We start from the raw sequence: 177,386 nt of genomic DNA, 5'->3' as shown, positions 1-177,386 counted from the left end.
CCGCCGTGGCCGGGAGGCCTTCGCGGGGAAGTCAAGGAGGAGGCATCCGCCGCCAGGCGGATGCCGGGGGACATGAGCCGCGAAGGCCTCCCGGCCGCGGCGGGGCCCTCCAGGTCACGACAAGGCGTAGCGAAAGAAGCAGACACTTCTCGTCGAAACCGTTTCCCAGGAGATGGGAGATGAACCTGAAAAGAGCGGCCTGCGCGCAGGTCGGACACTGCGTGCCAACCGTGTCCGCGGGCGTCGCGCAGGCGCTTGTATCATCGGCAGGCGCGCGGACGCACCGGCACACGGGCCGCTGGCGCCGTCGCGCACGGAGGCTTCCCGATGCCGACTGCCGGCGGCGATATCGCACTTTCCATCCTCGAACTCGGGCGCGTGAGCCAGGGCTCCGACCGGCGCAGCGCGCTGGACGGCGCGCGCGACCTGGCGCGCCACGCCGAAGGCCTCGGCTACACGCGGTTCTGGATCGCCGAACACCACAACATGCCCGCGGTCACCACCGCGGCGACCTCGCTGGTCATCGCCCACGTCGCGGCCGGCACCAGCACCATCCGCGTCGGCGCCGGCGGCATCATGCTGCCCAACCACGCGCCGTACATCATCGCCGAGCAGTTCGGCACGCTGGCCACGCTGTTCCCGGACCGCATCGACCTCGGGCTCGGCCGCGCGCCGGGCACCGACCAGACGACGCTGCGCGCGCTGCGCCGTGATCCCGCCAGCAGCGATCAGTTCCCGCAGGACGTGCTGGAGCTGCAGGCCTGGCTGGGACCGGTGCGCGAAGGCCAGCGGATCGAAGCCGTGCCGGGTTCCGGTACCGAGGTGCCGCTGTGGATCCTCGGCTCCAGCCTGTTCGGCGCGCAGCTGGCGGCGGAGCTGGGCCTGCCCTACGGCTTCGCCTCGCACTTCGCGCCGCAGGCGCTGGACCAGGCGTTGCAGGTGTATCGCGAGTGCTTCAAGCCCTCGCCGCAGCTGGACAAGCCCTACGCGCTGGTCGGCGTGAACATCATCGCCGCGCCCACCGACGAGGAGGCGCGCTTCCTGGCCACGTCGCAGCAGATGTCGTTCGCCGACATGTTCCGCGGCGCGCGCAACCTGACGCAGCCGCCGATCGCCGACATCGAAGCCTACTGGTCGCCGCAGGAGAAGCTGCAGGCTTCGCAGATGCTCGCCTGCAGCATTGTCGGTGGCCCGGACACGGTGCGCGCCGGCATGCGCGCGTTCGTCGAGCGCACCGGCGCCGACGAGCTGATGGTGGTGTCGGACATCTTCGATCCGGCGCTGCGCCAGCGCTCGTTCGGCATCATCGCCGACGTCAGGCCATGAGCTTCGACTCGATCGCCTGAGTGCGCGGACGCGCCTCGAGCGCGTCGCCGCGAAATCCAGTGCAGGCCCGTCGCCGGCCGGTGATATCGTCGGGGCCCCGCACGCAGCCCGTCGACAATGGGTACCTACGCACTCGGATCCGTCTTTGCCCCGGCCTCGCTGGCCCTGGTGGGCGCCAGCCCGCGCGAGCGTTCGCTCGGTCGGCTGGTGCTGCGCCAGATCATCGACGGTGGCTTCCCGGGGCGGGTCGGCGTGGTCAACCGGCGCTATCCCGGGATCGAGGGCGTGGTCACCGCGCCCCGCCTGGCAGAGCTGGGGTTCGCGCCGGAGCTGGTGATCATCGCCACGCCGCCGGCGGCGGTGGCCCGCGCGGCGGCTTCAGCGGCCGACGCAGGCGCGCGCGCGGTGATCGTGCTGACGCGCGGGATGGGCGAGGGGGAGGGCTCGCACAACGCCGCGCTTGCGGCCATCGCGCGTGCGCGCGGCCTGCGCGTGGTCGGGCCGAACTGCCTGGGCGTGATCGCGCCGCACGCGAAGCTGCACGCCAGCTTCGCCGCGCACCGGCCGCCGCCGGGCGACCTGGCGCTGATCTCGCAGTCCGGGGCTGTCGGCGCGGCGATGATCGAGTGGGCGCGCGAGCGCGGGCTCGGGTTTTCCGGCGTGGTCTCGCTGGGCGACGCCGTCGATGTCGACTTCGCCGACCTGCTCGACTGGTTCGCAACCGACCGCCATACGCGCGCGATCCTGCTGTATCTCGAGCACGTGCGCGATGCGCGCAAGTTCCTGTCCGCGGCGCGCGCGGCCGCGCGCGGCAAGCCGGTCGTGGTGGTGCGCCCCGGTCGCCACGTCCGCCGGCCCGGGCCGCCGACCAGCCATGCCGCCGCGCTCGCGACGCCGGACCATGTCTATGACGCCGCCTTCCGCCGCGCCGGCCTGCTGCGCGTGAACGCGCTCGACGAGCTGTTCGCGGCCGCGGAGACGCTGTCGCACCTGGGCAGCGTGCCGGGCAGGCGGCTGGCGGTGCTGACCAACGGCGCCGGCACCGGCCTGCTCGCGCTCGATCGCCTGCAGGACCTGGGTGGCGAGCCCGCGAAGCTCTCGCCGGACACCGTCGAGCGGCTGGACGCCGGGCTCGCGCGCGGCTGGTCGCGCGCCAATCCGGTCGACCTGCTCGGCGATGCCGACGGCCCGCGCTATGCCGCCGGCCTGGAAGCGCTGCTCGACGACCCCGGCAATGACGCCGTGCTCGTCGTCAACGTCCCGACCGCGCTGTCCGATCCGCATGACACGGCCGAGGCCACGGTGCGCGTGCTCAAGGAGCGGCCGCGCGGCGCGCCGCGCAAGCCGGTGCTGGCGCTGTGGCTGGGCAATGGCCACGGCGCCGCCGACCTGCTGGGCGCCGCCGGTGTGCCGACGTATGCCAACGAAGCCGAGGCCGTGCGCGGCTTCATGTACCTAGTGCGCCACCGCGAGGCACAGGCGGCGCTGATGGAGACGCCGCCGAGCCTGCCGGAGGGCTTCGGTGTCGATCGCGCGGCCGCGCAGGCGATCGTCGATGCGGCGTTGGCCGGGGGGCGCGAATGGCTGGATCCGCGCGACACCGCGCAGCTGCTCGCCGCCTACGGCATCGCGATCCCGATGCCGGACATCGCGGCCGATGCCGAAGCCGCGGCCCGCGCCGCGCAGCCCCTGCTCGATGCCGGACGCACGGTGGCGGTCAAGGTGCTATCGCCCGACATCGTCCACAAGTCGGACGTCGACGGCGTGCGGCTGCACCTGGGCAGTGCCGCGGCCGTACGCGAGGCGGCGGCGGACATCATGGCCCGCGCGCGCCGGCTGCGGCCCGATGCCCGCGTCGATGGCGTCAGCGTGCACCCCATGGTGCTGCGCACGAAGGCGCGCGAGGTGATCGCCGGCATCGCCGACGACCCCGTGTTCGGGCCGGTGGTGGTGTTCGGCCGCGGTGGCACGGCGGTCGAAGTGATCGATGACAAGGCCCTGGCGCTGCCGCCGCTGGACCTGCGCCTGGCGCACGAGCTCATTGCCCGCACCCGGGTCTCGCGCATCCTGCGCGCCTACCGCGACGTGCCCGCCGCGGACGAGCGCGCACTTGCCCTGGTGCTGGTGAAGCTTGCACAGCTGGCCGCCGACATCCCCGAGGTGCGCGAGGTCGACATCAACCCCTTGCTGGCCGATGCATCGGGCGCGATCGCGCTCGATGCCCGCATCGCGGTGGCGCCGTCGACGCGCCTGCACCGCGGCCGCGGCCACCCGCGCTTCGCGGTGTTCCCGTATCCGACCGAGCTCGAGCGCACGCTGGTGCTGTCCAACGACCGCACGGCCTTCGTGCGCCCGGTGCGCCCCGAAGACGACGCGATGTTCCGCCGCTTCTTCGAACGCGTCAGCGCCGAGGACCTGCGCCTGCGCTTCTTCCGCGCGGTGCGCGACTTCAGCCACGACTTCATCGCCCGCCTGGTGCAGCTGGACTATGCGCGCTCGATGGCGCTGGTGGCGATCGACGTGGAGTCGGGCGAGATGCTCGGCGCCGTGCGCCTGCTTGCCGACTCCGACTTCAGGCGCGGCGAGTACGGGATCATGGTGCGCTCCGACCTCAAGGGCGCGGGCCTGGGCTGGCGGCTGATGCAGGAGATGATCGAAGTCGCGCGCTGGATGGGCCTGGAAGCCATCGAAGGACAGGTGCTGCGCGAGAACATCACGATGCTCGCCATGTGCCGGCGGCTCGGCTTCAGGGTGGTGCCGGACCCCGAGGATGGCAGCCTGATGCTGGTGGAGCTGCCGGTGGATGGCCCGCACTCGCTGTAGTAGCGGCGCGGCAAGAGCAGACATGTGGAAGCGCCATGTGGGAGCCGCTCCCACAGGTCCCACAGGCTCCTTCGGCTGCCAGAGGGTCCTTCGGGCGCGGCTGCGGGATAATCCGCTGATGCGCAAGATCCTCCACGTCGACATGGACGCCTTCTACGCGTCGGTGGAGCAGCGCGACGATCCCTCGCTGCGCGGCCGGCCGGTGGTCGTGGCCTGGCGCGGCGCGCGTTCGGTGGTGGTCGCGGCGTCGTACGAAGCGCGCGTGTTCGGCGTGCGTTCTGCGATGCCGGCCGCGCGCGCCGAGCGCCTGTGTCCGGAAGCCCTGTTCGTGCCCCCCGATTTCACGCGCTACAAGGCGGCCTCGAAACAGGTGCGCGAAATCTTCCTGCGCCACACCGACCTGGTGCAGCCGCTGTCGCTGGACGAGGCCTATCTCGACGTCACCCAACCGAAGCTGCCGTCGCCCAGCGCGACCGCGACCGCGCAGGCGATCCGCGCCGAGATCCGCGAGGCCACCGGACTGACCGCATCCGCAGGCGTCGCGCCGAACAAGTTCATCGCCAAGATCGCGTCCGACTGGAACAAGCCCGACGGGCTGTTCGTGGTGCGGCCGTCGCAGGTGGATGCCTTCCTCGCCCCGCTGCCGGTGGGCCGGATCCCGGGCGTGGGCAAGGTGATGGAGAAGAAGCTGGCCGACATCGGCGTGGCCACCGTGTCCGACCTGCGCACCGTGGCGCTGGAAGAACTGCAGGCGCGCTTCGGCAGCTTCGGCGCGGGCCTGTATCGGCGCGCGCGCGGCATCGACGAGCGCCCGGTGGAGCCCGACCAGCCGGTGCAGTCGATCTCGGCCGAGGACACCTTCGAGCACGACCTCACGCTGTATGCGTTCGAGGATGCGCTCCGGCGCCTGGCCGGAAAGGCCTGGGAGGCCACGCGCAAGACGCCGCGGGTGGGGCGAACAGTGGTGTTGAAGCTGAAGACGGCGGACTTCCGCATCCTCACCCGCAGCCACACGCCGGACGCGCCGCCGGCATCGCTGGACGAGTTCACAGCGATCGCGCTGGCGCTGCGCGACCGCGTGCAGCTGCCGGCGTCGACCCGTTACCGGCTGGCCGGCGTCGGGCTGGCCGGCTTCCGCGATCCGGAAGATTCGCCGCTCCAGGCGCCGCTGTTCGATTCCTGCTGAGGCACGCCCGGGCGCGCGGGCCGCAGCTCCAGCCACAGGCTGTAGGCGGCAGTCAGCGCCGGCAGCAGGTTCTGCAGCACGCCGACCGCATCCTGCTTCTCCGAGAAGATGAAGTACGACAGCGTCAGCCCGCTGCCGCAGAGGCTGATGATCCAGAAGCTGCGCGGCACCACGGCGCGTCCGGCCCGCCGGGACGCTCCGAACTGGACCAGCCAGCGCGCCCCGAACAGCATCGCGCCAAAGAGTCCGATCAGCTTCCACGGCGTCACTGCGACACCGGTCCAAGCCAGCGCGGCGATGGTCTCGTTCATGGCAATACCTCCACGTCACGTGCGATGCGTTCATCGGCCACGGCGCAGGCACCGCGCCGCAGCAGCCACAGCACGCCGCGCAGGTCGCTGATGCCGACCAGCGCGCGTCCCAGGTTGTCGTACTTGCTCCGGCCGTGCAGGCGCGGGCGGTGGTTGACCGGCACGCTCAGCGTGCGCCAACCCGCGCGTTGCATCAGCGCCGGCAGGTAGCGGTGCATGTGGTCGAAGGCCGGCAGGTCGAGGAACGCGTCGCGTGCGAACAGCTTGATGCCGCAGCCGGTGTCGGGGGTGGCATCGTGCAGCAGGCGCGCACGCACGGTGTTGGCGAAGCGCGAGGCCCAGCGCTTGCTGGCGGAGTCTTCGCGCTTCACGCGCCAGCCGGCGAACAGCCGCACGTCGGCCGCGGCATCGGCGCGCGCCTGCAGCAGCCGGGGCAGGTCGGCGGGATCGTTCTGGCCATCGCCGTCGAGCGTGGCGATCCAGGCCGCGCGCGCCGCCTTGACCCCGCTGCGCAGGGCGGCGCTCTGCCCGCTGCGCCGGCGGTGGCGGAGCACGCGCAGGTGCGGCCGGGTGGCGGCGCAGGCCGCGAGCACGGCATCGGTGCCGTCGTCCGAAGCGTCGTCGACACAGATGATTTCGTGGTCGACGTGGCGCAGTGCCGCGTCGATCTCGTCGAGCAGCGCGGGCAGGTTGGCGGCTTCGTTGTAGGCGGGCACCACGACGCTGAGTGCGGGTGCCCATGGGCCGCGCTGGCGGGGAATGTTCATGGTCATGTGCTGCATCCGGAGAAGACGTCGTGGCTGCCGTCGTAGAGCGCGGTGCGCACCTCGAGCAGGCCAAGTACCGAGTGGAAGAGGTCGTCATGGCTGGTGGGCTTGCCCGCGCGCTGCTGCAGGCATTCCCGTGCGACGTTGCGGGCCGCGGCCATGCCCGGCGACAGCCAGGCCACCATCGGCACCTTCTTCTGCGTGTCCGGCGCGATCGCGTACGGCAGGCCGTGCAGGTACAGGCCGTTCTCGCCGAGGGACTCGCCGTGGTCGGATATGTAGAGCAGCGCGCTGTCGCGGTCGTCGCGGCGGGCCAGCAGGGCGATGGCCTCGGCCAGCAGGTCGTCGGTCGCGAGCACCGCGTCGTCGTAGCTGTTCACCACCTGCTCGCGGCTGCATTGGCCGAGGTCGTCGGTGTCGCAGGTGGGCGTGTAGCGCCGCAGCCGTTCCGGCGCGCGCCGGTAGTAGGCCGGGCCATGGCTGCCGACCTGGTGCAGGACGATGACCTGGTCGCCCGGCCAGCGGTCGATGGCGGCGTCCAGGCCGTCGAGCAGCACCTCGTCATGGCATCCGTGCGCACCGCAGCCGGTCGTGGGCCCGGTGCGCGTCGACTCGAAGGCCAGGCCGGCGCAGACGCCCTTGCATCCCGACTGGTTGTCGCGCCAGAGCGTGTGCACGCCGGCGTGCTCCAGCACGTGCAGCAGCGATTCCGAGTTCGCAAGGCGCGCCTTGTCGTAGCCGGCGTGGCCATCGGGCGAGAACATGCACGGCAAGGAAACCTCCGTACTGGTGCCGCAGGCGGAGACATCGGCGAAGTTGATCGCGTCGGAGTCGGCCAGCCGCGGCGTGGTCTGGCGGGCATATCCGTTCAAGCCCCAGTTCTGCGCCCGCACCGTCTCCCCGATCACCAGCACCAGCAGGCGCGGACGCGCATCCTCAGGACGTGCGGCGACGACTGCATCCAGGCCCAGCACCCGCCGTGGACCGTGCGCCGCCACGCCTTCGCCACGCGCGATGGTGGCGGTCGCGACCACGATGTTGCCCGGCGTGATCAGGTGCCGGAGCTCGCGGTTGTTGCGCATCAGCGCCGACAGGTCTTGGAATCCCGCGAGCGCGCTGGAGGCGGCGATCAGCGCGAGCGCAAGCAGCCACCCCAGGCGGGACAGGGCCGCGCGCGCCGGCCGCCGCCGCTGCAGCTGGATGCGCGCCAGCACCAGCAGCGGCAGGCCGGCGAGCACGGACACCGTCGGCAGCAGGCCCCAGGCCAGCAGTTCGCCGGCCTCGCGGGCGTCGGTATGCAGGATGTTGCGCACCATGTCGGTGTCGAAATAGATGCCGTACACGCGCATGTAGTGGGCGGCCGAGGCCGCCAGCACCAGCAGCAGGGCGAGCACCGGTTTGGCCAGGCGGCCGTGCAGCAGCACGCACAGCAGGAAGGCCTGCAGCGCGAACACGAGCACGAACAGACAGGCCGCCGCGCGCGCGCCGGAGGCGCCGGTCAGTGCGCCGGTCGCGAGCACCGCGCGCCAGAACGGGATGTTGCAGGCGACGGTGAAGTACAGGCTGGCCCAGAGCGCCAGGACGTCCGTCGTCATCGCCGGCCGCCAGGCGCGCAGCCGGTCGACCGCATGCTGCGTGCGCTGCAGCGGCAGTGTGACCACGCTCATGGCGCGGTCTCCGACGGCGTCGGCCACAGACCAGCCACGACCACCGCGACCATCCAGCACAGGGCCGCGGACCACAGGTCGTGCGACAGGAAGTGCGCACCGCGCAGCTGCTGGTCGATGCCGAATACCAGGCCGGCCCCGAGCCCCGCGGCGAGCCCGATGCGACGGCGGGACGGGGTCGCCGGCACGAACGCCAGCGCAAGCCAGGCATAGCCCGCGGCGGCGTGGCCTGCCGGGAAGCAGGCGCCGCCGCCGTCGCCGGCCATCGCGGTGCCGCCGTAGCGGACGAGGTCCCAGGGGCAATGCACGGCCATGAGTTGCTTTAGCGTGGCGACCAGCGCGGTAGCCACGAGGACGGACACGGCGAGGCGTGCAAGCGGCTGGCGATGCCTGCGCCAGCATCCGACGGCATGTGTGGCTGCCCATGCCAGCACCACGCCCAGCCACGCGAGCTTGCTCGCCATCTGGCCGGCGTCGTGCAGCAGCCCACGGGCGATGGGGTTGTCGGCCAGCGCCCAGCGGTGGCCCTCCCATGCGAACAGCGTATCGGCCAGCGCGGTGTCGATCGTGCTCCCGTGCGCGAGGGCCGCAAGCGCTGCGGGAAGCAGGGCCCACGGCAGCAGTGCCCAGGTGCGCGCCGCGCCGCGGGTGCGCGCATCCGGGACCGTGGTCTGCATGGTGGTGGGGGCTGGAAGCATCGCTGGCATCGGCGGGGCGGGCAGCGTGATGATCCGGGCGCCGTTGTCGGAGAGCCGTTGGAACGGAGTTGGCGCTTCGTTAATTGCCCGCAGGGGCGAACGGAAGCGCGTCGCACAGTGGATCGATCGCGGTGCCAGGCACCAGCCACCATTCCTGCCGGCTGGCGCGGCCCAGGTGTTGCGCATGCGCACGGTCGACACAGGGGCCGAGCGCGTCCTCCGGCAGCCACAGCCAGCGCCGTTCCGGAGCCTGTCCCACCCAGGCCAACGCGTCGCGCCACTGCAGGTGCAAGGGCTGGCGGAAGCCGAATTCGGCCATCGGGCGCTCGACCTGCAGCAGGTGCTGCTCGCGCCAGGCGATCGCGCCGAGTTCGCCATCGGCGCCAATGCGCGTGACCACCTCGTGCATCAGCGCGCGACCCGAACTCGAGGCGTCAAGCGCGGGCGCGAGCACGAGTCCGTAGGTCGCCCACACCAGGCTCGTGAACAGCAGGAGTGCGAGCGCGATCCGCCGGCCGCGTAGCGCCACGGCCAGTCCCCAGGCCGCGGCGCCGAGTCCGCCAAGCGCCCACAGCAACACGCGCATGTCCGGCGCTGCCATGCCGCGGGACTCGCCCAGGCGCGCGGCCCAGGCGGCGTCCGCCAGTCCGCTCGCGGACGCGCCAAGCAGCAAGGCCCCGGCCAGCAGCAGCCAGCCGCACAGCACCCAGCGCACGCCGCTCCGGCGCAGCAGCGCCGGAAGCAGGGGCGCGGCGGCCAGGCAGGCGGCGGGCAGCGCCGGGAGCACATAGACCTCGCGCTTGCCGGGGCTCAGCGAGAAGAACAGCAGCACCAGCGCCGCCCAGCCCAGCAGGAGGATGTAACGCGGGTCGCCCCGGCGCAGGCGCCGCCACCACGCCGGCAGCAGCCACGGCAGCAGCAGCACGCCGGGCAGCCACAGCGTCGCGATCGTCTGCGCGTAGTACCAGGGCGGCTGCACGTGGTGCCAGGCGTTGAGATAGCGCGTGCCGGTCTGCCGGAACAGCAGTTCGTGCGCGTAGGCCTGCAGCGCCGGGTCCGGATTGCGCAGCAGCGCGAGGCCCAGCGGCGCCAGCCAGACCGCTGCGCCGGCCACGAATCCGGCGCCGGCGGCCAGCGCATCGCCCGCCACGTGGTCGGCGGGTTTCACGGGGCTTCGCCGCCGCCATCGCACCCACAGCCACGGCAGCAGGACCAGCACCGGCAGGAAGCCCACGCCCTTGGTGACCGTGCCGAGCCCGGCGGCGAACATCCCCAGCGCCAGCCAGCGTCGCTCGCGGCCTTCAAGCAGGTAGCGCAGCAGCGCGCACAGCGACAGCGTGGTCAGCGCCACCAGCACCATGTCGATCTGCGCCCGCTTGGCCTGCAGCCCGAACTGGAGGCAGACGAACAGCGCGCCCGCGGCCCAGGGCGCGTGCCTGCGGGACCACAGCCGGCCTGCGGCGCCATGCACAAGGGCCAGCGTCGCCAGCGCCGCCAGCAGCGAGGGCAGGAGGAAGGCCACGCGCCAGTCGCGCACCAGCGTCCAGCTCGCGGCCTGCATCCACATGAACACGGGCGGCTTCTCGGCATAGGCCTCGCGCCCACGTCGCGGCACCAGCCAGTCGCCGCTGTCCACCATCGTCTGCGCCGCCAGCGCGAAGCGCGGCTCGTCCGGTGGGGAGGGCTCGCGCATGCCGATGCCGGCGGCGAGCGCGAACAGCACCACAAGGAGCAGGAGGATCGGTGGCCGGGACCAGGACGGCGGGCGGGCGGTGGGCGGCAGGCTGGGCATGGGCGGATGGTGGCCGCGGACGCGTGGGAGAATCGTCGGAAGCCCTGCGGTTCCGACATCGTTCCGACGTCGCGGCGCGCAGCCTGTCGTGGTCACGGAGGTCCGCATGCGCCTGTTGGTGGTGGAAGACAACCAGAGCCTGGTCGCCAACCTCTTCGATTATTTCGAGGCGCGTGGCCACGTGCTGGACGCCGCCCCGGACGGCCCGACGGGCTACCACCTGGCATCCACCCAGGCCTATGACGCGATGGTGCTCGACTGGATGCTGCCCCGGCTGGATGGCCGCGAGGTGCTGCGGCGCCTGCGCGAAGCCGGCCACGACCTGCCCGTGCTGATGCTGACCGCGCGCGACGAACTGCCCGACAAGATCTCGGGCTTCCGCGCCGGCGCCGACGACTACCTGACCAAGCCCTTCCAGCTGCCCGAACTCGAGGTCCGCATCGAAGCGCTGGTTGCCCGCGCCGGCGGCCGCCAACGTGGCCGCGTGCTCGAGGTCGCCGACCTGCGCTACGACCTGACCACGCTCGACGTCACCCGCGGCGGCCGCACGCTGCATCTGTACCCGGCCTGCCGGAAGCTGCTCGAGGTGCTGATGCGCGCAAGCCCCGCGGCCGTGACGCGGGAGCGGCTCGAGCAGGCGCTGTGGGGCGATGATCCCCCCGATGGCGACATGCTGCGTTCGCATGTCTACGAGCTTCGCCGCAGCATCGACGGCGCGTGGCCGGTGAAGCTGCTGCATACCCTGCCGCGCATCGGCTACCGGCTGGGCGAGCCGCTGGGGGGTGACGATGGCGGCTAGGCATGGCCTGCGGCGGCGGATGGTGCAGGGTCTGGTCGGCTATGCGGTGTTGGCATCGGCGGCGATCTTCGCCTATGGCTACATCGTCAACGAACATGCCGAGCAGCTGGTCTGGACGTCGCTGCTGGAAGCCGAGTTCAAGCACATCGATGGCCGCCGCGCGCTGTCGCCCGACGAACGCTGGGTCGACACCGAGACCCTGTCGCTGTTCGGGGACGACCCACGCACCCCGCTGCCCGAAGCGCTGCGCGGCAAGGCGCCCGGGCTGCACGATGAAGTCGTGTTCGACGGCAAGGAGTGGGTGGTGCTGGTGCGCGAGGTCGACGGCCGGCCGTGGGCGCTGGCCCTGGACATCGGCGATTTCGAGCGTCGCGAGGTGTACGTCGCCGCAAGCGTGCTCGCTGCGATGCTGGTGATGGTGCTGTTGCTGGGCCTGGCGATCGGCTGGGGCGTCGACCGGCTGACGCGGCCGCTGCGCGCGTTCGCGCAGCGCATCGCGCTCCTGCGACCGGACCGCACCGGCCAGCGCATCGAACTCCCCGACGACGCCAGCTCCGAGCTGGTCGTGATCGCCGACGCGCTCAACGACTACATCGCCCGCAACGAGCTGTACGTGCAGCGCGAGCGCGTGTTCATCGACAGCATGAGCCACGAACTGCGCACGCCGATCTCGGTGATCGCAGGCGCCGCCGAGCTGGCCGCGGCCCAGCGCGGCATCCCGGACCCCGCGCGCCAGCAGATCGCGCGCATCAGCCGCACCAGCCGCGAGATCGAGCACCTGATCGCGCTGCTGCTGGTGCTGGCCAAGGAACCCGGGCGCCTGGCCCGGGCCAGCGACCGCATCGACCTTGCACAGCTGCTGCCGGAGATCGTCGACGACCACCTGCCGATGGCAAGCGAGAAGGGCCTGGTGCTGGCCGTGCAGCCGACCGCGCGCTGCGAGATCCTGGCGCCGATGCCGGTGGTGCAGGCGGCGATCGGCAACCTGCTGCGCAACGCCATCGAGAACAGCGACAGCGGCGAGATCGGCATCCGCATCGATTCGGGCGCAGTGGTCATCGACGATCCGGGCCATGGCATGACGCCCGAGGAGATCAGCGCGATCTATGCACGCATGGCCCGCGGTGGAGGCCGTGAACGCGGCGGCATCGGCCTCGAGCTGATCTCGCGGCTGTGCGACCACCTCGGGTGGACGCTCGAGATCTCGTCGCGCCCGGGGCAGGGCACGAGCACGCGGCTGGACCTGTCGATGGCGTGCGTGGACGACGGCGCAGGCTGAGCAACGCGCCACGCCGTCCATCGCGCCCTGCACGAGGTTGCACAGGGTCCGGTCTGGCCCGCGCTCATTGCTGCGGCGACAATGGTGTTCGCACAGCCCGAGGAGATGCCGCATGTCGTTCCCGTATCCGCTGGTGCTGTTCGACCTGGACGGCACCTTGGTCGACAGCGCCGCCGATATCGCCGAGGCGGTGAACCGGACGCTCGACGAGCTCGGCCACCCGCGCCAGCCCGAAGCAACCGTGCGCGCATGGATCGGCCTGGGCACGCGCGTGCTGCTCGACAGCGCCCTGCGCCACGCCGGCAGCAGGCACACGGTCGATGAGGAGATGCCACGGCTGATGCGCCACTACGGCGACTGCCTGCTGCTCAACGCGCGGCTGTATCGCGGCACGGTGGATGCGCTCGATGCACTGGCCGCGGATGGGGTCACGATGACGATCTGCACCAACAAGCCCGAGCGCTACGTGCGCCCGCTGCTGGATGCGATGGGGATCACCCGTTACTTCGACGGCATCGTCGGCGGCGACACCCTGCCCGAGCGCAAGCCGCACGCGATGCCGCTGCTGCACCTGGTGGCCATGCACGGGCGACAGGTGGAGGAGTGCCTGATGGTGGGCGACTCCGAGGCCGACGCCGGCGCCGCGCACGCGGCCGGGATGGACCTGGTACTGGTGCGGCACGGCTATCCGCGGGACTTCGACCTGGAGCAGGCCGGGGCGGTGGCAGTACTCGACGACCTCGCCACCCTGCCGGCCCTGTCCAGGCCCTGAAAGTTCCCTGTGGGAGCGGCCCCTGTGGGAACAGCCTGATGTGGGGGCCCCATGTGATCCGACATCGGCACCGGCGCCGCCGTCCAGCAAGCGACGGCGCCGGTGATGTTTCGAAGTCCGCCTACTTCCCCGCCCGGTACCGCAACGTCAGCCCGTACTCGCGCCCCGGCTGGTTGTACCAGGCGATCGTCTCGTACTCGCGATCGAACACGTTCGTCACCCGCGCCTGCAGCGTCCACTCGCTGCTGATTGCGTACTCCAGCCGCAGGTCCACCGTGCCGTAGCCCGGGAGCCGGACCAGGTTCGCGGCATCGTCATGGCGCGCGCCGCTGCCGAAGCCGCTCACCCCGAACCGGAAATCGCCGAAGCCCCGGTCCACGTCCACCCGCGCGGTGCTGCGCGAACGCCGCGGCAGCCAGTTGCCGTGGTTGCTGCCGGCGCTCTGGTTGCGCGGATCGATGTGGCTGATCTCCGCGTTCACGTCCCAGCCCGCCAGCGACGCGAAGCCGGTCAGCTCCGCGCCGCGGATGCGCGCCTCGTCGACGTTGAGCAGGGCGAAATCCGTGTCGTAGCCGATCAGATCGTCGATGTCGGTCTGGAACGCATTGAAGGTCCAGTTCCAGCCCTTGCCGAACTGCGCGATGCCGAGGTTGAGCGTCCGTGACTCTTCGGGCTGCAGCTCCGGGTTGCCCCATCCGCCCGGGTAGTACAGGTCGTTGAACGTCGGCACCTTGAAGCCGGTGCCGGCGCTGGCGGTGAAGCGGAAACCGTTGCCGAACTTGAACCCGTAGCCGACGCTGCCGGTGGCGTGCCCACCGAACTGCTCGTTGTCGTCATGGCGCACGCTGGCCTCGACGCTGTGCGCGTCGAAGCTGCCCTGGTATGCAAGGAACACGCCCGTGTTGTCGCGGCTGTCGACGGTGAACGCGGTGCTGCTGGTGACCTCGTCGCGCAGCCAGTCGACGCCGGCGCTGAGCAGGTGCTCATCGTCCACGGCGAGGTCGCCCTGCACGGACCCGGTGTTGCGCCGGTTCCCGAAATTGCTGGCGAAGCTGCGCACGCCGCTGGCGTGGTCGAAGAAGTGGTTGTCGGCCTTGTCGTCGGCGCGGCCGATGCGGACATTGACGTCGGCGCGGTCGTTCGGGCGCCAGCGCAGGTGGCCACCGAGCACCTGCTGCCGGTTGTCGGACTCGTTGCCGCCGAACACGCTGCCGTCGTACTCGTTGAACGCATCGGCCACCAGCGCATGGCCCTCCACGTCCACGGTCTCTCCCAGCTTGCGGCCACCGCGCAGGCTCACCGACGCGTTGCGGTAGCCGTCGCGGTCGGGCTCGTCGGCGAAGCAGCCCGCACCCCAGCCTTCGGCGGTGCCGCGGCAGGAGTCGATGCCCTCGCTGCGCTGCCAGGCGCCCTGGACCTGGAACCAGCCGCGCTCGCCGGTCTGGCCGATGCCGGCGCTGGCCTGGCGGTGGTGGTTGCTGCCGATGCCCAGGCTGACGTTCGGACGCAGGCCGCTGCCCGCGCGCCGGGTAAAGATCTGGATCACGCCGCCGATCGCCTCCGACCCGTACAGGCTGGAGCGCGGACCGCGCACGATTTCGATGCGTTCGATCTGGTCCAGCGGCAGGTCCTGGAACATCACCATGCCGGCCGACGCCGTGCCGATGCGCACGCCATCCACCAGCACCAGCACGTGGTCGGACTCGGCGCCACGCATGAACAGCGACGACAGCTTGCCCGGGCCACCCTGGTTGGCGAGGTTGATGCCGGCGCGCCCGCGCAGCAGGTCCAGCAGCGAGCTTGCCTGGCTGCGTTCGATCACGGCGCGGTCGAGCACCTGCACCGGGACGTTGCTGTCCTCGGCGTTGATCGCGGTCCGCGTGGCGGTGACCACGATGGTGTCGAGGTCGGTGGCCTGCATGCCGCCGCCGGCCCAGGCCATCGGAGACAGGGCCAGCGCGACGGCAAGGGAAAGAGTCTGGTACTGCGGTTTCATCCGGTATCTCCATGCGCCGCGCACGCCCGCGCGACGGTGTCGGTGGAGGCTGCGTGCAGGGGATACCGACGGGAGGTTGACGTGCGGAACACGGCGCGCTGCCGCCGCCACGCCCTCCGCGTCGCAACCAGTCGTCTTTCGGGCCGGTCTCCGGGCTTGCGGGATGGGCGATGCGGCCGGTTTCGACCACTACGTCCGGCCCCGGCGCCTTCCCGTGCGATGCACAGTGGCGGTTTGCCGGGGTGTTCCACGCTTACCGTTGCGGGGGCAGCGCCGGAGTGTTTCGCCTGCCTGGCGGCGGGCGGAGGTCACCGGCTTCCCGTTTCAACCCTTGGGGGAGTCCCCTCGGGTCACCAGAAAGTGGGCGCAGTCTAAGGCATCGACGATGTCCGCGCCAAAGGGCAATGCCGGTCGCCTACAGGTCGAGGTCGTCTTCCTGCATGATCGTGGTGGTCACCGGCCCTGCAGGCGGGCGATTGCGCGGCGGCGGCAGTTCCGCGATCGCGGCTTCGGCCGCTGCCACCAGTTCGACGCGGCGGGCATCGGGGACGTCCTGCCAGTGGCAGTCGCGCAGCGCGCCTTCAAGCGAATACAGCAGGTTGAGGCTGGGCTTGAAGCCGGCGCGCTTGATGCGCATGAAGGCCTCCAGCGGCCCGGCTTCCATGAGATCCTCGGGCGTTTTCAGCCCGACCTGGCGCAGCCACGCGGCCGACTTCGGCCCGATGTTGCGCATCTTGAGCGGCTGCGCGCTCATAAACCCAGTGATTCGACGTACACCTGTGCGATCTCCTCGACTCCCCACTGGTCATCAACGTCGAAACGGCCTGGAACCGGACTGTCGAGATCGAACACGCCGAGCAGCGCGCCTTCGTGGAACAGCGGAACCACTAGCTCAGAGCGTGAGGCGGCGTCGCAGGCGATGTGGTCGGGAACGGCGTTGACGTCGTCGACGCGCTGGGTTTCCCCGGTGCGGGCAGCCGCACCGCAGACGCCCCGGCTGAGCGGAATGCGCACGCAGGCAGGCTGGCCCTGGAAGGGGCCGACCACCAGTTCGGTGCCGTCGAAGAAGTAGAAGCCGACCCAGTTGAGTTCCGGCAGCGCGTGGTAGACCAGGGCCGAGAGGTTGGCGGCGTTGGCGATGCGGTCATGCTCGCCGGCCAGGAGCGCGCGCGCCTGGGCGGCGAGCTGGGCGTACTGCTGCGGCTTGTCGCCGCTTAGAATCTGCGTGGTGAACATGAGTACGAGTGTAGCGCGGGGCGTGCTGGTGACCGGCACCGACACCGGCGTGGGCAAGAGCGTGGCCAGCGTTGCCCTGGTGCATGCGCTGCGCGCGCGCGGCCTGCGTGCCCTGGGCATGAAGCCGGTCGCGGCCGGCTGCGAAACCACGCCGCAGGGGCTGCGCAATGAGGACGCGCTCGCGCTGCAGGCCGCCGCCGGCGATCCGCGGCCCGCTTACGAAGACGTGAACCCCTGGGCCCTTCCGGAGCCGACCGCACCGCAGCTGGCCGCGCGCAGCGCCGGCGCGCGGGTGTCGATGCCGCCGATACGGATGGCCTACGGACGCCTGGCCGACGGCGCTGACGCGGTCGTGGTGGAGGGCGCAGGTGGCTGGCTGTCGCCGCTGGCCGACGGCATCGAGCACGCCGACCTCGCGCACGCGCTCGGGCTGCCGGTGCTGCTCGTCGTGGGACTGCGCCTGGGCTGCCTGAGCCACGCCAGGCTCAGCGCACGCGCGATCAGCGCCGACGGCTGCCGCCTGATGGGCTGGGTCGGCTGCGCAGTGGATCCCGCGTTCGGCCGCCGCGACGAGTATCTCGACCTGCTGCGCGCGGCGCTGGCCGTGCCATGCCTGGGCGTGGTCCCGCACGTCGATCCATTGCCGCACCCGGGCGCATTGGCGCTGCACCTGGGCGCGGCGGCGGAGGCGGTCGCCAACGCCTAGGGCAGGATGTACCGGGTCAGGCCCGGTCCACGGCCGGCCGCATCCCCGGGTCCGGCTGAGCGTCCGCACGCTCTGCATCGTGGGCGCGGTGGTCGCGCGCCAGGTACAGGTAGAACGCCGGCAGCACGAACAGCGTGAACGCAGTGCCGATCGTCATCCCGGCCGCGATCACCACACCCATCGAGAAGCGCGCCGCGGCGCCCGGTCCGCTGGCGACCAGCAGCGGGATCATCGCGAACACCAGGGCTGCGGTGGTCATCAGCACCGGGCGCAGACGGATGGCCGTGGCTTCCTCGATCGCCTCGCGCTTCGAAAGGCCACGCTCGGCCTGCAGCTTGTTGGCGAACTCCACGATCAGGATGCCGTGCTTGGAGATCACGCCCACCAGGGTCACCAGGCCCACCTGGGTGTAGATGTTGATGCTCATCCCGGGGAAGGCCTCGATGCCGCTGAACTGCAGGACGCCGGCCACCATCGCCAGGACGTTCAGCACCAGCAGCGCGCCGCAGATCGCCATCGGCACCGTGACCAGCATGATCAGCGCGTCGCGGAAGCTCTCGAACTGCGCCGACAGCACCAGGAAGATCACCACCAGGGCGAAGGCCAGCGTCACCAGCATCGTGGCGCCTTCTTCCTTGAACTGCCGCGACTCGCCGGCGTAGTCGACGCTGTAACCCTGCGGCAGGACCTCGGCCGCGGCGTCTTCCAGAACGCGCAGCGCGTCGCCCTTGCTCACGCCCGGACGCGGCGCGAAGCTGATGCCGACCGAGTTCAGTTGCTGGAAGCGTTTCAGCGACTGGGGCTGCGTGCTTCCCTCCAGCGTCACGATCGTCGACAGCGGGATCAGCTGGCCGTCGCGGGTGCGGGTGTAGTAGTTGCGCAGCTGGTCGGCGTTGAGCCGGTCGCTACGCTGCACCTGCGGGATCACGCGGTAGGAGCGGTTTTCCATCGCGAAGCGGTTGACGTAGCCGCCGGCGAGCATCGCCGACATGTCGGCGGCCAGCGTGCGCATGTCGATGCCCAGCGTGGCGGCCTTGTCACGGTCGATGTGGACCTCGATGCGCGGCTTGTCGATCTTCAGGTCGGTGTCGAGGAAGATGAAGCGGCGGCTGGCGTTGGCGCGTTCGATGATGCCGTCGGCGAGTTCCTTCAGCTGCTCCAGCGAGCCGATGCCCGACACCAGGAATTCGCCGCCGCCGTCACCGCCGGCGCTGGGCAACGAGGGCGGCACCAGGGCGAAGGTGTTGAGGCCGGTGACGCTGGCCAGCTTCGGCTGCAGGTCCTGCTGGAGCACCTGGTTGGTGGAGCGCCCGCGCTGGCTCCAGGGCTTGAGCACGAAGCCCGCGATCGCGCTGTTGCTGGCGCCACCGCCCCCGCCGAAGCCGCCGTTGAACAGGAAGAAGTCTCCGACTTCTGGCACCTCCTGTGCAAGCGTGGTCATCTCCTCGGTGTAGCGTTCAACGTAGTCGAGCGTGGTGTAGGCATCCGCACTGCCGATGGCGAAGATGAAGCCCTCGTCCTCCAGCGGCGCCGGCTCCTTCGGCGACACCGCATACAGCAGCACGCAGGACACGAGGACGATCGCACCGAAGACGGCGATCACGCCGCGGGTGTCCAGCGCGCTGCCGAGCCGGCGCTGGTAGCCGTGGCGCAGGCGATCGAAGCGCGCATCGAGCCATGATTCCAGGCGACCCTTGCCACCGGCACCGTGCGGCTTGAGGATTTTCGAGCACATCATCGGGGTGAGCGTCAGCGCGATCACGCCCGACAGCAGCACCGCCCCGGCGAGCGTGAACGCGAACTCGGTGAACAGCACGCCGGTCAGCCCGCCCTGGAAGCCGATCGGCAGGTACACCGCCACCAGGGTGGTGGTCATCGCCACCACGGGCCAGGCCAGCTCTCGCGCACCCAGGAGCGCGGCATCCTTGGGCGACATCCCTTCTTCGATGTGGCGGTGGATGTTCTCGAGCACGATGATCGCGTCGTCCACCACGATGCCGATCGCCAGCACCATCGCCAGCAGCGTGAGCAGGTTGATGGTGAAGCCCATCAGCAGCATCAGGAACAGGGCGCCGATCAGCGACAGCGGCACGGTGATCGCCGGGATCAGCACGCTGCGCAGCGAACCCAGGAACAGGAAGATCACCACGATCACGATCGCCACCGCTTCCACGATCGTGGTGATGACCTCGTTGATGCCGTCCTGGATCGCTTCGGTGCTGTCGTAGGGGATCGTGCCCTCGATGCCTTCGGGGAGCTGCGGGATGATCTCCTCGTCCCAAACGCGCCGCACCTCGGCGATCACGTCCAGCGAGTTCGCGTCGGGCGACACGAAGATGCCCATGAAGGTGGCCGCGTCGCCGTTGATGCGCACGGACGATCCATAATTCTCCGACCCCAGCTCGACGTCGGCGACGTCGCCCAGGCGCACGATCGCATCGTCTTCCTCGCGCACCAGCAGCTGCCGGAACTCCTCGGGCGTGCGCAGGTCGGTGCGGGCAGTGAGATCGATGCTGACCATCTGCCCCTTGGTGGAGCCGAGCGCGGACAGCACGTTGTTCGAGCGCAGCGCTGCCTGCACATCGCTGGCCGTCACCTGCAGCGCGGTCATGCGATCGGGCTTCAGCCACACGCGCATCGCGAACGCGCCGGAACCGTAGATGTCCGCGCGCTGCACGCCCTCGATGGTGGCGATGCGCGGTTCGACGGCGCGGGTCAGGTAGTCGGTGATCTGGTTGTCGCTCAGGCGTTCGCTGGCGAAGGACACGTACATCGCCGCCACCTGCTGGCCCTGCTGCAGGTCGATCACGGGGTCTTCCGACTCCTCCGGAAGCTGCCCGCGCAGCTTGTTCACCTTCGCCGCGATCTGGGTCAGGGCCTCGTTGGCGTCGGCATCCAGGCGGATATAGGCCTGGATCACGCTGACGCCCGCCGCGCTGGACGACACCAGGTAGTCGATGCCTTCGGCGCTGGCGACCTCGCGCTCGAGCGGCGTGGTGATGAAGCCCTGGATCAGGTCGGCGTCGGCGCCGAAGTAGGTGGTGCTGACCGTCACCACGGCGTTCTGCAGTTCCGGGTATTGGCGCACGTTGAGCTCGGAGAACGCGCGCAGGCCCAGCAGCAGGATGAACAGGCTGACCACCATCGCCAGCACCGGCTTGTTGACGAAGGTGTCGGTGAACTTCATCTCAGCGGTTCCCGGGCGCCGGCTCGGCCTCGGCGGTCGGTTGCACCTTGTCGTTGATCGTCACCTGGGCGTCATTGCGCAGCCGAAGCAGGCCGCTGGTGACCACGCGATCGCCCGGTTCGAGGCCATCGATGACGGCCACGAGGTCGCCGCGGGTGGGGCCGGTGCGGATGAAGCGCTGCTTCACCACCAGGCGCGGTCCGGCGGGCAGGCCGCCCTCGGCCGCAGCCTTCTTCGCGGCGGCATCGGCCTCAGGGTCCGCCGGCGCGTCCTGGATCACGAAGACCGCGTTGCCATACGGGTTGAAGCTCACCGCGGTCTGCGGGACCACGACCACCTCGCGCTCCCCGCCGATGTCGAAGCCCACGCGGGCGAAGGTGCCGGGCCGCAGGTTGCGCGCGGCGTTGTCGAAGGTGGCCTGGATGCGGAAGTTGCGCGTGCTGGCATCGGCGCCTGGCTCGACCGCCGTGACCTCGCCCTCGAACACCTGGCCGGGGAGCGCGTCGACGGTGGCGCGCACGGTCGTGCCCGGGAGCACCGCGCCCATGCGCTGCTCGGGAAGGGTGAAGTCGAGATGGATCGGGTCCAGCGACTGCAGGCTCACGATCGGGTCGCCGGGATTCAGGTACTGGCCGAGGTTCACGCGGCGGATGCCGAGCAGGCCGTCGAAAGGCGCGCGGATGACCTTCTGCGCGATCAGCGCGCGCTGCGCGTCGGCCTGGGCCAGCGTGCTGGCGGCGTCCGCGGCGCGCTGGTCGACCTCGGCCGCCGACACCAGGCGGTCGCGGCCGAGTTCGCGCCAGCGGTCGCGCTGCACCACGGCCAGCTGCGCGGCGGCTTCCAGCGAGCGCAGCGCGGCCAGCTCGCCCTGGGTGTTCAGCCGAACCAGCACGGCGCCGGCCTCCACCGGCTGCCCGGCCTCGAACTCGATGGCCTTGACCACGCCGCCGGCCTCGGTGGTGACATCGGTGCCGTTGACCGCAACGAAAGTGCCGACGGCTTCCTCGCTGTCGCTCCAGCGCTCGCTGCGCGCCTCGAACGCGGTCACCGCCACCGGCGGCTGCGGCATGTTGTCGAAGAACCGGTTCATGCCGGCATTCATCACCGCCTTGACGCCGAACACGCCGCCAAACACCAGCAGGGTGATCAGCAGCATCCAGAACATGCGCCGGCGCGCGGAGGGCTCGCGGACGGAAGGGGGCCTGGTCATGGGGATCCTGGCGCAGCAGGGAGGGAAATCGTGAACTTCCCGGGTTCCGTGTTCAACCCCGGCACTCCAGTCGAGCGATCCTCATGTCCGGCCCTGACTTCCTGCACGTTTGCCTACGCAGAGCGATGCCATACTTGCGGGTTCACAATCCCCCGCCAAGGACCCCTCATGCGCCGCATCGTCCTGATCCCGATCCTGCTCGCGGCCCTGGCGGCCTGCGGAGGCGAGGAACAGCAGCAAACGCCGCCGCTGCCCGAACTCGGGGTCGTGACCGTGCAGCCGGTGGACGCGCCCCTGCGTCGTGATCTTGTCGGCCGCCTCGCCGCCTACCGCAGCGCCGACGTGCGTGCCCGCGTGCCCGGCGTGGTCCAGCGTCGCGCCTACCAGGAAGGCAGCGACGTCACCGAAGGCCAGGTGCTGTTCGAGATCGACCCGGCGCCGCTGCGTGCGGCGGCCGGCGAGGCCCAGGCCGCGCTGGCGCAGGCGCGCGCCAACCAGGCGAACGCCGGCGCCGCCGCCACGCGCGCGCGCAGCCTGGCGCCGCAGAAGTTCATTTCCCAGTCCGACCTCGACAACGCCCTGGCCGCCGAACGCAGCGCCAACGCCGCCGTGCAGGCGGCGCAGTCGGCGGTCGAGAGCGCCAACATCAATCTCGGCTACGCCACCGTGCGGGCACCGATCTCCGGCCGCGCCGGCAAGCAGCAGGTCACCGAGGGCGCGCTGGTGGGGCAGGGCACGGCCACGCTGCTCACCACGGTCGACCAGATCGATCCGCTGTACGTGAACTTCAGCATGGGCGCCGGTGAACTCGACCAGGTGCGCGCGATGCAGCTCGATCGCGATGGTCCGGTGGCGGTGCAGGTGCTGCTGCCCGACGGCAGCGCCTACGCGCACGCGGGCGAGATGGACTTCTCCGGCGACAGCGTGGACCCGGAGACCGGCGCGGTGTCGCTGCGCGCCACCCTGCCCAACCCGGAACGCCGGCTGCTGCCCGGCACCTATGTGACCCTGGTGGCGACGCTGGGCGTGCAGCACGGCGTATTCACGGTGCCGCAGGCGGCGGTGCAGCGCGACGCCACCGGCCCCTATGTGCTGGTGGTCGGCGCCGACGACACCGTCGCGCGCAAGGACATCACCACCGCCCGCGCCGAGGCCGGCAGCTGGATCGTCACCGCGGGCCTGGCCCCCGGCGATCGGGTGGTCGTCTCGGGCCTCCAGCGTGCGCAGGTCGGGCAGCCCGCCACCGCCACGCCGTGGCAGCCGCCCGCGGCACCCGCCACGCCCGGCGCAGCGCCGGCGTCGACCCCCGCGACCACGCCGGCACCCGCAGCGCCGCCCGGCCCCCATCCCGACGCAGCGCAACCGGCAGCGGATGACGCCGCGGCCGGCGACGACGCCTCCACGCAGGGCTGACGCCGATGCCCCGTTTCTTCATCGACCATCCGGTCTTCGCCTGGGTCATCTCGATCCTGATCGCGCTTTCGGGCGTGATCGCCGTGCTGAACATGGGCGTGGAGTCCTATCCGAACGTCGCGCCGCCGCAGGTCACCGTGGGCGCCAGCTACCCCGGCGCCGACGCCGCGACGACCGAACGCGCGGTCACCCAGGTGATCGAGCAGCAGCTCACGGGCATCGACAACCTGCTGTACTTCAGCTCGACCTCGAGTTCGTCCGGTCGCGCCAGCATCACCCTGACCTTCCAGACCGGCACCGATCCCGACATCGCGCAGGTGCAGGTGCAGAACAAGGTCTCGCTGGCCACCCCGCGCCTGCCGACCGAGGTCACCCAGCAGGGCGTGGTGGTGGCCAAGGCCAACTCCGGCTTCCTGATGGTGGTGGCGCTGCGCTCGTCGAATCCGGCCTTCGATCGCAACGCGCTCAACAACCTGATCGGCGCCAGCGTGCTCGAGCAGATCGCGCGCGTGCCCGGCGTCGGCAGCACCCAGCAGTTCGGCTCCGAGTACGCCATGAACATCTGGCTCAACCCGGACCGGATGCAGGGCCTCGGGCTGTCGGCCAGCCAGGTGCTGGGGGCGGTGCGCGGACAGAACGTGCAGTTCGCGGCCGGCTCGATCGGCGCCGACCCGGCGCCGCGGGGGCAGGGCTTCACCGCCACGGTCTCGGCCGAGGGCCGCTTCGCCACCCCGGAGCAGTTCGGCAACATCATCCTGCGCGCCGACTCCGACGGCAGCACGGTGCGGCTGAAGGACGTCGCGCGGATCGAGATCGGCGCCCAGGGCTACGGCTTCGACACCAAGTTCAACGGCCAGCCCACCGGCGCTTTCGCGATCCAGCTGCTGCCCGGCGCCAACGCGCTCACCGTCGCCGAGGGCGTGACCTCGCGCATGGACGAGCTGCAGGGCAGCTTCCCGCAGGGCGTGGAATGGTTCTCGCCCTTCGACAGCACCACCTTCGTCACCATCTCGATCAAGGAAGTCGTGAAGTCGCTGATGGAAGCGATGGTGCTGGTGTTCCTGGTGATGCTGATCTTCCTGCAGAACCTGCGCGCGACCATCATCCCGACGCTGGTGATCCCGGTGGCGCTGCTGGGCACCTTCCTGGGGCTCAGCATGATCGGCTTCACGATCAACCAGCTGACGCTGTTCGCGATGGTGCTGGCGATCGGCATCGTGGTCGACGATGCGATCGTGGTGATCGAGAACGTCGAACGCATCATGTCCGAGGAACACCTGCCGCCGCGCGAGGCCACGATCAAGGCCATGGACCAGATCACCGGCGCGGTGGTGGCGATCACCGTGGTGCTGGCGGCGGTGTTCATCCCCAGCGCGCTGCAGGGCGGCGCCTCGGGCGAGATCTACAAGCAGTTCGCGATCACGATCGCGGTGGCGATGGGCTTCTCGGCGTTCCTGGCGCTGGGCTTCACGCCGGCGCTGTGCGCGACCTTCCTGAAACAGCATGGGCCGCAGGATCCCGATGCGCCCGAAGGCGCGCGCGGGAAGCGCAAGAACGTGGTCTTCCGCACCTTCAACAAGTACTACGACCGCATTGCGACTGTGTACGTGCGGCACATCGGCAGCGCCGTGAGCCACGCCCCGCGCTGGATGCTGGTGTTCGCCGCGCTCACCGTCATCGCGGGCCTGCTGTACGTGCGCCTGCCCGGCAGCTTCCTGCCCGAGGAAGACCAGGGCTATGCGATGGCCATCGTGCAGCTGCCGCCGGGCTCGACCCTGCAGCGCACGCAGGCGGTGTTCGAGGACGTGCGCAGCACGCTGGAACAGGTGCCCGGCTTCGAGGGGATGATGCAGGTCGCCGGCTTCAGCTTCGTCGGCCAGGGCGAGAACGTCGGCATGGCCTTCATCAAGCTCACCGACTGGGGTGATCGCGACGGCACGGTGCAGGATTTCCTGCAGGCCGCCAACGGGGCGCTCTACGGCATCCGCGACGCGCAGATCTTCGTGGTCAACCTGCCCACGGTGCAGGGCCTGGGGCAGTTCGGCGGCTTCGACATGTACCTGCAGGACCGCGCCGGCCTTGGCCGCGAGGCGCTCACCGCCGCGCGCAACCAGTTGCTCGGCGCCGCGGCCCAGGATCCGGCGTTGACCGCTGTCCGGCCCAATACGCTGGAGGACGCACCGCAGCTCAAGCTCACCGTCGACCGGGTGCAGGCGCAGGCCATGGGCCTGTCGGTGAACGACATCTACAGCGCGATCCAGCTGATGCTGGCGCCGGTGTACGTCAACGACTACTTCGCCGACGGCCGCGTGAAGCGCGTCAACATGCGCGCCGATGCGCCCTACCGCACGGACCCGGGTTCGCTGTCGCGCTTCTACACGCCGGCCGCGCCCTCGGCCGACGGCACCCCGAACATGATCCCGCTGACCAGCGTGGTGGACTCGGGGTGGGTGATGAACACGCCCTCGCTCACCCGCTACAACGGCTACTCCGCGGTGAACATCGTCGGCTCGCAGGCGCCCGGCCACAGCTCGGGCGAGGCCATGGGCGCGATGGAACGCATCGTCACCGACGAGCTGCCCGCGGGCTTCGGCTACGACTGGGCGGGCATGTCGTACCAGGAGATCATCGCCGGCAATACCGCGACGCTGCTGCTGGTGCTGTCGGTGGTGGTGGTGTTCCTGTGCCTTGCCGCGCTCTACGAGAGCTGGTCGATCCCGGTCTCGGTGCTGCTGATCGTGCCGCTGGGCATCCTCGGCGCGGTGGTGTTCACCATGCTGCGCCCGGGGCTGTCGAACGACATCTTCTTCAAGATCGGCATGGTCACGGTGATCGGCCTGGCGGCGAAGAACGCGATCCTGATCATCGAGTTCGCGGTGCTGGAGCGCGCGCAGGGCAAGCCGCTGCGCGAGGCCGTGATCGAAGCCGCGCGCATGCGCTTCCGCCCGATCCTGATGACGTCCTTCGCCTTCATCATGGGCGTGCTGCCGCTGGCGCTGTCCACGGGTGCGGGCGCGAATGCGCGCCATGCGCTGGGCACGGGCGTGATCGGCGGCATGCTGTTCGCAACCTTCCTTGGCCTGCTGCTGATCCCGGTGTTCTTCGTCAGCGTGCGCCGCGTGCTGGGCGAGCGGCTGGACGATCCGGGACGCCGGCCCGGGGCGTAGGCCACGCAAACAAAAAGACCCGGCAGCGTGGGCTGCCGGGTCCGGTGATGCGGGCATCGAGCGGGGAGAGAGGTCGCGCGATGCCCCGGTCCCGTTGCCGGGACCGTTGACGCTTGCTTACTTGCGGGTCTTGCCGGCAGCGGCCTTGGCGGCGCCCTGGACGGCATCCTGCGCCTTGGCGGTGGCCTGCTCGACCTGGCCCTTGGCGATCTGGGCGATGGCTTCGTTGGTGGCAACGGCCTGGCCGAAGACTTCCTGGCCGGCGCTGACCGAGCGCTCGACGCTCTCGCGGGCAAGCTGCGCGCCCTTCGGCCACACGGCCTTCAGGCCGTCGATGTCGCGCACCTGGGCCAGCTCGCCCCAGAAGGCGAAGGCGGCATTGGTGTTCTCTTCGATGGTCGACAGCTGCAGGCCGAAGGCCTTCTCGGCGCCGGCCAGCGCCAGGCGGTTGACCTCGGCGGCGGTGTCGGCGAACTGGCGGGTGGCGCTGCCAAACTGCTCGTTGATGTTCTGGTACATGGCGGGTTCCTGCTGGTGTCCGGCAGGGATTGCCGGTTTGTGCGATGCAGCATAACCGGCCTTATGTTGCGGTGCAACAACCGCTCGTCGGGACGTTCAGGTTCCCGGGCGGCGGCCCTTCGGGAGCCGGCTTTCTCAGCCCCGGTACCGACAGCCGGACGTGCAGGTTTCGTGCACCACCACTTCAGACAGCTGCGGCAGCGCCGGCTTCAGCCGATCCCAGATCCACACCGCCAGGCGCTCGCTGGTGGGATTCTCCAGGCCGTCGATGTCGTTGAGGTAATGATGGTCGAGTTGCTCGTACAGCGGCCGGAACGCCGTCTTGATGTCGGCGAAATCCATCACCCAGCCCGTCTCCGCACCCGGCTCGCCGGAGACGTGCAGTTCGATCCGGAACGAATGGCCGTGCAGGCGCGCGCATTTGTGGCCGGCCGGCACGTTGGGCAGCAGGTGCGCCGCCTCGAGGGTGAAGACCTTGAAGATGTCCATGCCGCGATTCTACCCGGGCACGCGCACCGTGCCTTCCATCAGCACGCGTGCGCTGCGGCTCATGACCGCCTTGGTCACCGTCCAGCGGCCATCGGTTTCGCGCGCCTGGGCGCCCACGCGCAGCGTGCCGGAGGGATGGCCGAAGCGCACCGCCCCGCGCCCGCCGCCGCCGGCGGCCAGGTTCACCAGCGTGCCGGGGATCGCCGCCGCGGTGCCGATGGCCACGGCGCAGGTGCCCATCATCGCGTGGTGCAGCTTGCCCATCGACAGCGCGCGCACGTTGAGGTCGATGTCGGCGGCGGCGATGGCCTTGCCGCTGCTGGCGACGTAGTCCGCCGGCGGCGACACGAACGCGACCTTGGGCGTGTGCTGCCGGGTGGCGGCGCCGGCGATGTCGTCGATCAGGCCCATGCGCAGGGCGCCGTGTGCGCGGATGGTCTCGAACATGGCCAGGGCTTTGCCGTCGCCATTGATCGCATCCTGCAGTTCGGTGCCGGCGTAGCCGATATCGGCGGCGTCGACGAAGACTGTCGGGATGCCGACGTTGATCATCGTCGCCCTGAGCGTGCCGACGCCGGGCACGTCCAGCTCGTCGACCAGGTTGCCCGTGGGGAACATGGCACCGGCATCGCCGTCATCGGACGGATCGATGAACTCGAGCACGATCTCGGCCGCCGGGAAGGTCACGCCGTCGAGCTCGAAATCGCCGGTCTCCTGCACCTCGCCGTTGACGATGGGTACGTGCACCACGATGGTCTTTCCGATGTTGGCCTGCCAGACGCGCACGGCGAAGCTGCCGTTCTCGGGCAGTCGCGCGCGGTCGGTGAAACCGTTGGCGATCGCGAACGGACCGACCGCGGTGCTGAGGTTGCCGCAGTTGCCGGACCAGTCGACGAAGGCGGTGTCGATGGACACCTGGCCGTAGAGATAGTCGACATCGTGGTCGGGCTGCGTCGGCGGGCCGATGATCACGCACTTGCTGGTCGACGAGGTCGCGCCGCCCATGCCGTCGGTGTGCTTGCCGTAGGGGTCGGGGGAGCCGATGACGCGCATGAGCAGCGCGTCGCGGTCGGCGCCGGGCACGCGCGCGGCTTCGGGCAGGTCGTCCAGGCGGAAGAAGACGCCCTTGGAGGTGCCGCCGCGCATGTAGGTGGCGGGGATGCGGAGCTGGGGAAGGTGGGGCATGGCGACTGCGGCGGCGGAGGATCGGCAATTATCCCGCAATGCACGGGCCCCGCCCGGCCTGTAGCAGCACAAATGCGTTACATCTGGTATACATTCGCGGCATGACCCCGAAGAAGACCAGCACACTCAATCTGCGCATCGACCCGGCCCTGAAGGAAGCGGCCAGGGTCGCCGCCCTTCGCGAGCACCGCAGCGTGGCCAACCTGATGGAGTGGCTGATCCGCCAGCACTGCGATGCCGTCGGCATTGCGATCCCCGAGCAGTCGGAGCTGTTCAAGGAACCCGCCGATGAATGAGAAGACCCTGCGCGCCCTCGTGGAGGCCGGCGCTGTCAAGCGCGTGCGCATCATCGGCGACGGCGCCCGCTTCCATGTCGAAGCCGATACGCCGAACGCCACCGTGGTCGCCATGACCGCCAAGGGCGCGCCCAGGACCTGGGGCACCCTGGACGCCTCGGCGCGCTGGGTACGCGCGCTGGGCATCGGTACCGCGCAGCTCGACGTCAGCCGTTGGCAGCCGGGGCAGCGCGGGCTGCGGGTGTGATGCCGGTGGTCGCACGGTGGGTGCTGGGTCAGTGGTAATCGTCTTCGCGCCCTCTCCGCGCAGGGATTTCTCCATCAGGCCGGACAGGCTCTCGCCCTGTTGCAGCACGAGCGCATTTGGCGCATGCCGGATCCGGTCCACTTCGACCTGCGTTCAGTTCGCCGCGTTGGCCGCCAGGAAGTCCTGCGCGAAGCGCTGCAGCACGCCGCCGGCCTCGTAGACCGTCACGTCCTCATCCGAATCCAGGCGGCAGGTCACCGGTACCTCGACGCTGCTGCCATCGCCGCGGTGGACCACCAGCGCCAGCGTGGCGCCCGGCGCAGGCGTTCCGATCACATCGAAGGTCTCGGTGCCGTCGATGCCGAGCGTGAGGCGCGTCGTGCCCGCCTGGAACTCCAGCGGCAGCACGCCCATGCCGACCAGGTTGGTGCGGTGGATGCGTTCGAAGCCTTCGGCCGCGATCACTTCCACGCCGGCCAGGCGCACGCCCTTGGCGGCCCAGTCGCGGCTGGAACCCTGTCCGTAGTCGGCGCCGGCGATGATGATCAGCGGCTGCCTGCGCGCCATGTAGGTTTCGATCGCTTCCCACATGCGGGTGACCTGCCCTTCGGGCTCGATGCGCGCCAATGATCCCTGGCGCACGCTGCCGTCGTCATTGCGCACCATCTCGTTGAGCAGCTTGGGATTGGCGAAGGTCGCGCGCTGCGCGGTCAGGTGGTCGCCGCGATGGGTGGCGTAAGAGTTGAAGTCCTCTTCCGGCACGCCCATTTTCGCGAGGTACTCGCCGGCAGCGCTGGACGCCATGATCGCGTTCGAAGGCGAGAGGTGGTCGGTGGTGATGTTGTCGCCCAGCACCGCCAGCGGGCGCATGCCCTTCATGCTGCGCTCGCCGGCCAGCGCGCCCTCCCAGTACGGCGGGCGGCGGATGTATGTCGACATCGGGCGCCAGTCGTACAGCGGCTCCACGCGCGTGCCGTCGTCCACCGCGAGGCGGAACATGGGTTCGTACACGCGGCGGAACTGTTCGGGCTTGACGCTGGCCTTCACCACCGCGTCGATCTCTTCGTCGCTGGGCCAGATGTCCTTGAGCGTGACGGGCGTGCCGTCGGCGTCGGTGCCGAGCACGTCCTTCTCGATGTCGAAGCGCACGGTGCCGGCGATGGCGTAGGCGATGACCAGCGGCGGCGACGCCAGGAAGGCCTGCTTCGCATAGGGATGGATGCGGCCATCGAAGTTGCGGTTGCCCGACAGCACTGCGACGGAATAGAGGTCACGGTCGACCACTTCCTGCTGGATCGCGGGATCCAGCGCGCCGGACATGCCATTGCAGGTGGTGCAGGCGAAGCCGACGATGCCGAAGCCGAGCTGCTCCAGCTCCGGCAGCAGCTTCGCCTCTTCGAGATACAGCTGCACCGCGCGCGAGCCCGGCGCCAGCGAGCTCTTCACCCACGGTTTGCGCGCAAGCCCGCGCGCGTTGGCGTTGCGCGCCAGCAGCGCGGCGGCGATCACGTTACGCGGGTTGGAGGTGTTGGTGCAGCTGGTGATGGCGGCGATGATCACCGCGCCGTCGGGCAGCAGCCCTTCGGCTTCCTGCGCGCGGGCGCCGGCGAGGTCACCGGCGATGCCGCGCTCGGCGAGGTCGCTGACCGGAAGCCGGCGGTGCGGGTTGGACGGGCCGGCCATGTTGCGCACCACCGTCGACAGGTCGAAGTGGAGCGTGCGCTCGTACTGCGCATCCTCGAGATCAGTCGCCCACAGGCCGGCGGCCTTGGCATAGGTTTCGACCAGTGCGACCTGCTTGTCTTCGCGGCCGGTAAGGCGCAGGTAATCCAGCGTGTTGTCGTCGATGAAGAACATCGCGGCGGTAGCGCCGTACTCGGGCGCCATGTTGGAAATGGTGGCACGGTCACCGATGGTCAGCGCCGCGGCACCCGGGCCGCGGAATTCGAGGTAGGCGCCGACCACCTTCTGCTGGCGCAGGAATTCGGTCAGCGCGAGCACGACGTCGGTGGCGGTGATTCCAGGCTGCGGCCTGCCGGCCAGCTCGACGGCAACGATCTCCGGCGTGCGCATCCATGAGGCGCGGCCGAGCATCACGCTCTCCGCCTCCAGGCCGCCGACGCCGATCGCGATCACGCCCAGCGCGTCCACGTGCGGGGTATGGCTGTCGGTACCGACGCAGGTATCCGGGAATGCCACGCCGTCGTCGACGTAAACCACCGGCGACATCTTCTCCAGGTTGATCTGGTGCATGATCCCGTTGCCCGGCGGGATCACGTCGACGTTGCGGAAGGCCTTCTTCGTCCAGTCGATGAAGTGGAAGCGGTCGGCGTTGCGTCGGTCCTCGATTTCACGGTTGCGGGTGAACGCATCGGGATCGAAGCCGCCGCATTCCACCGCGAGCGAGTGGTCGACGATCAGCTGCACCGGCACCACGGGATTCACCTGCGCCGGATCGCCGCCGGCATCGGCGATGGCATCGCGCAGGCCGGCCAGGTCGACCAGCGCGGTCTGGCCGAGGATGTCGTGGCAGACCACGCGCGCCGGGAACCAGGGGAAGTCCAGGTCGCGGCGACGCTCGATGAGCTGCAGCAGGTAATCATCGATGCGCTCCGGCTCGCTCCGGCGGACGATGTTTTCGGCGTGCACGCGTGCGGTGTAGGGCAGCCTGTCCCAGGCACCGGGCCGCAGCGCCTCTACCGCCTCACGGGTATCGAACCAGTCGAGCGAGGTTCCGGGGAGGGGCTTGCGATGCTTGCTGTTCGTCATGGCTGGCACGGGCGTGGAATGGGAAACGCCCATTGTATCGCCGCGCCGCGCTTTGCCCCGGATCAGGGCTTCCGCAGCTTGTCCGGGAGTATGGCGGTGACCAAGGGCCGGGGCCGCATATTGTTCGCGGGAACAGACTTCACGGCGGCGATACGGAGGCGATCCGGATAATCCTGGACAACGTGTCGTGATAACCATGGTGACCAGCGGCATTCGACGGGCCGGGGTTTAGTATCTAGACTTCGCCGTTATTCCCCCGATAGAAACCCTTGGAGTAATAGTGGCCAATCTCGCAACTGTCCTGAAAGCCGAAATCGCCCGCCTTGCCCGCAAGGAAGCAAAGATCCAGCTCGACCCCCTGCGCAAGGCCAATGCCGGCTACCGGCGCGACATCGCCGCGCTCAAGCGCGAGGTGGCGACGCTGTCGCGCCAGGTGAAGTCCGCCGGGCGCCCGGCGAAGAAGGCGCAGGCCGAACCCGAAGCGGGTCGCAAGCTGCGGTTCTCGGCCAAGGGCCTGAAGACGCACCGCGAGAAGCTGGGCCTGTCGGCCGCCGAGTACGGCCAGCTGGCCGACGCCAGCGCGCAGTCGATCTACAACTGGGAAGCCGGCAAGACCGTCCCGCGCCAGGCGCAGGTGCAATCGCTTGCGGCGCTGCGTGGCCTGGGCAAGCGCGAGGCCGCCAAGCGCTTGGAAGCCGCCAACGGGGAATGACCCGTGCGCCGGTGATTTCCACGCCCGACAGCCGTGTGCTGGTGGGCGTGGACGCCACTGACGGGGAGTGGACCGCCGCGCAGCAAGCGCTTTCCGCGATAATGGCCGCATGAGCACGAAAGCAGACCGTATCCGCGCCGCCCTCGGCGCCCTGTCGCCCACGCACCTCGACGTGCTGGACGAAAGCCACATGCACAGCCGCGGGCTGGAGACGCATTACAAGGCGGTGGTGGTGAGCGAGGTGTTCGACGGTACGTCCCCGGTGCGCCGCCATCAGGCGGTATATGCAGCGGTGGGGGGCCTCATGGGCGAAATCCACGCGCTGGCGCTGCATACCTATACGCCGCAGGAATGGGCGCAGCAGGAAGGCGGAGCGCCGGATTCACCCGGGTGCATGGGTGGGAGCAAGCACGATCGGGCATGAGCCCGGAGCGCTCCTGGCCTTGCCCATGCCGATGCGCCACCTGTAGACCGTGACGGTGACCGTTTGTGGACGGTCTCGATGTGCGCGCGGCAATGTCATTGCCGCCATCACCGCAGGCGGTTCAACATATGGTTTTCCCACCGGGTGGCTCCATGGCCGGAATGCCAGGGCGGCGCAGATGGATGCTTGCAGCCGCGGTCGTCGTCGCGGCGCTCGTCCTTGTCTGGGGCGTGGCCAGATGGCGCGGTCCCGTCCTGCCCGGCTACGAGGTCGTCGCCGGACCCTTGGTGCAGAACGTGGTCGCCACGGGGCGGGTGGCCGCCCTGTCGCGAGTGCAGGTCGGCGCGGAGATCGCAGGCCTGGTGCTCGAGCGGCGGGTGATGGAGGGCGACCGGGTTGCGCCCGGCGACGTGCTGGTCACGCTGCGCGCGCGCGACCTGGAGGCGCGGCGTGACGAGGCCCGCGCAGCGCTTGCCGCGTTGCGCGAGGCCGAGCGCCCCGACGCCGAAGCGCGCCTGCGCCAGGCGAGTGCCGAGCTTGTGCAGGCGGAGCGCGAGTTGGTCCGGCGCCGGGCGCTGGGCGAGCGCCAGCTCGTGGCCCGGGAAAGCGTGGAGCAGGCTGCGCAGGCGGTCGTGGCGGCACGCGCCGCCGCCGACCAGGCACGCGTGGCCGCGGCGTCGCTCAACGGCGGCGCCCGCGAGGCCCAGGCGCGCGAACGCCTGGCCGCGGCGGAGGCCGATCTGGCACGCGCGGTGATCCGCTCCACGGTTGCCGGCACCGTGCTCGTGCGCAACGTCGAGCCCGGCGATACCGTCAACCCCGGTGACGTGCTGCTGGAGGTCGCGCGCGACGCGCCCGGAGAGGTCCTGTTGCCGCTGGACGAGAAGAACCTCGCCCGGCTGGCGCTGGGGCAGTCCGCGACCTGCATCGCCGACGCGTTCCCGGACCGCCCGTTCTCCGCGACCGTGTACCACGTCGCACCCGGCATCGATCCCGCGCGCGGAACCGTCGACGTCCGCCTGCGCATCGATCCCGGCGCGGACTTCGTGCGCCAGGACATGACCGTCACCGCGACCATCCTCACCGGCAGCCGCGACAGCGCGCTTGCCGTGCCCAACGATGCGCTGCTCGAGGCGAGCGACGGCTCCGACCGCGCCACCGTCCTGCGCGTGCGCGATGGCCGGGTGGAACGCACGCCGGTCCGGCTGGGCCTGCGCGGCCTGGCGGTGAGCGAAGTGCTTGACGGCGTGGAGGAGGGCGACCGCGTGGTGGCCGCGGGTGCACTCGAGCCGTCCGGCCTGCCAGGCGATGGCAGTCGCGTCCGCGTCGAGGGCCAGCCCCTGCCGGATGCCGGCCACGCCACGCGCGGCGAGCTGCCGGTCCGGTTCGACTGAGCGATGTGGATCGAGACCACCATCGCCCTGCGCTTCCTGCGGCACGGCATGGCGCAGACGCTGCTGATCCTGTTCGGCATCGCGGTGGGCGTGGCGGTGATCGTGTTCGTGACCGCGCTCATCGCCGGCCTGCAGGACAACATCATCGAACGGACGCTGGGCACCCAGGCGCACGTGCGCGTGGAAGCGCCGCGCGAGGTGAACCGCATCGCGTCCGCTCCCGCGGGCGCGCTGCAACTGGTGCTGGAGAATCCGCGCCCGCAGGCGCTGCGACCGATCGACAACTGGCTCCGCGTGCGTGACGTGCTCGATGGTCTTCCAGGCATCACGGCGGTATCGCCGGTGGTCTCGGGGCCTGCGTTCGGGCGCCGGGGCGACGCCGTGGAGTCGGTCGCGCTGGTCGGCGTGGACATGCCGCGCTATCTGCGGGTGATTCCGCTGGACGACAGCATGGTCGAGGGCCGGCTCGAAGTCGGATCGGGCAATGCCGTGGTCGGCAGGAAGCTCGCCGACGATCTCGGCCTTCGCCTGGGCGGCAAGCTGCGGCTCGATGCCGGCGACGGCCGCGAAGCCATCGTCAACATCGCGGGCATCTTCGAACTCGGCGTGCGCGAACTGGATGCGCGCTACGTCTACCTCGACCTGAAGCAGGCGCAGTCGCTGCTGGCGCTGCCCGGCGGCGTCACCGTCATCGATGTCACCGTCGAGGATCTGTTCGGCGCCGACCGCATCGCCGCGCGCGTGCACGGTCTGACCGGCCTGCAGGCCGAGAGCTGGATGGAGACCAATGCGCAGCTGATGAACGCGCTGACCTCGCAGAGCATGTCCACGCGGATGATCAGTTTTTTCGTCGCGGTGTCGGTCGCGCTGGGCATCGCCAGCGTACTTGCGGTCAGCGTGGCCCAGCGCACGCGCGAGATCGGCATCCTGCGCGCGATGGGTACGCGGCGGCGGCAGATGCTGCGGGTGTTCCTGGTGCAGGGCGCGGTGCTGGGCCTCGCGGGTTCGGCGGTGGGCGGACTGGCCGGCTGGGGGCTGGTCGCCGCCTTCAACACCTTCGGCCCCGGCCTGTTTTTCATCCCGATGCCGGCCGCGCTGGTGCCGGCCGCGATGGCGCTGGCGACCGTCGCCGGCGTCGGCGCGGCACTCGTGCCTGCGTCGCGCGCTTCGCGCCTGGATCCGGTGGAGGCGATCCGTTATGGCTGATGCGGGCGAGGTGCTGCGGCTGGAAGGCCTGCGCAAGTCCTACAACATCGGCAGGCCGAACGAAGTGGAAGTGCTGCACGGCATCGACCTGTGCCTGGACAGCGCCGACTTCGCCGCGCTCGTCGGCCCATCGGGTTCCGGCAAAAGCACCCTGCTCAACCTGATCGGCCTGCTCGACTCGCCCACCGACGGCGAACTCTACCTGCGTGGCGAAGCCACGCGCGGCATGGACGACGAAGGTCGCACCGCGCTGCGTGGCCGCGACATCGGCTTCGTCTTCCAGTTCCACCATCTGATCGGCGCGTTCACCGCGCTGGAGAACGTGCTGATGCCGTCGATGGTGGCGCGCGGGCGCCCGGACCGGGACACCGTCGACACCGCGCGCGGATTGCTGGCCGACGTGGGCCTCGAGAAGTTCGCCGACCGCCATCCGGACCAGCTCTCGGGTGGCCAGCAGCAGCGCGTGGCGATTGCGCGCGCGCTGGTGACGCGACCGGCCCTGCTGCTGGCCGACGAACCGACCGGGAACCTGGATACGAAGACGGCCGCCGAAGTGTTCGAGCTCCTGCGGCGGTTCAACGCCCAGTACGGCTGCGCGGTGTTGGTGGTGACGCACGACCCGCGCCTGTCGGAGACCTGCGACCGGACGATCACGCTGATCGACGGAAGCATCGTCTCCGACGAGCGCAGGCAGGCGGCTGGACGTTGAAGCTGCCGGGGTCCGGCAGGCCCGAAACAAGCTGATGATGGTTGGCGACCGTGCCCGATGAGGCGCATCTCCGCGCGCCCCATCGGGCAAGCCTTACTTCTCGATCGTGAACCGGTCCAGCACGTTGCCATCGATATCGTAGGCGCGGTACTCGAGCCGGCCACCGTCGATGTCGATGACCTGGTAGGTCGAGGTATCGGTGAAGCGCTTCTCGATGTACGGCGCGTCGGACTGCTTGTACATCTTGGTGCCGGCCACGGCGTGGATGTAGACCGGGCCCTCGGCCGGTGACGACACCACCTGGTCGCCCTTCATCGGGAACGTGCGCAGGTAGGCATGGTCGTCGCCCTGCAGCACCAGGTCGACGCCGTGCTTCTCGAAGACCGGCGCCCAGGCCGCCTTCAGCTCCGGCTGGCCGCGGTCGCCGGGCTTGGTCGAGTACAGCGGGTGGTGGTAGACCACGAACTTCCACTGCGCGTCGGAGGCCGCAAGCGTCTTGTCGAGCCACTCGGTCTGCTGCTCCGGGGGCAGGTTCGAGTCGAGCACGACGAACTGGGCGTTGGAATATCCGGTTGAATAGACGCGCTCGGGCTCCACGCCCTCGGGACCGTTCCGGGGCAGGTCGAACTGGTCGACGTACAGCTCGGCACGGCCGAGATCGACTTCATGGTTGCCGATGGCCGGCAGCAGCGGACGGTGGTCGTAGACGCCGGCGGCGTTCTGGAACAGCAGGTCCCAGTCGTCGCGGCGTTCGCCCCAGTTCACCAGGTCGCCGGCCATCACGTAGAACGCGGCCTGCGGATGTTCGGCGTGCGCCTTGCGGACCAGGCCGCCCCAGGTGTCCAGGCCGTTCTGGGCATCGCCCATGTAGATGAAGGTGAAGGGTTCGGGCTGCGCGGGCGCGGTGGTGAAGCTGCGTTCCTCGCCCCAGGCCTGGCCGTCGCCGATCGCGTAGCGGTAGCTGGTGCCGGGCTGCAGTCCGTCGAGGGCGACGGTGTGGCGCAGGGTCCTGGGGTCGTTGGCCACGTCCGGGGTGTGGAGCTCACGGCTTGTGGCTTCGACCACGGCAGGGGCGGCGGCACTGCCGTCCACGGCGTAGCGCAGCTGGCTGTTGCCGCTGCCGGGCGCGGTGCGCCACTGGATCGACTGGCTGCTCGTCGGGTCGCCGGCCCAGGTCAGCACGACCTGGTCGGCATCGGCCGAGCCGGGGTAGGGCGAGTTGCGGAAGAACCCGGCAAGGTGGGCGACGTTCTCGTCACCCTCGAGCGTGCGCACCAGGACCAGGCCCTCGAGCTCCGGCGCAAGCGTGTCGATGACATCGCTGTCGTCGGCATACGGGGCCGAGCCCACCGAAGCGGTCGCGAGCTCGAGCCCGGACGGACCGAGCAGTTCCACACCCGGCGCCGCGGCGCCCGGTTCCACCGGGCCGACGATGACGAAGTACGGCTTGACCCCGCCCTCGATGGACGGCACGCCAAGGCCGACTTCGCCCGCCGGCACCTGCTTGCGCCAGGCGATGTAGGTGTCGTCGCCATCGACCACCGCGCGCAGCGGCGTCGCTTCGAAGCCCTGTTCCTCGAGCCAGAACGGCTCCACGTCCGAGTCGGGCGACTGCAGGACGTGGACGATGGCCGGCGCGTCCACGGTGAACCTGGCGTACGAGGTGGACAGCGCCTGCAGTTCCTCCGGCGTCAGCAACGGCAGGATGCGCGACGCATCCGCGTCGGCGAGTTCGCCGGCCGGGATCGCGCCGGTCATCCGCGCGCGGATGGCGTCCACCGCCGCTGCCCAGGGCGCCGCTGGGGAGGCTTCATCGGCGGGTGCCGCAGTCGCGACGGCTGCGGTCCCGGCGGTGGCGGGCGTGGTGTCGGGCGCCTGCGAGCACGCGGCGAGCAGTGCGACGGCCAGTACGGTCGGGAAAAGTACGGTCGGAGAAAGTCCGATCGAGAGCGGGGAACGCATTGTCGTCTCCTTTAGAAGTTGAAGCGCAGGCCCACCATGTAGCGCTTGCCGAAGGCCTCGTACTCGGTGGTGCGCGAGCGGTGGCCCGACCAGCGCGCGCCGGGCTCGTCGAGCAGGTTGTTGGCGTCGAAGTAGACCTCGAAGTTGTCGTTGAACGCGTAGCGCACGGAGAGATCGAGGCGGCCGACCTCGTCCCAGTACGCGTCGCCCACCGCGTCGCCGTCGCCGATCGAATCCAGCCACTCGCTGCGGTACTGCCAGCTCAGGCGCGCCGACAGGCCGAAGGCCTCGTAGTAGACCGAGGTGTTGTAGATCACGTCCGACGCGCCCGGCAGGTCGACCTTGCGGCCGTCCGGCGTGGTCGCCTCGCTGTCGTTGAAGGTGACGTTGGCGCTGACGCCGAAGTCGCCGACCCACATCGGCAGATCGAAGGCTTCGGCCAGGGCGCCGAACTTCTGCGAGTAGGCCAGCTCCAGGCCCTGGATGTGGCCGCTGCCACCGTTGGCGAGCGTGAAGTAGGTGTACTGCGAGCGGTCGAAGCCGGGCGCGTTGAGCGCGTCGGAACCGAATGCCGGGACTTCGACGTCGAACAGCACGTCGCTCAGGTCCTTGTAGTAGATGCCGGCCGACAGGAAGCCCTGCGGACGCATGTACCACTCGTAGTAGACGTCGAAGCCGACGGCCTTCTCGGGGGTGGCGAAGGGGTTGCCGCCGTCGATCTCGCCGTCCTCGTCGTTGATCGCGAAGTTCGGGCGCAGGTCGGTGTAGTCGGGACGCGCGGAGCCGGTGTTGACCGAGAACCGGAGTTTCATGTCGTCGTTGAGGTTCCAGTTCGCGTGCACGCTCGGGAAGAACTCGACCCCGCTCTCCTCCACCGTGACCTTGCTGAAGCCGTCGTCGTCTTCGGCCATCGCCGAGGATTCGTTGTCGGTGTACTCGCCACGCACGCCGGCCACGACGTTGCCCCAGTCGAAGTGGGTGGTGGCCATCGCGTACAGCGCGACGATCGACTCGCTGACCTCGTACCACTCTTCCATCGGGACCGCGTCTTGCGTCTTGCCCAGGCCCTGCGACAGCAGTCCGTTCAGCAGGCCCCAGGCCTTGCCTTCGTGGTGGTAGCGGAAGTTGTAGCCCAGCGGCAGGCTGCCCTTGTACGGGACATTGGACGCGAATTCGGCCATGGTCGGGAGGGCGACGCCGGCGGCTTCGAGCGCAGCGCGCGTGACCCGGACCTCGGTTTCGTTGTTCTCCTTGGTGCGCTGGTCGTACTGGAAGCCCATCTGCAGCTCGGTCGGGCGTCCGAACAGCTCGAAGTCGCGGAACAGGTCGATCTTGCCGCTGAACGCATCGGTCCTGGCCAGGCCGCGCTCGGTGCCGAAGCGCCCGAACTCGTAGTCCGACGAATCGAGCGAGCGCTTCAGGTCGCCGGTCGAATAGGAGCCGTCCGGGTTGACGATCGTGTCCCACAGCGTCACGCCGTTGTTGTGCGGGTCGGTGAAGTCGTAATCCACCGTCGGGCGCTGGCTGCGGTCGTCGGGGCTCGCCCACGAGGATTTGAAGGACGGGCCGGATTCGTCCTTGGCCTCGGTGTAGTTGAGGCGCCACTTGCTGCGCCACTTGTCGAAGTTCTGGTCGCCGCCGAGCGTGGTGGTGAAGATGCTCTGCACGGTGTTGTTGATGTTCAGGGTGCTGCTCAGCTCGACGCCGTACAGCCGGCCCTTGTCCGGGGTGTTGCCGGCGGTGGTGTCGGCATAGCCGACGCCTTCTTCGAGGACGAACTCCATCGCATTGCGCATTTCGTGGTCGCTGAACTCGGTGTAGATCGAGCTCAGGAAGAAGCTGTGGTCGTCCGAGGGGCGGAACTCGAGGCGGCCGCTGAACGACTCGTTCTCGCGGGTGAGGCGGTAGAGCTTGTTCTGGTGGGCATCGGCCCACACGCGCTGGTCGCCGCCCGGCTGCACGTCATCGTCGGCAACCTCGAGATCGGTCTCGAAGTTGTCGGTGATCATGTCGCGCGAGTACTTCGACGCACCAAGCAGGAAGCCCCAGCGATCATCGGCGAAACGATTGGAGATGAAGCCGCCCCAGTTGTACTGGCTGCCGCCGCCGAGGTCGTTGTAGCCGATGCCGACGTCGCCGCCGACCTTCAGGCCCTCGTAGTCGAACGGGCTGCGGGTGATGATGTCGATGTTGCCGGCCAGGGTCTCGCCCGGCATCGCCGCGGTGACCGCCTTGCGCGCCACCACCTGCGAGGCGATCGACGAGGGCACGGTGTCCAGGCGCGCGGTGCGCCCGTCGGGGCTGATCACGTTGATGCCATCGAAGGCGATGGTGGTCCAGCGCGCCGGCGCGCCGCGCAGGTTGACGTAGCGCTCCTGGCCCTGGTCGCGCTCGACGGCCATGCCGGGCAGGCGGCTGATCGAGGCGGCGATGTTCTGGTCCGGGAAGCGGCCGATCGAGTCCGCCGCCACCACGCTGACCAGCGCGTTCGACGCGCGCTGTGCCTGCAGCGCCGCGTACTCGGACTCGGCGATCGGCATCATCGTACCGACCACCACCACCGAATCCAGCGTGGCCGCGGCACCGGCCTGGCCCATGGCGATGTCGGCCGATGCCGAGCGGCCCGCCTCGACATCCACGCTCTGGCGCATGTCGGGCCGGCCCACGTAGCTGATGACCAGCTCGTGGCGGCCGGCGGGAACGCGATGCAGCGCGAAGCTGCCATCGGAGCCGGTGACGGCGACCGTGTTCTGTCCCGCCACGCGCACCTCGGCGCCCACGAGGTAGCCACCGCGGCCGGCGTCGGTCACCACGCCGCTGACGGTGCCGAGGCCGGAATCGCCCTGCAGGCCAGCCGCGCCATCCGGCTGTTGGACCGGGTCGGTCGTGGACTGGGCATGCGCCTGTGCCTGCATGGTCAATGCGAGGGCAAGCGCGGCAGCGAGCGAGGTGGTCTTCAACATCGTTGTTTCCCTTGAAATGGATGTGCTGGCAAGCCCCTGTCGTACGCGGTCGACAAGGGCGTTATGTGATCTGGATGGTGGGTCGATGCGAAGGGCTGCAGCCGGTTCACGGCAAAGCTGCGCGGGACGCCATGTGAGACGCGCAATGGTCTTCGGCTCACATGACCCGGCAGGGTCAGTAATGTGGAAGTTTCGTTACATCGCCCACGCCCTGCGTGGACGGCCGTCAGGCACGGACAGTCGCGCGTACCGGCGTGCTTGCTCGCCGCGCGTGGCCCGCAAGCGCGGAAACAGCGGGCCGGCGCAGACGAAGCACCGCGTCACCACGCTGCCCTGAAAAAATGGTGGTACACAAGTAGCGATGGAGCGGTGCCCGCGGGCCGCCGCCACCGGGTCGGTGTCGCACGCGCACCACGACAGCTGGCACCGCCCGCCTGCGGGTCGGCTTCACGTGCTGTAGTAAGGTAGCGGCGCTGTCCAGCGGTGGCGCGCAATCTTGATGCAGTGATGCGGCGCCATCCGATATCGGGGGTGTGCCATGGATCGTCCCGCTTGCGAAGTTGCGCCCTCGGCGGCACAGGTCGACGCGCAGCTGCGCCGCATGCTCGATAGCCCGGTCTTCGTCAACGCCCCCACGCTGAGCCGTTTCCTGCGCCATGTGGTCGAGCACAGCCTGCGGCCCGATGGCATTGCGCTGAAGGAATACACGCTGGGCGTGGAGGTGTTTGGACGCGGCGACGATTTCGACCCGCGCATGGACACCATCGTGCGGACCCATGCGCGGCGCCTGCGCGCCAGGCTGGACGAGTACTACCAGGGGCCCGGCGGTGCCGACCCTATCGTGTTCGAGATGCCCAAGGGGCATTACCGGCCAGTGATGCGCTGGAACGTGGCCGCTGCCGTCGCCGGGACGCCCGGACTCGCGACCGGCACTGCGCCGGAGCGCCGGCAGCCGCACGAGCGCCGGCAGCCGCACGAGCCGTCTGTCCAGCTGCCCGCGCCTCGCTCGTCGCTGGTGGGGCGCGCCACCGAGCTGGCGGAGTTGTGCCGGTTGTTGCTGGACGACGACGTGCGCCTGGTGACCGTCACCGGCGCCGGCGGCAGCGGCAAGACCCGGCTGGCGCTGCAGGCCGCGTGGGACTGTGGCGGGCATTTCGCGACGGGGGTGAGGTTCGTGTCGCTGGCGGCCGCTACCGATGCCGCCGACATGGTGCGGGCGATGGCCACCGCGCTGGACGTGCGCCAGGTCGGCGGCCGGGCGTTGCAGGAGTCGATCACCGAGCACCTGCGCCGCGAAGTTACCCAGCCGGTCCTGCTCATGCTCGACAACCTCGAACAGATCAGTGCCGCCGCACCGGTGATTGGCCAGTGGCTGGATGCGTGTACTTGCCTCAAGGTCCTCGCCACCAGTCGCGTTGGACTCAGGCTCTACGGCGAACACGAATACCCGTTGTCGCCACTGCCGGTGCCGCCATTGGACCCGCTGCCGCCGCTCGAGGAGCTCGCGCGCAATCCGGCCGTCAGCCTGTTCGTGCTGCGTGCGGCGGCGACCTCGCGCGACGTCCGGCTCACGGCTGGCAACGCGCGCGCGATCGCCGAGCTGTGCCGCCGCCTGGACGGACTGCCGCTGGCGATCGAGCTGGTGTCGGCACAGGCGGGAACCCTGACCCCGATGGCGATGCTCGCCCGGTTCAGCGGCCACCTCGACCTGCCCGCGCATGTCGCCGGTGACATGCCCGAACGCCAGCGCACCTTGCGCCGCACGATCGACTGGAGCCACGAACTGCTCGACGACGCGGAACGCGTGATGCTGCGGCGGCTGTCGGTGTTCGTGGGCGGCTTCGACATCGAGGCCGCCGAGGCGGTGGGCGATACCGATGGCGACCTGCCCGGGGGTGCGGCGGCCGCGGTCATCGGGCTGGCCGCCAAGCACCTGATCGTGCCGCTGCGCAGCGACGGCGAACCCCGGTACAGCATGCTCGCGACCCTGCGCGAGTACGCGCTGGAGCGGCTGGCTGCGAGCGCCGAGGAAGGGCTGGTACGGCGCGCGCATGCCGCGTTCTGCCTGGTGCTGGCCGAGGAGGGCAATGCCGGCCTGCTGGCGGACGAACGCGAGCAGTGGCTGGCGCGCTGCGACCTGGAGCACGACAACTTCCGGGTCGCGATCGCCGGCCTCCTGCAGCGGGGCGAATGCGCCTGGGCGATGCGCCTGGGCGCTGCCTTGTTCGGCTACTGGGAGCGGCGCGAGCACGTGGTCGAGGCCGATGCCCAGTTGCGCGCGATCCTGGCGCGCTGCAGTCCCGAGGTGGACCCGATGCTATGGGTCAAGTTGGCGAACTTCGCGGGTGCCATCACCGGCATCCACCAACCCGACGGCGAGCCCTGGCACCTGGTCGAACGGGCGCTTGAGGTCAGCACCCGGGCAGGCGACCAGCGGGGCATGGCGGCCTGCCTGAACTCGCTGGGCGTGCATCGGCAATTCGCCGGGGACCTGGCCGGCGCGCGCGGCTGGTACGAGCAGACACTGGAGACCTGCAGGGCGATTGGCGATGGCCGGGAGATTGCCGGTGCGCTGAGCAACCTGGCCAAGAATGACCTGCTGCTGGGCGATCCGCTGGCCGCGCGCGCACGCCTGCAGGAGGCGCTGGCGCTGTTCCGCGAAGCCCAGGATCCGCTCCTGGTCGCGTGGTGCCTCAACCACCTGGGCGACGTGGCGTTCGGGCTGGACGATCACCCCGAGGCCAGCCGGCTGTATCGGGAAAGCGGCGCGATGTTCCAGGCGATGGGCGACTGCTGGGGCGTGGCGCGGTGCTGCACCGACCTGGGGCATCTGGCCATAGCAACCGGCGACCTGCCCGGGGCGGGGCTGCGCTTCATCGAGGCCTTGAACCTGTTCGTGCGGCTGCGCCACCGACGCGGCGTGGCGATCCTGCTGGAAGGCTGCGCGCAACTGCTCGGCTTGCAGCATCGCAGCGAGCAGGCGCTGGTGATCTGCGGCGCGGCCCGACAGCTGCGCCAGACGCTTGCGGTGCCGGGACGATCGGCCCAGCAGGCGTGCCTGGAAGACCTGATGGCTGCGATCAGGCGCGAGATCGCCCCCGAAATCGCAGACGCGTATGGGGCACGCGGCGCCGGAATGCCGCTGGCTGCGGCAATCCAGTACGCGCTGGAGGCCGTGCAGCCCGCCGGCCCCGCGGTTACGCCTGCTTGAGCGGGTCCAGCAAGTGCCTCACCGCGGAAATCCGGTCGGCCGGCAGGCCCATTTCCCGCGCGTGTGCCCGGATCAGCGCTTCGTCGGGCGAGAAGTAGATGCAGTAGATCTTGTCGTCGGTTACGTAGCTGTGGATCCACTGGATGTCGGGTCCGAGTTCCTGCAGCACGCCCAGCGATTGCCGGGAGGTTTCGTCCAGCTGCGCCTGGGACAATCCGCCCGCGCCCGGGACACTGCGTTCGATTACGAACTGTGGCATGTCGGCTCCTTCGTGGCCTGCGCGGCCTATGGGTGGACGCGACCGACTATAGCGCCCGCTGCGCCGCGGTAATCCGCCGTTCGGCCGGGTTCACCGTGAAGTCCCGGTGTGTCACTCCCGCCCGCTGCGGCGCGGTCCGAAGCTGTCGACTCGTGAATTGCCGCCCGGCGTCGCGGAGTCAGCTGCAGGGCGGTCCCAGACCCCGGCTCCGAAGAGGACATTCCGATGCGTATCCATTCCGCCGCGTTCGCAGTGCTCGCGCTGTGCCTTGCCGCGTCATCGTCGCCGGTGCTGGCCGACGGTGACGGCGCGACACACGAAGAAAAACTCACACCGCAAGTCCGCCAGCAGCTGGCAGCCCTGAGGGCCGCCACCGCCCGTTACCACGACTTCGACCTGGCCACGCAGGCCGGCGGCTGGGGGGTGCCCGTGCCCGAAACGCTCGAATGCCTGGACAGCGCCAGCGGCGGCATGGGCTACCACTTCGTCAATCCCGGCAATTTCGGCGTGCTCGATCCGACCCGTCCCCAGGCATTGATCTACGAGCCCGAGTGGGACGGATCGATGCGGCTGGTGGCGGTGGAATACATCGTGATCGCGCCGGAGTCCGCGCCCGCCCCGGTGTTGTTCGACCGGACGTTCCACTGGAACGAGCGCTTCCAGATATGGGCGCTGCATGCGTGGGTCTGGCGCGGCAATCCGCTCGGCGTGTTCGCCGACTACAACCCGATTGTGAGCTGCCGCCATGCGTTCTGATCCACGCCCAGCGTGACGCCCGCACAGCTGCCGCCGGTCACGCCGGCCGGCGGCAGCCCTGCGGCCGAAATGCTTAGCCAAGACGCGTATCGAACCGCACCGCGAACCCGGCCGGGGAAAATGCCATGAACATTGGAAAGAGCAGACAGCGCGCGATCGTGCTGGCAACCGGAATCGGCATCGCGAGCGCGGCCGGCCTGGTCCTCGCGTTGCCGGCCACCTCGCCGCTGCGGCAGGCGCTCGACCGCTTGGCCGGAATGACCGTTCCGGCGCGCGCGGACGCTGAAGTTGCGGCTGAAGCGTTGTCGCCTTCCTTGAACATCGCGTCGGCCCCGCTGGAAGCCGCCACCCTGGCGTCGTCGGCGACCACCAGCGACTCGATGACCACGCGCAATCCCGCCGGCTGGCTGCGCAGCGTCAACCGCTTGGGGGCGATCGATCTGCAGTCCGCCTTCTTCCAGAGCCTGGGGCGCAACGGTCGCTCCTGCTCGAGTTGCCACGAGATGGGCGCGGCCTGGTCGATCACGCCGCGCGAGATCCAGGCGCGGTTCGACGCCACCGACGGCACCGACCCGTTGTTCAGGCCCAACGACGGCTCCAACTCACCACGGGCCGATGTTTCGACGACGCAGGCGCGGCGCCGTGCCTACAGCATGCTGCTCCGCCGCGGGGTGATCCGGGTCGGGATCGGGATACCCGAAGATGCGGAGTTCGTGCTGGCCGCCGTGGACGACCCCTACGGCTATGCCAGCGCCAAGGAGCTCTCGCTGTTCCGACGGCCGCTGCCGTCGACCAACCTCGCGTTCCTGACCGGCGTCATGTGGGACGGCCGCGAAACCACTACCGCCTTCCTGCCACCGATGCATGCCGGCCAGAGCAATGCGGTGCTGACCGAGTCATTGATCCGGCAGGTCACTTCCGCCACCGTCGGCCACGCCGAGGGCCTGGACCCGACCCCCGAACAGATCGCCGACATCGTGGCCTTTGAAACCGGACTCACCACGGCGCAGGTCCGCGATGACGTCGCCGGCTATCTCAATGCCGACGATGCCCTGGGCGGGCCGCGCATCCTCGCCAACCAGCGCTTCCACATCGGCATCAACGACACGCTCGGTGCGGATCCCACCGGTGCCGCGTTCGATCCGCGCGCCATGGACCTGTTCGCGGGCTGGAGCCGCCAGCCCGAAAGGGGGCGTGTCCAGGCTCAGCGCGCGTCGATCGCGCGTGGCGAGCGTCTGTTCAACGAGATGCCGATCGATATCGGCGGCGTCGCCGGCCTCAACGACGCCCTGGGCGTGACGAGCATCCGTGGCACTTGCAGCACCTGTCACAACGCCCCCAACGTCGGCAACCACACGGTGACCCTGCCGCTGGATCTGGGCCTGACCGATGCATCGCGTCGCACGCCGGACATGCCGCTGTACACCCTGGTGCGCAAGTCCAATGGTGATCGCGTGCAGACCACCGATCCGGGACTGGCGCTGATCACCGGCAAGTGGGCCGACATCGGGCGCTTCAAGGGTCCGATCCTGCGGGGCCTGGCCGCGCGTCCGCCGTATTTCCACAATGGCTTCGCGCCGTCGCTGGAGAAGGTGGTGGAGTTCTACGACACCCGCTTCGAGATCGACATGAGCGAGCGCGAGAAGCGCGACATGGCGGCGTTCCTGCGCGCGCTGTGACCGCGTCCGCCGGCCGGTCTCCCGTGGGTCGCACCGCCCCGGCCGGGCATAACCCCGCTTGCGGCATGATTGGCGCTCTTGGGAGCACCCGCTCGCGTTTCAGCCGGAGTGCCCATGCGTCGCATCCTTGCCGTGTCCGCCCTGTCCATGGCCCTGTGCGTGGCCTGCCCGCATGTCGCGCCAGGGCGCGACGAAGCAGCTGGCCTGGCAGATCGCAGCCGTCGACGAAATGAAATCCAGCTTCGACTACGACGCCCGGCGATGACCCCAAGCTGTCATCACCGGCGCGCCGTTCACCGACGGCGCCGGCAGCGCGTTCTGGGCCGATCGCAGGAGTCGATGACCCTCAATCGTTTTTGTGCGTGATCTTCGGGCACAAAAAACCCCGCAGCGATGGCGGGGTTGCGCGTACAACTTGCTGATTTAAAGAGTAAATTGGTGGCTATGGGTGGACTCGAACCACCGACCCCGGCATTATGAGTGCCGTGCTCTAACCAGCTGAGCTACATAGCCATAGGGTTCGCACGCTGCTCGCGGCGAGCCGGCGATTGTCCACTGGGCCGGCGCCGACGTCAAATCAAGCGACCGCGGCTTGTCGCCCCCGGCGGCCCGTGGCAGAGTCGGTCGCAGTGACGCTGGAAGCGTCGAAAGACCTCAGGAGTCCGCATCGTGATCGATCCGGACGGCTATCGCCCCAACGTGGGCATTGTGTTGATGCACCCGGATGGCCGGGTGTTCTGGGCGCGCCGCGTGCGCCGCGACGGCTGGCAGTTCCCGCAGGGCGGGATGAACTCCGACGAGACGCCGATCGAGGCCATGTACCGCGAGCTCCAGGAGGAGACCGGGCTGCTGCCCGGCCACGTCGACGTGCTTGGGGCCACGCCGGGCTGGCTGCGCTACCGGCTGCCGTCGCGCGCCATCCGTCGCAACGACCGCCTGGTCTGCATCGGCCAGAAGCAGGTCTGGTTCCTGCTCCGCTTCACCGGGGCCGACGCCGACCTGCGCCTGGACCTGACCGACAAGCCCGAGTTCGACCACTGGCGCTGGGTGGACTTCTGGTACCCGCTGGAGCACGTGGTCACCTTCAAGCGCGGCGTCTATGCCCGCGCCCTGCAGCACCTCGCCCACTTTGCCCGGGAGGTGGCCGGGCCCCGGGCGGTGCCGACGATCAGCCTCGAGGCGCAGCGGTCCCGCGGCCGGTCGGCCCGGGCGGCGGGGCAGGGTCCGGGGCCGGCACGTCGCCCCGTCGCGCAGGATTGACAATCATTCTCATTCTCCATGACAATCATCGGCGTCCCAATTCTCCGAGTACGCCGTGTACGTCTGTGTCTGCAACGGGGTCACCGACCATGAGATCCGCGAGGCCGCGGCCGCGGGCTGCGGCAGCATGACCGAGCTCACCATGCGCACGGGTTGTGGCGCTGCCTGCGGAAGCTGCGTCGGCACTGCAACCGGCCTGCTGGAAGACGCCGCCGCTGCCCGCAAGGCCGTGCAGGTCCTGCCCCTCGCCAACGCGGCCTGAGGCACGCGCCTCCGGGCGCTCCGCGCAAACTGGCGCCTCCCCGGCCCACCGCTGGCCTCGCCCCGCCCGGATGCGGTTGGGGATGATCACGATTCGCGTTCCGGCATGCCGCGCCGGTTGGCGCTAGAGTCCCCGGCATCTTCCCCACGCCAGCCGGAGGCATGCCATGAAGGGCGATCCCCAGGTCATCAAGTACCTCAACCAGGCGCTGTTCAACGAACTCACCGCGATCAACCAGTACTTCCTGCACGCCAAGATGCTGAAGAACTGGGGCCTCGAAGACCTCGCCAAGCACGAGTACGAGGAATCGATCGACGAGATGAAGCACGCCGACCAGCTGGCGGACCGCATCCTGTTCCTCGAAGGGCTGCCGAACTTCCAGGCGCTGGGCAAGCTGCGCGTGGGCGAGTCGCCGCGCGAGATCCTCGAGTGCGACCTGTCGCTGGAGCTCGACGGCCTGCCCGTGCTTCGCGAGGCCATCGAGTACTGCGACAGCATCAAGGACTACACCAGCGGCCGCCTGTTCAAGGACATCCTCGACTCCGAGGAAGAGCACGTGGACTGGATCGAGACCCAGCTCGACCTGATCGACCGCGTCGGCGAACAGAACTACCTGCAGTCGAAGATGGGCGGCTGACGCCGCCCGGTCCTGCATCCTCCGCGCAGGCCGCTCAGGCCTGCGCCTGGCTCGCCGCTTTCAGCGCCGCGCGGGCCCTGTTGAACTCGTTGGCCACCAGCGCCACCGCCACGGCGGGGCGTTCGAGCAGGCGCTCGCGGGCGCCAAGCTCCACGCGCTTGGCTGCGGCCGACAGCGACATCGCGCCCAGGTTGGCGCTGGACGACTTCAGCGAGTGCGCGGCGTCGCGCAGGGCTTCGTAATCCGGGCCGGTGGCCGCCTGCTCGAGGGTGCCGATCAGGCGCGGGGTGTCGGCCAGGAAGACGTCGACCAGGTGGTCGAGGTCGCCGCCGAGCATGGCGCGGAGTTCGTCGAGGATTTCGTGGTCGAGCACCGGTGGCAGGACCGGTGGTGGCGGCACCGCCGAAATCGCCGCGGGCGCCGGTGCAGGTGCAGGTGCAGGTGCAGGTGCAGGAGGGGCCGGGGCTGGCGGCGGTGCGGCCGGCGTTGGAAACACCGCCAGCGAGGGCGCAGCCGCCGCGGGTGCATGGACATCCATCGGCGCATCGAACCGGCCCCATTCCTGCACGGGCGCGAGGTCGGGCGCGTCGGGTTCGGCCACTGGCGGGATCTCGTCCACGAACTCGACGATCTCCTCGGCCCCGTCGCCGTACTCGATCATGTCGCCGGTGTCCGGATCCACCTCGTACGACTCGCGCTGCGCGGCGAGCGCGGCCGTCTCGGCATTCCACCAGCGCGCCAGCGTGCGCTCGAGCTCGCTGCGGGTCACGGGCTTGGCGAGGTAGTCGTCCATGCCGGCGTCCAGGCACTTCTGGCGGTCACCGGCCATGGCGTTGGCGGTCATGGCGATGATCGGCACGTGGCGGCCGTCGCCGGCGGCCTCCTCAATCTCGCGCCAGCGGCGGGTGGCGGTGTAGCCGTCCATGACCGGCATCTGGCAGTCCATCAGCACGATGTCGTAGCGCGAGGCTTCCATGCGCAGCAGGGCGGCTTCGCCGTTGCTGGCGGTGTCGCAGGTGATGCCGAGCACCGACAGCAGGCGCTGGCCCACCATCAGGTTCACGGGGTTGTCCTCGACCAGCAGCACGCGCGCGGCGCGCACGGGTGCGGTGGAGGGCGGCGGTGTGTTGGCGGTGGCCATTGCGGTGGATTCCCTGGCGTTGTCCGGTGTCTGTGCGACATTCCCGCCCAGCAGGGCGGCACGGAGATCGGCATCGGGGGCCTGCCGGCTGAGTAGCGTGACGCTGCGTTGCAGCTCTTCGGGGACCGGGTCGTCTCCGTACAGGCAGACCAGCTTGAGGTTGCCGTACACGGCCTGGCGGCCGAGGTTGCGGTGCAGGGCCACCGCGGTGCTGCGCATGCCGGCGAGATCCGCCAGCACGAGGGAATAGGCCCAGGGCGCGCCCTGGTTGGCGGCTGCGCGCAGGCGGTCCAGGGCTTCCTGGGTGGTCTCGACCGAACTCACGCGCAGGCCCCAGTTGGGCAGCAGCATCGACAGCCGCAGGCGCAGGCGCGGGTCCGCGCTGAGCAGGAGCAGGCGGCCGCGGGCGGCGCTGTCCTCGGCGCTGCTCGGCATGTCGCCGGCGGCCTTGAGCAGGGGGATCTCGAACCAGAAGGTCGCGCCGTGCCCGGGCTCGGATTCCACGCCGATGCGCCCGCCCATCAGGTCGACGATGCGCTTGGAGATCGCCAGGCCCAGGCCGGTGCCGCCGTAGAGGCGGGTGGTGGACGCATCGGCCTGGCTGAAGGCCTGGAACAGGCGCGCCTGCGAGGCGGGCGCGATGCCGATGCCGCTGTCGCGCACTTCGAAGCGCAGCTGGTGCTGGGCGGCGGTCTCGCCGATGCGGCGCACGGTCATCGACACCGAGCCGCGCTCGGTGAACTTCACCGCGTTCGACACCAGGTTGCCCAGCACCTGGCGCATGCGCACCGGATCGCCGCGCACGGCCAGGCGCACGGCCGGGTCGATGTCGAGGCTCATGCGCAGGCCCTTGCCCTGGGCGGGGCGGTCCATCAGATGCATCACGCCCTCGAGCAGCTCGCGCAGGTTGAAGCCGGTGGTCTCGAGCTCGAGCTTGTCGGCCTCGAGCTTGGAGTAGTCGAGGATGTCGTCGACGATGCGCAGCATCTGCTGCGACGAGGTGTACGCCGTGCGCACCAGCTCGGCATGGTCGGCGGCGAGCTGCGCATGCATCAGCAGGTCGAGCATCGGCACGATGCCGTTGAGCGGGGTGCGGATCTCGTGGCTCATGGTGGCCAGGAACTCGCCCTTGGCCATCACCGCCGATTCCGCCGCCTGCTTGGCATGGCGCAGCTGGGATTCGAGCTGGGTGTGTTGGTCGATCTGCGCCTGGAGCTGCTCCATCACCGTTTCGTCGCGGCGCGCGCGTTCGTCGGCCTCGTCCATCTCCTGGTCGCGCTTGCGCACGCTGACGTGGATGGCGATGACCGCGAACAGCACCAGCAGCACCAGCACCAGCGCCGCATGCTGCCAGGGACCTTCGAGCCCGAACACGTCCAGCACCAGGGTCAGCGCGGCGCCGGCGGCCGCCCCCAGGGCGAGCCAGCGGAACATCAGGGCCGAGGGCCGTCCACGTGTCAGCATCTTCAGAGCACCGAGTGGTCGAAGTCGTAGTCCAGTCCGCCCGCCGCCTGCTGCACCAGGTTGCCCTGGATGAAGTCGACGCCGCTCATCCAGAGCGTGGCCGCGGCCTGCGGATCCTCCACCTGCTGGCCGATGACGTACAGGCCGAGGCGGTGTGCGCGCTCGATTGCCTCGCGCATCGCGTCGCGTGCCGAAGGATCGTCGAGTTTCTGCGAATAGCGCGACGCCAGGCGCACGTAGCCCAGCGGCAGCTGGCCGAGCAGGGCGTCGGCCTCGCGGCCGGACTGGTACTGGCCCAGGCACAGCTGCACGCCCGCGGGGACCATGGCGTCGCAGAATTCGCGCAGGGCAAGGGCATGGATCAGGGCCTCGTCCTGGCGAACGTCGATCACGATCCGTTCGCCCTCCACGCCGTAGGCGGCGAGCATGCCCAGCACATGGTCGGCGTGGCCGTCGCGGGCCAGGCTGCGCGCGGACTGCGAGACGAACAGGCGCACCGGCTTGCCCGCCTCCGCGCGCTGGTGCAGCACCGTCACGGCCAGCTCGAGCACGCACGCGTCGATGTCGTGCATGAGGTCGGCGGCATCGGCGGCGGGCAGGAACTCCGCCGCGGGCAGCAGGCTGCCGTCGTCCCGGCGCATGCGCAGCAGGGTCTGGAACTGGGCCTCGTCGCCGCCGGCCACGGCCACCACCGGCTGGAACGCGAGTTCGAAGCGGTTGTCGGCCAGCGCCTGGCGCACGGACTCGGCCACGGCCTGATCGTGGTCGCGCTGGCGCGGTGGTTGGTAGCCGGCCACCGCGGTGGGCTGGGCGCGGGCCTCGCGCAGGGCGCGCTCGGCCGCGGCCAGCGCGCTGCTGGCATCGCCATAGGCATGGGCCAGGGTGGTATAGCCGACGAAGGCGCGCAGGCGCACCGATTCATCGTTCACGGTGAAGCCTTCGCGGCCGAGGGCGTCGCGCAGGGCGCGCGCGCTTTCGGGAAGCTGGTCGGTGGCGACTCCCGCGGCGTGGACCAGGTAGATGCTGTCGCTCAGGCGCGACACGGCGTGCCCGGCCGCGGCTGCGCCGATGCGGCCCGCGGCATCGGTGAGCAGCTGTTCCAGGCCGGCATAGCCGTAGCGGTCGCGCAGGGCACCGATGCCGGCGACCTCGACCATGTACAGCGCGCCCTTGCCGTCGCCGGGGATCACCGAATTCAGGCGCTGCAGCATGTGCGAGCGGGTGTACAGGCCGGTGACGGGATGGCGGCCGCTGCCGCTGCGCTCGCGCTGGAGCACGCGTGCGCGGCGCACGCGGCTCTGCACCGCGGCGATGAGGTGGCGCGGACGCACGGGCTTGGTGAGGAAGTCGTCGGCGCCGGTTTCGAGGGCTTCGAACTGGCGCTCGGGGTCCGGGTCACCGGTGAGGAACACGATCGGCACGTGCCCGTGCGCCTCGTGGTTGCGGATGAGGTTGGTGAGTTCGACGCCGTCCATGCCCGGGATGTGCAGGTCCATCAGCACCAGGTCGGGGCGGAAGGCGTCCAGCGAGGCCATCACTTCGTTTGCCACCGAGACCACGGCGGCCTGCATGCCGGCGCCGCTCAGTACGCTCTCGGCGAACAGGGCCTGGCTGAGGTCGTCCTCGACCACCAGTACGCGGTAGGGCGCCTCGGTGCTGCCGTCGGCGGCGACCGGCGGAGTGACGGCCGGCGGAGGCGGCTCCGCCGGGGGCAGGTCGATGCGCACGGACACCGGGGAGGCAGCGTCTTCGCACCAGCGGCGCCAGTAGCCGGCCGGTGGGAACTCGGCGCGGGCCGGCACGGGCAGTGGCGCTGTCGTGCCGGTGCCCGCCAGGGACCGTGTGCCGGGTGCTGCGCTCACTGCGGGGCTCCTCCGTGGGCGAAAACGGAGGCCCGCCGCGTCCAGCGCGTCCCCCGAATCGCCAAGCCTACAACGAACCGGAGCCGGGGGCGTGCGACGCGCGTCGCGCTCAGTCCGCGCCGGCGACCGGGCGACGCCTGAACAGCCGCCGCCACACCCACCACAGGGCCAGCGCAAGCACCAGGCTCAGGCTCAGCGCGATGCCGAGCGCCAGCATCGGATTGGCCAGCGCCAGGGCCAGCAGGCCGATGGCGGCGATGTCCTCGGTGGCCGAGGCGCCGATGTTGCTCAGCGGTTCGGGCGATGCGTTGATCAGCACCCGGCTGCCGGCCTTGAGCGCGTGGCTGCCGAGGGCCACGCCGGCACCGGTGGCGAGCATGCCGGCCGACAGGTCGCCATCGGGCGACAGCGTGGCCGCGGCGAGGAAGGCGCCGGCCGGCACCCGCGCCAGGGTCTGCAGCAGGTCCCAGCCGGAGTCGACACCGGGGATCTTGTCGGCGAAGAACTCGACCACCGCCAGGACGCCGGAGACGCCCAGCACCCAGGGCGACGCAGTGACTTCAAGCGCCGCGGGAAGATCCAGCCACCCGAAGGCGCCGGCCAGGCCGACGCCGAATACGGTGAGGTAGACGCGGACGCCGGCCAGCCAGGCGAGCAGGACGCCGGCGGCGAAGAGATGGGCTTCTGACATGGCCGCGCTCCCGCGGGCTGCAATGGCGCGGAGTATATGCGGGGTCGGATGCTCCCGGTGCCGGGCCGTGGAGCGCTACCATGCGCGGATGCCCGAGACGCCGCAGCCCGCCGAAGCGCCACCCGCGTCCCCGACCCCCGAGGGATTGCCGCCGCCTGTGCGACCAGACGGCGCTGCGCCGCCCGAACACCCGCACCCGCGCGCGCACGCGCTGCTGCTGGCCGTGCTCGCGGCGTGCCTGCTGTTCGGCGTCTGGGGCGCGTGGACGGTGTCCAATGGCAGCGGGCGCGGCGATGACGCCGCGCTGCGCGCCGAGATCGAGGGCCTGCGCCAGGAGGTGGCCACGCTGGCGCGCTCGGACCAGGTCAGCCGTGACGCCAACCAGGACCTGCAGGGCACGCTCGCCGAGCGCGACGAGGAGATTTCCGCGCTCCGCGCCGACGTCGCCTTCTATGAACGCCTGGTCGGGAGCACCAGCCAGCGCCGCGGCCTGACCGTGCACGGCCTGCGCCTGCAGTCGCAGGGCGAGGGTGCCTGGCACTTCACCGCCACGCTGACCCAGACCCTGAACCGGGCGGCGGTAAGCAGCGGCAGCCTGACCGTGGCCGTGGAAGGCTCGCGCAACGACAGCCTGGAACGCCTGGCGTGGACCGACCTGCGCCAGCTCGAGGACGCGCCCGGCGTGGAGTATTCATTCAAGTACTTCCAGCAGGTCGAAGGCGACCTGATGCTGCCGGCGGATTTCAAGCCACTGCGCGTGATCGTGCGCCTGGCGCCGCCCCGCGGCGCGGCGGTCGAGGAGTCGTTCACCTGGGCCGAGGCCGTTGCGGCGACGCCGCGTTCCGCACCGGACGCTTGAAGCCGGCCGCGGCACCCCCCATGCTTGATGGCATGAGTACCACCACCATCGATCTCTCCGTTCCCGGCTACCAGGCGCTCGAACGTCCGCTGGACTTCACGCCCGCGGCCGCGGCCAAGGTGCGCGAACTGATCGCCGAAGAGGGCAACGACGCCCTCAAGCTGCGCGTCTACATCCAGGGCGGCGGCTGCTCCGGCTTCCAGTACGGCTTCGAGTTCGACGAAGAGCAGGGCGAGGACGACCTGGCCGTGGCCACCGACGGCGTGACGCTGCTGGTCGATCCGCTCAGCCTGCAGTACCTGATGGGCGCGGCGGTGGATTACGTCGAAAGCCTGAACGGCGCGCAGTTCACCATCCGCAATCCCAACGCGAAGTCGACCTGCGGCTGCGGGAGCAGCTTCACCGCATGAGTCCGCGGCGCACTGCGCCGTTCGCCTTCGTCGAGGCGCCGCTGGACCGCGCCGAAAACCTCCGTGACGACCGCGATGCCCTCGCCCGGCTCTGGGCGGAAGGGCGTGCGCTCGTGCTCGATGCCGAAGGGCGCGCGCGCGCCACCGCCGACGGCGCGCTGCTCGCGTCGCGCGCGGCGGAGCTGGCCGACGCTCCCGGCGACGCGCTGTTCCTGGGCCTGCGCGGCGAAGAGGGCTGGTTCGCGGTGCGTGCCGACGACGCGGGTAGCGTCGAGCCGGAGGCGTCCCCCATCGACCTGCGCAGCGCGGCCGCGCAATGGCCGGACTTCGAGGCCACCGCCTTCGCCCAGGCACGGGCGGTGCTGCATTGGCGCGCGCGACACCGGTACTGTGGCGCCTGCGGCAGCGCGCTCGCGTTCCTGCGCGCGGGCTGGCTGGGCCGCTGCGGCGGCTGCGGGCTGGAGCACTACCCGCGCACCGACCCGGCGATGATCGTCGCCGTCAGCGACGGCGAACGCCTGCTGCTGGGGCGCGGACCGGGCTGGGCGCCGCGGCGCTACTCGGTGCTGGCCGGCTTCGTGGAGCCGGGCGAGTCGCTGGAGCAGACCGTGGTGCGCGAGGTGTTCGAGGAATCGTCGGTGCGCGTGCGTGGCTGCCGTTACCTGGCCTCGCAGCCCTGGCCGTTCCCCTCGTCGCTGATGCTCGGCTTCGAGGCCGAGGCGGAGCCCGACGAGCCGCACTGCCCCAGTGACGAGCTCGAGGACGCGCGCTGGTTCAGCCGCGACGAGGTCGGCGCCGCGCTGCGCGGAGAGTCCGGGCCGGAGGGCCTGCTGCTGTCGCCCTCGATCTCCATCTCGCGCTGGCTGATCGAGCGCTGGCACGCCGGCCGTTGAGCGCGGTGCCCGCCGCGGACGGCCGTCGGCGCTAGAATCGCGGCATGTTCTCGACCCTGTTCGCCGTGGTGGTCGCGCTGGTGCTGGGGCACCTGGCGCCTTCGTTCGCCGCCGCGGTGCGCGACGACGGCTGGTACCGCGCGCTGCTGCAGTGGCTGGACCGTCGCTTCCGCGACGATGGTTTCTGGCGCGGCCACTGGGGCCTGCTGCTGGCGCTGGTGCCGGTGGTGTTGCTGGTCGGCCTGCTGCAGTGGGCGCTGGACGGTGCCGTGTTCGGCCTGCCGGCGCTGCTGTTCGGCGTCGCCATGGTGTTCTACGCCTGGGGCCCGCGCGACCTCGATGTCGACGTGGCCGCGGTGGTCGATGCGGAGGATTCCGCCGAGCGCCGCGAGGCGCTGGCGCGTCTGCGGCCGCCAGCCGCGACCGGGGCCGCGGACGGCGGCGACGAGATCGGCCGTGTCTTCATCGCGGCGCTGCGGCGGTGGTTCGGGGTGCTGTTCTGGTTCGTGGTGCTGGGCGCGGTCGGCGCCCTGCTGTATCGCCTGGTCGCGATCGCCGCCGAGGACGAGCCGGCGCTCTACCTGCCCGAGGGCACGGTGGAAGGCGCGCGTAAACTGCTGGTGCTGCTCGACTGGCCGGTGGCGCAGCTGATGGCGCTGTCGCTGGCGCTGGTGGGCAACTTCGACGTGGTGGTCTCGGCCTGGAAGGCGGCCGGCGGCGCGGGCCTGCAGTTGGCCACGCGCGTGCTTGCGGCCGCCGGGCGCGCCAGCGTACGGCAGGAGCTCGATGAGGACGCCGAGGATGCGGCCGCCGCCGCGGCCCCTGCGGAGGCACCGCCCGAAGTCGACCCCGGCGATGCCGGCGTGCCGCCGCTGGACGTTCCGATGGCGAGCGTCGTGGACGCCCCGCTCGGCCAGGCCATGCGCGACGCCATGTCCCTGGTCTGGCGCGTGCTGCTGGCCTGGCTGGCGGTGCTGGCCCTGTTCGTCGTCGCCGGCTGGGTCAACTGATCCCGCGTGCTGTAGCGACCGGCCTTGCGATGGCCGTTTTCAAAGGGCAGGTCGCAGCTGTAGCTGCTCCTGCAGCGTTGCCGTGCCTCAGGCGTGGTCGCCGCGCAGCTGGCGTACCTGTGCTTCAAGTGACGCGGCGGTGGCTTCGCCGCCGGGGACCGGTGCGTCGGCCATCACTGCCACGTGGGCGCGGAAGCGGCGCGGCACGCGCATGCGGGCCATGCGTCCGCTGGCGGCCGATGCGCTGCGTCGGCTCCACATGCTGCTCCACATGCCACGCAGCGCCATCGGCACCACCGGTACCTGACGCCGCTCGAGGATGCGCTCGACGCCCGATTTGAATCGCGTAATGGAGCCGTCCGTGGTCAGCCGGCCCTCGGGGAAGATCAGTACCAGTTCGTCCGCCGCCAGCGCCGCGTCGATGGCGTCGAAGGCGCGTTCCATCATCGCCAGGTCCTCCCTGGGGCTGGCGATCGGGATCGCGCCCGCGGCGCGGAAGATCCAGCGCATCACCGGGATCTGGAAGATGCGGTAGTACATGACGAAGCGTACCGGCCGCGGAACGCTCGCCGCCAGGATCAGCGCGTCCATGTAGCTGACGTGGTTGCAGACCAGCAGCGCCGGGCCCTCGTCGGGCACGTGGCGCTCGATGCCGTGCAGCTCCAGACGGTACAGCGTGCGCACCAGCAGCCAGCTGACGAAGCGCATCGCGAACTCGGGCACGATGGTGAAGATCCAGGTCGCGACCAGCAGGTTGGCGATCGCGACTGCCAGGAATACCTGCGGGATGCTCCAGCCGAAGACCTGCTGCAGCACGAGTCCGGTCACCGCCGCGGTGACGATGAAGGCCGAGTTCTGGATATTCAGGCCGGCGAACACGCGTGCCATCTCGTCCTTCGGCGTGCGGCTCTGGATCAGGGCGAACAGCGGCACGATGAACAGGCCGCAGGAGAAGCCGATGCCGACGAGGTCGACGGCGATGCGCCAGCCGTTGTCGCCTGCCAGGAAGGCGGCGATGTCGAGCCCCGACTGCGGCGCCAGCCCGCTGCGCGCGAAGTAGAGGTCGAGCATGAAGGCGCTGATGCCCAGCGCGCCCAGGGGCACCAGGCCGATCTCGACCGTGCGTGCTGAGAGCTTCTCGCATAGCAGCGACCCCGTGCCGACGCCGATGGAGAACAGCGCCAGCCCGAAGATGTACAGGCTGGTGGAGCGCTCCGGCGCGCCCAGGTGCAGCTCGGCGTAGTTGGGCAGCTGCGCGGTCAGCACCGTGCCGACGAACCAGAACCAGGACACGCCCAGGATCGCGTGTTTCACCGCCGGCGTGCGCCGGGTGAGCTTCCAGATGCGGACCGACTCCGGCACCGGATTCCAGTTGACCTGGAGCTCCGGCGCACCGGCGTCCACCCGCGGGATCAGCCGTGCGACCAGGTTGCCGGTGACCGCCAGCGCGATCACCGAGGCCGCGGCCGCTTCCGCGCCCCAGGTGCCCGCGACCTGGAAGATCAGTCCTCCGTAGATCATGCCGGCCAGGATCGACAGCGAGGTGCCCATCTCCACCAGGCCGTTGCCGCCGGTGAGTTCCTCGGGCTTGAGCACCGCGGGCAGGATCGAATACTTCACCGGCCCGAACAGCGTCGACTGCATGCCGGTCGCGAACAGCGCCACCAGCAGCAGCGGCATGTTGCCGAGCAGGAAGCCGATGCCGGCCAGCGTCATGATCCCGATCTCCATCGCCGTGGTGATGCGGATCAGGCGCTGCTTCTCCAGCTTCTCGGCGAACTGCCCTGCGATCGCCGAGAACAGGAAGTAGGGCGCGATGAACAGCGCCGGCGCGAGGTTGGTGTAGAGCGTGCGCTGCTCCGCGTCGACGCCCAGGTAGAACAGCAGGCCGATGATGGCCTGGCGGTAGACGTTGTCGTTGAAGGCGCCCAGCGCCTGCACGGCGAAGTAGGGCAGGAAGCGCCGCTCGCGCAGCAGCTGGAACTGGTTGTACGCCATGCGGGCTCCGGAGGGTGCGTGGCGAGACTAGCAGACGGCCGCGACGGGGCGGCGTCAGCCCGCGTAGGCCTTGCGTGCCTCGTGGACTGCGTCGCCCGAGCGCGAGCGCAGGTGCATGCGCAGCCAGTCGGCGAAGTCGGCCTCGGGCAGGCGGCCTTCGGCGAGGGTCAGCATCTGCACGTACTTTTCTTCCTCGTTCGCATCGAGTTCGACATCGTTGAGGGCGAGGAACACGCGATAGCAGACGTGCGCCGTGCGCTTGTTGCCGTCCACGAAAGGATGGTTGCGGGCCAGGCCATGGGCCAGGCTCGCTGCCAACGCGGCGAGATCGGCCTGGGGGGCGCTGTAGGCGTGCAATTGCTGCGGCCGTGCCAGTGCGGAGTCGAGCAGTCTTTCGTCGCGCACTCCAGTGCCGCCGCCGTGTTCGGCCAACTGGCGCTCGTGGATGGCGATGGCGAGCGGCCGCGTGATCCAGATGATCATGGCGATGTCCCCTACCGGGCCAGCTTGCGCAGGACGTCGCGGTCTTTGCGCATGATGTCCTCGGCCACGTCCATCTGCGCAGCCAGCTCCGGATCGAACGCGGTCAGGCGCACGCCGTCGGGGGTTTCCAGCGCGTAAAGCGTGTCGCCCTTCTCCAGCCGCAGCCGGGCCAGCAGATCCTTGGGCAGGATGACGCCGGCAGAGTTGCCGATGGCGGTGATCTTGAGCTTCATGGAGAGCATCCCGGATGCGTGTAATAACGCATGTTATATCGGGGTGGTGAGCAGTTGCCAGTTGCGTCGAGGCCTTGGCGATCGCCGGATGGGTGCGACCGCCGCGCGCGGGGTGGTTCAGCCGCGCTCGCGTGCGATTGCCCGCCAGCCGATGTCATGCCGGTGGAACTCGCCCGGCCAGGAGACGCCCGCGACCTCGGCATAGGCCTGCGCCTGGGCGTCGGCGACGGTGTCGCCCAGCGCGCAGACGCAGAGCACGCGGCCGCCGGCGGTCACGGCCTGGGCGCCCTCGAGCCGGGTGCCTGCGTGGAAGACCTTGGTCTCCGGAACGTCGGGTACGTCGAGGCTGTTGATCGCATCGCCCGTGCGCGGCGTGGCGGGATAGCCTTCGGCGGCCATCACCACGCCCAGCGCCGGGCGCGGGTCCCAGTCCGCAGCGACGCCGTCGAGCGCGCCGTCGATGCCGGCTTCGATGAGCGCGGCGAAGTCCGAGCGCAGGCGCATCATGATCGGCTGGGTCTCGGGGTCGCCGAAGCGGACGTTGAACTCGATCACCTTGGGCGCGCCGGCTTCGTCGATCATCAGCCCGGCGTAGAGGAAGCCGGTGAACGGCACGCCGTCGGCCGCCATGCCGCGCACGGTCGGTTCGATGACCTCGCGCATGATGCGTGCGTGCACTTCGGGCGTGACCACCGGCGCGGGCGAATAGGCGCCCATGCCGCCGGTGTTGGGGCCGGTGTCGCCGTCGCCCACGCGCTTGTGGTCCTGGCTGGTGGCCATCGGCAGCGCGGTGGCGCCGTCGACCATGGCGATGAAGCTGGCCTCCTCGCCGTCGAGGAACTCCTCGATCACCACGCGCGCACCGGCCTCGCCGAAGGCGTTGCCGCCGAGCATGTCGCGCACCGCGGCCTCGGCCTCGTCCAGCGTCATCGCCACGATCACGCCCTTGCCTGCGGCCAGGCCGTCGGCCTTGACCACGATCGGTGCGCCCGCGCTTTCGATGGATTTTTCGCGCAGGTAGGCCAGCGCGGGATCGAGATCGGTGAACACCGCGTAGTGCGCGGTGGGAATGCCGTGGCGGGCAAGGAAGTCCTTGGCGAAGGCCTTGCTGCCTTCCAGCTGTGCGGCGGCGGCGGTGGGCCCGAAGATGCGCAGTCCCGCGGCGCGGAAGCGGTCGACCACGCCGGCCACCAGCGGCGCCTCCGGGCCGACGACGGTGAAGGCCACGCTTTCGTCGCGTGCCAGCGCCAGCAGCGCCTCGATGTCGGTGGCATTCACCGCCACGTTGCGGCAGCGGTCCTCGACCGCGGTGCCGGCGTTGCCGGGCGCGACCAGCACGTCATCCACGCCGGCCGAATGCGCCAGCTTCCACGCCAGCGCGTGCTCGCGCCCCCCGGAGCCAATGACGAGGATCTTCATGACGCATCAACCTGCCGTGTCGAATCGTTGAAAGAGGGTAGCTCCCCGAGTCAGGGAGCGATTCGCGCCGCGAACCCCGGGATTGATGCCGACGCAGTCGGTATCAATGCCGGAAGTGCCGCACTCCGGTAAACACCATCGCAATCCCATGCTCGTCCGCCGCCGCGATCACCTCCGCGTCGCGCATCGAGCCCCCGGGCTGGATCACCGCGCGGATGCCGGCTTCGGCCGCGGCGTCGAGGCCGTCGCGGAACGGGAAGAAGGCGTCGGACGCCATCACCGAACCCTCCACCTGCAGCCCGGCGTCGGCGGCCTTGATGCCGGCGATGCGCGCGGAATACACGCGGCTCATCTGGCCGGCGCCCACGCCCACGGTGGCGTCGTCCCTGGCGTACACGATGGCGTTGGACTTCACGAACTTGGCCACGCGCCAGGCGAACAGCAGGTCGCGCAGTTCGGCCCCGGTGGGCGCGCGCTTCGTCACCTGCTTCAGCTCGCCTGCGCTCATGCCACGGTTGTCCGAGGCCTGCAGCAGCAGGCCCGAGCCGATGCGCTTGCTGTCGTAGTTGTTCATGCCGTCGCCGTGCGGGATGCGCAGCACGCGCACGTTGGCCTTCTTCGCGCAGTAGTCGAGCGCGGCCGGTTCGTAATCCGGGGCGATCAGCACTTCCACGAACTGGCGGTCGAGGATCGCCTTCGCGGTGGCCGCGTCGAGCGTGGTGTTGAAGGCGAGGATGCCGCCGAAGGCCGAGGTGGGGTCGGTGGCATAGGCACGCTCGTAGGCCTCGCCGCCGCTGCCGGCGGTGGCGACGCCGCAGGGGTTGGCGTGCTTCACGATCACGCAGGCCGGGGCTTCGAACTGGCGCACGCACTCCCAGGCCGCGTCGGCGTCGGCAAGGTTGTTGTAGCTGAGCTCCTTGCCCTGCAGCTGCGTGAACGTCGCCAGCGTGCCGGGTACCGGGTACAGGTCGCGGTAGAAGGCGCCGCTCTGGTGCGGGTTCTCGCCGTAGCGCAGGTCCATCACTTTCACGAAGCTGGTGTGCATCTGCGCGGGGAACTCGCCGCGCACCGGCACCGCAGCGGAGGCATCGCCGATCGCCGAGAGGTAGTTGCCGATCGCCGCGTCGTACCGGGCGACGCGGTTGAAGGCCGCCACCGAGAGCGCGAAGCGTGTCGGCGCCGAAAGCGTGCCCTCATGGGCGTCCAACTCATCCAGGATGCCGGCGTACTGCGCCGGGTCGGTCGCCACCGCGACGCGCGCGAAATTCTTCGCCGCCGAGCGCAGCATCGCCGGGCCGCCGATGTCGATGTTCTCCACGGCGTCATCCAGCGTGCAGCCGGCCTTCGCGGTGACGGTTTCGAAGGGATACAGGTTCAGCACCAGCAGGTCGATCGCGCCGATGCCGTGCTCGGCCATCACCGCGTCGTCCACGCCCAGGCGCCCGAGCAGGCCGCCGTGGACCACCGGATGCAGGGTCTTGACCCGGCCGTCCATCATCTCGGGGAAGCCGGTGGCCTCGGACACATCGCGCACGGCCAGTCCGGCCTCGCGCAGGGCGCGGGCGGTGCCGCCGGTGGACAGCAGCTCGACGCCGCGCGCGGCAAGCGCGTGGGCAAGTTCAACCAGTCCGGTCTTGTCGGACACGGACAGCAGGGCCCGGCGCAGGGGCAGGCGATCGGTGGTCATTGCGTGGGAGGGCAGCGGGAAAGCCGTGATTATACGGCGCGGCGGCGGGCTGGCCGGCGGCTGCACCGGGGCCCGGGCGTCAGGTGATCCCGTAGTCGCGCAGCTTGCGGCGCAGGGTGGCGCGGTGGATGCCGAGCATGGCGGCGGCGCGGCTCTGGTTGCCTTCGCAGTGGTTGAGCACTTCGACGAACAGCGGGACCTCGAGTTCGCGCAGGGCGATGTCGTACAGGTTTTCCGCGTCGCAGCCATCGAGGTCGCGGATGTAGCGGCGCACGGCGTTCGCCACGTGCTCGCGCAACGGCGCCCGTTGCGTGCCGCGGGCCTGCGGCTCGGTGTTGTCGGCAGCGTTCAATCGGATCCCGGAAGCATGCTCGCGCGTCGCGCACGATCGGCATCGAGTCTAACGCGACGCTGCCACGGCCGCCATTGGCCAGCGAGGTCAGTGGAAATCGAAGGCGAAGCCGACCGCGCCGGGGCCGGGTTCGAGCACGTCCATGCGGATCACCGCGCCCTGGCCGCTGTCGAGCATGGCGGAGGGCGGTGCGCTGTCGAGGTATTCCGCGGCGGTGAATGCGCGCGTGCCCAGCGGGCGGCCATCGATGTCGGACAGCGTCAGCACCACGTCCGGCCAGGGCTGCGCCCAGGCGGCATCATTGCGGAAGCTGGCGGTGATGCGCAGGGCATTGGCGGCATCGGGATGCGGGCGCACGTCGCGCTCCAGCAGCACGAAGGCGGACGGCTCGCGCCAGGGCGGCAGGCTGCACTGCAGCACCGCGCAGGCGCGTGCGACCAGGGGCCGCCATCCCGGGTCGGCGGCCAGCCGCGCGCGGTCGGCGAGCAGCCACTGCAGCGCGAGAAGCAGCGAGAGTCCGACAATCGCCGTGGGCATCAGCCAGCGGCGGCCGGTTCCGCGGTCGGAGGAGATGCCGGCGCGGCGGCGCGCGAAGCTGGGGGCCACGCGGCCGGGGGCGCGGCGAGGGCGTGCGAGGGGCGCCGTGGACGGTGCGGCGGCCGCGGCGTCGGCCCCTGCTGCAGGCGGGTCGAGCGTACCGGCAGATCCGGGCGTAGCGTCGCGACTGGATTCGGGCCCGGGCTTTGCTGCCAGGTCGGAGTCGGAATCGGAATCGGGCTCCGGTTCGGACTTCGGCTCAAGCCCGGTTTCAGACGTCGGCTCCGGCTCGGGTTGCGACGCCGGCTCGGGTTGCGACGCCGGTTCGGGCCCTGGCTCGACCTGCAGCAGGGTGGCGATGGACAGCGCCGGCTGCGCGGCCAGGTCTTCCTGCGCCACGCTCTGTTCGTCGAAGACCCCGGTGATGGCCGTGGCCACGCCGCTGCGGGTGTTGTCGACCGCCGCCGCGGATTGCACGCCCGGGATGTCGCGCAGCTGCGCCGCACAGCGCGGGCAGCGTTCAGGGGGCAGGTCGGTCGCGGGATCGGTGGCGACCAGTGCGCGACAGAACGGGCAGTTGACGAACATGCGCGCTATTCAAGCATGCGCCGTGCACGGGTGGCAGCCGTCAGCGGCGGCGGATGCCGTCAATGCGAACCCAGTCACCTTCGGCGGCCACCTCGAGCCCCTCGAACCACTGGCCATAGCGCTCCAGCAGCGCTGCCTGCTGGCCGTCGAGGATGCCCGACAGCGCCAGTCGGCCGCCCGGCGCGACGCACGCGGCGATGGTGTCCGCCAGCGCGTCGAGCGCCGAGGCGAGGATGTTGGCGACCACGATCGGCCAGGTGCCGCCGGGCGCATCGTCGGGGGCGTGCACGGAAAGCCGCGCGCCGACCGCGTTGCGTTCGGCGTTGTCGGCGGTGGCCAGCAGCGCCTGCGGGTCGTTGTCGATGCCGGTGGCGTGCGCGGCGCCGAGCTTGAGCGCGGCCAGCGCGAGGATGCCGCTGCCGCAGCCGAAATCGAGCACGCGGGCCCCGTCGATCAGGCCCTCGCCGGCCAGGCCGTCAAGCCAGCGCAGGCACAGTGCGGTCGTGGGGTGGGTGCCGGAGCCGAAGGCCAGGCCCGGATCCAGGCGCACCACCGCGGCGGTGGCGCCGTCGGCTTCCGCGGGCAGTTCGTGGTTCCAGGGCACGATCCAGGTGCGCTGCCCGAAGCGCAGCGGCACGTACTGGTCCATCCACGCCCGCTCCCAGTCCTGGTCCTCGACGTTGCGGAAGGAGACGCGGCTCCAGTCGAGGCCGGGGTCGAAGCTTTCCAGCGCGGCGAGCAGCAGCAGCGCATCGGCATCGTGCGGGAACAGCGCGCTCAGGGTGATCGCGGCCCACAGCGGCGTCTCGCCGACGCCGGGTTCGAGGATCGCATCTTCGTTGCGGGTGCCGGCGTCGGCATCGAGCATGGTCACCGCCAGCGCGCCGACGTCATCGAATGCATGCTCGTAGCGCGGCTGTTCGGCTTCGCGGCAGTGCAGGGTCAGTTCGAGGAAGGGCATTGCGTGCTCACAAGATGGAGAGCGACTTTTCCTTGCGCTCGGCCAGGCGCTTTTCCAGGTAATGGATGTTGCGTCCGCCCTCCTCGAAGCCGCCGTCCGACAGGATCCGCTGCTGCAGCGGGATGTTGGTGCGGATGCCGTCGATCACCATTTCGCTCAGCGCCACCCGCATGCGGCAGATCGCCTGCTCGCGGTCGGCGCCGTGCACGATCAGCTTGCCGATCATCGAGTCGTAGTTGGAGGGCACCTGGTAGCCCTCGTAGACGTGGCTGTCCACGCGCACGCCCGGCCCGCCGGGAGCGTGGAAGTGCTTGATCAGGCCCGGTGAGGGCAGGAAGCTGTCCGGATCCTCGGCGTTGATGCGGCATTCGATGGCGTGGCCGCGCAGCACCACGTCCTCCTGGCGGATCGACAGCGGGCGCCCGGCGGCGATCATCAGCTGCTCGCGGATCAGGTCGATGCCGGTGACCATCTCGGTGACCGGGTGCTCGACCTGGATACGCGTATTCATTTCGATGAAGTAGAAGCGGCCGTCCTCGAACAGGAACTCGAAGGTGCCGGCGCCGCGATAGCCGATGCGCAGGCAGGCCTCGACGCAGACGCGGCCGATCTCCTCGCGCATCTCCGGAGTGATGCCCGGGGCCGGCGCTTCCTCGACCACCTTCTGGTGGCGGCGCTGCATCGAGCAGTCGCGCTCGCCGAGGTGGATGGCGTGGCCCTGGCCGTCCGCGAGCACCTGGATCTCGATGTGGCGCGGGTTCTCCAGGAACTTCTCCATGTAGACCATGTCGTTGCCGAAGGCCGCCTTGGCCTCCTGCTTCGTGGTCGCCACGGCGCCGGGCAGCGCGGCTTCGGTCTGCACCACGCGCATGCCGCGGCCGCCGCCACCGCCGGAGGCCTTCACGATCACCGGATAGCCGATCTCGCGCGCGATTCGGATGTTCTCCGCCGCGTCGTCGCCCAGCGGGCCGCCGCTGCCGGGCACGCAGGGCACGCCTGCGGCCTGCATGGCCCTGATCGCCTCGACCTTGTCGCCCATCAGGCGGATGGTGTCGGCCTTGGGCCCGATGAACACGAAGCCCGACTGCTCGACGCGCTCGGCGAAGTCGGCGTTCTCGGCCAGGAAGCCGTAGCCGGGGTGGATGGCCTGGGCGTCGGTGACCTCGGCGGCGGCGATGATGCTGGCCATGTCGAGGTAGCTCTGCGGCGACGGCGCCGGGCCGATGCAGACCGACTCGTCGGCCATGGCCACGTGCTTGAGGTTGCGGTCGATGGTGGAGTGCACCGCGACCGTGCGGATGCCCAGCGCGTGGCAGGCGCGCAGGATGCGCAACGCGATCTCGCCGCGGTTGGCGATGACGACCTTGTCGAGGGGCATGTCGTCCCGCCTCAGCCGATCACGAACAGCGGCTGGTCGAATTCGACCGGCTGCCCGCTCTCGCCGATGATCGCGAGCACGGTGCCGCCGACGTCGGCCTCGATCGGGTTGAACATCTTCATCGCCTCGACGATGGCCAGGGTGTCGCCGGCGTTGACCGCCTGTCCGACGGTGACGAAGGGCGGCTTGTCCGGCGCCGGCGAGGCGTAGAAGGTGCCGACCATCGGCGAGCGCACGACGTGGCCCTCGGGCAGGACCGGGCCGGTGGGCTCGGCCGGGCGGCCGCCGGTGGCGGCCTGGACCGGCGAATGCATCGGCATGACCTGGCCGTGGTGCGGGTCGGCGGCCACGTACTGGGGCTGGGGTGGCGCATGGCCGGCGCGCGGCGTACGCGCCAGGCGCACCGATTCCTCGCCCTCCTTGATCTCGATCTCGGCGAGGTTGGATTCCTCGAGCAGGTCGATCAGCTTCTTGATTTTTCTCAGGTCCATGCGGGCCTCTCGGGTGGGGCCGGACGCGTGCGCCGGCGATGGCAAGGGGTCAGGACGCCGGCGCCAGGCGGGCCAGCGCGGCATCCAGGGCAAAGGAATAGCTGGCCGCGCCGAAGCCGCAGACCACACCGATGGCCAGGTCGCTGAAGTAGCTCTGGCGGCGGAAGGGTTCGCGGGCGTGCGGGTTGGACAGGTGTACCTCGATGAAGGGGATCGCGACCGCGGCCAGGGCGTCGCGCAGCGCGACCGAGGTATGGGTGAAGGCGGCCGGGTTGATCAGGATGAAGCGGGTGCCGTCGCCGGCGGCCGCCTGGACGCGCTCGACCAGCACGTGCTCGGCGTTGGACTGAAGGCTCTCGAAGGCCAGGCCCGCCGCCTCGGCGCGCGCGCGCAGGCCGGCATCGATCGTGGCCAGGGTGTCGCGGCCGTAGACCTCCGGCTCGCGGCTGCCGAGCAGGTTGAGATTGGGGCCGTTGAGGACGAGGAGCCTGTCCATTGTCTTGGCGCGAACCGCCTTCACGAAAACGGCGGCCAGTCTGCGGCAAGCGGTCGATCGTGTCCAGATCGCCGAAGTTTTGCGACAAAGCGCTGTTTTAAGCGGTTGTTTGAATCAGTCGCCGGTCTGCGCCCAGCCGTCCAGCTCGCCGTGCACGAAGGGCCCGATGCGCTGCTTGAGCAGGCGGCCGTCGGCCGACAGCAGCACCGTATAGGGCAGCACCCCGCGCAGGTTGCCGAGCTGGACGCCCGCATCGCGCGGGCCCGCGGCATCGATCAGGATCGGGTAGCGCACCGGGATGCGCTGCAGGAAGTCCTCCACCGCGGCCTGGTCATCGAGCGCGATGCCGATCACCTGGATGCCGTTGTCGCCCTGTTCGGCGGCGAAGCGGTCGAGTTCCGGCATTTCCTCGATGCACGGCCCGCACCAGCTGGCCCAGAGGTTGACCAGCAGCGGCCGGCCGGCGAAGTCGGCGGGCAGGGTGCGCGGCGTGCCGGACAGGTCGGGCAGGGTGATGGCGGGCACCGGCTCGCCGCGCTTCGCCACCACCAGGCCGCCGGGTGGCGGCGGCGCCACGGCGTCCATGGCCTGCTGCATCGCGCGCTGCCCGAGTTCGGTGCGCAGCAGCGGGCCGGGGCCGTTCACCGCCAGCCCGGCGACCACGCCGAGGACCCCCGCGGCCAGTGCCACCAGCAGGATGCTGCGCGTGCGCATCAGTGCGCCGCCCGTTCCAGGGCCGCGACCGCGGTGCCGCGGTCGAGCATGGCGGGCAGCACCTCGCCCTCCCCGCCGTCACCCGGATAGACCACGTACAGCGGCACGCCGACGGCGCGGTGGCGTTCAAGGAAGGCGCTGATCTCCGGGTCGACGTTGGTCCAGTCGCCGACCATGTACGTGGCCCCGGTACGGCGCAGGGCGTCGCGGAACGCGTCGCTGGACAGCGTGCTGCGCTCGTTGGCCTTGCAGGTCACGCACCAGTCGGCGGTCATGTTGACGAACACCGGAGTGCCCGCCTCGCGCAGGCTGCGCAGGCCTCCGGCGGAATACGGCACGCTGCCGTCCTCCGCCGTTGCCGCGGCGAGCGCCGGTGCGGGCAGGCGGCCAACCATCCAGGCCGAGGACAGCGCCGCAAGCAGCAGCGCGATCGCCGGCAGCCGCCGCAGCCAGCCGCCGCGGATACGCGCGCGCTCCAGCCACCACAGCGCCAGGGCCATCACCGCCACGCCCACGGCAACCAGGGCCATGGCATCGACGCCGCGCTGGCGGCCCAGCACCCAGGCCAGCCAGATCGCGGTGAGGTACATCGGGAAGGCCAGCACCTGCTTGAGCGTTTCCATCCAGGCGCCGGGCCGCGGCAGGCGGTCGGCCAGCGCCGGGACGAAGCCGACCAGCAGGAACGGCAGCGCCAGGCCCAGGCCCAGCGCCAGGAACACCAGCAGCGCCACGGCGGGCGACGCGGTGAAGGCGAAGGCCAGGGCGCCGCCCATGAAGGGTGCGATGCAGGGGCTGGCGACCACGCAGGCCAGCACGCCGGTGAAGAAGTCGCCCACCGGGCCGGTCCGCGCGGCCAGGCCGTGGCCGAGGTTGGCGCTGCCGCCGACGCTGAACACCCCCGACAGGCTCAGGCCGACGGCTGCCATCAACAGCACCAGCGCCGCCACGAAGCCGGGCTGCTGCAGCTGGAAGCCCCAGCCCATCGCCTGGCCCGCCGCGCGCAGCGCGAGCACCACCAGGCCGATGACGGCGAACGCCACGAGTACGCCGGCCGTATACCAGAGCGCATGGCGCCGGGCGGATGCACGGCTGGCGCCGCCCTGGGCCAGGCCCAGCACCTTGAGCGAGAGGATCGGCAGCACGCAGGGCATCACGTTGAGCAGCAGGCCGCCGGCCAGTGCCAGCAACAGCGCAAGCGCCAGTCCGCCGCGGGCCGGGGCCGGTGGGGTGCTGCGGACGGCGTTGTCCGCGATGGCGTCGCTGCCGTCGGCGGTGGCAGCCCCGGTGCCGGGCACAGATCCCACAGGGTCGTCGCTTGCAGTCGGGTCGCCCGCTGCAAGCTTGGCGAGCGCCGTGGCGACGTCTTCTTCAGTGCCTGTGTTCGCGGCGCCGTCCACGTCCACCGCGTCCGCGCCGGCGTCGGCAGCGGGCGCTGCTGCCACCGTGCCCGCCGGCAGCGACACGCGCACGCTGCGGGTCATCGGCGGATAGCAGATGCCCTCGTCCTGGCAGCCCTGGAAGGTCGCGGTGAGGGTGGCTTCACGCGGCCCGGCGTGGCTGCGGTGCAACGGCAGGGGGACGTCGACCTGGTCGAAATAGACCACGACGTCGCCGAAGTAGCCGTCATTGTGGGGCACGCCCTGCGGCCAGCGCGGGGCGCCGGCGCGGATGCCCTCGGCCTCGAGCTTGAAGCTGCTGCGGTCGCGGTAGAGGTAATAGCCCGGCGCCGGGGTGAAGCGCATCAAGAGGGTGTCGCCGTCGCCTGCGATGGCCTCGAAGGCGAAGGCCTGCTCCTCGGGGAGCGGCAGCGCGTCGGTCGCGCCCGGCAGGGCAAGCGCCCCGCTGCCGATGCCACCGGACCCGAGGGCCTGGCCGAGCGCGGCGAAGCCCGCGTCCGGACTGCCGGCCACGGCTGCGGCGGGCGGCGCGGCGGGCAGGGTGACGGCCACCGTGCGGGTCTGCGGCGGATAGCAGATGCCGATGTCGGCGCAGCCCTGGTAGCGGATCTTCAGTTCGGTGCGGGCCGCGCGTGCGGTGCCGGGCAGCGTGCCCGTCACGCGGCCGCGGTAGGTCTCGACCTCGCCGAAGAATTCGTCGGTGTGGCGCTTGCCTGCCGGCAGCTGCAGGCCGCCAGGCCCGGCCTGGAATCCGCCGTCGACCGGCTCGGCGCCCATGCGGTGCCGATACAGGTAGTAGCCATCCGCGATCGTCCAGCTCAGTTCGATGCGGTCCGGCGCGGTGGCCTCGGCGCGCAGCACGAAGGCTTCGTCCACCGGCAACAGGTCGTCGATGTCGACCGCCGCCAGGGTCGATGCCGGGGCCAGCAACGCCGTCAAAGCCAATGTGGTGGTCCGCATCCACCGCAAGAACCTGCCAGTGACATTCATTCCGGCGACCCTGGGCCGGCTTCGGCCTCGACCCGGTCGAGCCAAGCCTCCGCCAGCGTGTTCGCGATCGTTGCCGCGGTGGCGGCATCGGGACAGGTGCAGTGACAGATGGGGATGGGCATTGGCGGGGGGCTGGCGGGGTCCCGATAGGGTAGCCGAACCCGCGCTGGCGGAACGCTTGCGCCTCCTATAGTCATGGCATCGTCAAGGCGTACACACCATTCCGCACATCTGCACGCCGATGCGACGGGCCTTCCTTATCCTTGGCGCTATGCGTTTTCCTCCCCCATTCATCCAGGTGTTCCCCATGTACGTTTCTGTCCGCCCTGCCGCCCTGCGCGCGGGGCTTGCCGGGTTGATGCTGGCATCTTCCGCATTCCCGGCGACGGCCGCGACCGACATCGAAGTCGCCGCCGGAGTTTCGACCACCACCGATCGCGAGTTCACCCGGGCGGCGTCGGTGGCCTGGCTGCCGGAGCTGTGGCAGCTGGACAGGGCCATGCTTCGCGCCGATGTGGGCGTGGTCTACGTCGACGGTCGCGGCGACGTGCGCGACCGCGACCTGGGCGATGACGTCTGGGTCGGCTACGTCGGCCTGCGCTACGAGCGCACCGACAACGGCCTGGTCCTGGGCGCCGCGATCGGCGCGCAGTCGGGCGAAACCGATGCGATCTCGGGCGACCCGCAGTTCATCACCACGGCCGGCTGGCGCTGGGACCGTTTTTCCTTGCTGCTGCGCCACATCTCGAATGCCAGCCTGCACAGCCCCAACAATGGCGAGACCGGGCTGGCGGCCGCCTGGCGGTTCTGAGTCTTTCGGCGGCGGGGGGCCTTGAACCCCGGCTGGACTCCCCCATCTAGTCAGGCATCCCGGCCTCGCCGGGTTTTCGCGGCGCGCGTTCTGGCACTCGGCTGGCCCGACTGCCAGAATACGCAACCGATTTGCCCCCTAGACGTTACAAATCAATCACCTGTGAGGATTGTATGAACCTGAAGCCGCTCTACGACCGCGTGGTCGTCAAGCCGATCGAAGCCGATGAAGTCTCCGCCGGCGGCATCCTGATCCCGGACAACGCCAAGGAAAAGCCCACCAGGGGCGAAGTGATCGCCGTGGGCGAGGGCAAGGCCCTGGACAACGGCAGCCTGCGCGCGCCGAAGGTCAAGGTCGGCGACAAGGTCATCTACGGCCAGTACTCGGGCTCGGCGTACAAGCACGAAGGCACCGAATACAAGATCGTCCGCGAGGACGACATCCTCGCCATCGTCGGCTGAGCGCGCGCAAGCGCATCGCACTCCCCATTCCCTGATCCAGCTCCGAGGAAACAACAATGTCCGCGAAGGAAATCCGCTTCGGCGAAGACGCGCGCGCCAAGATGGTGCGTGGCGTCAATGTGCTCGCCAACGCCGTCAAGGCGACCCTGGGCCCGAAGGGCCGCAACGTCGTGCTCGACAAGAGCTACGGCTCGCCCACGATCACCAAGGACGGCGTGTCCGTCGCCAAGGAGATCGAGCTGGCCGACAAGTTCGAGAACATGGGCGCGCAGATGGTGAAGGAAGTCGCCTCGCGCACGTCCGACAACGCCGGTGACGGCACCACCACCGCCACCGTGCTCGCCCAGGCCTTCATCCACGAAGGCATGAAGGCGGTCGCCGCCGGCATGAACCCGATGGACCTCAAGCGCGGCATCGACCAGGCCGTGATCGCCGCCGTGGCCGAGCTGAAGAAGATCAGCAAGCCGTCGTCGACCTCGAAGGAAATCGCCCAGGTCGGCACCATCTCCGCCAACTCCGACGCCAACATCGGCGACCTCATCGCCCAGGCGATGGACAAGGTCGGCAAGGAAGGCGTGATCACCGTGGAAGAAGGTTCGGGCCTGGACAACGAGCTCGACGTGGTCGAGGGCATGCAGTTCGACCGCGGCTACCTGTCGCCGTACTTCATCAACAACCAGCAGTCGATGTCGGCCGAGCTGGATGATCCCTTCATCCTGCTGCACGACAAGAAGATCTCCAACGTCCGCGACCTGCTGCCCGTCCTCGAAGGCGTGGCCAAGTCGGGCAAGCCGCTGCTGATCGTCGCCGAGGAAGTCGAGGGCGAGGCCCTGGCCACGCTGGTCGTCAACACCATCCGCGGCATCGTCAAGGTCGTCGCCGTCAAGGCGCCGGGCTTCGGTGATCGTCGCAAGGCGATGCTGGAAGACATGGCCATCCTCACCGGTGGCACCGTGATCTCCGAGGAAGTCGGCCTCTCGCTCGAGAAGGCGACCATCAACGACCTCGGCCGCGCCAAGAAGATCCAGGTCACCAAGGAAAACACCACGATCATCGACGGCGCCGGCGAGAGCACCGACATCGAAGGCCGCATCAAGCAGATCAAGGCGCAGATCGAGGAGACCTCCTCCGACTACGACAAGGAAAAGCTGCAGGAGCGCGTGGCCAAGCTGGCCGGCGGCGTTGCGGTGATCAAGGTCGGTGCCTCGACCGAGATCGAGATGAAGGAAAAGAAGGCCCGCGTCGAAGACGCCCTGCACGCCACGCGCGCAGCCGTCGAAGAGGGCGTGGTCCCGGGTGGCGGCGTCGCGCTGCTGCGCGCCAAGACCGCCGTCGAAGGCCTGAAGGGTGCCAACGAAGACCAGAACCACGGCATCGTGATCGCCCTGCGCGCCATGGAAGCCCCGCTGCGCGAGATCGTGGCCAACGCCGGTGAAGAGCCCTCCGTGATCGTCAACAAGGTCAAGGACGGCAAGGGCAACTACGGCTACAACGCCGCCAACGGCGAGTTCGGCGACATGGTCGAGTTCGGCATCCTGGACCCGACCAAGGTCACCCGCACTGCGCTGCAGAACGCGGCCTCGATCGCCGGCCTGATGATCACCACCGAAGCGATGGTGGCCGAGCTGCCGAAGAAGGACGAGCCGGCGATGCCGGGCGGCGGCGACATGGGCGGCATGGGTGGCATGGGCTTCTGATCCAGCCACGCCGCTGTACCGCGACACGAAGGACCCCGCCGCGAGGCGGGGTTTTTCTTTGCCAGCCCCTTTATCATCCCGGCTCGACAGGGGAATTCGACGACGTGGAACAAGCCCAGCTCAATACGCTCACCAACTTCATCTGGAACATCGCCGACGACGTCCTGCGCGACATCTACGTGCGTGGCAAGTACCGCGACGTGATCCTGCCGATGACGGTGCTGCGCCGCCTGGACGCGGTGCTTGAGCCGAGCAAGCAGGTCGTGCTGGAAATGAAGGCCGCGCTCGACCGCGAAGGCATCGCCAACCAGGACGACGCCCTGCGCACCGCTGCCGGCCAAGCCTTCTACAATACCTCGCCGTTCCGTTTGCGCGATCTCAAGTCCCGCGCCACGCGGCAGACGCTGCGCGACGACTTCGAGGCCTATCTCGACGGCTTTTCGCCCAACGTGCAGGACATCCTCGACAACTTCGAGTTCCGCCACCAGATCCCGCGCCTGTCCCGGGCCGACGCCCTGGGGTCGTTGATCGAGAAATTCCTCGACAAGGACGTGAACCTCGGCCCGCAGCCGCTCGGCGACCTGCCGGGGCTGGACAACCACTCCATGGGCACCTTGTTCGAGGAGCTGGTGCGCCGCTTCAACGAAGACAACAACGAGGAGGCCGGCGAGCACTGGACCCCGCGCGACGCCGTGCGCCTGATGGCCAGCCTGATGTTCCTGCCCGTGGCCGAGCAGATCGAATCCGGCACCTACCTGCTGTACGACTGCGCCTGCGGCACCGGCGGCATGCTCACCGTGGCCGAGGAAACCCTGCAGCAGATCGCCAGCGAACACGGCAAGCAGGTGGCCACGCATCTGTACGGGCAGGAGATCAACGGCGAGACCTACGCCATCTGCAAGGCCGACCTGCTGATCAAGGGCGACGGCGATGCCGCCGACAACATCGTCGGCGGACCGGAGCACTCTACCCTGTCGAACGACGCCTTCCGCGCGCAGACGTTCGACTTCATGCTCGCCAATCCGCCCTACGGCAAGAGCTGGAAGAGCGATCTGGAACGCATGGGCGGCAAGAAGGAGCTGCGCGATCCGCGCTTCGTCATCCAGCACGGCGACGACCCGGAATACTCGCTGGTCACTCGCTCCAGCGACGGCCAGATGATGTTCCTGGCCAACATGCTGAGCAAGATGAAGCACGACACCCCGCTCGGCAGCCGCATCGCCGAGGTGCACAACGGCTCCTCGCTGTTCACCGGCGATGCCGGCCAGGGCGAGAGCAATATCCGCCGCTGGATCATCGAGAACGACTGGCTCGAAGCCATCGTCGCGCTGCCGCTGAACATGTTCTACAACACCGGCATCGCCACCTACGTCTGGGTGCTGGGCAACCGCAAGCCGGAGCATCGCCGCGGCAAGGTGCAGCTGATCGATGCCAGTGGCTGGTTCCGCCCGCTGCGCAAGAACATGGGCAAGAAGAACTGCGAACTGTCGCCCGGCGACATCCGCCGCATCTGCGACACCTTCCTGGCCTTCGAGGAAAGCGAGCAGTCGAAGATCTTCCCCAATCAGGCCTTCGGCTACTGGAAGGTCAAGGTGGAGCGCCCGCTGCGCCTGCACAGCCAGATGGGTCACGCGCGCATCGAAAGCCTGCGCTTTGCTTCCGGCGACGCGGACATTCGCGAAGCCCTGTACGACGAGTTCGGCGAGGCCCTGTTCGACAAGCCGGCCTCGGTGCGCAAGGCGCTGGAGCAACGCCTCGACGCTTGGGGCGCGGGCGACGGCGACGAGGACGATGACGACGACGCACCCGCACCGCGTCGCCTGCCGGAGAAGAAAAAGAAGAAGCTGCTCAGCGCCGAAACCTGGAAGCGCGACGCGGTGCTGGTCGAAGCCGCCCGGCACCTGCGCGACGAACTCGGCGACGGCCTGTACGAAGACCACAACCGGTTCCTCGACCAGGTCAACGCCGCGCTCAAGCGCCTGGGCATCAAGCTCGGCGCGCCCGACAGGAAGCTGATCGTCAACGCCGTGAGCTGGCGGGTCGAGGGCGCGCCGCCGGTGATCAGGAAGGTCCACAAGGCCGGCAAGGTCGATGCCGACCCGTTGCGCGGCCTGTACCCGGTCGAGATCAACGGCAAGCCGGTCGTCGTCGAGTACGAGCCCGACAGCGAGCTGCGCGACCACGAGCAGGTCCCCCTGCTGGAGGAGGGCGGCATCGAGGCCTTCATCCGCCGTGAGGTGCTGCCCTACACACCAGATGCCTGGATCGTCGAAGCCGATACCAAGGTCGGCTACGAAATCAGCTTCACCCGCCACTTCTACAAGCCGCCGGTGTTGCGCAGCCTGGCGCAGATCAGCGCCGACATCCTGGCGCTGGAACAGGAAACCGAAGGCCTGCTGTCGGAGATCACCGGCGGGACGGTCGCGTGAGGCCGCTGTCATGCAGCAGCCTGCCTTGCCTACAGGCGCGGACCGCGCCTATATTGCAGGCATGGTTTAATATGGAAAGCGATCCGGGCCATATGCAAGCCAGCCGCGCATGAATATCCCAGCCTCCCGCCAGCCGGATGACGCCATGCGCCACCGCGCCGGGCGCCGCATCGCCCAGCCCACCGGCTACCGCGCCTTCCATCCGGCGCCGCTGCCGCCGGACCCGCCGGTCCGGCTGGAAGGCGGGCTGCAGGCCCTGCTGTCGCAGGCCGACCGCGCCTTGGGCCGGCTCGACGGTTCCATCCAGACCCTGCCCAACCCGGACCTGTTCGTATTCATGTACGTGCGCAAGGAGGCGGTGCTGTCCAGCCAGATCGAGGGCACGCAAAGCTCCCTGCAGGACCTGCTGGCCGCCGAGGCGCACGTGCTGGCCCCGGATCGCCCGCGCGATGTCGATGAAGTGGTCAACTACGTCAACGCGATGAACCACGGACTGCACCGCCTGCACGAGCTGCCGGTGTCGGTGCGCCTGATCCGCGAGATCCACCACCGGCTGCTGCAGGGCGTGCGCGGCGCGCGGCTCACGCCCGGCGAACTGCGCCGCACCCAGAACTGGATCGGCCCCGCCGGCTGCACCCTCAACGAGGCGACGTTCGTCCCGCCGCCGCCGCACGAGGTGCCGGTCGCGCTGGGTGCACTGGAAAACTTCCTGCACGCCGACAGCGAGCTGCCGCAGCTGATCCAGATCGGCCTGGCGCACGCCCAGTTCGAGACCATCCATCCCTTCCTCGACGGCAACGGCCGCGTCGGCCGCCTGCTGATCACCTTCCTGCTGTGCCAGCGCGAGATCCTGATCAAGCCGGTGCTGTACCTGTCGCACTTCTTCAAGCAGCACCGCGCCGAGTACTACGAGCGCCTGCAGGCGGTCCGTGATGCCGGCGACTGGGAAGGCTGGCTGGCCTTCTTCCTGCGCGGCGTGGCCAGCGTCAGCCGCGAGGCCACCGAGACCGCGCGCCGCATCCTCGCCCTGCGCGAGGACCACCGCGCCCGCGTCACCACCGGCCTGGGTCGCGCTGCCGGAAACGGCCACAGGGTGCTCGAACACCTGTACCAGCGTCCCATCGTGTCGGTGGCCGACGTGGAGGAGCTGACAGGCACCTCCTACACCGCCGCCAACAACCTGGTCTCGCGGATGGTGGAGCAGGGCGTGCTGGTGGAAGCCACCGGCTACCGGCGCAACCGGCTGTTCCGCTACCAGGCGTATATCGACCTGTTCGGCGAGTCGGTCGAAGCAGAAGGGGAAGCCGCGTGATTGACGGGTTGAAGCCGTATGCGGCGCACAAGGATTCCGGCTCTAAGTGGCTGGGCGAGGTGCCGGAAGGGTGGGAAGTTCGAAACCTGCGCACTCTCGTCGGGAAGCGCACTGAGCGCAATTGCCCCGACCTTCCGTTGCTGTCGGTCGCGCGCGAGAAGGGGGTCTTCGTCCGTTCGTTGACCGATTCGGGCGAAAACCACAATGTCATTCCCGACGACCTGAGTAACTACAAAGTCGCCCGTGCTGGAGATCTTGTAATCAACAAGATGAAGGCGTGGCAGGGTTCAATGGGAATCGCGCCTTGCGATGGCATCGTTAGCCCGGCCTATTTCGTGTTCGATCTTCGGTTGGCCAACGCTGCATTCGGCCAGCGGTTGCTTCGCAGCAGTCCGTACGTGACGCATTTCGCGCAGGCATCCGATGGCGTGAGAATTGGCCAATGGGACTTGTCTATTCCAGGGATGCGGGAGATTCCGGTACTCATTCCCCCAACCGATGAGCAAGCCGCCATCGTGCGTTTCCTGGAACACGCCAATCGCAAGATCGACGGCTTCATCCGCGCCAAGCGCAAGCTGATCGCGCTGCTCAACGAGCAGAAGCAGGCCATCATCCACCGCGCGGTGACACGCGGGCTGAATCCGGACGCGCCGCTCAAGCCTTCGGGCGTTGAGTGGTTAGGTGACATTCCGGCGCACTGGAAAGTAAGGCGCATAAAGTACCTTTTGCGTGAAGTTGATCAGCGCTCTACATCGGGCAAGGAAACACTTCTATCGATGCGGATGCACCATGGATTGGTGGTCTTCGCGGAACACTTCACTCGACCGCCACAGGCCGCTTCGCTTGTAGGTTTCAAGGTCGTCAGCCCAGGGCAACTTGTGGTGAATCGAATGCAGGCGGGCAATGGGGTCATCTATCCGTCTCATCTCGACGGGTTAGTCAGCCCCGACTATGCAGTCTTTGATGCGATTGCGGACGTGAATATTGACTACCTTGGAGAACTCTTTCGCAGTCGCTCGGCGCGTGTGAAGTTCCGATCGGAGTCAAAAGGCTTGGGCACCGGCACATCAGGCTTTCTGCGTCTCTATAACGACCGATTCGGCGCGATACATGTTCCCGTTCCACCAAGACGGGAGCAAGATTCACTGTTGAGGGGAATTGCCGAGCAGTGTGGGACGCTTGACTTGGCCGCAACCCGCACAGAACGCGAAATCGCCCTGATGCAGGAATACCGCACCCGCCTGACCACCGACATCGTCACCGGCAAGCTGGACGTGCGCGCGGCGGTTGCGACACTGCCCCAGGTTGCCGATGCGGCCACCGACGAACCCATCATCGACGTGCCCATCGACGAACTGGAATACGAGGACGCCTGATGAGCAGCCGACCGGACATCCCCGCAGCCGTCAAACGGCAGGTCCTCCATGAGTCTTGTCACCGCTGCGCAGTCTGCGGCTTCGGTCTGTCGCTCGAGATCGCCCACATCATCCCGTGGCGCAAGTCGAAGGATCACGGCGCCGACAACCTGATCGCCCTGTGCGCCACCTGCCACACCATGGCCGATGCGCAGGACTGGGCCAGCAAGGACTTCGAAACCTACAAGACCCAGCCGTGGGCGCTGCGCACCAACGTTGCCCAGCCGATGAGCGCCGCGCAGAAGGCGATGGTCGATCTGATCCTGGCGCGCGATGCCGTCGACATGGGCGAGTTCCAGCAGATGCAGCTGGTGCAGATGATTGCCGCCTACGCGGGGGTGACGATTGCCGATGTCAGGTTGGTTGCGGTTGCGCCCAGCAACAGTTCGCTGGTCCGCATCGAATTGCCGGTCGACGCCGCCGAACGCCTGATCCTCGCCTTCCAGGCACAGGACCCGCGGCTGGCGTCGTTCTTGGACGAGTTCGCGCTGCCGGTCGGCATCGAGCTCGAGGGCGTCGCGCCCGCCTTCGGCCTGGATGGCGGCATCAAGCGGATCGAGACCGCGCGGCCCACGCCGGCGGACACGCCGCCGGTCACCAACATCAAGGAGGAAGGGCTGGAATCGCTGATCGTCGGCGCGATGACCGCCTTCGACTGGATCGCCGGCCGCAACGCCGATTACGAACGCGAGTACGCGGTCGACCTGGAGCAGCTCGCCACCTTCCTGGAGCAGACCCAGGAAGACGTGGCCGCCGCGCTGGATCTGCGCGGCGACGGACCGGCACGGCGCAAGTTCCTCGCCCAACTGCAGGGCGAGATCACCCGCCGCGGCACCATCGACGTGCTGCGCAAGGGCATCGGCCACGGCAAGCACCACATCGACCTGTTCTACGGCACGCCATCACCGGAGAACGTCAAGGCCGTGGACCGCCATGCGGCCAACCGCTTCAGCATCACCCGGCAACTGCACTACAGCCGCGAACAGTCGCGGCGTTCGCTGGACCTGGCGCTGTTCATCAACGGCCTGCCGGTGGCGACCTTCGAGCTGAAGAACAGCCTGACCAAGCAGACCGCGGAGGACGCCGAGGAGCAGTACAAGCGCGACCGCGACCCGCGCGAAACCCTGTTCCAGTTCGGCCGCTGCGTCGTGCATTTCGCCCTGGACGACCACGAGGTGCGCATGTGCACCGCGTTGAAGGGCGACAAGGGCACGGCCAGGGAGTCCTGGTTCCTGCCGTTCAACCAGGGCTGGAACCAGGGCGCGGGCAACCCGCCCAATCCCTACGGTATCAAGACCGACTACCTGTGGCGGCGCATCCTCACCCCGGGCGGGCTGACCGACATCCTGGAGAACTACGCCCAGATCGTCGAGGAGAAGAACGAGAAGACCGGCAGGAAGAAGCGGGTGCAGATCTTCCCGCGTTTCCACCAGCTCGACGTGGTGCGCAAGCTGCTGGCCGATGCCGCCTGGTCCGGCGCCGGCAAGCGCTACCTGATCCAGCACTCGGCCGGCAGCGGAAAGTCCAACTCCATCGCCTGGCTGGCCCACCAGCTGATCGGATTGCGCAAGGACGGGCGCGACGTGTTCGATTCGATCATCGTCATCACCGACCGCCGCATCCTCGACCGCCAGATCCGCGAGACCATCCGCGGCTTCGCCCAGGTGTCGACGCTGGTCGGCGCGGTAACGGAAGGCGGGGGCAGTTCCAAGACCGAGCAGCTGGCGAAGTTCCTGCGCGACGGCAAGAAGATCGTCATCTCCACGGTGCAGACCTTCCCGTTCGTGCTCGACCGCATCGGCGACGAGCACCGCAGCGGCCGCTTCGCCATCATCATCGACGAGGCGCATTCCAGCCAGGGCGGACGCACCGCCAGCAAGCTCAACATGGCGCTGGCCGAGGACCGCGGTGACTACGCCGATGCCGAGGACCTGGAGGACCGCATCAACGCGATCATCGCCTCGCGCAGGATGCTGGGCAACGCGAGCTATTTCGCCTTCACCGCCACGCCGAAGAACAAGACCCTGGAAATGTTCGGCACGCCGCACCAGGAGGGCGGAGAGACCAAATACCGCCCGTTCCATACCTACACGATGAAGCAGGCGATCGAGGAAGGCTTCATCCTCGATGTGCTCAAGCATTACACGCCGGTAGCCAGCTATTACCGGCTGGCCAAGACCATCGAAGGCGACCCCGAGTTCGACGTCAAGAAGGCGCGCAAGAAGCTGCGCATCTACGTGGAAGGCCACGGCAAGGCGATCCGCGACAAGGCCGAGATCATGGTCGACCACTTCCATGAGCAGGTGATCGGGCAGCGCAAGATCGGCGGCCAGGCGCGGGCGATGGTGGTGACCGGCAGTATCGAACGTGCAATTCGGTACTTCTTCGCCTTCCGTGACTACTTGGTGGAGACCCGAAGTCCTTATCAGGCCATCGTCGCCTTCTCGGGCGAACCCGAGTACAGGGGCGAGAACGTCACCGAGGCCAGCTTGAACGGCTTTCCCGCCGGGGAGATCGCCGAACGCATCCAGGCCGATCCGTACCGGTTCCTGATCTGCGCCGACAAGTTCCAGACCGGCTACGACGAGCCGTTGCTGCACACGATGTACGTGGACAAGGCGCTGTCGGGGGTCAAGGCGGTGCAGACGCTGTCGCGGTTGAACCGGGCGCACCCGAAGAAGCGCGATGTGTTCGTGCTCGACTTCCACAACGACGTCGACACCATCGAGCAGGCCTTCGCCGACTACTACCGCACCACGATCCTCAGCCGCGAGACCGATGCCGACAAGCTGCACACGCTCAAGCACGAGCTGGACGGGTTCCAGGTCTATGCGCCGGAGCAGGTCGACGCGCTGGTGCAGCTGTACCTGGATGGCGCCGATCGCGACAGGCTCGATCCGATCCTGGACGCCTGCGTGGCGGTGTACCTGCAGGACCTGGACGAGGACGGGCAGGTTGCCTTCAAGGGCAAGGCCAAGGCGTTCACCCGCACCTATGACTTCCTCGCCAGCATCCTTCCCTATGGCGTGCAGGCCTGGGAGAAGCTGTCGATCTTCCTCAACTTCCTGATCGCCAAGCTGCCGGCGCCGGTGGAGGAGGACCTGTCCAGGGGCATCCTCGATGCCATCGACATGGACAGCTATCGGGCCGAGAAGCAGGCCACGCTGGCGATCGCCTTGGCCGATGCCGACGCCGAGATCGAGCCGGTGCCGACTTCCGGTGGTGGCCGCAAGCCCGAGCCGGAACTGGATCGGCTGTCCAACATCGTCAAGGCGTTCAATGAGCAGTTCGGCGGCCTGTTCGCCGATCCACAGCGCATGGAACAGCGGATCACCGGCGAGATCCCGAATCGCGTCTCGGCCGACCAGGCCTACCGGAACGCAAGGGAGAATTCGGACCGCCAGAACGCGCGGATCGAGCACGACAAGGCGCTCAGGCGGGTGCTGACGGCGCTGTTCGCGGATGACGCGCAGCTGTTCAAGCAGTTCCAGGACAATGAATCGTTCCGCCATTGGTTGACTGAGACGGTCTTCGCGCTGACTTACGATCAGTCTTGAAGCGCTGATGTGCACAGCTCCTGCCTCATTCTGGCGGCGGCGACGGTAGGCACAGGTCGAGGAGACCTCCTCCGATTGCGGCCGGCGGATGAAATCAGAAGCTCGGCTCAGGCATGCTGCGCGCCATGAATCCGCCTTCCTCCTCCTCCGTCCGCCGCTGGCTCCGGCGCGCGGGCTGGATCCTGCTGGGCAGCTGGCTGGCGTACCTCGCCGTGGGCAACGCCTTCCTCAACGTCGATGCGGCGCAGTCGCTGCTCAAGCGCAAGCCGGAGAAGTTCCAGATCGCCTGGGACGGCGGCCACACCCTGCTGCCCGGGCGCGTGGCCCTTCGCGGGGTGCGCATGCAGGGCCACGCGCGGCGCACGGCGTGGACGGCGCAGGCCGCGCACGCCCGCGGACGGATCGCGCTGCTGCCGCTGCTGGCCCGCGAGATCCGCATCCCATGGCTGGAGGCGGAGGTGGTGACCGGTTCGGTGGAGCGCGCCGACGGTGACATCCCGTCGCCCGCGCACCGTCCGGGCGGCTGGACCCTGCGCTTCGACCGCATCGCCAGCGACAGCATCGAAGGTGGCCGGGTGTTCGGCGTGCACGTCGCCGGCAGCGGCCGGGCTGAGGTCGGCTTCAGCAAGCAGTTCCGCGGCGGGCCGGCGGAGCTGTTCCCGTCCACGGCCAGCTTCTCCGGACTCTCGATGGGCGACGGCGAGGTGCAGTGGATGCACGACGGCGCGGTGGAGGCAGCGTTCTCGATGCCTGCGCTGCCGTCGGGGCAGTCCGGCCAGGCGCGGTTGCAGGCCCTGCAGGCCTCGCTGGCGCTCCAGGGCCGGCCGCTGGGCCTGCGCGCCGAGCTCGACGATGCCGGCCGCTACGCCTTCCACCTGGCACCCGGTGCGGAAGGCGGCGAACTGGATGCGCGGCTGTCCCTGCGCAACGGCGCCCTGGAACCGGGCGGGACGCTGCGGCTGCAGCTGCCGCTGCGCGCGCGCGACGCGGACGGCGCGGCGAGCGACAACGCCCTGGCGCTCCGGGTCGAGGTGGACGAGGACCTGCACCTGCAGGCGCAGCTGCCCGACCGCGATCCCGCGCAGCCGAGCCTGGATGTCGAGTTGCGCCTGCCTGGCAACGCGCTGCCGCTGGGTGACTGGCGCACGCGGCTGGTCGGCAGCGAGGGCCACGTGCGCGGCCGCTGGCACATGCCCTCGATCGGCGGCGTGCTGGCGCTGTTCATGGACAGCGACTGGCTGGCGCTGGAGGGCAGCGGCGGGATCGAGGCCGACCTGCAGATCGGCGGCGGCCGCCTGCGCGAGGGCAGCACGCTGCGGGTGCGCGATGTGCAGGCGCGCGCCGACGTCCTGGACACCCGCTTCGAAGGCGTGGCGCACGCCGACGCCGTGCTCGCCCGCGAGGGCGAAGGCGGGCTGCAGTCGCGCGTCGAACTGGTGATGGAGGAATTCAGCGCGGCGCGGCACGAGCAACCGGCACAGCCGCTGGTGAGCGGCCGCGACCTGCGGGTGCGGCTGGTGTCGGATGGCCAGCTGGAGCGCATGCGCGAGACCCTGGCCGCGCATCTCGTGTTCAAGGACGCGCGCGTGCCCGACATCGCCGCCCTCAACGCATGGCTGCCCAGCGACGGCCTCCGCTTCGGTGGCGGCAGCGGCACCCTGGGCGCCGACCTGCGGCTCGACGCCGCGGGCGACATCGGCACCGGCTCGCTGCGCGTGGACGCGCGCCGGGCGCGCATCGAGGTCGCGGGCCTCGAGCTCGCGGGCGACGTCGCTATCGACGGACGCCTGCGCGGCGGCAACCTGCGCGACGGCCGGCTCAGCCTCGACGGCAGCCGCGTGCGCCTGCGCAACGTGGCCTTCCGCGAGCGCGATGGCCAGCTGCGGTCGGGATGGTGGGCCACCGTCGACATCGGTCGTGGCGAGGCGGACTGGAAGTCACCGGTGTCGGCCCGCGGCGACATCCAGGCGCGGATGCGCGACGTCGGCTTCCTGCTGGCGATGTTCGCCGACCGGGGCGACTATCCGCCCTGGATCGGCCGCCTGGTGGACGCCGGCGAGGCGCGCCTGCGCGGGCGCTGGGCCTGGCGCGACGGCCAGCTGGTGCTCGACGGCGCGCACGCCGAGAACGACCGCTTCACCGTCGATGCGCGGATGAAGATCGAGGGCTCCCGGCGCCGCGGCGACCTGCACCTGGCCTGGGGCCGCCTGGGCGTCGGCATGGAGCTCGACGGCGCGGAACACCGGCTGCACCTGCGCAACTCGCGCGCATGGTTCGATTCGCGTCCTTCACTGCTGCCCTGACGCCCGGCGCGGGCCTGACCGACCCGCGGGCTGCGATCAGCGGCCGATCAGCCCGCGCAGCAGGCCCTTCGCGGTGTCCTTGCCCGTCTTCCTGGCGCCTTCCTTCGCCGCCTCCCCCGAGATGGCGCCGGCACCCATGCCGCTGCCCATCAGCATCGCGGTCGACTTGTTGCGCAGGTGGACGCGCCAGTCCTGGCCCTCGATCGTTCGGGTGCCGCCGTAGGCGATCATCTGCACCATCGGTTCGGCGGCGAAGATCTCCTTCGGGATGCTGCAGCGGCGCGCTTCGGGCGACAGCAGCGTGCGCGTGCCCAGCCATTGCGAAACGGTGTTGCCCGGCAGGTAGGCCATGAGTTCCGGGCCGGCATAGCCGTCCTCCGAGCTGCTCCACAGCACGATGGTGTCGCCGTCCATGCCCATCGCATGGATGAAGTAGGCCCTGGCGCCGTCGACGCCGTTCCAGCCCAGCGTGATGCCTTCGGAGGCGCTGCCCTCGCTTTTGAGGTCGAGGTCGGGCATGAAGTCCTGCGCGCGGTCGATCTCGAACTCGATCGCCTGCGCCAGGCCGTCGCCGGTCACGCTGTGGGCACCGACCAGCGAGGCCTTGCCGGACACGGCCTTGCGGCTGGACGGGTTCGGCCAGAGGGCGAGGCCGGGATCGACGGTGACGCCCAGCTGCGGCATCGCGCGCGGCTGGGGTGCGCTGCCCGACGTCGCCGGCTTGCCGTTGCGGACGGTGGTGGTGACCTTGCGCGGCTGTCCCGTGCGCGACGCGTCGCCGCAGCCCCAGTAGTAGCGGATCTCGTAGGACCGGTCCTCGTCGAGACCCGGGATGCCGCCGCCGTCGTTGCTGCCCGACGCGGCGCTGGTGCTGCGCTCCGGTGCCCGGAGGTCGATGCTCTTGCCAAGGCGCAGATCCTTCGGGACCGCCTGCGTCGCTGGCGCACCGGGACGGGCGTCGTTGTCCAGGGCGATGTCGAGGTAGCGTCCCGGCATGCCGGGGTGGCGGGCCTGGCCGTAGGTGGCGCTGCCGCCGGACATGTTGCCGGTGAGCCGGCCGAGGGCGCCCAGCCCGCCCATGCCGGGCATGGTGTGGGTGGAGACTTCGACGTGGAGTTCGGCCTTGGCCGCCTTGGCGTGCGGCGAGGCTGCGGCACAGGCCAGGCCGGCGACGGCGGCGGTCAGGGCGGTGGTGAGGTGGTTGCTGCGGGTTTTCATGGGCGTGCTCCTGCTGTCCGGGTCCACACTTAACGGGATCCGGAGGCGGGAACCGCCAAGGCGTGCCGGGGCCGGGCCACGGCCGCAGGCGGGAGCGGCCTAGGGGAAGGCCAGGCAGCGGGTCTCGTCCGGTGCGGCCAGGCAGTGCGACAGCGGCTCCATCGCCGCATGCTCGCCGAGCTCGGCGACCAGGGATGCGAACGCCTCCTGGCGTCCTTCGCGATGGGCCAGGAGCAGGGACAGCATCCACGGCCGCATCCAGTAGCGGTCCCCGGCCTCGGGGGGCCTGGACTCGCGCATCTCCGCCGCGAGCCGCGCAGCTGCGGCGGACTCGCCGCGGGCCAGCTGCAGCTCCGCCACGGCCTGGGCGTGCTGCAGCTGCGGCGTTTCGCCCTCCCGGCGCGGACAGCCGGCCAGCGTCCCTGCCGCGCCTTCGGTGTCGCCGAGGCGGAGCTGGACCGAGGCCCAGGTTCCGCAGGCCGCGTATCCGGTGGGCGAAGTCCGGTAGTCGTGCTGGCCGAGGATCTCCCAGCTGCGCTCCAGGTCGTCGAGGGCGCCCCGGTAGTCGCCTACTGCCGCCCGGGCGTAGCCGCCGAACATGAAACAGGCCTGCACGTGCAGGTCGCTGAGCTCGAGCTGGCGGTTGATGTCGCCGGCGACGGTGTAATGCTCCACGGCCTCGCTGAAGCGCCCGTTCAAATGGAGGTGGGCCGCCAGCTGGCAGTGCGCGGCGGCCTTCTTCGAGTGCGGTCGGACATATACGCGGTCCACGATCGCCACCGCCTCGAAGGCGAGCTGCCCCGCGCGCGCGTGGTCGCCGGCCCTGCCGAAGGTGGGGACCTGGTCGGAGAGCGTGCTGGCATACCAGCCGCTCTCGGGGCCGTCGAGCAGCCGCGACAGCCGGATCTGCTCCTCGGCAATCCGGACCTGTCGCTGCGTATCGTCGGGGTCGGTGACGCTGATGGTTGCGCCGAGCCCGTCGAGCACGTCCACGTGCAGCTCCGTGTCCTGCAGGCCGTGCCGGGGGAGCGCTGCAAGGACCTCCTCGAATACCGCCTTCGCCGCCTGCGGGTCGCTGGCGAACAGGCTTGAGCCAAGGGTGACTTTCGCGTCGAGCAGCGGTTTCGGGTCTCCGTCCGCGGCCAGGGCCTGCCCGGCGAGGTCCACCGCGGTACGTGCATGGCGCTGCGCCGCCTCGACCTCGCCGCGTTCGCGCAGTATCTGGCCGAGCGCCCGTTCGATGTCGGAGTGCTCCCGGTAGGCTCCCGGAGCCTCGCGGGCGAACAGCGTGCGCGCCTGCTCCAGGTCCGCCTGCGCGTCCGGGTACTGGCCCAGTTCCTGGCGCGCCTGGCCGGTGAGCATCAGGATGTCCGCGGCGGCCAGCGGGTCGGTCCCGAGCAGGTCCGAGCGCGCGCGGCGCGCGCCCTCGTCGAGCAGTTCCAGCGCATCCGGCACGCCGCCTGCCGCGGGCTCGGTGGATGCGAACACGCGCTGCAGGAAGTCGCGCACCAGGATCGCGCGCTGTGCCTGCACGCGCGCGTTCGCGGCCTCGCGCCGGGCCTCGCCCGCCTGCCACAGCGTCGCGCCGATGCCCGCGGCCAGGGTGGCCGCCAGCAGTGCCGCCGCCGCAACGCCGAACGCGTGCCGCGCGATGAACTTGCGGGTGCGATAGCCGAGCGTGGGCGCCTGTGCCAGCACCGGCATGCCGTCGAGCCAGCGCTTCAGGTCGTCCGCCAGGGCCTCCGCCGAGAGGTAGCGACGCCCGGGTTCCTCGGCCAGTGCCTTGAGCAGCACCCGGTCGAGATCGTTCTTCAGCGGTATGTAGTGGCGGTGGTAGGCGTCATCGGCCTGTCGCACCAGCACCGACGGGCGCGTGGTCGTCGTCCGCTCGTCGGCCTGCGGAGTGCGGCCGGTCAGCAGGCGGTGCAGCAGCGCGCCCAGGCCGTAGATGTCGATGGCGGTGCTGGGCGGGTCGCCGCGCAGCTGTTCGGGCGCGGCGTACCCGGGGGTCAGTGCGCGCCACATCGTCTGCGTGCGTTCGGTACTGGCGTCGGTGAACTGGCCGATGCCGAAATCGAGCAGGCGCACGTGGCCGTCGGCCTCCACCAGCACGTTCGAGGGCTTGAGATCACGGTGGATCACCAGGCTGCGGTGGGCGAAGGCCGCCGCGTCGCACACCTGCAGCATCAGCTTGACCACGCCGCGCGCGTCGAGCCGGTGGCTGTCGCACCAGGCGTCGATGCGCTGGCCCTCCACCAGCGGCATCGCCAGCCAGCAGGTGCCGTCGGGGCCGGTGCCGGAGTCGATCAGCGGGGTGATGTTCGGATGGTTCAGGCGCGCGAGGATTTCCGCCTCGCGGTGGAAGCGTTCACGGCCGCTGGCGCCCAGGGCGCCCAGGGTGAGCACCTTGAGCGCGGCGTCCTGGCGGGCGATGCCGTCGCTGCGCGAGGCGCGGTAGACGACGGCCATGCCGCCGCGACCCAGCTCGGACTCCAGGGTCCAGCCGCCAAGCCGTACCCCCGACAGGTCCGAAGCAGGGGTGTCGAGAAGGGGGCCCGGCCGGGCATGCGCGTCGATCAGGCGCTGCAGGTACGCGCGCACGCCGGGGGCCGGGTCCTGGGCCGCGAGCCAGGTATCGCGTTCGCTTTCGTCGAGGTCGAGCCACTGGTCGAAGAGTGCGTCGGCGAGCTTCCAGGCCTCGATGCCGTCGCGGTCAGTCGCCATTGCCTTCTTCCAGCATGGCCAGCAGGAATGCACGCGCGCGCTCCCACTCACGCTGCGCGGTGCGCTCGGAGATGTCGAGCAGCTCGGCGACCTCCTTGAACTCGAGGCCGGCGAAATAGCGCAGCTCGACCACCTGGCGGCGCTGCGGGCTGATCTGCTCCAGCGCATCCAGGCCTTCGTGCAGGGCCAGCACGCCGGTATCCGCGGCGCCGCCGGGGGCGGCCGGCGAAAGCTCTTCGTCGAGTTCGACGTGGACGGCGCCACCGCCGCGCTTCTGCGACAGATGCTTGCGCGCCTGTTCGACCATGATCCAGCGCAGGGCCTGCGCCGATGCCGCGAAGAAGTGGCGGCGGTCGACCAGGTTCAGGCTGTCCGACGAAGTGACGCGCAGGAACAGTTCGTGCACCAGCACGGTCGGAGTCATGGTCGCGTCGCGGCCGCGCAGCCGCGAGCGCGCCATGCGCATGAGTTCCGGGTACAGGGCCTGGAACACCTCGCCAAGACGTTCGGGTTCGCCGTTCCTTGCGCGGACCAGCAACTGTGTGATTTCCGTATCCGACACGCGGCTCCCCTCCCGGAGGCGTGTGAGGCGGCGAAGGTAGCAGTGCGTCGGGGCAGCCGCAATCGGGATTGGCCCGCCGGTCGCCAGGCCGTCATGTGGCTCCGTGCCGGGCGGTGCGACAATCCGCGTCTCCCCGGATTTGACGGATTCCCATGGCCGGCGCCTCCCTGCTCACCCTGCTCGACGACATCGCGACCCTCCTCGACGACGTCGCCGTGCTCACCAAGGCCGCGGCCAAGAGGACCGCCGGCGTGCTCGGCGACGACCTCGCGCTGAACGCACAGCAGGTGGCGGGCGTACGCGCCCACCGCGAGCTTCCGGTGGTCTGGAGCGTGTTCAAGGGTTCGCTGGTCAACAAGGCGATCCTGGTGCCGGCGGCGCTGCTGATCAGCATCTTCGTGCCGGTGCTGGTGGTGCCGCTGATGATGATCGGCGGCGCCTACCTCTGCTACGAGGGCTTCGAGAAGGTCCTGCACCGGCTGCTTCCGCATGGCCCGAAGGAGGATCCGGAGGCGCGGGCCGCGGCCGTGCTCGCATCCGGCGACACGCCGGAGGACATGGAGAAGAAAAAGGTGAAGGGCGCGGTACGCACCGACTTCATCCTTTCGGCCGAGATCATCGTGCTGTCGCTGCCGGTGGTGGCTGACAGGCCGATGCTCACCCAGGTCGCGGCCCTGGTGGCGATCGCGCTCGCGGTCACGTTCCTCGTGTACGGCCTGGTCGCCGGCATCGTGAAGATGGACGACGTCGGGCTGTGGATGTCCAGGCTGCGCGGCAAGCTGGTGCCGGCGCTGGGACGCGGGCTGGTCTACGTCACGCCGTGGATGATGAAGGGCCTGTCGATCGTGGGCACCGTCGCGATGTTCCTGGTCGGCGGCGGCATCTTCGTGCACAACATCGGCGTGCTGCACCACCTGCTCGAGGTGATGCAGGGCTGGGGGCTGCCGGGCTTCGTTGCGGACATGCTGGCCGGACTGGTCGTGGGCCTGGTCGTGGGCGGGCTGGTGTTCGTGGCGGTGTCGCTGGCCGGGCGGCTTCGCGGAGGCGACAGCACGGAGGCGGTGCATTGAGTGCCGTGCGGTATCCGCTGGAGACCGTGGGCCTCGCCGCTGGCGGCACGGGCGGCCATCTGTTCCCGGCCGAAGCGCTGGCGCGCGAGCTGCAGGCGCGCGGGCACGGCGTGGTCATCTATACCGAGCGCCGCGGCGCGCAGTTCACACAGGCGCTCGCCGGCCTGCCGCACCTGGTGTTGCCGGCGCGCAGCCTGGCCGGCGGCATCGGCGGGAAGCTTGCCGCCGCGGCGGTGATCATGCGCGCGGCGGCGATCGCGCGCGCGGACATGAAGCGCCGCGGAGTGACATTGGTTGCCGGCTTCGGCGGCTACCCGAGCTTCGCGCCGGTGATGGCGGGGCGCAGCCTGGGCCTGCCGCTGCTGCTGCATGAGCAGGGCACGCGGCTGAGCCTGGCCAACCGGCAACTGCTGCGATTCGCGGACCGGGTGGCGACGTCGTTCGGTGACATCGGCGGGGTGGACGATGGCGCGCGCGGCAAGCTGGTCGAGACCGGCAACCCGGTGCGCGCGACGATCCTGGAGGCTGCGCGGGCGCCGTACCCGCCGCTGGCCGGCGATGCGCCGCTGCGCCTGCTGGTGGTCGGCGGCAGCCAGGGTGCGGCGGTGTTCGGGCGCGTGGTGCCGCCGGCGCTGCTGGCCCTGCCCGAAGCGCTGCGCTCGCGCCTGCAGGTGTCGCTGCAGTATCGCGGCGACGATGCCGATGCGGTGGCGGCGCAGCTGCGCGACGCAGGCATCGCGGTCGACCTGCAGCCGTTCTTCGATGACATGGCCGGGCGGCTGCGCGATGCGCATCTGGTGGTGACACGTGCGGGTGCGACCACCATCGCCGACCTGCTGGTGGTCGGACGGCCCGCGATCGTCGTGCCGATCCCGCAGGGCGGCTCGCGCGAGGAGCAGCGCGGCAATGCCGACGCGCTGGAACGCCTGGGCGCGGGCTGGTGCATGGCCGAGGACGACGAAGGCTTCACCGCGCCGGCGCTGGCTGCGCGGCTGGACGCGCTGTTCACCGATCCGGCGATCCTGGTCGGTGCCGCGGCCGCGGCCGCGCAGCTTGGACGCCCGGACGCAGCCGCACGCCTGGCCGACGAGGTCGAAGCGCTGCTGCAGGCGCGCGCCGCGGGCACGGGCACGGGCACCCGGGGCTGACGCCATGGCCGCGCGCGACGACGTCATCATCATCGGAGGCGGCCACAACGGCCTGGTCTGCGCCGCCTACCTCGCCGGCGCCGGGTTGAAGGTGCGGGTGCTGGAGCGCCGGCACATCGTCGGCGGAGCGGCGGTGACCGAGGAGTTCCATCCCGGCTTCCGCAACTCGGTGGCCAGCTACACGGTGAGCCTGCTCAACCCGCAGGTGATCGCCGACCTGCGCCTCGCCGAGCATGGCCTGCGCGTGGTCGAGCGGCCGTTCTCGAACTTCCTGCCGCTGCCCGACGGACGCGCCTTCCGCCTCGGCGGCGAGCACGGCACCGCCGAGGTGGCGGCGTGGTCGGCCCGCGACGCCGCGCGGCTGCCGGAGTACTTCGCGATGCTCGAGCGCGTGGTCGTGGTGCTGCGCGAACTCATGCAGCTGACGCCGCCGAACGTGTCCGACGGCTTCGTGCTCGCCGACTGGCTGGCGTCGGCGTCGGTGGCGCGTCGCCTTCGCCGCCTCGACATGCGCGGCCGCCGCGACCTGCTGGACCTGTTCACCAAGTCCGCGGGCGAACTGCTCGACCACTGGTTCGAATCCGAGCCGCTGAAGGCGGCGCTGGGCTGGGACTCGGTGGTCGGCAACTTCGCCAGCCCCTACACGCCGGGCTCGGCCTACGTGCTGCTGCACCACGTCTTCGGCGAGGTCAACGGCAAGCAGGGCGCCTGGGGGCACGCCATCGGCGGCATGGGCGCGATCACGCAGGCGATGGCCGCCGAATGCGCGGCGCGCGGCGTGGTGGTCGAAACCGGTGTCGAGGTCGCACGGGTGCTGGTCGAAGGCGGCCGCGCCGTCGGCGTCGCGCTGGCCGATGGCCGCGAACTGCGGGCGGCCGCGGTGGCAAGCAACCTCAATCCCAAGCTGCTGTACACGAAGCTTGTGCCGCGCGAGCACCTCGACGACGACACCGCGCAGCGCATCGAACGCTACCGCTGCGGCTCCGGCACCTTCCGCATGAACGTGGCGCTGTCGGAGCTGCCGGACTTCACTGCCGCGCCGGGTACGCAGCTGCAGCCGCACCACCAGAGCGGCATCCTGGTCGGGCACTCGCTGCGCTATTTCGAACAGGCGTACTTCGATGCCAGGTCGAAGGAGCACAACGCCGGCTGGTCGCGCGCGCCGATCGTCGAGCTGGTCGTTTCTTCGACGCTTGACGACACCCTGGCGCCGCCCGGGCAGCACGTCGCCAGCCTGTTCTGCCAGCACGTGCACCCGGAGGTCGACGGCGGCTGGGATGCGCACCGCGACACCGTCGCGCGCCTGATGATCGATACCGTCGACGCGGTCGCGCCCAATTTCCGCGCCAGCGTGCTCGGCTACGAGGCGCTGACGCCGCTGGACCTGGAGCGCCGCTTCGGCCTGGTCGGCGGCGACATCTTCCACGGCGCGCTGGGGCTCGACCAGCTGTTCTCGGCCCGGCCGCTGCTGGGGCAGGGAAATTACCGCGGCGCGCTGAAGGCGCTTTACCTCTGCGGTTCCGGCACGCATCCGGGCGGCGGCGTGACCGGTTTGCCGGGCCGGAACGCCGCGCGTGAAATGCTCCGCGACTTTGGTCGAAGGCCGGCCAGGACCGCTTGACAGTTCCTGTACTGGCCGGTTTCGTTTTGCGCTGCAGCGTGCAACTTGCATAACGTTTCCTTCACGATCACTGCGCACCCGACGTGGGGGAGGGAGCAAAGCCCGAAACGGTCCGCCGTTTCGGGCTTTTTTTGGTTCCAGTTTCCAATTCGAGGGAAGGGCGCGCCATTGATACTCTCGGGCGCCGGGTGCCAAGGCCCTTGAGTGCTCATGTCCCCCGGCGCTGGCCTGCGGCCATCGCCTCCTCCTTGACTTCGCTCTCAAGGGCCTTGGCACCCGGCGCGCAGCAGTACGCGGTGCCCACACGAGCAAAGCCGGTATCCCCGCGCACCTGCAGCAACGCCGAGCCCCGCCGTGGCCGGGAGGCCTTCGCGGGGAAGTAAAGGAGGAGGCATCCGCCGCCAGGCGGATGCCGGGGGACAAGAGCCGCGAAGGCCACCCGGCCGCGGCGGGGCCCTCCAGGTCGCCGCCCCGGGGCAGATGCCACACAATCCATGCATGGATCCAGCCCCCGGCACTGACGCCCGCGCCGCCCTTCACGCCCACGTCGAGCGCCTCCTGGCGCGCCTGCCGGATGGCCTGGCCGAGCGCGGCGGCGAGCCCTTGCGCCGGGTCGCGGTGGCCAGTGACTTCGCACTGGAGGTCTTCACGCGCCAGCCGCACGTGCTGGAGGCGCTGATCGACGACCCCTCGCTCCCGATGCCGCCGCCGCGGCTCGATCCCGCGACCCCGGATGCCTGGCCTGCGCAACTTCGTGCCTGGCGCACGGCCGTGTCCGCGGGCCTGGTCTGGCGCGATGTGAACGGGCTGGACGATGTCGGCGACACGCTTTCAGGCAGCACCCGTCTTGCCGAAGAGTGCCTGCGCCTGGGCCTGGATGCGCTGGAAGGCCAGTTTGCCGCGCGCCACGGCGTGGTCCGCGATCGCGACGGTGCCCCCGTCCGCCTGGTGGTGTTCGCGCTCGGCAAGCTCGGCGGCGGCGAACTCAACTTCAGCTCCGACGTCGACCTGGTCTATGCCTATGCCGAGACCGGCGAAAGCGACGGCCCCCGGCCGCTGGCCGCAGACGAGTACTTTGCCCGCCTGGGCCGCGCGCTGGCGAAACTGCTCGACGAACCCACCGTCGACGGCTTCTGCCACCGCGTCGACCTGCGCCTGCGGCCGTTCGGCAACGCCGGGCGCGTCGCGCTCAGCTTCGCGGCGATGGAGCAGTACTTCCAGCGCGAGGGCCGCGACTGGGAGCGCTATGCCTGGCAGAAGGCGCGGCCGGTGGCCGGCGACCTCGACGCCGGCGAACGCTTCCTGGTGGCGCTGCGCCCCTTCATCTACCGCCGCTACTTCGACTACGGCGCGCTGGCCGGCCTGCGCGAGATGAAGTCGGCGATCGAGGCCGAGGTCGCGCGCAAGGACCTGGCCGACGACGTCAAGCGCGGCTCGGGCGGCATCCGCGAGATCGAATTCCTGGTGCAGGTGCTGCAGCTGATCCGCGGCGGCCGTGAAGCCGCGCTGCGCGGCCGCCGGCTGCTGCCGATGCTCGATGCCCTGCGCGCGGCGCGGCAGGTCGAAGCGGAAGCGGCGCGCGATCTCGCCGAGGCCTACCTGTTCCTGCGCCGGGTGGAGAACCGCCTGCAGATGCTGCGCGATGCGCAGACCCATGTCCTGCCCGACGACCCGGTGGACCGGCTGCGCATCGCCGACGGCCTGGCCCGTCCCGACTGGGCCGCGCTGGTGGCAGACATCACCCGGCGGCGCACGCTCGTGGCCGCGGAGTTCGACGCCCTGCTGTCGCACCGCGACGAATCGCGCGCTGCGGTCAGCGGTGACCTCGCGGGTTATTGGCGCGCCCTGCCCGAAGGCGGTGATGCCCGCGTGCTGGCCGCCGCCGGCTTCGGCGATCCCGGCGAGGTCGATGCCGCGCTGCGCGACTTCGCGCGCTCGCCCAGCGTGCGCGAGCTCTCCGACGCCGTGCGCGCGCGCCTGGACCGGGTGATGCCGGTGATGCTGCAGGCAAGCGCGCCGGCCGACCGCCCGCTGCAGGCGATGCGCAGGCTGCTGGCGCTGCTGCACAACATCCTGCGCCGCGCCAGCTACCTGGCACTGCTCGACGAGCAGCCCGCGGCGCTGGCGCGGCTGACCGACCTGGTCACGCGCAGCGCCTTCCTCGCCGAGCGCGTGGCCGCGCACCCGCTGCTGCTCGATGAACTGCTCGATGCGCGCGTTGAAGGGCCGATGCCGGGGCGCGAGCAGATCGACGCCGCCTGCGCCGCGGCGTTGCGGCGCGACGACCTCGAGGCGGCGCTGTTCACGCTCAACGAAACCCGCCAGGCGCTGAGTTTCCGCATCGCCCTGGCGACGCTCGACGGGCGCATGCCCGCGGTCGAAAGCGTCCGCCAACTCGCATGGCTGGCCGACGGCGTGGTGGCCGCCGTGCTGGAGCTGGCGCAGCGCGAGATGCGCGTCGCGCATGGGACGGTGCCCGACGCACCCTTCGCCGCCATCGGCTACGGCAGCCTCGGCGGCGAGGAACTTGGCGTCGGTTCCGACCTCGACCTCGTGTTCCTCTACGACGCGCCCGCCGACGCGCAGTCCGATGGCCGGCGCCCGCTGGAAGCGCAGCGCTGGTTCGCGCGCCTGGCGCAGAAGATCGTGCTCCTGCTCGGCACCCCCACCGGCGCCGGCCAGCTGTACGAGGTCGACGTGCGGCTGCGCCCCGACGGCGGCAGCGGGCTGCTGGTCTCGTCGCTGGCGGCCTACGACGGCTACCAGCGCGAGCGCGCCTGGACCTGGGAGCACCAGGCGCTGGTGCGCGCGCGCTGCGTGGCCGGCGACGAGACGCTGCAGCTCGCGTTCGAGCGCGTGCGCGAGGCGGCCTTGGGGCGGACGCGTGATCCGGCCACGCTGGCCGCGGACGTCTCGGGAATGCGCGCGCGCATGCGCGGCGAGCTCGACCGCGGCCGCGACGGCCTGTTCGACCTCAAGCAGGGCGAAGGCGGCCTGGTGGACCTGGAGTTCCTGCTGCAGGCGCTGGTGCTGGGCGGGGCGGCGTCACATCCGGAGCTGCTGGGCCCGCGCTCGACGCCGGCGCTGATCGGCGCCTGTCGCGATGCGGGCCTGTTTGACGCTGCCACCGCCGCGGCGGTGACGGACGCACATGCGCAACTCGTGGCCCAAGGCCTGGCGCAGACGCTCGACCGGCGCGCCCGCATCGTGCCGCACAGCGAAGCGCTGGATGCCGCGCGCGCCGCCATCACCGCCGTGCTGCACGCAGCCGGCCTCGCCCCTCCGCATCTCCCGTAGGAGCAGGGCGGGTGTCGGGCTCAGCCTGCCGCGTCGATGTCGATCCCCGCGAGCCGCTGCAGTGCGTCGGCATATTTGGCACGCGTCCGCTCGATCACTTCCGCGGGCAGGCGCGGACCGGGCGCGGTCTTGTCCCAGTCCAGCGTCTCCAGGTAATCGCGCACGAACTGCTTGTCGTAGCTCGGCGGGCTGGTGCCCACGTCGTAGGCATCGGCCGGCCAGTAGCGCGACGAGTCCGGCGTCAGCATCTCGTCCATCACGTACAGGCGGCCGTCGGCGTCGGTGCCGAACTCGAACTTGGTGTCGGCGAGGATGATGCCGCGCTCCGCCGCGTACTCGGCGGCGAAGGCATACAGGCGCAGGGTGGCGTCGCGCACCTGCTCGGCCAGCTCGGCGCCGATGGTGCGCACCATGGTGTCGAAGTCGATGTTCTCGTCGTGGTCGCCGGCGGCGGCCTTGGTGGACGGCGTGAAGATCGGCTGCGGCAGCTGTTCGGCCTGCTGCAGGCCGTCGGGCAGGGCGATGCCGCTGACGCGCCCGGTGCGCTGGTAGTCCTTCCAGCCGCTGCCGATGAGATACCCGCGGGCGATCGCCTCGACCGGCACCGGCTTCAGCCGGCGGGTGACGACCGAACGCAGGCGGTAGGGCGCGGGATCGACGCCGGCCGGCAGCACCGAGGCCACGTCGATGCCGGTGAGGTGGTTGCGCATCAGGTGTTCGGTACGTTCGAACCAGAAGTTCGACACCTGGCACAGCATCTCGCCCTTGCCCGGGATCGGGTCGGGCAGCACCACGTCGAACGCGCTGAGCCGGTCGGTGGCGACCATCAGCAGCAGCGGCCCGAACGCGTCCGGGCCGGAGCCGGCAGGGAGCGCGTACACGTCGCGGACCTTGCCGCGGTGGAGCAGTTCGAGGCCGGGCAGGCGGGCTTCGATCAGGGTCGTGGCCATGGGTCGTATCGCAGCCGTCGGGGGAGCATTGTAGCGATGCATGGCGCGGGCGTGTTCACCGGACGGTAGAATCGGGCGCATGAAGCGTTGGTACGGGAAAGTCCTCGGGTTCATTGCCGGCTGGCTGCTGATGCGGCACCCGGCCGGTGGCCTCATCGGCCTGCTGATCGGGCACGCCTTCGACAGCGACTGGTTCCGGCGCCCGGCGCACGATGCCTACGACGTGCTGGGCCTGGACAACGACGCCAGCGACAGCGAGATCGACCTCGCCTACCGGCGGCTGATGGCGCAGTACCATCCCGACCGCATGACGGGCGCCGCGCCCGAACTGCTCGAGCAGGCGCAGAAGCGCGCGGCCGAGATCAACCGCGCCTACGACCGCATCAAGAAGCAGCGCGGCGGCCGGTAGAATCGATTCCCGCAGCGTCGCCCGCAGCCCAGCGTTCCGGGCCGGCCTGCATTCCCCATCGCCGCCACGAGCACCGCCATGCTGCCCACCGTCATCGCCCCCTCCATCCTTTCGGCGGATTTCGCCCGGCTTGGCGAGGAGGTCGACACCGTGCTCGCCGCCGGCGCCGACTGGGTGCACTTCGACGTGATGGACAACCATTACGTCCCCAACCTGACCATCGGGCCGCTGGTGTGCTCGGCGCTGCGGAAGCACGGCGTGACCGCGCCGATCGACGTGCACCTGATGGTGTCGCCGGTGGACCGCATCGTCGGCGACTTCGCCGAGGCCGGGGCCACGCTGATCAGCTTCCATCCTGAAGCAAGTTCGCACGTGCACCGCACCATCCAGCTGATCCGCGCCGCGGGCTGCAAGCCTGGCCTGGTGCTGAACCCGGCGACGCCGGTGGAAGTGCTGGACTACGTGCTCGACGAACTCGACCTGGTGCTGCTGATGTCGGTCAATCCCGGCTTTGGCGGCCAGGCCTTCATTCCCTCCGCGCTGGACAAGCTGCGCGCGGTGCGCAAGCGCATCGACGCCAGCGGCCGTGACATCCGCCTGGAGGTCGACGGCGGCGTGAAGCCGGACAACATCGGCGCGATCGCCGCCGCCGGTGCCGACACCTTCGTGGCCGGTTCGGCGATCTTCGGCCAGCCCGACTACGCCGGGGTGATCGCACGCATGCGCGCCGAAGTCGCCGCCGCGCAGCCTGGCGCCTGCTGAGCGCATGGACGCGGGCGAGTTCCAGCGTCTGGCCGCTGCCGGCCACACCCGCATTCCCGTGGTGCGCGAGGTGCTGTCCGACCTCGACACGCCGCTGTCGGTCTACCTGAAGCTGGCCGACGGCCCGCACAGCTGCCTGTTCGAGTCGGTCGAGGGCGGCGAGCGCTTCGGGCGCTACTCGATCATCGGCCTGCCGGCCACGCGGGTGTACGAGTTCCGCGGGCACCGGCTTGCGGTGCGCGAGCATGGCGAAGTCGTGGACGAGCGCGAGGTCGCCGATCCCTTCGCCGAAGTCGAGCGCCTGCGCGCGGCGCAGTCGGTGCCCGAGGTCGAAGGCCTCCCGGGGTTCAGCGGCGGCCTGGTGGGCTGGTTCGGCTTCGAGACCATCGGCTATATCGAACCGCGGCTGGCGCAGGGCGCGCTGCCCGACGGCATCGGCACGCCCGACATCCTGCTCATGCAGTGCGACGAGCTGGCGGTGTTCGACAACCTCAAGGGCCGGCTGTACCTGGTGGTGCACGCCGATCCGGCCGAGCCGCAGGCACTGGCGCGCGCGCAGCGGCGGCTGGATGCGCTGGTGCACCGACTGCGCCAGGCCGGCGCGGGCTATCCCGAGACGCTGCGGCCCGCGGCGCTGGTCGAGGGCGACTTCGTCTCCGGCTTCACCCGCGACGGCTTCATCGACGCGGTGGCCAAGGTCAAGGAGTACATCGCCGCCGGCGACGTGTTCCAGGTGGTGCTGTCGCAGCGCCTGTCGGTGCCTTTCGAAGCGCGCCCGGTGGACGTCTACCGGGCGCTGCGCGCGCTCAATCCGTCGCCGTACATGTACTTCCTCGACGTCGGCGGCACCCAGGTGGTGGGCAGCTCGCCGGAGATCCTGGTGCGCATGCAGGGCGGGACGGTCACCGTGCGCCCGATCGCCGGCACCCGGCCGCGCGGCGCGACGCCCGCCGAGGACGCGGCGCTTGAAGCCGAACTGCTGGCCGATCCCAAGGAGCGCGCCGAGCACCTGATGCTGGTCGACCTCGGCCGCAACGACGTCGGTCACGTCGCGCAGCCGGGCACGGTCGAGGTCGGCGAACAGTTCGTGGTCGAACGCTACAGCCACGTCATGCACATCGTCAGCGAAGTCACCGGACGCGTGCGCGACGGCCTGTCGTACGCCGACGTGCTGCGCGCGACCTTCCCGGCTGGCACGGTCAGCGGCGCGCCCAAGGTCCGCGCGCTGGAAATCATCCGCGAGCTCGAGCCGACGCGACGCAACGTCTACGCCGGCAGCATCGGCTACATCGGCTGGAACGGCGACGCCGACATGGCGATCGCGATCCGCACCGCGGTGATCCAGGACGGCCGCCTGCACGTGCAGGCCGGCGCCGGCATCGTGTACGACTCCGACCCGGTGAAGGAGTGGGAAGAGACGATGAGCAAGGGCCGCGCGCTGTTCCGCGCGGTGGCGCAGGCGGCGGGCGGACTGTGAATCAGCGCAGCTTCCGCTGCAGCCGCGCGAATCCGTGCCACAGCAGCCACATCGCGCCGGCCAGGTAGGGAATGCAGCTGGGCACCCACATCAGCACGCCGGCAAGCTGCTGGTCGGCCATGACGTCCAGGCCCAACTGCGGTGCGCGTTCCGCATGGACCGGATACAGCGGCCGCGCGGCAAAGGTCAGCAGTGCGCCAAGGAAGCCCATCTGCATCATCACCGCGACCATCGCCACCACGCCGGCGCCAGCGCCGACGTGCGGATCGCGGATGCGCCGCCACATCGCCGCCCACAGCCACAGCCCCGCGGCCAGGAAGCTGCCGTGCATCGCCCAGTGCACGGGATCGCTTTCCAGCGCGGCGGTGGTGGCGACCGGCAGGTGCCAGGTCCAGAGCACCGCGCCGTGTGCGACCGAGGCCGCGGTGAGCGCGGTGGCCGCGCGCGATGTCGCCGCGCCGAGGGCCCGGTGCAGCCTCCCGGCCATGCGCGCGGGCAGGGCATGTGCGGCCACGACCAGGGGCTGGCCGGCCAGCAGCATCGGCGGCACGAAGGCGAGCAGCAGCATGTGCTGGGCGATGTGCGCGGCCAGCGACCACTCGCCGTACGCGTCCAGCGGCCAGGTGGTGGAGAGCAGCAGCACGAGCACGCCGGCCGCCGCGGTGGCCACGCCCTTCGTGCCGACACCGGCACCGATGCCGGCGCGGCCCCACAGGCGTCGCAGGCCCGCCGCATAGAGAAGCGTCCAGGCCGCCAGCGGCAGCAGCAGCCAGGGCGATGGCGTCCACGCGGTGGCGAGCGTGGGCGGGTGCTCGTGACCGGCGTGGGCCAACACCGGTCCGGCCAGCAGCGACAGGGCGGCGAACAGCAGCAGGGCGGCCGCCGGCATGCCCGCGTGCGGTAACCGGGCGGCGCGCGGCGATGCGCCGGCGAACCGCATCCGCGGCCACCACGGCCGCTTCGCACGCACGCGTGCACACTGGCGCGAACCCGTCGGGGGCGCACCGTGTATTTCTGGCTGAAGATCCTGCATGTGTCGGCGATGGTCCTGTGGTTCGCGGGCCTGTTCCTCCTGCCGCGCCTGTTCGCGGCGCGCCACCGCGGCGGGCGCGAGGCCGCCCAGGATTATTTCAACCCGGTGGCCAACACCCTGTTCTTCCGCCTGGTCACGCCGGCTGCGCTGGTGGCGATCGCCTCGGGCATGATCCTGATCGCCTATGGGCCGACGGGTGCCTGGCTTGTGATCAAGCTGGTGCTGGTCACCGCGGCGGTGCTGCTGCACCTGTACCTGGGCGTGGTGCTCTACAACCTCGGCCAGGGCATGGACCGCCACGGCCCGGCGTTCTACCGGGTCCTGGGCTGGACGCCGCTGGCCATCGTGCTGGCGATCGCCGCGCTCACCGGCGCCAAGCCCGCCACGGTCGGCGAGCTGCCGCCGCCGCCGGGCCACGCCACCGACCGCTGACCCGCCGGCCGGCTGCATCGCGCACTGGTACCTACGCTTCCGGTGGTGCATCCGGGCCACGGTCCTCTCCACCTTCGTGTCCGGCCACGCCGATGCCGTGATGGAAGCTGAGGCTGCCGCCAATCCATCCCGCCACGCCGACCAGCAGCAGCATCACCGACGACAGCAGCAGGCCCCAGGGCCACACCGCCGCGACCGGGTCGGGCCAGCGCAGCCAGACGCCGGCGGCAGCGACGGCGAGCAGCATCACCGCGGCGATCGCATGGCTCCACGCCGACACATGGCGGCGCACCACCGGGATCAGCACCAGGTCCACCGTGCCGACCGCGGCGGCCACCAGCCCCATGGCGAGACCCGCGCCGTTGAGCACGGCCGCGAGCTGCGCCCAGAACGCCAGGCCGCTCCACAGGAACAGCAGGTCCGCCGGCGCCACCACGCCCAGGAACGCGATCGGGAACACCACCAGCATCGGATGCACCGGGTGCTTGCGGATGGCCACCCGGCTTTCCACCGTGCGGCTGCGCTGGGGCGGGGTGGGCGGTCGCAGGGACGTCCTCATGTCAGGCGCAACCGGGCAGCAGCAGGACGGGGATCGTGGTGAAGCACACCGCCACCGCCGCCATCACCGACAGTGCGCCCGTCACCGCGGCCGCGAAGCGACGCCGCGAAGCGAGCGCCGGTGGCGCATCCGATTGTCCAAAGCGGGCGATGTGCCAGCCGCGCCATGCGCGCAGGCCGAACCAGGCGAGTGCCGCGAGCGCGGCCGCCGTCAGCGCGACCAGCCACCACGCCAGCGACTCCACGCCCGCGAAGCGCAGGCGGTCCCAGCCTTCTGCGCAGGCCACGCCCTGCAGCGAATACACCGCCACCAGGTGCAGCGCCCACACCGCCATCGGCGCCCCGATGCCGGTCAGCCGGTAGGGTGACAGTGCGCTGCTCATGCCAGCCTCGGAAACAGGTGCAGGACGGCCCAGGCCAGCAGGCCCTGGGCGACGGTGTAGCGCCACAGCCCGGCGGTGACGCGGGCCTCGAGCGGCGTGGCGGCGGTCACCAGGCTGCGGCGCAGCCGGGCGGCGACGAACAGCGCGAACAGGATCGCGATCACCACGTGCACGGCGTGGAACCCGGCCAGCGTCCAGGCCACCGCGCTGTACGCGTGCTCCGTCGGCGCGCCCGCGGGCAGCATGGCCCAGCCATGCAGCGCGATGAAGGCCGCACCGAGCACGGCAGTGGCGATCCAGCCGGCCGCCGCCTGCCCGCGCGCATCCTCGCGCAGCGCGCGCGTGGCGAACTGCGCGGCCGCGGCGCACGCGGGCAGCAGCGCCAGCGCGGCCAGCGCGATCGGCCACCCTGCCACGTCCATGCCCGCCGGCGGCCACGTCTCGCTGCCCAGCCACAGATAGAAGTAGCTGAAGACCAGCGACGCGAACAGCGAGCCGTCGACCAGCAGCGACATCACCAGCGCCCACCAGCCCGGCGCGTTGCGCGCCGCGTACTGGCTGGGAAGCGTGGTGCCGGGCGCGGTCTCGAGCATGGCCGGCGCGCCGGGATGGCCGGTGGTCCAGGCCCAGCGCCAGAGCAGCGCGAGCAGCGGCACCAGCATCACCAGCGCTGCCCAGTACGCCTTGGCGATGAAGCAGGCCAGCAGCGCCGCCAGCGCCAGCGCCGCCAGCAGCGGCAGCCAGGTGGAGCCGGAAATGCGGATGACCTGCTCCGGCGTCGCGTCGAGCAGGCTGGTGCCGAGCAGCTCGCGACGGCCGTGGCGGGCGTCGCCGAGCAGGCCGTCGGGCCGCGCGCTGGCCTCGGCCAGCAGCGGGTCCGCCCACAGCGGATCGCGCCCCTGCACCCGCGGGACCGAGGCGAAATTGAAGTCGGGCACGGGCGATTCCAGCGCCCACTCGAGCGTGCCCGCGCGCCAGGGATTGCGCCGGCAGCGCGGCCCGTGGCGGAAGCTCAGCGCCACGTCCACCAGCACCGCCACCATGCCGATCGCCAGCACGAAGCCCGCCGCCGTGGACACCAGGTTGAGCCAGTGGAAGCCGAGTTCGGGCAGGTAGGTGTACGCACGCCGCGGCATGCCCAGCAGGCCGGTGAGGTACATCGGCAGGAAGGTCAGGTTGAAGCCGATGAACACCAGCCAGAACGCGGTGCGGCTCAGGCCCTCCGAAGGCTCGCGCCCGCTGGCCAGCGGCAGCCAGTAGTACAGGCCCGCGAACAGCGGGAACATCAGCCCGCCGATCAGTACGTGGTGCAGGTGCGCCACGATGAAGTGGCTGTCGTGCGCCTGCCAGTCGAAGGGCACCATCGCGACCATCACCCCGGTCAGGCCGCCCGGCACGAACACGAAGAAGAAGCCGAACAGATACAGCGTCGGCACCCGCAGCCAGGGCCGCCCCGCCCACAGCGTGGCGATCCAGGCGAAGACCTGGATGCCCATCGGGATCGCCACGGCCATGCTGGCCGCGCTGAAGAAGGCCAGCGCCAGCAGCGGGATGCCGACCGCGAACATGTGGTGCACCCACAGCCCGAAGCTGAGGAATCCGGTTGCCACCAGCGCCAGCACGATCCAGGTGTAGCCGACCATCGGCCGCCGCGCGAAGGTCGACACCACCATCGACACCACGCCCGCCGCCGGCAGGAAGATGATGTAGACCTCGGGGTGGCCGAACAGCCAGAACAGGTGCTGCCACAGCAGCGGGTCGCCGCCGCGTGCGACGTCGAAGAACACGAAGCCGAACGCGCGCTGCATCTCCAGCAGGATGCTGGCCAGGATCAGCGGCGGGAAGCCGAACACGATCATGAAGGCCGTGACCAGCATCGCCCAGGCGAACAGCGGGATGCGCCTGAGGTCCATGCCCGGCGCGCGGCTGATGAGGATGGCGACGATCGTCTCGACTGCCGCGGCCACCGCAGCGATCTCGGAGAAGGTCACGCCGATCAGCCAGAAGTCCGCGTTCAGGCCGGGCGACCAGGTCGAGTCGGTCAGCGGCACGTACATGAACCAGCCCGAATCCGGCACCGCGTCGAACAGGAAGCTGGAATACAGGAACAGGCCCCCGAACAGGTAGCACCAGTAGCCGAAGGCCGACAGCCGGGGAAAGGGCAGGTCGCGCGCGCCGATCATCTTCGGCACCAGGTAGAGCGCGAAGCCCTCCATCACCGGCACCGCGAACAGGAACATCATCGTCGTGCCGTGCATGGTCACGAACTCGGCGTAGCGCTGCGGGTCCAGCACTTCGTTGCCGAACCAGGCCAACTGCAGCCGCATGAACATCGACAGCAGGCCGCCGATCAGGAAGAACGCCAGCCCGGTGACGATGAAGCGCAGGCCGATGGTGGAGTGGTTGACCGCGGTCAGCCGCCCGCGCCAGCCGGGCGGCGTGCTCCAGACGGCGTGCAGCACGCGCAGGCGCTCCTCGGCCGCCTTGTCGGTGGTGCCGTTGGCCGTGCCGCTCATTGAACGCGTCCTTCGACGGTGCGTTCGGCCAGCCAGGCCGCGTGCGCCGCGTCGTCGTGGACCAGCACGTCGAAGGCCATCACGGCGTGCCCGGTGCCGCAGTACTCGGCGCACTGGCCGCGGATGGCGCCATCGCGATCGGCGCGCAGGCGCAGCAGGTTCACGCGCCCGGGGATGGCGTCGATCTTGCCGCCAAGGCGCGGGATCCAGAACGAATGGATGACGTCGACGCTGCTGATCCGGAACTCCACCATGCGCCCGCGCGGCATCGACAGCGCGTTGAACGACTCGGCCAGCACGCGCCCGTCGTCGTCCAGGTAGCGGAATCGCCAGCGCCAGCGCTCGGCCACGACGTCGACGCGTGCTTCGACCTGGTCCGCCGCGCCGGTGATCCGCGCGCTCGACACCGAGCCATACACCAACAGGCCCGCCAGCAGCACCGGCGGCAGCACCAGGCCGCCGCCCACGATCAGGCGCTCGGGCCGCGCCAGCGCGCGCGTGTTGCGGCCGCGGTACAGCGCCCGGGTCAGCAGCGCCATCACCAGCAGCCAGACAGCCAGCGCGCCCCAGAACATCAGCCACCAGATGTCGGCAATGGCCGCCGCGGCCGGACCGGCAGGATCCAGCGTGGACTGCGGGCCGGCGCAGGCGGCCAGCAACGGGGCGGCCGCAAAGGCCGCCACGGCTGGCTGCCTGGAGCGCGCTCTGGTCGCGATGGTGTCGTCTCCTCGGGGCCGGTGTCGCGCGTCGTCGGACGCACGCGAAAGGTGTCGGTCGAGGCTAGCGGTGCGCGCGGGCAGCGCGCGTGAATGCGCCGTGGTGGACGTCTTTCGGCGAGAATATGCGGCCAGGGTGGCATCGCTGCCACCCGACCGGAGCGTGCGCAGCCATGCTGCTGATGATCGACAACTACGACAGCTTCACGTTCAACCTCGTCCAGTACCTGCAGGTGCTGGGCGCCGAGGTGGAGGTGGTGCGCAACGACGCGCTCACCGTGGACGATATCGTGCATCGCGCGCCCAGCCACATCGTGATCTCGCCGGGGCCATGCACGCCCAACGAGGCCGGCGTGTCGCTGGAGGTGATCGAGCGGCTGGGCGCGACCACGCCCATCCTCGGGGTGTGCCTGGGCCACCAGGCCATCGGCCAGGCCTACGGCGGCCGCGTCGTGCGCGCGGGCCGGATCATGCATGGCAAGACCTCGCCCATCCGCCATTCGGGGGGCGGTGTGTTCACCGGGCTGCCCGACGGCTTTGATGCCACGCGCTACCATTCCCTGGTGGTGGAGCAGGCCAGCCTGCCGGACTGCCTCGAAGTCACGGCCTGGACCGAGAACGAGGACGGCAGCCGCGAGGAGATCATGGGCCTGCGCCACCGCGAGCACCCTGTCCAGGGCGTGCAGTTCCATCCCGAGTCGATCCTCAGCCAGCACGGCCACGCGCTGCTGAAGAGCTTCCTCGACGCCTGACGCCGCCTTGTCGCGGAGGCCGGCGCTCCCACTTCCCCCGATCGCAGCCAGAGCCAGACCATGCCCATCACCCCCCAGGAAGCCCTGCAGCGCACCATCGAACACCGCGAGATCTTCGAGGACGAGATGTTCGACCTCATGCGCCAGATGATGCGCGGGGAGGTCTCGCCGCTGATGACGGCTGCGATCATCAGCGGGCTGCGGGTGAAGAAGGAGACCGTCGGCGAGATCACCGGCGCGGCGCGTGCGATGCGGGAGCTTGCGCGCAGGGTCGAGGTCGCCGACCGGACGCATCTGGTCGACATCGTCGGGACCGGCGGCGACGGCGCCAACACCTTCAACATCTCCACCGCGTCGAGCTTCGTGATTGCCGCCGCCGGCGGGCGCGTGGCCAAGCACGGCGGGCGCAGCGTGTCGTCCACGTCGGGCAGCGCCGATGCCTACGAGGCCCTGGGCGCGCAGATCGAACTGCCGCCCGAAGCCGTGGCGGAATCCATCGCGCGCACCGGCATCGGCTTCATGTATGCGCCCGCCTACCACCCGGCGATGAAGATCGTTGCCCCGGTGCGCCGCGAGATGGGCGTGCGCACGCTGTTCAACATCCTCGGGCCGCTGACCAATCCGGCCGGGGCGCCGTCGATCCTGATGGGCGTGTTCCACCCGGACCTGGTGGGCATCCAGGTGCGCGTGCTGCAGGAGCTGGGCGCCGAGCGCGCGCTGGTGGTCTGGGGCCGCGACGGGATGGACGAGATCTCGCTGGGCGCAGGCACCCTGGTCGGCGAACTGCGCGACGGGAAGGTGCGCGAGTACGAGATCCATCCGGAGGACTTCGGCATCCCGATGGCGGCCAGCCGCAACCTGCGGGTCGAAGGCGCTGCGGAATCGAAGGCGATGGTGCTGGAGGCGATCACCGACGCCGACGGCCTGCCGGGGCGGATCGTTGCGCTCAATGCCGGCGCGGCGCTGTACGTGGCGGGCGTGTCCGACTCGATCGCCAGCGGTGTCGAGCTTGCGCGCGCAACCATCGTTTCGGGCGCGGCGCGCGCGAAGCTGGGCGCGTTCGTCGCAGCCACGCGTGCGCTCGCCGCGGACGGGGGCGTGGCATGAGCGCGGCGGGCACGCCGGACGTGCTCGCGCGCATCCTCGCCCGCAAGGTCGAAGAGGTCGCAGAGCGCAGCGCGCGCATGCCGCGTGCGGAGCTTGCCGCGCGCCTGGCCGATGCGCCGCCACCGCGCGGCTTTGCAGCCGCGATCGAAGCCAAGATCGCCGCCGGCCACGCCGCGGTCATCGCCGAGGTCAAGAAGGCCAGCCCGTCGAAGGGCGTGATCCGCGCGGATTTCGATCCCGCCGCGATCGCGCGCAGCTACGAGGCCGGCGGTGCGGCCTGCCTGTCGGTGCTGACCGACGTCGATTTCTTCCAGGGCGCCGACGCCTATCTGCAGCAGGCGCGCGCGGCCTGCTCGCTGCCGGTGCTGCGCAAGGAGTTCATCGTCGACGCATACCAGGTCGACGAGGCGCGCGTGCTCGGCGCCGACTGCGTGCTGCTGATCCTGGCCGGCCTGGACGACGCACGCCTGCACGACCTGTCGGCGCAGGCGCTGGCGCTGGGCATGGACGTGCTGGCGGAGGTGCACGACGCCGGCGAGTTCGAGCGCGCGCTGCGCCTGCCCGCGGTCGACGGCCGCGCGCCGCTGCTGGGCGTGAACAACCGCGACCTGCGGACCTTCGAGGTGGCGCTGGACACGACACTCGGGCTTGTCCCACGCGCGCCCGCAGGGCGCCGGCTGGTCACCGAGAGCGGGGTGATGACCGTGGACGACGTGGCCTTGCTGCGTGGCGCCGGCGTGGATGCGTTCCTGGTCGGAGAGGCGTTCATGCGCGCCGATGAGCCCGGCCGGGCACTGCGCGGATTGTTCGCGCCATGACGGGACGGCAGGTAGGGGCCATGGCCGCTCCCGGAGGGAGTGGCGGCGGGGTGGTCGCGGCGGGCGGACGTTTCGGGACCGCGACTGCGGCGGCGGGGATGCGGGGATACGCGCCACCGCGCGACGACGCGCCGCTGGTCGTCTTCGATTTCGACCACACGCTCTACGACGGCGATTCCGGCAGTCATCTTTTCGCCTGGCTGATCAAGCGCGCCTGGTGGCGTCGGCTGCTGGCGCTGCTGCTCGCGCCGGTGTTCGGTCCGATGGTGGCCTTCCTGCCGACCCGGCGCGTGGGCATTTCCGGCTTCGTCTGGGCCGGCACCGTGGGCCTGCACCGCGTGCGTGACCTCGATGCGCTGACCGATGCCTACGTTGCCGATCACGTCGACGAGATCCGCGCGCGCCTGCTGCCGGTGGCGCTGGACGTCTTCCACGCCCATCGCGCGCGCGGCGACCGCGTGGTGGTCGCCACCGGCGCGCCGCCCGAACTGGCGCGTGCCATCCTCGCCTTCGTCGCCCATGAGGACGTGCCTGTGGTCGGCACCATCGCCGGGCCGCGCTTCGGCGCCGTGGTCGCCACGCGCCACTGCCACAACGAAGAGAAGATGCGCATGCTGCGCGAGCTCGGCTGGGGCGACATCGACGCCGCCTATTCCGACTCCAGCGCCGATCTGCCGCTGCTGCGCGCCGCGCGCTCGCCGGTGGTGGTGAACCCCAAGCCGGGTTCGGTCGCGCTGTTCCGCCGTGAACTGCCCGCGGGCACGCCGATCCTCAACTGGGGATGCCCGGGTCGCGGCGGCGAACCGGCCGTTGCCGGCGATGCCGGCGGCCCGCTGCCCGGCGACCGCGCCTAGCCTGCCAGCGCCCGGTAGATCTGGACGCTGGAGATCGCCATCACCAGGGCGCCGACCGCGACCAGCACCGCGCGCTCGCGGACGTAGCGGACCATCAGGGCGGCCAGCGGGGCTGCGATCACGCCGCCCACCAGCAGGCCCAGGATCACCTGCCAGTGCTCGAGCCCGATGGTCAGCAGGAAGGTGGTCGAGATCGCCAGCGTGACCACGAACTCCGACGCGCTCACCGATCCGATGGTGGTGCGCGCCTCGCCGCCCTTGGCGAGCAGGGTGGAGGTGGCCATCGGCCCCCAGCCGCCGCCACCGATCGCATCCAGCAGGCCGGACACGAAGCCGAGCAGGCCGACCCGCTTCACTTGGCCGCGCGGCACCCGACGCCCGGCCGCGCGCAGCAGGATCAGCAGCGCGAGCACGAACAGGTAGCCGTGGATCCACGGTTTGACGGCATCGCCGTCGAGCCGGCTGAGGATGGTCGCGCCGATGACGCCGCCCACCACGCCAGGCAGCGCCAGGCGCAGCATCAGCCGGCGGTCGACGTTGCCGAGCATGCCGTGGGCGGCGCCCGAGACGCCCGTGGTGAATACTTCCGCGGTGTGTACGCTCGCGCTGACCGCGGCCGGCGGCATGCCCATGGCCAGCAGGATCGAGGACGACACCAGGCCATAGGCCATGCCCAGTGCGCCGTCGATGAGCTGTGCGCACAGCCCGATGATCACGAATACGAGGAAATGGCTTCCGAGCAGATCCATGCGGCGCCTTCCCGGCGCCGTGGGGGCACCGTCCGGACGCGCAGATTAACGTTGCCGGTGGCTGTGCGGGTTGTCCGGGGTCAAGCGTCGCCCAGGCGCTTGATGAAGCGCAGGGTGCCGTCGCCGAAGCCGCAGGCCCTGTAGAAGGCGTGGGCCTCGGTGCGCTGCGAGCCGCTGCTCAGTTCGACCCGGGCGGCGCCGGCGGCGCGGGCGCGGCGTTCGGCCTCGCGCAGCAACTGGCGGCCCAGCCCGCGACCCTGTGCGCCGGGCGAGACCACCAGAGCGGTGATCCTGCAGGTGGTGGTGTCCAGCGGCAGGTAGTACATGAAGTCCAGCGCGATGAGCCCAGTGACCATGCCGCCGCAGCGCGCCACCACCAGGGCCTGGCGGTCGTTGGCGGTGATCGAGGCGATGCGGCGCGCGGCGTCGGCGGTGTCGCAGGGATAGCCCAGCGCACTGAGCAGCACCGCGACGTCGTCGGCGTCGATCGCCGAGGCGCTGCGCAGGTCCGCGTCCGGCAGCAGGCCCCTGGGTTCGAACGCCGCCATCGCCCTTTAGCGGGTGCCGAAGAGGACGATGGTCTTGCCGCGGGCGTGCAGCTTGCCGTCGATCTGGAGCTTCTTCAGCACGCGTCCGGCCATTTCGCGCGAGCAGCCGACCAGTCGTGCCAGCTCCTGGCGCGAGACCCGCAACTGGGTGCCGTCGGGATGGGTCATGGCCTCGGGCTCGCGGGTCAGGTCGTGCAGGGTGCGGGTGATGCGGTCGGTGACGTCGAGGAAGGCCAGGCGCCCCGCCTTGCGGCTGGTGTCGAGCAGGCGCCGCGAGAGCTGGCAGCCGATCGAATACATGATCTGGGTGGCGTCCCCGGACAGCGAGCCGTCGAACAGCTGGTAGAGGCGTTCGTAGCTGATTTCCGCAAGCTCGGTCTGCACGCGCGTGCGCAGCACCACTTCGCGCACGTCGGATTCGATGAAGAGCCCCATCTCGCCGACGAATTCGCCGGGGCCGAAGTAGCCCAGGATCAGTTCGCGGCCGTCGTCTTCCTCGGTGATGATGCTGACCGAGCCGCTGACCACGTAATACATGGTCCCGGCCTGGTCGCCGGGGCGGAAGACCTCGGTGCGGGGCGGGTAGCGGCGCCGGTGGCAATGCGCCAGGAAGCGCTCGATCGTGGCCGGCGAAGGCATGAGGGGATGTTGGGGGCGTCTGTATGTGCTGATGATGGCCACAGGGCTGATTGTCATGAGGAAGTTAAACGGGGGATGAAGCAAGAGTAGGCCGTCAGGCCGCATCCGGCAAACCATTGATCCTCCGTGGGCGCACTCAAGGCGGGCTTCGCTCGCGGCGCCGGTCCCTTTGTCGCATAATCGCGCACTTTCCGCCCGAACCGGGATCGCATGACGTGGTCAAGCCGCTGCCTCGCCTGAAGCTGCAGGGATTCAACAACCTCACCAAGGCCCTGAGCTTCAACATCTATGACGTGTGCTACGCCGTCTCCAAGGACGAGCGCCAGCGCTACATCGAGTACATCGACGAGGAATACAACGCCGACCGGCTGACGCAGATCCTGACGGACGTCGCCGAGATCATCGGCGCCAACATCCTCAACATCGCGCGCCAGGACTACGATCCGCAGGGCGCCTCGGTGACGATCCTGATCTCCGAGCAGCCCGTGATCGACAAGGCGGATGCGAAGGGCGTGATCTCCGACGCCGTGGTCGCGCACCTGGACAAGAGCCACATCACCGTCCACACCTACCCGGAAACGCACCCGCAGGCGGGCATCGCGACCTTCCGCGCCGACATCGATGTGGCCACCTGCGGCGTGATCTCGCCGCTGAAGGCGCTGAACTACCTGATCGAGAGCTTCGAGTCGGACATCGTCATCGCCGACTACCGCGTGCGCGGCTTCACCCGCGACATCAAGGGCAAGAAGCACTACATCGACCACAAGATCAATTCGATCCAGGACTTCCTGACCAAGAACATCAAGGCCCGCTACGAGATGTTCGACGTCAACGTCTACCAGGAGAATATCTTCCACACCAAGATGCACCTGAAGGACTTCGACCTCGACCAGTACCTCTTCGAAGAGAAGGCGCGGAACCTGTCGTTCAAGGAGCGCATGAAGATCGAGGCGCTGCTCAAGCGCGAGATCGAGGAGCTGTTCCACGGGCGCAACCTGGTGGAGTGAGTCCGCCGCCGCGGGTCACGCGGCGTTGAGCGGGGTGGTGGGAGAGTGCCCACCACGAATGAAACAGCGGGACGGCCCGCGCGCGGACCAGGTCCGCGGACGAAGACCGACGGCGGTCCGGAGCGAAGGCTCCGGGCCGTTTCTTTTTTCAGGAAGGAGGACCCCCGATGGCATGGATCTATCTGCTTGTGGCCGGACTGTTCGAGGTCGTCTGGGCCATTGGCCTGAAATACACCGACGGCTGGACCCGGCTCTGGCCCAGCGTGGGCACCGCGGCGGCGATGGTGGTGAGCTTCTGGTTCCTCTCGCAGGCCCTGAAGGCGATCCCGATCGGCACCGGCTACGCGATCTGGACCGGGATCGGCGCGGTCGGCGTGGCGACGGTGGGCATCGTGCTGTTCGCCGAGAGCGCCTCGCCGGCGCGGCTGGCGTGCATCGCCATGATCGTGTGCGGCGTGGTCGGGCTGAAGTTCGTGTCGGGCTGAGGCGGGGTGGCCCCATCTGCCTGCGGGTCAGACCCGGTAAGCCACCGTCTTCATCACCTTCGAAGCCAGGGCCATCAGCGTCGGAATCGGCTGCGGCAGCACGCGCGCACCGGCCGCCTCGGCGTTGTCGGCGTGGCGGGCCTCGTCGGCCTTCATGGTCTCGAGGATGGCGCGGCTGCGCAGGTCGGCCTCGGGCAGGGTCTGCAGGTGTTCCGCCAGGTGGGCTTCGACCTGGCGCTCGGTCTCGACCACGAAGCCCAGGTTCCAGCCGTCGCCGCGCAGCCCCGCCAGCAGCCCGATGGCATAGCTGCCGCCGTACCACAGCGGATTGAAGATGCTCGGCCGGCTGTCCAGCTCGCGCAGGCGGTCGTCGCACCAGGCCAGGTGGTCGGTCTCCTCCTGCGCCGCCTCCAGAAGATGTGCCCGGGTGGCCGGGTCGCGCGCGACCGTGGCCTGGCCGACGTACAGCGCCTGGGCACAGACCTCACCGACGTGGTTGACCCGCATCAGCCCCGCGGCATGGCGCCGCTCGGCGTCATCCAGTTCGACCTCGGGCTCACCCGCCCCGGGGTTGGGCCGCTCCGCCCGCGGCCGGCCGGCCACGGTTTCGAGGGCGTTCTGGGCATCCGCCAGCAGGCGGTCGAGGGGAGAGAGGGTGCGGGTGGCCATTCGCGCATTGTGGGCCGCGGGAGGCGGGGCGTACAGGTACTCCGCGGACTGACCACGGTGGTGGTCTTTATGTCCGCTGCGCACCTGTACGCCCCGCCCGCGCATCCGTCCCGCGGCGTGGGGAAGAGCAGCGACCCGCACCGCCGGTGGGGGGGGGATGTCCGGGGCCGCGCGGCGTCCCGTCGCCCTCCAACCCCGCGACGGCGGTTGGAGCCAGGGCTTGTCGGGTCCGCAGCCGGCATAAAGACCACCACCGTGGTCAGCCGGCGGAGGACCCGACAAGCCCTGGCCCCCGCTTTGCCTGACCTGGCCCGAGCAAGTTGCAGCGCCACGCCGCCCCCGGTACAATTCCGCCTCTTGCGTTCCCCGAACGTGAAAACGCGAGGCGAAGTTCCGCAGGCGTCGGCCCGCGCAACCAGCCCGACCAGTCACCCCTGAGAGTTTCCTGATGAAGACCTTTACCGCCAAGAACGAGACCGTCCAGCGCGACTGGTTCGTGGTCGATGCCACCGGCAAGACCCTCGGCCGCCTGAGCACCGAGATCGCGCGTCGCCTCCGCGGCAAGCACAAGCCCGTCTACACCCCGCACGTCGACACCGGCGACTACATCATCGTGGTCAACGCCGAGAAGATCCACGTCACCGGCAACAAGCTCGCCGACAAGATGTACTACCGCTTCACCGGGTACATCGGCAACCTGAAGTCCGAGACCCTGGGGCAGGCGCTTGAGCGCCACCCCGAGCGCGTCATCGAGCATTCGGTCAAGGGCATGCTCCCGAAGAACACCCTGGGCCGCGCGATGTACCGCAAGCTCAAGGTCTACAAGGGTTCCGAGCACCCGCACGCCGCCCAGCAGCCGCAAGTCCTGGATATCTGAACATGGCAATCACCCAGAATTACGGCACCGGCCGTCGCAAGTCCTCCGTCGCCCGCGTGTTCCTGCGTCGCGGTACCGGCACCATCACCGTCAACGACCGTCCGCTCGACGAGTTCTTCGGCCGCGAGACCGCGCGCATGATCGTGCGCCAGCCGCTCGAGCTGACCAAGAACACCGAGAGCTTCGACATCATGGTCACGACCACCGGCGGCGGCACCACCGGCCAGGCCGGCGCCATCCGCCTGGGCATCGCCCGCGCGCTGGTGGATTACGACGAGACCCTGAAGTCCGAGCTGCGCAAGGCGGGCTTCATGACCCGCGACGCCCGCGAGGTCGAGCGCAAGAAGGTCGGTCTCCACAAGGCCCGTCGCGCGACCCAGTTCTCGAAGCGCTGATCGCGGTATTCAGGGTCGCTTTTTGCGATCCTGCGCTACAATCGCTGCATAGCCCCGTCGCCAAGCGGTAAGGCACCTGACTCTGACTCAGGCATTCGGAGGTTCGAATCCTTCCGGGGCTGCCACATCGCCAGAAAGCCCGAAGCCCGCCGTGTGCGGGCTTCGTCCTTTCCGGGTCCGGGCGCCTGGCGGCGGCCGCCGGTCCTGCGTCGCCGCGGCCGCCGAGGGGCATCGCCATGGCCATCGTTTTCCCACCGCCGTACACGCCCGAAGGCGCCGAGCGGACAGCGCTTCGCGACGAAGGCTACGCGGCGCTGTCGCCCGCCGCGGTGGCGGCAGCCACCGGGCTGGCGCCGGCGGACATCGTCGGCCTGGGCATCGGCTGGGACGATCTGCCCCCCGACGAATACCTGCGTGACGGCGGCCGCTACCGCCACCGCCGGCATTCCTGCTTCGTGGTCGATGGCGCCCAGAGCCGCCTGGCGCCGCACCGGGCCCACTGGCAGTCGCAGGACTACAACGCCCTGCACGGCGGCATGGAGCGCATGTACCAGCCGCTGTCACAGGCGCTGACGTCACAGCCCGCGTGGTCGCGGCTGCTCGCCGCGCTCGGGGCCCTGTGCAGCGACGTGCGCGACGCCGGCCCCTGGCATGTCGAAGCGCACCAGTTCCGCATCGACACCAGCGACGGCATCGGTCGCCCGACGCCCGAGGGCGCGCACCGCGATGGCGTCGACTTCGTCGCCGTGTTCCTGGTCGCCCGCGAAGGCATCAAGGGCGGCGAAACCCGCGTCTTCGACGCCGCCGGCCCCGACGGCCACCGCTTCACGCTCGAAGACCCCTGGTCGGTGCTGCTCCTCGACGACACCCGCGTCATCCACGAATCCACCCCGATCCAGCCCCTCGAACCCGACGGCCACGGCCACCGCGACACTTTGGTGCTGACGTACCGTTCGGGTGCGTTCCAGGGGGAGGGTTAAGAGCTTTCTTGCCACGGATCTGCGCGGAAACACGCGGATAGGGCGAGAAGCTTCTTCAGCCACGGATCCGCGTAATCCGCGTAAATCCGTGGCCAAAAAAATGCTCTCCCCACACGCCAGCCACAGCCCCGCTACAATCCCGGGATTGCGACTTTTGCGGAGCGGTGATGAAGCTGGGTTCTTTGAAAGAGGGCGGGCGCGACGGCACCCTGGTGGTGGTCTCGCGCGATCTTTCGAGCGCGGTGCGCGCCACCGGGATCGCGGCGACGCTGCAGCAGGCGCTCGAGGACTGGTCGAACATCGCCCCGCGCCTGGTCGCGCTGTCCGATGCGCTCAACGACGGCGGCGCCGACGGTGCCTTCGAACTGGAGCCGGCGCAGCTCGCCGCGCCGCTGCCGCGGGCATATGAATTCCTCGACGGCAGCGCCTACCTGCCGCACGTCGAGCGCGTACGCCGCGCCCGCGGCGCCGAGGTGCCCGAAAGCTTCTACACCGACCCGCTGATGTACCAGGCCACCAGCGCCGGCTTCCTCGGCCCGCGCGATCCCGTGCGCGTGACCAGCGAGGACCACGGCATCGACCTCGAGGCCGAGATCGTCGTCATCACCGACGACGTGCCGATGGCGGTCACGCCCGAGCAGGCCGCCGGCCACATCCAGCTCATCGGCCTGGTCAATGACGTGTCGCTGCGCAACCTGATTCCCGGCGAACTCGCCAAGGGCTTCGGCTTCCTGCAGTCCAAGCCGCGCTCGGCGCTGTCGCCGGTGTTCGTGACCCCGGACGAGCTGGGCGATGCCTGGCGCGGCAGCAAGCTGCACCGGCCGCTGGTGACCCACGTCAACGGCGAATGGTTCGGCGCGCCCGAGGCCGGCGTGGACATGCAGTTCGACTTCGGCCAGTTGGTCGCGCACGCGGCCAGGACGCGGCCGCTGTCGGCCGGCACTCTCGTTGGCTCGGGTACGATCGCCAACGAGGACACTTCGCTGGGCGCCTCGTGCTTCGCCGAACGGCGGACCGTGGAGGCGCTGGAGCACGGAGCACCGAAGACACCGTTCATGTCCTTCGGCGACCGCGTGCGCATCGAGATGTTCGACGCCGACGGCGCATCGATCTTCGGCGCCATCGAGCAGCTCATCGAACACCAGGCCGCGCCCTGAGCGCAGGCCCGGCCGGCGGCGGGGATCAAAGGGGAGGGGATGCATGGCGGCCGAAGAGGACGTGGCAGCGGGCAAAGGCAACGGCAACGGCGCGCTGTGCCTGCATTCGTACTGGCGGTCCAGCGCGGCCTATCGCGTGCGCATCGGGCTCAACCTCAAGGGCCTGAAGTACGACATCGCCCCGGTGCACCTGGTGCGAGGCGGCGGCGAGCAGCATGCCCCCGGCTTCGCCGAGCTCAATCCGCAGGAGCTGGTGCCGGTGCTGCAGCATGGTTACCGCAACCTGCGCCAGTCGCTGGCGATCCTGGAATACCTCGACGAGATGTGGCCGGAGCCGCCGCTGCTGCCGGCCACGGCCCGCGACCGTGCGCGCGTGCGCGCGCTGGCGCAGGTGGTGGCCTGCGAGATCCATCCGCTCAACAACCTGCGCGTGCTGCAGTACCTCGAGCACGACTGGGGCGTGCCCCAGCCCGAGCGCGAGGTGTGGGTGAAGCACTGGATCGACGGCGGCTTCCGCGCGCTGGAGTCGCTGCTGGCCGACAACCCGTCGACCGGTGAGTTCTGCGAGGGCGACCAGCCCACCATCGCCGACTGCTGCCTGGTGCCGCAGGTCTACAACGCCCGCCGCTTCGGCGTGGACATGGCCGCGTACCCGGTGATCGCGCGGATCGAACGGCGCTGCCTGGAACTGCCCGCCTTCGACGCGGCGCGTCCGGAACGGCAGCCGGATGCGCCGGCGACGACTTAGGGGCACGAAGTCGCAGCATGGCTGCGACGACGCGCGGCTCCCTCAGTGCGACTGGCCGGCTTCGAATACGTCAGCGTAGGGGTCGTGCTCGCCGTCGCCGCCCTCGGAGAGGCGGAACTTGAGGTCCAGGCCCTCGCGCGAGTCGGCGGCGCGCAGCGCGGTCTCGCGCTCGATGCGGCCTTCCTTGTAGAGGCGGAACAGGCACTGGTCGAAGGACTCGATGCCTTCCTCCAGCGACTCCTCCATCGCCTGCTTGATCTCGTGCACCTGGCCGCGGCGCAGCAGGTCGCGGATCATCGGCGTGTTGATCAGCACTTCGGTCGCCGGCATGCGGCGGCCGTCGGTGCCCACCACCAGGCGCTGGCTGACCACTGCCTTGAGGTTCAGCGCCAGGTTCATCAGCACGTTCTTGTGCGCGGCCTCGGGGAAGAAGTTGAGGATGCGCTCGATGGTCTGGTCCGCGTTGTTGGAGTGCAGCGTCGCCAGGCACAGGTGCCCGGTCTCGGCGAAGGCGATCGCGGCCTCCATCGTGGTCGCGTCCAGGATCTCGCCGATCAGGATGACGTCGGGCGCCTCGCGCATCGCGTTCTTCAGCGCGTTGTGGAAGGCGTGGGTGTCCAGGCCGACCTCGCGCTGGTTGACGATCGACTTCTTGTGCCGGTGCAGGTACTCGATCGGGTCCTCGATGGTGAGGATGTGGCCCGCGGTGGTGCTGTTGCGGTGGTCGATCATCGACGCCAGCGTGGTCGACTTGCCCGAGCCCGTGGAGCCGACGATCAGCACCAGCCCGCGCGGGGCCATGATGATCTCCTTCAGCACCTGCGGCAGCTGCAGCTCCTCGATCGACGGAATGGTGCTGCGGATGGCGCGGATCACCATGCCGACCTCGCCGCGCTGCTTGAACACGTTGACGCGGAAGCGGCCGGACTCGGCCAGCGACAGCGCCATGTTCAGCTCCAGGTCGCGCTCGAACTGCGGCACCTGGCCCTCGTCCATCAGCGAGTACGCGATCTTCTTGACCATGCCCGGGGGCAGGCCGGTGTTGCCCAGCGGATAAAGCTTGCCTTCGACCTTGATGTACACCGGCGCACCGGTGGTCAGGAACATGTCGGAGGCGTTCTTCTCCGTCATCAGCTTCAGGAAGTAGCCGATGTCCATTCGTGGGATTCCCCATGTCGCGCCGCGGACGATTGCGATCCGGGCGGATGCTGTTGACAATGGCCGGGCGTTTCCCCATTTCCGCGGCGGCCCCCTATGCGCACAAGCTTCGCACAATTTCCCGGACACCTGCATGGCATGTGTCTCGTTCTGGCGCTCGCCCTGGCCGGCTGCGCCAGCCTTCCGCCGCCGACGGCCGAGCTTTCCGCCGCGGGCCAGGCCGTGGCGCGGGCCGATGCGGCCGACGCGCAGCAGTACGCACCGCAGGATCTCGATCGCGCCCGGACGGCACTCAGCCGCGCCCAGGCCGCGATGGCCGAAGGCAAGGAGCGCGACGCCCGCGCCCTGGCCGGGCTGTCCGAGGCCTCGGCCGATCTCGCCAGCGCCCGCAGTGCCCGCGCCCAGGCCGAGGCCACCCTGGCCCAGCGCCGCGCCGAAGTGGCCTCGCTCCGCGAGCGCCTGGGCGCCGGGGGCCAGCCATGATCCGCCTGGCCGCTGCCGCGCTTGCGGCCCTGCTGCTGCTTCCCGGCTTCGCGATGGCACAGCAGTCCCGCGCCGCTTCCGACGACGGTAGCGCCGCGCTCGAGGCCCGCCTGCGCTCGCTCGATGCGGACCCCGAGCGCGCCTCCCTCGCCGCCTATGAGCGACTGCGCGCGCGCCAGGCCATCGACGCCCTGGTTGCCGCGCGTGGCGCCCAGGACAAGGCCGACGCCCGCCAGATCGCCGAGTGGCGCGTCGAAACCGTCGAAACCGTCGCCGCCACCGAGCTGGCCAGGCGTGAGATCGACCGCCTTGACCGTGAGCGCAGCGAGCTCCTGGTCGAGGCCAGCCGGCAGGATGCCGCCCGCGCCCGCGCCGAGGCCGAGCGCCTGCGCATCCAGGCCCGGATCCAGGCCGAGGAGGCCGAGCGGCTGCGCCTGGAGGCGGAGATCGAGACCGGCGCCCGCCAGCGCGCCGAGGGCGTGCTCGACGACGTCGCCAGCACCCAGGCCGCCCGCCTGCGCGCCGCCCGCGAGCGCGAGGCCGAGCTCAAGCGGCAGGAGGCCGAGCTGCTGAAATCCCTGGAAAACGACCCGCGCTGAACGCCTTGAACGGGTCCCCCGGGTGGCCCTTGCCCCCCCTGTCGGGGAGGAGTAGGGTCGGATCCAGAGGCGGATTCCACCCTCCGGCGGAACCGCCTCGCTGAAGGGACGACATCGTGACGGAATCCAGCGACTCCAACGGGAACGTCGCCGCGGGCAAGCCCCCGCGGACGCTCCCGAGGGGGGAGCGTCCGGAGCCTGAAGCGTCCCCTCCCCCCGATACGCCCCGTGCCGCAAGGCCCGGGGCGTTTTTGCATGCCCGCGCCATTGCATGCGCGGGCCCTGGCTGAAGGAGGTCTCCATGTTCGAAGGGCAACCCCAGGCGGAACTTGACGCGCTGTTCAAGGACAACCCCGAGTTCCGGCAGCTCTACCACCACCACAAGGAGCTGGACAAGAAAGTGCTCGATGCGGAACTCGGCGTGCTGCCGATCGACGACACCACCCTGTCGCGGATGAAGCGCGAGAAGCTCGCCGCCAAGGACCGGCTGTCCGTGATGTACCAGACCCTCACCCACTGATTCCTGCGTCCCCCACGTAAGAAGCCAAGACTGTCGCGGGCGGCGGCGACCTTCCTCGTCGGAGGCCGCCGCCCGCGCCGGAGCCGGGCCATTGATCCGCCCCGGCCGGCCGGCGATGCGATAATCGGCGTCCCATCGCACGACTGGTGCCGCATGCCGATCCACGACTCCGTCCTCGGGCTCATCGCCGACACGCCCATCGTCAGGGCCCGCAGCCTCGATGCCGGCCGCTGCGAGATCTACTTCAAGCTCGAGAGCCAGAATCCCGGCGGTTCGATCAAGGACCGCATCGGCATGAGCATGATCGAGGCGGCCGAGCAGCGCGGCGACATCAAGCCCGGCGACACCCTGGTCGAAGGCACCGCCGGCAACACCGGCATCGGCCTGGCGCTGGTGGCGCAGCAGAAGGGCTACAAGCTCATCCTCGTGGTCCCGGACAAGATGAGCCGGGAGAAGATCTTCAACCTCAAGGCAATGGGCGCCGAAGTCGTGCTGACCCGCTCCGACGTCGCCAAGGGGCATCCCGACTACTACCAGGACCTCGCCGAGCGCATCGCCGGCGAGACCCCGGGCGCCTATTTCGTCAACCAGTTCGGCAACCCGGACAACCCGGCCGCGCACGAGTTCGGCACCGGTCCGGAGATCCTGCGGCAGATGGCGGAGGTGGGCGGCGTCGACGCCGTGGTCTTCGGCTGCGGCAGTTCCGGCACGATGAGCGGCCTCTCGCGCTGCTTCGCCGAGCACGCGCCGGACATCGAGATGGTGCTGGCCGACCCGGTGGGCTCGATCCTGGCCGAGTACATCAACGAAGGCACGCTGTCCGAGAAGTCGGCGAGCTGGATGGTCGAGGGCATCGGCGAGGACTTCCTGCCGACGATCTCCGACTTTTCACGCGTGAAGAAGGCCTATGCCATCACCGACAAGGAGAGCTTCCTGGCCGGGCGCGAGCTGCTGGCGAAGGAGGGCATCCTCGGTGGCTCCTCCACCGGCACCCTGCTTGCCGCGGCGCTGAAATACTGCCGCGAGCAGACCGAGCCGAAGAAGGTGCTGGTGTTCGTCTGCGACACCGGCAACAAGTACCTGTCGAAGATGTACAACGACTACTGGATGCTCGACAACGGCTTCATCGAGCGCGAGCAGTACGGCGACCTGCGCGACCTGATCCTGCGCCCGTACTCGCAGAAGGACACCGTGGTGGTGGGCCCCGACGACCTGCTGGTCACCGCCTACCAGCGCATGAAGCTGTACGAGATCTCGCAGCTGCCGGTGATGGACGGCGAGCGCCTGTCCGGCATCCTGGACGAATCCGACGTGCTGCTGCATGTCTACGGCGACGAGGCCCGCTTCCGCGACCCGGTGTTCACGGCGATGGTCAGCAAACTCGAGGTCCTGGACGTGAAGTCGCCTGTGGAAGCGCTGCTGCCCGTGTTTGACGGCGGCAAGGTGGCGATCGTGATGGACGGCGATCGTTTCCTGGGGTTGATCACGCGGATCGACCTGCTGAACTGGCTGCGCAGGCGGGTCGCGTAGGCGTGGCGGCTGGGCTGGCGGGAGTCATCCTGCCAGCGATGGCAGCCGCGCTTCAGCGGCGCCAGGAGTCCAGGGTCAGCCGGATCGTTTCCTTGCCGTCTTCCTGCTGGGTGAACCGGACCGGGACGGGGGTCCCGGTCGCGACCCACACGGTCGTGGTCTTGCCGCGCTCGGTCTGGACGTAGCGGGCGGCGGTGACGGTCTTCTTCCCGACCGTCACCTGTTCGGTGCCGGCGCGGCGGAAGTTGCCCGAACGTGCGCGGCCATTCTCGATGACCCGGTATGACGGATTGGCGCGGCCCTGCTCATGGTCGCGAACCAGCGCGAGCTGCAGCAGCAGGCCGTCGATGTCGCCGCGCTGAAGCGCCACAGGACCCGCGCGGCTGGGCTTCACGTCGCCAGTCCATCGAACCTGGCGGTCGCCGGCCCAGCCGTAGCGGGTGGTGACCGCGCGCTGCTGGCCCACGTAGCTGGTGCGATCGCTGCCGCCCAGCGGGATGAAAAGGTCGCCGCGGATGGCGAACACCGTGGCCTGGCTCATCGAAGCGGCCGCGTTGCCGACGGTCATCAGGTACATCCAGTTGTCGCCCTGTTTGCGCAGCGAAGCCTGGGCGCTTGCGGGGATGCCTTTGTAGCGGGCGGAATACTCGGCCTGGAAGGGGGCAACGGGGGTGGCGTGGGCCAACGGCGTAAGCAGGATGGCCAGCAGCAGGGTGGCGGCGGTCAGGAGGGCGTGCTTCAAGCGGGACCTCGGTGGGGTCTGGTTTGGGGCTGGACCGGACAGTACTCCAGCATGGATGAATGTGACATCCTGCTCCGTTCCAGGTACGACCCCGGTGCGGGCAATGAGCTGTGAATCTCCAATACAGTGGCGGATCCGGTGATCGGGATCCGGGAAGACACCTGCCTCCCGCTCCGGATCCTGCTGGTCGCCTACGAGTTCCCGCCAAGTCCCTCGCCGCAGTCCCTGCGTTGGGCCTACCTGAGTGGACGGCTCGCCGAACTGGGCCACGAAGTCCACGTCATGGCGCCCGATATCGGCGGGTCGGGGCGGGGGCTTCCCGAGCTGGGGCCGGGCGTGCGTGTCCATCGCCTGGCGCCCGGTCCAGTGCGCGGCCTGCTCGCACGGCTGGAGCGCCGGCGGCCCTTGGGGCAGGATTCCGGGGAGGGTAGTGCTGGCAGTGCGCCTGATGCCGGCATCGATGATGCAGAAGACGCGTTCGCCCATGCCGGGCCCGTCGAGCCGCCCCGCCTGAACTGGAAGGGTCAGCTGCTGAAGCGCTTCCAGGACGGGGTGTCGTGGCTGCTCTTCCCCGACCTGCGGGGCGAGTGGGCGCGGCCGGCCCTGCGCGCGCTGCCGGGGATTGTCGACCTCGTCCGTCCCGATGTCGTGGTTACCTCGCACGAGCCCGCCACCACCCTGCAGCTGGGCCTGGCGGCGAAGGCGGGGGGCGCGTGCTGGGTGGCTGACCTGGGCGATCCGGTGCTGGCGGCCTATACGCCGCGCCGGTGGCGCAGGCGTGCGGCGGGCCTGGAGCGAAGGGTGCTCCGCGAGGCCGACCATGTGATGGTGACGACGGCCGGAACCCGGGACCTGCTGCGGCAACGCCATGGGGGCGAGGTCCCGATCACCGTGGTGTCGCAGGGCTTCGATGACCTGTCCGCGGCTCCGCCGCAGCAGGGTGCGCCTTCCGGGGGCGTAAGCCCGTTTGAACTGGTGTACTCGGGCAGCTTCTACGCCTTCCGCGACCCCCGGGCGCTGATCGAGGGCGTGCTGCAGGTGGACGGGGTGCGGCTGAACATCGCTTCCGGAAACGTGCCCGACTGGCTGCCGGCGCTGTCCGCCGGACAGCCCGGGAGGCTGCGCCTGCTGGGGCGCGTGCCGCACCGACGCCTGCTGGAGCTGCAGCGCCGGGCGGGCGTGCTGGTGAACATCGCCAATGCCGACCCTGCGCAGATCCCGGGGAAGGTGTACGAGTACTTCGGCGCGTGCCGGCCCGTCCTGCACCTGCAGGCGGAGCAGGGCGACGCCGTGAGCGGGCTGCTAGGCGAACTGCGCCGTGGCGTGGCCTGCGCCGGCGATGCGGAAGCGGTGTCCAGCACGGTGTCGAAGCTTGCAGGCCTGGCCCGCGCAGGGATGCTCGACCAGGGCTTCGACCTGGGCCTTGCGCCCGTGGCCGGATGGGGCTGGACGGCGCTCGCGGAGCGCGTGGAACGCGTCCTGCTGGAGGCCGCGGGGCGCGCTTCTAAGGTGAAAGCAGGCGCAGGTGCTGGTGCTACCATAACTGGTTCGATTCTCGGGATCCGCAGGCACAACGATGGCTAGCTCCGACAAGGCGGCACAACACGGAATGGGAACGCTGGCGATTCATGCCGGCCAGTCACCGGACCCAAGCACGGGTGCCGTGATGACGCCGATCTATGCGACCTCGACCTACGTGCAGTCCAGCCCCGGCGAGCATCAGGGCTTCGAGTATTCTCGCAGCCACAACCCGACCCGCTTCGCCTATGAGCGCTGCGTGGCGGCGCTGGAAGGCGGGACCCGTGGCTTCGCCTTCGCCTCCGGATTGGCCGCGAGCTCGACCGTCCTCGAACTGCTGGATGCCGGCAGCCACGTGATCGCCACCGACGACGTCTACGGCGGCACCTATCGCCTGTTCGAGCGAGTGCGGCGCCGCACGATGGGGCTTGACGCCTCCTGGGTGGACATGGCCGATCCGGCGGCGTTCGAAGCAGCGATCCGCCCGGAAACGAAGATGGTCTGGATCGAGACCCCGACCAACCCGCTGCTGAAGCTGGTGGACATCGCGCAGATCGCGGCGATTGCCCGCAGGCACGGCCTGCTGGTGGTGGTCGACAACACCTTCTGCTCGCCGATCATCCAGCGCCCCCTCGAGCTGGGAGCGGACATCGTCGTGCACTCGGCGACGAAGTACCTCAATGGCCACTCCGACATGGTGGGCGGCATCGCAGTGGTCGGGGACAACCCGGAGCTGGCCGAACAGCTGGCCTTCCTGCAGAACTCCATCGGCGCGGTCCAGGGGCCCTTCGACTCTTTCCTGGCCCTGCGCGGTCTGAAGACCCTGCACCTGCGAATGAAGGCGCACTGCGAGAACGCGCTGGCGCTTGCGCAGTGGCTGGAAACGCATCCGGCGATTGAAAAGGTGGTCTACCCGGGCCTGGCCTCGCATCCCCAGCATGGGCTTGCCAGCCGCCAGATGGACGGTTTCGGCGGCATGGTTTCGATCTATCTCAAGGGCGGGCCGGAAGCGGCCACACGATTCTGCGAGCGCACCCGGCTGTTCGCGCTCGCCGAGTCGCTCGGCGGCGTAGAAAGCCTAGTGAACCATCCCGCGATCATGACCCATGCCTCGGTGCCCGCGGAGATCCGTGCGCGGCTTGGGATCACGGACAACCTGGTGCGGCTGAGCGTTGGCGTGGAGGACTTCGCCGATCTGCAGGCGGACCTTGTGGATGCGTTGAGGCACTGATCCAAGATGCATCCCTACAAATCGACCCAGATCGACAGTTTGGTTCCGGATCTCTGGAAGAGCCTCAGGCATCCAGACTACTGGGCGTATTCCAGCTGGCTGGCCATCGCGACGAAGTACCGTCGCACCAGTCTGGGTATCGTCTGGGCGGTCGCACCGTTCGCCGTCTTCGTGATCGTGCTGGGGAACGTCTACTCGCATCTGATGGACAATCCGCTCACTGAGTTCCTGCCCTATCTCGGGACCGGCTACCTGCTCTGGCGTTTCATGATCCAGGTCATCACCGATGCTGTGGGAACGTTCCACACGCACAAGGCGTTCATCATGGAAGGCAGGGTCCGGCTGACGGACTTCATCCTCAGTTCGTTTGCGAAGGCGGGCTTCCACCTGTTGCTCGGGGGCCTCGTGATGCTGGCGGTATACATCTGGTCTCCGGCCATCCACTTGTCATCGCTTTGGACGTTGTTGCTGACCATGCCGCTGCTAATCGCCAATGTGGCTTGGATCGCTGTGTGCGTGGCAATGCTCGGAGCCCGCGCGCCTGATGTTCAGGAGGCGATCGGCACCGTACTGATCCTGGGCTTGCTGTTGACGCCCATCCTCTGGTCGGTGGAGAAATTTCCCGCAGACACACTGCGTGGCGGGGTTGTGCGGTTCAACCCCGCGTTCCATATGCTCGATGTCGTCCGCGCGCCGTTGCTTGGCAAGATGCCGGAAACGACGTCGATCGTGGTCGTGCTCGTGATGGCGGTGCTCGGCTGGATCGTGGCATCCCTGCTCTACCGCAGGTACGGCCGCTTTGTCGCGCTCTGGATCTGAGCCGTGACCGCCTATCTCTCTGCGACCGACGTGACTTTGAAGGTGCCCCACTTCGTCCAGGGGGAGCGTCCGGCAGGTACGTTCGCGTCCACGCTGTTCGCTGCGATCACCGCGCGCCCGCGGCGCGAGTACCGCGAGATCCTGTCCAACGTCACCTTCCATGCCCGGGAAGGGGATCGCATCGCCGTGATGGGGCGGAACGGCGCAGGAAAGACGACGCTGCTCAGGATGCTGTCGGGTGCCTTCAAACCCACAAGTGGCTACGTCGAGGTCGCAGGAAGCGTGCAGGCGCTCCTCAATCTGAGCCTCGGTTTCCACGTCGATGGCACCGTCCGGGAAAACGTCTTCGTGCGGGCGGCGGCGATGGGCGTCCCCACCCGGCAGGTCGCCCGCGACCTGGACGAGATCCTGCATTTCGCGGGCCTGGAGCATGCCGTCAACCACCGGCTTTCGACGCTGTCGTCGGGCCAGCGGATGCGGTTGGGCTTTGCGCTTTCAACCACCATCCAGCACGACATCATGCTGATGGACGAGTGGTTCGGCGCCGGTGACGCGGAGTTCGTCGACAAGGCGCGCGAACGCATGGTGGGGCGGGTGGCGGGCAGCAAGATCGTCGTGCTGGCCAGCCACAGCTTCCAGATGCTCCGCCGGATCTGCAGCGTCGGGATCGTGCTCGATGCCGGCGAAATGGTCTATTTCGGCCCCATCAACCAGGCGATCGACGAGTACAAGAAGATCTACCAGTCGACGCCGGAGTACATCGCGCGCCGCAAGTTCGAGGCGGAAAACGAAGGACTGGTGACGGAGGGCATCGTCGCGCGGGATGGGGCTGCGCCCGCGCGGCCCAGGGATGGCGATGGAACCGGTTGATGCGCGACACGGCCAGGGAAAGCGCCGGACCTTCAACATCCTGCTGATCGCGTACGAATTCCCTCCCAGCCCCTCCCCGCAGTCGCTGCGCTGGGCCTACCTCGCCGCTGGGCTTGCCGCGCATGGGCACCGGATCCATGTGCTCGCGCCCGAACACCCGGGAAGCAACGAAGGCCTGCCGGGCCTGCCGTGCGGCGTTGTCGTCCATCGTACGTTCGCCGGTCCCGGCATGGGCCTGCTCAACCTGCTGGCCCGGAAGCGACGGTCGCCACAGCGCCGCAGTGGGATGGAGGCGAGCACGGGCAAAGCTGCCTCAGTCCCGCGCCCGGATACGCCTGGCGCGGACGTGGCCGTCCCCGAGCCACTGAACTGGAAGGGGCGTGTGCACAATGCCCTGAGCGGGCTCCGGACGTGGCTGTTCCATGGCGTGCACAGGCTTATCGGCATCGGATTTTTCCCGGACGGCCGCTCGGAGTGGTATCCGTGGGCCCGGAAGGGCTTGGACCGGCTGCTGGCCGCGCAGGGCATCGACCTCGTGGTCAGCTCCCACGAGCCGGCCACCACGCTCTCGCTGGGCCTGCGTGCGAGCCGGAAGGGCTATCCCTGGATCGCGGATCTCGGAGACCCGGTGCTTGCGCCCTATACGCCAGGGCGGTGGCGCCGACGCGCCCTGCGCCTTGAACGCGAGGTATGCGCGTCCGCCGATCTTGTGTGTGTCACCACGGATGCGACTGCCCGGGTGCTGTCGGAGCGCCATGGCATGGGCCGCGACAGGCTGGTCGTGCTGACGCAGGGCTTCGAAGGGCGAAACGGACACGCCGCCGATCCCCCCGTATTCACCGGCGAGCGGACGATGGAGCTGCTGTACACCGGCAGCCTTTACGCATTCAGGAAAATCGGCCCGCTTATCGAGGCGGTCGAGCGCACACCCGGGGTACGGCTCAACATTGCCTCCGTCTCCGTTCCGGAGGACGTGCTTGCCGCCAGCCGGCGCTCAGCCTCGATCCGCCTGCTGGGCTTTCTTCCGCATGCCGAAGCGGTCGAATGGCAGGGGCGGTGTGATGTGCTCGTCAACCTGGCCAACGATAATCCGTGTCAGGTTCCAGGCAAGTTCTACGAGTATCTAGGGGCATGCCGCCCCATCCTGCACATCGGCGATGGCGATGACGCCGCGGCTGAACTGCTGCAGGGCATTCCGCGGGGATGGGTCTGCGGCCAGGATCCGGACCAACTGGCACGCACTTTGCTAGGGCTGCTGGCGGACGCGCGGACGGGCAGGTTCGCCGGGGGCCTGGACCTGTCCGCCGGGGCGGTGGGCGATTACGACTGGACGGTGATTTCAAGCCGTCTGAACGACAGAATGACAACCTTGATTGCGGAGCACGGAAAATGACGGACAGCGATACGCGCGATATCGAGCGGGGGAACCGCGAAACAACGCTTGCAGTAATCGGTCTCGGATACATCGGCCTGCCGACCGCTGCGATGTTTGCCTCCTCGGGCGTCCGCGTGCACGGCGTCGACATCAATCCGGCGACCGTCGACCTGATCAATCAGGGCAAGCCCCACATCGAGGAAGGTGACCTGGATGCGCTGGTCGCCCGGGTCGTCGGGTCGGGGGCGCTGAGTGCCCACCTCGAGCCGGTTCCGGCCGATGCCTACATCATCGCCGTGCCGACGCCGGTCTCCCATGACAGCATCCGTAAGCCGGACCTTTCCTATGTGATGGCCGCGGGCCGCGCCATCGCGCCGCACCTGCGCAAGGGCAACCTGGTCATCCTGGAGTCGACGTCGCCGGTCGGGACGACGGACGAGCTGTGCCGGGTGATGGCCGAACTGCGGCCCGATCTCATTTTCCCGGGCGAGGGTCACGAGGTCGACATCCACATCGCCTACTGCCCCGAGCGCATCATTCCGGGCAAGATGCTCAGGGAGCTGGTCGAGAACGATCGCATCATCGGTGGCATGACCCCGCGCTGCAGCGAGCTGGCGGCCGCGCTCTACGGCAGGTTCGTGAAGGGCGAGTGCCTGCAGACCGACAACCGAACTGCGGAAATGGTGAAGCTGACCGAGAACGCCTATCGCGACGTCAACATTGCGTTCGCCAACGAGCTCTCGATGATCTGCGACCACCTCGGCATCAACGCCTGGGACGTGATCACCTTCTCGAACCGCCACCCGCGGGTCTCGATCCTCAACCCCGGACCGGGCGTGGGTGGGCACTGCATCGCCGTGGATCCGTGGTTCATCGTCGCCAGCAGCCCGGAGCAGGCGAAGCTCATCCATCAGGCGCGACTGGTCAACGACAGCAAGCCCGAGCACGTCATCGCGCAGGTGGAAGAGGCGCTGGCCCGCTCGCCCGATGCCAAGGTGGCCTGTCTCGGCCTGTCGTACAAGCCCGACGTCGACGACTTCCGCGAAAGCCCGGCGCTGGAAATCGCGCTGCGCCTGACGCGCCGCCTCCCGGGACGCGTGCTCTGCGCCGATCCCTACGAGCACGCGCTCGGCAACGCGGGGCACGGCGACGTGAGCCTGGCGATGGTTCCGGCGGAGGAGGCAGTCGCGCAGGCCGACATCGTCCTGATCCTGGTCGGCCACGAGAAGTTCCGCAGCGTGTCGATCCCGGCCGGCAGGCGGGTGATTGATACCGTCGGATTCCTGCGCGCGCCACTGAGCGCGGAGCAAGTACCCCACAGGAGCCGGTAGTGAGCGAGCAGCGACCTGACAACCCACGGGAAGAGTCCGCGGCGCACGAGGCCGAGATCGCTCTTTTCCGCAACCGCCTGTCCGAGCTTGCCTACCTGCTGGGCCTGCACCAGAGCAGCGTGGTGCGCGAACTGGGGAGTGCGCAGGTCGAAGCCATCCGTTCGCTGAAGGGCGCCGCCGCGCTCCCGCGTCGCCTGTGGAACGTGCTTGGTCGCGTGCGGCGTGGGCACGAGCGAAAGGATCTCGGCGAAGAGGCGCTTGCCAGCGTCGTCGACCAAGCGGCGAAGGAGTACCGGGCGCAAGGCTTCGCTGGTGCCGATGCCTTCGTCAGCTCGCAGTTCCTTAACGGGCGCGAGCGGGCCTCCGTCTACGCGGGGCTGGCCACACGGGTGCTGTCCTTGTCGGGGCGGGACGCCGGACGCTTCGGTGACGTGGCGGCATCCTTCGACGCAGCGCCGGGGCGGGCGCTCTGGCTGGCCTTCCTCAAGCAGGATGCCGGGCAGCTGGCACCGGCGGTTGAGGCGTTGGCACGCGTCCCCGGCGGGCACCCGACGACGCCCGGCCAGGATCGGCGGATCGCCCGGATCCGGGGCTATGCCCGCCTCGCGGCGAAACCTCCGTCCATCCCGAGGATGGCCGAAGACCCGGCGCGCGGGCAGGGACGCCAATGCGTGCTCCTCGTCTGGGAAGGTGGGGGGGCAGCCGGCTACGGTGGGCGGGAGCGGGTCGCTCGTTCCGCGGAATACTTGGCCGCGGCCGGTCTGGAGGTCGTGATCGCGGTGCCCGGCGGCGCGGCGCTGGATGCAGGGTTTGTCGAATCGGAGGCGATCCGGCTCTTGCGGATGAAGGCCGGTAGCGCAGCCCGGGCGCCGGACGACCGCATCCAGGCCATGGCCAGGGAACTGGATGCGATCGTAGCCAGCATTGCGCCGACCCTCGTGTACGTCGTGGGCACCTACCGCACGGCATTGCCCGCCCTGCAGGCGGCTCGAGGAGGCGGCCTGCCCCTGATGTACCAGCGGCTCCGCTTTCCGGAGTATGCCGGCGAGGGCCGCGTGGCCGACTGGCGCCTGGGCGGCATGTTCCAGCTTGAGCAGTCGCTCGAAAAACGGGTCTGCGAGCATGCAGACCTTGTGCTGGTAGCCACGAGGAAGCAGGCCGAAGAGGTACGGCGCCGCACCGCCAAGGGCGTGGTCGAGCTCGAGCAGCTTGCCCTTCCCGTGCCTGTAGCCGCAGCCGCGGAGGGGCCTGGCCGCAACTCAGCTCGCCGGCAGCTTGGCCTTCCCGACGATGGCCTGGTCATCGGCTTCCTCCACGAAGGCCATTCCTTTGGCGGGCTGGGCGATCTGGTAAAGGCGTTGGCGCCCCCGGCTCCGGGCGAGGCATGGCAGGGCAGGCTGCTGGTGATCTCCAGCGGCACCCTTCCCGATCGCGACAGGCGACTCCTGAGGCGCCTGCCGGCGCATCGCGTCCAAGTAGTAGAGGCGGAGAGCGACGCCGGGAGCGCCGAATGCATCGCCGCCTGCGACGTCATGGCCTTCCCTTGGCAGGCTACGTCCAAGTCCGACCTGGAATCCTGCCCGGGCCTGCTCCAGGCCATGGCGGCCGGAGTTCCGGTGCTGGTCTCGAGCTCCCACGCCTTCAGCGAAGTCGCGCAGGACGGCGTGAACGCACGGGTGCATGCGGCCGGCAACCCGCAGGCTCTGCGCCGCTGTCTCGAGGATCTCGTAGGCCAGCCGCGCGAAGCGCAGAGGATGGCCGCCGCGGCCCAGGCCATGGCCTCGCGGGAATATTCCTGGCAGGCGTACGCGGACGGCCTGCTCGCATGCTGCCGCCGGGTCGCCGGTGGCGGCGACCCGCTTGAAACCATCGAGGCCGACGGCATCCCCACACAGGGTCACGGCGGCCGGCGGCTTCGCATCGCCGCGATCATGGACGAGTTCACCCATAGCTGCTTCGCGGGCGAATGCGACCTGGTGCAGCTGACACCGGGTGACTGGCACGCGCAGATCAAAGAACTCGAGCCGGACTTCCTCCTCGTCGAGTCGGCATGGCAGGGCCACAACGGCATGTGGGAGAAGCATGTCCCACAGGCGAGCGCGGAGCTCCGCAAGGTGATCGCCTACTGCCGCCGGAAAGGCATCCGCACCGCGTTCTGGAACAAGGAGGATCCGGTCCATTTCTCCCTGTTCCTCGGCGTAGCGGCCCTGGTCGACACTGTGTTCACCACCGACATCGACCGCATCCGGGCCTATCGGCAGAAGCTGGGCCACGACCGGGTCTACCTGCTGCCGTTCGCGGCGCAGCCGCGCGTGCACAATCCCATCGAACGCTACGAGCGTGTCGACGCATTCTGCTTCGCCGGCTCGTACTACGCGAAGTACCCAGAGCGCCGTCGCGACTTCGAACAACTGGTCGCCGCCGCCAGGGCCCTGGGGCGGGTGGAGATCTACGACCGCAACCACGGCAAGCAGGATCCGGGACTGGTGTTCCCTCCCGAGTACCAGGACATGGTCGTGGGAACCCTGCCCGTGTCCGAGATCGACCGGGCCTACAAGGGCTACCGCTACGGAATCAGCGTCAACACAGTCAAGCAGTCGCAGAGCATGTTCGCGCGGCGCGCCTTCGAGCTGCTGGCGTGCAATACCGTCACCATCAGCAACTTCTCGCGCGGACTGAAGCTCATGCTCGGCGACCTCGTGGTCTGCGGCGACGGCGCCAGTAGTATCGAGACGCTGCTGCGCAGGCGTATCGGCAGCGAAAAGGACGCAAGGCGGTTCCGGCTGGCTGGGCTGCGCAAGGTCATGGACCAGCACACCTATGCGCATCGCATGGCCTACCTCGCCGGCAAGGTGTTGGGCCGCCACACCGATGTTTCAGAGCCGCAGCTGGTGGTCGCGTGCAGGATCGATGACCAGGCCGACGTGGACCGGGCCATGCAGGTCTTTGACGCGCAGTCAGCCGGATCGCGGACGCTGGTCCTGGTGGTGTCCGACGGTCTGCTGCCCGAGGTTCCCGTGCGCAGCGACGTCAGCGTGCTTACGTGCCACCAGGCGGCCGACATCGACCCCGCGAGGAAGTGGCCCCTCGCCTGGTTCACGGTACTGGATTGCCGGGACCATTACGCAGCCCACTACCTCAAGGACCTGCAGCTGGCGATCGGCTATGCGGGCACGGCCGTGGTTGGCAAGTTTGCCCATTACGAGCGTGGCGCCGACAGTATCGGTCTTGTCAACGAGGGCGCGCAGTATCGTCATCACGATATCGCCTGGCCCCTGCGCCACTCACTGGTTAGCGCACCGGTGCTGGAAGGAGCCATGCTCGCGGACCTCGTGGAGCCCGGATTCCGGACGGCGCCGATCTCCGGCCTGGCCATCGACGAGTTCAACTACTGCCGGGATGGCGCAGGTGCCAGCGAGGCCGCGGCCGAGGTCAGTTCCACGATGGCCATCGACGAGGGCATCGGCATGGAAACCCTTTTGGAGCTGTCAGAGCCCTCGGAGTCCGGCGCCGACGATGCTTCACTGGCCGACCTTCCTGGCTTCCACGGCGCCGCGCTGCAGAAGCTGTTCACGCCCTCGGCCCACGCCGACGGCCTGATGCAGGTGTCGCACTCGCTGGAAGGCGTGGTGATCGACTCGAGGCTGCCCGCCAAGCGGCACGCCTACGCCTATGCCAACCGGCTCTTCAAGCCGGCCGAACTTGTGGACGACGGATTCGCCAGATTCCAGCTGGTGACCGAGGCCGGGCTGTACCTGAACGCCGTGGTCGTCTATCTGGATTCGGCGAAGAACAAGCTCGCGCACGCCATCGTCTCTTCCGACACCAACCAGTCGCTGCCGGTGCCGCCCGCCACCGCCTGGATCCGGTTCGGACTCCGTGTCCTCGGTTCGGGCGAAACTACCGTGAAGGCCCTGATGCGGGGCGCGATGGCGCCGGTGATGGACCGGATCATCGGCCGCGGCGACGCGCTCCTGATCACCAAGGACTACCCGCGCTACGACGACCTGTACCGCTATGGCTTCGTGCACAAGCGGATCCTGGCCTATGCCGAGGCGGATTGCCGCGTGGACGTGTTCCGTTTCAGCAATGCGCCGCTTCACTTCGACGAGTTCGAGGGCGTGAACGTGGTCGCGGGCCAGGCCGAGCACCTGCGGATGCTGGTCGAGGACGGCGCCTACCGAACCATCCTCGTGCACGCGATGGATCCGCTGATGTGGGAGCACGTGAAGCCGCTGCTCGAAACCCGGCGCGTGGTGGTGTGGATCCATGGCGCCGAGATCCAGCCCTGGTTCCGCAGACTGTCCAACTTCGGCTCCGACCCCGCGGCCCAGGACATGGCGCGCCGCGCCAGCGGCAAGCGCATGGCCATGTGGGAAGACGCCCTCAGGCATCCGCACCCGAACCTCCGCGTCGTGTTCGTGTCCAGGTACCTCGCCGGCCAGGCGCTCTGCGACCTCGGCATCGATCTGCCCGAAGGGCAGGTGCACGTGATCCCGAACTTCGTCGACGGCGACCTGTTCCGCCACGAGCCGAAGGATCCCGGCCAGCGCAAGCGCATCCTCTCGATACGCCCCTTCGCCTCCCACGTCTACGCCAACGACCTCACCGTGGAGGCGATCCGGCTGCTGTCGGCGGAACCGTTCTTCGACGCGCTCGAGTTCACGATCGTCGGCGATGGGCCGCTGTTCGACCAGACCGTCGAGCCGCTGCGCGCGTATCCGAACGTGCGGCTGGAGAAGCGCTTCCTTTCCCAGGTCGAGATAGCGGCCCTCCATCGCGAGCACGGCGTGTTCCTGGTGCCGTCGCGGATGGACAGCCAGGGCGTGTCCCGCGACGAGGCCATGGCCTCGGGCCTGGTCCCGGTGACCTCCCGGGTGGCGGCCATCCCCGAGTTCGTGGACGAGCGCTGCGCGTTCATGGCGGAGCCGGAGGATGGCGCAGGGCTGGCCGCGGCCATCGCCAAGCTCTGGGCTGATCCGGACTTGTTCCAGCGGATGTCGGCGGCGGCCGCGGCTCATGTCCGCGGCATCTCGGACAGAGCGCACACGATCGGCAAGGAGCTGGTCCTTGTCCATGGCGGCCAGCTGCCGGGCGCGAGGGCGCCTGCCCCGGAATCGCGGCCCCTCCGCCGCATCGCCATCTACGGCGACGTGAACCTCAACATCACCGATGGCTCCGCCATCTGGGCGGCTTCGCTGGCCGAAGTGCTTGCGGGGATGCCCGAAGTGCAGGCCACGCTGTACCTGAAGGCGAGGGTGGTGCAGTCGCGCATCATCGCGCCGCTCCTCAGCCTGGCGGGCCTGCGGATCGTCGAGCCCGAGGAGAGGGCGCTGGTGCCTGCCGCCGCGCTGGATGCCATCGAACGCGACGACGGGGAACGGCGCTATGACGCGGTCATCCTGCGCGGCGTGGACCTGTGCGAGGAAGCCTCCAGGCGTCTGGGCCTGCACGGGCGCCTGTGGGTCTACCTGACGGACGTCCCGCAAACGCCGGAACAAGCCACCCCGGAAATTGCCGAAAGGGTCTCGCGCATCATTGACGCAGCCGGCGTCGTGCTGTGCCAGACGCCGCAGTTCAGGGAGTACATGGAGGGCTGGATTCCTGCGGCCGCGGGCAAGACCCGGCTGCTTCCGCCGATGGTTCCGCCCGAAGGGCCAATCCGGCCGCGGCCCGGGGACGACAGGCTAAACGTCGTCTACGCGGGCAAGTTCGCTCCAGCCTGGGGTGTCAGGGAGATGCTGGACGGCGTGGCCAGCCTGCGTGCCCAAGGCCGCGCCGTCGTCCTCCACGTCTATGGCGACAAGATCCACAACCCGGCCGACGACCCGGAGTTCCGGGAGGAGATCGCGCGCCGGCTGGGGGGCGACGAGGGCGTGATCTGGCACGGCGCCGTCGAACGTAGCCAGCTCCTTGCAGAGCTGTCGCGGATGGACGTGGGCTGGGCCTGGCGGCACGCCTCTCTCGAGGCCGGTACCCATGAGCTGTCGACCAAGCTGCTTGAGTATGCCAGTGCGCACGTGCCACCGATCATGGCGCGCAACGCCGTGAACCTGTCCGTGTTCGGCGATGACTATCCCCTGTATGCAGATACCCCCGAAGAGGCCGTTGCCCTGCTCGCCATGCTGGAATCGGAACCCGGATTGCGCGAGGCCGCCGTGGCATTGGCAGCCGCAGTGTCGCGGAAGTTCGACTTCGATTCCGTCCGCGAATCCATCCGCGCCCAGGGCTTGGTCAACCAGCCAGTCCATGGAACCCATTACGCCCACCAACCCACATCGCACCCAGAGGTAATGACATGAAGAAGCTCATACTCATCGCGGCGTTGCCGCTGCTGTTCTCCGCCTGCAAGCAGCCGGAGCCGCCGGCATCGGTCACAGAGACGCCTTCAGTGGAAAGCGCGTCGCAGCCCGGGGTCCGTGCCGACCTGCCGAAGGGCATCGTACTCAACGTGCCGTACACGCTGGTCAGCGATGAGTGGATTGAGGAAGAGGGCGCACGCAAGAGGAAGACTGTCATCGAATTCGAGCAGTCCGACGCGGGAGCGATTGGCCAGCAGGTCACCGACAGCATGGTCGCGGCGCGCTACCGGCTGACCGGGTCGTCGGAAACGCGCGGTGGCACGCGATTCAATTTCCGTGGCGACCCGGGGCTGCGCGTGAGCATCCTCGTGCGTCCACGGGGCGCTGTCGGACTCCAGAACAGCAAGTCGACGGGCAATATCGAGGTCGCTTACACGGAGCCCAGCGGAACCGAAGCCGAAGTTGGACAGGACTCCAACTGAAGTGCAGAAGCCGGACGTTTCGGTGGAGGGTTTCCAGTGGCCAGACGCGTTCAGGGAGCGCGTCGAAGCCTTCCGCCGCAGCAATGCCGCGCTGCGCGCAGGTCGCGATCTGGTCGATGGGGGGATCTACCGCTTCCGCGCCTTCGAACCGGTGGTGATCGACCTGTTCGCCGACTGGACCGCGAACCCGTTGGGGAACCGGAGCTGGCAATGGCATTCAGCGTCGTTCAACTTCATGTCATGGCTGATCGCCGTGCACGCGGTGACCGGCGACCAACGCGCGCTCGACCACGCGGCCCGGGCGATCGAGACATGGCATCGCCAGTTCGTCGTCGCCGACAGCGACTATGAGTTCGCCTGGCACGACCATGCCACCTCCAACCGGATCATGGCCGTCCTGTCGCTGCTCTGCCACCTGGATGAACACCCCGGGAAGTTCGACCTGAATGTCCTGATCCCGGAATTCCTGGCTGCGCACGGTGACCGTCTGTGCTTGGAGGAGATGTACTCCAAGCACACCAATCACGGCATTGACCAGTCGCGTGCGCTGCTGTTGCTTGCGACGTGCGCACCGTGGCTGGAGGGCGCCTCGCGCTGGAGCCAAGTGGCGCTGGCCAGGCTGGAGGACGAGCTCGGCCACGCCTTTGCTGCGGACGGCGGTCATGTCGAGAACAGCCCCGGCTACCACCAGTTCGTCAGCAAATTGTTCGCGGACGTGCTGCAGACTTTCGGGGATACGCTTGATGCGCCCTTCCGCGACCGGCTGCGAGGCAAGCTGGTCGAGGCGGCCCGCTTTATGGCATGGATCGTCCGGCCCGACGGCCGATTGCCGTTGATTGGCGACACCGAATGCAAGCCAGCAGTCAATGTCTATCAGCCCCTAGAGGGGACCGGCGAGTACTCGCACGTGCAGTGGGTCTGCAGCAGGGGGCGTTCGGGCACCAGGCCGGAAGGCTGGTCACGGCTGTTCCCGGATGCCGGCTATTTCGTCGCGCGCAACGACTGGGAGTCAGCGGAAGCGCCCGGTGAAGCCCTCCACCTCGTGTTCCGCTGCGGGCAGCTTTCCGAGTACCACCGCCACGACGACGACCTGTCGCTGACGCTCTGGTGGGGAAACGACTGGCTCCTGGATGGCGGCGGGTACTCCTACGTCGAGAGGCATCCGGTCCGTCGTTACCTGCGGTCAAAATGGGGGCATAACGTCGTCGTGGTCGACGACGGCAACTATGCTTGGACCCGCCCGGGCGCCGCCGCGCCAGGCAGCCTCGTGCAGGTGGACGACGAAGCCACGAGGCCCGTCGTGAAAGGCGAGACCGAATCGTACCCGGGCTTGCACGCCGTCCGCGAAGTCGCGGTCGAGGACAAGGGGATGCGCTTCGAGGTGACCGATCGGTTGTCTGCGCGGGATGGCGAAGGCAGCGTCCGAAAGTTCGTCAGCCTGTGGCACGTTCCCGCCGATAAGACGATCAGTATCGAAGGCCAGTCGGTGCGGCTCTCCGATGCCGAGTTTATGCGCGAAATTGTGATTCGAAACCTCGGTGAGCCCTTCGACCGCATAGACATTCTCGAGGCGTTCCCGAACGGCGATACCCCAGTCTGGTCCAGGGAGCTCAACAGGTTCGAACGATGCAAGCTCATCGTGTTCGAGCGGTTGTGCGAACATTTCGAAAGCCGACTGGAGTTCCACCTCAAGGACGTCAGGCCAGAACACCATGATGTGGGAACCGTCAATGCGAGGCCACGGGGACTGCTCCGAAGCTACGGCCTCGCCCCGGCGGGATGGTGGCCCCAGCAGGGAGAGCATCACGGGCGCAAGATCAGCTCGCGTCTTACACAGATTGGCAAGGATGGAGTGTCCGGCGATGCTTTCGTGGAGGGGCTGCTCGCCATGGCAGTGGTCAGGCAGGGCCGCCATGGTCCCACCCTGCACCTGTCGAGCTCGGGCAATCCGGATGCGGCGCTGGTCGAGCCACGCCTCAGGGCCGCGATGGGGATGCTGTGGGCAGGCGAGGTCTATCTGCCTGCGTCGGTGCAGCGCGTAATCCGGGGTTGGCCGGCAGAAGATCGGTTCCTGTTCATTGATGCCGTACACCTGCTTCACGCGGGCGCGAAGCCCGGCGCGGAGATGTTCAATACCGTGATCAACAGCAGCCAGGGCCAGTACCAGGACGTGTTCTGGCGTGGGGACAAGAATGCGGTGCGCGTCCTCGTCCTGCGGGAACCCGTGGACGCAGCATTGAATGCGATGGCGCAAGCCCGTCCCTCGGCTGGCTGGCGCCACGCCGCGGATGCGGAAGCCGCGCTCGCGCGCCAGGTCCAGAGGCTGAAGCGCTTTTCCGTCTGGGCAGTCCGGCAGAAGTTCGCGCTGGAATTCCGGATCGAGGACTTCAGCCAGGCCCCGGGGCCGGTGCTCGACCGGATTGGCAGCCTGTGCGGCGCGATGCCGGACATGCACGCCCTGACGGCACTCCCACCGATCGAACCGCTGTCTGCGGCCCAGACGGATTCCGAGCTGGGGTCCATCCACGGCATACCGGTGCGCGAAATGCTGGCTGAGCGCCTGTCCGATGTCAGGAAACGCCTCGGGTACGCATGACCCAGCAAGCCGCGACGAAATGATGAAGCAATGATGCTGCGTTTGCAGAAGAAAGCTGGCGGAGCCAGCCCTCGGGGAACTTGATGGATATTGGAAAAGCTCACAGAGCAGGTTACAGGCCGGAGATCGACGGCCTTCGTGCAGTCGCCGTGGCAGCCGTGGTCATTTACCACATCAACAAGACCTGGCTGCCGGGCGGCTATGTCGGCGTCGACATCTTCTTCGTGATCTCGGGCTTCCTGATCACGTCGATCATCTGGCGCCAACTCCAGGATGGGACGTTCTCGCTGGCGGATTTCTACCTCCGCCGGATCCGTCGGATCATCCCGGTGATGCTCGTGGTGGTAGCTGCAACGCTGCTTGCGGGCGCCTTCCTGTTGTTGCCTGATGCGCTCGGGCGGCTGTCGCTCTCGTCGATTTTTTCCGTGGTTTCAGCGGCGAATATCTATTTCTGGCGCTATCTGGACGATGACTACTTCGCCGATGCCAGCGACCAGGAGCCGCTGCTGCACCTGTGGTCGCTTGGTGTGGAGGAGCAGTTCTACCTGGTCTGGCCACTCCTGCTGCTGTTGGTGACCGTGGGCCGGAAGAACCGGATCGCCCTGGCGATCCTTGGGGCGGTGGTCATCGCGGTCGCATCTTTTGCACTTGCCGAAGCGACCAACGAAACGGACCCGAAGTTCAGCTACTTCATGCTGCCGGCCCGTGCCGGCGAGCTGATGATCGGCGCGTTGCTCGCCCTGTCACTGAGGCGGGAGCGCGGAGCAGGCTGGCTGCAGAAGCCGCTCGTTGCGGAGGGCGTTGGCATCGCCGGCCTGAGTGCGATTGCCTACTCAGTGTTCTACCTCGATGACCTGTCGCCCTTCCCCGGCCTCAATGCACTTTATCCGTGTGTGGGTGCCGCGCTGGTCATCCTGGCCGGTACCCGCTCACGCCTCCTGCAGTGGCTGCTGGCCAACAAACCGATGGTGTGGATTGGCCTGATTTCATACTCCCTCTATCTGTGGCACTGGCCGATCCTGGCATTCATCCGCTACTACTACGGAGCAGTCGCCATCACGCATGCGGTCCTCGCGGTCGCTGCCATGCTCGTGCTGTCCTTCCTTTCATACCGGTACGTCGAGGGTCCAACGAGGCGGATTCGCTGGCGGGGGAAGTGGCAGGTGTTGTTCCTGCTCCTGCTGCCTGCCTCGCTTGTGCTGGTTCCGGCCGCCTACTTCGTAAAGACAGATGGACTGAAAGCGAGGATCGAGTCTTCGGCAGGGTTCAAGCGTCTGGAGGAGGAGACCGCTGCGGCCTTTAACTTCGACTACAACTGCCAGCTGTCGAAGCACGTTCCCGGCATCCTGTCAGAGCCGAGATGCCTCATCGGCTCGGATAGTCCCGAGGAAGGATCGCCGAGGATCCTGCTATGGGGGGACTCGCACGCCTCCCACCATATCGGTGCGCTGGATATCATTGGCAAGCATGCCGGTCTGCAAATCAGAAACGCCTCGCATTCCTCATGCCCGCCCGTATTCGGCGGCGACTACGGCTATGGAAGGTACAAGGCCGGCTGCGCGGCGTTCCGGCCGTACATCCGGGAGCACGTGCTGAACAATGAGTTTGACGTCGTGATCTTCGGCGCCAGTTGGTCGTCCTACGATAAGGTTCCGGGATTCCATGATGATCTGCTCGCCACGATCGCCGAAGTGAGGGCAACGGGAGCCAGGGTAGTGCTGCTGGGCCGGGTGCCGACGCTGGCCTCGTACAACCGCGAATGCGACCAGCGCTGGGCCAGGCTTGGCGGCTCCACCTCATGCAGCAATCAGAACGTCCGGAATAAGGGGCTGGCCGTCAACAACTACCTGGCCGGTCTCGCGAGCCAGGACAGCGACATGGCCTATTTGGATGTCGGTTCGGCGATCTGCAATGCGGACTGGTGTCCAGCTTATCTCGGTGGGCATCCCATCTACTTCGATAGAGCGCATCTGAGCATGCGCGGCTCGTGGCGGATCGGAGAACATCTCATTGCCACCGGGCAGGCCAAGGACTGGATCAAAGCCATCTCCGGAAGCACAGCAGGATGGAAAGGCCCGGACGGCGGCGGCAACCATGAGTGGCGGAGATTGCCTGCGCCCTTGGAGCTGCCGGCAGCCGACGCTGCGGACAAGCAGCTGCTGGCTGGGATTGCGCTGGGGGTGCCCTATGATGTCGTCAGCGATGAAGCGGCTGAGGAAGGCGCTGAACGTACACGAAAGATCGTGATCGAATTCGAGCAGGTGGACGCCCGCCTGATCGGGTCTGAGCTCGCGGTGCGCATGGGAACAGCAGGTTTCCGCCAGACCGGCTCATCGAACGTCAGGGGTGGTCAGCGCTTCAACTTCCGTGCGGATGACGGCGTGCGTGCCACGATTTTGGTGCGTCCGCGTGGTGCCGTTGATTTGCGCAGCGATCGAGCCATGGGCAGCATGGAGGTCATTCATACGCGTAACAGCGGGCGATAAGCCGCACAACTTTTTGTTGAAATAAGTCATTCGCGTCTCTATCGGGCGCTCCCACGAACTGGAGTATCGGTGCGCGGGCAACGGAGAGCTGTGTCGATGGCCGTCCCGGAAACAGCGTTAGTGCGGGGATGGGGTTGGGCGGGCTGCAACCGTCTCGGCAGCAAGGCCCGCCATCACCCAGCCCACAAGTATGGTCCAGTGCATGTAGCGGAAGCTTTCAATGGGCGAGGTGAAGAACAGCGAGAACGCAAGCCCAACTGAACTCAGTCCCATGAACACTAGCAGGCTGGGCGCTCCAGGCCCTGGGTTGATGACCCTGACAAGTCCGATAGCTCCGCCCACCAATGTGATGAATAGCCAGAAGGCCGGGTGGTAGATCGGTGCTAGGCGAGGGCTAAGAAAAACTTTGCGCATGGCGTACTGCCATGATTCGGGGTTAAGCGTTTCTGGAAACGCGAACTCTCTGTTCATAACGTAACTGCGGTACACCCACATTTTGCTATTGCATAGCCTCAACAAGCACACGAACGCCTGTGTCCGGTGTTTTAGGTACGCGATCGGATACTTTTTGACTAAGCCCCTGTGGATTCGCTGAACGCCTTCAGCATCGTGTTCCAGAGAATCCACGCGCAATGAAAAGGGTGTGTGGGGTTTTTTGCTTGTCCTGATGACGCGACCCGCGGCCGATGGTGTATATGTTGAGTAGATTCGGTTAAGGAATTGCTCTGGCTCGTCGGTCACCTCTGCGGGATCTGCCAGCACAAGAGCAGCTGCATTCTCTGCATCGCCTGAGTAGACAATAATTCCCGCGATATCGTACAAATAGATGGCAGTGGTTGGATGCGCGGGCGTTGCGATCAGGCTGTTGGCGAATGAAATGCAAAAGAACAGCGCGAATGCAATGATGACCCCTATCGTTGATGCGGCCAGCAGTCGTCCCCACTGCGCCATGTGCGGCGAAAGTTGAAGATAGGTTGCCCCAGCCAAGAGGCCGGCGGTGGCTGCCATTGCATTGTGCCGGAAGGCGATAGCCGCCAAGCAGAACAGCATTACGATTAGGCTTTGTCTGAAACGTGCCTCGGCAGTTGTGCTGTTGCGCATGCGGAACAGGTGCGCGAGCGCAAGCAACAGCAATGTGGATGCCCAAACATCTTTCCAGATCATCCCGGTGAGGGTCATCACTGGTGGGAACAGACTGAAAGCGACGGTGACCAGCCAGCGAGGGAATCTAGCGGACAAGTTGGGGAAAGCGTACGCGCAGAGCGAGGAGCACGCATAGGCGAACAGCATGGCTTGCGCCAACAGCATCCCTGCGGAACCGCTTATGATTCGATCGAGAACGCTCCAAATCACCGCCATGAGCGGCGGATGCCAGTCGTTGAATTCGAAAGAGCGTGCCTGCTGCAGAGAGGCAATGCTGTCGTTTGACATGATGCCCGGGTCAAACAGGAACACGATAAACGCGCTTACTGCTATCCAGGCAAAGGAAACCTTCGTGGTTGCTTCTTTCGGCTGCGTGGGCGAGGCGATGTGCGGCGCAATCATGGGCATATCCGTATAAGCACGAAGTAGGTCAAGGGCTGCGCTTGAAGATAATGAATCGTGAGGCCACGAATTTGCACACCATGCTGATTAGCGCGGTTGCAACGTATGCCAAGTGATAGTTATCCGAGATTCGGTTCAGCTGGGAGAAGAGCACAACTTCCACTGCCCTGAACACAAGGATGGACGGAAAGAACTTCGCCGCCTCGAGCAGGATGGTGCCTTTGGTGCCTTGGAACACATAGTGGCGACAACCAAAAAAGTTCAGTACAGAACAGATGAGAATCGCGAGCGTGTAGGCTCCTTCGACTGCTATTCTCATGCCTTCGTGCAGTATGAAAGTCAGAAGATAGCCTAATACGAAGCTGACGATGGAAAGGATTCCCATGCGGAAGCCCTCGCCGGCGAGTTTTTTCAACATGTTGATTTTGGCCTCTTTCGAGACATGGTCATGTCGCAACACCGTCAATAGGTTTCTCGCCCCGGATGCCGACGACCCGGGCGGGAACACCCATCGCGATGGAAAAGGGCGGGATGTCGCGGGTCACGACCGCGCCGGCGGCGATCACCGAACCGCGGCCGATGGTCACGCCGCGCATGACCTTGACCCCGCAGCCGCACCACACGTCCTCTTCGAGCGTGATAGGTGATGCGCGCTTGCCCTGCGTCCAGATGGGGGTGTTACGGTCGTCGAACATGTGGTCTTCGCTGATGAACGAGCAGCCGTGTGCGATGCGGCAGTGGTCGCCGATGCTCAGCCCGCCAAATCCATCCAGGAAGACGCCTTCGTTGATCGTCACGTGGCGGCCGATGCGCACGCCCTCGGGAAACCAGACCGTCACGCCGTCCTTGATTTTCCAGCTTCCGATCCTTGCGACGAACAGCTTCAGGACGAGATAGCGCAGGCCATCGCCAAGCGGCGGCGGCAGGTACTTCACCAGTCCGTACAGGGTGAAGAACGTCCCGGCGCGGAGGTAGGCGGTCAGCGGGTAGCGCATGGTCAGTCGCGCTGGGCGATGCAGATGACCGAAAGTCCCAGCGGCGGGCCGGTGACCCGATCGAGCATCCGGAGGAAGGGAATGGCCTTGCGGATGCGCTGGATCTGCTTGATGGAGAACGTCCGTGAGAAGTTCTCGCTGCGCTTGAGGATCCTGGACTTGAGGAAGTAGGGCGGTACGCCGGCCAGGTTCATGTACCTGCAGCTGAGCACGCGCAGGCCCGCTGCCTCGACGGAGCTGCGCAGGCTTCGTGTGCTGTAGCGGCGGAAATGTCCGGAGGCCTCGTCGACGGGGCCGTACAGCCAGGACAGCGCCGGAACCTTGATGTAGACCTTGCCGCCCGGCGGCAGCGCTTCGCGGAACTGGGACAGGACGGCCACGTCGTCGGGCAGGTGCTCGAGCACGTCGAGCGTAAAGATGCTCTTCGCGCCGAAGGCGGCGATTTCCGCCCGGCAATCCTTGAGATCGACCTCCCTGACCTCGACATCGTCGCGCGCAGCGAACCGGCGGCCCAGTACGGCGAGGTTTTCCTGGCCACCCTCCAGAAGCAGCAGCGGGGAGACGGCGTGGGACAGGATTTCGGAGAAATGCCCGATGCCTGCGCCGGCGTCGACGGCGGGGCCGTCCAGGCGGGGTCCGAACATGTCCAGCGCCCAGGCATAGTAGGCGTCGAGGTGCGCCATCCGCTCCTGCGCCTGATGGTGCTCGGGGTTGCTCTTCCACTCGAACCCGTCGGAACTCATATGTTGCTTCGCTTGTCGATCATGTCGGCCAGCACCGCGAAGATGCTCACGTTCAAGCACATTGTGAGGAGAACCAGCGACTTCTCGGTCATGTCCTGGAGGATCAAGGCGTCATAGCCAAGGCTGATGCCGCTGGCGATCAGCAGCAGCAGGATGATCGGCGTGAGGATCCGCAGCGGTGCGAAGTACATTCCGGTGCGCCCGATGATCTGGACGAACCGCAGCGTGTCCTTGATCGGCTGGATCTTCGAGCTTCCCTTGCGGGCGAAGTAGTCGATGGGCTCGTAATGCACGCGGAAGTTGTTGCGCAGGGCCGAGATCGTGATCGTAATCGTGAAGCTGAAGCCGTTGGGCAGGATGCGGACGAACTTTTGCGCCATGTCCTTGCGGAACACGCGCATCCCGGAGTTGATGTCGGGAATCTTCTGGTTGACGATCCAGTTGATCCAGCGGTGCAGGAAGAACTTGGGGATCTTGCGAAGCGTCGAGTAGGTGACGTTGGTGCCGGTGCGGGCGCCGACGACCATGTCGAAGCCCTCGGCCAGCCCGATCAGCTTCGGCAGGTCGTGGATCGGGTAGGTGCCGTCGGCGTCGATGATCGCGATCAGCTCGGAGTCCGCGTGGCGCATGCCGGTCTTGAGCGCGGCGCCGTAGCCCCGGTTGCGGTCGTGCCGCACGACCCGCAGGCGCGGGAAGCCGGCCTTGAGCGCTTCGAGCCGCTCCAGCGTCCGGTCGGTCGAACCGTCCTCGATGGCGATGATTTCGTAGTGGTCGAGGACGGACAGCGCGCCATCTAGCTTCTGGATGGTCTCGTCGATCGCATTTTCCTCGTTGTAGCAGGGCACGAGGACGCTGACGACTGGGGCGGACTTGATGGACATGGAGGATCTCGGAAGCTGGGAAAGGAAGTTGTTACGGCAGGATGCGTCGCCCGGTGGCGGGTCAGGCGATGGTGATGGTCCTTGCCGCGAGCGCCTCGGCGATGCGGCGGCTGGCCTGGCCGTCGCCATAGGGATTGTGCGCCCGGGCCATGGACTGATACGCATCGGCGTCGTCCAGCAGCTGGTTGGCATGCTGGATGATCCGCGCCGCGTCCGTTCCCACCAGGCGGACGGTGCCGGCATCCACCGCTTCCGGACGCTCGGTGGTGTTCCGCATCACCAGGACGGGCTTGCCAAGCGACGGCGCCTCTTCCTGCACACCACCCGAGTCCGTGACGATGAGGTACGAACGGGACATCAGGTACACGAAGGGCAGGTAGTTCAGCGGTTCGATCAGGTGTATGTCCGGCTGGTCGGACAGGATCCTGCGCACCGGCTCCTGCACGTTCGGGTTCAGGTGCACCGGGTAGACGACCTGAGTGTCGCCGCGGCTGGCGATCGCCTTGAGCGCCTGGCAGATCTGCTCAAAGCCGTCGCCGAAGTTCTCCCGCCGGTGTCCGGTCACCAGGACCAGCCGCTTGCCGGGGTCGAGGAAGGGGAACTCCGAACTCAGCGATGCTTCCAGTTCGGGCGAGTTGCGGATCTTTTCGACCACCGACAGCAGCGCGTCGATCACGGTATTGCCGGTGGTGTGGATGGTGTCTTCCGCCACACCTTCCCGCAGCAGGTTGCGGCGGGACTGCTCCGTGGGGGCAAAGTGCAGGGTGCCCAGGGCCCCGGTCAGCTTGCGGTTCGCTTCCTCCGGCCAGGGTGAATAGAGGTTGCCGGTGCGCAGCCCGGCCTCGACATGGCCGACCGCCGTGCGGTTGTAGAACGCCGCGAGCGAAGTCGCCATGGTGGTCGTCGTGTCCCCATGCACAAGCACAATGTCGGGCGTGTGGCGTGCGATCACCTCGTCCATGCCGGTCAGGATCCTCGAGGTCAGCCCGGCCAGCGTCTGCCCCGGCTGCATGATGTCCAGGTCTTCATCGGGGACGATTTCGAACAGTTCGAGCACCTGGTCCAGCATTTCCCGGTGCTGCGCCGTCACGGCGACGAGGGTCTGGATGCCCGGGGTCGCTTTCAGCGCTTCTACCACGGGGGCCATCTTGATCGCCTCCGGACGCGTACCGAAGACGACCATGATCTTGAGCTTGGCTTGGGGCATGGAGTTAATTCCTTTGCAATGCCGGTGGTCAAAGCGCCGCTTCCAGGTCGGGCAGCACCTGGAACAGGTCGCCCACCAGGCCGATGTCGGCGATCTCGAAGATGGCGGCGTCCGGATCCTTGTTGATCGCGACGATGGTGCCGGCATCCTTGATGCCGGTCAGGTGCTGGATCGCGCCGCTGATGCCGATCGCGACGTACAGCTCAGGGGCGATGATCTTGCCGGTCTGGCCGACCTGCATCTCGTTGGGGCAGTAGCCGGCGTCGACCGCCGCGCGCGAGGCGCCCACGGCTGCGCCGAGCTTGTCGGCGAACTTGTAGATGACGTCGAAGTTCTCGGCTGAACCCACGCCGCGGCCGCCCGACACCACGCGCTTCGCGCTCTGCAGGTCGGGGCGGTCGGAGCTGCCGGCGGCCAGGCCGACGTAGCGGGTGTGGCCGGGCAGGTCGGCGTCGACGCTGGCGGCCTCGACGGTGGCGCTGCCGCCCTTGCCGGCTTCCTTCCACGACGCGGTGCGCACGGTGGCGACCACGGTCTGGCCGGTCGGTGCCTCGACGGTGACGATCGCGTTGCCGGCATAGATCGGGCGCTTGAAGGTGTATTCGCCCTCGACCGACATCAGGTCCGACACCTGCGGTACGCCCAGCAGGGCGGCCACGCAGGGCATCAGGTCCTTGCCGAAAGTGGAGCTGGGGCCGAAGACGTGGCTGTAGCCGTCGGCCAGCTTCGCCACCTGCGGCGCCAGTACCTGGGCGATCGGGTTGGCGTTGGCGTCATTGGCCACGGTCAGCACGCGGGAGACGCCGGCGATCTGCGCGGCTTCGGCGGCCACGGCGGCGGGGTCGCCCGCGAGCACCACCACATCGATGGTCTCGGGCGACAGCGCCTGCGCGGCGGTGACGCACTTGGCGGTGGAGCCGTTGAGCTTGCCGTCCATGTGTTCGGCGACGATCAGTACCTTGGCCATCAGAGCAGCCCCTTGTCCTTGAGTGCGGCGACGAGCTCGGCCGCGTCCTTCACCATCACGCCCTTGCTGCGCTTCGCGGGCGCGGCGTGCTGCGTGGTCTTGAGTCCGTTGCCGGCTTCGACGCCGAGGTCGGCCCAGGCGATGGACTCCATCGGCTTGGACTTGGCCTTCATGATATCGGGCAGCTTGATGAAGCGCGGCTCGTTGAGGCGCAGGTCGGTGGTGACCACCGCAGGCAGGTCGACCTCGAGCGTTTCCAGCCCGGCGTCGACCTCGCGTGTGACCGTGGCCTTGCCGTCGGTGACCTCGAGCTTGCTGGCGAACGTCGCCTGCGGGCGGCCCCAGAGCGTGGCCAGCATCTGGCCGGTCTGGTTGGCGTCGTCGTCGATCGCCTGCTTGCCGAGGATCACCAGGTCGGGCGACTCCTTCTCCACCAGCTTCAGCAGGGCGCGGGCGGCGGCCAGCGGCTGCACTTCCTGCCCGGCCTCGGTGACCACATGGATGGCGCGGTTGGCGCCCATGGCCAGGCCGTTGCGCAGGTGGGCCTGGGCGTCGGCGGGTGCGATGGTGGCGACGATGACTTCGGTGGCGATGCCCTTGTCGCGCAGGCGCAGGGCCTCTTCCAGCGCGATCTCGTCAAAGGGGTTGGCCGAGAGCTTGACGCCGTCGGTGACCACGCCGGAGCCGTCCGGCTTGACCTGGATGCGGACGTTGTAGTCCACCACTCGCTTGTAGCCGACGAGGATCTTCATCGTTGCGGGGGTCCTGTGTGTGAGGCGACCGGAGACGGCCGAAAACCTGGCCATTCTAGCCGAGGCTGGATCGGGCGGTCGTGGCCATTGCCCGAAAGTCCGGTGCCGGCCCTCGAGAGGGACGGCTACACTTCGTGCATCACTTTCTGGAGGTTTGCCATGAACCAGGCCAGCGCCGCCCCGCCACGAACCGGCGAGGCAAAGGGCAAGCTCTACCCGGATGCCGCCAGCGCCCTGGCCGGCGTCGTTGCCGACGGCCAGACCCTCGCCGTGGGCGGCTTCGGCCTCTGCGGCATCCCCGAAGCCCTGATCGCGGCCCTGCGCGATTCGGGGGTGAAGGGCCTGACCGCCATCTCCAACAATGCCGGCGTCGACGGTTTCGGTCTCGGCCAACTGCTGGAAACCCGGCAGATCCGCAAGATGATTTCCTCCTACGTGGGCGAGAATAAGGAGTTCGAACGCCAGTTCCTCGGCGGCGAGCTCGAGCTCGAGTTCAACCCGCAGGGCACGCTGGCCGAGCGCCTGCGCGCCGGCGGCGCAGGCATCCCGGCCTTCTTCACCGCCACCGGCTACGGCACCGTGGTGGCCGAGGGCAAGGAAACTCGCGAATTCGACGGCAAGCACTACGTGATGGAGACCGCGCTGATCGCCGACGTGTCGCTGGTCAAGGCGTGGAAGGCGGACAAGGCTGGCAACCTGGTCTTCCGCAAGACGGCCCGCAACTTCAATCCCGCCTGCGCCATGGCGGGCAAGGTCTGCATCGTCGAGGTCGAGGAGCTGGTGGAGGTGGGCGACATCCATCCCGACCACGTGCACCTGCCCGGCATCTACGTCGACCGCATCGTGGTCAACGCAACCCCCGAGAAGCGCATCGAACAGCGCACCGTGCGCGAAGGAGGCAGGTAATGGCCTGGACCCGCGACCAGATGGCGCAGCGCGCCGCGCTCGAACTCGCCGACGGCATGTACGTCAACCTCGGCATCGGCTTGCCGACCATGGTGGCCAACCACATCCCCGATGGCGTGGACGTGTGGCTGCAGTCGGAGAACGGCCTGCTCGGCATCGGTCCATTCCCGACCGAAGAAGAACTCGACGCCGACCTGATCAACGCCGGCAAGCAGACCGTGACCGCACGCAAGGGCGCCAGCTACTTCGGCAGCCATGATTCCTTCGCGATGATCCGGGGTGGCCATATCGATCTGGCCATCCTCGGCGCCATGGAGGTCACCGACAAGGGCGACCTCGCCAACTGGATGGTGCCGGGCAAGATGGTCAAGGGCATGGGCGGTGCCATGGACCTGGTGGCCGGCGTCAAGCGCGTGGTGGTGCTGATGGAGCACTGCACGAAGAAGGGCGATCCGAAAATTCTGCCTGAGTGCACCCTGCCGCTGACCGGCGTGGGCGTGGTCAGCCGGATCATCACCGAGCTGGCGGTGATGGACGTGACCGAGGATGGCCTGAAGCTGGTCGAAATGGCCGACGATGTGGACCTCGACACCCTTCGGGCGGCGACGGGAGTCATATTCAGCTGATCCCGACGGGCGGTTTGCGGCAGGTCTGACACTGGGCCCTGGTTGCAGGTAGGCTTGAAACTCCCCCTGTCAACCTGGGTCAGCCCATGAAGCCTGCCTTACTCATCCCTGTCCTCGTCGCTTCTGCGGCGCTCCTGCTTTCCTCCTGCAGCGAACGGTCTGTAGAAGGCATCGAAACGACTGTTTCTGCCAGAGCTCCCACCGCGGACAGCGAGCAGGGCGTGACGGCGTGGATGCCGGGTGACCCCGTCGGCGTTGTCCGTCCAAGCGTGGTTTCCGCGATCGGGCCCGAAGTGCCGGTCCGGGCCGTGGCTGGCATCGCCTCGCTGGATGATCGGGGTGAGCTGTTGGCGTACAGCAGCGTGCGTGCCAAGCGCGGCGGCGACAAGTACAGCTTCCATCCGGTCGAGGTCAGCGAGGCCCATGCGTTCGCGGCGATTGGGGGCGAACTGCACCTGCGCGCCCCCGACGGCAGTCCCATCGACCTCCGTTATGAGCGCCATGCCGAACATGCAAGTGGGGACTGGAGCTGGATCGGGCGCGACGCGAACGGGGTTGATGCGGTCCTGACTTTTGGCGAGCGGGCGATGTTCGGCGTGCTTGCCGCCGCCAACGGCGAGGAACTACGCCTGACCACCAACGGAGGCCAGATCTGGATGGTCCAGCAGGATTCGCTGGTGGAGTCGCGCATCGAGAAGGGTATCCGGGAGGGGCTGATCGGCCCGGATTACCGCGTGCCCCAAGCAGTCGGTGCCGAGGCCTTCGCGCCAGGCGTGCTGGAGGAAGGCGGCGCGCTCGCCAAGGCCGCATCCGGGGCGGCGCCGATGGCGCCTGGAGACCCGAACGTCGATGTGCTGCTTGGCTATACGCCCGGCTTCGTCACCATGATGGGGGGCACGTCGCAGGCGCAGACGCGGCTGAACCACATCGTCACCGTGGGCAACCAGGCCCTGGCCAACAGCTCGGTGGCGGCGAACCTGCGCCTGGTGGGCACGCTGCAGGTGAACTACACCGATAACGGCAGCAACGAAAGTGTTCTGGAGCAGCTCACGGGCAGCAACGGATCATCGCCGGTGACCGTGCCCGCCTCGCTGCAGCCACTGCGCGAGGAGCGCGAGCGCGTCGGCGCCGACCTGGTATCCCTGGTGCGTCGGTTCCGGGACACCGAGCACCAGGGCTGTGGCATCGCCTGGCTGATCGGTGGCGGCCAGTCCCAGATCGTCCCCGGGCACGAGGCCTATGGCTATACGGTGATCAGCGATTCAAACGGCACCCTTTCGCCGGACGGCGGACACTACTGTCGCGACGAAACCCTGGTGCACGAGATCGGCCACAACCTGGGTGCCGCGCATGACCGTGATGCGGCCATGGGCGACGACGGAGTCCTGGACGCGGAAGACTACGGGCGCTATGCCTACTCGTTCGGCTACAAGACGAATGCCGCGAACGGCAACTTCTACACCGTGATGGCTTACGGCGACGCTGGCCAGACTGCATACCGCGTGTTCTCCAACCCGCAGATCACCAGCTGTGGCGGCCGCGCCTGCGGAGTCGCCAACCAGTCGGACAACGCCCGGACCCTGCGCAATACGGTTCCGCTGATCGCCGCGTTCCGTGCCGGCACCAGCCAGGCGTCGCGCCGCGACGACTTCAACGGTGACGGCATCAGCGATGTCCTGTGGCGGAACTCCAGCAACGGGCGCAATACGCTCTGGCTCGGAGCGAATTCCGCCACACAGCAGGCCGTCGCCAGCGTGTTCGACAACGCCTGGAGGATCGTCGGAACCGGCGATTTCAACAGCGATGGCCGCGCGGATATCGTCTGGCGCCACCGCGGTAACGGGCGGAACCTGATCTGGTACGGCGGCAACTCTTCGAACCTGCTGGAACTGGTCGCCGTTCCCGGCGATGTCTGGCAGATCGCCGGCGTTGGCGACTTCGATGGCGATGGCGTTGATGACCTGCTCTGGCGCCACGGAAGCACCGGAGGCAACAGAATCTGGCGTTCCGGCAATTCGGCAACGCGCAAGCCGATCATCGACGTGAGCACGGCGGCATGGCAGGTCGGCGGTGTCGGCGACTTCGATGGGGACGGCCAGTCCGACATCCTGTGGCGGCACGCGGGTACCGGTGAGAACGTCATCTGGCGGAGCGGAGACTATTCGTCCCAGATCCGGGTTGCCAGGGTGGCGGACGTCGGCTGGCAAGTGGGAACCGTGGGCGACTTCAACGGCGACGGCATTTCCGACGTGTTCTGGCGGCACGCGACGTCCGGCCAGAACGTGGTCTGGCTGGGTGGCGATGTGTCGACGCAACAGGCCGTGAGCCGGGTGCCCGACCTGCAGTGGGTGTTGGCGGACAGCGGTGATTTCGATGGCGATGGCAAGGCCGATGTGGTCTGGCGCCACACCGGGACGGGCGCAAACGTGTACTGGCGTTCGGCGAACGCTTCGACCGGGGTTGCGATGGCTGCGGTTGCTGACCGGAACTGGCAGGTCGTTCCCTGATCGCGCAGGGGGGCCTGGCGGTCAGGCCCCGTCAGGCTTCTCCCGCCAGGATCTCCACCTGGGGTCGCCCGGCTGTCAGCCGGGCGGACCAGGACGCGGCCATGAACGGCAACAGCAGGAACAGCGAAAGAAAATACCTGGCCTGTATCTCGAAGATGGCGTGCACGGCCCAGTACGAAGCAATCCACAGCAGCGGCAGCAGCGCGGCCGTCCACTCCCTGCGCATCATGCGGCGCACCGCCGTGACGAGGGCGAAGCCGTAGATCAGGACCAGGAGTGCCAGGTACCCGCGATGCTCGGCGCGGTACAGGCGGGTGACCCGGGCCTCCTGCTCGGGGGAACTGGATTTCTCCATCCTTTCGACCACGTTGGGCGAGCCCAGCGACCAGGACAGCGCATACGCGGTCGGCATCAGGATGCCTGGTGTCTTGCATCGCACGACCGCCAGCCAGTGGCCCATCGGGCGCTCCTGCAAACGCGTGAAGGCCGTTTGAAGAAGCGGCTGGTCAGCGTCGTCGCGGGCTTCCTTTGTCGCCTGCTCGCTCCAATGGCCGCACGCCGGGGGCGAGTCCCCGGATGAAAGAAGGCCCGCGTAGAGGGTGACTCCCGAGTTGGTGCGCACTGCCTGCGCCCGGCCGGATGCCGAGCGCAGGGCGGAATCCGCCGCGAAACCAATGAGCGCAGCGATCAGCAGGACCGCTGCGGTCATCGGGCTGCGACTGCGAGATAGCCCGGTCCACCCACCCACCACCGCGGCTGCGATGACGAGCAGTGCCGCGAACACCGGCAGAACGAGGAAGAACTGGGGGCGGCTGGACACCGCACACGCCACCAGCAGCAACGCAGCCGCCATGTTCCGGATCCTGGCCCGGCCCGTGGCTTCGCTTGCGAGGTACCACAGGCCGACGCATAGCAATGCTGTTGCCGCCAGGTCGAACTGGACCACCGAAAAGTAGGGCGCGATGACGAGCAGGTAGGCCAGGACCAGCAGCATGGGCATGCTCATGTGTCCGGCTTCCGCCCTCCACGCCACGGCCAGCAGCACTGCAGCCGCAGCCAGATTCATGATCAGCGCGGTTGCATAGGGCTCGAGCTGGAGCAACTGGAAGGCCCGGAGCACGAAGACCATGACACCGCCGCGCTCGTAGGGAAAGCTGCCCTGTGCGACGTCCCAGTAATACGCCCAGTCACTGAAGGGAAGGGGGCGGACAATGAAGGCCGATGTGGTGGCGAGTGCGAGCAGCAGTATCGCCCCGGAGAGCAGCATGAGGCGTCCGGCGAAAGGTCGGACCGGATTGTCGGGGGCGGGCCTCACAGGTTCTGGTAGTTCGGCCCCGAGCCGCCTTCAGGCGTCACCCAGGTGATGATCTCGTAGGGATCCTTGATGTCGCAGGTCTTGCAGTGCACGCAGTTCGCGGCATTGATCTGCAGCCGCTTGCCGGTGCCCGCCGGACCTTCGGGATCGTCGACGATCTCATAGACGCCGGCCGGGCAGAAGCGGGTGCAGGGGTTGCCGTATTCCTCGGTGCAGCGGGTCACGCAGACTTCGGTGTCGTGCACCAGCAGGTGCACCGGCTGGTCCTCGTCGTGCTCGGTGGCGGCGAAGTAGACGCCGGCCAGACGGTCGCGCGGGGCCAGCTCGCGCTGCCCCCAGTCGCGCTCGGGCTGCATGCGCGTGCCCAGCTTGTCGAGCGACGACCAGTCCGGCGTGACCTTGAGCGTCCACGGCGAATGCCCGCCGACCGCGGTCTCCCAGGCGGCATTGGCGAGGCCGAACCACAGCCCCTTCTTGAAGCCGGGCTTGATGTTGCGCACCGCGCGCAGTTCGCGCATGGCGTCGGAATCGCGCAGCTTGGCATCGAAGCCCTCGATCGCCAGGGCGCCCGCGGCTAGGTGTTCGGCGGCGAGCATGCCCGAGCGGATCGCCTGGTGGGTGCCCTTGATCTTGGGCACGTTGAGCAGGCCCGCGGTGTCGCCGATCAGCAGTGCGCCGGGCATCTCCACCTTCGGCAGCGACTGCCAGCCGCCGGTGACGATGGCGCGCGCGCCGGCCGAAAGGATGTTTCCGCCTTCGAGCAGCGGCTTCACCGTCGGGTGGTTCTTCCACTGCTGGAACGCCTCCCAGGGTTTGAAGTCGGGGTCGCTGTAATCCAGGCCGCTGACGTAGCCCAGCGCGACCTGGTCGTTCTCCAGGTGGTAGAGGAAGCTGCCGCCATAGGTGTTGTTGTCGGCCGGCCAGCCCAGCGAGTGCACGATCTTGCCGGGCGTCGCGCGGCCGGCGGGCAGCTGCCAAAGCTCCTTGATGCCGATCGAATAGGCTTGCGGGTCGCTGTCGGCATCCAGCTTGAAGCGCTTCACCAGGCGCTTGGTCAGGTGCCCGCGCGCGCCTTCGGCAAGCACCGTCACCTTGGCGTGGATGTCGATGCCGGCGGTATAGCCCGGCTTCTCGGAGCCGTCGCGGGCGATGCCCATGTCGCCGATGCGCACGCCGGTGACGCGGCCATCGGCGTCGTGCAGGGTCTGCGCGGCGGCGAAGCCGGGATAGATCTCCACGCCCAGGGCTTCGGCCTGCGGCGCGAGCCATGCGCACATCGCGCCCAGGCTGACGATGAAGTTGCCGTGGTTGCGCATGCCCGGCGGCACGATCGGGAACTTGCGGCCGCCGTCCTTCGTCAGGTACCAGAGCTCGTCCTCGCCGGCCGGCACGCACACCGGCGGCGGGTTGTCGCGCCAGCCCGGGAGCAGGGCGTCGAGCGGGCCGGGCTCGATCACCGCGCCGGACAGGATATGGGCGCCGATGGTGCTCGATTTCTCGATCACGCAGACCGAGATCTCCGGGTCCAGCTGTTTGAGGCGGATCGCGAAGGCCAGGCCGGCGGGGCCGGCGCCGACGGTGACGACGTCGTACTCCATGACGTCACGCTCGGGCTCGGGTACCTCGATGGTGGCGCTGGGATCGGCTTGCTGGTTCATGCGGGCGGCCCGTGTGGCGATGCAGCGATTGTCGCGGCTCGGCACGCGCGCGGCAAACCGCGCTCGTGCCACTCCCCACATGCAAAGCTGTGACCGCGCGTCAGTCGCTCGCGCTGCGCGCGTGCGCGTCGCCGGTGGCAAGGGTCCATCCGGCCACGTCGCGGCCCAGCGACTCGAGCGCGCGCTCGTAGGCGGCGGCGACGCTGCCGACGTCGGTGGCAGCCGCCGGCTCGGCGAAGATGAAGGTGCGCGCGGCGACGATGCCCTGCTCGCGCGCGTGCAGCAGCTTGGCGTGCAGCTCGATGGTCGCGGAGGGAACGGCGCGTCCGGCGTAGTCGGCCTCGAAGCGGCGCAGTTCCAGCAGCAGGCGGTAGTCGGGGGCGATGCCGCTGCCGCGGCGGGCGACGCCGGGGACGTGGCCGGAGTCTTCCAGCGTGCGCAAAACCACGTCCTCGACCATGTCCGAGGGCGCGCGGGCCCAGCTTGCGCCGCCGTAGACCTGGAGTTCGCCCGGCACCGGGCGCACGGTGATGCGGAAGGTGTCGACGGTGCGTGCGGCGGTCGTCGGGTTGATCGACAGCTGCCAGTCCACGCGCGGCCACGCGGGATCGGCCTGCACCTGCGGGTCGGGGGCGTAGATCATGCCGCGCTCGCGCTCGCCCGCGCCGCCGAGCAGGGAGCAGGCGCCCAGGGCCAGCACGCCGGCGGCGAGCACCGCGCGCCCGAAGAGGGTGATCGGCTTCATTCGGGTTCGAACTCCTTGGGTGCGTCGCGGCCAAGCAGGTAGCGCGCGGGATTGGAATCGAAGCGGTCGCTGATCCGGCGCAGGTCGCGCACCAGCGAGCGCAGTTCGGCAAGCGTCGGACCCAGCTGCGCCAGTCCATCGTTGGCGAAGCTGTTGATGGCGTTGCGGTTCTCGCCGAGGATCGCATCGGCGCTGCCGGCGGCGGAATCGATGCGCGCCAGCGTGGACTCCAGGCGCTCCACCATGCCGGGCAGCTTCTGCACCAGCTCGCGGTCGATGCCGCTCATGGCGCGGTTGGAGGTCTCGACCGTCTCGATCAGCTTCTCGCTGGCCACGCGCGCGTTGGTGATGAACAAGGCCAGGTCTTCGCGCTGGCCGGCCACCGCGCCGGTCATGCCCTCGAGGTGTTCGAGCGTGGCCGAGATGCGCGCCACGTTCTCGTCGCTCAGCACCTCGTCCAGGCGCGCGACCAGGCGGTTGGCGGTGTCGGCGATGTTCTGCAGCGCGGAGGCTTCGGTGAGGATCACCGGGATCGCGTCGCCGTCGCGCGTGGCCAGCCGCGGCGCGTCCGGACTGCCGCCGGTGAGCTGGATGAAGGGGGCGCCGGTGAGTCCGGCCATCGACAGCTTGGCGCGGGTGTCGACCTTCACCGGGACATCGGCGTGCACGCGGATCCGGGCCACCACGCGCCGCGGGTCCTGCGGGGCAAGGGCCAGCGAATCGATGGTGCCGACCGCGATGCCGTTGTACTGCACCGTGCCGCCTTCGGTCAGGCCGGTCACCGGCTCGTTGAAGACCACGTGGTAGGCCTGCCAGTTGCGGTCGCTGGAGTACTTCGCCGCCCACAGGCCGAACAGCAGCATGGCCACCGCCACGAGCAGGGTGAACACGCCGATGAGGACGTAATTGGCCTTGGTTTCCATCGATCAGGGCTCCACGGCGGCGCGTTCGCCCGCCTCTCGTGCCGCGCGGCCACGCGGGCCATTGAAATAGTCCTGCACCCAGGGATGGTCGAGGCGCTCGATCTCGTCGATCGGTCCGGCCGCCACCACCCTGCGGTCGGCGATCACCGCGATGCGGTCGCAGATAGCGTACAGGGTGTCCAGGTCGTGGGTGATGATGAATACCGTCAGCCCCAGCGCCTGGCGCAGGGTGAGGATGAGGCTGTCGAAAGCGGCCGCGCCGATCGGGTCGAGGCCCGCGGTGGGTTCGTCGAGGAACAGCAGCGGCGGGTCGAGCGCGAGCGCGCGCGCCAGCCCGGCGCGCTTGCGCATGCCGCCCGACAGCTGCGAGGGCAGCTTGTCGATCGCGTCGGCGGGCAGGCCCGCCAGCTTCACCTTGAGCAGGGCCAGCTCGCGACGCAGGCCGTCGGGCAGGCCGGAATGGTGCTCCTTCAGCGGGACCTCGACGTTCTCGCCCACGGTGAGCGACGAGAACAGCGCGCCGTCCTGGAACAGCACGCCGGTATTGCGTTCGATCTGCTGCCGGTCCGCGCGCGCCGTGGAGCGCGCGTCCACGCCCAGGACCTCGATGCGGCCTTCATCGGGCGTGCGCAGGCCGATGATCGAGCGCATCAGCACCGACTTGCCGCTGCCCGAGCCGCCGACCACGCCGAGGATCTCGCCCTCGCGCACATCGAGGTCGAGCCCGTCGTGCACCACCTGGCTGCCGAAGCGGTTGACCAGCCCGCGCACGGCAACGATGGGCGGGTCCGTGCTCACCAGCCCACCTGCATGAACCAGATCGCCGCCATCGCGTCGAGGATGATCACCAGCGAGATCGTCTGCACCACGCTGGAGGTGGTGCGCTCGCCCAGCGACTGCGCCGTGCCCTGCACCTGCAGGCCCTCGAGGCAGCCGATCAGGCCGATCACCAGCGCGAACACCGGCGCCTTGGACATGCCGACGAAAAAGTGCCGCAGTTCGACGGTGTCGTGCAGGCGGGCGAGGAAGGCCTGCGGCGGGATCCCGAGCTCGAACGCGGCCACGGCCATGCCGCCCAGCAGGCCCGCGATCATGGCGATGAAGGTCAGCAGCGGCAGCATCACCAGCAGCGCCAGCAGCCGCGGGATCACCAGCAGTTCGATCGGGTCGAGGCCCAGGGTGCGGATCGCATCGACCTCCTCGCGCGTGACCATGATGCCGATCTGGGCCGTGAACGCGCTGGCGGTGCGGCCGGCGAGCAGGATCGCCGTGAGCAGCACGCCGAACTCGCGCAGGAAGGCGAAGCTGACCAGTTCCACCACGAACAGCGTCGCGCCGAACTCGGCGAGGATGGTCGAGCCCAGGTAGGCGATCACCGCGCCGACCATGAACGAGAGCAGGGCCACCAGCGGCATCGCGTCCAGGCCCACCTGCTCCATGTGGTGCACGGTGGAGGTGAGCCGCAGCCGGCGGGGCTGGCGCGCGATGCGGCCGATCTTGACCAGGCTCTCGCCGAGGAAGCTCACCAGGGCCACGACTTCACGGCCGTTGTCGTGCATGACCCGGCCGAGCCGGGCGAGCGCGGCGGCGACGCCGTATTCGCGCCGCTTCTTCGGGCGGTCGTCGGCCACGTCCTCGATCGCGGACACCAGTGCGAGGTGATCTTCGCGGAAGCCCAGTGCGTCGTCGTCCAGGCCGCGGCGGTGGGCGAAGCGCAGCAGCTGCAGCACGCCCATGGTGTCGAGGCGGCCGATGTCGCGCGCATCGACCTGCACGGCGCCATCCGGCGCGCCGGCCAGTGCCGCCGAGACCGCGGCGGCATGGTCCAGCGTCCAGCTGCCCGCCAGGCGCAGCGTGGCGCCGTCGAGGGAGAGCGTGGGTGGACTGGCGGGGTCTGCGGGCATCGGAGGGGGAAGCGGTCGCTTTGGCGGGGCTGCACGCGAGGATACCGAACACCGGCCGTGCTGCGCGTGCGATGCTTTGTGCATGTCGCGCCCCTTTCCCCAGGAAGCCTACGCCGCCCGCATCGCCTTCATGGTCGAGCTGGCCGAGCATCTGCATGCCTACGGCACCACCGCCCCGCGCCTGGAGGCGTCGCTGGAGATGGTCGCGCAGAAGCTTGGCCTGGAGTGCGAGCCCTGGACCAACCCCACCGGCATGGTGCTGTCCTTCAGCGATCCGATGCGTCCGCCGGGCGACAGCGACGCCACCCGCGTGATCCGGATGCCGCCGGGCGACAACGACCTTGGCCGCCTGTGCGATGTCGACCTCATCGTCGAAGGCGTGGTCGCCGGCCGCATGGGCCTGGCCGAGGGCCACGCCGCGCTGCGCGCGCTCGACCGGCCCCTGACCCGGAGCCAGAACCTGATGCAGGTGCTGGGCTTCGGCATGGTGGCCGCGGGCATCGGCGGGCTGCTGCGCCTGCCGTGGCTGGACATCGCCACCGCGAGCACGATCGGCCTGGTCATCGGCCTGCTGCAGGTCGCGTCGCGCACGCGGCCGCGGCTGCGCGAGGCCGGCGATGCGGTCAGCGCCATGGTCGCCGCATCGATCGCCGTCCTGGTCGCGGCCTACGTGGCGCCGCTCAACCTCAACACCGTGATCATCTCGGCGCTGATCGTGCTGATGCCGGGCCTGGCGCTGACCAATGCGGTCAACGAACTGACCAGCCAGCACCTGATGTCGGGCACGGCGCGTTTCGCCGGGGCGGTGGCGACGATGATCATGCTCACCGTGGGCACGATGGTCGCGATGGCGGCGGCCGGGATGGTGGGCATCGAACCCCAGGTCCGCGCCTGGCGGCCGCAGCCCGACTGGGTGGAGTGGTGTGCGCTGGCACTGGCGGCGTTCGCGTTCGCGGTGCTGTTCCGCGCCAAGGCCCGAGACTACCCGCTGGTGGCGGCGGCCGCGGCCACCGGCTACCTGGTCTCGCGCCTGGCCGGGCAGGCCTGGGGCGCGGAGCTCGGGATCTTCCTGTCGGCCCTGGTGATCACCGCCGCCGGCAACGGCTACGCGCGCTGGGCCTGGCGCCCGGGCGCGGTGGTACGCGTTCCGGGCATCATCCTGATGGTGCCCGGCAGCTCGAGCGTGCGCACGCTGATCACCTCGGTCCAGCAGCAGGACCTGAGCGCCGGGCAGGTGGCCGCGATGGCGGTGGTCAACATCCTGCTGGCGCTCGTCGCGGGGCTGATCTTCGGCAACCTGCTGCTGCCGGCGCGGCGCAGCCTGTAGGGGTCAGTCCTTCGCGATCAGGAAGTCCTGCGGGGTCTTGCCCTGCGATACCTGCTCGGCCATCCAGCGAGGCTGGCGGCCGCGGCCGGTCCAGGTTTCTTCGGGCTTCGCGGGGTTGCGGTACTTCGGCGCCACCTTGATGCCGGTCTTGCGCGGTGCCTTGGCCGGCCTGGCGACGCGGGTCGCGGTGCCGGCGGCGGTGCCGAACAGCTCTTCGATGGTGTAGCCCTCGGCGGTGGCGGCGGCCTTCAGGCGCGCGCGCACCGTGGTGATCGGCTTGCGCTTCTTGAGCGTGGTCTTGCGCTTCTTCGCCTTGTTGATCAGCGAGTCGAGTTCCTTGGCCGAGAGGGCGTTGAGGTCGATTGCCATGTTGTCTCCGATTGTCAGAAAAGGTGCCGGGTGCCCGGCGACGTCGAGATGTTAGTCCGTCAGCCCGCCAGGCGTGCCAGCAGGGCTTCGCGATCGAGGCTTTCAGCCTCGGCGGCGTTGCGCGCGCGGTACTCGAAGCTGCCGGCTTCCAGGCCGCGGGCCGACACCACCACCCGGTGCGGGATGCCGATCAGCTCCATGTCGGCGAACATCGGGCCCGGGCGGAGGCCACGGTCGTCGAGCACCACGTCGATGCCGCGCGCCGCCAGTTCGTCGTGCAGCGCCGCGGCCGCCGTGGCCACGGCGGGATCGTTCTTCGGGTTGATCACGCAGACCGCGACCGTCCACGGTGCCATTGCTTCGGGCCAGAGGATCCCGGCCTGGTCGTGGTTCTGCTCGATGGCGGCCGCCACGATGCGCGACACGCCGATGCCGTAGCAGCCCATCAGCGGCACCGCGGCCTTGCCGGCTGCGTCGAGCACGGTGCAGCCCATCGCTTCGGCGTATTTGGGGCCGAGCTGGAAGATGTGGCCGACCTCGATGCCGCGCATGATGCGCAGCGTGCCGCCGTCCCCGGCACGGTCGCCCTCGACCACGCTGCGGACGTCGGCCACCGTGTCGGGCTCGGGCAGGTCGCGGCCCCAGTTCACGCCGGCGATGTGTTCGCCCGGGCGGTTGGCGCCGACCACGAAGTCGGCCATCGCGGCCACTTCGACGTCGGCGACCACGCGCACGGGCTTCGCCGGTGCGATCGGCCCGAGGAAGCCCGGGTCGCTGCCCAGGTGCGCGAGGATCTCGGCCTCGGTGGCCATGCGGTAGTCGCCGAGGCCGGCGACCTTGGCCAGCTTCACCTCGTTGGCCTCGTGGTCGCCGCGTACCAGCACGAGCACGAACTGCTCGCGGCCTTCGCCGTCGTGGCCCATCACCGCCACCGACTTCACCGTGCGTGCGAGCGGGATGCCCATCAGTTCCGCCACGGCCTCGCAGGTCTTCTGCGTGGGCGTGGCGATGCTGCGCATGTCTTCGGCGGACGCCGGGCGCGGGCCGGGCGCGGCGGCGCGCGCGGTCTCGACGTTGGCGGCGTAGCCCGCGGGATCCCCCTCATTGCCGGTGTCCGACCAGGCGATCGCGTCCTCGCCGGAGTCGGCCAGCACGTGGAATTCCTGCGAGGCGTCGCCGCCGATGGCGCCGGAGTCGGCCAGCACCGCGCGGAAGCGCAGCCCGAGGCGGGTGAAGATGCGGGTGTAGGCCGCGTACATGCGGTCGTAGGAGCGCGCCATGCCCTCGGCGTCGACGTCGAAGGAATAGGCGTCCTTCATCAGGAACTCGCGCGCGCGCATCACGCCGAAGCGCGGCCGGATCTCGTCGCGGAACTTGGCCTGGACCTGGTAGAAGGTCACCGGCAGCTGCTTGTAGCTCGCCAGCTCCTGGCGCGCGAAGTCGGTGATCACTTCCTCGTGCGTGGGGCCGTAGGCGTACTCGGCGTCCTTGCGGTCGCGGATCTTCAGCAGCTGGCCGCCGAACTTCTCCCAGCGCCCGGTTTCCTCCCACAGCTCGCGCGGCTGGATCGACGGCATCAGCAGTTCGATCGCGCCGGCGGCGTCCATCTCCTCGCGCACCACGGCCTCGACCTTGCGCAGCACTCGCAGGCCCAGCGGCGACCAGGTGTAGATGCCGGCGGCGAGCTTGCGGATCATCCCCGCCTTGAGCATCAGCTTGTGGCTGATGAGCTCGGCTTCGGCGGGCGTTTCCTTTTCGGTATGGAGGTGGAACTGCGACAGGCGCATCGGCGGCATCATCGGTCTGGTGGTTCGGCCGGTGATTGTGCCATGCAGCACGCGCCGTGCCGGCGGCAGGGACCCGCCTATTGCCGGCCGCCGTCGACCTCGATGCCTTCACGCGGCTGGATGTCGACCTTCTCGAAGCGCCGGCCGCTCGGGGGCGGCTGCTGGGTCACCTGCACCACGCCGGCGTCGTCGGTCCAGCGATAAAGCACTGGACGGGCATCTTCGTAGCTGGCGGCGGCGGCCTGTTCCGCGCGGTCACGGCGCGCTTCCGCGGCCTCAGGCGCTTCGCGCGCGAACCACCACGCCACCGCGATCCCGGCGGCAAGGCCGGCAGCGATGGCCCAGCGGGTCTGCATGGCGGCGTCCGCTCGCGTCCGTCAGGGCGTGCAGTAGGCCTTGACCGCGGCCTGGGCCAGGGCGAGCTGGGCGGCGCGCTGGTCGGGGTTGAGCACGCTGTCCGGCACGCCGTCGCCGTCGGTGTCCTGCTGCACGGGGCCTTCGCTCTCGAGCGCGGCGATGTTGGCGCGCGCGGCCGCGCACTGCGGGTTCTCCGCCTCTGCCACCGGCTCGGCCTCCGAAGGCGCGGCGGCGCCCGCAGACGTGATCAGGCGCTGCTCGTAGCGGCCCTTGTCCGGAGGCGTCTGCGAGTAGTGGGTGACGCCGTTGGCATCGGTCCACTGGTAGACCTCGCCCGCGGTCTGCTGCGCGATGGCCGGGAATGCGGCAAACGCCAGGATGGCGGCGAAGACGAAGCGATGCATGCGGAACTCCTGCCTTTGGGGGCGTGGACGGTGATTGCAGCACCGGGGGCAACCTGGCGCAAGCGCCGGCACGCGGTTCCGTGACCGTGGCGGTGCCCGCGGCAGGCGCGGCGGCGGCGGGTACACTTGCGGCCATGGACGAAAACAGCCCCAAGGCGCGCCGCGGCCGCGGCATCTACCTGCTGCCCAACCTGTTCACGACGGGGGGGCTGTTCGCGGGCTTTTTCGCGATCATCGCGTCCTCGCAGGGGCGCATCGAAGCCGCCTGCGTCGCGATCTTCGTCGCCGCCATCCTCGATGGCCTCGACGGCCGGGTGGCGAGGCTGACCAACACCCAGAGCGAGTTCGGCGTGCAGTACGATTCGCTGGCCGACCTGGTGAGCTTCGGCATGGCGCCGGCGCTGGTGATGTACCACTGGTCGCTGGTGGCGATGAAGCTCGACGGCAACACCCTGGGCAAGATCGGCTGGCTGGCGGCGTTCCTCTATGCAGCCTGCGCCGCGCTGCGCCTGGCGCGCTTCAACAGCCAGGTGGACACGGTCGACAAGCGCTGGTTCATCGGCCTGGCCAGCCCGGCGGCGGCGGGTGTCATGGCCAGCTCGGTGTGGACCTTCCACAGCCTGGATTTCAGCGGCGAGTCGCTGCGCTACGCGGCGTTGGCGATCACGGTGGTGTCGGGCCTGCTGATGGTCAGCCTGTTCCGCTACACCAGCTTCAAGGGCAGCGGCAGCGGGCCGGGCTCGGACCGGGTGCCGTTCTTCGCCCTGCTGCTGGTGGTGGCGGCGCTGATCGCGCTGTGGATCGATCCGCCCAAGACCCTGCTTGCGGTGCTTGGCGCGTACGCACTGTCCGGGCCGCTGACCTCGTTGCGGCGACTGCGTGGTCGCCGCCGGGCGCGGTCGGAGTGAGCGCGGTGGCCTGGGATCCCTGGCAGCGCGAGGTGCTGGAGGCGATGGGCCATCGGGTCTACGCGCGGGCTCCGCGCCCGGAAGACGTGGTTCCCGACGATCCGCTGGCGCATGCCCTGCTGCGCGCGGCCGGACGCAGCGCCGGCTCCGGCGACGCCGCGGCGCTGCTGCGCGGCCTGCCGGCGCTGGCCGCGCTGCGCGCCGATCCGGCCGCCAAGCGTGCGCTGTGGCCGAGGCTGCGCGCCCTGCGCCACGGGGCCGCGCAGGGATGAACGCGGCGGTGGTGGCCGACGCAGAGCAGCGTCCGGTCATGCGGCCGATGCGCATCGAGGACCTCGACGCGGTGATGGTGGTCGAGCGCCGTGCCTATCCCTGGCCGTGGTCGATCGGCATCTTCCGCGACTGCCTGTTTGCCGGCTATCCGGCCTGGGTGCTGGTCGAAGGCGGCGCCTTCATCGGCCACGGCGTGCTGAGCGTGGCCGCCGACGAGGCCCATGTGCTCAATGTCTGCGTCGACCCTGCGCGCCAGGGCCGCGGATACGGTCGCGGCCTGCTGCGGGCGATGATCGATGTCGCGCGCGGGCGCGGCGCCTGCCGCGTGTTCCTCGAAGTGCGGCCCTCGAACCCCGTGGCCGTGGCCCTGTACGAGAATGAAGGCTTCAACGAGATCGGCCGCCGCCCGCGCTACTACCCGACCGACAAGGGTCGCGAGGACGCGATCGTGATGGCGATGGAGCTGCTCGCCCCGTGACGGGATCTGCTTGGCTGAGGCCAAGAGCTTTTTTGCCATGGATGACGCGGATAGGCGCGGATTTACGCGGATAAAGCGAACGCAGAAAAAGCGTTTATCAGGAAGTGCGTTTGCGTGGATCACGCACCTCGCCGGGTCCCGGCTTTCGAAGTCCGATCCGGCCTTTTATCCAGAAACCGGCACGACCTTGCCTCGGCCGGATCCGCGTAAATCCGCGCCTATCCGCGTCATCCGTGGCAAAAACCGCTTTTTCGCGCGGTAGCGACCGTGTCTGCTCCTGCAGGGTAACTTGCGCCCGCCGTCAGAGGCGGGCGCGCTGCGCGGACAGGGCCTCGTGCTGCGCGGTCCAGTCGGCCAGGCGCGTGCGCTCCTGTTCGACCACCGCGGCCGGTGCGTTGCTGACGAAGGTGTCGCTGGCGAGCTTGCCCCTGGACTTCGCGAGTTCACCGGCCACGCGCTTGAGCTCCTTGTCCAGGCGCGTGCGCTCGGCGTCGAGGTCGACCAGGCCTTCCAGCGGTACGAACAGCTTCAGCTCGCCCACCAGGGCGGCCGCGGCCGGCGGCGGGTCGCCGGTGATGGTTTCGGCGCCTTCGATCTTCGTCAGGAAGCCCAGCTGCGTTGCGAAGCGCGCGATGCGGTCGGCATCGTTCGCGCTGCCGCCCGACACCAGCAGGCGCACGGGCTTGCCCGGCGACACGCCAAGCTCGCTGCGGATGCGGCGCAGCGCGGACACCATCGCCTTGAGCCATTCCACGTCGGCGGCGGCCGCGGCGTGGTCCTGCCCGGCGAAGTCCGCGGCCTGCGGATAGCGGCGCGCCATGATGCTGTCGCCTTCGATGCCCAGGCGCGGCGCGACCTGCTGCCACAGCTCCTCGGTGACGAAGGGCACCAGCGGGTGCAGCAGGCACAGCAGGCGCTCGAGCACGTGCAGCAGGGTGCGGCGGGTGCTGGCCGCGGCGGCTGCGTCGTCGCCGTTGAGGGCGGGCTTGGCGAGTTCGACGAACCAGTCGCAGTACTCGTGCCAGGCGAATTCGTACAGGCACTGCGAAAGGAGGTCGAAGCGGTAGCTGGCGAAGTGGGATTCGGCCTCGGCGGTGACGGCGGCGAGGCGGGAGAGGATCCACTGTTCGGCGGGGGTGGCGGGGTGGGGGCTTCCCGCGGGGTTGCCCCCATCCGCGCTGCGGGCATCTTCCGTGTTCATCAGCACGAAGCGGGTGGCGTTCCAGAGCTTGTTGCAGAAGTTCTTGTAGCCCTCGGCGCGGGCGAGGTCGAACTTGATGTCGCGGCCGGGGCCGGCGAGCGCGGCCATGGTGAAGCGCAGCGCGTCGGCGCCGAAGGCGGGGATGCCTTCCGGGAACTCCTTGCGCGTGGCCTTGGCGATCCTGTCGGCCATCTTCGGCTGCATCAGGCCGCCGGTGCGCTTGGCGACCAGGTCGTCGAGCGAGATGCCGTCGATGATGTCCAGCGGGTCGAGGATGTTGCCCTTCGACTTGGACATCTTCTGGCCGTCCTTGTCGCGCACCAGGCCGGTCATGTAGACGTCGCGGAAGGGCAGGCGGCCGGTCAGGTGGTCGGTCATCATGATCATCCGGGCGACCCAGAAGAAGATGATGTCGAAGCCGGTGACCAGCACGCCCGAGGGCACGAACTCGTCGTAGCCGCGTTCGGCCATGGCGTCGGCATCGGGCCAGCCCATGGTGCTGAAGGGCCACAGCGCCGAGGAGAACCAGGTCTCGAGCACGTCGTCGTCCTGCGACAGCGGGCCGGCGTAGCCTGCGGCCTCGGCCTTGGCGCGCGCTTCGGCCTCGTCGTGGCCGACGAAGATCTCGCCGCCGCTGCCGTACCAGGCCGGGATGCGGTGGCCCCACCAGAGCTGGCGGCTGATGCACCAGTCCTGGATGTTGCCGAGCCAGTGGCGGTAGGTGTTGATCCAGTTGCCGGGCACGAAGCGCACCTGTCCCTCGCCCGCGTCGGTGCCGCCGGCGAGTTCGAGCCCGCGCTCGCCAAGCCCGTCCATGCGCACGAACCACTGGTCGGTCAGCCAGGGTTCGATCACCTGGCCGGTGCGGTCGCCGCGCGGGACCTGCAGCTTGTGGTCTTTCGTCTCCAGCAGCAGGCCGGCGGCGTCCAGGTCGGCCAGCACCGCCTTGCGCGCATCGAAGCGGTCGAGGCCGCGGTAGTGCGCCGGGACCGCATCGTCGTCGGACACCACCTTGGCGTCGGCGGTGAGGACGTTGATCATCGGCAGGTCGTGGCGCTGGCCGACCGCGTAGTCGTTGAAGTCGTGCGCGGGCGTGACCTTGACCACGCCGGTGCCGAAGTCGCGCTCGACGTAGGCGTCGGCGATCACCGGGATCGCGCGGCCGGTGAGCGGCAGCGTCACCGCCTTGCCGACCAGGTGCGCGTAGCGTGTGTCTTCCGGGTGCACCATCACCGCGGTGTCGCCGAGCATGGTTTCCGGACGCGTGGTGGCGACCACGAGGTAGTCGCGGGTTTCCCGCAGGGTCTCGTTGCCGTCGGAGTCGTGCTCGACGTGCTCATAGCTCGCGCCATCGGCGAGCGGGTAGCGGATCGACCACAGGAAGCCGTCTTCCTCCTCGCTCGCGACCTCGAGGTCGGAGATCGCGGTCTGCAGCACCGGGTCCCAGTTGACCAGGCGCTGGCCGCGGTAGATCAGGCCCTCTTCGTGCATGCGCACGAAGGCCTCGACCACCGCCCGCGACGGGGTCGGGTCCATGGTGAAGACGCGGCGCGACCAGTCGCCCGAGGCGCCCATGCGCCGCATCTGGCGCTCGATGGTGTCGCCCGATTCCGCCTTCCACTCCCAGACCTTGCCGATGAAGCCTTCGCGTCCGAGCGAGTCGCGGGTTTCGCCGCGGCCCTCGCGGTCGAGGTTGCGCGCGACCACCATCTCGGTGGCGATGCCGGCGTGGTCGCTGCCGACCTGCCACAAGGTGCGGAAGCCGCGCATGCGGTGGTAGCGGACCAGGGCGTCCTGCAGCGTGTGCTGGAACGCGTGCCCCATGTGCAGGGTGCCGGTGACGTTCGGCGGGGGCAGCAGGATCGAATAGGCGGGGCCGTCGCCGGTCGGCGCGAACGCGCCGCAGGACTCCCACTGTGCGTACAGGCGGGATTCGAAGGATTTGGGGTCGTAGCCGGTGGCAAGGGACATTGCGGGACTCGTGATCGGGCGGGGCGGGGCGGGGGCCGGGCCCCGCGTCACATGTCGTATTTGTTCAGGTCGAAGCCGCGCGCCTTGTACTGCGTCCAGCGCGCGCGCAGCGGCTCGCGCGCGGACGGATCGGCCGGGACCACTTCGAGCACGCGATCGAAGGCACCCTCGACCGCGGCGTCGCGCAGGTTCAGCACCAGCGGCCGAAGCGGCACGTCGGCTTCGGGCGGGGCGATGAGCACGTCGGCCTCCTCCTCCTCGCCGCCGCCGTCCTCGGGCTCCAGGCCGGCGATCTGGTGCGGCACGTAGGCATCGGGCTCGAACGACCACAGCAGGTCGTCGAGCCGTTCGGCCTGGGCCGCGTCGCGGGCCAGCACCAGCATCGGCTGGCCGGCAGCCAGCGCCTTCTTCGCCAGTTCGCAGACCAGCAGCAGCGGCTCGTCGCGGAAGCGCGGTTTGGCGATCAGATAGAAATCGGCTCTCGGCATGGGATCAGGCCGGGATCAGGGCCGTGCTTCGCAACGAAGCGCGGCCCTGGCCCGCATCAGGCCACCTGGTCCAGCAGCCACTGCGACAGCAGGCCGACCGGGCGGCCGGTGGCGAGGCCGTTCTTGCCGCTGTGGCTGGCGCTGCCGGCGATGTCGAGGTGCGCCCAGCGCTGGCCTTCGGTGAAGCGCGACAGGAAGCAGCCCGCGGTCACGGCACCGGCCCAGCGGCCGCCGATGTTGTAGACGTCGGCGAAGCTGGAGTCGAGCATGGTCTGGTACTCGTCCCACAGCGGCAGGCGCCAGGCGCGGTCGAACACGTCTTCGCCCGCGGCCAGCAGCTCCTGCGACAGGTCGTCGTGCTTGCTCATGAGCCCCGTGGCGAAGCTGCCCAGGGCGACCATGCAGGCGCCGGTAAGCGTGGCCACGTCGACCAGGGCCTGCGGCTCGAAGCGCTGCGCATAGGTCAGCGCGTCGCACAGGATCAGGCGGCCCTCGGCGTCGGTGTTGCCGACTTCGATGGTCTTGCCGGACATGCTGGTGATGACGTCCGAGGGGCGGTAGGAATTGCCGTCGATGGCGTTCTCGACCGCCGGCACCACCACCACCAGGTTCACGGCCAGGTCCATGCCGGCCGCCGCGACGAAGGTGCCCATCACCGAACCGGCGCCGAGCATGTCGTACTTCATCTCCTCGATGCCGCCCTGGGTCTTGAGGTTCACGCCGCCGGTGTCGAAGGTGATGCCCTTGCCGACCAGTACATAGGGCTTGGCGTCGCCGCCGTTGTTCCACTTCAGCACGACCAGCTTGGGCGCGTTGGCCGAGCCGCGGGCGACCGCCAGCAGCGAGCCCATGCCGAGCTTCTCCATGTCCTCGCGCTCGAGGACCTCGCAGCTGGCCTTGTCGAAGCGGGCCGCGAACTCCTGCGCCTGGCTGGCGAGATAGGCCGGGTTGCAGATGTTGGGCGGCAGGTGGCCGAGCTCGCGGGTGAATTCGACGCCCGCGGCGATCGCCTGGCCCTGGGCCAGCGCGGCGGCGTCGGTACCGGCGATCTCCAGGCGCTCCAGGCCCTTTTCGTCGCGCTTCTTGTTCTTCCCGCCGAGCGTCGCGGTATAGCGGTAGGCGGCGTGGCCGGCGGCGATGGCGGCCTGGCGGATGGACCAGGCGGCATCGCGACCGGGGACCTCGAGCTCGGCCAGGGTCAGCAGCGCCGAGCGCACCGGCCCGGTCTTCAGCGCGCGCACGGCGTCGGCCACGGCCTTGAGGTACTGCGGAACCGCGAACTTGCCCGGTTCGCCCAGGCCGACCACCAGCACCCGCGGCGCGGTCACGCCGGCGAGGTCGTGCAGCATCGAGCTGCGGCCGGTGGCACCGCTGACGTCGCCGCGCTCCGCGAGGGCCGTCAGGCGGCCGCCGCTGGCCTCGTCGAGGGCACGGGCGGCAGGCGTGAAGGTCTTGTCGGCATAGGCGCCCACCACCACGCAGTCGACGTTGGCGGAGGCGGGGGCGGCGGTGTTCAGGGCGAATTCTAGGGTCATGGGGTCCTGTACTGGGGTTTGGCGTGAAGTGTTCCTTACAATCCGCGGTCCAGAATGCGGCGATGCGCCGCGGCGCCAGTCTGCCGGCGCGACCGTAAGCGGTGTATGGACGAACCCCCGATTCTAATGCAAGGCCGCCCCCGGATGCCGAAGCTCGACAGCTACCTGTTCCGCGAATTCGCCCAGTCCACCTTCGCGGCGTTCGTGGTCCTGATGATCGTGAGCCTCGGCGGCGTGTTCGCCGACGTGCTCGGCGACATCGCCCGCGGGCGAGTACCGGCGGGCCTGATGCTGTCCCAGCTGGGGCTGCAGGTGCTCAATTACCTGCCGCTGATCCTGCCGCTGGGCCTGATGCTGGGCCTGCTGCTGGCCGTCGGCCGGCTGTACCGGGACTCGGAGATGCCGGTCCTGGTGGCCACCGGCGTCGGCCCGCGGCGGCTGCTGCGGCCGCTGATGCTGCTGGTGCTGCCGGTGGTCGGCTTCATCGGCGCCTGCTCGCTGTGGCTGGGTCCCTGGGCCAACGACTATTCGCAGCGGATGGTGGCCGAGGGCAACCGCAACCTGCTGCTGGCTGGCCTGGAGGCCGGGCGTTTCGTGGAGCTCCCCGGCGGCGGCGGCGTGGTCTACGTCGGCGCGATGTCGGGCGAGGGCTCCGCCCTGGGCCGGGTGTTCGTCTACCGGCAGGACGAGGAGCGCATGGACGTCACCACTGCGCGCAGTGGACTCCTGACCGTGGATGGCGCCGAGCGCTACCTCGACCTGGGTGAGGGTTTCCGGGTGGAAGGTCCGCTGGCCGACACCCTCGATTACAGGATGATGCGCTACCGGCGCAACGAACTGCGCCTGCCGGACGCAGAGACGCGTCCGGCCGACGGGAATCCGGAGTTCGACTCGACCCTGGCACTCCTCGGCGACTCGCGCCCCGAGGCGCGCGCGCAGCTGCACTACCGCATCGCTCCGCCGCTGCTGGCACTGGCCTTCGCGCTGCTGGCGGTGCCGCTGGCGCGCAGTCCGCCGCGCCAGGCCCGCTATGGGCGGATCGCGCTGGGCTTCCTGGCCTACGTGGTGGGGATGAACTTCATGCTGCTGGGTACCAAGTGGCTGGCCGACGGGGTGATCCCGCTGGGCCTTGGCCTGTGGTGGCTGGTGCTGCCGCTGCTGGCGGTCGGCACGTGGCTGTACCTCCGCGACGGTCACGTGGGCGTGCCGCGCCGGCGCCGCAGTGCGGAGGTGGCGCGATGATGCCGTTCCCGAAGCTCCACGACCTCCACGTCGCGCGCGTGGTGGTGGTCACCGTGCTGCTGGTCTGGGCGGTGCTGGTCGGGCTGGACGCGGTGCTTGCCGCGGTGGACGAGATCGACGACATGGGCGAGGGCGAGTACGGCTTCGTCAGCGTGCTGACCTACGTGGCCTACACGCTTCCCCGGCGGGCCTACACCATGTTCCCGACCGCGGCGGTGATCGGCACGCTGATGGGCCTGGGCCAGCTGGCGGCGTCGTCCGAGCTCACCGCGCTGCGCGCGCTCGGGATCTCGCGGCGCCGGCTGAGCGCCTCGGTCGCGGCGCCGCTGGTCGTGCTGACCGCGCTGATGATGCTCAGCGGCGAGACCCTCGGGCCGGGCGCGCAGCGCAGCGCCGATGCCATGAAGGCCGCCGCGCGCTCCAGCGACATGATCGTGGCGCAGTACTCGGGACTCTGGGCGCGCGAGGGCAACACCTTCCTCAACGCCCGCGACGGCCGCGAGCGCAGCAAGGGCGATCAGGCCTGGCTGGAGCTCAACGACGTGCGCCTGTTCGAATTCGACGGCGATGGCCGGCTGGAGTCGATCGCCCAGGCGGGCCTGGCCGAGCACCGCGGCGGCGACTGGCACCTGCGCGATGTCCGCCGGGTGACCTTCGAGGAGCGCTCGGTGACCGAGGTCCACGTCGACGAGGAGCGCTGGGAGTCGCAGCTCGATGCCGCCGCGCTGGCCGCCAGCGCCGGCGGCGCCTTCCGCCCGCGCTACATGTCGGCGCGCGACCTGGCCCAGGGCATCGACTACCGGCACCGCAACCGCCTGGACGCCAGCGAGTTCGAGGAGCATTACTGGGGCCGCTGGTTCTATCCGGTCAACGTGCTCGCGCTGTGCCTGGCCGCGATGCCGTTCGCGTTCGGCTCGCTGCGCAGCGGCGGGCTCGGGCGCAGGCTGTTCATCGGCGTGGTGTTCGCGCTGGGGTTCTGGATGCTGCAGAACCAGGTGGCCAAGCTTGCGGCGGTCTACGGCTTCGACTACCGGCTTGCCTATGCGGCGCCGCCGATGCTGATGCTGACGGTGTCCTGGCTGCTGTTCCGACGGCGCAGCGGCTGAGGTCGCTGGAATCGACCGGATCCCGCGCAGGCGCGACCTTTTCGTCGCCGCAGTTTGAATCCGGTCCGGCCGGCACCGACAATGGCCGGTCCACAGATACCGGCCATCGTCCATGTCCATCCTCCGCATCACCGACCTCGACCTTGCCGGCAAGCGCGTGCTTGTCCGCCAGGACCTCAACGTGCCGGTGGCCGGGGGGCGCGTGACGTCCGACCAGCGCATCCTGGCGTCGTTGCCGACCCTGCGCACGCTGCTCGAGGCCGGCGCGGCGGTGCTGGTGATGTCGCACCTGGGGCGTCCGCAAGAGGGCGCATGGAGCGAGGCCGACTCGCTGGCGCCGGTCGCGACGCGGCTTTCGGAGCTGCTTGGTCGCGAGGTGCCGCTGGTCCGCGATTACCTCGACGGCGTCGACGTCGCGCCCGGGCAGCTGGTGCTGCTGGAGAACTGCCGCATGAACGTCGGCGAGAAGGCCGACGACGAAGCCCTGGCCAAGCGCTACGCCGCGCTGTGCGACGTGTTCGTGATGGACGCCTTCGGCACCGCGCACCGCGCCCAGGCCTCGACCCATGGCGTGATCCGCCATGCCGCGCAGGCCGCGGGCGGGCCGCTGCTGATGGCCGAGCTCGATGCCCTGGGCAAGGCGCTGCAGGAACCGGCGCGCCCGCTGCTGGCGATCGTGGCCGGCTCCAAGGTCTCGACCAAGCTCGAGCTGCTGTCGTCGCTGGTGGGCAAGGTCGACCAGCTCATCGTCGGCGGCGGCATCGCCAACACCTTCATCGCCGCCGAAGGCCATGGGGTGGGCACGTCGCTGCACGAGGCCGACCTCATCGACACCGCGAAGAAGATCATGGCCGACGCCCGCGCCCGCGGAGCCGACATCCCGGTGCCGACCGACGTGGTGGTGGCGCCGGCCTTTGCCGCCGACGCACCGGCGACGGTGAAGGCGGTGGACGCCATCGGCGACGGCGACATGGTGCTCGACATCGGCCCCGGGACGTCGGCGCGCTACGCGGAGCTGATCGCGAAGGCCGGCACCGTGGTCTGGAACGGCCCGGTGGGCGTGTTCGAGTTCGACGCCTTCGGCAAGGGCACCGAAACCCTGGCGCGTGCGATCGCCGCTTCGAAGGCGTTCTCGATCGCCGGCGGCGGCGACACCCTGGCCGCGGTCGACAAGTACGGCATCGCCGACGGCGTGTCCTACATTTCCACCGGTGGCGGCGCCTTCCTCGAGTTCCTCGAGGGCAAGACGCTGCCGGCGGTCGCGGCGCTGGAACAGCGCGGCGGCTGAGCCGGGCGGCAGGCCGCCGCTGGCCATGCGGCTCGGCTAGCATGGGGCATGTGACCCGACAGCCGAGACCCGCATGTCCGAATACCGCCGCGGCACCCGAATCCTCGCCACCCTCGGACCGGCAACCGACGCGCCCGGGGTGATCGACGCCCTGGTGTGCGCCGGCGTGAACGCGGTGCGGCTGAACTTCTCGCACGGCGCCCCCGCCGACCACGTGCGGCGCGCACAGGAGGTCCGCGAAGCCGCGCGGCGCGCCGGCGTCGAGGTCGGCATCCTCGCCGACCTGCCGGGACCGAAGATCCGCATCGACCGCTTCGCCGACGGGCGCGTGCAGCTGCGCGCCGGCGACCGCTTCGCCCTGCACGCCCGCGCCGATGCGCCGCCCGGCGATGCGACCGGTGTCGGCGTCAGCTACCTCGGCCTGCCGGGCGACGTCGCCCCGGGCGACGTGCTGCTGCTCGACGACGGCATGGTGCAGCTGCGCGTGCTGGACGTGGATGGCAGCACCATCGCCACCACCGTGCTCAACGACGGCGTGCTCTCCGACCGCAAGGGCCTGAACAAGCAGGGCGGCGGGCTGTCGCTGGGCGCGATCACCGACCACGACCGCGAGCTGATCGCGGTTGCCGCGGAGATCGGCGTCGACTTCATCGCCGTCTCCTTCTGCCGCACCGCCGACGACATGCACGAGGCGCGGCGGGTGGCGCGGATGCACGACTGCGAAGCCGCGCTGGTGTCCAAGATCGAGCGCGCCGAGGCGATCGAGAACCTGGGCGAGATCATCGACGCCAGCGACGTGGTCATGGTCGCCCGCGGCGACCTCGGCGTGGAGATCGGCGACGCCGAGCTGCCGGGCATCCAGAAGAAGATCATCCGCGAGACCCTGGCCCGCAACCGCGTGGTGATCACCGCCACGCAGATGCTGCAGTCCATGGTCGAAAGCCCGATGCCCACCCGCGCCGAGGTGCTGGACGTCGCCAACGCCGTCATCGACGGCACCGACGCGGTGATGCTCTCGGCGGAAACCGCCGCCGGCGCGTACCCCGTGGCGGCGGTGGAGGCGATGTCGCGGATCTGCGTCGGCGCCGAGCGGCAATTCGAGCACGACACCGATTTCGAGCGGGCCCAGCGCGGCCTGCAGCGTGCCGACCAGGCGATCGCGATGGGGGCGATGTTCCTCAGCGAGCACATCGGCGTGGCGGCGATCGTGGCCATGACCGAGTCCGGCGGCACCGTGCGCTTCCTGTCGCGTTTCCGCTCCAGCGCGCCGATCTACGCGTTCTCGCGCCACGCCGGCGCCCGCAGGCGGATGAGCCTGATGCGCGACGTGTTTCCGATGGCCCACGACAGCCGCGGCCAGGATGCACGCCAGGCCGCGCGCGACGCGATGGGCCTGCTGGTGGCCGCCGGCCTGCTGTCGGCCGGCGACCGGGTGGTGTTCACCAGCGGCGAGACCATGGAAACCCACGGCGCCACCAACACCCTGCGCCTGCTCCAGGTGGGGGCCGACGGCGGCGCCCAGGGGCTCGGCGTCCTGTAGGAGCGGCTATACTGGGCGGCCCCGTCGCCAGCCCGGAGTTCCAGAAGAATGAGCATCGAACAGCTTGCTGAAACCGCCCTCGCCATGGTCGCCCCGGGCAAGGGCATCATCGCGATCGACGAGTCCTCCGGAACGATCGCCAAGCGTTTCGCCGGCGTCGGCATCCCGGACAGCGAGGAGAACCGCCGCGCCTACCGCGAGCTGCTCCTGACCACGCCGGACCTGTCCGAGTACATCAGCGGCGCGATCCTGTTCGACGAGACCATCCGCCAGAAGACCAAGGACGGCGTGCCGTTCGCCCAGTACATGTCCGACAACGGCATGATCCCGGGCATCAAGGTCGACAGGGGTACCCATGCGCTGGCCGGCTTCCCGGGCGAGGTGGTGACCGAGGGCCTGGACGGGCTGCGCGCGCGCCTGGAGGAGTACTACAAGCTCGGCGCCCGCTTCGCCAAGTGGCGCGCGGTGATCAACATCGGCGACGACGTGCCCTCGGGCACCTGCATCGAGGCCAACGCCCACGCGCTGGCGCGCTACGCCGCACTGTGCCAGGAGCAGGGCCTGGTGCCGATGGTCGAGCCCGAGGTGCTGATCGACGGCAACCACGACATCGACACCTGCTTCGAGGTTTCCGAGGTCACCCTGCGCGCGCTGTTCGACGCCCTGTACAACCAGAACGTCGCGCTCGAGGGCACCATCCTGAAGGCGTCGATGGTGCTGCCGGGCAAGGACAGCGGCGACACCACCAGCGTCGAGGAAGTGGCCGAGGCCACCCTGATGTGCCTGAAGTCGGCGGTGCCTGCGATCCTCCCGGGCATCGTGTTCCTGTCCGGCGGCCAGTCCGACGACGACGCCACCGCGCACCTGGACGCCATGAACCGCATGGGCCCGAACCCGTGGCCGCTGTCGTTCTCCTACGGCCGCGCGATGCAGTCCGCGGCGCTGAAGCTGTGGTCGCAGGACCTGGTCGGCAACTACGACGCCGCGCAGGCCACCGTGTTCGAACGCGCCAAGGCCAACGGCCTGGCGGCGCTGGGGCAGTGGACCCGCGGCTGAGCGTGGGAGCGGCTGGCGCCGCAACCCCGTAAAGAGGGCGGCCCAGGCCGCCCTTTTTTGGTTCTTCTCCCAGCTGAGGGAGTGGCACGCCATGGATACTCTCGGGCGCCGGGGGCCAAGGCCCTTGAGTGCTCATGTCCCCCGGCGCTGGCCTGCGGCCATCGCCTCCTCCTTGACTTCGCTCTCAAGGGCCTTGGCCCCCGGTGCACGGCAGTACGCGGTGGCCCGGGAGCAAAGGCCGGGCACGCGCATCTGCAGCCGAAGCCGAGCCCCGTCGTGGCCGGGAGGCCTTCGCGGGGAAGTCAAGGAGGAGGCATCCGCCGCCAGGCGGATGCCGGGGGCGAAGCCGCGAAGGCCTCCCGGCCG

At 69.3% G+C, this 177,386-nt stretch carries 148 protein-coding genes, 2 tRNA genes, 1 pseudogene and 1 riboswitch; of the genes and pseudogenes, 80 read left to right on the top strand and 71 right to left on the bottom strand.

What is annotated here, in order from left to right; translation table 11 throughout:
* The first annotated feature begins 327 nt into the window (after positions 1–327).
* The 3 genes from E2169_RS11795 to dinB all read left to right on the top strand — a co-directional run bounded on the left by E2169_RS11795 (position 328) and on the right by dinB (position 5,335).
* Positions 328–1,326 (top strand): LLM class flavin-dependent oxidoreductase, encoded by a 999-nt coding sequence (locus tag E2169_RS11795; protein ID WP_132986809.1) that lies wholly within the window; start codon positions 328–330, stop codon positions 1,324–1,326.
* A 117-nt stretch (positions 1,327–1,443) separates the two neighbouring features.
* Positions 1,444–4,149: a bifunctional acetate--CoA ligase family protein/GNAT family N-acetyltransferase gene (locus E2169_RS11790; RefSeq protein WP_132986808.1), complete on the top strand. Its 2,706-nt coding sequence runs from the start codon at positions 1,444–1,446 to the stop codon at positions 4,147–4,149.
* A 118-nt stretch (positions 4,150–4,267) separates the two neighbouring features.
* A complete protein-coding gene (dinB, locus tag E2169_RS11785; RefSeq protein ID WP_132986807.1) occupies positions 4,268–5,335 on the top strand; it encodes a DNA polymerase IV in 1,068 nt (355 codons plus the stop codon).
* Between the two features lie 20 nt (positions 5,336–5,355).
* Here dinB and E2169_RS11780 read toward each other — a convergent pair.
* From E2169_RS11780 to E2169_RS11760, 5 genes and pseudogenes are all read right to left on the bottom strand, one after another.
* Positions 5,356–5,646 (bottom strand): annotated as a pseudogene (locus E2169_RS11780) (lipid-A-disaccharide synthase N-terminal domain-containing protein); the annotation flags it as partial.
* Positions 5,643–6,413 carry a glycosyltransferase family 2 protein gene (locus tag E2169_RS11775; protein WP_132986805.1) on the bottom strand — a complete coding sequence of 257 codons (771 nt, stop codon included), beginning with the start codon at positions 6,411–6,413 and terminating at the stop codon, positions 5,643–5,645. The pseudogene E2169_RS11780 and the gene E2169_RS11775, both read right to left, overlap by 4 nt.
* A 2-nt stretch (positions 6,414–6,415) precedes the next feature.
* Positions 6,416–8,080 carry a phosphoethanolamine transferase gene (locus E2169_RS11770; protein ID WP_132986804.1) on the bottom strand — a complete coding sequence of 555 codons (1,665 nt, stop codon included), beginning with the start codon at positions 8,078–8,080 and terminating at the stop codon, positions 6,416–6,418.
* On the bottom strand, positions 8,077–8,778 hold the full coding sequence (locus E2169_RS11765) for a phosphatase PAP2 family protein (RefSeq protein ID WP_165942410.1): 702 nt from the start codon (positions 8,776–8,778) through the stop codon (positions 8,077–8,079). The genes E2169_RS11770 and E2169_RS11765 overlap by 4 nt, the downstream gene beginning before the upstream one ends.
* Before the next feature lie 79 nt (positions 8,779–8,857).
* Positions 8,858–10,570 carry an ArnT family glycosyltransferase gene (locus E2169_RS11760; RefSeq protein WP_132986802.1) on the bottom strand — a complete coding sequence of 571 codons (1,713 nt, stop codon included), beginning with the start codon at positions 10,568–10,570 and terminating at the stop codon, positions 8,858–8,860.
* A 106-nt stretch (positions 10,571–10,676) separates the two neighbouring features.
* Here E2169_RS11760 and E2169_RS11755 point away from each other — a divergent pair, with 106 nt between their 5' ends.
* From E2169_RS11755 to gph, 3 genes are all read left to right on the top strand, one after another.
* On the top strand, positions 10,677–11,369 hold the full coding sequence (locus tag E2169_RS11755) for a response regulator transcription factor (protein WP_132986801.1): 693 nt from the start codon (positions 10,677–10,679) through the stop codon (positions 11,367–11,369).
* The gene (locus E2169_RS11750; RefSeq protein WP_132986800.1) at positions 11,359–12,648 is read left to right on the top strand and encodes a sensor histidine kinase; all 1,290 of its coding nucleotides are present in this window, start codon (positions 11,359–11,361) and stop codon (positions 12,646–12,648) included. The genes E2169_RS11755 and E2169_RS11750 overlap by 11 nt, the downstream gene beginning before the upstream one ends.
* A gap of 112 nt (positions 12,649–12,760) precedes the next feature.
* A complete protein-coding gene (gene gph / locus E2169_RS11745) occupies positions 12,761–13,420 on the top strand; it encodes a phosphoglycolate phosphatase (RefSeq protein ID WP_132986799.1) in 660 nt (219 codons plus the stop codon).
* Positions 13,421–13,541: 121 nt separating this feature from the next.
* On the opposite strand, the gene btuB is transcribed toward gph, so the two are convergent.
* The 3 genes from btuB to E2169_RS11730 all read right to left on the bottom strand — a co-directional run bounded on the left by btuB (position 13,542) and on the right by E2169_RS11730 (position 16,652).
* Positions 13,542–15,416 carry a TonB-dependent vitamin B12 receptor gene (btuB, locus tag E2169_RS11740; RefSeq protein ID WP_132986798.1) on the bottom strand — a complete coding sequence of 625 codons (1,875 nt, stop codon included), beginning with the start codon at positions 15,414–15,416 and terminating at the stop codon, positions 13,542–13,544.
* 124 nt (positions 15,417–15,540) lie between these two features.
* A riboswitch (cobalamin riboswitch) is annotated at positions 15,541–15,789 on the bottom strand.
* A gap of 42 nt (positions 15,790–15,831) precedes the next feature.
* Positions 15,832–16,170, bottom strand: coding sequence for a TfoX/Sxy family protein (locus E2169_RS11735; RefSeq protein WP_132986797.1), 339 nt, complete (start codon positions 16,168–16,170; stop codon positions 15,832–15,834).
* Positions 16,167–16,652, bottom strand: a complete 486-nt coding sequence (locus E2169_RS11730) for a GAF domain-containing protein (RefSeq protein ID WP_132986796.1) — start codon at positions 16,650–16,652, stop codon at positions 16,167–16,169. The genes E2169_RS11735 and E2169_RS11730 overlap by 4 nt, the downstream gene beginning before the upstream one ends.
* On the opposite strand from E2169_RS11730, the gene bioD reads away from it, so the two are divergent.
* The gene (bioD, locus tag E2169_RS11725; protein WP_132986795.1) at positions 16,651–17,358 is read left to right on the top strand and encodes a dethiobiotin synthase; all 708 of its coding nucleotides are present in this window, start codon (positions 16,651–16,653) and stop codon (positions 17,356–17,358) included. The genes E2169_RS11730 and bioD overlap by 2 nt on opposite strands.
* Positions 17,359–17,374: 16 nt before the next feature.
* Here the strand turns inward: bioD and E2169_RS11720 are convergent, their stop codons facing one another.
* Together E2169_RS11720 and E2169_RS11715 are read right to left on the bottom strand one after the other, a co-directional pair.
* Positions 17,375–20,545, bottom strand: a complete 3,171-nt coding sequence (locus E2169_RS11720) for an efflux RND transporter permease subunit (protein ID WP_132986794.1) — start codon at positions 20,543–20,545, stop codon at positions 17,375–17,377.
* A 1-nt stretch (position 20,546) separates the two neighbouring features.
* On the bottom strand, positions 20,547–21,755 hold the full coding sequence (locus E2169_RS11715; protein WP_132986793.1) for an efflux RND transporter periplasmic adaptor subunit: 1,209 nt from the start codon (positions 21,753–21,755) through the stop codon (positions 20,547–20,549).
* Between the two features lie 168 nt (positions 21,756–21,923).
* Here E2169_RS11715 and E2169_RS11710 point away from each other — a divergent pair, with 168 nt between their 5' ends.
* Complete coding sequence (locus E2169_RS11710; protein ID WP_132986792.1) at positions 21,924–23,168, top strand: efflux RND transporter periplasmic adaptor subunit; 1,245 nt, start codon at positions 21,924–21,926, stop codon at positions 23,166–23,168.
* 5 nt (positions 23,169–23,173) lie between these two features.
* A complete protein-coding gene (locus E2169_RS11705; protein WP_132986791.1) occupies positions 23,174–26,335 on the top strand; it encodes a multidrug efflux RND transporter permease subunit in 3,162 nt (1,053 codons plus the stop codon).
* Between the two features lie 117 nt (positions 26,336–26,452).
* Here E2169_RS11705 and E2169_RS11700 read toward each other — a convergent pair whose 3' ends face one another.
* The 3 genes from E2169_RS11700 to prpF form a co-directional block, all read right to left on the bottom strand.
* Entirely contained in the window at positions 26,453–26,854 is a 402-nt protein-coding gene (locus E2169_RS11700; RefSeq protein WP_132986790.1) for a phasin family protein, read from the bottom strand.
* 135 nt (positions 26,855–26,989) lie between these two features.
* Positions 26,990–27,343 carry a 6-carboxytetrahydropterin synthase QueD gene (gene queD, locus E2169_RS11695; protein WP_132986789.1) on the bottom strand — a complete coding sequence of 118 codons (354 nt, stop codon included), beginning with the start codon at positions 27,341–27,343 and terminating at the stop codon, positions 26,990–26,992.
* A gap of 9 nt (positions 27,344–27,352) precedes the next feature.
* Positions 27,353–28,528 carry a 2-methylaconitate cis-trans isomerase PrpF gene (gene prpF / locus E2169_RS11690; RefSeq protein ID WP_132986788.1) on the bottom strand — a complete coding sequence of 392 codons (1,176 nt, stop codon included), beginning with the start codon at positions 28,526–28,528 and terminating at the stop codon, positions 27,353–27,355.
* A gap of 101 nt (positions 28,529–28,629) precedes the next feature.
* Between prpF and E2169_RS11685 the strand changes: the two genes are divergently transcribed.
* Together E2169_RS11685 and E2169_RS11680 are read left to right on the top strand one after the other, a co-directional pair.
* Positions 28,630–28,824 carry a type II toxin-antitoxin system antitoxin gene (locus E2169_RS11685; protein WP_132986787.1) on the top strand — a complete coding sequence of 65 codons (195 nt, stop codon included), beginning with the start codon at positions 28,630–28,632 and terminating at the stop codon, positions 28,822–28,824.
* Positions 28,817–29,071, top strand: a complete 255-nt coding sequence (locus E2169_RS11680) for a hypothetical protein (RefSeq protein ID WP_132986786.1) — start codon at positions 28,817–28,819, stop codon at positions 29,069–29,071. Before E2169_RS11685 ends, E2169_RS11680 begins: the two co-directional genes overlap by 8 nt.
* Positions 29,072–29,224: 153 nt before the next feature.
* Here E2169_RS11680 and acnD read toward each other — a convergent pair whose 3' ends face one another.
* Entirely contained in the window at positions 29,225–31,840 is a 2,616-nt protein-coding gene (acnD, locus tag E2169_RS11675) for a Fe/S-dependent 2-methylisocitrate dehydratase AcnD (RefSeq protein ID WP_132986785.1), read from the bottom strand.
* A 280-nt stretch (positions 31,841–32,120) separates the two neighbouring features.
* Between acnD and E2169_RS11670 the strand changes: the two genes are divergently transcribed.
* The 5 genes from E2169_RS11670 (at position 32,121) to E2169_RS11650 (ending at position 36,285) form a co-directional block, all read left to right on the top strand.
* Positions 32,121–32,552, top strand: coding sequence for a helix-turn-helix domain-containing protein (locus E2169_RS11670; protein ID WP_132986784.1), 432 nt, complete (start codon positions 32,121–32,123; stop codon positions 32,550–32,552).
* Between the two features lie 109 nt (positions 32,553–32,661).
* Positions 32,662–32,976 (top strand): BolA family protein, encoded by a 315-nt coding sequence (locus E2169_RS11665; RefSeq protein WP_132986783.1) that lies wholly within the window; start codon positions 32,662–32,664, stop codon positions 32,974–32,976.
* Between the two features lie 182 nt (positions 32,977–33,158).
* Complete coding sequence (locus E2169_RS11660; protein ID WP_132986782.1) at positions 33,159–34,370, top strand: efflux RND transporter periplasmic adaptor subunit; 1,212 nt, start codon at positions 33,159–33,161, stop codon at positions 34,368–34,370.
* A gap of 3 nt (positions 34,371–34,373) precedes the next feature.
* On the top strand, positions 34,374–35,576 hold the full coding sequence (locus E2169_RS11655) for an ABC transporter permease (protein ID WP_132986781.1): 1,203 nt from the start codon (positions 34,374–34,376) through the stop codon (positions 35,574–35,576).
* Complete coding sequence (locus E2169_RS11650; protein WP_132986780.1) at positions 35,569–36,285, top strand: ABC transporter ATP-binding protein; 717 nt, start codon at positions 35,569–35,571, stop codon at positions 36,283–36,285. Before E2169_RS11655 ends, E2169_RS11650 begins: the two co-directional genes overlap by 8 nt.
* A gap of 93 nt (positions 36,286–36,378) precedes the next feature.
* Here E2169_RS11650 and E2169_RS11645 read toward each other — a convergent pair whose 3' ends face one another.
* A complete protein-coding gene (locus tag E2169_RS11645; protein WP_132986779.1) occupies positions 36,379–38,247 on the bottom strand; it encodes a purple acid phosphatase family protein in 1,869 nt (622 codons plus the stop codon).
* A gap of 11 nt (positions 38,248–38,258) precedes the next feature.
* The gene (locus E2169_RS11640; RefSeq protein ID WP_132986778.1) at positions 38,259–41,210 is read right to left on the bottom strand and encodes a TonB-dependent receptor; all 2,952 of its coding nucleotides are present in this window, start codon (positions 41,208–41,210) and stop codon (positions 38,259–38,261) included.
* Between the two features lie 538 nt (positions 41,211–41,748).
* Here E2169_RS11640 and E2169_RS11635 point away from each other — a divergent pair.
* Positions 41,749–44,421, top strand: a complete 2,673-nt coding sequence (locus E2169_RS11635; protein WP_132986777.1) for an ATP-binding protein — start codon at positions 41,749–41,751, stop codon at positions 44,419–44,421.
* On the opposite strand, the gene E2169_RS11630 is transcribed toward E2169_RS11635, so the two are convergent.
* Entirely contained in the window at positions 44,408–44,680 is a 273-nt protein-coding gene (locus E2169_RS11630; protein WP_132986776.1) for a DUF4242 domain-containing protein, read from the bottom strand. The two genes, E2169_RS11635 and E2169_RS11630, sit on opposite strands and share 14 nt — an antisense overlap.
* 225 nt (positions 44,681–44,905) lie before the next feature.
* Between E2169_RS11630 and E2169_RS11625 the strand changes: the two genes are divergently transcribed.
* Complete coding sequence (locus E2169_RS11625; protein WP_132986775.1) at positions 44,906–45,436, top strand: hypothetical protein; 531 nt, start codon at positions 44,906–44,908, stop codon at positions 45,434–45,436.
* Between the two features lie 73 nt (positions 45,437–45,509).
* Here E2169_RS11625 and E2169_RS14355 read toward each other — a convergent pair whose 3' ends face one another.
* Positions 45,510–45,824 (bottom strand): hypothetical protein, encoded by a 315-nt coding sequence (locus E2169_RS14355; RefSeq protein ID WP_207918390.1) that lies wholly within the window; start codon positions 45,822–45,824, stop codon positions 45,510–45,512.
* On the opposite strand from E2169_RS14355, the gene E2169_RS11620 reads away from it, so the two are divergent.
* A complete protein-coding gene (locus E2169_RS11620; protein WP_207918389.1) occupies positions 45,817–47,115 on the top strand; it encodes a hypothetical protein in 1,299 nt (432 codons plus the stop codon). The genes E2169_RS14355 and E2169_RS11620 overlap by 8 nt on opposite strands.
* Before the next feature lie 436 nt (positions 47,116–47,551).
* Here E2169_RS11620 and E2169_RS11615 read toward each other — a convergent pair.
* Positions 47,552–47,628 (bottom strand) — tRNA-Met (locus E2169_RS11615).
* Between the two features lie 156 nt (positions 47,629–47,784).
* Between E2169_RS11615 and E2169_RS11610 the strand changes: the two genes are divergently transcribed.
* From E2169_RS11610 to bfr, 3 genes are all read left to right on the top strand, one after another.
* A complete protein-coding gene (locus tag E2169_RS11610) occupies positions 47,785–48,375 on the top strand; it encodes an RNA pyrophosphohydrolase (protein ID WP_308422596.1) in 591 nt (196 codons plus the stop codon).
* 55 nt (positions 48,376–48,430) lie between these two features.
* Positions 48,431–48,637, top strand: coding sequence for a (2Fe-2S)-binding protein (locus tag E2169_RS11605; protein WP_132986774.1), 207 nt, complete (start codon positions 48,431–48,433; stop codon positions 48,635–48,637).
* A 166-nt stretch (positions 48,638–48,803) separates the two neighbouring features.
* Positions 48,804–49,274 (top strand): bacterioferritin, encoded by a 471-nt coding sequence (gene bfr, locus E2169_RS11600; protein WP_132986773.1) that lies wholly within the window; start codon positions 48,804–48,806, stop codon positions 49,272–49,274.
* 34 nt (positions 49,275–49,308) lie between these two features.
* Here the strand turns inward: bfr and E2169_RS11595 are convergent, their stop codons facing one another.
* From E2169_RS11595 to E2169_RS11585, 3 genes are all read right to left on the bottom strand, one after another.
* A complete protein-coding gene (locus E2169_RS11595) occupies positions 49,309–51,879 on the bottom strand; it encodes a hybrid sensor histidine kinase/response regulator (protein ID WP_132986772.1) in 2,571 nt (856 codons plus the stop codon).
* 2 nt (positions 51,880–51,881) lie between these two features.
* On the bottom strand, positions 51,882–53,741 hold the full coding sequence (locus E2169_RS11590; protein WP_229659170.1) for an EAL domain-containing protein: 1,860 nt from the start codon (positions 53,739–53,741) through the stop codon (positions 51,882–51,884).
* A 109-nt stretch (positions 53,742–53,850) separates the two neighbouring features.
* Positions 53,851–54,432: a DUF4126 domain-containing protein gene (locus E2169_RS11585; RefSeq protein WP_132986771.1), complete on the bottom strand. Its 582-nt coding sequence runs from the start codon at positions 54,430–54,432 to the stop codon at positions 53,851–53,853.
* A gap of 67 nt (positions 54,433–54,499) precedes the next feature.
* Between E2169_RS11585 and E2169_RS11580 the strand changes: the two genes are divergently transcribed.
* The 4 genes from E2169_RS11580 to E2169_RS11565 are packed head-to-tail and all read left to right on the top strand — an operon-like array spanning position 54,500 to position 57,604.
* Positions 54,500–55,291: a DUF6776 family protein gene (locus E2169_RS11580; protein WP_132986770.1), complete on the top strand. Its 792-nt coding sequence runs from the start codon at positions 54,500–54,502 to the stop codon at positions 55,289–55,291.
* A gap of 32 nt (positions 55,292–55,323) precedes the next feature.
* On the top strand, positions 55,324–55,701 hold the full coding sequence (gene erpA / locus E2169_RS11575; RefSeq protein WP_132986769.1) for an iron-sulfur cluster insertion protein ErpA: 378 nt from the start codon (positions 55,324–55,326) through the stop codon (positions 55,699–55,701).
* Entirely contained in the window at positions 55,698–56,594 is an 897-nt protein-coding gene (nudC, locus tag E2169_RS11570; protein WP_132986768.1) for an NAD(+) diphosphatase, read from the top strand. The genes erpA and nudC overlap by 4 nt, the downstream gene beginning before the upstream one ends.
* A 44-nt stretch (positions 56,595–56,638) precedes the next feature.
* On the top strand, positions 56,639–57,604 hold the full coding sequence (locus E2169_RS11565; RefSeq protein ID WP_132986767.1) for a hypothetical protein: 966 nt from the start codon (positions 56,639–56,641) through the stop codon (positions 57,602–57,604).
* 87 nt (positions 57,605–57,691) lie between these two features.
* On the opposite strand, the gene E2169_RS11560 is transcribed toward E2169_RS11565, so the two are convergent.
* The 13 genes from E2169_RS11560 to E2169_RS11500 all read right to left on the bottom strand — a co-directional run bounded on the left by E2169_RS11560 (position 57,692) and on the right by E2169_RS11500 (position 71,298).
* A complete protein-coding gene (locus tag E2169_RS11560) occupies positions 57,692–59,602 on the bottom strand; it encodes an MFS transporter (protein ID WP_132986766.1) in 1,911 nt (636 codons plus the stop codon).
* A gap of 54 nt (positions 59,603–59,656) precedes the next feature.
* Positions 59,657–60,085 carry a type II toxin-antitoxin system death-on-curing family toxin gene (locus tag E2169_RS11555; protein WP_132986765.1) on the bottom strand — a complete coding sequence of 143 codons (429 nt, stop codon included), beginning with the start codon at positions 60,083–60,085 and terminating at the stop codon, positions 59,657–59,659.
* Between the two features lie 11 nt (positions 60,086–60,096).
* On the bottom strand, positions 60,097–60,318 hold the full coding sequence (locus E2169_RS11550) for an AbrB/MazE/SpoVT family DNA-binding domain-containing protein (protein WP_132986764.1): 222 nt from the start codon (positions 60,316–60,318) through the stop codon (positions 60,097–60,099).
* Positions 60,319–60,435: 117 nt separating this feature from the next.
* Positions 60,436–61,737 carry a phosphoribosylamine--glycine ligase gene (purD, locus tag E2169_RS11545; RefSeq protein WP_132986763.1) on the bottom strand — a complete coding sequence of 434 codons (1,302 nt, stop codon included), beginning with the start codon at positions 61,735–61,737 and terminating at the stop codon, positions 60,436–60,438.
* 103 nt (positions 61,738–61,840) lie between these two features.
* Positions 61,841–63,424 (bottom strand): bifunctional phosphoribosylaminoimidazolecarboxamide formyltransferase/IMP cyclohydrolase, encoded by a 1,584-nt coding sequence (gene purH, locus E2169_RS11540; RefSeq protein ID WP_132986762.1) that lies wholly within the window; start codon positions 63,422–63,424, stop codon positions 61,841–61,843.
* Positions 63,425–63,503: 79 nt separating this feature from the next.
* Positions 63,504–63,776 carry a DNA-binding transcriptional regulator Fis gene (gene fis, locus E2169_RS11535; protein WP_132986761.1) on the bottom strand — a complete coding sequence of 91 codons (273 nt, stop codon included), beginning with the start codon at positions 63,774–63,776 and terminating at the stop codon, positions 63,504–63,506.
* An 87-nt stretch (positions 63,777–63,863) separates the two neighbouring features.
* Positions 63,864–64,901, bottom strand: a complete 1,038-nt coding sequence (locus E2169_RS11530) for a DUF3426 domain-containing protein (protein ID WP_132986760.1) — start codon at positions 64,899–64,901, stop codon at positions 63,864–63,866.
* A 40-nt stretch (positions 64,902–64,941) separates the two neighbouring features.
* Positions 64,942–65,862 (bottom strand): 50S ribosomal protein L11 methyltransferase, encoded by a 921-nt coding sequence (gene prmA, locus E2169_RS11525; RefSeq protein ID WP_132986759.1) that lies wholly within the window; start codon positions 65,860–65,862, stop codon positions 64,942–64,944.
* A gap of 7 nt (positions 65,863–65,869) precedes the next feature.
* Entirely contained in the window at positions 65,870–67,240 is a 1,371-nt protein-coding gene (gene accC / locus E2169_RS11520) for an acetyl-CoA carboxylase biotin carboxylase subunit (protein WP_132986758.1), read from the bottom strand.
* An 11-nt stretch (positions 67,241–67,251) separates the two neighbouring features.
* Positions 67,252–67,731, bottom strand: coding sequence for an acetyl-CoA carboxylase biotin carboxyl carrier protein (gene accB, locus E2169_RS11515; protein ID WP_132986757.1), 480 nt, complete (start codon positions 67,729–67,731; stop codon positions 67,252–67,254).
* Between the two features lie 49 nt (positions 67,732–67,780).
* A complete protein-coding gene (aroQ, locus tag E2169_RS11510; RefSeq protein WP_132986756.1) occupies positions 67,781–68,227 on the bottom strand; it encodes a type II 3-dehydroquinate dehydratase in 447 nt (148 codons plus the stop codon).
* Positions 68,228–68,341: 114 nt separating this feature from the next.
* Positions 68,342–68,941 (bottom strand): TlpA family protein disulfide reductase, encoded by a 600-nt coding sequence (locus tag E2169_RS11505; protein ID WP_132986755.1) that lies wholly within the window; start codon positions 68,939–68,941, stop codon positions 68,342–68,344.
* A complete protein-coding gene (locus E2169_RS11500; RefSeq protein WP_132986754.1) occupies positions 68,941–71,298 on the bottom strand; it encodes a protein-disulfide reductase DsbD family protein in 2,358 nt (785 codons plus the stop codon). The genes E2169_RS11505 and E2169_RS11500 overlap by 1 nt, the downstream gene beginning before the upstream one ends.
* A 337-nt stretch (positions 71,299–71,635) precedes the next feature.
* Here E2169_RS11500 and E2169_RS11495 point away from each other — a divergent pair, with 337 nt between their 5' ends.
* From E2169_RS11495 to E2169_RS11460, 8 genes are all read left to right on the top strand, one after another.
* Positions 71,636–72,139: a hypothetical protein gene (locus tag E2169_RS11495; RefSeq protein WP_132986753.1), complete on the top strand. Its 504-nt coding sequence runs from the start codon at positions 71,636–71,638 to the stop codon at positions 72,137–72,139.
* A gap of 173 nt (positions 72,140–72,312) precedes the next feature.
* A complete protein-coding gene (locus E2169_RS11490; RefSeq protein WP_132986752.1) occupies positions 72,313–72,600 on the top strand; it encodes a co-chaperone GroES in 288 nt (95 codons plus the stop codon).
* Between the two features lie 56 nt (positions 72,601–72,656).
* Positions 72,657–74,297 (top strand): chaperonin GroEL, encoded by a 1,641-nt coding sequence (groL, locus tag E2169_RS11485; RefSeq protein WP_132986751.1) that lies wholly within the window; start codon positions 72,657–72,659, stop codon positions 74,295–74,297.
* A 104-nt stretch (positions 74,298–74,401) separates the two neighbouring features.
* Complete coding sequence (locus E2169_RS11480) at positions 74,402–76,726, top strand: type I restriction-modification system subunit M (protein ID WP_132986750.1); 2,325 nt, start codon at positions 74,402–74,404, stop codon at positions 76,724–76,726.
* 109 nt (positions 76,727–76,835) lie between these two features.
* The gene (locus tag E2169_RS11475; RefSeq protein ID WP_425480557.1) at positions 76,836–78,038 is read left to right on the top strand and encodes a Fic family protein; all 1,203 of its coding nucleotides are present in this window, start codon (positions 76,836–76,838) and stop codon (positions 78,036–78,038) included.
* A complete protein-coding gene (locus E2169_RS11470) occupies positions 78,035–79,414 on the top strand; it encodes a restriction endonuclease subunit S (protein WP_132986748.1) in 1,380 nt (459 codons plus the stop codon). Before E2169_RS11475 ends, E2169_RS11470 begins: the two co-directional genes overlap by 4 nt.
* Complete coding sequence (locus E2169_RS11465) at positions 79,414–83,010, top strand: type I restriction endonuclease (protein ID WP_132986747.1); 3,597 nt, start codon at positions 79,414–79,416, stop codon at positions 83,008–83,010. Before E2169_RS11470 ends, E2169_RS11465 begins: the two co-directional genes overlap by 1 nt.
* 125 nt (positions 83,011–83,135) lie before the next feature.
* Complete coding sequence (locus E2169_RS11460) at positions 83,136–85,313, top strand: hypothetical protein (protein WP_132986746.1); 2,178 nt, start codon at positions 83,136–83,138, stop codon at positions 85,311–85,313.
* Between the two features lie 36 nt (positions 85,314–85,349).
* Here the strand turns inward: E2169_RS11460 and E2169_RS11455 are convergent, their stop codons facing one another.
* From E2169_RS11455 to E2169_RS11445, 3 genes are all read right to left on the bottom strand, one after another.
* On the bottom strand, positions 85,350–86,531 hold the full coding sequence (locus E2169_RS11455) for a hypothetical protein (protein WP_132986745.1): 1,182 nt from the start codon (positions 86,529–86,531) through the stop codon (positions 85,350–85,352).
* A gap of 99 nt (positions 86,532–86,630) precedes the next feature.
* Entirely contained in the window at positions 86,631–89,255 is a 2,625-nt protein-coding gene (locus tag E2169_RS11450) for a serine/threonine-protein kinase (RefSeq protein ID WP_132986744.1), read from the bottom strand.
* A complete protein-coding gene (locus E2169_RS11445; protein WP_132986743.1) occupies positions 89,245–89,817 on the bottom strand; it encodes an ECF-type sigma factor in 573 nt (190 codons plus the stop codon). Before E2169_RS11445 ends, E2169_RS11450 begins: the two co-directional genes overlap by 11 nt.
* A gap of 152 nt (positions 89,818–89,969) precedes the next feature.
* On the opposite strand from E2169_RS11445, the gene E2169_RS11440 reads away from it, so the two are divergent.
* From E2169_RS11440 to glnE, 4 genes are all read left to right on the top strand, one after another.
* Positions 89,970–90,887, top strand: coding sequence for a DUF808 domain-containing protein (locus E2169_RS11440; protein WP_132986742.1), 918 nt, complete (start codon positions 89,970–89,972; stop codon positions 90,885–90,887).
* 5 nt (positions 90,888–90,892) lie between these two features.
* Entirely contained in the window at positions 90,893–92,035 is a 1,143-nt protein-coding gene (locus E2169_RS11435) for a UDP-N-acetylglucosamine--N-acetylmuramyl-(pentapeptide) pyrophosphoryl-undecaprenol N-acetylglucosamine transferase (protein ID WP_229659214.1), read from the top strand.
* 4 nt (positions 92,036–92,039) lie between these two features.
* Positions 92,040–93,656, top strand: coding sequence for a phytoene desaturase family protein (locus E2169_RS11430; protein ID WP_132986740.1), 1,617 nt, complete (start codon positions 92,040–92,042; stop codon positions 93,654–93,656).
* Positions 93,657–94,154: 498 nt separating this feature from the next.
* Positions 94,155–96,953: a bifunctional [glutamate--ammonia ligase]-adenylyl-L-tyrosine phosphorylase/[glutamate--ammonia-ligase] adenylyltransferase gene (gene glnE / locus E2169_RS11425; protein WP_132986739.1), complete on the top strand. Its 2,799-nt coding sequence runs from the start codon at positions 94,155–94,157 to the stop codon at positions 96,951–96,953.
* 20 nt (positions 96,954–96,973) lie between these two features.
* Here glnE and E2169_RS11420 read toward each other — a convergent pair whose 3' ends face one another.
* Complete coding sequence (locus tag E2169_RS11420; RefSeq protein WP_132986738.1) at positions 96,974–97,903, bottom strand: phosphoribosylaminoimidazolesuccinocarboxamide synthase; 930 nt, start codon at positions 97,901–97,903, stop codon at positions 96,974–96,976.
* A 79-nt stretch (positions 97,904–97,982) separates the two neighbouring features.
* On the opposite strand from E2169_RS11420, the gene E2169_RS11415 reads away from it, so the two are divergent.
* The 3 genes from E2169_RS11415 to trpE all read left to right on the top strand — a co-directional run bounded on the left by E2169_RS11415 (position 97,983) and on the right by trpE (position 100,551).
* The gene (locus tag E2169_RS11415; RefSeq protein ID WP_132986737.1) at positions 97,983–98,312 is read left to right on the top strand and encodes a J domain-containing protein; all 330 of its coding nucleotides are present in this window, start codon (positions 97,983–97,985) and stop codon (positions 98,310–98,312) included.
* 78 nt (positions 98,313–98,390) lie between these two features.
* Entirely contained in the window at positions 98,391–99,074 is a 684-nt protein-coding gene (gene rpe, locus E2169_RS11410; protein ID WP_132986736.1) for a ribulose-phosphate 3-epimerase, read from the top strand.
* 4 nt (positions 99,075–99,078) lie between these two features.
* A complete protein-coding gene (trpE, locus tag E2169_RS11405) occupies positions 99,079–100,551 on the top strand; it encodes an anthranilate synthase component I (RefSeq protein WP_132986735.1) in 1,473 nt (490 codons plus the stop codon).
* 1 nt (position 100,552) lies between these two features.
* On the opposite strand, the gene E2169_RS11400 is transcribed toward trpE, so the two are convergent.
* Complete coding sequence (locus tag E2169_RS11400) at positions 100,553–101,440, bottom strand: cytochrome c oxidase assembly protein (protein ID WP_165942409.1); 888 nt, start codon at positions 101,438–101,440, stop codon at positions 100,553–100,555.
* 117 nt (positions 101,441–101,557) lie between these two features.
* Between E2169_RS11400 and E2169_RS11395 the strand changes: the two genes are divergently transcribed.
* Positions 101,558–102,016, top strand: a complete 459-nt coding sequence (locus tag E2169_RS11395) for a CopD family protein (protein ID WP_132986733.1) — start codon at positions 101,558–101,560, stop codon at positions 102,014–102,016.
* A 31-nt stretch (positions 102,017–102,047) separates the two neighbouring features.
* Here the strand turns inward: E2169_RS11395 and E2169_RS11390 are convergent, their stop codons facing one another.
* From E2169_RS11390 to coxB, 4 genes are read right to left on the bottom strand one after another with little or no spacing between them, the layout of a single operon-like run.
* Positions 102,048–102,575 carry a DUF2231 domain-containing protein gene (locus E2169_RS11390; protein WP_132986732.1) on the bottom strand — a complete coding sequence of 176 codons (528 nt, stop codon included), beginning with the start codon at positions 102,573–102,575 and terminating at the stop codon, positions 102,048–102,050.
* Position 102,576: 1 nt separating this feature from the next.
* Positions 102,577–102,957, bottom strand: a complete 381-nt coding sequence (locus E2169_RS11385; protein ID WP_132986731.1) for a hypothetical protein — start codon at positions 102,955–102,957, stop codon at positions 102,577–102,579.
* Entirely contained in the window at positions 102,954–105,473 is a 2,520-nt protein-coding gene (gene ctaD / locus E2169_RS11380; RefSeq protein WP_132986730.1) for a cytochrome c oxidase subunit I, read from the bottom strand. The genes E2169_RS11385 and ctaD overlap by 4 nt, the downstream gene beginning before the upstream one ends.
* Positions 105,470–106,156 carry a cytochrome c oxidase subunit II gene (gene coxB, locus E2169_RS11375; protein WP_229659169.1) on the bottom strand — a complete coding sequence of 229 codons (687 nt, stop codon included), beginning with the start codon at positions 106,154–106,156 and terminating at the stop codon, positions 105,470–105,472. The genes ctaD and coxB overlap by 4 nt, the downstream gene beginning before the upstream one ends.
* A 206-nt stretch (positions 106,157–106,362) precedes the next feature.
* Between coxB and E2169_RS11370 the strand changes: the two genes are divergently transcribed.
* The 4 genes from E2169_RS11370 (at position 106,363) to E2169_RS11355 (ending at position 109,720) form a co-directional block, all read left to right on the top strand.
* Complete coding sequence (locus E2169_RS11370) at positions 106,363–106,941, top strand: anthranilate synthase component II (protein WP_132986729.1); 579 nt, start codon at positions 106,363–106,365, stop codon at positions 106,939–106,941.
* 60 nt (positions 106,942–107,001) lie between these two features.
* The gene (gene trpD / locus E2169_RS11365; RefSeq protein WP_132986728.1) at positions 107,002–108,048 is read left to right on the top strand and encodes an anthranilate phosphoribosyltransferase; all 1,047 of its coding nucleotides are present in this window, start codon (positions 107,002–107,004) and stop codon (positions 108,046–108,048) included.
* Positions 108,045–108,866: an indole-3-glycerol phosphate synthase TrpC gene (trpC, locus tag E2169_RS11360; protein WP_132986727.1), complete on the top strand. Its 822-nt coding sequence runs from the start codon at positions 108,045–108,047 to the stop codon at positions 108,864–108,866. Before trpD ends, trpC begins: the two co-directional genes overlap by 4 nt.
* Positions 108,867–108,964: 98 nt before the next feature.
* A complete protein-coding gene (locus tag E2169_RS11355) occupies positions 108,965–109,720 on the top strand; it encodes a haloacid dehalogenase-like hydrolase (RefSeq protein WP_132986726.1) in 756 nt (251 codons plus the stop codon).
* Here the strand turns inward: E2169_RS11355 and E2169_RS11350 are convergent.
* The 3 genes from E2169_RS11350 to crp form a co-directional block, all read right to left on the bottom strand.
* Positions 109,717–110,469, bottom strand: coding sequence for a sulfite exporter TauE/SafE family protein (locus E2169_RS11350; RefSeq protein WP_132986725.1), 753 nt, complete (start codon positions 110,467–110,469; stop codon positions 109,717–109,719). The two genes, E2169_RS11355 and E2169_RS11350, sit on opposite strands and share 4 nt — an antisense overlap.
* An 80-nt stretch (positions 110,470–110,549) precedes the next feature.
* Complete coding sequence (locus E2169_RS11345; protein ID WP_132986724.1) at positions 110,550–111,017, bottom strand: GNAT family N-acetyltransferase; 468 nt, start codon at positions 111,015–111,017, stop codon at positions 110,550–110,552.
* A gap of 6 nt (positions 111,018–111,023) precedes the next feature.
* Positions 111,024–111,656 (bottom strand): cAMP-activated global transcriptional regulator CRP, encoded by a 633-nt coding sequence (gene crp, locus E2169_RS11340; RefSeq protein WP_229659168.1) that lies wholly within the window; start codon positions 111,654–111,656, stop codon positions 111,024–111,026.
* Positions 111,657–111,871: 215 nt separating this feature from the next.
* Between crp and speD the strand changes: the two genes are divergently transcribed.
* On the top strand, positions 111,872–112,663 hold the full coding sequence (speD, locus tag E2169_RS11335; protein WP_132986722.1) for an adenosylmethionine decarboxylase: 792 nt from the start codon (positions 111,872–111,874) through the stop codon (positions 112,661–112,663).
* Between the two features lie 167 nt (positions 112,664–112,830).
* Entirely contained in the window at positions 112,831–113,148 is a 318-nt protein-coding gene (gene sugE / locus E2169_RS11330) for a quaternary ammonium compound efflux SMR transporter SugE (RefSeq protein WP_132986721.1), read from the top strand.
* Positions 113,149–113,175: 27 nt separating this feature from the next.
* Here sugE and coq7 read toward each other — a convergent pair whose 3' ends face one another.
* The gene (coq7, locus tag E2169_RS11325) at positions 113,176–113,817 is read right to left on the bottom strand and encodes a 2-polyprenyl-3-methyl-6-methoxy-1,4-benzoquinone monooxygenase (RefSeq protein ID WP_132986720.1); all 642 of its coding nucleotides are present in this window, start codon (positions 113,815–113,817) and stop codon (positions 113,176–113,178) included.
* A gap of 448 nt (positions 113,818–114,265) precedes the next feature.
* Here coq7 and rplM point away from each other — a divergent pair, with 448 nt between their 5' ends.
* From rplM to maiA, 6 genes are all read left to right on the top strand, one after another.
* Positions 114,266–114,694: a 50S ribosomal protein L13 gene (rplM, locus tag E2169_RS11320; RefSeq protein WP_132986719.1), complete on the top strand. Its 429-nt coding sequence runs from the start codon at positions 114,266–114,268 to the stop codon at positions 114,692–114,694.
* A gap of 2 nt (positions 114,695–114,696) precedes the next feature.
* Positions 114,697–115,089 (top strand): 30S ribosomal protein S9, encoded by a 393-nt coding sequence (gene rpsI, locus E2169_RS11315; RefSeq protein ID WP_132986718.1) that lies wholly within the window; start codon positions 114,697–114,699, stop codon positions 115,087–115,089.
* A 50-nt stretch (positions 115,090–115,139) separates the two neighbouring features.
* Positions 115,140–115,214 (top strand) — tRNA-Gln (locus E2169_RS11310).
* Between the two features lie 111 nt (positions 115,215–115,325).
* The gene (locus E2169_RS11305) at positions 115,326–116,069 is read left to right on the top strand and encodes a 2OG-Fe dioxygenase family protein (protein ID WP_132986717.1); all 744 of its coding nucleotides are present in this window, start codon (positions 115,326–115,328) and stop codon (positions 116,067–116,069) included.
* A 167-nt stretch (positions 116,070–116,236) separates the two neighbouring features.
* A complete protein-coding gene (locus E2169_RS11300) occupies positions 116,237–117,226 on the top strand; it encodes a fumarylacetoacetate hydrolase family protein (RefSeq protein WP_132986716.1) in 990 nt (329 codons plus the stop codon).
* A 43-nt stretch (positions 117,227–117,269) separates the two neighbouring features.
* Positions 117,270–117,974, top strand: coding sequence for a maleylacetoacetate isomerase (maiA, locus tag E2169_RS11295; protein WP_132986715.1), 705 nt, complete (start codon positions 117,270–117,272; stop codon positions 117,972–117,974).
* A gap of 42 nt (positions 117,975–118,016) precedes the next feature.
* Here maiA and E2169_RS11290 read toward each other — a convergent pair whose 3' ends face one another.
* Positions 118,017–119,132 carry a PilT/PilU family type 4a pilus ATPase gene (locus E2169_RS11290; RefSeq protein WP_132986714.1) on the bottom strand — a complete coding sequence of 372 codons (1,116 nt, stop codon included), beginning with the start codon at positions 119,130–119,132 and terminating at the stop codon, positions 118,017–118,019.
* Between the two features lie 138 nt (positions 119,133–119,270).
* On the opposite strand from E2169_RS11290, the gene E2169_RS11285 reads away from it, so the two are divergent.
* The 4 genes from E2169_RS11285 to E2169_RS11270 all read left to right on the top strand — a co-directional run bounded on the left by E2169_RS11285 (position 119,271) and on the right by E2169_RS11270 (position 122,264).
* A complete protein-coding gene (locus E2169_RS11285) occupies positions 119,271–119,615 on the top strand; it encodes a DUF4398 domain-containing protein (protein WP_132986713.1) in 345 nt (114 codons plus the stop codon).
* Positions 119,612–120,214, top strand: coding sequence for a hypothetical protein (locus E2169_RS11280; RefSeq protein ID WP_132986712.1), 603 nt, complete (start codon positions 119,612–119,614; stop codon positions 120,212–120,214). Before E2169_RS11285 ends, E2169_RS11280 begins: the two co-directional genes overlap by 4 nt.
* 301 nt (positions 120,215–120,515) lie before the next feature.
* Positions 120,516–120,734, top strand: coding sequence for an HP1242/YdcH family protein (locus E2169_RS11275; protein WP_132986711.1), 219 nt, complete (start codon positions 120,516–120,518; stop codon positions 120,732–120,734).
* Between the two features lie 153 nt (positions 120,735–120,887).
* The gene (locus tag E2169_RS11270; RefSeq protein ID WP_132986710.1) at positions 120,888–122,264 is read left to right on the top strand and encodes a pyridoxal-phosphate dependent enzyme; all 1,377 of its coding nucleotides are present in this window, start codon (positions 120,888–120,890) and stop codon (positions 122,262–122,264) included.
* Between the two features lie 52 nt (positions 122,265–122,316).
* Here the strand turns inward: E2169_RS11270 and E2169_RS14275 are convergent, their stop codons facing one another.
* Complete coding sequence (locus E2169_RS14275; RefSeq protein WP_165942408.1) at positions 122,317–123,006, bottom strand: DUF3108 domain-containing protein; 690 nt, start codon at positions 123,004–123,006, stop codon at positions 122,317–122,319.
* A 138-nt stretch (positions 123,007–123,144) separates the two neighbouring features.
* Here E2169_RS14275 and E2169_RS11260 point away from each other — a divergent pair, with 138 nt between their 5' ends.
* The 10 genes from E2169_RS11260 to E2169_RS11215 all read left to right on the top strand — a co-directional run bounded on the left by E2169_RS11260 (position 123,145) and on the right by E2169_RS11215 (position 142,016).
* Positions 123,145–124,590: a glycosyltransferase gene (locus E2169_RS11260; RefSeq protein WP_165942407.1), complete on the top strand. Its 1,446-nt coding sequence runs from the start codon at positions 123,145–123,147 to the stop codon at positions 124,588–124,590.
* Positions 124,583–125,755, top strand: a complete 1,173-nt coding sequence (locus tag E2169_RS11255; protein WP_132986707.1) for a cystathionine gamma-synthase — start codon at positions 124,583–124,585, stop codon at positions 125,753–125,755. The genes E2169_RS11260 and E2169_RS11255 overlap by 8 nt, the downstream gene beginning before the upstream one ends.
* A gap of 6 nt (positions 125,756–125,761) precedes the next feature.
* A complete protein-coding gene (locus E2169_RS11250) occupies positions 125,762–126,574 on the top strand; it encodes an ABC transporter permease (protein ID WP_132986706.1) in 813 nt (270 codons plus the stop codon).
* Positions 126,575–126,577: 3 nt separating this feature from the next.
* On the top strand, positions 126,578–127,444 hold the full coding sequence (locus E2169_RS11245) for an ABC transporter ATP-binding protein (RefSeq protein WP_132986705.1): 867 nt from the start codon (positions 126,578–126,580) through the stop codon (positions 127,442–127,444).
* Complete coding sequence (locus E2169_RS11240) at positions 127,431–128,837, top strand: glycosyltransferase (protein ID WP_165942406.1); 1,407 nt, start codon at positions 127,431–127,433, stop codon at positions 128,835–128,837. The genes E2169_RS11245 and E2169_RS11240 overlap by 14 nt, the downstream gene beginning before the upstream one ends.
* Complete coding sequence (wecC, locus tag E2169_RS11235; protein WP_132986703.1) at positions 128,834–130,150, top strand: UDP-N-acetyl-D-mannosamine dehydrogenase; 1,317 nt, start codon at positions 128,834–128,836, stop codon at positions 130,148–130,150. The genes E2169_RS11240 and wecC overlap by 4 nt, the downstream gene beginning before the upstream one ends.
* 119 nt (positions 130,151–130,269) lie before the next feature.
* Positions 130,270–136,452, top strand: coding sequence for a glycosyltransferase (locus E2169_RS11230; protein WP_132986702.1), 6,183 nt, complete (start codon positions 130,270–130,272; stop codon positions 136,450–136,452).
* The gene (locus E2169_RS11225; protein ID WP_132986701.1) at positions 136,449–136,934 is read left to right on the top strand and encodes a hypothetical protein; all 486 of its coding nucleotides are present in this window, start codon (positions 136,449–136,451) and stop codon (positions 136,932–136,934) included. The genes E2169_RS11230 and E2169_RS11225 overlap by 4 nt, the downstream gene beginning before the upstream one ends.
* A 1-nt stretch (position 136,935) precedes the next feature.
* Complete coding sequence (locus E2169_RS11220) at positions 136,936–139,530, top strand: heparinase II/III domain-containing protein (RefSeq protein WP_132986700.1); 2,595 nt, start codon at positions 136,936–136,938, stop codon at positions 139,528–139,530.
* A gap of 83 nt (positions 139,531–139,613) precedes the next feature.
* A complete protein-coding gene (locus tag E2169_RS11215) occupies positions 139,614–142,016 on the top strand; it encodes an acyltransferase family protein (RefSeq protein WP_132986699.1) in 2,403 nt (800 codons plus the stop codon).
* A 117-nt stretch (positions 142,017–142,133) separates the two neighbouring features.
* Here the strand turns inward: E2169_RS11215 and E2169_RS11210 are convergent, their stop codons facing one another.
* From E2169_RS11210 to E2169_RS11175, 8 genes are all read right to left on the bottom strand, one after another.
* Positions 142,134–143,561, bottom strand: coding sequence for a hypothetical protein (locus tag E2169_RS11210; RefSeq protein WP_132986698.1), 1,428 nt, complete (start codon positions 143,559–143,561; stop codon positions 142,134–142,136).
* 28 nt (positions 143,562–143,589) lie between these two features.
* Entirely contained in the window at positions 143,590–144,021 is a 432-nt protein-coding gene (locus E2169_RS11205; protein ID WP_132986697.1) for a GtrA family protein, read from the bottom strand.
* Positions 144,008–144,556 (bottom strand): acyltransferase, encoded by a 549-nt coding sequence (locus E2169_RS14485; protein WP_132986696.1) that lies wholly within the window; start codon positions 144,554–144,556, stop codon positions 144,008–144,010. The genes E2169_RS11205 and E2169_RS14485 overlap by 14 nt, the downstream gene beginning before the upstream one ends.
* Positions 144,557–144,558: 2 nt before the next feature.
* Positions 144,559–145,299 (bottom strand): class I SAM-dependent methyltransferase, encoded by a 741-nt coding sequence (locus E2169_RS11195; protein ID WP_132986695.1) that lies wholly within the window; start codon positions 145,297–145,299, stop codon positions 144,559–144,561.
* Positions 145,296–146,180 (bottom strand): glycosyltransferase family 2 protein, encoded by an 885-nt coding sequence (locus tag E2169_RS11190; RefSeq protein WP_132986694.1) that lies wholly within the window; start codon positions 146,178–146,180, stop codon positions 145,296–145,298. The genes E2169_RS11195 and E2169_RS11190 overlap by 4 nt, the downstream gene beginning before the upstream one ends.
* Before the next feature lie 61 nt (positions 146,181–146,241).
* A complete protein-coding gene (wecB, locus tag E2169_RS11185; protein WP_132986693.1) occupies positions 146,242–147,387 on the bottom strand; it encodes a non-hydrolyzing UDP-N-acetylglucosamine 2-epimerase in 1,146 nt (381 codons plus the stop codon).
* Between the two features lie 28 nt (positions 147,388–147,415).
* On the bottom strand, positions 147,416–148,354 hold the full coding sequence (locus E2169_RS11180) for an electron transfer flavoprotein subunit alpha/FixB family protein (protein ID WP_132986692.1): 939 nt from the start codon (positions 148,352–148,354) through the stop codon (positions 147,416–147,418).
* Entirely contained in the window at positions 148,354–149,106 is a 753-nt protein-coding gene (locus E2169_RS11175) for an electron transfer flavoprotein subunit beta/FixA family protein (protein WP_132986691.1), read from the bottom strand. Before E2169_RS11175 ends, E2169_RS11180 begins: the two co-directional genes overlap by 1 nt.
* A gap of 159 nt (positions 149,107–149,265) precedes the next feature.
* On the opposite strand from E2169_RS11175, the gene E2169_RS11170 reads away from it, so the two are divergent.
* The 3 genes from E2169_RS11170 to E2169_RS11160 all read left to right on the top strand — a co-directional run bounded on the left by E2169_RS11170 (position 149,266) and on the right by E2169_RS11160 (position 153,145).
* Complete coding sequence (locus E2169_RS11170) at positions 149,266–150,012, top strand: CoA transferase subunit A (RefSeq protein ID WP_132986690.1); 747 nt, start codon at positions 149,266–149,268, stop codon at positions 150,010–150,012.
* Complete coding sequence (locus E2169_RS11165; RefSeq protein WP_132986689.1) at positions 150,012–150,638, top strand: CoA transferase subunit B; 627 nt, start codon at positions 150,012–150,014, stop codon at positions 150,636–150,638. The genes E2169_RS11170 and E2169_RS11165 overlap by 1 nt, the downstream gene beginning before the upstream one ends.
* Positions 150,639–150,724: 86 nt before the next feature.
* Positions 150,725–153,145, top strand: a complete 2,421-nt coding sequence (locus E2169_RS11160; protein WP_132986688.1) for an FG-GAP-like repeat-containing protein — start codon at positions 150,725–150,727, stop codon at positions 153,143–153,145.
* Positions 153,146–153,176: 31 nt separating this feature from the next.
* On the opposite strand, the gene E2169_RS11155 is transcribed toward E2169_RS11160, so the two are convergent.
* From E2169_RS11155 to E2169_RS11130, 6 genes are all read right to left on the bottom strand, one after another.
* Positions 153,177–154,412: a hypothetical protein gene (locus tag E2169_RS11155; RefSeq protein ID WP_132986687.1), complete on the bottom strand. Its 1,236-nt coding sequence runs from the start codon at positions 154,410–154,412 to the stop codon at positions 153,177–153,179.
* 44 nt (positions 154,413–154,456) lie between these two features.
* On the bottom strand, positions 154,457–156,118 hold the full coding sequence (locus E2169_RS11150) for an electron transfer flavoprotein-ubiquinone oxidoreductase (RefSeq protein ID WP_132986686.1): 1,662 nt from the start codon (positions 156,116–156,118) through the stop codon (positions 154,457–154,459).
* Positions 156,119–156,218: 100 nt separating this feature from the next.
* Positions 156,219–156,863, bottom strand: coding sequence for an ABC-type transport auxiliary lipoprotein family protein (locus E2169_RS11145; RefSeq protein WP_132986685.1), 645 nt, complete (start codon positions 156,861–156,863; stop codon positions 156,219–156,221).
* Positions 156,860–157,786: an MlaD family protein gene (locus tag E2169_RS11140; protein ID WP_132986684.1), complete on the bottom strand. Its 927-nt coding sequence runs from the start codon at positions 157,784–157,786 to the stop codon at positions 156,860–156,862. Before E2169_RS11140 ends, E2169_RS11145 begins: the two co-directional genes overlap by 4 nt.
* 3 nt (positions 157,787–157,789) lie before the next feature.
* A complete protein-coding gene (locus E2169_RS11135; RefSeq protein ID WP_132986683.1) occupies positions 157,790–158,605 on the bottom strand; it encodes an ABC transporter ATP-binding protein in 816 nt (271 codons plus the stop codon).
* Positions 158,581–159,690 (bottom strand): MlaE family ABC transporter permease, encoded by a 1,110-nt coding sequence (locus E2169_RS11130; protein ID WP_132986682.1) that lies wholly within the window; start codon positions 159,688–159,690, stop codon positions 158,581–158,583. Before E2169_RS11130 ends, E2169_RS11135 begins: the two co-directional genes overlap by 25 nt.
* A gap of 82 nt (positions 159,691–159,772) precedes the next feature.
* Here E2169_RS11130 and E2169_RS11125 point away from each other — a divergent pair, with 82 nt between their 5' ends.
* Positions 159,773–161,017: a threonine/serine exporter family protein gene (locus E2169_RS11125; protein ID WP_132986681.1), complete on the top strand. Its 1,245-nt coding sequence runs from the start codon at positions 159,773–159,775 to the stop codon at positions 161,015–161,017.
* Between the two features lie 3 nt (positions 161,018–161,020).
* Here the strand turns inward: E2169_RS11125 and E2169_RS11120 are convergent, their stop codons facing one another.
* The 4 genes from E2169_RS11120 to E2169_RS11105 all read right to left on the bottom strand — a co-directional run bounded on the left by E2169_RS11120 (position 161,021) and on the right by E2169_RS11105 (position 163,934).
* Complete coding sequence (locus tag E2169_RS11120; RefSeq protein WP_132986680.1) at positions 161,021–161,386, bottom strand: H-NS histone family protein; 366 nt, start codon at positions 161,384–161,386, stop codon at positions 161,021–161,023.
* A gap of 59 nt (positions 161,387–161,445) precedes the next feature.
* The gene (locus E2169_RS11115; RefSeq protein ID WP_132986679.1) at positions 161,446–163,173 is read right to left on the bottom strand and encodes a proline--tRNA ligase; all 1,728 of its coding nucleotides are present in this window, start codon (positions 163,171–163,173) and stop codon (positions 161,446–161,448) included.
* A gap of 77 nt (positions 163,174–163,250) precedes the next feature.
* Complete coding sequence (locus E2169_RS11110) at positions 163,251–163,529, bottom strand: DUF4124 domain-containing protein (RefSeq protein WP_132986678.1); 279 nt, start codon at positions 163,527–163,529, stop codon at positions 163,251–163,253.
* A 21-nt stretch (positions 163,530–163,550) separates the two neighbouring features.
* A complete protein-coding gene (locus E2169_RS11105; protein WP_132986677.1) occupies positions 163,551–163,934 on the bottom strand; it encodes a DUF4124 domain-containing protein in 384 nt (127 codons plus the stop codon).
* A 134-nt stretch (positions 163,935–164,068) separates the two neighbouring features.
* Here E2169_RS11105 and pssA point away from each other — a divergent pair, with 134 nt between their 5' ends.
* From pssA to rimI, 3 genes are read left to right on the top strand one after another with little or no spacing between them, the layout of a single operon-like run.
* Positions 164,069–164,842 carry a CDP-diacylglycerol--serine O-phosphatidyltransferase gene (gene pssA / locus E2169_RS11100; protein WP_132986676.1) on the top strand — a complete coding sequence of 258 codons (774 nt, stop codon included), beginning with the start codon at positions 164,069–164,071 and terminating at the stop codon, positions 164,840–164,842.
* A 5-nt stretch (positions 164,843–164,847) separates the two neighbouring features.
* Positions 164,848–165,114, top strand: coding sequence for a hypothetical protein (locus E2169_RS11095; protein WP_132986675.1), 267 nt, complete (start codon positions 164,848–164,850; stop codon positions 165,112–165,114).
* A 38-nt stretch (positions 165,115–165,152) separates the two neighbouring features.
* On the top strand, positions 165,153–165,593 hold the full coding sequence (gene rimI / locus E2169_RS11090; protein ID WP_370465151.1) for a ribosomal protein S18-alanine N-acetyltransferase: 441 nt from the start codon (positions 165,153–165,155) through the stop codon (positions 165,591–165,593).
* A gap of 301 nt (positions 165,594–165,894) precedes the next feature.
* On the opposite strand, the gene E2169_RS11085 is transcribed toward rimI, so the two are convergent.
* From E2169_RS11085 to E2169_RS11075, 3 genes are read right to left on the bottom strand one after another with little or no spacing between them, the layout of a single operon-like run.
* On the bottom strand, positions 165,895–168,765 hold the full coding sequence (locus E2169_RS11085) for a valine--tRNA ligase (RefSeq protein WP_132986673.1): 2,871 nt from the start codon (positions 168,763–168,765) through the stop codon (positions 165,895–165,897).
* 47 nt (positions 168,766–168,812) lie between these two features.
* Positions 168,813–169,253: a DNA polymerase III subunit chi gene (locus tag E2169_RS11080; protein ID WP_132986672.1), complete on the bottom strand. Its 441-nt coding sequence runs from the start codon at positions 169,251–169,253 to the stop codon at positions 168,813–168,815.
* Positions 169,254–169,309: 56 nt separating this feature from the next.
* Complete coding sequence (locus tag E2169_RS11075; protein WP_132986671.1) at positions 169,310–170,788, bottom strand: leucyl aminopeptidase; 1,479 nt, start codon at positions 170,786–170,788, stop codon at positions 169,310–169,312.
* A gap of 144 nt (positions 170,789–170,932) precedes the next feature.
* Between E2169_RS11075 and lptF the strand changes: the two genes are divergently transcribed.
* The 5 genes from lptF (at position 170,933) to E2169_RS11050 (ending at position 177,020) form a co-directional block, all read left to right on the top strand.
* The gene (gene lptF, locus E2169_RS11070) at positions 170,933–172,030 is read left to right on the top strand and encodes an LPS export ABC transporter permease LptF (protein WP_132986670.1); all 1,098 of its coding nucleotides are present in this window, start codon (positions 170,933–170,935) and stop codon (positions 172,028–172,030) included.
* On the top strand, positions 172,027–173,136 hold the full coding sequence (gene lptG / locus E2169_RS11065; protein ID WP_132986669.1) for an LPS export ABC transporter permease LptG: 1,110 nt from the start codon (positions 172,027–172,029) through the stop codon (positions 173,134–173,136). Before lptF ends, lptG begins: the two co-directional genes overlap by 4 nt.
* A gap of 112 nt (positions 173,137–173,248) precedes the next feature.
* Complete coding sequence (locus E2169_RS11060) at positions 173,249–174,424, top strand: phosphoglycerate kinase (protein WP_132986668.1); 1,176 nt, start codon at positions 173,249–173,251, stop codon at positions 174,422–174,424.
* A 73-nt stretch (positions 174,425–174,497) separates the two neighbouring features.
* Complete coding sequence (gene pyk / locus E2169_RS11055; RefSeq protein ID WP_132986667.1) at positions 174,498–175,964, top strand: pyruvate kinase; 1,467 nt, start codon at positions 174,498–174,500, stop codon at positions 175,962–175,964.
* A gap of 48 nt (positions 175,965–176,012) precedes the next feature.
* Positions 176,013–177,020, top strand: a complete 1,008-nt coding sequence (locus E2169_RS11050) for a class I fructose-bisphosphate aldolase (protein ID WP_132986666.1) — start codon at positions 176,013–176,015, stop codon at positions 177,018–177,020.
* The last annotated feature ends 366 nt before the right edge of the window (positions 177,021–177,386 follow it).

Origin of the sequence: Luteimonas terricola, from assembly GCF_004352845.1 — a bacterium.
GTDB classification, from domain to species: Bacteria; Pseudomonadota; Gammaproteobacteria; order Xanthomonadales; family Xanthomonadaceae; genus Luteimonas; species Luteimonas terricola.
The sequence above is the reverse complement of the archived record's forward strand: the minus strand, read 5'-3'. Positions and strand labels throughout refer to the sequence as shown.

Excerpts from the sequence above, each read along its gene's own strand:
- E2169_RS11720 (WP_132986794.1), bottom strand. The coding sequence starts at position 20,545 with ATGAAGTTCACCGACACCTTCGTCAACAAGCCGGTGCTGGCGATGGTG.
- E2169_RS11755 (WP_132986801.1), top strand. The coding sequence starts at position 10,677 with ATGCGCCTGTTGGTGGTGGAAGACAACCAGAGCCTGGTCGCCAACCTC.
- rimI (WP_370465151.1), top strand. The coding sequence starts at position 165,153 with ATGCGGCCGATGCGCATCGAGGACCTCGACGCGGTGATGGTGGTCGAG.
- E2169_RS11530 (WP_132986760.1), bottom strand. The coding sequence starts at position 64,901 with ATGTTCGTCAACTGCCCGTTCTGTCGCGCACTGGTCGCCACCGATCCC.
- E2169_RS11645 (WP_132986779.1), bottom strand. The coding sequence starts at position 38,247 with ATGCGTTCCCCGCTCTCGATCGGACTTTCTCCGACCGTACTTTTCCCG.
- E2169_RS11390 (WP_132986732.1), bottom strand. The coding sequence starts at position 102,575 with ATGAGGACGTCCCTGCGACCGCCCACCCCGCCCCAGCGCAGCCGCACG.
- E2169_RS11685 (WP_132986787.1), top strand. The coding sequence starts at position 28,630 with ATGACCCCGAAGAAGACCAGCACACTCAATCTGCGCATCGACCCGGCC.
- crp (WP_229659168.1), bottom strand. The coding sequence starts at position 111,656 with ATGCCTTCGCCGGCCACGATCGAGCGCTTCCTGGCGCATTGCCACCGG.
- E2169_RS11655 (WP_132986781.1), top strand. The coding sequence starts at position 34,374 with ATGTGGATCGAGACCACCATCGCCCTGCGCTTCCTGCGGCACGGCATG.
- lptF (WP_132986670.1), top strand. The coding sequence starts at position 170,933 with ATGCCGAAGCTCGACAGCTACCTGTTCCGCGAATTCGCCCAGTCCACC.
- E2169_RS11760 (WP_132986802.1), bottom strand. The coding sequence starts at position 10,570 with ATGCCCAGCCTGCCGCCCACCGCCCGCCCGCCGTCCTGGTCCCGGCCA.
- pssA (WP_132986676.1), top strand. The coding sequence starts at position 164,069 with ATGGACGAAAACAGCCCCAAGGCGCGCCGCGGCCGCGGCATCTACCTG.
- E2169_RS11455 (WP_132986745.1), bottom strand. The coding sequence starts at position 86,531 with ATGAAAACCCGCAGCAACCACCTCACCACCGCCCTGACCGCCGCCGTC.
- E2169_RS11475 (WP_425480557.1), top strand. The coding sequence starts at position 76,836 with ATGAATATCCCAGCCTCCCGCCAGCCGGATGACGCCATGCGCCACCGC.
- groL (WP_132986751.1), top strand. The coding sequence starts at position 72,657 with ATGTCCGCGAAGGAAATCCGCTTCGGCGAAGACGCGCGCGCCAAGATG.
- bioD (WP_132986795.1), top strand. The coding sequence starts at position 16,651 with ATGAGTACGAGTGTAGCGCGGGGCGTGCTGGTGACCGGCACCGACACC.
- E2169_RS11130 (WP_132986682.1), bottom strand. The coding sequence starts at position 159,690 with ATGCCCGCAGACCCCGCCAGTCCACCCACGCTCTCCCTCGACGGCGCC.
- E2169_RS11505 (WP_132986755.1), bottom strand. The coding sequence starts at position 68,941 with ATGCGCACGCGCAGCATCCTGCTGGTGGCACTGGCCGCGGGGGTCCTC.
- E2169_RS11500 (WP_132986754.1), bottom strand. The coding sequence starts at position 71,298 with ATGCGGACCACCACATTGGCTTTGACGGCGTTGCTGGCCCCGGCATCG.
- E2169_RS11210 (WP_132986698.1), bottom strand. The coding sequence starts at position 143,561 with ATGATTGCGCCGCACATCGCCTCGCCCACGCAGCCGAAAGAAGCAACC.
- wecB (WP_132986693.1), bottom strand. The coding sequence starts at position 147,387 with ATGCCCCAAGCCAAGCTCAAGATCATGGTCGTCTTCGGTACGCGTCCG.
- E2169_RS11275 (WP_132986711.1), top strand. The coding sequence starts at position 120,516 with ATGTTCGAAGGGCAACCCCAGGCGGAACTTGACGCGCTGTTCAAGGAC.
- bfr (WP_132986773.1), top strand. The coding sequence starts at position 48,804 with ATGAAGGGCGATCCCCAGGTCATCAAGTACCTCAACCAGGCGCTGTTC.
- E2169_RS11370 (WP_132986729.1), top strand. The coding sequence starts at position 106,363 with ATGCTGCTGATGATCGACAACTACGACAGCTTCACGTTCAACCTCGTC.
- E2169_RS11650 (WP_132986780.1), top strand. The coding sequence starts at position 35,569 with ATGGCTGATGCGGGCGAGGTGCTGCGGCTGGAAGGCCTGCGCAAGTCC.
- E2169_RS11440 (WP_132986742.1), top strand. The coding sequence starts at position 89,970 with ATGGCCGGCGCCTCCCTGCTCACCCTGCTCGACGACATCGCGACCCTC.
- E2169_RS11300 (WP_132986716.1), top strand. The coding sequence starts at position 116,237 with ATGAAGCTGGGTTCTTTGAAAGAGGGCGGGCGCGACGGCACCCTGGTG.
- trpC (WP_132986727.1), top strand. The coding sequence starts at position 108,045 with ATGAGCGCGGCGGGCACGCCGGACGTGCTCGCGCGCATCCTCGCCCGC.
- E2169_RS11155 (WP_132986687.1), bottom strand. The coding sequence starts at position 154,412 with ATGCTGCTCTCCGGGGCGATACTGCTGCTCGCACTCGCCACCACATCG.
- E2169_RS11550 (WP_132986764.1), bottom strand. The coding sequence starts at position 60,318 with ATGAAGCTCAAGATCACCGCCATCGGCAACTCTGCCGGCGTCATCCTG.
- E2169_RS11465 (WP_132986747.1), top strand. The coding sequence starts at position 79,414 with ATGAGCAGCCGACCGGACATCCCCGCAGCCGTCAAACGGCAGGTCCTC.
- E2169_RS11250 (WP_132986706.1), top strand. The coding sequence starts at position 125,762 with ATGCATCCCTACAAATCGACCCAGATCGACAGTTTGGTTCCGGATCTC.
- E2169_RS11085 (WP_132986673.1), bottom strand. The coding sequence starts at position 168,765 with ATGTCCCTTGCCACCGGCTACGACCCCAAATCCTTCGAATCCCGCCTG.
- E2169_RS11750 (WP_132986800.1), top strand. The coding sequence starts at position 11,359 with ATGGCGGCTAGGCATGGCCTGCGGCGGCGGATGGTGCAGGGTCTGGTC.
- E2169_RS11735 (WP_132986797.1), bottom strand. The coding sequence starts at position 16,170 with ATGAGCGCGCAGCCGCTCAAGATGCGCAACATCGGGCCGAAGTCGGCC.
- E2169_RS11460 (WP_132986746.1), top strand. The coding sequence starts at position 83,136 with ATGAATCCGCCTTCCTCCTCCTCCGTCCGCCGCTGGCTCCGGCGCGCG.
- E2169_RS11105 (WP_132986677.1), bottom strand. The coding sequence starts at position 163,934 with ATGCATCGCTTCGTCTTCGCCGCCATCCTGGCGTTTGCCGCATTCCCG.
- prmA (WP_132986759.1), bottom strand. The coding sequence starts at position 65,862 with ATGCCCTTCCTCGAACTGACCCTGCACTGCCGCGAAGCCGAACAGCCG.
- trpD (WP_132986728.1), top strand. The coding sequence starts at position 107,002 with ATGCCCATCACCCCCCAGGAAGCCCTGCAGCGCACCATCGAACACCGC.
- rpe (WP_132986736.1), top strand. The coding sequence starts at position 98,391 with ATGCTGCCCACCGTCATCGCCCCCTCCATCCTTTCGGCGGATTTCGCC.
- E2169_RS11765 (WP_165942410.1), bottom strand. The coding sequence starts at position 8,778 with ATGCTTCCAGCCCCCACCACCATGCAGACCACGGTCCCGGATGCGCGC.
- gph (WP_132986799.1), top strand. The coding sequence starts at position 12,761 with ATGTCGTTCCCGTATCCGCTGGTGCTGTTCGACCTGGACGGCACCTTG.
- E2169_RS11170 (WP_132986690.1), top strand. The coding sequence starts at position 149,266 with ATGAACCAGGCCAGCGCCGCCCCGCCACGAACCGGCGAGGCAAAGGGC.
- E2169_RS11240 (WP_165942406.1), top strand. The coding sequence starts at position 127,431 with ATGGAACCGGTTGATGCGCGACACGGCCAGGGAAAGCGCCGGACCTTC.
- nudC (WP_132986768.1), top strand. The coding sequence starts at position 55,698 with ATGAGTCCGCGGCGCACTGCGCCGTTCGCCTTCGTCGAGGCGCCGCTG.
- wecC (WP_132986703.1), top strand. The coding sequence starts at position 128,834 with ATGACGGACAGCGATACGCGCGATATCGAGCGGGGGAACCGCGAAACA.
- E2169_RS11350 (WP_132986725.1), bottom strand. The coding sequence starts at position 110,469 with ATGGATCTGCTCGGAAGCCATTTCCTCGTATTCGTGATCATCGGGCTG.
- E2169_RS11710 (WP_132986792.1), top strand. The coding sequence starts at position 21,924 with ATGCGCCGCATCGTCCTGATCCCGATCCTGCTCGCGGCCCTGGCGGCC.
- E2169_RS11345 (WP_132986724.1), bottom strand. The coding sequence starts at position 111,017 with ATGGCGGCGTTCGAACCCAGGGGCCTGCTGCCGGACGCGGACCTGCGC.
- rpsI (WP_132986718.1), top strand. The coding sequence starts at position 114,697 with ATGGCAATCACCCAGAATTACGGCACCGGCCGTCGCAAGTCCTCCGTC.
- accB (WP_132986757.1), bottom strand. The coding sequence starts at position 67,731 with ATGGACCTGAGAAAAATCAAGAAGCTGATCGACCTGCTCGAGGAATCC.
- E2169_RS11595 (WP_132986772.1), bottom strand. The coding sequence starts at position 51,879 with ATGCTGACACGTGGACGGCCCTCGGCCCTGATGTTCCGCTGGCTCGCC.
- glnE (WP_132986739.1), top strand. The coding sequence starts at position 94,155 with ATGGATCCAGCCCCCGGCACTGACGCCCGCGCCGCCCTTCACGCCCAC.
- erpA (WP_132986769.1), top strand. The coding sequence starts at position 55,324 with ATGAGTACCACCACCATCGATCTCTCCGTTCCCGGCTACCAGGCGCTC.
- ctaD (WP_132986730.1), bottom strand. The coding sequence starts at position 105,473 with ATGAGCGGCACGGCCAACGGCACCACCGACAAGGCGGCCGAGGAGCGC.
- E2169_RS11415 (WP_132986737.1), top strand. The coding sequence starts at position 97,983 with ATGAAGCGTTGGTACGGGAAAGTCCTCGGGTTCATTGCCGGCTGGCTG.
- E2169_RS11080 (WP_132986672.1), bottom strand. The coding sequence starts at position 169,253 with ATGCCGAGAGCCGATTTCTATCTGATCGCCAAACCGCGCTTCCGCGAC.
- trpE (WP_132986735.1), top strand. The coding sequence starts at position 99,079 with ATGGACGCGGGCGAGTTCCAGCGTCTGGCCGCTGCCGGCCACACCCGC.
- E2169_RS11790 (WP_132986808.1), top strand. The coding sequence starts at position 1,444 with ATGGGTACCTACGCACTCGGATCCGTCTTTGCCCCGGCCTCGCTGGCC.
- E2169_RS11180 (WP_132986692.1), bottom strand. The coding sequence starts at position 148,354 with ATGGCCAAGGTACTGATCGTCGCCGAACACATGGACGGCAAGCTCAAC.
- E2169_RS11385 (WP_132986731.1), bottom strand. The coding sequence starts at position 102,957 with ATGAGCAGCGCACTGTCACCCTACCGGCTGACCGGCATCGGGGCGCCG.
- prpF (WP_132986788.1), bottom strand. The coding sequence starts at position 28,528 with ATGCCCCACCTTCCCCAGCTCCGCATCCCCGCCACCTACATGCGCGGC.
- aroQ (WP_132986756.1), bottom strand. The coding sequence starts at position 68,227 with ATGGACAGGCTCCTCGTCCTCAACGGCCCCAATCTCAACCTGCTCGGC.
- E2169_RS11270 (WP_132986710.1), top strand. The coding sequence starts at position 120,888 with ATGCCGATCCACGACTCCGTCCTCGGGCTCATCGCCGACACGCCCATC.
- E2169_RS11145 (WP_132986685.1), bottom strand. The coding sequence starts at position 156,863 with ATGAAGCCGATCACCCTCTTCGGGCGCGCGGTGCTCGCCGCCGGCGTG.
- E2169_RS11165 (WP_132986689.1), top strand. The coding sequence starts at position 150,012 with ATGGCCTGGACCCGCGACCAGATGGCGCAGCGCGCCGCGCTCGAACTC.
- queD (WP_132986789.1), bottom strand. The coding sequence starts at position 27,343 with ATGGACATCTTCAAGGTCTTCACCCTCGAGGCGGCGCACCTGCTGCCC.
- E2169_RS11285 (WP_132986713.1), top strand. The coding sequence starts at position 119,271 with ATGTGTCTCGTTCTGGCGCTCGCCCTGGCCGGCTGCGCCAGCCTTCCG.
- E2169_RS11400 (WP_165942409.1), bottom strand. The coding sequence starts at position 101,440 with ATGCCGGCGGCCGCCCTGCTGCTGTTCGCCGCCCTGTCGCTGCTGGCC.
- E2169_RS14485 (WP_132986696.1), bottom strand. The coding sequence starts at position 144,556 with ATGCGCTACCCGCTGACCGCCTACCTCCGCGCCGGGACGTTCTTCACC.
- E2169_RS11560 (WP_132986766.1), bottom strand. The coding sequence starts at position 59,602 with ATGGCGTACAACCAGTTCCAGCTGCTGCGCGAGCGGCGCTTCCTGCCC.
- E2169_RS11430 (WP_132986740.1), top strand. The coding sequence starts at position 92,040 with ATGGCCGCGCGCGACGACGTCATCATCATCGGAGGCGGCCACAACGGC.
- E2169_RS11490 (WP_132986752.1), top strand. The coding sequence starts at position 72,313 with ATGAACCTGAAGCCGCTCTACGACCGCGTGGTCGTCAAGCCGATCGAA.
- E2169_RS11225 (WP_132986701.1), top strand. The coding sequence starts at position 136,449 with ATGAAGAAGCTCATACTCATCGCGGCGTTGCCGCTGCTGTTCTCCGCC.
- E2169_RS11635 (WP_132986777.1), top strand. The coding sequence starts at position 41,749 with ATGGATCGTCCCGCTTGCGAAGTTGCGCCCTCGGCGGCACAGGTCGAC.
- E2169_RS11625 (WP_132986775.1), top strand. The coding sequence starts at position 44,906 with ATGCGTATCCATTCCGCCGCGTTCGCAGTGCTCGCGCTGTGCCTTGCC.
- E2169_RS11160 (WP_132986688.1), top strand. The coding sequence starts at position 150,725 with ATGAAGCCTGCCTTACTCATCCCTGTCCTCGTCGCTTCTGCGGCGCTC.
- E2169_RS11665 (WP_132986783.1), top strand. The coding sequence starts at position 32,662 with ATGAGCACGAAAGCAGACCGTATCCGCGCCGCCCTCGGCGCCCTGTCG.
- E2169_RS11050 (WP_132986666.1), top strand. The coding sequence starts at position 176,013 with ATGAGCATCGAACAGCTTGCTGAAACCGCCCTCGCCATGGTCGCCCCG.
- E2169_RS11630 (WP_132986776.1), bottom strand. The coding sequence starts at position 44,680 with ATGCCACAGTTCGTAATCGAACGCAGTGTCCCGGGCGCGGGCGGATTG.
- E2169_RS11355 (WP_132986726.1), top strand. The coding sequence starts at position 108,965 with ATGCGGGGATACGCGCCACCGCGCGACGACGCGCCGCTGGTCGTCTTC.
- E2169_RS11150 (WP_132986686.1), bottom strand. The coding sequence starts at position 156,118 with ATGAACCAGCAAGCCGATCCCAGCGCCACCATCGAGGTACCCGAGCCC.
- maiA (WP_132986715.1), top strand. The coding sequence starts at position 117,270 with ATGGCGGCCGAAGAGGACGTGGCAGCGGGCAAAGGCAACGGCAACGGC.
- E2169_RS11195 (WP_132986695.1), bottom strand. The coding sequence starts at position 145,299 with ATGAGTTCCGACGGGTTCGAGTGGAAGAGCAACCCCGAGCACCATCAG.
- E2169_RS11620 (WP_207918389.1), top strand. The coding sequence starts at position 45,817 with ATGACCACGCGCAATCCCGCCGGCTGGCTGCGCAGCGTCAACCGCTTG.
- rplM (WP_132986719.1), top strand. The coding sequence starts at position 114,266 with ATGAAGACCTTTACCGCCAAGAACGAGACCGTCCAGCGCGACTGGTTC.
- E2169_RS11450 (WP_132986744.1), bottom strand. The coding sequence starts at position 89,255 with ATGGCGACTGACCGCGACGGCATCGAGGCCTGGAAGCTCGCCGACGCA.
- E2169_RS11140 (WP_132986684.1), bottom strand. The coding sequence starts at position 157,786 with ATGGAAACCAAGGCCAATTACGTCCTCATCGGCGTGTTCACCCTGCTC.
- E2169_RS11705 (WP_132986791.1), top strand. The coding sequence starts at position 23,174 with ATGCCCCGTTTCTTCATCGACCATCCGGTCTTCGCCTGGGTCATCTCG.
- acnD (WP_132986785.1), bottom strand. The coding sequence starts at position 31,840 with ATGACGAACAGCAAGCATCGCAAGCCCCTCCCCGGAACCTCGCTCGAC.
- E2169_RS11305 (WP_132986717.1), top strand. The coding sequence starts at position 115,326 with ATGGCCATCGTTTTCCCACCGCCGTACACGCCCGAAGGCGCCGAGCGG.
- E2169_RS11280 (WP_132986712.1), top strand. The coding sequence starts at position 119,612 with ATGATCCGCCTGGCCGCTGCCGCGCTTGCGGCCCTGCTGCTGCTTCCC.
- purH (WP_132986762.1), bottom strand. The coding sequence starts at position 63,424 with ATGACCACCGATCGCCTGCCCCTGCGCCGGGCCCTGCTGTCCGTGTCC.
- E2169_RS11125 (WP_132986681.1), top strand. The coding sequence starts at position 159,773 with ATGTCGCGCCCCTTTCCCCAGGAAGCCTACGCCGCCCGCATCGCCTTC.
- E2169_RS11585 (WP_132986771.1), bottom strand. The coding sequence starts at position 54,432 with ATGTCAGAAGCCCATCTCTTCGCCGCCGGCGTCCTGCTCGCCTGGCTG.
- E2169_RS11420 (WP_132986738.1), bottom strand. The coding sequence starts at position 97,903 with ATGGCCACGACCCTGATCGAAGCCCGCCTGCCCGGCCTCGAACTGCTC.
- E2169_RS11795 (WP_132986809.1), top strand. The coding sequence starts at position 328 with ATGCCGACTGCCGGCGGCGATATCGCACTTTCCATCCTCGAACTCGGG.
- E2169_RS11730 (WP_132986796.1), bottom strand. The coding sequence starts at position 16,652 with ATGTTCACCACGCAGATTCTAAGCGGCGACAAGCCGCAGCAGTACGCC.
- pyk (WP_132986667.1), top strand. The coding sequence starts at position 174,498 with ATGTCCGAATACCGCCGCGGCACCCGAATCCTCGCCACCCTCGGACCG.
- E2169_RS11770 (WP_132986804.1), bottom strand. The coding sequence starts at position 8,080 with ATGAGCGTGGTCACACTGCCGCTGCAGCGCACGCAGCATGCGGTCGAC.
- E2169_RS11700 (WP_132986790.1), bottom strand. The coding sequence starts at position 26,854 with ATGTACCAGAACATCAACGAGCAGTTTGGCAGCGCCACCCGCCAGTTC.
- E2169_RS11190 (WP_132986694.1), bottom strand. The coding sequence starts at position 146,180 with ATGTCCATCAAGTCCGCCCCAGTCGTCAGCGTCCTCGTGCCCTGCTAC.
- accC (WP_132986758.1), bottom strand. The coding sequence starts at position 67,240 with ATGCCCCTCGACAAGGTCGTCATCGCCAACCGCGGCGAGATCGCGTTG.
- E2169_RS11110 (WP_132986678.1), bottom strand. The coding sequence starts at position 163,529 with ATGCAGACCCGCTGGGCCATCGCTGCCGGCCTTGCCGCCGGGATCGCG.
- E2169_RS11115 (WP_132986679.1), bottom strand. The coding sequence starts at position 163,173 with ATGCGCCTGTCGCAGTTCCACCTCCATACCGAAAAGGAAACGCCCGCC.
- lptG (WP_132986669.1), top strand. The coding sequence starts at position 172,027 with ATGATGCCGTTCCCGAAGCTCCACGACCTCCACGTCGCGCGCGTGGTG.
- E2169_RS11640 (WP_132986778.1), bottom strand. The coding sequence starts at position 41,210 with ATGTTGAAGACCACCTCGCTCGCTGCCGCGCTTGCCCTCGCATTGACC.
- E2169_RS11495 (WP_132986753.1), top strand. The coding sequence starts at position 71,636 with ATGTACGTTTCTGTCCGCCCTGCCGCCCTGCGCGCGGGGCTTGCCGGG.
- sugE (WP_132986721.1), top strand. The coding sequence starts at position 112,831 with ATGGCATGGATCTATCTGCTTGTGGCCGGACTGTTCGAGGTCGTCTGG.
- E2169_RS11175 (WP_132986691.1), bottom strand. The coding sequence starts at position 149,106 with ATGAAGATCCTCGTCGGCTACAAGCGAGTGGTGGACTACAACGTCCGC.
- purD (WP_132986763.1), bottom strand. The coding sequence starts at position 61,737 with ATGAAGATCCTCGTCATTGGCTCCGGGGGGCGCGAGCACGCGCTGGCG.
- dinB (WP_132986807.1), top strand. The coding sequence starts at position 4,268 with ATGCGCAAGATCCTCCACGTCGACATGGACGCCTTCTACGCGTCGGTG.
- E2169_RS11120 (WP_132986680.1), bottom strand. The coding sequence starts at position 161,386 with ATGGCAATCGACCTCAACGCCCTCTCGGCCAAGGAACTCGACTCGCTG.
- E2169_RS11255 (WP_132986707.1), top strand. The coding sequence starts at position 124,583 with ATGGCTAGCTCCGACAAGGCGGCACAACACGGAATGGGAACGCTGGCG.
- E2169_RS11060 (WP_132986668.1), top strand. The coding sequence starts at position 173,249 with ATGTCCATCCTCCGCATCACCGACCTCGACCTTGCCGGCAAGCGCGTG.
- E2169_RS11715 (WP_132986793.1), bottom strand. The coding sequence starts at position 21,755 with ATGACCAGGCCCCCTTCCGTCCGCGAGCCCTCCGCGCGCCGGCGCATG.
- E2169_RS11290 (WP_132986714.1), bottom strand. The coding sequence starts at position 119,132 with ATGGACATCGGCTACTTCCTGAAGCTGATGACGGAGAAGAACGCCTCC.
- E2169_RS11075 (WP_132986671.1), bottom strand. The coding sequence starts at position 170,788 with ATGACCCTAGAATTCGCCCTGAACACCGCCGCCCCCGCCTCCGCCAAC.
- E2169_RS11215 (WP_132986699.1), top strand. The coding sequence starts at position 139,614 with ATGGATATTGGAAAAGCTCACAGAGCAGGTTACAGGCCGGAGATCGAC.
- E2169_RS11775 (WP_132986805.1), bottom strand. The coding sequence starts at position 6,413 with ATGAACATTCCCCGCCAGCGCGGCCCATGGGCACCCGCACTCAGCGTC.
- btuB (WP_132986798.1), bottom strand. The coding sequence starts at position 15,416 with ATGAAACCGCAGTACCAGACTCTTTCCCTTGCCGTCGCGCTGGCCCTG.
- coq7 (WP_132986720.1), bottom strand. The coding sequence starts at position 113,817 with ATGGCCACCCGCACCCTCTCTCCCCTCGACCGCCTGCTGGCGGATGCC.
- E2169_RS11680 (WP_132986786.1), top strand. The coding sequence starts at position 28,817 with ATGAATGAGAAGACCCTGCGCGCCCTCGTGGAGGCCGGCGCTGTCAAG.
- E2169_RS11660 (WP_132986782.1), top strand. The coding sequence starts at position 33,159 with ATGCTTGCAGCCGCGGTCGTCGTCGCGGCGCTCGTCCTTGTCTGGGGC.
- E2169_RS11565 (WP_132986767.1), top strand. The coding sequence starts at position 56,639 with ATGTTCTCGACCCTGTTCGCCGTGGTGGTCGCGCTGGTGCTGGGGCAC.
- E2169_RS11555 (WP_132986765.1), bottom strand. The coding sequence starts at position 60,085 with ATGATCATCTGGATCACGCGGCCGCTCGCCATCGCCATCCACGAGCGC.